Origin of the sequence: Staphylococcus sp. SM3655, assembly GCF_016917315.1 — a bacterium.
Lineage (GTDB): Bacteria > Bacillota > Bacilli > Staphylococcales > Staphylococcaceae > Staphylococcus > Staphylococcus aureus.
The window spans coordinates 1,845,485-2,076,170 of record NZ_CP070305.1 but is presented as its reverse complement, the minus strand read 5'-3'; the positions used below and the strand labels follow the sequence as shown (position 1 = coordinate 2,076,170).

General features: G+C 32.5%; 211 protein-coding genes, 1 tRNA gene and 7 pseudogenes (2 of these 219 cut by a window edge). 30 read left to right on the top strand and 189 right to left on the bottom strand.

What is annotated here, in order from left to right; translation table 11 throughout:
• From JQN76_RS10160 to hflX, 3 genes are all read right to left on the bottom strand, one after another.
• Positions 1–218, bottom strand: partial view of a MerR family transcriptional regulator gene (locus JQN76_RS10160; RefSeq protein WP_000624945.1) — the 5' portion only. 151 nt of this gene lie to the left of the window's left edge; the window shows 218 of its 369 coding nt (coding positions 1–218); the start codon lies at positions 216–218; the stop codon falls past the left edge of the window.
• A gap of 242 nt (positions 219–460) precedes the next feature.
• Positions 461–1,699 (bottom strand): methionine gamma-lyase family protein, encoded by a 1,239-nt coding sequence (locus tag JQN76_RS10155; RefSeq protein WP_000652047.1) that lies wholly within the window; start codon positions 1,697–1,699, stop codon positions 461–463.
• An 18-nt stretch (positions 1,700–1,717) separates the two neighbouring features.
• Positions 1,718–2,956 carry a GTPase HflX gene (gene hflX, locus JQN76_RS10150; RefSeq protein ID WP_000068617.1) on the bottom strand — a complete coding sequence of 413 codons (1,239 nt, stop codon included), beginning with the start codon at positions 2,954–2,956 and terminating at the stop codon, positions 1,718–1,720.
• 111 nt (positions 2,957–3,067) lie between these two features.
• Here hflX and JQN76_RS10145 point away from each other — a divergent pair, with 111 nt between their 5' ends.
• Positions 3,068–3,544: a glutathione peroxidase gene (locus JQN76_RS10145; RefSeq protein ID WP_000448079.1), complete on the top strand. Its 477-nt coding sequence runs from the start codon at positions 3,068–3,070 to the stop codon at positions 3,542–3,544.
• A 221-nt stretch (positions 3,545–3,765) separates the two neighbouring features.
• Here the strand turns inward: JQN76_RS10145 and hfq are convergent, their stop codons facing one another.
• From hfq to JQN76_RS10065, 16 genes and pseudogenes are all read right to left on the bottom strand, one after another.
• Complete coding sequence (gene hfq, locus JQN76_RS10140) at positions 3,766–3,999, bottom strand: RNA chaperone Hfq (protein WP_000561358.1); 234 nt, start codon at positions 3,997–3,999, stop codon at positions 3,766–3,768.
• Positions 4,000–4,013: 14 nt separating this feature from the next.
• Positions 4,014–4,949, bottom strand: a complete 936-nt coding sequence (gene miaA / locus JQN76_RS10135; protein WP_001548613.1) for a tRNA (adenosine(37)-N6)-dimethylallyltransferase MiaA — start codon at positions 4,947–4,949, stop codon at positions 4,014–4,016.
• A gap of 17 nt (positions 4,950–4,966) precedes the next feature.
• Complete coding sequence (locus JQN76_RS10130; RefSeq protein WP_000136950.1) at positions 4,967–5,881, bottom strand: alpha/beta fold hydrolase; 915 nt, start codon at positions 5,879–5,881, stop codon at positions 4,967–4,969.
• A 149-nt stretch (positions 5,882–6,030) separates the two neighbouring features.
• The gene (locus tag JQN76_RS10125) at positions 6,031–7,704 is read right to left on the bottom strand and encodes a glycerol-3-phosphate dehydrogenase/oxidase (protein ID WP_001218596.1); all 1,674 of its coding nucleotides are present in this window, start codon (positions 7,702–7,704) and stop codon (positions 6,031–6,033) included.
• Between the two features lie 157 nt (positions 7,705–7,861).
• A complete protein-coding gene (glpK, locus tag JQN76_RS10120; protein WP_000417369.1) occupies positions 7,862–9,358 on the bottom strand; it encodes a glycerol kinase GlpK in 1,497 nt (498 codons plus the stop codon).
• Between the two features lie 128 nt (positions 9,359–9,486).
• Positions 9,487–10,305: an MIP/aquaporin family protein gene (locus tag JQN76_RS10115; RefSeq protein WP_001103743.1), complete on the bottom strand. Its 819-nt coding sequence runs from the start codon at positions 10,303–10,305 to the stop codon at positions 9,487–9,489.
• A gap of 474 nt (positions 10,306–10,779) precedes the next feature.
• A complete protein-coding gene (locus tag JQN76_RS10110) occupies positions 10,780–11,322 on the bottom strand; it encodes a glycerol-3-phosphate responsive antiterminator (protein WP_001077635.1) in 543 nt (180 codons plus the stop codon).
• A 5-nt stretch (positions 11,323–11,327) separates the two neighbouring features.
• Positions 11,328–13,337, bottom strand: coding sequence for a DNA mismatch repair endonuclease MutL (mutL, locus tag JQN76_RS10105; protein WP_000516264.1), 2,010 nt, complete (start codon positions 13,335–13,337; stop codon positions 11,328–11,330).
• A 12-nt stretch (positions 13,338–13,349) separates the two neighbouring features.
• Positions 13,350–15,968, bottom strand: coding sequence for a DNA mismatch repair protein MutS (gene mutS, locus JQN76_RS10100; RefSeq protein WP_000073352.1), 2,619 nt, complete (start codon positions 15,966–15,968; stop codon positions 13,350–13,352).
• A gap of 302 nt (positions 15,969–16,270) precedes the next feature.
• Positions 16,271–16,762 (bottom strand): energy coupling factor transporter S component ThiW, encoded by a 492-nt coding sequence (gene thiW, locus JQN76_RS10095; RefSeq protein ID WP_000842277.1) that lies wholly within the window; start codon positions 16,760–16,762, stop codon positions 16,271–16,273.
• Between the two features lie 26 nt (positions 16,763–16,788).
• Positions 16,789–17,154: a YlbF/YmcA family competence regulator gene (locus JQN76_RS10090; protein ID WP_000282386.1), complete on the bottom strand. Its 366-nt coding sequence runs from the start codon at positions 17,152–17,154 to the stop codon at positions 16,789–16,791.
• Positions 17,155–18,699 (bottom strand): annotated as a pseudogene (gene miaB / locus JQN76_RS10085) (tRNA (N6-isopentenyl adenosine(37)-C2)-methylthiotransferase MiaB).
• Between the two features lie 133 nt (positions 18,700–18,832).
• Complete coding sequence (locus JQN76_RS10080) at positions 18,833–19,126, bottom strand: thiamine-binding protein (RefSeq protein ID WP_000655669.1); 294 nt, start codon at positions 19,124–19,126, stop codon at positions 18,833–18,835.
• Between the two features lie 93 nt (positions 19,127–19,219).
• Positions 19,220–20,086 carry a 2-oxoacid:ferredoxin oxidoreductase subunit beta gene (locus JQN76_RS10075; RefSeq protein WP_000190140.1) on the bottom strand — a complete coding sequence of 289 codons (867 nt, stop codon included), beginning with the start codon at positions 20,084–20,086 and terminating at the stop codon, positions 19,220–19,222.
• Positions 20,087–21,847, bottom strand: a complete 1,761-nt coding sequence (locus tag JQN76_RS10070) for a 2-oxoacid:acceptor oxidoreductase subunit alpha (protein ID WP_000804320.1) — start codon at positions 21,845–21,847, stop codon at positions 20,087–20,089.
• Between the two features lie 139 nt (positions 21,848–21,986).
• Positions 21,987–22,784 carry a TIGR00282 family metallophosphoesterase gene (locus tag JQN76_RS10065; RefSeq protein ID WP_001222105.1) on the bottom strand — a complete coding sequence of 266 codons (798 nt, stop codon included), beginning with the start codon at positions 22,782–22,784 and terminating at the stop codon, positions 21,987–21,989.
• Between the two features lie 173 nt (positions 22,785–22,957).
• On the opposite strand from JQN76_RS10065, the gene JQN76_RS10060 reads away from it, so the two are divergent.
• Positions 22,958–23,173, top strand: a complete 216-nt coding sequence (locus JQN76_RS10060; protein WP_000026308.1) for a hypothetical protein — start codon at positions 22,958–22,960, stop codon at positions 23,171–23,173.
• Between the two features lie 296 nt (positions 23,174–23,469).
• Here JQN76_RS10060 and rny read toward each other — a convergent pair whose 3' ends face one another.
• The 44 genes from rny to ylqF form a co-directional block, all read right to left on the bottom strand.
• Complete coding sequence (rny, locus tag JQN76_RS10055) at positions 23,470–25,029, bottom strand: ribonuclease Y (RefSeq protein WP_001050913.1); 1,560 nt, start codon at positions 25,027–25,029, stop codon at positions 23,470–23,472.
• A 353-nt stretch (positions 25,030–25,382) separates the two neighbouring features.
• The gene (gene recA, locus JQN76_RS10050; protein WP_000368166.1) at positions 25,383–26,426 is read right to left on the bottom strand and encodes a recombinase RecA; all 1,044 of its coding nucleotides are present in this window, start codon (positions 26,424–26,426) and stop codon (positions 25,383–25,385) included.
• A gap of 164 nt (positions 26,427–26,590) precedes the next feature.
• Positions 26,591–27,742, bottom strand: coding sequence for a CinA family nicotinamide mononucleotide deamidase-related protein (locus JQN76_RS10045; protein ID WP_000020346.1), 1,152 nt, complete (start codon positions 27,740–27,742; stop codon positions 26,591–26,593).
• Positions 27,743–27,968: 226 nt separating this feature from the next.
• Positions 27,969–28,547 (bottom strand): CDP-diacylglycerol--glycerol-3-phosphate 3-phosphatidyltransferase, encoded by a 579-nt coding sequence (pgsA, locus tag JQN76_RS10040; RefSeq protein ID WP_001025092.1) that lies wholly within the window; start codon positions 28,545–28,547, stop codon positions 27,969–27,971.
• A 33-nt stretch (positions 28,548–28,580) separates the two neighbouring features.
• Positions 28,581–28,973 carry a helix-turn-helix domain-containing protein gene (locus JQN76_RS10035; protein WP_000859443.1) on the bottom strand — a complete coding sequence of 131 codons (393 nt, stop codon included), beginning with the start codon at positions 28,971–28,973 and terminating at the stop codon, positions 28,581–28,583.
• Positions 28,974–28,991: 18 nt separating this feature from the next.
• Positions 28,992–29,819, bottom strand: a complete 828-nt coding sequence (locus JQN76_RS10030; RefSeq protein ID WP_000214890.1) for a YmfK family protein — start codon at positions 29,817–29,819, stop codon at positions 28,992–28,994.
• Positions 29,820–29,923: 104 nt separating this feature from the next.
• On the bottom strand, positions 29,924–30,628 hold the full coding sequence (gene ymfI / locus JQN76_RS10025) for an elongation factor P 5-aminopentanone reductase (protein ID WP_000646227.1): 705 nt from the start codon (positions 30,626–30,628) through the stop codon (positions 29,924–29,926).
• Positions 30,628–31,914, bottom strand: coding sequence for an EF-P 5-aminopentanol modification-associated protein YfmH (yfmH, locus tag JQN76_RS10020; RefSeq protein WP_000664778.1), 1,287 nt, complete (start codon positions 31,912–31,914; stop codon positions 30,628–30,630). Before yfmH ends, ymfI begins: the two co-directional genes overlap by 1 nt.
• Positions 31,914–33,179 carry an EF-P 5-aminopentanol modification-associated protein YfmF gene (gene yfmF, locus JQN76_RS10015; RefSeq protein WP_000089942.1) on the bottom strand — a complete coding sequence of 422 codons (1,266 nt, stop codon included), beginning with the start codon at positions 33,177–33,179 and terminating at the stop codon, positions 31,914–31,916. Before yfmF ends, yfmH begins: the two co-directional genes overlap by 1 nt.
• Positions 33,180–33,209: 30 nt before the next feature.
• The gene (locus JQN76_RS10010; protein ID WP_001293307.1) at positions 33,210–33,923 is read right to left on the bottom strand and encodes a GntR family transcriptional regulator; all 714 of its coding nucleotides are present in this window, start codon (positions 33,921–33,923) and stop codon (positions 33,210–33,212) included.
• A 4-nt stretch (positions 33,924–33,927) separates the two neighbouring features.
• On the bottom strand, positions 33,928–36,297 hold the full coding sequence (locus JQN76_RS10005; protein WP_000035767.1) for an FtsK/SpoIIIE family DNA translocase: 2,370 nt from the start codon (positions 36,295–36,297) through the stop codon (positions 33,928–33,930).
• Between the two features lie 255 nt (positions 36,298–36,552).
• A complete protein-coding gene (gene rnjB / locus JQN76_RS10000; RefSeq protein WP_000052590.1) occupies positions 36,553–38,226 on the bottom strand; it encodes a ribonuclease J2 in 1,674 nt (557 codons plus the stop codon).
• A gap of 235 nt (positions 38,227–38,461) precedes the next feature.
• Positions 38,462–40,558 (bottom strand): polyribonucleotide nucleotidyltransferase, encoded by a 2,097-nt coding sequence (pnp, locus tag JQN76_RS09995; RefSeq protein ID WP_000076683.1) that lies wholly within the window; start codon positions 40,556–40,558, stop codon positions 38,462–38,464.
• Positions 40,559–40,927: 369 nt separating this feature from the next.
• A complete protein-coding gene (rpsO, locus tag JQN76_RS09990; protein WP_001018328.1) occupies positions 40,928–41,197 on the bottom strand; it encodes a 30S ribosomal protein S15 in 270 nt (89 codons plus the stop codon).
• Between the two features lie 114 nt (positions 41,198–41,311).
• On the bottom strand, positions 41,312–42,283 hold the full coding sequence (gene ribF, locus JQN76_RS09985) for a riboflavin biosynthesis protein RibF (RefSeq protein WP_000864186.1): 972 nt from the start codon (positions 42,281–42,283) through the stop codon (positions 41,312–41,314).
• Between the two features lie 14 nt (positions 42,284–42,297).
• Positions 42,298–43,215 carry a tRNA pseudouridine(55) synthase TruB gene (gene truB, locus JQN76_RS09980; RefSeq protein WP_000282298.1) on the bottom strand — a complete coding sequence of 306 codons (918 nt, stop codon included), beginning with the start codon at positions 43,213–43,215 and terminating at the stop codon, positions 42,298–42,300.
• Between the two features lie 168 nt (positions 43,216–43,383).
• A complete protein-coding gene (gene rbfA / locus JQN76_RS09975) occupies positions 43,384–43,734 on the bottom strand; it encodes a 30S ribosome-binding factor RbfA (RefSeq protein ID WP_000097322.1) in 351 nt (116 codons plus the stop codon).
• A 385-nt stretch (positions 43,735–44,119) separates the two neighbouring features.
• Positions 44,120–46,237 carry a translation initiation factor IF-2 gene (gene infB / locus JQN76_RS09970; RefSeq protein ID WP_000043636.1) on the bottom strand — a complete coding sequence of 706 codons (2,118 nt, stop codon included), beginning with the start codon at positions 46,235–46,237 and terminating at the stop codon, positions 44,120–44,122.
• Positions 46,238–46,241: 4 nt separating this feature from the next.
• Positions 46,242–46,559 (bottom strand): YlxQ family RNA-binding protein, encoded by a 318-nt coding sequence (locus JQN76_RS09965; RefSeq protein WP_000020853.1) that lies wholly within the window; start codon positions 46,557–46,559, stop codon positions 46,242–46,244.
• Positions 46,556–46,840 carry an RNase P modulator RnpM gene (gene rnpM, locus JQN76_RS09960; RefSeq protein ID WP_000727423.1) on the bottom strand — a complete coding sequence of 95 codons (285 nt, stop codon included), beginning with the start codon at positions 46,838–46,840 and terminating at the stop codon, positions 46,556–46,558. Before rnpM ends, JQN76_RS09965 begins: the two co-directional genes overlap by 4 nt.
• 20 nt (positions 46,841–46,860) lie before the next feature.
• Positions 46,861–48,036 carry a transcription termination factor NusA gene (nusA, locus tag JQN76_RS09955; protein ID WP_000097460.1) on the bottom strand — a complete coding sequence of 392 codons (1,176 nt, stop codon included), beginning with the start codon at positions 48,034–48,036 and terminating at the stop codon, positions 46,861–46,863.
• A gap of 20 nt (positions 48,037–48,056) precedes the next feature.
• Positions 48,057–48,524: a ribosome maturation factor RimP gene (rimP, locus tag JQN76_RS09950; protein ID WP_000036633.1), complete on the bottom strand. Its 468-nt coding sequence runs from the start codon at positions 48,522–48,524 to the stop codon at positions 48,057–48,059.
• Between the two features lie 289 nt (positions 48,525–48,813).
• Positions 48,814–53,124, bottom strand: coding sequence for a PolC-type DNA polymerase III (locus tag JQN76_RS09945; RefSeq protein ID WP_205397787.1), 4,311 nt, complete (start codon positions 53,122–53,124; stop codon positions 48,814–48,816).
• Between the two features lie 263 nt (positions 53,125–53,387).
• Positions 53,388–55,091 carry a proline--tRNA ligase gene (locus JQN76_RS09940; RefSeq protein WP_000814094.1) on the bottom strand — a complete coding sequence of 568 codons (1,704 nt, stop codon included), beginning with the start codon at positions 55,089–55,091 and terminating at the stop codon, positions 53,388–53,390.
• A gap of 19 nt (positions 55,092–55,110) precedes the next feature.
• Positions 55,111–56,397, bottom strand: a complete 1,287-nt coding sequence (gene rseP, locus JQN76_RS09935) for an RIP metalloprotease RseP (RefSeq protein ID WP_000121122.1) — start codon at positions 56,395–56,397, stop codon at positions 55,111–55,113.
• Positions 56,398–56,583: 186 nt separating this feature from the next.
• Positions 56,584–57,366: a phosphatidate cytidylyltransferase gene (locus JQN76_RS09930; RefSeq protein ID WP_000868413.1), complete on the bottom strand. Its 783-nt coding sequence runs from the start codon at positions 57,364–57,366 to the stop codon at positions 56,584–56,586.
• 6 nt (positions 57,367–57,372) lie between these two features.
• The gene (locus JQN76_RS09925) at positions 57,373–58,143 is read right to left on the bottom strand and encodes an undecaprenyl pyrophosphate synthase (RefSeq protein WP_000473705.1); all 771 of its coding nucleotides are present in this window, start codon (positions 58,141–58,143) and stop codon (positions 57,373–57,375) included.
• 372 nt (positions 58,144–58,515) lie between these two features.
• Complete coding sequence (frr, locus tag JQN76_RS09920) at positions 58,516–59,070, bottom strand: ribosome recycling factor (protein ID WP_001280006.1); 555 nt, start codon at positions 59,068–59,070, stop codon at positions 58,516–58,518.
• A gap of 18 nt (positions 59,071–59,088) precedes the next feature.
• Positions 59,089–59,811 (bottom strand): UMP kinase, encoded by a 723-nt coding sequence (pyrH, locus tag JQN76_RS09915; RefSeq protein WP_000057330.1) that lies wholly within the window; start codon positions 59,809–59,811, stop codon positions 59,089–59,091.
• A 136-nt stretch (positions 59,812–59,947) separates the two neighbouring features.
• Positions 59,948–60,829 carry a translation elongation factor Ts gene (gene tsf / locus JQN76_RS09910; RefSeq protein ID WP_000201387.1) on the bottom strand — a complete coding sequence of 294 codons (882 nt, stop codon included), beginning with the start codon at positions 60,827–60,829 and terminating at the stop codon, positions 59,948–59,950.
• A 34-nt stretch (positions 60,830–60,863) separates the two neighbouring features.
• Positions 60,864–60,977 (bottom strand): hypothetical protein, encoded by a 114-nt coding sequence (locus JQN76_RS09905; protein WP_001789890.1) that lies wholly within the window; start codon positions 60,975–60,977, stop codon positions 60,864–60,866.
• A 33-nt stretch (positions 60,978–61,010) separates the two neighbouring features.
• Complete coding sequence (rpsB, locus tag JQN76_RS09900; RefSeq protein WP_000268484.1) at positions 61,011–61,778, bottom strand: 30S ribosomal protein S2; 768 nt, start codon at positions 61,776–61,778, stop codon at positions 61,011–61,013.
• A gap of 198 nt (positions 61,779–61,976) precedes the next feature.
• A complete protein-coding gene (locus tag JQN76_RS09895; protein ID WP_001790530.1) occupies positions 61,977–62,069 on the bottom strand; it encodes a hypothetical protein in 93 nt (30 codons plus the stop codon).
• Positions 62,070–62,119: 50 nt separating this feature from the next.
• Positions 62,120–62,893, bottom strand: a complete 774-nt coding sequence (gene codY / locus JQN76_RS09890; protein WP_001836894.1) for a GTP-sensing pleiotropic transcriptional regulator CodY — start codon at positions 62,891–62,893, stop codon at positions 62,120–62,122.
• A gap of 24 nt (positions 62,894–62,917) precedes the next feature.
• The gene (hslU, locus tag JQN76_RS09885) at positions 62,918–64,321 is read right to left on the bottom strand and encodes an ATP-dependent protease ATPase subunit HslU (RefSeq protein ID WP_000379054.1); all 1,404 of its coding nucleotides are present in this window, start codon (positions 64,319–64,321) and stop codon (positions 62,918–62,920) included.
• Positions 64,322–64,386: 65 nt separating this feature from the next.
• A complete protein-coding gene (hslV, locus tag JQN76_RS09880) occupies positions 64,387–64,932 on the bottom strand; it encodes an ATP-dependent protease subunit HslV (protein ID WP_000072681.1) in 546 nt (181 codons plus the stop codon).
• Entirely contained in the window at positions 64,929–65,825 is an 897-nt protein-coding gene (gene xerC / locus JQN76_RS09875; RefSeq protein ID WP_001015597.1) for a tyrosine recombinase XerC, read from the bottom strand. Before xerC ends, hslV begins: the two co-directional genes overlap by 4 nt.
• 416 nt (positions 65,826–66,241) lie before the next feature.
• Positions 66,242–67,549 carry a methylenetetrahydrofolate--tRNA-(uracil(54)-C(5))-methyltransferase (FADH(2)-oxidizing) TrmFO gene (trmFO, locus tag JQN76_RS09870; RefSeq protein WP_000195254.1) on the bottom strand — a complete coding sequence of 436 codons (1,308 nt, stop codon included), beginning with the start codon at positions 67,547–67,549 and terminating at the stop codon, positions 66,242–66,244.
• 155 nt (positions 67,550–67,704) lie between these two features.
• On the bottom strand, positions 67,705–69,780 hold the full coding sequence (topA, locus tag JQN76_RS09865) for a type I DNA topoisomerase (protein ID WP_001557331.1): 2,076 nt from the start codon (positions 69,778–69,780) through the stop codon (positions 67,705–67,707).
• Between the two features lie 173 nt (positions 69,781–69,953).
• The gene (gene dprA / locus JQN76_RS09860) at positions 69,954–70,826 is read right to left on the bottom strand and encodes a DNA-processing protein DprA (protein ID WP_000931873.1); all 873 of its coding nucleotides are present in this window, start codon (positions 70,824–70,826) and stop codon (positions 69,954–69,956) included.
• Positions 70,827–71,149: 323 nt separating this feature from the next.
• The gene (gene sucD, locus JQN76_RS09855) at positions 71,150–72,058 is read right to left on the bottom strand and encodes a succinate--CoA ligase subunit alpha (RefSeq protein ID WP_000110251.1); all 909 of its coding nucleotides are present in this window, start codon (positions 72,056–72,058) and stop codon (positions 71,150–71,152) included.
• Positions 72,059–72,079: 21 nt separating this feature from the next.
• Positions 72,080–73,246 carry an ADP-forming succinate--CoA ligase subunit beta gene (gene sucC, locus JQN76_RS09850; protein WP_001020801.1) on the bottom strand — a complete coding sequence of 389 codons (1,167 nt, stop codon included), beginning with the start codon at positions 73,244–73,246 and terminating at the stop codon, positions 72,080–72,082.
• A 108-nt stretch (positions 73,247–73,354) separates the two neighbouring features.
• Positions 73,355–74,122 (bottom strand): ribonuclease HII, encoded by a 768-nt coding sequence (locus JQN76_RS09845; RefSeq protein ID WP_000176409.1) that lies wholly within the window; start codon positions 74,120–74,122, stop codon positions 73,355–73,357.
• Positions 74,106–74,990 carry a ribosome biogenesis GTPase YlqF gene (gene ylqF / locus JQN76_RS09840; RefSeq protein WP_000236722.1) on the bottom strand — a complete coding sequence of 295 codons (885 nt, stop codon included), beginning with the start codon at positions 74,988–74,990 and terminating at the stop codon, positions 74,106–74,108. Before ylqF ends, JQN76_RS09845 begins: the two co-directional genes overlap by 17 nt.
• Before the next feature lie 400 nt (positions 74,991–75,390).
• Here ylqF and yfhO point away from each other — a divergent pair, with 400 nt between their 5' ends.
• Positions 75,391–77,997 carry a lipoteichoic acid-specific glycosyltransferase YfhO gene (yfhO, locus tag JQN76_RS09835; RefSeq protein ID WP_000915236.1) on the top strand — a complete coding sequence of 869 codons (2,607 nt, stop codon included), beginning with the start codon at positions 75,391–75,393 and terminating at the stop codon, positions 77,995–77,997.
• A 112-nt stretch (positions 77,998–78,109) separates the two neighbouring features.
• Here yfhO and JQN76_RS09830 read toward each other — a convergent pair whose 3' ends face one another.
• The 18 genes from JQN76_RS09830 to JQN76_RS09745 form a co-directional block, all read right to left on the bottom strand.
• Positions 78,110–78,250, bottom strand: a complete 141-nt coding sequence (locus tag JQN76_RS09830; RefSeq protein WP_001814542.1) for a hypothetical protein — start codon at positions 78,248–78,250, stop codon at positions 78,110–78,112.
• A gap of 386 nt (positions 78,251–78,636) precedes the next feature.
• Positions 78,637–78,987: a 50S ribosomal protein L19 gene (gene rplS, locus JQN76_RS09825; protein ID WP_000181404.1), complete on the bottom strand. Its 351-nt coding sequence runs from the start codon at positions 78,985–78,987 to the stop codon at positions 78,637–78,639.
• 102 nt (positions 78,988–79,089) lie between these two features.
• Positions 79,090–79,827 (bottom strand): tRNA (guanosine(37)-N1)-methyltransferase TrmD, encoded by a 738-nt coding sequence (trmD, locus tag JQN76_RS09820; protein WP_000687328.1) that lies wholly within the window; start codon positions 79,825–79,827, stop codon positions 79,090–79,092.
• Entirely contained in the window at positions 79,827–80,330 is a 504-nt protein-coding gene (rimM, locus tag JQN76_RS09815) for a ribosome maturation factor RimM (RefSeq protein ID WP_001261981.1), read from the bottom strand. The genes trmD and rimM overlap by 1 nt, the downstream gene beginning before the upstream one ends.
• A 187-nt stretch (positions 80,331–80,517) precedes the next feature.
• Complete coding sequence (rpsP, locus tag JQN76_RS09810; RefSeq protein WP_000268754.1) at positions 80,518–80,793, bottom strand: 30S ribosomal protein S16; 276 nt, start codon at positions 80,791–80,793, stop codon at positions 80,518–80,520.
• Positions 80,794–81,227: 434 nt separating this feature from the next.
• Complete coding sequence (gene ffh, locus JQN76_RS09805) at positions 81,228–82,595, bottom strand: signal recognition particle protein (RefSeq protein WP_000863479.1); 1,368 nt, start codon at positions 82,593–82,595, stop codon at positions 81,228–81,230.
• A gap of 25 nt (positions 82,596–82,620) precedes the next feature.
• A complete protein-coding gene (locus tag JQN76_RS09800; RefSeq protein ID WP_000531320.1) occupies positions 82,621–82,953 on the bottom strand; it encodes a putative DNA-binding protein in 333 nt (110 codons plus the stop codon).
• On the bottom strand, positions 82,940–84,190 hold the full coding sequence (gene ftsY / locus JQN76_RS09795; RefSeq protein ID WP_000007683.1) for a signal recognition particle-docking protein FtsY: 1,251 nt from the start codon (positions 84,188–84,190) through the stop codon (positions 82,940–82,942). The genes JQN76_RS09800 and ftsY overlap by 14 nt, the downstream gene beginning before the upstream one ends.
• Positions 84,190–87,756, bottom strand: a complete 3,567-nt coding sequence (gene smc / locus JQN76_RS09790; protein ID WP_001836849.1) for a chromosome segregation protein SMC — start codon at positions 87,754–87,756, stop codon at positions 84,190–84,192. Before smc ends, ftsY begins: the two co-directional genes overlap by 1 nt.
• 146 nt (positions 87,757–87,902) lie before the next feature.
• A complete protein-coding gene (rnc, locus tag JQN76_RS09785) occupies positions 87,903–88,634 on the bottom strand; it encodes a ribonuclease III (protein ID WP_000043237.1) in 732 nt (243 codons plus the stop codon).
• A gap of 115 nt (positions 88,635–88,749) precedes the next feature.
• A complete protein-coding gene (locus tag JQN76_RS09780) occupies positions 88,750–88,983 on the bottom strand; it encodes an acyl carrier protein (protein WP_000426914.1) in 234 nt (77 codons plus the stop codon).
• 498 nt (positions 88,984–89,481) lie between these two features.
• Entirely contained in the window at positions 89,482–90,216 is a 735-nt protein-coding gene (gene fabG, locus JQN76_RS09775) for a 3-oxoacyl-[acyl-carrier-protein] reductase (RefSeq protein WP_000167269.1), read from the bottom strand.
• Complete coding sequence (gene fabD, locus JQN76_RS09770) at positions 90,209–91,135, bottom strand: ACP S-malonyltransferase (protein WP_000047347.1); 927 nt, start codon at positions 91,133–91,135, stop codon at positions 90,209–90,211. The genes fabG and fabD overlap by 8 nt, the downstream gene beginning before the upstream one ends.
• On the bottom strand, positions 91,128–92,114 hold the full coding sequence (gene plsX, locus JQN76_RS09765; RefSeq protein ID WP_000239742.1) for a phosphate acyltransferase PlsX: 987 nt from the start codon (positions 92,112–92,114) through the stop codon (positions 91,128–91,130). Before plsX ends, fabD begins: the two co-directional genes overlap by 8 nt.
• Positions 92,115–92,118: 4 nt before the next feature.
• A complete protein-coding gene (gene fapR, locus JQN76_RS09760) occupies positions 92,119–92,691 on the bottom strand; it encodes a transcription factor FapR (RefSeq protein WP_001548538.1) in 573 nt (190 codons plus the stop codon).
• Positions 92,692–92,893: 202 nt separating this feature from the next.
• Positions 92,894–94,954, bottom strand: a complete 2,061-nt coding sequence (recG, locus tag JQN76_RS09755; RefSeq protein ID WP_001151492.1) for an ATP-dependent DNA helicase RecG — start codon at positions 94,952–94,954, stop codon at positions 92,894–92,896.
• Between the two features lie 189 nt (positions 94,955–95,143).
• Positions 95,144–96,790, bottom strand: coding sequence for a fatty acid kinase catalytic subunit FakA (gene fakA, locus JQN76_RS09750; protein WP_205397771.1), 1,647 nt, complete (start codon positions 96,788–96,790; stop codon positions 95,144–95,146).
• Between the two features lie 14 nt (positions 96,791–96,804).
• Positions 96,805–97,179, bottom strand: a complete 375-nt coding sequence (locus JQN76_RS09745) for an Asp23/Gls24 family envelope stress response protein (RefSeq protein ID WP_000171418.1) — start codon at positions 97,177–97,179, stop codon at positions 96,805–96,807.
• Between the two features lie 442 nt (positions 97,180–97,621).
• Between JQN76_RS09745 and rpmB the strand changes: the two genes are divergently transcribed.
• Entirely contained in the window at positions 97,622–97,810 is a 189-nt protein-coding gene (gene rpmB, locus JQN76_RS09740) for a 50S ribosomal protein L28 (RefSeq protein WP_000517908.1), read from the top strand.
• A gap of 380 nt (positions 97,811–98,190) precedes the next feature.
• Here the strand turns inward: rpmB and JQN76_RS09735 are convergent, their stop codons facing one another.
• The 9 genes from JQN76_RS09735 to JQN76_RS09695 all read right to left on the bottom strand — a co-directional run bounded on the left by JQN76_RS09735 (position 98,191) and on the right by JQN76_RS09695 (position 107,145).
• Positions 98,191–98,832: a thiamine diphosphokinase gene (locus JQN76_RS09735; RefSeq protein WP_001836852.1), complete on the bottom strand. Its 642-nt coding sequence runs from the start codon at positions 98,830–98,832 to the stop codon at positions 98,191–98,193.
• A gap of 6 nt (positions 98,833–98,838) precedes the next feature.
• Positions 98,839–99,483, bottom strand: coding sequence for a ribulose-phosphate 3-epimerase (gene rpe / locus JQN76_RS09730; protein WP_000164332.1), 645 nt, complete (start codon positions 99,481–99,483; stop codon positions 98,839–98,841).
• Positions 99,484–100,359 carry a ribosome small subunit-dependent GTPase A gene (gene rsgA / locus JQN76_RS09725; RefSeq protein WP_000847935.1) on the bottom strand — a complete coding sequence of 292 codons (876 nt, stop codon included), beginning with the start codon at positions 100,357–100,359 and terminating at the stop codon, positions 99,484–99,486. It lies immediately after the preceding gene.
• 227 nt (positions 100,360–100,586) lie between these two features.
• Positions 100,587–102,581 (bottom strand): serine/threonine protein kinase Stk1, encoded by a 1,995-nt coding sequence (pknB, locus tag JQN76_RS09720; protein ID WP_000579564.1) that lies wholly within the window; start codon positions 102,579–102,581, stop codon positions 100,587–100,589.
• Positions 102,578–103,321 carry a protein-serine/threonine phosphatase Stp1 gene (locus JQN76_RS09715; protein ID WP_000888493.1) on the bottom strand — a complete coding sequence of 248 codons (744 nt, stop codon included), beginning with the start codon at positions 103,319–103,321 and terminating at the stop codon, positions 102,578–102,580. The genes pknB and JQN76_RS09715 overlap by 4 nt, the downstream gene beginning before the upstream one ends.
• A gap of 6 nt (positions 103,322–103,327) precedes the next feature.
• On the bottom strand, positions 103,328–104,422 hold the full coding sequence (rlmN, locus tag JQN76_RS09710; protein WP_001836851.1) for a dual-specificity RNA methyltransferase RlmN: 1,095 nt from the start codon (positions 104,420–104,422) through the stop codon (positions 103,328–103,330).
• A gap of 2 nt (positions 104,423–104,424) precedes the next feature.
• Positions 104,425–105,732: a 16S rRNA (cytosine(967)-C(5))-methyltransferase RsmB gene (gene rsmB, locus JQN76_RS09705; protein WP_000572241.1), complete on the bottom strand. Its 1,308-nt coding sequence runs from the start codon at positions 105,730–105,732 to the stop codon at positions 104,425–104,427.
• The gene (gene fmt, locus JQN76_RS09700) at positions 105,729–106,664 is read right to left on the bottom strand and encodes a methionyl-tRNA formyltransferase (RefSeq protein ID WP_000161291.1); all 936 of its coding nucleotides are present in this window, start codon (positions 106,662–106,664) and stop codon (positions 105,729–105,731) included. The genes rsmB and fmt overlap by 4 nt, the downstream gene beginning before the upstream one ends.
• Entirely contained in the window at positions 106,657–107,145 is a 489-nt protein-coding gene (locus JQN76_RS09695) for a peptide deformylase (RefSeq protein WP_000985290.1), read from the bottom strand. The genes fmt and JQN76_RS09695 overlap by 8 nt, the downstream gene beginning before the upstream one ends.
• A gap of 298 nt (positions 107,146–107,443) precedes the next feature.
• Here JQN76_RS09695 and JQN76_RS09690 point away from each other — a divergent pair, with 298 nt between their 5' ends.
• Complete coding sequence (locus tag JQN76_RS09690) at positions 107,444–107,647, top strand: TM2 domain-containing protein (RefSeq protein WP_001198024.1); 204 nt, start codon at positions 107,444–107,446, stop codon at positions 107,645–107,647.
• A 162-nt stretch (positions 107,648–107,809) separates the two neighbouring features.
• Here JQN76_RS09690 and JQN76_RS09685 read toward each other — a convergent pair whose 3' ends face one another.
• The 5 genes from JQN76_RS09685 to gmk form a co-directional block, all read right to left on the bottom strand.
• Positions 107,810–108,763: a hypothetical protein gene (locus JQN76_RS09685; RefSeq protein ID WP_000751696.1), complete on the bottom strand. Its 954-nt coding sequence runs from the start codon at positions 108,761–108,763 to the stop codon at positions 107,810–107,812.
• Positions 108,764–109,269: 506 nt separating this feature from the next.
• Complete coding sequence (priA, locus tag JQN76_RS09680; RefSeq protein WP_000560859.1) at positions 109,270–111,678, bottom strand: primosomal protein N'; 2,409 nt, start codon at positions 111,676–111,678, stop codon at positions 109,270–109,272.
• A complete protein-coding gene (coaBC, locus tag JQN76_RS09675; RefSeq protein ID WP_000722165.1) occupies positions 111,678–112,877 on the bottom strand; it encodes a bifunctional phosphopantothenoylcysteine decarboxylase/phosphopantothenate--cysteine ligase CoaBC in 1,200 nt (399 codons plus the stop codon). The genes priA and coaBC overlap by 1 nt, the downstream gene beginning before the upstream one ends.
• Positions 112,878–113,092: 215 nt before the next feature.
• Positions 113,093–113,311 carry a DNA-directed RNA polymerase subunit omega gene (rpoZ, locus tag JQN76_RS09670; RefSeq protein ID WP_000933956.1) on the bottom strand — a complete coding sequence of 73 codons (219 nt, stop codon included), beginning with the start codon at positions 113,309–113,311 and terminating at the stop codon, positions 113,093–113,095.
• Positions 113,311–113,934: a guanylate kinase gene (gene gmk / locus JQN76_RS09665; protein ID WP_000368227.1), complete on the bottom strand. Its 624-nt coding sequence runs from the start codon at positions 113,932–113,934 to the stop codon at positions 113,311–113,313. Before gmk ends, rpoZ begins: the two co-directional genes overlap by 1 nt.
• 274 nt (positions 113,935–114,208) lie before the next feature.
• Here gmk and JQN76_RS09660 point away from each other — a divergent pair, with 274 nt between their 5' ends.
• Positions 114,209–115,906: an Rqc2 family fibronectin-binding protein gene (locus JQN76_RS09660; protein WP_000312766.1), complete on the top strand. Its 1,698-nt coding sequence runs from the start codon at positions 114,209–114,211 to the stop codon at positions 115,904–115,906.
• 262 nt (positions 115,907–116,168) lie between these two features.
• Here JQN76_RS09660 and JQN76_RS09655 read toward each other — a convergent pair whose 3' ends face one another.
• From JQN76_RS09655 to bshC, 31 genes and pseudogenes are all read right to left on the bottom strand, one after another.
• Positions 116,169–116,570, bottom strand: coding sequence for a VOC family protein (locus JQN76_RS09655; RefSeq protein WP_000354184.1), 402 nt, complete (start codon positions 116,568–116,570; stop codon positions 116,169–116,171).
• Positions 116,571–117,006: 436 nt separating this feature from the next.
• Positions 117,007–117,219 carry a hypothetical protein gene (locus JQN76_RS09650; RefSeq protein ID WP_000998558.1) on the bottom strand — a complete coding sequence of 71 codons (213 nt, stop codon included), beginning with the start codon at positions 117,217–117,219 and terminating at the stop codon, positions 117,007–117,009.
• Between the two features lie 29 nt (positions 117,220–117,248).
• The gene (gene pyrE, locus JQN76_RS09645) at positions 117,249–117,860 is read right to left on the bottom strand and encodes an orotate phosphoribosyltransferase (protein ID WP_001040248.1); all 612 of its coding nucleotides are present in this window, start codon (positions 117,858–117,860) and stop codon (positions 117,249–117,251) included.
• The gene (pyrF, locus tag JQN76_RS09640; protein WP_000654059.1) at positions 117,860–118,552 is read right to left on the bottom strand and encodes an orotidine-5'-phosphate decarboxylase; all 693 of its coding nucleotides are present in this window, start codon (positions 118,550–118,552) and stop codon (positions 117,860–117,862) included. The genes pyrE and pyrF overlap by 1 nt, the downstream gene beginning before the upstream one ends.
• Before the next feature lie 109 nt (positions 118,553–118,661).
• Entirely contained in the window at positions 118,662–121,835 is a 3,174-nt protein-coding gene (gene carB, locus JQN76_RS09635; RefSeq protein ID WP_001126265.1) for a carbamoyl-phosphate synthase large subunit, read from the bottom strand.
• Positions 121,828–122,928, bottom strand: a complete 1,101-nt coding sequence (locus tag JQN76_RS09630; protein WP_001190917.1) for a carbamoyl phosphate synthase small subunit — start codon at positions 122,926–122,928, stop codon at positions 121,828–121,830. The genes carB and JQN76_RS09630 overlap by 8 nt, the downstream gene beginning before the upstream one ends.
• A gap of 1 nt (position 122,929) precedes the next feature.
• The gene (locus tag JQN76_RS09625; protein ID WP_205397770.1) at positions 122,930–124,204 is read right to left on the bottom strand and encodes a dihydroorotase; all 1,275 of its coding nucleotides are present in this window, start codon (positions 124,202–124,204) and stop codon (positions 122,930–122,932) included.
• A gap of 17 nt (positions 124,205–124,221) precedes the next feature.
• Positions 124,222–125,103: an aspartate carbamoyltransferase catalytic subunit gene (locus JQN76_RS09620; protein WP_001016166.1), complete on the bottom strand. Its 882-nt coding sequence runs from the start codon at positions 125,101–125,103 to the stop codon at positions 124,222–124,224.
• Between the two features lie 27 nt (positions 125,104–125,130).
• A complete protein-coding gene (locus JQN76_RS09615) occupies positions 125,131–126,438 on the bottom strand; it encodes a uracil-xanthine permease family protein (RefSeq protein WP_001178620.1) in 1,308 nt (435 codons plus the stop codon).
• Between the two features lie 217 nt (positions 126,439–126,655).
• A complete protein-coding gene (pyrR, locus tag JQN76_RS09610; RefSeq protein ID WP_000003870.1) occupies positions 126,656–127,183 on the bottom strand; it encodes a bifunctional pyr operon transcriptional regulator/uracil phosphoribosyltransferase PyrR in 528 nt (175 codons plus the stop codon).
• 399 nt (positions 127,184–127,582) lie between these two features.
• Positions 127,583–128,500: an RluA family pseudouridine synthase gene (locus JQN76_RS09605; RefSeq protein ID WP_000451303.1), complete on the bottom strand. Its 918-nt coding sequence runs from the start codon at positions 128,498–128,500 to the stop codon at positions 127,583–127,585.
• Complete coding sequence (lspA, locus tag JQN76_RS09600) at positions 128,500–128,991, bottom strand: signal peptidase II (RefSeq protein WP_000549207.1); 492 nt, start codon at positions 128,989–128,991, stop codon at positions 128,500–128,502. The genes JQN76_RS09605 and lspA overlap by 1 nt, the downstream gene beginning before the upstream one ends.
• A gap of 223 nt (positions 128,992–129,214) precedes the next feature.
• Positions 129,215–129,511, bottom strand: a pseudogene (locus JQN76_RS09595) (transposase); the annotation flags it as partial.
• Between the two features lie 376 nt (positions 129,512–129,887).
• On the bottom strand, positions 129,888–130,685 hold the full coding sequence (locus JQN76_RS09590) for a VOC family protein (protein ID WP_000274844.1): 798 nt from the start codon (positions 130,683–130,685) through the stop codon (positions 129,888–129,890).
• 289 nt (positions 130,686–130,974) lie between these two features.
• The gene (ileS, locus tag JQN76_RS09585; RefSeq protein WP_000384691.1) at positions 130,975–133,728 is read right to left on the bottom strand and encodes an isoleucine--tRNA ligase; all 2,754 of its coding nucleotides are present in this window, start codon (positions 133,726–133,728) and stop codon (positions 130,975–130,977) included.
• A gap of 220 nt (positions 133,729–133,948) precedes the next feature.
• Positions 133,949–134,566: a DivIVA domain-containing protein gene (locus JQN76_RS09580; protein ID WP_001117066.1), complete on the bottom strand. Its 618-nt coding sequence runs from the start codon at positions 134,564–134,566 to the stop codon at positions 133,949–133,951.
• Positions 134,567–134,589: 23 nt separating this feature from the next.
• Entirely contained in the window at positions 134,590–135,369 is a 780-nt protein-coding gene (locus JQN76_RS09575) for a YlmH family RNA-binding protein (protein ID WP_000607105.1), read from the bottom strand.
• Positions 135,370–135,478: 109 nt separating this feature from the next.
• Positions 135,479–135,769: a YggT family protein gene (locus JQN76_RS09570; protein WP_000354114.1), complete on the bottom strand. Its 291-nt coding sequence runs from the start codon at positions 135,767–135,769 to the stop codon at positions 135,479–135,481.
• An 11-nt stretch (positions 135,770–135,780) separates the two neighbouring features.
• Complete coding sequence (locus tag JQN76_RS09565) at positions 135,781–136,344, bottom strand: cell division protein SepF (RefSeq protein WP_000018608.1); 564 nt, start codon at positions 136,342–136,344, stop codon at positions 135,781–135,783.
• The gene (locus JQN76_RS09560) at positions 136,341–137,009 is read right to left on the bottom strand and encodes a YggS family pyridoxal phosphate-dependent enzyme (protein ID WP_001548498.1); all 669 of its coding nucleotides are present in this window, start codon (positions 137,007–137,009) and stop codon (positions 136,341–136,343) included. Before JQN76_RS09560 ends, JQN76_RS09565 begins: the two co-directional genes overlap by 4 nt.
• Positions 137,010–137,032: 23 nt before the next feature.
• The gene (gene pgeF / locus JQN76_RS09555) at positions 137,033–137,824 is read right to left on the bottom strand and encodes a peptidoglycan editing factor PgeF (RefSeq protein WP_000999342.1); all 792 of its coding nucleotides are present in this window, start codon (positions 137,822–137,824) and stop codon (positions 137,033–137,035) included.
• Between the two features lie 259 nt (positions 137,825–138,083).
• Complete coding sequence (gene ftsZ, locus JQN76_RS09550) at positions 138,084–139,256, bottom strand: cell division protein FtsZ (protein WP_000888997.1); 1,173 nt, start codon at positions 139,254–139,256, stop codon at positions 138,084–138,086.
• Between the two features lie 32 nt (positions 139,257–139,288).
• A complete protein-coding gene (gene ftsA, locus JQN76_RS09545) occupies positions 139,289–140,695 on the bottom strand; it encodes a cell division protein FtsA (protein ID WP_000391032.1) in 1,407 nt (468 codons plus the stop codon).
• A gap of 105 nt (positions 140,696–140,800) precedes the next feature.
• Positions 140,801–142,120, bottom strand: a complete 1,320-nt coding sequence (locus JQN76_RS09540; protein ID WP_000342186.1) for a cell division protein FtsQ/DivIB — start codon at positions 142,118–142,120, stop codon at positions 140,801–140,803.
• 15 nt (positions 142,121–142,135) lie between these two features.
• A complete protein-coding gene (gene murD / locus JQN76_RS09535) occupies positions 142,136–143,485 on the bottom strand; it encodes a UDP-N-acetylmuramoyl-L-alanine--D-glutamate ligase (RefSeq protein WP_000935991.1) in 1,350 nt (449 codons plus the stop codon).
• Between the two features lies 1 nt (position 143,486).
• Positions 143,487–144,452: a phospho-N-acetylmuramoyl-pentapeptide-transferase gene (gene mraY / locus JQN76_RS09530; RefSeq protein ID WP_000578458.1), complete on the bottom strand. Its 966-nt coding sequence runs from the start codon at positions 144,450–144,452 to the stop codon at positions 143,487–143,489.
• Between the two features lie 291 nt (positions 144,453–144,743).
• Complete coding sequence (locus tag JQN76_RS09525; protein WP_001118663.1) at positions 144,744–146,978, bottom strand: penicillin-binding protein; 2,235 nt, start codon at positions 146,976–146,978, stop codon at positions 144,744–144,746.
• Positions 146,959–147,360, bottom strand: a complete 402-nt coding sequence (gene ftsL / locus JQN76_RS09520; RefSeq protein ID WP_000257598.1) for a cell division protein FtsL — start codon at positions 147,358–147,360, stop codon at positions 146,959–146,961. The genes JQN76_RS09525 and ftsL overlap by 20 nt, the downstream gene beginning before the upstream one ends.
• Positions 147,361–147,373: 13 nt before the next feature.
• A pseudogene (gene rsmH, locus JQN76_RS09515) lies at positions 147,374–148,290 on the bottom strand (16S rRNA (cytosine(1402)-N(4))-methyltransferase RsmH).
• 36 nt (positions 148,291–148,326) lie between these two features.
• Positions 148,327–148,758 (bottom strand): division/cell wall cluster transcriptional repressor MraZ, encoded by a 432-nt coding sequence (gene mraZ / locus JQN76_RS09510; RefSeq protein WP_000480800.1) that lies wholly within the window; start codon positions 148,756–148,758, stop codon positions 148,327–148,329.
• 143 nt (positions 148,759–148,901) lie between these two features.
• The gene (bshC, locus tag JQN76_RS09505; protein WP_000340475.1) at positions 148,902–150,515 is read right to left on the bottom strand and encodes a bacillithiol biosynthesis cysteine-adding enzyme BshC; all 1,614 of its coding nucleotides are present in this window, start codon (positions 150,513–150,515) and stop codon (positions 148,902–148,904) included.
• Between the two features lie 194 nt (positions 150,516–150,709).
• Here bshC and JQN76_RS09500 point away from each other — a divergent pair, with 194 nt between their 5' ends.
• Positions 150,710–151,150 (top strand): N-acetyltransferase, encoded by a 441-nt coding sequence (locus tag JQN76_RS09500; protein WP_001289711.1) that lies wholly within the window; start codon positions 150,710–150,712, stop codon positions 151,148–151,150.
• Positions 151,151–151,258: 108 nt separating this feature from the next.
• On the opposite strand, the gene JQN76_RS09495 is transcribed toward JQN76_RS09500, so the two are convergent.
• The 3 genes from JQN76_RS09495 to JQN76_RS09485 form a co-directional block, all read right to left on the bottom strand.
• Entirely contained in the window at positions 151,259–151,954 is a 696-nt protein-coding gene (locus JQN76_RS09495) for a YjjG family noncanonical pyrimidine nucleotidase (protein ID WP_001788648.1), read from the bottom strand.
• Positions 151,955–152,077: 123 nt separating this feature from the next.
• Positions 152,078–152,212, bottom strand: a complete 135-nt coding sequence (locus JQN76_RS09490) for a beta-class phenol-soluble modulin (RefSeq protein ID WP_000147103.1) — start codon at positions 152,210–152,212, stop codon at positions 152,078–152,080.
• A gap of 56 nt (positions 152,213–152,268) precedes the next feature.
• Entirely contained in the window at positions 152,269–152,403 is a 135-nt protein-coding gene (locus JQN76_RS09485) for a beta-class phenol-soluble modulin (protein ID WP_000398672.1), read from the bottom strand.
• 363 nt (positions 152,404–152,766) lie between these two features.
• Here JQN76_RS09485 and JQN76_RS09480 point away from each other — a divergent pair.
• A tRNA-Arg gene (locus JQN76_RS09480) sits at positions 152,767–152,840 on the top strand.
• Between the two features lie 474 nt (positions 152,841–153,314).
• Here the strand turns inward: JQN76_RS09480 and JQN76_RS09475 are convergent.
• Entirely contained in the window at positions 153,315–153,503 is a 189-nt protein-coding gene (locus JQN76_RS09475; RefSeq protein WP_001245802.1) for a hypothetical protein, read from the bottom strand.
• A gap of 248 nt (positions 153,504–153,751) precedes the next feature.
• Here JQN76_RS09475 and JQN76_RS09470 point away from each other — a divergent pair, with 248 nt between their 5' ends.
• Complete coding sequence (locus JQN76_RS09470) at positions 153,752–154,699, top strand: TDT family transporter (RefSeq protein WP_001836926.1); 948 nt, start codon at positions 153,752–153,754, stop codon at positions 154,697–154,699.
• A gap of 304 nt (positions 154,700–155,003) precedes the next feature.
• On the opposite strand, the gene elxI1 is transcribed toward JQN76_RS09470, so the two are convergent.
• The 4 genes from elxI1 to argF all read right to left on the bottom strand — a co-directional run bounded on the left by elxI1 (position 155,004) and on the right by argF (position 159,223).
• Positions 155,004–155,231, bottom strand: coding sequence for an epilancin biosynthesis-related protein ElxI1 (gene elxI1, locus JQN76_RS09465; RefSeq protein WP_000149429.1), 228 nt, complete (start codon positions 155,229–155,231; stop codon positions 155,004–155,006).
• Between the two features lie 307 nt (positions 155,232–155,538).
• Positions 155,539–157,095: a YfcC family protein gene (locus tag JQN76_RS09460; RefSeq protein WP_000432077.1), complete on the bottom strand. Its 1,557-nt coding sequence runs from the start codon at positions 157,093–157,095 to the stop codon at positions 155,539–155,541.
• Between the two features lie 171 nt (positions 157,096–157,266).
• Positions 157,267–158,199, bottom strand: a complete 933-nt coding sequence (gene arcC / locus JQN76_RS09455) for a carbamate kinase (RefSeq protein ID WP_001074342.1) — start codon at positions 158,197–158,199, stop codon at positions 157,267–157,269.
• 22 nt (positions 158,200–158,221) lie between these two features.
• Entirely contained in the window at positions 158,222–159,223 is a 1,002-nt protein-coding gene (gene argF / locus JQN76_RS09450) for an ornithine carbamoyltransferase (RefSeq protein ID WP_000793612.1), read from the bottom strand.
• A gap of 437 nt (positions 159,224–159,660) precedes the next feature.
• On the opposite strand from argF, the gene JQN76_RS09445 reads away from it, so the two are divergent.
• From JQN76_RS09445 to JQN76_RS09435, 3 genes are all read left to right on the top strand, one after another.
• Complete coding sequence (locus JQN76_RS09445; RefSeq protein ID WP_000739523.1) at positions 159,661–160,386, top strand: superantigen-like protein SSL14; 726 nt, start codon at positions 159,661–159,663, stop codon at positions 160,384–160,386.
• 94 nt (positions 160,387–160,480) lie between these two features.
• On the top strand, positions 160,481–161,206 hold the full coding sequence (locus JQN76_RS09440) for a superantigen-like protein SSL13 (protein WP_001063559.1): 726 nt from the start codon (positions 160,481–160,483) through the stop codon (positions 161,204–161,206).
• Positions 161,207–161,313: 107 nt separating this feature from the next.
• Positions 161,314–162,030 (top strand): superantigen-like protein SSL12, encoded by a 717-nt coding sequence (locus JQN76_RS09435; RefSeq protein WP_000041896.1) that lies wholly within the window; start codon positions 161,314–161,316, stop codon positions 162,028–162,030.
• A gap of 444 nt (positions 162,031–162,474) precedes the next feature.
• Here JQN76_RS09435 and JQN76_RS09430 read toward each other — a convergent pair whose 3' ends face one another.
• From JQN76_RS09430 to JQN76_RS09420, 3 genes and pseudogenes are all read right to left on the bottom strand, one after another.
• The gene (locus JQN76_RS09430; RefSeq protein WP_001802045.1) at positions 162,475–162,699 is read right to left on the bottom strand and encodes a hypothetical protein; all 225 of its coding nucleotides are present in this window, start codon (positions 162,697–162,699) and stop codon (positions 162,475–162,477) included.
• The gene (locus JQN76_RS09425) at positions 162,656–162,802 is read right to left on the bottom strand and encodes a hypothetical protein (RefSeq protein WP_000765708.1); all 147 of its coding nucleotides are present in this window, start codon (positions 162,800–162,802) and stop codon (positions 162,656–162,658) included. Before JQN76_RS09425 ends, JQN76_RS09430 begins: the two co-directional genes overlap by 44 nt.
• Positions 162,803–162,931, bottom strand: a pseudogene (locus tag JQN76_RS09420) (hypothetical protein); the annotation flags it as partial.
• 672 nt (positions 162,932–163,603) lie between these two features.
• Between JQN76_RS09420 and hyl the strand changes: the two are divergent.
• The 3 genes from hyl to JQN76_RS09405 all read left to right on the top strand — a co-directional run bounded on the left by hyl (position 163,604) and on the right by JQN76_RS09405 (position 166,080).
• Positions 163,604–164,563: an alpha-hemolysin gene (hyl, locus tag JQN76_RS09415; RefSeq protein ID WP_000857485.1), complete on the top strand. Its 960-nt coding sequence runs from the start codon at positions 163,604–163,606 to the stop codon at positions 164,561–164,563.
• A gap of 476 nt (positions 164,564–165,039) precedes the next feature.
• A complete protein-coding gene (locus tag JQN76_RS09410) occupies positions 165,040–165,273 on the top strand; it encodes a hypothetical protein (RefSeq protein ID WP_000231632.1) in 234 nt (77 codons plus the stop codon).
• A gap of 621 nt (positions 165,274–165,894) precedes the next feature.
• Positions 165,895–166,080 carry a hypothetical protein gene (locus tag JQN76_RS09405; protein WP_001032816.1) on the top strand — a complete coding sequence of 62 codons (186 nt, stop codon included), beginning with the start codon at positions 165,895–165,897 and terminating at the stop codon, positions 166,078–166,080.
• A gap of 538 nt (positions 166,081–166,618) precedes the next feature.
• Here the strand turns inward: JQN76_RS09405 and JQN76_RS09400 are convergent.
• The 3 genes from JQN76_RS09400 to JQN76_RS09390 form a co-directional block, all read right to left on the bottom strand.
• Positions 166,619–166,969, bottom strand: coding sequence for a complement inhibitor SCIN family protein (locus JQN76_RS09400; protein ID WP_000669528.1), 351 nt, complete (start codon positions 166,967–166,969; stop codon positions 166,619–166,621).
• A 150-nt stretch (positions 166,970–167,119) separates the two neighbouring features.
• A complete protein-coding gene (gene efb, locus JQN76_RS09395; RefSeq protein WP_000791581.1) occupies positions 167,120–167,617 on the bottom strand; it encodes a complement convertase inhibitor Efb in 498 nt (165 codons plus the stop codon).
• A gap of 258 nt (positions 167,618–167,875) precedes the next feature.
• On the bottom strand, positions 167,876–168,382 hold the full coding sequence (locus tag JQN76_RS09390) for an SA1002 family membrane protein (RefSeq protein WP_001836986.1): 507 nt from the start codon (positions 168,380–168,382) through the stop codon (positions 167,876–167,878).
• A 670-nt stretch (positions 168,383–169,052) separates the two neighbouring features.
• Here JQN76_RS09390 and JQN76_RS09385 point away from each other — a divergent pair.
• Complete coding sequence (locus JQN76_RS09385; RefSeq protein ID WP_000739570.1) at positions 169,053–169,454, top strand: FPRL1 inhibitory protein FLIPr; 402 nt, start codon at positions 169,053–169,055, stop codon at positions 169,452–169,454.
• A pseudogene (locus tag JQN76_RS09380) lies at positions 169,414–169,506 on the top strand (hypothetical protein). Before JQN76_RS09385 ends, JQN76_RS09380 begins: the two are co-directional and overlap by 41 nt.
• A gap of 317 nt (positions 169,507–169,823) precedes the next feature.
• Here JQN76_RS09380 and ecb read toward each other — a convergent pair.
• The 9 genes from ecb to uvrC form a co-directional block, all read right to left on the bottom strand.
• Positions 169,824–170,153, bottom strand: a complete 330-nt coding sequence (gene ecb, locus JQN76_RS09375; protein ID WP_000739208.1) for a complement convertase inhibitor Ecb — start codon at positions 170,151–170,153, stop codon at positions 169,824–169,826.
• Positions 170,154–170,346: 193 nt separating this feature from the next.
• Positions 170,347–170,514 carry a hypothetical protein gene (locus JQN76_RS09370; protein WP_031797560.1) on the bottom strand — a complete coding sequence of 56 codons (168 nt, stop codon included), beginning with the start codon at positions 170,512–170,514 and terminating at the stop codon, positions 170,347–170,349.
• Between the two features lie 127 nt (positions 170,515–170,641).
• Positions 170,642–171,145 (bottom strand): YfcE family phosphodiesterase, encoded by a 504-nt coding sequence (locus JQN76_RS09365; RefSeq protein WP_000049484.1) that lies wholly within the window; start codon positions 171,143–171,145, stop codon positions 170,642–170,644.
• Entirely contained in the window at positions 171,138–171,725 is a 588-nt protein-coding gene (locus JQN76_RS09360) for an XTP/dITP diphosphatase (protein WP_000659316.1), read from the bottom strand. The genes JQN76_RS09365 and JQN76_RS09360 overlap by 8 nt, the downstream gene beginning before the upstream one ends.
• 11 nt (positions 171,726–171,736) lie before the next feature.
• Positions 171,737–172,537, bottom strand: a complete 801-nt coding sequence (racE, locus tag JQN76_RS09355; protein ID WP_001836983.1) for a glutamate racemase — start codon at positions 172,535–172,537, stop codon at positions 171,737–171,739.
• Positions 172,538–172,777: 240 nt separating this feature from the next.
• Positions 172,778–173,593 carry a succinate dehydrogenase iron-sulfur subunit gene (sdhB, locus tag JQN76_RS09350; protein WP_000139712.1) on the bottom strand — a complete coding sequence of 272 codons (816 nt, stop codon included), beginning with the start codon at positions 173,591–173,593 and terminating at the stop codon, positions 172,778–172,780.
• Positions 173,593–175,359: a succinate dehydrogenase flavoprotein subunit gene (sdhA, locus tag JQN76_RS09345; RefSeq protein WP_000818278.1), complete on the bottom strand. Its 1,767-nt coding sequence runs from the start codon at positions 175,357–175,359 to the stop codon at positions 173,593–173,595. The genes sdhB and sdhA overlap by 1 nt, the downstream gene beginning before the upstream one ends.
• 51 nt (positions 175,360–175,410) lie before the next feature.
• Entirely contained in the window at positions 175,411–176,025 is a 615-nt protein-coding gene (locus JQN76_RS09340) for a succinate dehydrogenase cytochrome b558 subunit (RefSeq protein ID WP_000079317.1), read from the bottom strand.
• 323 nt (positions 176,026–176,348) lie between these two features.
• Entirely contained in the window at positions 176,349–178,130 is a 1,782-nt protein-coding gene (uvrC, locus tag JQN76_RS09335) for an excinuclease ABC subunit UvrC (protein ID WP_000390538.1), read from the bottom strand.
• A 189-nt stretch (positions 178,131–178,319) separates the two neighbouring features.
• On the opposite strand from uvrC, the pseudogene JQN76_RS09330 reads away from it, so the two are divergent.
• Positions 178,320–178,392 (top strand): annotated as a pseudogene (locus JQN76_RS09330) (hypothetical protein).
• Positions 178,393–178,454: 62 nt separating this feature from the next.
• On the opposite strand, the gene trxA reads toward JQN76_RS09330, so the two are convergent.
• The 5 genes and pseudogenes from trxA to zapA all read right to left on the bottom strand — a co-directional run bounded on the left by trxA (position 178,455) and on the right by zapA (position 183,873).
• Positions 178,455–178,769 (bottom strand): thioredoxin, encoded by a 315-nt coding sequence (gene trxA, locus JQN76_RS09325; protein WP_001018928.1) that lies wholly within the window; start codon positions 178,767–178,769, stop codon positions 178,455–178,457.
• 172 nt (positions 178,770–178,941) lie between these two features.
• A complete protein-coding gene (locus JQN76_RS09320; protein WP_001249281.1) occupies positions 178,942–181,290 on the bottom strand; it encodes an endonuclease MutS2 in 2,349 nt (782 codons plus the stop codon).
• A 9-nt stretch (positions 181,291–181,299) separates the two neighbouring features.
• Positions 181,300–183,012, bottom strand: coding sequence for a DNA polymerase/3'-5' exonuclease PolX (gene polX, locus JQN76_RS09315; protein WP_000161941.1), 1,713 nt, complete (start codon positions 183,010–183,012; stop codon positions 181,300–181,302).
• Positions 183,013–183,084: 72 nt separating this feature from the next.
• Positions 183,085–183,606, bottom strand: a complete 522-nt coding sequence (locus tag JQN76_RS09310; protein ID WP_000234068.1) for a CvpA family protein — start codon at positions 183,604–183,606, stop codon at positions 183,085–183,087.
• Positions 183,607–183,613: 7 nt separating this feature from the next.
• A pseudogene (gene zapA / locus JQN76_RS09305) lies at positions 183,614–183,873 on the bottom strand (cell division protein ZapA).
• A 369-nt stretch (positions 183,874–184,242) separates the two neighbouring features.
• Here zapA and rnhC point away from each other — a divergent pair.
• Entirely contained in the window at positions 184,243–185,181 is a 939-nt protein-coding gene (gene rnhC / locus JQN76_RS09300) for a ribonuclease HIII (protein WP_001284281.1), read from the top strand.
• A gap of 502 nt (positions 185,182–185,683) precedes the next feature.
• Here the strand turns inward: rnhC and pheT are convergent.
• From pheT to isdC, 10 genes are all read right to left on the bottom strand, one after another.
• Positions 185,684–188,086: a phenylalanine--tRNA ligase subunit beta gene (gene pheT / locus JQN76_RS09295; protein WP_000909004.1), complete on the bottom strand. Its 2,403-nt coding sequence runs from the start codon at positions 188,084–188,086 to the stop codon at positions 185,684–185,686.
• Positions 188,086–189,144: a phenylalanine--tRNA ligase subunit alpha gene (gene pheS / locus JQN76_RS09290; RefSeq protein ID WP_000003566.1), complete on the bottom strand. Its 1,059-nt coding sequence runs from the start codon at positions 189,142–189,144 to the stop codon at positions 188,086–188,088. The genes pheT and pheS overlap by 1 nt, the downstream gene beginning before the upstream one ends.
• 380 nt (positions 189,145–189,524) lie before the next feature.
• A complete protein-coding gene (locus JQN76_RS09285; RefSeq protein WP_000435384.1) occupies positions 189,525–190,265 on the bottom strand; it encodes a TrmH family RNA methyltransferase in 741 nt (246 codons plus the stop codon).
• A gap of 239 nt (positions 190,266–190,504) precedes the next feature.
• Complete coding sequence (locus JQN76_RS09280) at positions 190,505–190,612, bottom strand: hypothetical protein (protein WP_001788617.1); 108 nt, start codon at positions 190,610–190,612, stop codon at positions 190,505–190,507.
• Positions 190,613–190,648: 36 nt separating this feature from the next.
• Positions 190,649–190,972, bottom strand: a complete 324-nt coding sequence (gene isdG / locus JQN76_RS09275; protein WP_000670950.1) for a staphylobilin-forming heme oxygenase IsdG — start codon at positions 190,970–190,972, stop codon at positions 190,649–190,651.
• Positions 190,973–190,990: 18 nt separating this feature from the next.
• The gene (srtB, locus tag JQN76_RS09270; protein ID WP_001242409.1) at positions 190,991–191,725 is read right to left on the bottom strand and encodes a class B sortase; all 735 of its coding nucleotides are present in this window, start codon (positions 191,723–191,725) and stop codon (positions 190,991–190,993) included.
• A 61-nt stretch (positions 191,726–191,786) separates the two neighbouring features.
• A complete protein-coding gene (gene isdF, locus JQN76_RS09265; protein WP_000594541.1) occupies positions 191,787–192,752 on the bottom strand; it encodes a hemin ABC transporter permease protein IsdF in 966 nt (321 codons plus the stop codon).
• 12 nt (positions 192,753–192,764) lie between these two features.
• Complete coding sequence (gene isdE / locus JQN76_RS09260; RefSeq protein ID WP_001220199.1) at positions 192,765–193,643, bottom strand: heme ABC transporter substrate-binding protein IsdE; 879 nt, start codon at positions 193,641–193,643, stop codon at positions 192,765–192,767.
• Complete coding sequence (gene isdD, locus JQN76_RS09255) at positions 193,640–194,716, bottom strand: iron-regulated surface determinant protein IsdD (protein WP_001246684.1); 1,077 nt, start codon at positions 194,714–194,716, stop codon at positions 193,640–193,642. The genes isdE and isdD overlap by 4 nt, the downstream gene beginning before the upstream one ends.
• A complete protein-coding gene (gene isdC / locus JQN76_RS09250; protein WP_000789822.1) occupies positions 194,716–195,399 on the bottom strand; it encodes a heme uptake protein IsdC in 684 nt (227 codons plus the stop codon). Before isdC ends, isdD begins: the two co-directional genes overlap by 1 nt.
• Positions 195,400–195,607: 208 nt before the next feature.
• Here isdC and isdA point away from each other — a divergent pair, with 208 nt between their 5' ends.
• Both isdA and isdB read left to right on the top strand, forming a co-directional pair.
• Positions 195,608–196,660: an LPXTG-anchored heme-scavenging protein IsdA gene (gene isdA, locus JQN76_RS09245; protein ID WP_000160862.1), complete on the top strand. Its 1,053-nt coding sequence runs from the start codon at positions 195,608–195,610 to the stop codon at positions 196,658–196,660.
• A gap of 202 nt (positions 196,661–196,862) precedes the next feature.
• Positions 196,863–198,797, top strand: coding sequence for a heme uptake protein IsdB (isdB, locus tag JQN76_RS09240; RefSeq protein WP_001041598.1), 1,935 nt, complete (start codon positions 196,863–196,865; stop codon positions 198,795–198,797).
• A gap of 153 nt (positions 198,798–198,950) precedes the next feature.
• Here the strand turns inward: isdB and rpmF are convergent, their stop codons facing one another.
• Together rpmF and JQN76_RS09230 are read right to left on the bottom strand one after the other, a co-directional pair.
• The gene (gene rpmF, locus JQN76_RS09235) at positions 198,951–199,124 is read right to left on the bottom strand and encodes a 50S ribosomal protein L32 (RefSeq protein WP_000290472.1); all 174 of its coding nucleotides are present in this window, start codon (positions 199,122–199,124) and stop codon (positions 198,951–198,953) included.
• 79 nt (positions 199,125–199,203) lie between these two features.
• Positions 199,204–199,761, bottom strand: a complete 558-nt coding sequence (locus tag JQN76_RS09230; protein ID WP_000872158.1) for a YceD family protein — start codon at positions 199,759–199,761, stop codon at positions 199,204–199,206.
• A gap of 126 nt (positions 199,762–199,887) precedes the next feature.
• On the opposite strand from JQN76_RS09230, the gene JQN76_RS09225 reads away from it, so the two are divergent.
• Positions 199,888–201,027: a nucleotidyltransferase gene (locus JQN76_RS09225; RefSeq protein WP_000843610.1), complete on the top strand. Its 1,140-nt coding sequence runs from the start codon at positions 199,888–199,890 to the stop codon at positions 201,025–201,027.
• Positions 201,028–201,087: 60 nt separating this feature from the next.
• On the opposite strand, the gene coaD is transcribed toward JQN76_RS09225, so the two are convergent.
• Positions 201,088–201,570 (bottom strand): pantetheine-phosphate adenylyltransferase, encoded by a 483-nt coding sequence (gene coaD / locus JQN76_RS09220; protein ID WP_000401377.1) that lies wholly within the window; start codon positions 201,568–201,570, stop codon positions 201,088–201,090.
• Between the two features lies 1 nt (position 201,571).
• On the bottom strand, positions 201,572–202,114 hold the full coding sequence (rsmD, locus tag JQN76_RS09215) for a 16S rRNA (guanine(966)-N(2))-methyltransferase RsmD (protein ID WP_001263796.1): 543 nt from the start codon (positions 202,112–202,114) through the stop codon (positions 201,572–201,574).
• A 69-nt stretch (positions 202,115–202,183) separates the two neighbouring features.
• Here rsmD and JQN76_RS09210 point away from each other — a divergent pair, with 69 nt between their 5' ends.
• Positions 202,184–202,573 carry a DUF7147 family protein gene (locus tag JQN76_RS09210; RefSeq protein ID WP_000814565.1) on the top strand — a complete coding sequence of 130 codons (390 nt, stop codon included), beginning with the start codon at positions 202,184–202,186 and terminating at the stop codon, positions 202,571–202,573.
• Positions 202,574–202,575: 2 nt separating this feature from the next.
• Here JQN76_RS09210 and JQN76_RS09205 read toward each other — a convergent pair whose 3' ends face one another.
• Positions 202,576–202,830, bottom strand: coding sequence for a YlbG family protein (locus JQN76_RS09205; RefSeq protein WP_001049150.1), 255 nt, complete (start codon positions 202,828–202,830; stop codon positions 202,576–202,578).
• A gap of 238 nt (positions 202,831–203,068) precedes the next feature.
• Here JQN76_RS09205 and JQN76_RS09200 point away from each other — a divergent pair, with 238 nt between their 5' ends.
• Entirely contained in the window at positions 203,069–203,995 is a 927-nt protein-coding gene (locus tag JQN76_RS09200; protein ID WP_000757577.1) for a lysophosphatidylglycerol phospholipase D, read from the top strand.
• 62 nt (positions 203,996–204,057) lie between these two features.
• Here the strand turns inward: JQN76_RS09200 and JQN76_RS09195 are convergent, their stop codons facing one another.
• The 4 genes from JQN76_RS09195 to cyoE all read right to left on the bottom strand — a co-directional run bounded on the left by JQN76_RS09195 (position 204,058) and on the right by cyoE (position 207,269).
• Positions 204,058–204,492, bottom strand: a complete 435-nt coding sequence (locus tag JQN76_RS09195) for a YlbF/YmcA family competence regulator (protein ID WP_000606480.1) — start codon at positions 204,490–204,492, stop codon at positions 204,058–204,060.
• Between the two features lie 15 nt (positions 204,493–204,507).
• Positions 204,508–205,545, bottom strand: a complete 1,038-nt coding sequence (locus JQN76_RS09190) for a CAP-associated domain-containing protein (RefSeq protein WP_000733409.1) — start codon at positions 205,543–205,545, stop codon at positions 204,508–204,510.
• A gap of 326 nt (positions 205,546–205,871) precedes the next feature.
• The gene (locus JQN76_RS09185) at positions 205,872–206,333 is read right to left on the bottom strand and encodes a DUF420 domain-containing protein (protein WP_000538766.1); all 462 of its coding nucleotides are present in this window, start codon (positions 206,331–206,333) and stop codon (positions 205,872–205,874) included.
• A gap of 24 nt (positions 206,334–206,357) precedes the next feature.
• A complete protein-coding gene (cyoE, locus tag JQN76_RS09180) occupies positions 206,358–207,269 on the bottom strand; it encodes a heme o synthase (RefSeq protein WP_000031401.1) in 912 nt (303 codons plus the stop codon).
• A gap of 439 nt (positions 207,270–207,708) precedes the next feature.
• Between cyoE and JQN76_RS09175 the strand changes: the two genes are divergently transcribed.
• Entirely contained in the window at positions 207,709–208,620 is a 912-nt protein-coding gene (locus JQN76_RS09175) for a COX15/CtaA family protein (protein ID WP_000467123.1), read from the top strand.
• A gap of 131 nt (positions 208,621–208,751) precedes the next feature.
• Here JQN76_RS09175 and JQN76_RS09170 read toward each other — a convergent pair whose 3' ends face one another.
• The 3 genes from JQN76_RS09170 to JQN76_RS09160 all read right to left on the bottom strand — a co-directional run bounded on the left by JQN76_RS09170 (position 208,752) and on the right by JQN76_RS09160 (position 214,582).
• Complete coding sequence (locus JQN76_RS09170; RefSeq protein WP_205397769.1) at positions 208,752–212,213, bottom strand: pyruvate carboxylase; 3,462 nt, start codon at positions 212,211–212,213, stop codon at positions 208,752–208,754.
• Positions 212,214–212,766: 553 nt separating this feature from the next.
• Positions 212,767–213,993 carry a cell division peptidoglycan polymerase FtsW gene (gene ftsW, locus JQN76_RS09165; RefSeq protein WP_000787940.1) on the bottom strand — a complete coding sequence of 409 codons (1,227 nt, stop codon included), beginning with the start codon at positions 213,991–213,993 and terminating at the stop codon, positions 212,767–212,769.
• A 313-nt stretch (positions 213,994–214,306) separates the two neighbouring features.
• Entirely contained in the window at positions 214,307–214,582 is a 276-nt protein-coding gene (locus JQN76_RS09160; protein WP_001118416.1) for an Fpa/YlaN family protein, read from the bottom strand.
• 140 nt (positions 214,583–214,722) lie between these two features.
• Here JQN76_RS09160 and JQN76_RS09155 point away from each other — a divergent pair, with 140 nt between their 5' ends.
• Both JQN76_RS09155 and JQN76_RS09150 read left to right on the top strand, forming a co-directional pair.
• The gene (locus JQN76_RS09155) at positions 214,723–215,205 is read left to right on the top strand and encodes a hypothetical protein (RefSeq protein ID WP_000614712.1); all 483 of its coding nucleotides are present in this window, start codon (positions 214,723–214,725) and stop codon (positions 215,203–215,205) included.
• Between the two features lies 1 nt (position 215,206).
• Entirely contained in the window at positions 215,207–215,374 is a 168-nt protein-coding gene (locus tag JQN76_RS09150; RefSeq protein ID WP_001250275.1) for a YlaI family protein, read from the top strand.
• 139 nt (positions 215,375–215,513) lie between these two features.
• Here the strand turns inward: JQN76_RS09150 and typA are convergent, their stop codons facing one another.
• Positions 215,514–217,361 carry a translational GTPase TypA gene (gene typA, locus JQN76_RS09145; protein WP_000182654.1) on the bottom strand — a complete coding sequence of 616 codons (1,848 nt, stop codon included), beginning with the start codon at positions 217,359–217,361 and terminating at the stop codon, positions 215,514–215,516.
• Between the two features lie 101 nt (positions 217,362–217,462).
• Here typA and JQN76_RS09140 point away from each other — a divergent pair, with 101 nt between their 5' ends.
• A complete protein-coding gene (locus tag JQN76_RS09140; RefSeq protein ID WP_000810620.1) occupies positions 217,463–217,654 on the top strand; it encodes a DUF5325 family protein in 192 nt (63 codons plus the stop codon).
• A gap of 153 nt (positions 217,655–217,807) precedes the next feature.
• On the opposite strand, the gene JQN76_RS09135 is transcribed toward JQN76_RS09140, so the two are convergent.
• Positions 217,808–218,635: an inositol monophosphatase family protein gene (locus tag JQN76_RS09135; RefSeq protein ID WP_001240316.1), complete on the bottom strand. Its 828-nt coding sequence runs from the start codon at positions 218,633–218,635 to the stop codon at positions 217,808–217,810.
• 156 nt (positions 218,636–218,791) lie between these two features.
• Here JQN76_RS09135 and JQN76_RS09130 point away from each other — a divergent pair, with 156 nt between their 5' ends.
• Together JQN76_RS09130 and JQN76_RS09125 are read left to right on the top strand one after the other, a co-directional pair.
• Positions 218,792–219,406 (top strand): YktB family protein, encoded by a 615-nt coding sequence (locus JQN76_RS09130; protein WP_000170610.1) that lies wholly within the window; start codon positions 218,792–218,794, stop codon positions 219,404–219,406.
• A 183-nt stretch (positions 219,407–219,589) separates the two neighbouring features.
• Positions 219,590–220,942: an Nramp family divalent metal transporter gene (locus JQN76_RS09125; RefSeq protein ID WP_001060842.1), complete on the top strand. Its 1,353-nt coding sequence runs from the start codon at positions 219,590–219,592 to the stop codon at positions 220,940–220,942.
• A gap of 81 nt (positions 220,943–221,023) precedes the next feature.
• Here the strand turns inward: JQN76_RS09125 and JQN76_RS09120 are convergent, their stop codons facing one another.
• From JQN76_RS09120 to JQN76_RS09070, 11 genes are all read right to left on the bottom strand, one after another.
• Positions 221,024–221,443 carry a DUF4064 domain-containing protein gene (locus JQN76_RS09120; protein WP_001080466.1) on the bottom strand — a complete coding sequence of 140 codons (420 nt, stop codon included), beginning with the start codon at positions 221,441–221,443 and terminating at the stop codon, positions 221,024–221,026.
• A gap of 282 nt (positions 221,444–221,725) precedes the next feature.
• Positions 221,726–222,745: a lipoteichoic acid stability factor AuxB gene (auxB, locus tag JQN76_RS09115; protein WP_000145499.1), complete on the bottom strand. Its 1,020-nt coding sequence runs from the start codon at positions 222,743–222,745 to the stop codon at positions 221,726–221,728.
• A gap of 73 nt (positions 222,746–222,818) precedes the next feature.
• Positions 222,819–223,892, bottom strand: a complete 1,074-nt coding sequence (locus JQN76_RS09110) for an ABC transporter substrate-binding protein (RefSeq protein WP_000819690.1) — start codon at positions 223,890–223,892, stop codon at positions 222,819–222,821.
• The gene (locus JQN76_RS09105) at positions 223,892–224,701 is read right to left on the bottom strand and encodes an ABC transporter permease (RefSeq protein ID WP_000872390.1); all 810 of its coding nucleotides are present in this window, start codon (positions 224,699–224,701) and stop codon (positions 223,892–223,894) included. Before JQN76_RS09105 ends, JQN76_RS09110 begins: the two co-directional genes overlap by 1 nt.
• A 5-nt stretch (positions 224,702–224,706) precedes the next feature.
• Complete coding sequence (locus JQN76_RS09100; RefSeq protein WP_001246555.1) at positions 224,707–225,504, bottom strand: ABC transporter permease; 798 nt, start codon at positions 225,502–225,504, stop codon at positions 224,707–224,709.
• On the bottom strand, positions 225,497–226,591 hold the full coding sequence (locus tag JQN76_RS09095) for an ABC transporter ATP-binding protein (protein ID WP_000433551.1): 1,095 nt from the start codon (positions 226,589–226,591) through the stop codon (positions 225,497–225,499). The genes JQN76_RS09100 and JQN76_RS09095 overlap by 8 nt, the downstream gene beginning before the upstream one ends.
• A 12-nt stretch (positions 226,592–226,603) precedes the next feature.
• Complete coding sequence (locus tag JQN76_RS09090; RefSeq protein WP_001020625.1) at positions 226,604–227,143, bottom strand: helix-turn-helix domain-containing protein; 540 nt, start codon at positions 227,141–227,143, stop codon at positions 226,604–226,606.
• 143 nt (positions 227,144–227,286) lie between these two features.
• On the bottom strand, positions 227,287–227,562 hold the full coding sequence (locus JQN76_RS09085; RefSeq protein ID WP_000455597.1) for a UPF0223 family protein: 276 nt from the start codon (positions 227,560–227,562) through the stop codon (positions 227,287–227,289).
• Positions 227,563–227,729: 167 nt separating this feature from the next.
• Positions 227,730–229,136: a dihydrolipoyl dehydrogenase gene (lpdA, locus tag JQN76_RS09080; protein ID WP_000260117.1), complete on the bottom strand. Its 1,407-nt coding sequence runs from the start codon at positions 229,134–229,136 to the stop codon at positions 227,730–227,732.
• Between the two features lie 3 nt (positions 229,137–229,139).
• Complete coding sequence (locus JQN76_RS09075; RefSeq protein ID WP_000863439.1) at positions 229,140–230,432, bottom strand: dihydrolipoamide acetyltransferase family protein; 1,293 nt, start codon at positions 230,430–230,432, stop codon at positions 229,140–229,142.
• A 90-nt stretch (positions 230,433–230,522) separates the two neighbouring features.
• Positions 230,523–230,686, bottom strand: partial view of an alpha-ketoacid dehydrogenase subunit beta gene (locus JQN76_RS09070; protein ID WP_000068176.1) — the 3' end only. It continues 814 nt past the right edge of the window; only the last 164 of its 978 coding nucleotides appear in the window; its start codon lies off the right edge, out of view; its stop codon occupies positions 230,523–230,525.

Below are 230,686 nucleotides of genomic sequence, written 5' to 3'. Positions count from 1 at the left end.
TTGATATTAAATCCTTTTTCTAATAATGATTTAATTTCTAGTAATCTTTCCAAATCATTGAGTGAGAACAGACGTTTTTGACCTTCTGTTCTTTCAGGTTTGATGAGTTCATGTGTTTCATAGTAACGTATTTGCCTTGGCGTTAAATCCGTTAACTTACTTACTACACTCATAGAGAAGACAGCCATATTTCGTCTGATTGCATCATTCGATATCATTGTTCCTCTCCTCTACTTTTGAACTTGTTAATAACTTATCATAATTTTTTTAGGATTTCAAAAATATGTCAGGTTTTCTAACATAAAGCTTAAAACATTGATATAACTGCGATTTCGACTTCTAAAACGACATAAAACAATCTACAGCTAAAATATTTTTTCAATTTTTAAAAATAATCTGATAAATCTCCGCAAAAAATTTCACCCAAAACACATTATCATTTAGGGTGAAATTTAATCTATTATATAAGTCCTTGTTCTTTCAACTGATTAACAGCTCTTGTCACAGCAATTTTAACGTGTTCATATGTTAATCCTCCTTGAACATATGCTTCATAAGGAGGACGAATAGGTCCATCTGCAGATAATTCAATCGATGAACCTTGAATAAACGTACCAGCTGCCATAATAACATCATCTTCGTAACCAGGCATATAACTAGGTTCTGGACTAAAATGTGCATTAATTGGGGATGCGTGTTGAATACTTTGACAAAATGAAATCATTTGTTCTTTCGTTTCAAATTTAACTGTTTGAATTAAATCAGTTCGTTTTTCGTAGTACTTCGGCGTTGTGTTCATATTCATTTTTTCTAAAAATAAACTAGTAAACAATGCACCTTTAAGACTCTGACTGACAACGTGTGGTGCTAAAAAGAAACCTTGATACATTTCAAGCAATGCATTTAATGATGCACCCGCTTCTTTACCAATACCAGGTGCTGTCAATCTATAACCACATCGTTCAATTAAATCTTTTCTACCAGCAATGTATCCACCAATCTTAGCTAAACCACCGCCAGGGTTTTTAATTAATGATCCTGCTATTAAATCGGCACCACATTCTATAGGTTCACGTCTTTCAACAAATTCCCCATAACAGTTATCCACAAATATTAAAATATTAGGATGCACGTTTTTCAACCTAGTAATTACCTTTTCAATTTCATCTAGCGGAATTGAAGGTCTTTGATCATAGCCTTTCGAACGTTGAATCGCTATTACTTTGGTGCGCTCAGAAACCCCATCTAACACACTTTCAATATCGATCTTACCTTCTTTAAGTGCAATATCTTTATACGATACGCCGTGCTCCATTAAACTTTCAATACCATTTCCGTTTACGCCAATGACTTCAAGTAAAGTGTCATATGGACTACCCGTTATATAAATTAATTCATCACCATGTTTTAATAAACTTTGTAATGCAATAGTAATCGCATGCGTACCTGAAATAATTTGCGGACGAACAATTGCATCTTCTGCTTTAAATGCCTGCGCATATATTTCTTCTAAATGATCACGTCCAAAGTCATCATACCCGTATCCTGTTGATCCTTGTAGATCACTTTCGGTTGCTTTGACATGATGAAATGCATTTAATACTTTTTCTTGATTAATATATGCTGTTTCTTCAATTTCTTTAAAATATGGTGCTAACGTTGATTCGACGTCAGCTACTATCTTACTTATATCTTTCATTTGAATTTCGTCCTTTTATTATTTTTTAAATCCTTTTATACGATAAACATTTTCAATTTCATCATATTTAAGTTCAGTCACTAATGTATGTTGTTTTAGAAAATATAATCGATCTGCATTATTCGTCGCAATTGTCTCATCATAATAAGTTAATTGCCTTTTGATTTCATCAATAAATAACGTCTTAACAAGTAATTTATCACCATCATTTTTAGAAGAAACAAAAACATTAGGCAAATCACTTGCTGGACGATTTGATGCATGATCACATAAGTCCTTTTTATTAAAAATAACTATTTGAGAAATATGACTCATATCTAATTGTTTGATTAAATCATTAACTGTGTCATACTGCGTACGGTATTCAGGATGGCTACTATCTACGACATGTACTAATAAATCTGCACCTTTAGCCTCTTCTAAAGTTGATTTAAAAGCTGCAATTAACGTCGTAGGTAGTTTCTGTATAAAACCAACAGTATCTGAAATAATTAAATTAAATCCATCATTTATTTGAATTTGTCGTGTTTTAGGATCTAACGTTGCAAATAATTGATCTTTTTCATACGTCTCTTCATTTGCTAAAACATTAAACCATGATGATTTACCAGCATTTGTATAACCAACTAAAGCTACTTGAAACACCTGATTTTGATTTCTTTTATTTCGATATCTTTCGCGATGTTCTTCTACCGTCCGCAATTGATGTTTAATTTCATTCATACGAGTTCGAATATGTCTGCGATCCATCTCTAACTTCGTTTCACCAGGGCCTCTAGTTCCAATACCGCCACCTAAACGAGAAAGGCTTTTACCATGGCCTTGCAATCTAGGTAATAAATAATCAAGTTGTGCTAGCTCTACTTGCAATTTACCTTCTTTACTTCTTGCTCTTAATGCAAATATTTCAAGAATCAACTGAGTTCTATCAATAATTTTTACACCTAAAGCTTCATTTAGTGATTTGGATTGTGCAGTCGTTAATTCATCATTTGTGATGACTACATCAATATCTTTGAACTCAATAAATGCTTGAATTTCTTCAATTTTACCTTTACCAACATAATATTTGCGATCTACACGATCTCTGTTTTGAGTAATTTGACCCAACACTTCAAGTTGGCAAGTCTCTGATAAAGATGATAATTCCTCCATTGTAGACTCAAAATTAAATTGCTTATCATCTTGAGCATGTACACCGACTAAGACAGCTTTTTCTAGTTTATTTTTAGTATCATGAATTTGTTGCTGAGCCATGTTATACATCTCCTTAATAAAATCCTACTCAAAGTATTCTATCATAGAGTTTTAGTAAAGACTATTACACGATTTTGTGGTACATTTTAAGTAAATCGAAAGGATGATACAATGGAGACAATTTATGATTTTGTAGTAGAAACAAATAAAGGTGTTACTTACAAATTAGATGCATATAAGGGTGACGTTATGCTAATTGTTAATACAGCTAGCGAATGTGGCTTTACTTCACAATTTGAAGGTTTGCAATCATTATACGAGAAATACAAAGATCAAGGGTTTGTAATTCTAGGTTTCCCTTGTAATCAATTTGGTGGCCAAGAACCTGGTTCAGGCGAAGAAGCAGCTCAAAACTGTAAATTAAACTATGGTGTTACCTTCCCTATGCATCAAAAAATAGACGTAAAAGGGGAACATCAATTACCTTTATTTAGATATTTGACTGCGGCACAACACGGATTCTTTAATGAGAAAATCAAATGGAATTTCACTAAGTTTTTAGTGGATCGCGAAGGTAACGTTGTTAAACGAATTGCACCTCAAAAAAAACCTGTTCAAATCGAAAGAGAAATAGAAAAATTATTATAAAATATACTAGCTCATAGCAAATAAAACGCTTCATATAAAGTCGTATCATATATTGACTCGACCTTTATATGAAGCGTTTTTATTACAAACATTCCTCTATTGTATCTTGTCATTTGAACATCATTTAATTGATGTCACATATGACTTTATTTCTATATCTATTTATCATACTTCAAACGTTATGTACACGAGTCATTAAATCGTGCCCATATGATTACAACTTATTCTTCACTTTCAGTAGATGCTTGACCTTCAGTTTCTACTGTATAAGTGCTGATCGCATGTTTGTAAATCAAGTGTTGTTTGCCTTGAGAATTTAAGCTTACGACATACTTGTCGTATTCTTCAATAACACCTTTCATTTGGAAACCGTTTAGAAAGAATACAGTTACTTCAGTTTGGTTTGCTTTAAAATTCTCTAGTGCTTTGTCTTGGATGTTTTCGTTTGCAATCATCTGTCGGACTCCTTTTACTTAATCTGGGTTGTAATCTCATCTAACATCATTTGAAGTGACATATTTTCTTTATCTAACCAATGAACACTCATTTTATTCTTGAACCATGTCATTTGTCGTTTTGCATATTGGCGTGAATGTTGCTTTAAATCATTGACAGCATCTTCATAAATCATTTGTCCGTTAATCACAGGTATTAATTCTTTATATCCAATAGCTTGCATACTTTGGCAAGATTCATAGCCTTGTTCAACAAGTTGTTGCACTTCTCTAAATAATCCGTGATCCAACATAATATCAACACGTTTATTTATTCTTGAATATAATGTTTTACGCGACATTTCAATCCCTAATAATAATGTATCATAATTTTCAGTAAATTGTTGCACTTTCTTGCGATTACTCAAAAGTTTTTTTGTTTTTAAATAATATTCAATAGCGCGCAACACTCTTTGGCGGTTGTTAGGGTGAATATTTTCTGCAGAAACCGCATCAAATTGAGCTAAATAATCGTGTAGTTGCTGATTATCTAAATGTTCTAATGCAGATAACTTTTGTTTAACTATGGATAATTGTGCAGGTGTAACTGTTTCATCTTCTAATTCATAATTATATATTAATGATTGAATATATAAGCCTGTTCCACCTGCTATGATTGGAACTTTACCTCTATTCGTTATATCAGTAATTAAATCTTCTGCTAATCGCTTGAATTCATATGCTGAAAATGTATCATCAGGATTCAAGATATCAATTAAATGATGTGGAATACCATCCATTTCTTCAGGTGTTACTTTTGCAGTTCCAATATTCATATGTTTGTAAACTTGCATAGAATCACCGCTTATGATTTCACCATTGATACGCTTCGCGAGTTCTATGCTAAGCTCTGTTTTACCTGAAGCAGTTGGCCCCACAATTACTACAATAAAAGGCTTATTTTTATTCATATTTAATTCCACTTTCTTTATTTTTTATAAAATTGATTCAACCATTTAAACAAGTCTTCCCAAATTTTGTCATGATCTTTTTCAAATAACACTTCATGACGTTTATGATGATAAAGATTCACTTTAACATTTTTAATGCCAGCTTTTCTATATATATTCGCCAATTTTAAAATCCCTTTACCATAATCACCTAAAGGATCGTCATATCCTGAAACTAATAATATAGGCATGGCATGATTTAACATTTTCATATTTTTTAATTGTGATGTATGTAGCATATAATAGGCTGTTTGATATAATAATTGATTTGACACATTAAATCCACTATATGGATCTTTAATAAAGTTATCTACTTCAATTGGATTACTAGAAATCCAATCACTTTGTGTACGTAATGGACGTATTTTTTTATTAAAACTATTTGATACTAACTGGTTAACCCATTCAACTCGTTTCTCAGCACCATAAATTTTTGTAATCAGTTGTAACACTTTAACGGTTGGTAAACCTTTCCATAATGAATACATACCAGTACCACTTAAAATTAGACCATCAACATATTGCGGATATGTTTCTACAAACAATCTAGCTATAACGGATCCCATTGAATGTCCGATTATAATGTATGGTTTATCAACATTGCCTCTCACTGTTTGCGCTACTTCAAAGGCATCACCGATAACTCGTTTCATATCATCGTAATGCCCTCTTGTTGATTCATCAATATTAATACCATGTCCTCGATGATTATGACGTATCACATCGAAGCCATGCTTTGAAAGTGCATGTGCTAATTTATCGTAACGTTCCATATGTTCAGCCATACCATGAAATATATGAATAATTCCTTTTGAATCTACATCTGTAAAATTCACTTTAACTTCAATATTCGTATTATCTTGTACAGTTAATTTAAATTGTTTTTCAGTCATCATCTCACACCTTTAATAACAACGCTTTTATATTCGCTTTTATTATTATCATACATTTAGTGATGCATAGTTTCAATTGACTAATGTATCTCGTATAAAAAAACTGATGCCCTTAAAACAGGACACCAGTTTATGATTGTACAAATTAATTATTCTTTAACTGCTGGTTGATTATTTCCATGTTGCGCTTCTTTAATTGCTTGCTCAACTTCTTCAGTATATGCTTCAATTTGAGCTGGAGAGTAATCAAGCATATCTGCCATAATATCGATGACAGCATCTTTATAATCTAATACATCTTTAATATTGAAATACATTTTACCAGAACGACGAACTAAGAAATCGTTAGGTTTGTATACCATTTCTTGTTGAATACTATAAACAAGTTCTACATAAATTTCTAATGGTAACTTGCTATCATGGTATTGAGATGTTTGCGCAATGTTGAACAATTCATCAACATTTGAACCATATTTAGATGCTAAACGTCTTGCAACATCTTCATCAATGCCGAATCCTTTAGCTACATCTACTTTTTGCTCTACAAACGCATCAAAGTTCTTGCTACCACCTACATCGCCACCTGAAATTGCCAGACCTTTTGTATTACATGGACTAAATGTTAAACCGTAGTCTTTTTTCAAGCGTTTAGATACTAAATCAACAATGTCTTGAGCCATGTGACGATAGCCTGTTAATTTACCACCTGCAATAGTTAATAAACCTGATTTACCTTCCCAAATTTCATCCTTACGAGAGATTTCAGAAGGGTCTTTGCCTTCTTCGTAAATTAATGGTCTAATTCCTGCCCATGTTGATTCAATATCTTCATCTGTAACATTAACACTAGGGAACATGTAATTAATCGCATCGATTAAATAGTCTCTGTCTTCTTGTGTAGTTAATGGTGAAGATTTGATATTGTCATAGAATGTATCTGTAGTACCTACATACGCTTTTCCTTCACGTGGAATTGCAAAAATCATTCTTCCATCTTTTTCAGTATCAAAGTATACTGCTTGACCTAATGGGAATTTTGATTGATCAATAACAACATGTACACCTTTAGTTAAACGTAATTTTTTATTATTGCGTGCATAATCACCACTTCTAACATCATCAACCCATGGACCTGCTGCATTAACCACTTTTTTAGCCTTAATTGTATAATTTTCATTAGTTAATTTATCTATAACTTTAACACCATTTACTTGTTGATTTTTATCATAAGTGAAGTGTTCAGATTTAGTATAGTTGATAATTTCTGCGCCTTTTTCAGCAGCACGCTTCATAACTTCAATAGTTAAACGCGCATCGTCAGTACGATATTCAACATAGTAACCGCCGCCTTTTAGACCTTCTTTTTTAACTAATGGTTCTTTAGCTAAAGTTTCTTTTTTAGATAACATTTTTTTACGTTCAGACTTCTTAACACCTGCTAAACGATCATACATTCCTAAACCAATTGATGTTGAGAATTTACCAAATGTTCCACCTTTATGCATTGGTAAAAGCATCCACTCTGGAGTCGTAACATGAGGCCCATTTTCATAAACAATCGCACGTTCTTTACCAGTTTCGGCAACTACTCCAATTTGGAATTGTTTTAAGTAACGCAAACCACCATGGACTAATTTTGTAGATCTTGAGCTTGTTCCTTGTGCAAAGTCTTGCATTTCAACTAATGCAACTTTCATTCCTCTTTCACTCGCGTCTAGTGCAATACCTGCACCTGTAATACCGCCACCAATAATTACTAAATCATATTCATCATTTCTTAAATTCTTTTTAATATGTTCTCTCTTAAAAGTAGACAATGCCATTCCAAAACGCCTCCTAAAAAATGTAAAAACGAGAGACTTGTCCCACATAAACAATCCTTCAATTGTACATGTTCGAACAAATCTCTCGCTTCTCGATTCAAATATTAACTTAAATTGATTGTATCACAATGTTTATACAAAAGTCTAATCTACAAGTTTATTCTGTTTTAAAAACTTGTGTTGCTTCAACAGCTTTTTTCCAACCTCTATATAATTTTTCTCTTTCGCCTTCATCCATTTTCGGATCGAATTTTTCTTCTAATTTCCAGTTTTTAGCGATATCATCTTTACTCTCCCAGAATCCAACTGCTAAACCTGCTAAAAATGCAGCACCTAAAGCTGTAGTTTCTTGAATTTCAGGTCTTTCAACAGAAGTATTAACAATGTCTGCTTGGAACTGCATAATAAAGTTATTTTTAACTGCACCACCATCGACACGTAAACTTTGGACATCAATACCAGAGTCTTTTGACATTGCTTCCATAACGTCACGAGTTTGGTAACATAGTGATTCTAAAGTTGCACGGATAAAGTGCTCTTTTTCAGTTCCACGTGTTAAACCGAAAATCGCACCACGTGCTTCAGAATCCCAATATGGTGTTCCTAAACCTACAAAAGCTGGAACAACATAAACACCCTCAGTAGAGTCAACTCGTGTCGCATAACTTTCTGATTGTGGTGCTGAATTAATCATTCTTAATCCATCACGTAACCATTGGATTGCTGAACCCGAAACAAAGATGGAACCTTCAAGCGCATAATTTACTTTTCCATCAATACCATAAGCAATTGTTGTTAATAAACCACTTTCAGATTTAACCGCTTTGTCACCTGTATTCATTAACATGAAGCCACCAGTTCCATATGTGTTTTTCACGTCACCACGTTCGAAGCAAGCTTGTCCAAATAATGCTGCTTGTTGATCACCAGCTACTCCAGCGATTGGTACTTCTTGACCATAGAAGTGGTAATCAATTGTCTTACCATATACTTCACTCGAAGCTTTAACTTCTGGCAACATATTTTTAGGTACTGTAAGTAGTTCTAATAACTCATCGTCCCATTCTAAATCATGGATATTAAACATTAATGTACGACTCGCATTTGAATAATCAGTAATATGCGCAGCTTTTCCTGATAATTTCCATACTAACCAAGTATCAATCGTTCCAAATAATAGATCGCCATTTTCTGCTTTTTCTCGTGCACCTTCAACATTGTCTAGAATCCATTTAACTTTTGTACCTGCAAAATACGGATCTAAAAGTAATCCTGTCTTATCTCTAAATGTTTGTTCATATCCTTGTTGTTTTAACTCTGAACAAATTGATTGTGTTTGACGTGATTGCCAAACAATTGCGTGATAAATTGGGCGGCCAGTATGTTTGTCCCAAACAACCGTTGTTTCACGTTGGTTTGTAATACCGATTCCTGCAATTTGATCAGCTCTAACATCATTTTCATTAATTACTTCCGTCATTACAGCTAACACAGATGTCCAAATTTCATTTGCATCATGTTCAACCCAACCTGATTGTGGAAAATATTGCTTAAACTCACGTTGTGCTACCCCTGCAATTTCCCCTTTTTGATTGAATAAAATCGCTCTTGAGCTTGTTGTTCCTTGGTCTATAGATAAAATATATTTTTCCATTAGTAGTATCTCCTTTATTAAAAAATAATCGCTAACCCATTGTACAAAATCTGTTAAATTTTGGCGAAAAAATAGCATAATCCATGAATCAAACATGTTAAATTATGCTATTTACGTTTCTTTTTATTTTAGTAAATTGATTCGATATCACCTTTTTTTGATGATTTATTTAAAATGTAACCTAAAATCAAAGTAATAATAACTACAACAATTGCAATTGCACAACCAATATTAAATGTATGTTTATAAAATACAGCGTATACCACTGCACCTAATAAACCACCGGCAATTGGTCCTAAGATAGGAACGATTGCATATGACCAATTTGAACCACCTTTACCAGCTATTGGTAAAATCGCATGTGCAATTCTCGGACCTAAATCACGTGCTGGGTTGATTGCATAACCAGTAGCACCGCCTAAACTTAATCCGATTGCAACAATTAATGCTCCGACAATTAAAGGATTTAAACCATCGGCAATTTTGTTTACACCGATAAATAAAATACCTAAAGTTAATGCCATTGTTCCGATAATCTCACTTAAAAAGTTGGCAAAGTAATTCTTAATAGCCGGTGCTGTAGAGAAAACACCTAATTTCGCGCCAGCTTCTTCTGTCGCTTTCCAATGTGGCAAGTACATTAACCATACAATTGTTGCTCCGACAATTGCACCTAACATTTGAGCAACAATATAACCAGGAACTAATGACCAATCAAAACTTCCGTCTAATGCAAGAGCTAAAGACACCGCTGGGTTTAAATGTGCACCTGAGAATTGACCGACAGCAAACACACCCATTGTAACCGCTAATCCCCATCCAGCTGTGATGACAATCCAATCAGCACCATTCGCAGCACTTCTCTTTAAATTGACATTGGCACAAACGCCACCACCAAAAAGGATTAAGATTGCAGTTCCTAGGAATTCTGCTAAATATACATTCATATTAAATGTCCTCCCAAAAAGACAAAGAGATTCCTACACTAGCAGTTTGGCTCGTAGAAATCTCCCGTCTCTATTCTATGTATTAACTTTTATTATATTTGTTATGATACTATCGATATGAAAGCGTTGTCAATGGTTTTTGTAAAAATTTTGTCAAATTTAATTTTTCAAGTCTTTATAAAAGTAGTTTAATTTGAAAACTAGAAATATCAATCCGCACTAATTTATTTATGACGCCATTATGTTTAATTGACATTCTTCAGCCATATTTTTTATGACTAGTTGCATTTTTTACTAATAAACACCTCTAAAACTTTAATGATTTTAATCGTTTTAGAGGTGCTAATTATGTTATTTAATTATTCTTTGTATGATACCTTAAATACCTTATTACATATCCCATATGAAAACGGCTTTTTTAATATGTTATATGACTAAATCTCGTGAAAAATGAAATTTTTGCAGACTTATGATTTACCAAAGTTTATCATAACTAGTTGTTACATATTTCGCTCCATTTTTAACAGCTTCATTGACTTCATCTATTGTATTAATTAGGCCACCTGCAATGACTTGTGTGTTTGTTTCTTTCTGAATATGATGAATCGCTTTACTCGCAACACCTGGAAGTACTTCAACAAAATCAGGTTCAACTTTTTTTATCAAATCTATACTGCGTTTCAATGCTTGACTATCAATAATAAATACTCTAAAAATCGTTAAAGTATTTAATGATTTAGCTTTTTTTATTACTTTAGATTTAGTCGATACGATACCTTTTGGCTTGTATTGCTGAATAATAAATTCACTTGCAAATTCATCGTGGCTTAAACCTTTTATCAAATCTATATGAATAAAACACTCTATATGATTTTGCTTCAGCAATTCCATAATACTTTTTATATGTCCTATATGCATATCTAGAAGCACACACATTTTATAATCTGTTTTAATCAGTTTCTCTAAATCTTTAATGTTTCTTATGGCAGGCAATATGTTGTTATTCACTTGATTCATCCTCTCTACATCACACGCTTAAATAATTTTTCTAATTCGTATTTTGAAAAATTAATGATAATTGGACGACCATGTGGACATGTAAATGGATCTTCCGCTTCTCTTAATTGATCAATTAAATCAGACATTTCATGTTTTTGTAAATAATGATTCGCTTTAATAGATTTTTTACATGACATCATGATTGCTACATCTTCACGTAATTTTTTGATATCTACTTTTTTCTCTTCCAAAATTAGCTCAATCATATCTTTAATAATTTCTTCTACTTCATCTTTAGGGAACCAAACTGGATAGCTACTTACAATATAATCATGACCACCAAAATGTTCTAACATGATACCTACTTGTTGAAGCTCATTTTTATATTGATCAATGACTAATTGTTCATCTTTTGAAAAATGAAATGTTAACGGGATTAATAAATCTTGTACTTCATTGGTAACTTCACCTATTTTATCTCGAAAATATTCATATTTTATTCTTTCTTGAGCTGCATGCTGGTCAATCATGTACATGCCAAATTCATTTTGAGCAATAATATACGTTCCATGTACTTGGCCAACAATTTCCATATATGGAATTCTTCGTTTAGGGTCTTTACTTTTTGTTCCTTTAATATCGTTTACATCATAATAATCATCAGACGCTTTATTCTCATAATTTTGCACAGATGTATCGTCATTCGAATCAAATGTTTGATCCATTTCTTGTAGAATTTCTTGTTGCTTTTTGAAGTAGTCTTCATCTTTTTCACGTGTATTATTATAACCGGAAGATTCATCATCAGCTATTAAACTTTCAGACGTTTTCGTTACGAATGGATTATATGAATCTTCTCTTATAACTATTTCATCGTTTTGATTTTCTACCATAAATGGCTTACTGTTACTTTCTTCAGATGAAAACGTCTTCTCTTGATTATTCTCTGTGTTTTGTCTTTGTTCAAATTCGATTTTTTGTTGTTCGAATGAATGTAACACTTTATTTTTTTTCGGCACATAATCCAAGTTATTTTTAGGAATTAATATACGGTCTTTAAATGCTTCTTGTATTTTGCTCACAATCAATTGGTATAGTTGCTCTTCTTTTGATAAACGCACTTCTAGTTTTGTTGGATGAACATTTACGTCTACTAAGATTGGATCCATTTCAATATTAATATAACAAATCGGGAACCTACCTATTGTTAAGAGTGTATGATAGCCTTCTAAAATCGCTTTATTTAGCATAAAGTTTTTAATGTATCGTCCATTAATAAAAATAGAAATATAGTGCTTATTACTTCTAGAATGTTCAGGCTTTGCAACAAAACCTTCAATGTGATAATCACTTGTATCTCCAGATATATGTACTAAATCTCGTGCAACTTTCATCCCATAAATCTCTGCCATCACTTCATTAGTTCGTCCTGAACCATTTGTACTTAACATTGTTTTGCCATCTGAAATGAGTGCTATTCGAATGTCCGGATGGCTCATTGCCATTCTGTTGACAATATCTGTTATTTTACCTAGTTCAGTGTATAAACTTTTAATATATTTTAAACGTGCTGGTGTATTATAAAATAATGATTCTACAAGTATATCTGTTCCTTTTTTCGCTTTTGCAGGCTTATGATTTAATATTTCACCATTTTCTACATATATTTCATTTCCATTAGCATTATCCGTGCAAGTCTTCAATGTTACTTTAGCAACTGATGAAATACTGGCTAGTGCTTCACCACGGAATCCTAATGTCCTAATATGAAATAAATCTTCATCTTGATCTAATTTACTAGTCGCATGTCTATGAAATACTAATCCTAAGTCTTCCGCTTCAATTCCGCTTCCATTATCGACTACGCGAATAGATTGGACGCCAGATTCCTCTACTTCAATGCTTATTTCTGTAGCGCCTGCATCTATAGCATTTTCCAACAGTTCTTTCACAACAGAACTCGGTCTTTCAACTACTTCACCTGCTGCGATTTTATTTGCTAATGAGGTTTGGAGTTCTTTAATTTTCCCCATTTTGCAACACCTCTATTTTAATTGATTTTGTAATTCACTTAACTTCACCAATGCCTCAATTGGTGTCATATTAGATAAATTCAAATTTTTAATTTGTAGTTCAATCTCGCTTTCTTGATCATTTTCAAACAAATCAAATGATGCTTGTTCAAAGTCTTTTTGAGATAAAGTATCAGTTGTTTCTTCAACACTTAAGTTTAAATTTTCTTGATTAATTTCAGGTTCATTTTCGACCATTTTTAAATTTGATATCGATGATTTTTTACCAGCAGACGCTTCAAACTCGCTTAGGATCACTTGTGCTCTGCTAATAACTTTTTCAGGTAAATCAGCTAATTTCGCAACTTGAATACCATAACTATCGTCAACTGCACCATCTTTGACTTTATGCAAGAATATAAGTTCACCTTTATATTCATTAGCAGCGACGTGAACATTTTTTAGACTTGGTAATGCTTGATCTAATGTTGTCAATTCATGATAATGTGTTGAAAATAACGTTTTAGCATGCGATGTTTCAGCTACATACTCTATCATTGCCTGCGCTAAAGCTAAACCGTCATACGTTGAAGTACCACGTCCAATTTCATCGAAAATAATCAAACTATCCTCTGTTGCATAAGTTAATGCCTTTTGTGCTTCTAGCATTTCTACCATAAACGTACTCTTACCTGAAACCAAATCATCTGCCGCACCTATTCTAGTGAATATTTGATCAAATATAGGTAACACTGCCTCTTTACAAGGGACATAAGCTCCCATTTGGGCCATTATACTAATTATGGCAACTTGTCTCATATATGTCGATTTACCAGACATATTCGGACCTGTAATTAAATATATAAATGTTTCATTATCTAATCGACAATTATTAGGCACATAGTCATTATAATCCATTACTCTTTCCACTACTGGGTGCCTAGATTCCACTAATTCTAATGTTTTATTTTCACTAAATGAAGGCCTAGTGTAATTATATTTTTGAGCAATTTCTGCAAAGCTCTGTAAACAATCTAGCTCTGAAATAATTTTAGCTTGTTGTTGTAAACGTTCAGTATATTTTTTAACTTCTTCACGTAGCTGAACAAATAATTGATATTCTAATTCGATGGCTTTGTCTTCCGCACCTAAAATGATATCTTCTTTTTCTTTAAGTTCATCAGTTATAAAACGTTCAGCATTCGATAACGTTTGCTTCCTCATATAACCAAATTCACTTGGTTCAAAATTTTGCAAGTTGGCACGTGTTATTTCTATAAAATAACCAAACACTTTATTAAAGCTTATTTTCAATGATTTTATTCCTGTACGTTGTCTTTCTTTGGCTTGTAATTCTGCTAACCATGTTTTTCCGTTTTTTGAAGCTTCAAGATATTCATCTAATTGCGTATTAAAACCAACTTTGAATAGTCCGCCATCTTTAACTGAAATTGGTGGTTCTTCTACTAAACTCTGTTCTAATATATCAAGTAAATCATCAAGGGGTTCTAGTTGATTAACTTGTACAAGCGTATTCTGATTCATAGAATTTAGTAATGCTTTAATATTCGGTATTTCAGAAATGGAATGTTTAAGTTGAATTAAATCTCTCGCATTAACATTTCCGTAACTAACACGCCCAACAAGACGTTCAATATCATACACTTGATTAAGATATGTTCTTAAGGTGTCTCTTTCTATGAAATGAGCACTAAATTCATCAACGATATCTAATCGTGCTTCAATTTGTTCTTTACTTATTAGTGGTCTATCTATCCATTGTTTTAAGCGGCGTGCTCCCATTGGTGTTTTCGTTTCGTCCATTAGCCAAAGTAGCGTTCCTTTTTTTGATTTTAATCGAATGCTTTCCGTTAACTCAAGGTTTCTCTTAGCATAAAAATCCATTTTCATATAATCTATAGCTGCATATTGAACAACATCCTCGATATGCGATAAATCACGTTTTTGTGTATGATGAATATAATCTAGCAATAATTGTGTCGCTTGATACATTAATTTATGTTCAGTTTGATTCACACTATAGATTTCTGATGATAACGTTTCCCTGACTGTTATTGTTTCTGTCACCATATTAATTTGTCTTTTTAAATTATCGGAAATATTGTCATTGATAACAACTTCGTTAGGGTTTATCGTCGTAATTTCATTTAATAAAGTCGCTTCATCATTAAAATGTGTAACCTTTAATTCGCCAGTAGAAACATCACAGTAACTAAGCGCAATTTCAGGTTGATTCATAACAAAACTTAAAATATAGTTATTTTGTTTATCATCTACACCACCTTGCTCCATCACAGTTCCTGGAGTCACAATTCTTACTACCTCACGTCTAACCATACCTTTCGTTTGTTTCGGATCTTCCATCTGTTCACAAATAGCTACTTTATATCCATTATTAACAAGTGTATCTATATAACTATCTGCAGAATGATACGGAACACCACACATCGGAATTGGATTTTCTTTTTTAGCATCTCTTTTAGTCAAAGTAATTTCAAGTACACGTGATGCCTCCTTGGCATCTTCATAAAACATTTCATAGAAATCACCTAGTCTAAAAAATAATAAGCAATCTTGGTATTCTGATTTTATTTTTAAATATTGCTGCATCATTGGTGTAACATTAGACATATTATTTCTTCACAACCCTTGTCTCTTTTTAAAATTTGTCTTTACAATATATTCGTTTGTAAGCTTTTTAATTATTAATTATTTAACTTATACATTTTAACATACTTACTTTTACAAACCTATTCATACCATATAATCACGAAGCATCTTAAATGTATAAGAAAACGCCTCAAACCTAATAAAATGTGTCAATAGCATGTTTAGAATTAAATTAAAATTCTAACATTCAAGACATTTAATTAAGTAAGGGCGTTCAATATTAAAATGAACAATGACTCTGTTTGAAATCATATATCATAAATTTATTTTATAAACCTTTGAAGAATACCACGTTTTTTTAGAGTAATTAATAAGAAATAACTTATAATAGATCCGATAGCACTTGAGACTATGAACGTAATCATTAACGGTTTAATGAAGAAGTCTTGAAGCCCGAGGAAATATGCTAATGGTATACAAATTAAACTTCCGATGACACCAGTTCCAAGTACTTCACCGACCGCGGCCATGAATATATGTTTACGATATATGTAAAACATACTAGCCAATAAAACTCCAATCATACTACCTGGAAATGCAAAAGCTGTACCAGTACCAAAAAGAACTCTTAAAATTGATGATATAAGCGCTTGAGCTAATCCATACCAAGGACCTACTATGACCGCACTTAATACATTTACAAAATGCTGTACTGGTGCTGCCTTAACTGGTCCTAGAGGAATGATGATAATACTGCTTAATACAACATTTATTGCAATTAAAAGTGCAGTTATAGCCAGTTTTCTTGATTTCATATGATTGTTCTCCTTTTTGTTTGTAATTAATCACTATGTTTGGCTTTATTATGGTCATTTAAACGTGTTTCCATTGTTGATACAAACATTTTCAATAATTGATTCGCTTCATATTGTGAAGTTTGAAACTGTTCAACTATGGGCAATGTATTTATTTCTGCTTCTATACTTTGAATGGTATGTTCCGACTGTTCTAGCGCATTTTGTTTCCCGTAATTTTGAAAGTTTACTGCTTGTTTTTGATGCTTTTTTAACATATCCATTTTAGTCTTTATCGTTTGGTTCTGATGAATCTGTGCTTCAATTTGTTGATATGTTTTGATAGTATCCAAATTTTTAATTTTATTTGCAATATTATCCGCTTGTTTCAACACGTCATCTTTATTATACATTTATTGAATCACCATTTCCGGCTCTACTTCCTTTACAAAACTGCCATTTAATGAATACTGTTTAGCTTCATCTATTCGTACTTCCACTAGTTTACCAATCATTTCTTTAGGCGCTTTGAAATTAACTAGCTTATTTTTATCAGTGTAGCCAGCAAGAACCTGATCATCTTTTTTACTACTACCTTCACAAAGTACTGTTACAGTTTGTCCTTCGTACTTACTCATAGCTATTTGTGAATAATGACCAACTTTTTTATTCAAACGTTGCAATCGTTCCTTTTTGACATCTAATGGTACATTATCTTTCATTTTAGCAGCAGGCGTACCATCACGTTGTGAATACAAGTACGTATATGCATGTTCAAAACCAACTTCATCATACAGAGTTAAAGTTTCTTCAAATTATTCCTCTGATTCATTTGGATACCCTACAATAATATCTGTAGTTAATGCTACATTAGGAATTCTATCTTTGATTCGTTTTACTAAATCCAAATAACTTTCTCGTGTATATTTTCTACCCATTATTTTTAATACTGCATTATTTCCAGATTGAACTGGCAAGTGGATATGCGGAACGATATTACCACCCTCTGAAATAACATCAATCATGTGATCTGTAAAGTCCCAAGGATGACTTGTTGTGAAACGAACTCTTGGAATCGCTATTTTAGAAATTGCTTGTAAAAGATCTCCTAAGTCATATTCTATATCCTGTAAATCTTTACCATAAGAATTTACATTTTGACCTAAAAGCGTTATTTCTTTGTAACCTTCACGAGCAAGTTCACGTACTTCATCTATAATGTCTTCAGGTCTACGGCTTCGTTCTTTACCTCTTGTAAATGGAACAATACAATATATACAAAACTTATCACAACCATACATAATATTGACCCATGCTTTAATGTTGCCTTCACGGACTTTTGGAAGATTTTCAATAACGTCTCCTTCTTTAGACCATACTTCAACAACCATTGCTTTAGATAAGTATGCTTCTTCTAAAATTTCTGGTAAATGATGAATATTATGTGTACCAAATATCATATCTACATTTTGATACGATTTTAAAATTTTATTCACTACTGACTCTTCTTGTGACATACAACCACAAACACCGATTAAAATATCAGGTCGTTCTTTTTTCAAATGCTTCAAATTACCTATTTCACTAAACACTTTGTTCTCGGCATTTTCTCTAATCGCACATGTATTAATTAAAATAACATCTGCAGTGTTAATATCAGTCGTTGCTTGATAGCCTAATGCTTCAAGTATACCAGCAATGACCTCAGTGTCATGTGCATTCATTTGACATCCATATGTTTTAATTAAAAATGTACGCTCGTTCCCCATACCGCGATATTTTTCATCAATTTGGAAATCTCTATTATAACGAACTTCTTGTTTACCTCTTTTTTTCGCTTCTTTTAAATTAGGCGGCTGATAAACATGTTCAAAATATTTACTATAATCTTTTTCTGCTTTCTTATCTCTCTCAGCTAAAACATCTACAGAACTTGCTTTTCTTTGTTCTTCGTTCACTTTACAAAATCCTTTCTATTTGCCCGTATCATTTAATAATTATATTAAATTTAACTATAAAGTGCAAAAACAGTTAAAGTTATACGTCATCTCTAACAAGCCAATTCAAATCCAGTTTACTTCACTTTTAATGTTATTCATCATATTTTTCAGTTAAAGTTTCAATAGTGATGCCATCTGGCACATGATAAAACTTAACTTGGCTAATAATACTTGGACATTCAAGTTCCACCATTCGTTCATTTAATGATTGTATTAAAATTAAACATTCATTCATATTTCCTTGTACTGTCGTTTCTAACGGACCTACTCTAAAATGCATACCAGATTCGTCAATTATTTTAATCGCCTCGTCTACATAAGGTATAACATTGTCATTGTTTGGTGTTTTAGGAATTATTTGTATACTCATTAATGTGTCTTTCATTTTTAAAAACTCCTTTATTTTTTGTAATAGTAAAAAACTGAGTAGCATAAATGGATCTGTTATAAATACATTTATACGACTCAGTTTTAATTATTAAATAAATTGTTCAGTTAATGCATTGAAGGTGTCTTCAGTAATTTTGATATCTCTTTTAGCAAGTGGTGTATCATCTAACTCTTTAATTTGAGATTCATATGATGGTGTTTCTTTATCTTGATAAACAATACCAGTTACTAAAGATTCATGTTCAATAACAGTTCTAGTCGCTAATTGTTTATCTGTAGAATCATAATTTTCAATGTCATCAACACTTGTTAAATGTTCTTTAAACCAATCGTATGTGTTAATTTTATTATAAGTCACACATGGTGAAAAGACATTAACGAATGAAAATCCATCATGATTAATTGCATCTTCAATTAGTTTTGTTAATCCTTTAATATCACTTGAAAAACCTTGGGCTACAAATGTGGCACCAGATGATAATGCTAATTCTAAAGGCGCAACATTTTTTTCTATATTACCTTTTGGCGTTGTTTTAGTAACAAATCCTACTGCTGATGACGGCGATGTTTGTCCCTTTGTCAAACCATAAATTTGATTATCCATGACTATATACGTCATGTTCATATTTCTTCTTAAAGCATGGATTGTATGCCCCATACCTATAGCATAACCATCACCATCTCCTCCAGATGCAATAACAGTTAAATCTTTATTCGCCATTTTTACACCTTGAGCTAAAGGTAATGCACGTCCGTGAATAGAATGAACGCCATAAGAATTAATATATCCTGAAAGACGGCCAGAACATCCTATACCGGTGATGATAGCTACTTCTTCAGGTTCTAACCCTATATTTGCGGCTGCTTTTTGAATTGCAGCTTGTACTGAGAAATCGCCACATCCAGGGCACCAGTTAGGCTTAACATTATTTCTAAAATCTTTAAATGTCGCCATCTATACCATCTCCTTTATTTCAGTAGCAATTATTTTGCCTTTTTCTTCGATTTCATGTGGTAGGAAAGGTGTCCCATCATACTTTGTATAATTTTCAATCTTATCATGAATATTGACATTCATTTTTATAATACTAGCCAATTGTCCTTGATAATTGTGCTCCACTACAACGACTTTCTTCGCTTTATTAACTGCATCTTGAATAACGCTTGTTGGGAATGGATGCAATTGTCTAATTTGTATAGTGTTAACTTTTATGCCTTGTTGATTCAAACGGTTACTACCTTCTTGAATTGCACCTTTTGTAGAAATAAAACCGATATAAAGAATATCTGCATCCTCATGTTGTAAGTTAGCTTCTACTGGCGATTCAATTAGTAACTGCTCAATTTTACGCATTCGTTTTTCCATTTGTTGTTGTCTATTTGACGCAGATTCACTAGGTTTACCTTCTTCATTGTGTTCCACACCAGTTATATGATGAATACCTCCTTTAACACCGGGGATAGGTCTAGGAGAAACACCATTGGATGTTAACGCATAACGCTTGAAATAACCTTTATCATCTTCTTCACGTTCAATATCAGATTGAATGATTTCACCACGTTTAATTTCAATGCGATTATAATCTAATTTTTCAACAGTTTGTTTACCTAAAGATAATTGCAAATCACTTAAAACTATAACAGGGCATTGATATTGTTCTGCTAAATTAAAGGCTTCCATAGTTAAATAAAATGCATCTTCTGCATCAGTTGGTGCTACAACTATTTTTGGAATATCACCATGTGTACCATAAATCATTTGCATTAAATCTGACTGTTCTTGTTTCGTAGGTAATCCAGTAGAAGGTCCACCTCGTTGAGTATTAATAATGACTAATGGCGTTTCAGTCATACCAGATAATCCAATTGCTTCCATCATTAAAGATAAACCTGGACCAGCACTAGCCGTAAACGCTCTGACTCCACCATAATTTGCACCAATAGCCATAGTTACAGCAGCAATTTCATCTTCTGTTTGAATAACCGCTCCGTTTACTTTAGATATATTGGCAATCATATATTCCATAACTTCAGACGCAGGTGTAATAGGATATGCCGCCATAAATTGTGAACCTGCAGCAATTGCACCTAATCCAATGGCATCGTTACCAATCATATATAGATGTGGTAGTGCATCTGTTGACTCTAATTCAAAGTCCCCGTCGATTTCAGGTAAGCGGGATTGCATTAATTGATAACCTTCGTTTAATGCTTGGATATTGACTTCAACTACCTTGTCACCTTTTTTAGAAAACATATTAGTAATAAGTTCTTCAAATGTATTTGTATTCAAATTCATCAATGCGCTAGTAGCACCTATTGCAACCATGTTTTTCATTAATGCTGTACCTAATTCTTTAGCGGTTGCTGTAAAAGGTAATTCAATAAGCTGTGCATGACATCCTTCTGGTTTCACAGGTTTAGCCTTGGCATCAGCTAAAATAATACTGTCTTCTCTCATTTCATGATGGTTAACATCAATTGTTTCTTGGTCAAATGCAATCAAAATATCTAAATCATCACTAATTGCATGAACAGGCGTCGTAGAAACTCTAATTTTATTATTCGTATGTCCACCTTTGATACGACTTGAAAAATGTCTATATCCATATAAATAATATCCTTTTCTATTCATAGCCGTAGCGAAGATTTCCCCAGTTGATTCAATACCTTCGCCTTGTTGACCGCCAACTTTCCACGATAATTGTGGTTTCATAGTTATATGCCTCCTATGGATATATTTCATATTAAATGATAACAAAAAGAACCACCGATTTACTATGTAAACAGTGGTACTATATTAAATTCATACTAATGGACGATAGGGTCCAATTCGAATGTTTACTTACGTAATTTTAAAATGTTGAAAATGGATGGTCATCATTTATCAATATACGTTCGATGTGCTTTGTTTTACCTTCTTTGTCTAAATCAATAACAACACCAGATAATACACTTCTACCTTCATTTGGAACAACATGTCTTTGTGGCAAACTAGTGATAAAACGCTCAATTACCTCTGTTTTATTTATTCCTAAAATGCCATCATAAAAACCTGTCATACCAACATCCGTTATATACCCTGTCCCCTTTGGTAAAATACGTTCATCTGCTGTTTGAATGTGTGTATGCGTTCCAACAACAGCGCTAGCTCTACCATCTAAATGCCATCCCATTGCATACTTTTCAGAAGTTGTTTCTGCATGAAAATCAACAAATATAAACGGAGTTTGTTCTTGTGCTTCCTTGACTAATTGATCTGCCTTTTTAAAAGGATCATCAATATCTGGCATAAACGCTCTTCCTTGCAGATTAATAACTGCAAGTTTAATATCATTAATTTGTATAAATCTCATACCAATTCCCGGCGCTTCATCCGGAAAATTCGCTGGTCTTACTAGTCGTTTTGCTTCATCTATAAAATCATAAATTTCACGTTGACCATATGTGTGATTACCCATAGTCATGAAATCTACACCATTTCTTAGTAATTGTTTATATATTTTTTCAGTCAAACCTTTACCATGTGCTGCATTTTCAGCATTTACAATTGTAACTGTTGGTTTATACTTTTGCTTCAGTTGAGGTATGTACGTTTCAATTGCGTCTCGTCCAATTTTACCTACGATATCCCCTATAAACATTATTCTCATGTTTTGTTCATCCTCTCATAAATACTAGTTTAATTCATACGTTCTAATATTTAAAGTAAATATTAAATTCTTTGAATTATTTTTCTTCAATTATAGAGAGACATTACTTTGTCTGAAAACTTCAATATGTTAGTATTAAGACATCAAAATAAATAGGAGTTGTAAATAAATACATGTCTATTAATATTGATCCAGAAAAATTTGCAGAATTAGTGGTTATGTCTAACCCATCAAAATTCGAAGATGCAGAGGATATAGCTAAAGAAAGTTTAAAGCTTTACATTAATGCATATCGTTTAGCAGAGAGATATTCAACAATTGCAACAAATTGTTATGATACTGCAGAAGTTATAAAAGAATTAAAGAAAACAGATTTACAATTAAAATAACTCAACTTAGAAATAAATCCTAATTAATATTGCAGAAGAGAAGATGTGTTACATCTCCTCTTCTTTTTTATTGGATAGAAAAGCAATCATCTTTATAGGTTTACATAATATAAATATAGTAATTACGAAGCCTAAAACATTTTTATTAAAAGCAATAACTTCTTATTTAATATAAGGTCCGTCTTACTTTCAAATAACCACTGTTTACTATAGTTATTACCGATAAAGTGCTGTCTAATTAGATTGAGACTACAACTTAAAAAAGCTCCCTCACTAATTTGTGAGGGAGACAAAAATTATTTCGCATATTCTACTGCTCTAGTCTCTCGAACAACTGTCACCTTGATATGACCAGGATATTGTAATTCATCTTCAATCTGATTTTTAATATCTCTAGCCAATCGATAAGATTTTAAATCATCAATTTCTTCAGGAGATACAATCACTCGGATTTCTCTACCTGCCTGAATCGCAAATGCTTTTTCTACACCATCATAACTTTCTGATAACGTTTCTAAACGTTCTAATCGACGAATATAATTCTCTAATGTTTCTTTTCTTGCACCTGGACGAGCCGCAGACAATGCATCTGCAGCAGCAACAAGGATAGATATAATAGATGTAGGTTCAACATCACCATGATGAGAATGGATTGCATTAATAACTGTTTCATTTTCACCATATTTTTTCGCTAATTCTACACCGATTTCAACATGACTACCTTCTACTTCATGATCAATTGCTTTACCAACATCATGTAAAAGTCCAGCTCGTTTCGCTAATGTCTCATCTTCGCCTAGCTCAGCAGCTAACATACTAGCAAGATGCGCAACTTCAATTGAATGTTTAAGTACATTTTGACCGTAACTCGTACGATAGTTTAAACGCCCTACAATTTTTACTAAGTCAGGATGCATATTATGTGCGTTCACTTCAAATGTAGCTTGTTCACCTGCTTCTCTAATAATATCGTCTACTTCTTTTCTAGCTTTTTCGACCATATCTTCAATTCTACCTGGATGAATACGTCCATCAGATACTAAGTTAACAAGTGCTGTTCTAGCAATTTCTCTTCTTATTGGATCAAAACCAGATAATATAACCGCTTCTGGTGTGTCATCAATAATTAAATCAATGCCAGTTAAAGTTTCAAGTGTGCGGATGTTTCGTCCTTCTCGTCCAATGATTCGACCTTTCATCTCATCATTAGGTAAGTTAACTACTGATACCGTTGATTCACTTGTGTGATCTGCTGCTAATCTTTGTACTGCTGTAGCTAATAATTCTTTTGCTGTTTTATCAACTTTTTCTTTAGCTTCTTTTTCTTTTTCTTTAACAAGTACTGCAATATCTTGTGACAGTTCTTCCTCTACTCTTTGAAGTTGCTCATTAATAGCTTCTTCTTGAGTGAGACCGGAGATGCGTTCTAATTCTTGTTCATGCTTCATTATTAACGTTTGAACACTACTCTCTTTTGCATCTACTTGTTGTTGTTTTTCTTCAATTTTTGATTCTTTTTGCTCTAAAATCTCATCTTTTTTATCTAATAGATCAGATTTGCGCTCTAAGTTTTCTTCTTTTTGAAGAAGTCGGGTTTCTTGTCTTTGAAGTTCGCTACGTCTTTCTCGTAGTTCTGCTTCAGTTTGTTCTCTTAGGATTTGGTTTTCTTCTTTTGCCTCAAGTAATTTCTCTTTTTTGATATTGTCAGCTTCTTTATGTGCTTGATTTACAATATCTTCGGCAGTTTGTCTAGCTTGTGATTGCTTTTGAAGCAACAAATTTCGGGCAACAACATACCCTCCAACAACTCCTAGAATGATCCCCAGCAAAATGAGTAGGAGGCTTAATAAATTCACACAAACACCTCCTTTTCTAGGGTTTGCTCTTTATATGAAATTCAATATGACTTTATGAAATTATATATAAATCATACAAATTAATTGTACGGTTTATAGGAGATAAGTGTCAAGTTATCAATTTGCACTTTTGCACTATATTGAATGCTATTTCTACTATTTTCTAAAGTTTTGAAGCTCGATTATAAAACTATTGATAATGTAATAATAAATAAAATAAAAAACCTTATAGTCTCGATTTGTAGTGTATCCCATAAAGTTAGATATTATTCTAGCTTTATGAGATGAATATCACTTTCAATCAATCCTATAAGGATATTTGCTAAGTTTAACTATAGATATAAATTTGTGTACTATTCTTCGTCAAATAATGACTTTGGTGCATCTTCTGTTTCTTCAACATCACCATCAGATATACCTAATTTTTCTCTCAATTTACGATCAATTTCTTCTTTAATTTGTGGATTTTCTTTCAAGTACATTTTAACATTTTCCTTACCTTGACCCATTCGTTCGCCATTGTAAGAATACCATGCTCCTGATTTATCAACGATGTCGTTTTCAACACCTAAATCAATAAGTTCACCCTCTTTAGAAATACCTTGTCCATACATAATATCAACTTCAGCTACTCTAAATGGTGGTGCCACTTTATTTTTAACGACTTTAATTTTAGTTCTATTACCTACAATTTCTTGTCCTTGTTTAAGCTGTTCTGCACGACGTACTTCTAGTCTTACTGAACTATAGAATTTTAATGCACGTCCACCTGGTGTAGTCTCTGGATTACCGAACATAACACCAACTTTTTCACGAATTTGGTTGATGAAAATAGCAGTTGTATTTGATTTAGAAATAGCACCTGAAAGTTTACGTAACGCTTGTGACATTAAACGAGCTTGTAAACCAACGTGAGTGTCTCCCATTTCTCCTTCAATTTCAGCTTTAGGTGTTAAAGCAGCAACTGAGTCTACAACTACAATATCAACTGCACCACTTCTAACAAATGCTTCGGCGATTTCAAGACCTTGTTCACCATGATCCGGTTGCGATAAATATAAATTATCGATATCTACACCTAATGCTTGAGCATATTCTGGATCTAAAGCATGTTCAGCATCGATAAATGCTGCCACCCCGCCATTACTTTGTACTTCAGCAATAGCGTGAAGCGCTACTGTTGTCTTACCAGAACTTTCAGGACCATAAATTTCAATAATTCGTCCTTTAGGATAGCCACCTACACCTAGCGCATTATCTAATGTAACTGAACCAGTTGATGTAGTTGAAACTCGGCGACCTATATTGTCACCCAACTTCATTACGGCACCTTTACCGAAAGATTTCTCCATATTTTTAATTACTGTATCTAAAGCTTTTTGACGATCGTTATCCAAAGCGAGACCTCCTAATTGAAATTGCTATCTTTTAATTATCTTACCAATACTATACAAGGATTCAAAATAAAATACAAGTGTTTTGCGAATATTTGTTCGTATAAAATCTTGAAATCAAAACGCAAAAACGAACAAACGTGCTTATATTTTTATCGATAATACAATTAATTTGTTGTTCTAAGCCAATTTAATAATCTTATGAGCGCATAATTTTGACTTCTGTTCTTTAATAAATTTCTAGATTTAGACATTTTAAATTGCTCAGTTTTAAATTCAAAGTTATTATCATAGCCTATATGGACTACACCATCATACTCTAATAGAATAATTGCTGATGACACATTAAACAATTTATTAACAAATTGCACTGCATCTTTTAATTGCTGCTCAATAGGTTTATTAATATCAACAAAGTTTTCATTGTGATTAATCATACCCTTTAGAACATCGTTTAAATCCACTTCTTTCAATCGATGATATAAAGCACCATTAGTAATACCATCATATATTACAAAAGGTTCATGAATTTTCTTTATTACAGCTTGCTCAATTAATGTGTCATCTGAACCATAATAATATTCTCCAATACGATCAAGAATTTCTTGTTTAACAGGTTGAATCAATGATTGTGCTTGTTCTTTTGAGTCGGCATTTGCAGTCAATCTAATATATACTTCATGACTTCCCGCCAAAGGCGCAATCGTAGGATTAGTCTGTTTATCGATAAGATCTATTAATATTGTTTCTACTTTAGATTCACCTATTCCCGCAAATCTTAATAGTTCAGAATGTATAATTCGATTATGGTTTATAAAATGTGACAACAATTCATTTTTCACCATTGGTTGCATTTCTTTCGGTGGACCTGGTAATAAAATAATTTGTTTGTTTTCAAAATTCACCATCATTCCTGGAGCCATGCCATGATGATTTGCCAATACAGTTGAACCTTCAATTACTAAAGCCTGTTGTTTATTATTAGGTGTCATTTCTTGTCCTTGTTCCTCAAAATAGCTTTCAATATATTTTAAAGAAGGCTCATCAATAACTAAATCTTTACCAACAATCTGGGCCACTGTATGCTTCGTTAAGTCATCTTTCGTAGGACCTAAGCCACCTGTTAAAATAACAGTATCATATTTTTCTAGCGCATGACGTACACTTGATTCTAAACGTTTTTTATTATCTCCAATAACTTTATGTTCTAATACATTTTGTCCAATTTCATTAAATACTTTAGATAGAAATTGTCCGTTGGTATTAGCGATTTGACCTAGCAATAGTTCTGAGCCTACAGCAATAATGGCAATTGACATTTATATCCCCCTTGTATCGTTTAATTCATTTTTTCATGTATTTCATTTAAAAATTCACATCAATTTTAGATTCAATGTATCAGATGCTACAACAGATTTTCCCTAAAAAAATGAACAAATATTGTTTTACAATATATCATTATAAACAATTGCGTGGCTAATTTCTAAAATTGGGATTAAAAAAACTAGATTCCATATGAAAATGAAATCTAGTATAAACAAATATTTATTTTTGTTTAAAAACATCTCTACCTTTATAAAAGTATTCAAAGCCAGATAAGATAGTAAAAATAACGCCAATGTATAATAAAATTTGTCCTAATGACAAACCAATCAATGTTGCCAATGGATCACCTAATAACAACCAAGTAATTGCTACCATAGTAACTGCTGTTTTAATTTTACCTAATTGACCAGCTGCACTTACAAATCCTTGTTCAATTTGTAGTAAACGTAAACCAGTTACGGCAAATTCTCTGGCAATAATAATGATTGCTACTACAGAATTTGTTAGTCCTAGTTGCACAAGTACAATTAAAGCACTTGCAACTAATAATTTATCCGCTAATGGATCCAAAAATTTCCCCATATTTGTAACTAAATTCCATTTTCTAGCTAAATAACCATCAACAAAATCGCTAAGGGAAGCCAATATAAAAATAAAACCACTGATTAATAACTCAATTCTTATTTCATATCCTCCTAGAAATGACACATTGCCAAATCCAAAATCAACTAACGCAAACAATATAAAAACTGGTATTAACACTACTCTAAAAACCGTAATCTGGTTCGGAATATTCATTATACACCCTCATTTCTCACTAATTTATTTCTGTTAAAATATTAAAACTAACATGATCCATAACAATAAAGTTATTAAAACTGTAATACCCATGATTACTAATAATTGTATTGGCTCTTTTGATTTACTCTTATAATCTAAGTCTTTATTATTATTGAAAACTGTAATTACTTCGTCCCATTCGGCTTGGTTCGATGGAATTTCATCTTGATGAGCTTGAATTAATTGGTTAGGTTCAATATTTACTACGCTTGCATATTTTCTAATAAATCCTTCGCTGTAATTTTTATTCGGTAGTTGATCGAATTCATTATTTTCAATATGCACTAGCATTTCACGTTTAATTCCAGTACGTTGCTCTAATTCTGTTAAAGTCATTCCTAACCTTTCACGTCTACCTTTTAGCGCTTCACCGACCGTTTTCAATTCATAGCCTCCTTACACTTACTCGAAGAAACCAAAACCACCACCAAACGGATCTCCAAAATCTAAATTATTCTTACTTTGGACTGTCTGTTTCTTCATTTCTTCGTAATGTATTTCTTGATTTTCATTTTCTCTCAATTCGATAATATAGTCAAAATCTTCCATTGTACAAGTACTTGTTTCAACAAATAAATCTGGATGTTCAACGACTTTGATTGATGGTAACGTCATAACTTCGTTAACAAGCTCTTGATGTTTTGGATTAGATTCTCTGGCAGTAACTGCACCATCAATAATGTATACATGATTGGCATCATATTCCCCTTTAATTAGAGAGCTACGTACAGTTTGTTTTATTAAAGTAGAACTAATAAATAACCATCTCTTATGTGCACAAACACTTCCCGCAACAATTGATTCAGTTTTACCAACCCGTGGCATACCTCTAATGCCAATCAACTTATGACCTTCTTCTTTGAACAATTCAGCTAAAAAGTCTACTAACAAGCCTAAATCTTCACGCTCAAATCGAAAGGTTTTCTTATCTTTTGCATCTTGCTCAATATATCTTCCATGTCTTACTGCAAGACGGTCTCTTAATTCTGGTTTTTTAAGCTTTGTTATTTCAATTTCATTTATACCACGAGCTATTTGCTCAAAACGTTCAACTTTTTCAAGATTGTCTGTTTTAATTAAAAGGCCTCGTTTACCTTGATCAACACCATTAATTGTAACAATACTTATACCTAACATACCTAATAAACTAGATACATCACCTAAAAGACCCGGTCTATTAATTTCAATTTCGTATTCTAGGTACCATTCTTTTTTCTCTGCAACTGTCATGGTGAACCTCACCCCTTGTTTAATTAACAAATTATGATTCATTGTAATATTCATATTATAACATCAATCATAAAAACATTTGCTCATAAAAATAGTTCTATATTTTAAATATACCAAGCACCATTAACTTTCTGTATAGTTCCAGTAACACTTCTAGCATTTGGGTGATATAAATAGGCGCATGTATGAGCAACCTCACTCGGTAAAACCAATCGCTGTTGTGGTAATTCAGTTATCATTGCTTGAAGTTCATCTTCTTGCCACTCACTTGCCATATTACCGGCTACAAATCCAGGTGCGATAGCATTTACTGTCACTGATGTTAGTGCAAGCTCTTGACTAAGCGCCTTAACGAAACCTAATTGTGCACTTTTCATCGCCGAATAAATAGTTTCCATACTAGCTCCTGTCTCACCCCAAATTGATGAAATTACAATAATTCTTCCATTGGCACTTTGACGTAAAACATCAACGAAATATCTACATAATCGAATTAATTGCAAGACATTTAACTGATAACATGCATCAATATCATGGTCTTTCATATCTTGTAAAACACCATATAAAGACTGACCACTTGCATATATTAAACAGTCTAATGATTTAATGTCACCAAATGTCTTGTCAATATCAATTGTTTGAGATAAATCCGCTTGTATAAAACGAACTTTATCATCATTAAATTTGCTAGTTAATTCATTTATATCAGTACGATAATATTGCACATAAACTTCAAATCCATCAGTTAATAATTGTTTGACTATCTCAGAACCAATTGAACCAGAACCACCTAATACTAATGCTTTCATTACTTTTTAATCTCCAAACGACTATCGACTTGCTGATCTAAATTTAAATAGAACGATGACGTTTCGTTAATACTATCTAAGGTGATATTTTCAACAATGTCTAACATGTCAAACACGCTAACACCTTCAAAATACAATTTAGTATATTGATTAGCAATATATTCAGGTGAGTTTAAACTTGATATGAATTCACCTATAAATTGCTTTTTCAAAAGTTCAAATGCTTCTGCATCTTGGAAATTGCCTTTTTTATCACGCAACTCATCTAATAATAATTTTTTTAATTTATCTGGTTCTTCAGTAGCGCTTGTCACGATTGAAAAACTATAAGTCGGCTCTAGTACAAATTGATAACCAAATGTATCATCGATAAGTCCTTCGTTTAATAAATTCTGATAAAAATCTGTTTCTTCCCCAAAAATTAACTCAAAGAATAATGACATTTCTAAATCACGTTGTACATATTTTTGAGGCGCTTCTTGTAATGGTTTATTTTTAAAACCAAGCATTAGTCTTGGTGATTGAATTTTCATAGATTCAGTAACAAATGCTTCTTTAACATCCTCCGGTTCATCAACAAGTCCTCGTTCGATTTTGGGTTGGTTAACTTTATTACGAGCATCCTCGTGTTGTTTTACTATTCGACATATTGCTTCAGGATCCACATCGCCAACAACAAATAAAACCATATTTGATGGATGATAAAACGTTTCATAACATAGATACAAATCATCTTTTGTAATATCGTATATACTTTCTACACTACCGGCAATATCAACACGTATTGGATGTTGTTGATACATTGCACGCAATGTATTAAACATTAATTTATATCCAGGTTGCTCTTGATACATTTTTATTTCTTCTGCAATAATACCTTTTTCTTTATCAACAGTTTCTTTTGTAAAATAAGGCGTTTCAACCATTGTAAGTAAACGTTTAATGTTGTTTTCAATATTATCAGTTGCACTGAACAAGTAGCTTGTACGATCAAAGCTTGTAAACGCATTTGCTTGTGCGTTATCTTCAGCAAACGCAGTAAATAAGTCTTCTTCTTCTTTTTCAAATAATTTATGTTCTAAAAAGTGAGCAACTCCATCAGGTACAGTAACAAATTGGTCTTGTCCGAGGGGTTTGAATTGATTATCTAATGAACCAAATTGTGTAGTGTAAGTGACAAATGTCTTTTGAAAACCTGGTTTAGGGATAACAAATAATCGTAAACCATTTTCTAATTCTTGTTCGAATACTCTTTCGTCTATTAATTCATAATAACGCTCTTTCATTATTTACCCCCTCCTTTTGTCAACACATAGATTGTATCTAAAAATGCTTTTTCAGCAACAGAAACAATATCTTCGCGACTTACCTTCTGTATATCATTTATAAATGTTTCTTTGCTTTGTGGTTGCTCTAATAATATTTGGTTATGCATAATCTCTATAATACTTTTCGGACGATCTTCAGATTCATATCGATGAGAAATGATTACTTTTTTAGCTAACTCTAATTTTTCTTCAGTGAAATCTCCTGCTTTTATTTTTTCAAATTCACTTATAATAGTGTCTTTTGCAGTTTCGTACTTATCACTTGAAACCCCACTCAAAACAAATAAATAGCCATTTTTGCCATCAATTTGTGAATGTATAGAGTACGCTAAACTTTGCTTTTCTCGCACTTCATTAAATAAAACAGATGAAGGATCTCCTCCAAACATCATGTTAAATACAACAAAAGCAGCATATCCACTTTGTCCATATTGTGTTGGAAAACGATATCCCATATTTAATTTAGCTTGATCCACGTCATCATATTCAACAATATAATCAACTTCTTCATCGTGTAAATGATGTGTAGAATGTTGGAATTGATGTTTATCGAATGGTTTAAGTGCAAATTTTTCACGTATTTGTTTCTCAACACTTTCAGGTTCTACATTGCCGACAACATAAACAGAACATTGATCATTATTAATCATTGATTGATATGTATGATATAGTGTTTCAGCAGTAATATGTGGGATTTGTTCTAGTTGTCCTGTAGATAGGTATTTGTATGCTTCATTTTCAAACATATGGTCGAGTAATTTTAAAAACGAATATTGTGCTTTGTTATCTACCATTGCTTCTATTTTTTTGGCTAATAATGTTTTCTCTTGGTTAACAAAATTATCATTGAATGCTTTATTTTCAATTAATGGATTCCAAATGATTTCTTGTAATAAATCTAATCCTTGATTAAATAATGATTCACCGTTTCTTAAATAACGTTCATTTACAATTTCTAATGAAAATGTAATGACATGCTGATCTTTGAATTTTGAAATTGTACTATTCACATATGCACCATATAAATCGGCTAAGTGATTATTAAACGACTTATCGGTTGGCCATTTCTTAGTTGCTCGAACTAATAATTTGCTTAATAATGATCTAGCTGTAATTGTGTCATATTCTAAAGGTGCCATAAATTTAAAAACTATAGTAGTTGTTTTAAATTTAGTTGTTGGTGAAACTTTGATATGTATATTTGGTTGAGATTGTCTACTCAAATATATAGCCTCCTCTATAGCTTCTTACATCTATATTTTTCTAGTGATTTTAAATTGAACTAAGCTATTTTTCATATAATTTAATGAATACAAAATAGGTTCATCTGATTCATTATAGTGCGTAATTTTTAATAAAATCAAACCTTCGTGTGGCGAAGCATTCAGTACTTCGGATATTCGAGGTTCATAATTTACCGCTTCAATTTCTGTATCAGCATAACAAATATTATGATTACTTTGTTCTTTTATCGCACTTAGAATCGATCCATTGCTCATTTGATACTCTGTACATGTTAATTCTTTTTTAGCAATTTTATCTAAACAATAGACGACCGGTTCTCCATCGGCAGTTCGTAATCGTTCTATAATGGTTACTGGATATCCTTCTTCAACGCTCAACAAATTTGCATCTAACATAGTTGCTGGTTGCTCATCAAAATTTAAGTATTCAGTTCCGCATTCAAATCCTGCATTTTTAATCATTTGCCCAATACTTATAAGTTCATTCAATGGATAAAAGAAAGGGGGCAGTGACTTAACACTTGTGCCCTCTTCAAAATTATCTTTAATGACTTGTTCAGTAATCAATGCCTGAATTGCTTCATAAACATCGTCGGTTTTTACATTTAATTCTCTGGCAATTGATAAATTACTTGGAAGTTGGTCACCATATTCCAATTTATTTTGCTTAATCAAATTTAAAATGTATTGTTTAACGTTATATACCGCATTCATTTCTGACATTTTTTTACACCTCGTCATTATTAAGATCTATTAAAACTTGTCTAGGCTTGCTTCCTTTTTGTGGACCGATTACCTGATTGCGTTCTAAATCATCCATCAACCTAGATGCTCTATTATAACCAATTCTAAATTGGCGTTGTAACAATGATGTACTTGCCTTTTGTTGTTCAACAACAAACAAATACGCTTCATCATATAAAGCATCTTCACTTTTCATTTCCGATTTATCCACTGGTGCATCTGGTTCCATTTCTTTTACATAATTTGCCTGTTGTTGTTCTACTACATAATTTACAACATCTTGCACCTCTTGGTCACTTAAAAACGCCCCTTGAATACGTGTTTGTGATGAGTCACCATTTCCAACGTATAACATGTCACCTTTACCAAGTAACTTTTCTGCGCCGCCAGTACCAATAATAGTTCTTGAATCTGTTTGAGAACTCACAGCAAAAGCTATTCTAGATGGAATATTATTTTTAATGATACCTGTAATTACATCCACAGAAGGTCTTTGTGTCGCTACAATTAAATGTATACCTGCTGCACGTGCCATTTGTGTAATACGTTGAATCGCATTTTCAACTTCTTTACCAGCTACCATCATTAAATCTGCAAGCTCATCTACAATAACAACGATATAAGGTAATTCTGGTTGCTTCTCATCTAATTCTTGATTTTGCTTACGGATTAATTCGTTATAACCTTTAATGTTTCTAGTTGATGAATGTTGGAATAAATCATAACGTCTTTCCATCTCAGCTACAATTTTTTCTAAAGCTTGAGCAGCTTTATGAGGATTTGTAACAACCGGAATTAATAAGTGTGGAATTCCGTTATAAACATTTAGTTCAACCATTTTCGGATCGATTAACATAAGTTTAACTTCATGCGGCTTAGCATTTAATAAAATACTTGTAATAATACCATTTATACAAACAGATTTACCACTACCCGTCGATCCTGCCACCAATAAGTGTGGCATTTCATTTAGTGGAACAGTAATTGGATCACCTGATATATCTCTTCCTAATCCAACTTCTAGTTTATTATTAGACGGGAATTTTTCATCTAAAACTTCTTTTAGTGAAACTAATGAAATTTTCTCATTTGGCACTTCAATACCTACTGCAGAACGACCAGGTATTGGCGCTTCGATTCTAACATCTTTTGCTGCTAAAGCTAATGCAATATCATTATGCAAGTTTACAATTTTACTCACTTTAACCCCTTGAGCTGGTTGAATTTCATATTGAGTTACTGCAGGACCAATTTTAATTTGTGTCACTTTTGCATTTACCCCAAAATCTTTTAATGTATTCTCTAGTACTTGTCCTTTACGTTGCACTTCAGCTTTAGATGTTGCTTTTTGTTTTGCAGGTTGATTAAGTAAAGTTAACGGTGGAACAACATACGATACATTCGTAACTTCACCAGCTTCTTCAATAGTGTTTTCACTTTCAACACTGTTATGAGTTTGTTCTGTTAATTGTTCTTGCTGATCTGCTTGATGATGATTTACGATGTTATTCGAACTATTCTCTGCATCAAACACTCGTTTTTTTCGACTTGGTTGACTCTGGCTTTTACTTTCATTTTCAGTATGCCCATAAATTGGAATATCTCTTTCTTGAGGCACTTCCGTAAAATCACTCACATCTTTTATTTGTGGCTGTTCATTTTGACGTGCCTTTTGTTCTTCTTTAAGTCTTGCTTTTTCTTCACGCTTCAATTGTTTTTCTTGGTTTCTTTCCGACATTTTTTCATTAAATGAACCAAACCAAGCTTTTATATTTTCCAGTGCAACTTTTGCAACTTCACGATGTTGATGGTTTGTTAATAAAATAACACTTGAGCATAATAATAAAATAGTAATAATACATACACCAAATAATGAAATTAAAGGTACGCTTAACTCTAATAAATAAAAGCCTAATACACCGCCACCAAAATTTGGGAAATGACTGTGTTGGTATGACTGATACACATAAGAAAGTACAGGTTCTCTTTCAGCTTTGATACCACTATTAAAATGAAAAACTAACTGTGATACAAATAGCAATGCAATTTGCAATACAATCGAACCAGCCGTTCGTCTAGTTTTAGGAATACGTTTAGAGTATGTAATAAAACCAGTTGCTAAGAGTACTAAAATATATGTTAAATATCTACTGTACCCAAATAAATAATTAAAGAAGCTGTCAATTAGACGACCTATTATTCCTAATTGGAAAACACCCAACACCATTAATACAACTACTAAAATAGCTATGACATAACGTATCGGATTATCATTCTTCTTTTTCCTCGAATTTGTTCTTTTTTTTGATGTTGTTTTTTTCTTAGCTGTCGATTTCTTTTTTGCTTGTGCCAATTGACGCACCTCCTTATGTTGCCTTAGTTAAAACGACGTTATTATATATAATTTCCTATTTGATGTTTAGAATATGTAGTCCAAACAGACGATGAAAGAGGTTAGAACAATATCATCTATGTATCAATTTACTTAAGATAACAGATTAATCGTTACCCCTTCAATTGACCATCATAAAATATAAGTAAATTGTCCATGACAACCATTATATTTCAGTGACTTGTTCTGACCTCTTTTATGTTAATGACTTTTTGATTAAATTTCAGAAATTACTGGAATAATCATAGGACGACGTTTTGTACTTTCGAATAATAGTTTACTAATTTGATCACGCATATTTTGCTTAATTTCAGACCATTCTATGCGTTTTTCTTGTAAACCAGCCTCTACTATTTCACGTACTTTCTCTTCTGCTTCACGTAATAAGTCTTCACTTTCACGTACATATACAAACCCACGAGATTGAATTTCAGGTCCCGCAGCTATACGTCTATTTTTAGGATCTAACGTTACTACAGCAATAAAGATACCATCTTCTGCTAAAAGATGACGGTCTCTCAACACGATATTTCCTACATCCCCAATACCAATACCATCTATTAAAATATTTCCTGAATTTACCTTTTCATTTAATATCATATCTTTACCGTTGTAATTAATGACATCTCCTTTTTCCACAAGGAAAATCTTTTCTGGTGCAACACCTGCTTCAGCTGCTAGCTTCGCATGTGCTATCTGCATTTTAAATTCACCTTGTACAGGAATAAAGTATTCAGGTTTCATAATATTAATCATCATTTTTAATTCTTCCATGCAACCATGACTTGAAGCATGAATCTTCTTGTTATTTGGAATAATATGTGCGCCAGCACGTACAAGCTCATTTAATGTATTCGCAATGATAACTTCCATATTAGCAGAAGCCGTAATTGCTAAAAATACAGAATCGCCTTCTTCGATATTCATAATTTTATGCTTATGTTGCGCCATTTGACTTAAGGCTTCTACAGGTTCTCCTTGCATACCAGTAGCTATAATTATCACTTCATTTTTAGGATAATTATCAACTTCTGTTATAGGAATTAGCAAATCTTTAGGAATGTCGAAATACCCCATTTTACGAGCAATATTAAATGAACTTTCAAGTGATCTTCCTAAAAATGACACTTTACGATTTAGCTTGCTAGCAATATTTAAAACTTGCTGAATACGTATAAAGTTCGAAGCATAACATGAAACAATCAAGCGACCTCGCACTTTTGCAAAAGCGTCATACATATGATGTTCAATCACATTTTCCGGAGTATTATATCCAGGTTTCTCTGCCTCAGTAGAATCACTGATTAAGACAAATACGCCTTCTTCACCAATCTCTGCCATACGTTTAATATCTGGTGCATAATGTCCATGTAAACTTTGGTCAAACTTAAATTCACCTGTATACACAATGGCACCATATGAAGTATGAATACAAACACCTAGACTATCAGGAATACTGTGTGTCGTATTAAAGAAACTAATATTCACGTTTTTGAATCTCATAATTGAATCATTATTAACTGTGTAGTAGCGAACTTTTTTATCAATATTACGGGCTTTCATATTTTCTTTAATTAACGCTATTGTCAATTTAGATCCATATACTGGTGCATCTAATTGTTCTAAAACATAACTCACTGCACCAATCGCGTGCTCATGTCCGTGTGTAAGGAATATACCCTTCAATTTATCTTTATTTTCAAGTACGTATGAAATGTCTGGTATAACAATATCAATACCTAGCATTTCGTCTTCTGGAAACATAAGTCCAGCATCTAACATAAACATTTCATCGTCTACTTCAACGATATACATATTTTTAGCAATTTCGCCAACACCGCCTAATGGTATAATGCGAATATCTTTATTCTTTTTCTTTATTAAACTCAAAATCTTACCTCCTAAATTTGTTACCCGTCCATATATAAACTCACTATTCATTATAAGTTAAAAAACACTTGATGTACACTATTAATCACTATACATACAGGATAATTAACAGTTGCACACAAAATAATAAAGCGTTTTAAAATGTTCAATACAACAAATTCAAAATGGATCACTTCGTAAAAAATGGCATAAAAAAATCACATGACGATACATTGTCGTCATATGACTTTAAATATTATTCTTCTAATGCTCTATGTGAAGCATTTACTCGACCTTGTTTATCAATTTCAGTAATCTTAACTTCAATTGTGTCACCGATTTTTAATACATCTTCCACTTTTTCAATTCTATTTTTTGAAATTTGTGAAATGTGAAGCAACGCATCTTTACCCGGGAATAGGCCTACAAACGCACCGTATTTTTCAATACGTTTAACAGTGGCTTGATAAGTTTGACCTACTTCCGCTTCACGTGTAATTTCCTCAATGATTTCACGAGCACGATTTATCATAGCTTGATCAACGGCCCCAATAAAGATAGTACCATCTTGTTCAATATCTAATTTAACGCCTGTTTCATCAATAATTTCGTTAATTTTTTTACCACCAGGTCCGATAACATCTCTAATCTTATCTGGTTTAATTGTCATAGTTACAACTTTTGGCGCGTAAGCACTTAATTCAGTACGTGGTTGATCAATTGTTTGTAACATATGATTCATTATTTCTAAACGACCACGTCTCGCTTGTTCTAGAGCCTCTTCGATAATTTCACGCGTTAAACCGTCAATTTTAATATCCATTTGGATTGCTGTAATACCTTCTTTAGTACCAGCGACTTTAAAGTCCATATCACCTAATGCATCTTCCATACCTTGGATATCAGTTAAAATCGTATAGCTATCTTCACGTGTAACAAGGCCCATAGCAATACCAGCAACTGGTGCTTTAATCGGTACGCCCGCATCCATTAATGCTAATGTTGATCCACAAATTGACGCTTGAGATGATGAACCATTTGATTCAAGTACCTCACTTACAATACGAATTGTATATGGGAAATCAGCAGTATCAGGAATAATATATTTTAATGCTCTTTCACCTAACGCACCATGTCCAATTTCACGACGACCTGGCGCACGTACTGGACCAGTTTCACCTACTGAAAAATTCGGGAAGTTGTAATGATGCATGAATCTTTTTTCTTCTTCAGGTCCTAAACCATCAATTAATTGATAATCGCCTAAAGCACCTAATGTTAAAACTGAAAGTGCTTGAGTCTGACCACGTGTAAATAGACCTGAACCATGCGTTCTAGGTAAAATACCAACTTCAGAATCTAATGGACGGATTTCATCAGGTTTACGGCCGTCTGGTCTAATTTTTTCATCTGCAATTAAACGTCTAACTTCTTCTTTCACTAATTCATTTAAAATTGCATAAACTTCTTTAATAAGTAATTCATTCTCTGGATCTTCTTCATCGATAAATTCATTGACGATTTCTTCTTTTAAGTTATCAAGATTTTCATCTCGTTGTTGTTTATCAAATGTTAAAACTGTTTCTTTAAGTCCTTTTTCTTCGGTTAAAGATTTTACACGTTCAACTAGCGCTTCATCACGCTCTGCTGGAATAAATTCTTGTTTAACAGGTTGAATGTGGTCGACGATTTGTTGTTGGAAATCAACTAAACGTTGAATCTCTTCATGACCAAAGAAAATCGCCTCTAACATTTCTTGTTCAGTAATCTCACAAGCGCCTGCCTCTACCATGTTTACTGCATCTTTATGACCAGCTACTTCAAGGTCTAAACGAGAAACTTCTTTTTCTTCTACTGTTGGGTTAATGATATATTTACCGTCAATATAACCCACATTTACACCGGCGATTGGCCCTTGGAATGGAATATCCGACACACTAAGCGCCATAGATGAACCAATCATTGCAGCCATTTGTGGTGAACAATCAGGATCTGCACTTAATACCATGTTCATAATTTGAACATCATGCTTATATCCTTTAGGGAATAAAGGTCTAATTGGTCTATCAATTAATCGCGCAGTTAATGTTGCATCGTCACCAGGACGTCCTTCTCTCTTTTTAAATCCACCAGGAATTTTACCCGCAGCGTACATTTTTTCTTCATAGTTCACTGTTAATGGGAAGAAATCTCCATCACGAGGTTCTTTTGATGCAGTTGCCGTCGATAACACGACTGTATCTCCATAACGAACCAATACAGCGCCATTTGCTTGTTTAGCTAATTGCCCTGTTTCAATCGTTAAAGATCTTCCTGCCCATTCAGTTTTAAAAACTTTCTTTTCTTGAGACATTATAAATCTCCTCTCTTGAATCTAATAGTTATATCATATCATTTATTATCGTATTTTAATATTAGTTATAAAATATTGAATTGGAAAAAAAGAGAGCGGGATATCCATCTATTATTTACAAAATAGACTTATCGTCCCACCCTTATCAGTATAAATATAAGTTATATTTTTTAAAAAAACATACTTTATTTTTAATATCTTGATTATTACTCTAGGTGTACTTATATCATCTTTATCTCATTATAACCTTATTATTCACTCAATATTAGCTTAACATATAATAAATGTTAATATTTGTAAAAAGCTTTTTTAATATAAATTAAGGTTGGAACATAAATATGCCCCAACCTCAAAGACGTTATATTAAGATTAACGACGGATACCAAGTGATTTAATTAATTCACGGTAACGTTGAATATCTTTACTACGTAAGTAGTTTAATAAATGTCTACGACGACCTACCATTTTTAATAATCCACGACGTGAATGGTGGTCTTTTTTGTGTGTACGTAAGTGTTCGTTTACTGCGTTGATTTCTGCAGTAAGTACAGCGATTTGTACTTCTGGTGAACCAGTATCAGTTTCGTGTACACGGTATTCTTTAATGATTTCGTTTTTACGTTCTTGTGAAATTGCCATAATCAATTTCCTCCTTAAAATGTTTGAATACTCCTTAATCCGAGTTAGGCGTTGGAGATTCGACCTACTAAGAAAAAGGTGTGGTATAGATTGTTTATATAACTATACGCAACTCTAAATATTATAAGCTACTTCATCACCAAAATCAACTGCTAATAAATATTTAGCACGCGATTTATCATCGCTCATTTGTTTAACTAATGGGTCGATACCATCAAATTTAATCTCAGGACGTAAGAAATGATGCCAATTCACGGTCACTCGTTCACCATAAATATTATCCTCAAAGTCAAAGATATTCACTTCGATGACAACTTCTGCTTTGTTAGGATCATGAAATGTTGGCTTTACACCTATGTTAGCTACCCCTCGATATAATTTATTTTCAGTGCCGATTTCAATACTAACAGCATAAACACCTTTACGAGGTAACAAATAATCATCACTAGGTTGAATGTTAGCCGTTGGGAAGCCAATAGTTCTTCCTCTTTTTTCACCTTGCACTACAGTGCCTTTAATAGAATATATATAGCCTAAAGCATCATTCGCTTTTTGCAACTCACCATTGATTAAATCTTGACGAATAGAAGTTGTAGAAATTTTTTCATTTTCAATTTCTTGCTTACTCACAATTGTCGTATTAAACGCATCATATTCTTGAAGAACAGTCATATTACCTTTTCCAAATTTACCAAAAGTAAAATCAAAACCAGCAATGACTTCTTTTACATTATTTTTAATTATATAATTTTCAACAAAATCTTCAACGCTCACATTAGCAAACCTAGATGAAAAATTAACCACTATACAATAATCAATATCATGTTGGCTAATTTTTTCGATTTTATCTGAAAGTGGCGTTAAATACGTTGTTCGTTTTCTTTTAGGATTCAACACGACAGATGGATGCGGATCAAATGTCATCACCGCTTTTTTTAAACTGCGTGCCTCAGCTATTTCATTTAATATATCAAAGACTTTGTCATGACCTTTATGCATGCCATCGAAAAATCCGAATGCCATTGCAACATCCTCTGTAATATACTGTTTAGATTGTATAGGATGTGTCACTTCTATGACTTTCATAAATTCTATCTCCTTTAATTAAAGACTTTTTTAGGTTTAATTTCTGATTCTTTTGTAGGGTGTACCATATAAATTGCTAATACTTTTTCTGAATCATCATCAATAAATACAATTTGGTCTTTAATTTTGTTATCAAATTCATTTTTATTAAATTTCTGCCCATTTAAAATACGTTTTTTTATGTGCGAATCTTTAATTTTAATGCTTGGCAAACCCTTTAATCCATATTCTAAAGGAAACAATTTATTTTGCAATGAATCCTGCTCATGAAGTTCTTTTATTTGTTCTAATGTAAGGCTATCTTTCAACACAAATCCACCAGACTCGATTCGTGTTAATTTCGACATATGTGCCGGAAAGCCTAATTTCACACCAATATCAGTTGCTAGCGTTCTAATATATGTACCTTTACCACAGATGACGCGTATTTTAAAATGACACTCATTTTCTTTAAAATCTAATTCAGATATACGCCCAATGTCTTTAATATTAACTTTACGCTTTGGTCTTTCAACTGTTTCATTATTACGCGCATATTCATATAATTTTTTACCATTCACCTTGACTGATGAATACATTGGCGGAATTTGTTCAATAACACCTTTAAAATTTTCTAACAATCGGTCAATATCGTCCTTATTAAAATCTGCTGAGTGTACACCTTTTGTTTCCAATGTATCACCCGTTTGATCTTCAGTCGTTGTACTTCTTCCTATCGATACAGTTGCTTCATAAGCTTTGCCCATATCCATAACATAATCACTAACTCTCGTTGCATTACCTATACATACCGGTAACACGCCTGCAACTTCGGGATCAAGCGTACCCGTGTGACCTATTTTTTTAGTTTTTAATATTTTACGCAATTTGAATACAACGTCATGACTTGTTAAACCGCGCTCTTTATATACTGGTAATATCCCATTATACATATAGTCACCTTCTTTTTTAAAATATATTTTAATAGCGTATCAACTGAATTTATTCATAAAAAAACTGGAAAATGTTAACTATTTCTACACATCTATGTATTAACTGTTTAATGTTAATATACCGATATTAAGAAATTATCAAACATTTTCCAGATACCTAACACTAAATTATCTATCTTGTTTGTGTAAATCTTGAATCATTCGTTCAATTTTATTACCATATTCGATTGATTGATCATATTCATACATTAATTCCGGCATAATACGTAATCGCATTCTAGAACCTAATTCAGACTTAATGAAGCCTTTTGCTTTATCAAGTGCTTTAAATGTATTTTCTACTTCTTTATCGTTACCTAATACAGTTAAAAATACTTTAGCCTGCGATAAATCATTTGTTAAAACAACATCTGTAATTGTAATAAAACCAACTCGAGGATCTTTGACTTTATTGTTGATGATATCCATTAATTCCTTCTTCATTTGTTCACCAACACGCTCTGCTCTCATACTGCTCATTCTTGTCACCTCTTTATCTTTAAGTTCAATTGTTATTTGCATTTTTTAGTGTAACAATGCTTAAACAATTATTTTAGCTCACACGTTATTTTAATAAATTAAGCCTATAAAATCAAATAAAGTTTGCCGTAAGATAGGCATTTCAACAGAAAATTTTCCAATAATAGTCGACATTATATTTTGTCATTAAAAATCATTCTAGGCCACCACAAAATTTTATACAAAATCATGTCCATATAACGTAACTTTTAATAGGTAATCTATTCTAATAAAAAACCAAAAGCTAGTATCAAATATGCTCCCTATAAAGTAGACACTTAAAAAGTGCAATATTTATAGGGAGCATATCAATCTTAACTATACTTTTAGCTTGTAATTTATTTAATTAACGCTTAATTTCAACCATTTCAAATGCTTCGATAACATCGCCTTCTTTAAGGTCATTGTAGTTTTCAATTGTAATACCACATTCATAACCTTTTGCAACTTCCTTAGCATCATCTTTGAAACGTTTAAGTGTATCTAATTCGCCTTCATATTGAACAATACCATCACGGATAATACGTACACCAGCATTTCGCGTAATTTTACCTTCAGTAACATAACATCCAGCAATAGTACCAACTTTAGAAACTTTGAATGTTTGACGAACTTCAGCTTGTCCGATAACTTGTTCTTCAAATTCTGGATCAAGTAAACCTTTCATCGCTGATTCAATTTCTTCGATAACATTATAAATAACTCTGTGTAAACGCATATCAACATTTTCAGCTTCTGCAGCACGTTTTGCACCACTGTCTGGACGAACATTGAAACCAATGATAATACCATTTGAGGCATTAGCAAGTGTCACGTCTGACTCATTAATTGCACCAACCGCTGTATGAATGATACGAACATTTACGCCTTCAACATCAATTTTCATTAATGATGCAGCTAAAGCTTCAACAGAACCTTGAACATCACCTTTAATAATAACGTTTAAACCTTTCATTTCACCTTGTTTCATTTGTTCAAACAGGTTATCTAATGAAACATTTTTACTTTCTTGACGTTGTTGTACAATGCTAGCTTCGTGTCTTGATTCACCAATACGACGAGCTTGTTTTTCATCACTAAATACAACAAAGCGATCCCCAGCTTGTGGCACATCATTAATACCTGTAATTTCAACAGGCGTTGATGGACCAGCCGTTTTGATTCTTTGACCTAAGTCATTAACCATTGCACGGATACGGCCGTAAGTATTACCAACTACAATCGCATCACCAACATTTAATGTACCGTTTTGTACTAATAATGATGCAGAAGGACCACGTGATTTATCTAATTCAGCTTCGATAACTGTACCAACAGCACGGTTTTTAGGATTTGCTTTAAGTTCTTGAACTTCTGCAACTAATCCTATCATTTCTAATAAATCGTCGATACCATCACCACTTAATGCAGAAAGTGGAACGAAAATTGTTTCGCCGCCCCAATCTTCAGGAATTAAACCATATTCAGTTAATTCTTGCATAACTCGATCAGGATTTGAAGTTGGTTTATCAATTTTATTTACTGCAACAATAATTGGTACTTCTGCTTCTTTAGCATGGTTAATTGCTTCAATTGTTTGTGGCATAACACCATCGTCAGCTGCAACTACTAAAATTGTAATATCTGTTACTTGTGCACCACGCGCACGCATCGTTGTAAATGCAGCATGTCCCGGTGTATCTAAGAAAGTGATTTTTTTGCCATCGTTTTCAATTTGATATGCACCAATATGTTGAGTGATTCCGCCTGCTTCACCTGCTGTAACTTTTGTATGACGAATTGAATCTAATAAAGTAGTTTTACCATGGTCAACATGTCCCATAATTGTTACAACTGCTGGTCTCTCAATTGCTTCTGGATCATCTTTTTCGTCTTCGAAGTAGATTGATAAATCTTCTTCATTAATCACAACTTCTTCTTCAACCTCAACGCCATAATCATCGGCAATTAATTCGATTGTTTCTTGATTTAATGATTGATTGATATTAGCAACAATACCAAGTAAGAATAATTTTTTGATAATTTCTGATGATTCAACATTTAATTTATCCGCAAATTCGCCTACTGTAATACCTTCTTGATATGTCACTTTTGATGGTATTTCTTTTGGAGCAGCTGGTTGATTTTGTGGTTTATTATTCTTGTTATTTTTCTTATTATTTCTATTATTCTTTTTATTGCCTTTGTTGCCTTTATTATTTTGTTGTTGATTCTTTTTGTTATCTTTTTGTTGCCCTTTATTTTGGTTTTGATTGTTTGATTTTTGGTGATTATTTTGAGTGCTTTGTTTATTGTCGTTCTTTTGTTCTTTTTTGAACTTTTTATCTAATGCTTTAATTTGGTCATCTTCCAAAGCTTGCATATGATTTGAAACCTCAATATTCATGCTTTTTAACTCATCTATAATCTCTTTACTCTTTAGATTTAATTCTTTCGCATATTCGTAAATTCTTTGTTTACTCATATAATCACTCCTTATGATATTCATCTATCATTGATAGCAACTTTTTAGCAAAGCCTGGGTCAGTAATCCCTACATTAACACGCTCACCTTTTCCAAGTGCTATTCCCAATTCATTTCGATTTCCAAACTTTCTGAATGGAACTTTGTAACTCTTACATTTATCTGTAATTAATTTAGCTGTATTATCAGACGCATCATTTGCAACAATAACGAGCTTCAAATTTCCTTTTTTAATCTCATTAACAATGACTGATTCACCTGTTTTTACTTTACCAGCTCTCATTGCTAATCCTAAAAAGTTTAATATTTGATCTATACTCATTTTGGGATCTCTTCTCTATAAATTAATCTAATAATTTCTTTGTAAACAGGATCCAATTGCTCTTTAGATGCTTTAAAATATTTTTCTAAAATTTCTTTTTGTTGTGCTTTTTCAACCATAGCAACATCTTTAGAAACATATGCGCCACGGCCTTGTTTCTTTCCAGTAACATCCGCAAAGATTTCGCCTTCTTTATTAACAACAACACGAATCATATCTTTTTTGGGATGCATTTCATTTGAAAGAATACATTTTCGCATCGGAATTTTTTTCTTTTTCATAGATACTTCACTCCAACCTATTATTCAGATTCTTTCTCTACATTTGTTTCAACTGAAACATCATTTACCTCTTCGGTTGATTCTGTTGTGTCAGCATCTTCTAAAGCAATATCTTCTTCAGTTACTTTTTCTGCTTCAACTACTGGATAGATACCCGCTTCACGCGCATCTGTTTCTGATTTAATATCAATTTTCCAGCCGGTTAATTTAGCAGCTAGACGTGCGTTTTGTCCTCTTTTACCAATCGCTAATGACAATTGATAATCAGGAACAACAACTACTGTAGATTGATTTGTTTCATCAACAATAACTTCTAAAACTTGAGAAGGGCTTAAAGCATTTTTTACAAATACTTTTGGATCTTCATTCCATTGAACGATGTCGATTTTTTCGCCACCTAGCTCTTCAACAACAGCTTCAACACGTGCGCCTTTAGCACCAACACATGCACCAACAGCATCTATATCATTGTTTTCAGAGAAGACACTAATTTTAGAGCGATCGCCAGCTTCACGTGCTACTGATTTAACAATTACAGTACCATCGTAAATTTCTGGAACTTCTTGTTCAAATAAACGTTTTAATAAACCTGGATGGCTACGAGAAACATAGATTTGAGGACCTTTTGTCGTTTGTTCCACTTTGTTAACATATACTTTGATACGTTCGTTAGGAATATATTTTTCGTTAGGACTTCTTTCTGCTTCAGATAAAACAGCTTCGATACGACCTAAATTCACATATACATAACGATGGTCAACACGGTCAATAATTCCAGTAAGTATGTCTTCTTCTTTGTCTATAAATTCTTCAAATAAAATTTCACGTTCAGCATCACGAAGACGTTGCATTACTGCTTGTTTCGCTGCTTGAGCACCTACACGACCAAAATCTTTAGGTGTTACATCTTCTTCGTATATATCACCAATTTCATATGCAGGGTTTTTAACAAGCGCTGTACTTAAATCCACTTCATCTCTGTCGTCAAATACTTCTTCAACAACATCTTTACGAGCGATAACTTTGAAAGTACCTTGATCCATATTTAATTCCACACGGACATTTCTTGCACTATCATAATTCTTTTTGTATGCAGTAATTAAAGCTGCTTCAATAGCATCAATTAATACTGCTCTAGGAATCTTCTTTTCTTTTTCTAAATACTCAGTAGCTAATAATAATTCATTACTTGACACGTTTTTTCCTCCTCATCACGTTAAATCATAACTGCGTGACGTGCTTTTGCTATTTTGTCTCTCGGTATCTCTATATCTTTCGTTCTTGCTTTGATTTTAACTTGTACTACAATTGTTTCATTATTGACTTCTTGTAAAATGCCTAACCATTCCTTTTCACCTTCAATTGGTACATATAAAGAAACAAATACAGGTTTAGTTATTGCATTTTGGAAATCTTGTTCTTTTTTAATTGGACGTTCTGCACCAGGTGACGCTACGTCTAAATAATACATTTCAGGAATAGGATCATTTGCATCCATAGCTTCACTTATTTTTTCAGAAGCTAGCGTACAATCATTTAAATCTACGCCACCTTCTTTATCAATAGAGATTCTAAGAAAATGATCTCTACCCTCTTTGACATATTCAACGTCTACAAGTTCAAAATTCAAGTCTTCCATAATTGGTTGAACAATCACTTCTACTTGTTCTGTAATTTTACTCATACAGGCCTCCCTTTTTGGCAAATAGAAAAGAGCGGGAATCTCCCACTCTTCTGCCTGAGTTCACTAATTTTTAAGCAACTTAATTATAGCATAAGTTTATGCTTGAAACAAATGACTTCACTATTAATCAGAGATTCTTGTAAAAGTTTGTTCATTTATTTCACCATTACATTCGAATAGACTCGTAAGACGTTGAAAAGAAATACAGGCATAATTTTATGTCCAGCAACAATTTTGTATTTCTTTAACTACGCCATACGCATTAAATAAATACCTTGATTATTTCATTTTACATATCGAATATCGAAAGTTGAGCTTTATCTGGTAAATTCGGTAATGAGCCTAACTCATCTAAATACTCAATAATTTTCTGAGATAATCCAGCTTTTTTGTTTAAATCTTCTTTTGATAAAAATGGTCCATCGTCACGAGCTTCAACAATTCGTTTCGCAACGTTTTCGCCAAGCCCAGGCACTGATATGAACGGCGGAATAAGTGTATCGCCTTCAATGATAAATTCGAACGCCTGACTCTTTTCTAAACTAATCGGTTGCATGCGATAACCTCGATGCGCCATTTCATTCATAATTTCCAAGACTGTTAATACGTCTTTTTCTTTTTTACCTAGATCCATATAGCGAGAATACATGTCTTTTACAGTATTTCGAATGCTTGTTTTATCTTTAATCATCGTGATTAAATCAAAATCTGACGCACGAATTGTAAAGTAAGATGCATAGTAATAAAGTGGATGATGTACTTTGAAATATGCGATACGTACTGCCATTAAAACGTATGCTGCTGCATGGGCTTTAGGGAACATGTACTTAATTTTAAGACATGAATCTAAATACCAATCCGGCACTTCATTTTCTTTCATCGTTTCAACCATTTCTTCAGTTAAACCTTTACCTTTACGTACTGACTCCATTATTTTAAAAGCCATTGATGGTTCTAAACCAGCATACATTAAATAAACCATGATATCATCACGACAACCAATTACACTTGATAAATCACATATACCGGTTTTAATTAATTCTTGAGCATTGCCTAACCACACATCTGTACCATGAGATAATCCTGAGATTTGAACTAATTCAGAAAATGTTGTTGGCTTTGTATCTTCTAACATTTGACGCACGAACCCTGTACCGAATTCTGGAACCCCAAACGTACCTGTTTTACATAAAATTTCATCTTCAGTAACACCTAAACTTTCAGGTGTACTAAATATTTGCATGACTTCTTTGTCATCTACAGGTATCGTTTTTGGATCAATGCCCGATAAATCTTGAAGCATACGAATCATTGTTGGATCATCGTGTCCAAGTATATCAAGTTTTAATACATTATCATGAATAGAATGGAAATCAAAATGTGTCGTCATCCATGCTGAATTTTGATCATCGGCAGGATATTGTATCGGCGTAAAATCATAAATATCCATGTAATCAGGTACTACAATAATACCCCCTGGATGCTGTCCAGTTGTACGTTTAACACCTGTACATCCTTTAACGAGTCGATCTATTTCAGCACCTCTTTTGTGGATGCCTTGATCATTCAAATAACCTTTAACATAACCAAAAGCAGTCTTTTCAGCAACAGTACCAATTGTACCTGCACGGAATACTTTATCCTCACCAAATAATACTTTTGTGTAGTTATGGGCATTCGGTTGATATTCACCACTAAAGTTTAAGTCGATATCAGGAACTTTATCTCCCTTAAATCCTAAAAATGTTTCAAACGGAATATCTTGTCCTTCTTTAATAAGTGGCGCTCCACAAGTTTCACACGTCTTATCAGGTAAATCAAATCCTGATCCTACTGAACCATCATTGAAAAATTCACTCGTTTTACAGTTCGGACAAATATAGTGTGGCGGTAACGGGTTTACTTCAGTAATCTCAGTCATTGTCGCTACAAAACTAGAACCTACTGAACCACGGGAACCAACTAAGTATCCATCATCTAATGATTTTTTAACTAAACGTTGCGAAATTAAGTAAATTACCGCAAATCCATTACCGATAATACTTTTTAATTCTTTTTCTAATCGATCAATTACGATTTGAGGCAGGTCTTCACCATACAGTTTACGCGCATTTGCATAACTTAGTTCTCTAATTTCTTCGTTAGCACCTTCCATACGCGGTGTGTATAATTCATCTTTAATAGGAACAACACGTTCAATTCGATCTGCTAATTCGTTTGTATTTTTCACAACAATTTCATGCGCTTTTTCTTCACCTAAAAAATGAAACTCGTTTAACATTTCATCTGTAGTTCTAAAATGTGCTTCCGGTAAAGTTGAGCGATTAAGTGGATTGCCGGGTTGTGATGCTATTAAAATTTTACGTGCGATACCATCATGTTCAAACAAATAGTGTGCATTTCCTGTCGCAATAACAGGTATACCCGCTGTGTCACCTGCATGTATTAAACGTTGATAAATTTCATGTAATGTTTCAGTATCTCTAATAAGCTCTCTATCAATTAAATCTTGATAAAGTGCCGGTGGTTGAATTTCAATAAAATCATAATATTTGGCAATTTTTTCAACTTGGCTCTGGTCCTTCTGCATAACTGCCGTAAATAATTCACCTTCATCACACGCTGTACCTACCAATAATCCCTCACGATATTCATCTAACAATGAACGTGGAATTCGAGGTGTACGGTAGAAATACTTCACCAATGATGCACTTACAATTTTAAATAGATTTTTAAGACCTTGTTGGTTTTGTACAATTAATGTGACATGACTAGGTCTTGCACGTTTATATGCATCTTCATTACTGAGTTTTTTGTTGATTTCGTTATGATTTAATACGCCTAATTCTTTCATTTGTTGAACCATTTTTATGAAAATGTAAGCTGTTGCTTCTGTATCATAAATGGCACGGTGATGTTGCGTTAATTCTACGCCATATTTTTTAGCTAAGAAATTCAAACCATGTTTACCATATTCAGTATTAATCGTACGAGATAATTCTAAAGTATCGATAACACCATTCGTTGATGGTCCAAACCCAAGACGTTCATATCCCGTATCGATAAAGCCCATATCAAACGAAGCATTATGCGCTACGAATATCGCATCGCCAACCCATTCTTTAAACTCTGTAAGTACTTCTTCAATCTCAAGGGCATCTACTAACATATCATCAGTAATATGCGTCAAATTGATAATCGTTTCCGATAATCGTTCATGCGGATTACTAAACCTTTCAAACTTATCGATGATTTCACCGTTATGAACTTTCACAGCTGCAAGCTCGATGATTTTATCATACTGATTTGATAAACCAGTTGTCTCAACGTCGAACACAACATAAGTAGCATCTTTTAATACGACATCTTGTGGTTTGTATGCAATCGGAACACCATCATCAACTAACATACCTTCCATACCGTATATCATTTTAATGCCATGTTTTTCCGCTGCTGCGTGAGCATCTGGAAATGCTTGCACAACATTATGGTCTGTAACCGCAATGGCTGGATGTCCCCAGTCTGCTGCCTGTTTAACATACGCACCAATATTGGGTATACCATCCATTTGGCTCATTGCAGTATGCAAGTGGAATTCTACACGCTTTTCTTCAGCTTTATCTTTTTTTGTCGCTTTTTTAATCTCTTCAATATCAGACATCATCATAACTAAATCTCTAATAAATGTATCTTCTTCAATACGACCTTGAGCCCTAACCCATTTACCAACACTTAGCGCTTTAAAATGTTCTAAATCATCTTTGTTTTTACGAGTAAACATTTTTAAAACTAAAGAGTCCGTATAGTCAGTCACTTTAATTTCTACGATATGGCGACCACTTTTAAGTTCTTTTAAGTTTATATCAAAAATGACACCCTCTATTGCAACTTTAAACTCTTCCTCAATAATAGATTCAATTGGTTTAATATTTTCAATTTGAATCGGCTTACCAATTTGACACTTATCGACAGCACTTTCGTTGTTATCTTGTTGTTTCGCTTTTTCAGCTTTCATTTTTTCAAGTTTCTCTGTTGCCAATCGTGCACTTTGTTCGTCTTCTTCTTGAATATGTGCTTCTAAAGAAGCTAAGTTTTGTTCTTGATCATTATCATTTGTTTCGAATATGATTTTATCGATATCAAAACCACAATTTCTAAACGCTTTGATAAGACTTCCATTACATGCCTTATCAAAATGATTACGTTCAATGTCATTTGATACCATTACTTTTAATACTTTTCCAGACATAATAAGCTTTTTCTGTTTCAATTGACCTTTAACTTTTGGAGATAAAGCTGTTTGGTCAATACAGTGCCCAAAGTATTTAATTGCATGTTCATCTTGATTCGTGCCATTTGTTACCGTAAAACGACATGTAACGTTGGCGATATCTTTAAACTCTTGCTCTATTGCATTTATAAATAATAAATAATCTTCATGAGCTAAGAATTGTGGTAATGTAATATGAAATTCCCATGTTCTGTTTTTGTTAGAAACATCTATACGTGTCAGTTCACCTGAATTTAAAATTTCAGCATCTAATTGATTTGAAATTTTAATTTGATCAGCAAGCACTTTAAATTTTTGTTGCTCTGTCATTGCCAAGACAATTACCACCTTAAATAGAAATTACTTTTACGTGTTCGAACAATATTTAGATTATGTAGGCATAGTAATGATAGAAAATTAAATGCTTTATATTTGGCTAATCATAATATTGTTAAAACAAATTTATCTTTAATTATACTATGTCTTCAGTCATTTTTCATCGAATAATCATTATATCAAAAATAATAAGAGCAGGACATAAGCATCTGATTTCTTTCAGCTTTTTCCTACTCTTATAATTCATTCGATCTTAATTATTTTAAGTTATCATATTTATTTGTAATGACAGTCATTAAGTCATCAATGTGAACTTCTTCGCTATCACCTGTTAAACGTTCTTTAACTTCTACAATACCTTCCGATGCACGTTTACCAACAACAATTCGCAGTGGTAAACCAATTAAATCGGCATCATTAAATTTGACACCCGCACGTTCCTGACGATCATCGTACAACACATCAAATTTAGTATTAAATTCAGCATATAGTGCATCCGCTAGTTCTCGTTGATCATCTTTCTTAGGATTAATAGAAATTAAATGTAAATCAAATGGAGTAACTGATTTAGGCCAAACAATTCCATTATCATCGTGATTTTGTTCAACAATCGCACTCAGCGTTCTAGAAATTCCAATACCGTAACAACCCATAATTAAAGGTTGGGCTTTTCCTTGGTTATCTAAGAATGTAGCATTCATTGATTCTGAATACTTAGTACCCAATTTGAATACTTGACCAACTTCAATACCTTCAGCAAAATGTGCAACGCCTGAACCATCACTTAACTTTTCGCCTTCTAAAATAAAACGGAAATCGCCATATTCATCAACGTTGAAGTCTCTACCTACATTTACATTAATTAAGTGATAGCCATCTTCGTTAGCACCGACAACTAAATTATTTAAATCTTGCACAAAATTATCTGCATAAATTTTGATTTCTTTATCAATAACAGGACCTAGTGAACCCGGATTTGCACCAACTAAATTAACAATTTCGTCTTGTGTTGCTAATTCAATATTATCTGTGCCGAAATAAGATTTTAATTTAATGTCATTAATTTCATGATGGCCACGCACTAAAACCATAATATATTCGCCATCAACTTTGAAAATCATCGTTTTAACGATTTCATCTACTGGTCTACCTAAGAAGTCTGCCAATTCTTGTGCAGTCTTAACATTTGGTGTTTCAATTTTTTCTAAAGGTTGCACAGTAGAATGCTTATGATTTGGTTCGTAAACGACTTCTGCTTTTTCGATATTAGCAGCATAGTCACTTTCTTTACTGTAAACGATTGTATCCTCACCGATAGCACTTAATGCCATAAATTCATGTGTATGGCTACCGCCTATAGCACCTGAATCTGCTACAACTGGTCTAGCATTAATGCCAACTCTCTCAAAAATACGGCTATACGCTTGATACATATCTTGATACGTTTGATCTAATGATGCCTCGTCAGCATGGAATGAATACGCATCTTTCATAATAAATTCACGCCCACGAAGTAAACCAAAACGTGGTCTCTTTTCATCACGGAATTTAGATTGAATTTGGAATAATGTCATCGGTAATTGTTTGTATGATTTCAATTCATTTCTTACTATTGATGTAACTAATTCTTCATGTGTTGGACCTAATGCAAATTGTCTTCCATGTCTATCTTGTAAACGCATTAATTCCGGGCCATATGCACCCCAACGTCCTGATTCTTCCCATAATTCAGCTTGTTGTAACGCTGGCATTAAAATTTCAACAGAATCGATACGTTCCATTTCTTGTCGCACAATTGCAGTAATATTATTTAACACACGTGTTGCTAGCGGTAAATAACTATAAATCCCACTTGTACTTTGTTTTATCAAACCCGATTTCAATAATAAACGATGACTTTGTGCTTCTGCTTCTGATGGCACATCACGCATCGTTGGTATAAAAACTTTGGATTGCTTCATAATTATTTATCCTCCTAAATTATAAGAAATATCGTCGAATATCATTCCACGTTACTAATATCATAATAACGACCATGAAAATGGCACCAATAGCAATAATCGTTGTTTCCGCTTTTTTATTAACTGGTTTTCTGAAAATCGCTTCATATATAACAAATAAAATACGACCACCGTCTAGTGCAGGAATAGGAATTAAATTCATAATACCTAAGTTTACACTTAATAACGCAGTGTAACCAATTAAGCTAATGATACCCGCTTTAACAACTGAGTCGACGTTATGATAAATACCAACCGGACCATTTAACATATCAAATGAGAATCCGCCCGTAAATATACTAGCCAACATACCGACTACAGCTGTAAAAATTAGTGTACTACCTTTCAAAAAGCTTTCAAATCCATATACAATTGGTTTGAAGAGCGTACGTTCACTCGCTGGTTGGAATCCGAGAACATACTTCGTCTCTGAACTTACTTTAGTCAGTTTTCTTTCAGTCTTTTTAGGTGTTAATTCAACTGACTTTGTTTTACCATCACGTTCAAATTTAACAGTCGTCTTATTATCTTTAACTTTATCTAACGCCTTATCAACATCATCAAATTCAGATATTTTATATTTGCCAATTTGGACGATCTTATCACCTTTTTGTAATCCTGCTTGTTGAGCTGGATACTTATCTGCGACTTGTTCTACAGTAGACGTAGGCGTGCCTTGATAATATGCAAGACCAATAAATAGGACTAAAGCTAATATAAAGTTAAATAACGGTCCCGCAAATAATGTTAAAAATTTCGGCCATGGCTTTTTATGTGCAAATTGTCTGTCTCTCGGAGCAATTTGAACTAAGCTACCATTTTCAACAAAGAAAGACTTTCTAGCAATTTTAAAATGATGTCTTTCATTATCATAAGCAGTGATACCTTCTATGAATAAGTCATCCTTAAAATCACATTTTTTAACTTCGATCGCTTCAATTTGTTGAAACTTATGATGATCATCTAATATGATATGTGTTATTTCATTTTCTTCATTCAGTTTAATTTTAACGTTCATACCGGGCTCGACTGGTGGCTCTTCTAAGCCATCTCCTGCCATACGAACATATCCACCAACAGGCAATAACCTAATAGTGTAAAGTGTTTCATTTTTTCTAAAACTAAAAATTTTTGGCCCCATACCGATCGCAAATTCTGGACACATAATGCCTGCTCTTTTCGCAAAAAACATATGGCCATATTCATGAACAGTTACTAGTACACCAAAAACAATAATAAATGCAATTATTGTAACTAAATAGCTCACTCGCTACACCTCGATTGTTTATAAATTTCTTTTATTTTAAAATTGATTGCTGTATACGTAACATAAGTCATTATAATATGATACTGACAAATCACAAAATATAACGTCTAATTTTCAAAAGGAGTTCTGAGATTCATTAAATTATCTCAGCAACTCCTCTTTACGTTTATTGATTTTTTCTCAGCATTAAGATTGTATTAATAAAATATTTAATAATGGTAACACAAACATAAAGCTGTCAAATCGGTCTAAAATACCACCGTGTCCAGGTAGTATACGACCTGAGTCTTTAACGCCGAAATGACGCTTAAATCCTGATTCCACTAAATCACCTAATTGACCAAATAAACTTAAAATCAATGTCACTCCAAGTAATATCCATACATTCATATTGAAATCTACAAAATATAACATTGCAAGAGGCACTATCAAACTACAGAACAAGCCACCTATGAATCCTTCGATTGTCTTATTCGGACTTATTACTGGCCAAAGCTTATGTTTACCCATCATTTTACCAAACAAGTAAGCCCCTGTATCTGTAAGCCAAACAATTAAAAAGGCATATAATATGTAATGTAATCCTTCTGATCTCGTTTCATAAAAGAACATAAAACCAATGCCTACATAAGCCACAGACATTAAGCAAAATGCAGCATCCATAAAACTAAATCTGTTTTTAGATAAGACAGTATAACTTAATACAATAAAGCTCATTGCAATTAAACTTTTTAATTGAATTACTTGTACCCATGGCCCTGCATGTTGTGGCAACATAATGATGATAAGACCAACTGCACTAATTAAACCAGGAACTGAAACAAATTTAATCATATTCATATTCAACAATTCTTTTAATGCAATCAATGCTAATATATTAGCAAATATCATTAACACAAGGCCGCCTTTTAACAAGATAGGCAAGAATACGATTAAGGCAATAATAGCTGTCAGCGTTCTAACTTTCATACTATACTACTCCTCACTCAATCCGCCAAAGCGTCTTTGACGTGACTGATAAATTTTTATACATTTAATTAATTCATCTTCGTCAAAGTCAGGCCATAATTTTTGATTAAAGATAAATTCACTATACGAAACTTGCCAAATCAAGAAATTACTTATTCTTTGTTCTCCTGAAGTACGAATTAACAACTCTGGATCAGGATAGTCTTTTGTCATTAAATGATTGTTTATATATGTTTCATCTATGATATCACTATTTAAACCTTGTTGATGAAGCTCGTCAAACATATTTTTAATACTATGAACAAGTTCTGCTCTGCCACCATAATTAATTGCAAATATTAATTTTAAGCCGGTATTATTAGCTGTCTTTTCTTTAGCATTATTAATTGCTTCTATCGTTGATTTTGGCAACTTATCAGTAAATCCAATTGTTTCAACTTTGACATTTTTTTCAATTAGTTCCGGTAAGAATGTCTTTAAGAAATTGACAGGCAAATTCATAATATAATTTACTTCACTTTCAGGTCTTGACCAATTTTCAGTGGAAAAGGCGTATAAAGTTAAGTACTTAACACCAATATCACTAGCTACCCTAGTAATTTTTTTTATTGTTTGCATACCTTCGTAATGACCTTTAATTCTAGGCATTTTTCGCTTCTTAGCCCATCGCCCATTACCATCCATAATAATAGCGATATGTTCAGGTATATTAGACGAGTCTAATTCTTCATTATAATTATTTATAGTGTTCTTTTTATTTATTAGCTTTTTAAACATGGTCTTTCCTCCGAGCCTGATCATCTCTGTCATATAGTATAAGTTACTAAACAATCATTATCATTTTATCATACTCATTTAATGCATTGAATAAGCAAATAAAAAAACTGTACCAAAGTCTGACTCGGTACAGTTTACACCAGAAATGTGACATACATACTGAGGTTAAAAATTACATAACTTTATTATAGCAATATACCTAATGCCTATTATTTATAAAGTATATGTTTAATTAACTTGTTTAAACACCATTTTTATGCTCATTGTGAATTTAAATTATCACATGCATCTTTGATTTAATTAAACATGCCCATTTTAAATGTTACATTATCGTTTAATACTGGCATTTTAATATGTCATTGTATATTAGTTTTATACTGACATAATATCTTTTTCTTTATCAGCAATCATTTGATCAATTTCTTTTATTGAATTGTCTGTTGCTTTCTGAACATCTTCAGTACCACTTCTCAACTCATCTTCAGTAATGTCGCCATTTTTTTCATCTTTTTTCAACTGATCATTCATATCACGACGAATATTTCGAACAGATACTTTAGCTTCTTCACCAATTTTCTTAACATCTTTAACGCGCTCTTTTCTACGTTCTTCTGTTAAGGCAGGTACAGCAATACGTATCACTTCACCATCACTTGTTGGGTTAACACCTAAGTTAGCTGCTATTATCGCTTTTTCGATGTCAGCTACAGAAGTTTTGTCGTATGGAGAAATAACAAGTAAACGTGCTTCTGGAACATTGATGCTTGCTAATTGTTGTACAGGTGTTGGTGCACCATAGTAATCAACTGTTACGCCGTTTAATAAATTTGAATTAGCTCTTCCTGCACTGATGTTAGCTAATTCACGTGATAAGCTTTCGATTGATTTTTGCATTCTTGATTTAGTTTCATTAATAATGTCACTCATTATTTTACACCTCTAAATTTATTTTGTAATTAACGTACCTATCTTTTCACCCATAACAGCACGTTTAATATTTCCTTCTTCCATAATAGAGAAAACAGTTAACGGAATGTTATTATCCATACAGAATGAGGATGCTGTTGAATCCATTACTTGTAAACCTTCTTGAAGCATTTGAATATGCGTTAAATGTTCATATTTTACCGCATCTTTGTTTACTTTAGGATCTGCAGAATATACACCATCTACATTATTTTTGCCCATTAAAATAACATCTGCTTCAACTTCTGCAGCACGTAATGCCGCTGTAGTATCTGTAGAGAAGTATGGGTTTCCAATACCTGCAGCAAAAATAACTACGCGTTTCTTTTCTAAGTGTCTAATTGCACGACGACGAATATAAGGTTCAGCCACTTGCTTCATTTCAATAGATGTTAATACTCGTGTATCACAATCCAATTGTTCTAAACTATCTTGTAATGCTAAGGCATTCATTACAGTTGCAAGCATACCCATGTAATCAGCAGTTCCACGGTCCATACCTAAGTCACTACCTGTTTTACCTCTCCAAATGTTTCCGCCACCAACGATTACTGCGATTTCACAGTCCATTTTAGCAACTTCAGCCACTTGCTCAGCAACACTTTTAATAATTACTGGATTTATGCCAAATCCTTTTTCTCCAGCTAACGCTTCACCACTTAGTTTCAAAACTACACGTTTATATTTAGAAATTTGAGCCATTTTCTTATCCTCTCTATCGTGAATATATGTAACATATACAAGTAAAGAAGACACAGTTGTCGTTTTATTAGAATGATTTACATTTTAATAAAGCAACATTAAAGGTGTCTTCTTCCTTGTTTTACTTTATGACAGATTATTTCATTTGTCCTTTAACTTCATCCGCAAAGTTTTCTTCGCGTTTTTCCATACCTTCGCCTACTTCATAGCGTACGAAGTCAACAAGTTTTCCACCTTTTGTTTTTAAGAAAGCTTCAACTGTTACATCAGGGTTTTTAACGAAGTCTTGATCTACAGCACAAATTTCTTGTAAGTATTTACGTAAACGTCCTTCCACCATTTTTTCAACGATGTTTTCTGGTTTACCTTCATTTAATGCTTGTTGTTTTAAAACTTCTCTTTCGTGGTTGATTTCTTCTTCGCTAACTTGTTCAGAAGAAACATATTTAGGGTTGATTGCAGCGATATGCATAGCAACGTCTCTTGCTGCTTCTTCGTCAGTTGAACCTTCAACAACTGTTAATACACCAATGCGTCCACCCATGTGTAAGTAAGCGCCGAAAGCATCGTTATCAGTTTTAGTTCTGATAGCAAAACGACGAACACTTAATTTTTCACCGATTGTTGAAATTGCTTCTTTAATTCTTTCATCAACTGATTTACCATTTGGTAAAGTTGTTTCCATTAAAGCTTCAACAGTTTCAGCTTTTGTATCTAATACTTGATTAGCGATTTCTTTAACTAACTCTTGGAAACCTTCGTTACGAGCAACAAAGTCTGTTTCAGAGTTGATTTCAACGATAACTGCGTCGTTACCTTTAGTTTCTACATGTACTAAACCTTCAGCCGCAATACGGTCTGCTTTTTTAGCTGCTTTAGCAATACCTTTTTCACGTAGGTAGTCAATCGCTTTATCGATGTCACCATCAGTTTCAGTTAGCGCTTTTTTACAATCCATCATACCCGCGCCAGTTTTTTCACGTAATTCTTTAACAAGTTTTGCTGAAATAGTTGCCATTCATTATTCCTCCAATAAGTTATCATTTTATATATTATGATTTTAGCATTATTATAGGCAAGATTGCCAATACTCTAATTGAATATTTGTAATTTGCCTCGATTTTCTTTTTAAAAAAGGTGATAAGCATTAATATCTTATCACCCATTTAAACTATATCTAAGTCAGATTCAACAGTTGATTATTCTTCAGTTGCTTCTGTTTCTTCTGATTTTTCTTTTTCATCTAAATCGATGTTTTGTTCTGCAGCTACTTCTTCATTAGAAACGCCTTGTTGACCTTCTAAGATTGCATCTGCCATTTTAGCAGTTAATAATTTAACCGCACGGATAGCATCGTCGTTTGCTGGGATAACGTAGTCAATTTCGTCAGGATCACAGTTAGTGTCAACGATACCTACGATAGGAATATTTAATTTACGAGCTTCAGCAATTGCATTACGCTCTTTACGTGGGTCAACTACGAATAATGCTTGAGGCATTGATTTCATATCACGAATTCCGCCTAAGAATTTGATTAAACGGTCGTATTCTTTTTTAAGTTCTACTACTTCTTTTTTAGGTAATACTTCGAATAAACCATCTTCTTCCATTTTTTCAATTTCAGAAATACGTTTGATTCGTTTTGAGATCGTTTTATAGTTAGTTAATAATCCACCTAACCATCTTTGGTTAATGTAGAATTGACCAGCACGTTCTGCTTCAGATTTAACTGATTCTTGTGCTTGTTTTTTAGTTCCTACGAATAAGACTTGTCCACCATCTTCTGAAACTTGTTTCAAGAAGTTGTATGCCTCGTCTACTTTTTTCACTGTTTTTTGTAAGTCGATGATATAAATACCATTTCTCTCAGTGAAGATATATTTTTTCATTTTTGGGTTCCAACGACGTGTTTGGTGACCGAAGTGAACACCCGCTTCTAGTAATTGTTTCATTGAAATTACTGCCATTATAAATTCCTCCTATTGGTTAATTACCTCCATAGCAAACTATTGTAAAGACAATATACAAATATTGCACCCTTTACACAATCACGTTTGATATGTGTGTATTGGCTTTATAGCCGAAAATAAATATAACATAATGCCGTGTCTAAAGCAAATGTTTTTCAAGCATTTTTTCATAAATTTAAAGGTAATTCTATCAAGTTAATGTGAAATATCAATTTGATTGAAAATTAGACAAAAATAAAGAAATGACTTCAACATAATCATCAAAGTCATTTCGTTGACTACCGCCAAGATAACATCGTCACGACTAGGACATTGAATTATGTCCCAGACTCATCGACTTATTTACTTTTTTCTAATTCATCTAAGAATTTTTCTTTTTTAACTTTAATGAAAGTACCTTTCATTCCTAAAGAACGTGATTCAATTACACCAGCACTTTCTAATTTACGTAGTGCATTTACAATTACAGATCTAGTAATACCAACTCTATCTGCAACTTTTGATGCGATTAATAGGCCTTCCGTACCGCCAAGTTCTTCAAAGATATGTTCAATCGCTTCTTTTTCAGAATAAGATAATGAATTAATTGCCATTGTAATAGCAGCTTTATCGCGCGCTTCTTTTTCTACTTCACTATGCTTCTCACGTAAGATTTCCATACCAATAACTGTAGCAGCATATTCACCTAGTACCAAATCATTTTCATTAAAATCATCATGTACTCGACCAAGTACTAATGTAACTAATCTTTCCCCTCCACCTAAAATTGGGAAGATAGTTGTACGACTATCTATGAATAATTCTCTGTTTTCAGGTGGGAATACTGTTAATACATTGTCGATATCAATATTTGATTCTGTTTGTTTAACTTCCATTAATCGTTCTGTATATTCACTTGGAATATGTCTTTCTTCCAACATTTGAATAATTCTTTGACTTTTTAATAATTCATTTAGACTCGATCCTAAAATTTTACCTCGACGCGATACAATAAATACATTTGTTACAGTTACGCTACTAATCGTTTGTGCTACATCTTTAAAATCAACCGCAATACCTTTGTGTTTTTGAAGTAACGTGTTTAACTCTCTCGTTTTAGATAATAAGCTCATGAATTTTTCTCCTTTTGTATATTTTTATAGAATAAATGCACTTAAATCTTTATTTGTTGAAATTGATTTTAATTTATCATCAACATATTGTGGGGTAATATCTACAACTGCATTCGGCATACTTGGTGCTTCGAATGATAAATCTTCTAGCATCTTTTCTAAAATTGTATGAAGTCGACGTGCACCAATGTTGTCTGTATCTTGATTTACTTGATAAGCAATCTCAGCTAAGCGAGTAATTGCTTCATCGGTAAAGTTTACAGTAACTTCTTCTGTTTGAAGCAATGCTTCATATTGTTTAATTAATGACAATTTTGGTTCTGTCAAAATTCTTACAAAATCTTCTACCGATAAACTATCAAGTTCAACTCTAATCGGAAAACGACCTTGCAATTCTGGTATCAAGTCACTCGGCTTAGATACATGGAAAGCTCCAGCACCTATAAACAGCATATGTTCAGTATTCACAGTACCATATTTGGTTTGAATAACGCTACCTTCAAGTATAGGTAAAATATCTCTTTGAACACCTTGTCTTGAGACATCTTGACCACTATTATGATTATTCGTCGCAACTTTGTCGATTTCATCTATAAAGATGATACCCATTTGTTCTGCTAATTCAAGCGCTTCTTGGTTAGCGCTTTCTTGATCAATTAGTTCATCCGCATAACTATCAGCTAAGATTTTCCTTGCCGTCTCAACAGCAACTTCTCGCTCAACTTTCTTTTTAGGCATTAATTGATTCATCATCTCTTGCATTTGCTGATTTTGATTTGTACCTAGCATACCTAAAGCACCAGGATCTTGTTCGACTTTAATTCTTACCTTTTCTTTTTCAAGTTTGCCTTCTTCTAGCTGTCTCTTAATTTCAGAACGTTTTGTTTTAATTTCCTCAGTAGGTGGTTCTTCTTCATCTTCGTTATTTTGTCCGAAATTTGGAATTGCACCTCCGAAAAGTGACTCTAAAGGATTATTCGTTTGAGACGCTTTCTTTTTCATACTTGGAACTAATAACTTAACAAGTTTTTCATTGGCCTTAGCTGTTGCTTCATCTTGTACCAATGATTTTTTCTGTGCCTTGACTAATCTTACTGAAACATCAACAAGATCTCTAACCATACTTTCAACATCTCGTCCTACATAACCTACCTCAGTAAATTTAGTAGCTTCTACTTTTATAAATGGCGCGCCGACAACTTTGGCCATTCTTCTTGCAATTTCAGTTTTACCAACGCCAGTTGGTCCAATCATCAAAATATTTTTAGGTGAAATTTCTTGCTTTGATTCCTCATCTAATAAACTTCTTCTGTATCGATTACGTAAGGCAATTGCCACTTTACGTTTAGCATCATTTTGTCCAACGATGTATTCATTTAATTTAGATACGATTTCTTTTGGAGTTAATCTTATTCCAGCTGTATCCATTAATTTCATTCCTCCGTCTTTTAACTAAAATTAATTGCTCGTAATTATTTATCGTGCTCTGATTATTATAGTGTTTCAACAACAATATTATCGTTGGTAAAGACACAAATATCAGCCGCTACTTTCAAGCTCTCATATGCCATTTCTTCAGCAGACAAATGCGATGCATGGCGTTTCAATGCACGTCCTGCGCTTAATGCGTAGTTGCCTCCTGATCCAATAGCGATAAGGTCATCATCTGGGGCAATAACTTCGCCAGTTCCACTGACAACTAAAATAGCATCTTTATCCATTACAATTAGCATAGCTTCTAATTGACGTAATTGTTTATCGCCTCGCCATTCTTGTGCCAATTCAACAGCAGCTCTTTCTAAGTTACCACTAAACTGTTGTAATTTTGTTTCGAATTTTTCAAATAACGTAAACGCATCTGCTACACTACCTGCGAAACCAGCTAACACTTTACCTTCATATAAACGTCGCACTTTTCTTGCCGTTTGTTTCATGATGACTTGTTGACCAAGCGTTACTTGCCCATCTCCAGCCATAGCTGCTTTCCCATTATGTCTTACAGCATAAATTGTTGTTGCATGTAATGTTGTATTACTCATGTTTCATTCTCCTTTTTCGCTCGAGGATGTGCATTTAGATACACTTTTCTTAATTGTTGGTTAGATACGTGTGTATATTTACCAGTTGTTGACAAATTAACATGACCTAATAACGATTGTACTGTTCTTAGGTCTGCACCTTGATTCAATAAATGCGTTGCAAATGTATGTCTGAGCTTGTGGGGATGAATCTCACTTACGCCTGCTGTTCGTTTAACAATATCATTTAAAACATATCGTACACCGCGTTCAGTGATTGCTTCACCCTTCATATTTACAATAAGAAAATCATGATTGCATGACTGAATTGGTTTGAAATGTTCTAAATAATTTTCGATGCTTTGTCTACAATAAGCACCAAACGGTACAAAGCGCTCTTTGCTCCCTTTTCCTAATACGGTAACACCATTCGCGTAAAAATCTATATCTTGTTTTTTAATATTTACTAATTCCGAAACACGGATGCCTGTAGCATACAACAATTCAAGAATAACTCGATCCCGTAAATTTTTTGAAGTGTCCTCTTCTACAGTTTTGAATAACGCTTCCATTTCTTCTTCGTAAAAGAATTGCGGAAGATATTTTTCTTTTTTCGGATGTACTAATTGAACAAATGGATTAATAATGTTCTCATCAAGCGTCATCCAATATTCATAGAAAGTTCTTAACGTTGAGATTTTACGAGAAACAGATGTTCTTTTCAAATGATTTGAATATAAATAGCTCAAATAATTTCTAGCATCTCTGTATTCAAAAGTATTCAACTCTAAATGTTCTTGTTCTAAAAATTGATTAAACTGAATTAAGTCATCTTGATATGATTTCAATGTGTGTTCCGAAAAATTCCGTTCAACTTTCAATGTATTTAAAAACGCATCTTGAATATGATTCAATACATTTACCCTCCATCAATAAGAATTGTAGCATATACAGCAAAGGGCTTACAGTAATTTGATAATCAATTCTAAATCTTTTGAGAATTAAATAATTGTAACTAATCGGAAAACCCGTTAATTTGAATACCTCTTTTTTAAATTAATTACTAAAAGTCTTTATTAATAGCCTTGCCATTTATTATTTCATTGTCTTTTAAATAAAGTTTATTTAAAACATTCTCTTACATGTTACATCAATCAACTTATTGCGTGTTATTTATTCAGATATTTTTTGAATGCGAATGCTAAATTGTCAGAAATACGTAACAATTCCAAAATTAAAAAGACTAGGATAAGTATTTTCCATTTAGAAAGTCATTACTTACTCGTTGATGACTTAAGAATGAATAGCATATCTAGTCTTTCTAACTATTTTATAAAGTTTTTTTGAAATTTTCTAAGTAATCCAAAGCTCTATTAGCTTGTGCTTCATAGCGTTCTTTTTTATCTTTAATTCTAGTTTCTAAAGATGGTAATAACCCGAAGTTAGCATTCATAGGTTGGAAATTCTTATTGTTTTTAGCATGAGAAATATAGTAAGCCATACTTCCAATCATTGTTTCTCTCGGAAATACTACCTCACCCTTGCCTAATATTTTATGCGCAAGATTGATGCCTGCAACTAAGCCGCTAGCTGCGCTTTCTACATAACCTTCAACACCAGTCATTTGTCCCGCAAACTGTATGTTTGGTTGTGAAATCAATTCATATTTCTCGTTTAATACGTCCGGTGAATTAATGAAGGTATTTCTATGCATCACACCATATCTAACAATATCAACATTTTCTAAGCCTGGAATTAATTTAATGACTTCTTTTTGAGCTCCCCATTTTAAATGCGTTTGGAAGCCAACAATATTGTAGAGTGTACCAGCAGCGTCATCTTGTCTTAATTGAACCACTGCATAAGGACGTTTCCCAGTCTTTGGATCTTCTAATCCTACTGGTTTCATTGGTCCAAATAGTAATGTCTTGCGTCCGCGTTCTGCCATTACTTCAAAAGGCATACAACCCTCGAAATATTTTTCTTTTTCAAATGAATTTACAGGCGCAACTTCAGCTTCTAATACTGCATCATAAAAGCGATTAAATTCATCCTCAGTCATAGGACAATTTAAATATGCAGCTTCACCTTTATCATAACGGGACTTTAAGTAAACTTTATCCATATCAATAGATTCTTTTTCAATAATTGGAGCAGCCGCATCATAGAAATAAAGTTGATCTTTACCAGTAATGTCCACTATTTCTTGCGCAAGGGTTTCTGTAGTAAGTGGTCCTGTTGCGATAATTGTGTATCCATCTGGAATGGCATTAATTTCTTCATTAATAACTGTGATATTTTCATGATTTTTAAGTGTTTCAGTAATATAACCTGAAAAATCGTGTCTATCAACTGCTAATGCACCACCAGCTGGAACTCGTGCCTTATCAGCCGCTTCAATAATTATAGAATTCAATCTTCTCATTTCTTCTTTTAAAACACCCACACCATTAGTTAAAGCATTTCCGCGTAATGAATTGGAACATACAAGTTCCGCAAATTTATCAGTATGGTGCGCTGGTGTTTGTTTAACAGGTCTCATCTCTATTAGATTAACTTTAATTCCTCTTTCAGCTAATTGATATGCCGCTTCTGAACCGGCAAGACCAGCACCTATTACATTTACAGTTTGAGTCATTTCTATACTCCTTTTATTGTCATTTATGTCTTTTAATTATGTTGTTATGTTTATATTATCCGCACTTATTTAGATTAATCCATTACTATCTTTAAAATAAGATTCACTAATGATTCTATTTAACAATCTTAAAATGTCTCTAGGAAATAAAAATATTATTTCTGCGCTGCCTCTTTATAATCGCAATTTGAACATATTACTTGTGTTGTCTTGCCTTTTTTATTTTCAACAAGATATTGGTTACATTTTGGACAATCTCTTCCAATCGGCTTATCCCAAGAGATAAAGTCGCATTCAGGATATTTCGAACATCCATAAAAGACACGATTCTTTTTAGATTTTCTTTCTACGACGTCACCATCATTACATTTTGGACATTTAACACCAATAGACTTAACTATCGCTTTTGTATTACGACAATCCGGGAAGTTTGAGCAAGCCATAAACTTACCATAGCGTCCCATTTTTATAACCATAGGAGAACCACAAACTTCACAGTCTTCACCGGCTGGCTCATCTTTGATTTCAATCTTTTCCATCTCTTCTTCAGCACGTTCAACATCTTGTTTAAAGCTACTAAAGAAACCGTCTATTACTTTTCTCCATGTAATGTCACCTTCTGCAATCTTATCAAGTAACGTTTCCATATTCACTGTGAATTCCACATCAATAATCTCTGGGAAGTATTCTTTCACTTGTTCATGAACTATTTCTCCCAACTCAGTAGGAACAAAACGCTTACTTTCTAATTTGACATAGTTACGCTTTTGAATCGTATCTATTGTCGGTGCATAAGTTGATGGTCGCCCAATTTTCAATTCTTCTAGTGTTTTTACTAATCTCGCCTCAGTATATCTTGGAGGTGGTTGTGTATAGTGTTGAGCTGGTTCAATTTGAGTTGCTGTGACTTTATCACCTTGCTCTAATTTAGGCAGTTTATTTTCCTTTTCGCTATCACTATCATCTTTAGTTTCTACATAAAGCGTCATAAATCCTTTAAACTTGATTGTTTGACCATTCGCTCTAAATTTAATGTCACCTTGTGTTATGTCTAATGAGACTGTATCAAGTATTGCTGGAGCCATTTGACTAGCAACAAATCGTTCCCAAATTAATTTGTATAATCGGTATTGGTCTTTCGTCAAAAATGACTTCATATCATCTGGCGTACGCATAGTACTTGAAGGTCTAATAGCCTCATGGGCATCTTGGTCACCTTGTTTCCCTGATGCTTTACGTTTAGAAGTGTAAGATTCACCGTATTTATCAGTTATATACTGTTTTGCTTCAGCTTTGGCAGTATCTGAAATACGTGTAGAATCGGTTCTCATATATGTTATTAAACCAATCGTACCTTGTTTTTTCAAATCTATACCTTCATATAATTGTTGTGCGACCATCATTGTTTTTCTTGCTTTAAAGTTTAATTTACGTGCCGCCTCTTGTTGTAATGTAGAAGTTGTAAATGGGTTTGCTGGATTACGCGTTTTTTCTTTTTTAGTCACGTTTGTAATTTCGAATTGATCTCCATCTAGTGCAGCTGTAATTTTCTCAACATCTTTTTTCGTTTTTAATTTAAAAGGTTTATTTTTATAATGAAGGAATTTAGCATTGAATTTTGATTTTTTGTATCTAAATTCTCCTTCAATAGTCCAATATTCTTCTGGTTTAAAGTTTCGAATTTCATTTTCACGGTCAATGACTAAACGAAGTGCAACAGATTGAACTCGACCCGCTGACAAACCTTTTTTTACTTTTTTCCATAGAACTGGCGAGATGTTATAGCCAACCAATCTATCTAATATTCGACGCGCTTGTTGTGCATCGACTAAGTTCATTTCAATTTCTCTAGGATTTTTAAAACTTTCTTTAACAGCGTCTTTAGTTATTTCGTTGAAAACAACGCGATTTTCTTTAGAATCTTCAAGCTCTAAAATTTTTGATAAATGCCAAGCAATTGCTTCACCTTCACGGTCGGGGTCACTTGCGAGAAAGACGTTTTTCGCTTTTTTTGCATGTTTTTTCAATTCTTTTACAACAGGACCTTTTCCGCGTATTGTTATATATTTTGGTTCGTAATTATCTTCAGTGTCGACACCCATTTGACTTCTTGGTAAGTCTCTGACGTGTCCCATTGAAGCTATAACTTTATATTTCTTACCTAAATACTTTTCAATGGTTTTTGCTTTTGCAGGCGATTCAACAATGACTAAATTATCTGCCAATGTCATTTCCCCCTCGCTAATCTAATTACTAAAGATAAATGATAAACGCTTAATTTTGCTTTTGTCAACGTTTTATATCTAAACAAATCATTTTCCCTGTCTATTTTTTATAGATTTTATTAAAAAATAAATTACAAAGGGTAACAAAAGAAATATGAAGCAACTCGTTATTTTTAGTTTTAAATATAGTAGTCTTCAAATATATCATTAGCGTTTAATACTACCTTAGCACCTTCTTGGATACGTAATAAATTACCTTTTGTCATAGGATTAAACATAGATCCAGGTAAAACATAAACATTTCTATTTTGCTCTAATGCAAAATCTATCGTGATGTGACTGCCACTTTGTTCCTTAGCCTCAGTAATTAAAACCCCTTTTGACAAACCGCTGATAATTCTATTGCGCTCAGGAAATCTATATTTAGCAATTGGTGTATGTGGTGGATATTCGGATATAACTAAACCTTTTTCTTCTATTTTATTTCTTAATGCTGATGTACTTTTGGGATAATGTGTTTGATGGCCAAAGGCTAAAACTGCAATTGTAGGGAGATTGTATTTTAAAGCTATTTGATGTGCCATTGCATCAGCTCCTTGAGCAAGCCCGGAAACGACACAAAAACTCATTTGTTGAAATGAAACGAAGAGATGATTCAATGCCTTTAAAGTATAGTCGCCTGATAATCGTGACCCAACGACAGCTAAAGTGTGCGGATAACTAAGGAGGTTAATATTCCCTTTATAGAACAAAATGATAGGATAATTGTAAGTTTCTTTTAATAAATAGGGATAATTATGATCAAAACAAGTTATATAATTTAATTGGGTTTTCTGAATTGTTGTTTCAATTTCATCAACAGAAATTTCCTTGTAACGGTTAACTTTAGCATCTATTTTTTTATCCGCTAAAAGCTTACAAAAATTTTCTAGAATATGCATTCGTTCATATTCATCTACTTCACAACAACTCGGAAAAGTTTTTAAAAGTAGATGTATTTGTGCAGTAGTAAAACGACTCCAAATTAATTTAAGTAAAATGTGATTTAACATATTTATTACTCCTTTGTCATAGATTATAAACTACTATCTACACATTTGATTTTTCATTTCGTTAACAAAGGGGCTCTATTTGTTACCAGAATTTAAGGAGTAAAAAGAATCTTCAAACTTTTGAATACTAAAAATATATAACATACGAATTACTGACAAAAAGCCTATTGAAAATTGATTTGATTGAAAGGTTGTCCAAAAACGATACTTGCCTTTCCGAAATATGAAAAGTGGACTAAAATTCATCGCACGACAAATAGCCCATTTCCGATACTTTTATAAAGTATGGAATGGGCTATAGCCATTTATATCATCTTTTAACTTTATTTATTAACTGTTAATAATGCTTCATAAATACCTGCTTCTTTAGCAGCTTCAATTAATGTTGAACCAATTTCTGAAGGTGTTGCCGCTGTTTTCACACCACAGCTATTTAATGTTTTAATTTTTTCTTCAGCAGTACCTTTACCACCTGAAATGATTGCACCAGCATGTCCCATACGTTTTCCAGGAGGTGCTGTTTGTCCACCGATAAAGCCTACAACTGGTTTTGTCATATTCGCTTTAATCCATTCAGCAGCTTCTTCTTCAGCTGTACCACCGATTTCACCAATCATAACAACTGCTTTCGTTTCGTCATCTTCATTGAATGCTTTTAAAACATCAATAAAGTTTGTGCCATTAACTGGGTCTCCACCAATACCAACAGCTGTAGTTTGACCAATACCTTCTTCAGTCAATTGGTGCACTGCTTCATATGTTAGTGTACCTGAACGTGATACTACACCAACATGACCTTTTTTGTGAATATAGCCAGGCATAATACCAATTTTACATTCATCTGCTGTAATCACACCTGGACAGTTCGGACCAACTAAACGTGTTTTTCTACCTTGTAAGTAGCGTTTAACTTTAACCATGTCTAATACAGGAATATGTTCAGTAATACAAATAACCATATCTAAGTCTGCATCTGCTGCTTCTAAAATTGAATCTGCAGCAAATGGTGCTGGAACGTAAATGACTGAAACCGTTGCCCCGGTTTCATTTTTAGCTTCTTCAACAGTGTTGAAAACAGGAACGCCTTCAACAACTTGACCACCTTTACCAGGCGTCACACCTGCTACTATTTTCGTACCATAATCAAGCATTTGTTTTGTATGGAAAAGGGCAGTAGACCCTGTAATACCTTGTACCATTACTTTAGTATTCTTATCTATAAATACACTCATCTTAGTGCTCCCATCCTTTCCTTATGCTTCTTTGACTAGTTTAACAATTTTTTGTGCACCTTCAGCCATTGTTGCTGCTGGTTCAATTGCTAATCCTGAGTCTTTTAAGATTTTTTTACCTAACTCAACATTTGTACCTTCTAAGCGTACAACTAGTGGTAAAGTTAAATCTACTTCTTTTACAGCTTCAACGATACCTTCTGCGATAACATCACATTTCATAATGCCACCGAAAATATTTACAAAAATACCTTTAACATTTTCATCACCTAAAATGATTTTAAATGCTTCAGTTACTTTTTCTCTAGTAGCGCTTCCGCCTGCATCTAAGAAATTGGCTGGGTTTCCACCGAAATGATTAATCGTATCCATTGTTGCCATGGCTAAACCTGCACCATTAACCATACATCCGATGTCACCATCTAATGCAATGTATGATAAATCATGTTTAGACGCTTCAATCTCTTTCGGATCTTCTTCTTCTAAATCACGTAATTCTACAACATCTTTATGTCTGAATAATGCATTATCATCAAAATTAATTTTAGCATCTAATGCCAATACATCACCATCAGCTGTTGTAACTAATGGGTTGATTTCTACGATTGAACAATCTTTTTCAATGAATACATTATAAAGTGCTAATAAGAATTTAGCAGCTTTGTTAACAGATTCTTTAGGAATATTAATATTAAACGCAATTCGTCTTGCTTGGAATGGTGAAAGTCCGATTACTGGATCGATAGTTTCTTTGAAGATCTTTTCAGGAGTCTTCGCAGCAACTTCTTCAATCTCAGTACCCCCTTCTTCAGACGCCATCAATGTTACTTGGTCAGTCGCACGATCAATAACGAATCCAACGTAATATTCTTTTTGAATAGCACAACCTTCTTCGATATATAAACGCTTAATTTCTTTACCTTCTGGACCAGTTTGATGTGTCACCAAAGTTTTCCCTAATAATTCTTTTGCATATGTTTCTACCTCAGATAAAGATTTAGCAATTTTTACTCCGCCTGCTTTACCTCTACCTCCAGCATGAATTTGTGCTTTTACAACATAAACATCAGAATTTAATTCTTTTGCTTTCTCCACCGCTTCTTCAGCAGTAAATGCTACTCGTCCTTCTGGAACTGCAACGCCCATTGAACGAAATATTTCTTTACCTTGATACTCGTGGATATTCATCTTCCATCCTCCTGTTACTTAGGTTAAGTTCCCTTACAATTATAAAAAATGTAAGCGCTATTGTAAACTTAAATGCTACTTTTTTATCATTTAATTGAATTTTACGATTTACAGTAACGATTTTATAGGTTCAAAGCTTTTTCTATGCTCTTTCATAATGCCAATATCATCGATTGCTAGTAAATGTTGTTTGGTACCGTAACCCGCGTTTTTTTCAAAACCGTATTCAGGATAATCTTTAGATAACTGTGTCATATAATCATCACGAAAAACCTTTGCCATGATACTTGCAGCTGCAATGGACACACTTCTTGCATCACCCTTGATTAAAGATACTTGAGGCAGTGCATTATCAAGCGTCATCGCGTCTATCAATAAATGCGTTGGTTGTACTGATAATCCATCAATAGCTCGCTGCATGGCGATTTGAGTAGCTTTATAAATATTAAATTCATCTATTTCTTCAGCTGTCGCGATACCATATGCAAAAGCAGTAACTTCATTTTTTAGTGCTTCATTTAATTCTAGACGTTTCGTAAAAGGTACTTTTTTTGAGTCATCAAGGCCCAAATAATTGTGATTTGAATTTAAAATTGTTGCGCATGCAACGACTGGTCCTGCTAAAGGCCCTCTTCCAACTTCATCAATACCACAAATAATAGCATTAGGATGCTCTTTTAATATTTCATTTTCAAAGTAAGTCATTTCAACATACTTTTCTTTTAAAGCTTGTTCTTTTTCTAACGCTTTTCTGCGCCTAGCTATGGCATTTCGAACACCTTTTCGCTCATCTAAAAAGCATTCATGATTTTCTAATTCTTCTATTGTATTAACCGCATTAATCAACTGCGTAACTTCTTTAATTGTTAGCGTCATTTGCTAATTCCTCAGTCATATCTTTAAAAATATCAAAACAATAATTTCCTATTTTAGCATTTCGAATATCATAAATAATCAGTTCAATGACTGCTTCGTAATCAATTTCATTACCACGTCGAATTAAGCCACGTTTTTTCCCTATCGCATCAAACCACGCTATGATTTCTGCATCTTCAGGAACTTCAATATTATAATGTGACTTTAATCGCGCTAAATCATTTTGAATTAAAAAGTTTAATCCATAGATGGCAACTTCATCTAAGTGCACAATACTATCTTTTATCGCACCAGTTAAACTCAACTTCTTACCGACTTCTTCATCTTCAAATTTAGGCCAAAGTATCCCTGGTGTGTCTAATAGTTGTAATGCATTACCAACTTTAATCCATTGTTGTTGTTTGGTCACACCTGGTTTATTACCAGTCTGTGCAATACTACGCTTTGCCAGTTTATTTATTAATGTGGATTTACCAACATTTGGAATTCCAACAATCATCGCTCTTATCGCTCTAGGTTTAAGTCCTTTCGCTTTTTCGCGTTCAAATTTTTCAGCAGTCGCCTTAATTGCTGCAGCTTCCACTTTCTTTAAATTTTTACCGTGCTTAGCATCCACTGATACAGGATAGTATCCTTTATCAATAAAAAATTGTTCCCATTTTGACATCTCATTTAAATTAGACATATCTTTTTTATTTAATATAACAACACGTGGTTTTTGGTTAATAACTTCATCTATCATAGGGTTTCTTGAACTATATGGAATTCTTGCATCTACTAGTTCAAACACTACATCTACTTTTTTTAATTGTTCACTTACTTCTCTTTTGGCTTTCGCCATATGTCCTGGATACCATTGAATAACCATTCAATTCACCTTACTTTCGTCAATTCTTTTCTCATTATTAAAATCTATAACCTGTTAATTATAGAACAAATTCATTAATTCAACTATATTTATTTTAACATTGTCACACTTCTTAACAATGCTTTAGATTTAGGTATAAGTGATTATTTCAAGTTTTCTACAATTAAAAATCATCATTTGTTAAATCTAAGTTACTTATTAAGTGACATTCATCTTTATCAGTATGACATTTTTATTATTCAATATATTTGTTTAATGATAAACTGAAAATGATCCAAAGTTTAAGTAACTATGATAAGGTATCTGTTCCACAGTCATCTTCGTCTTTACCTATCAAGAACCTCATTAACTTTAGTTTCAGTTAAACTTAATTTTAAATTTGAAAGTTGAGGATAATGTTGTGTTAAAAAAGTGGCTAAATTCAAACGTCAAACAATTCTTTGTTATAACTTTCATTAGTGTAATATTAACGCTTATTTTATTTTCTACTCATATCTATGATTATATTGTGAATGGTACTGTTTTTAGTGGGGCTGGAGATGGATTCCGTCAAATGATGCCATTTCAAATGTATTTGTATGAACATTTAAGTAGTTTTTCTAGTTTATATGATGCATCGTTTGGATTAGGTGGCGATTATATGAAAGGACTATCATATTATTATTCGCTGTCACCTTTAATGTGGCTAAATTTTCTATTCATTAAAATAGGAGAAACGGTTGGTATATTTAATCCGACAACAATACATTTTTGGCCGACAAACCAACTTATTATGGCCATGATACGAGCTATCATAACATTTGTCGTGACCTTCTACTTATTTAAAATATTACACTTTAAACGCTCAACAAATATGATCGCTACGATTTTATACGGCATGTCAACTGTCGTTATATACTTTAATTTTACTTGGTCATTTTATGGAAATTTATTATATTTATTGCCATTATCGATTCTTGGTTTGGAAAGATATTTTCAACAACGCAAAATCGGTATTTTCATTGTTGCGATAGCCTTAACACTATTTAGCAATTTTTATTTCAGTTATTATCAAGCTATTATTATAGGTTGCTACTATTTATATCGACTCATTTTCACTTACAAATATGACATTGTCTCTAGAACACAAAAATTTATTTGCGTCATATCTGCTACAGTTTTGAGTGTGTTATCAAGTGTATTTGGTTTATTCACTGGCATTTCTGCGTTTTTGGAAAATGACAGAAAGCAAAATCCCAATGTTGATATACCGTTTTTGACACCACTTGATTATCATTATTTTTTCTTTAGCGATGGATTTTATATTACGATTTCAATTCTTACTATCGTTGCATTATTGTCATTCAAACTGTATCGTTTTTACTTTTATAGACTTTTCGCAATAGTAACATGGATATTATTTATTGGTTCATTATCACAGTATTTCGACAGTGCTTTTAATGGTTTTTCATTTCCAGAAAGGCGTTGGGTGTATATCTTAGCACTATCATCAAGCGCTCTTTGCGGATTGTTTATTCAACATTTATCAACATTAAATATGAAATATTATTTAATCAGAACAATACCAGTAAGTATCATCGCATTACTTTATGTATTACTATCACCGACACACCCACTTGCACTTATAGTAGGTATTATCCTGCTAATGGTGCTTGCCGTTATTTTAAAATTTAGTTTATGGCGTTATAAAAAATTAACCGTTGCAATATTAGTATTAATCGTTATGATTCAACAAATCGTCATTTTAGATAACAACAAAAATATGGCAATCAAACCTTATCAACAATCAATATCAACGTTGAAACAACATGATTATCATAGTAACTATGTAAACCAGCTAATAAAAAAGATAAATCAAAATGCAACAGGCCCATTTAATCGCATTGATTATATGTCAGACTATGCATTAAATTCACCATTTATATATCATTATAATGGCATTTCATTATATTCTAGTATTTTTAATGGAGACATTTTAAAATATTATGACAAGACACTCCAAATTAATATGCCAATCGATAAAAACAGCACTTATAGATTACTTGGCAATCGTCAAAATTTACTATCGCTTTGGAATGTGAATGATCGAATTAGAGTAAATCATGATGACAACTTACCATATGGATTTAAAATTAACTCTGAACACAAAGACAATAAAGTTCGTTGGATTCATTCTAAAAATACCATCCATTATCCAAGTGCACATATTACAAATAAGGTCTTTTCCAATAAAGAATTAAAATCTCCATTAGATAAAGAACAAGCAATGTTGCAAGGGATTGTTTCTAACAATACTAAAGATGTTAATACACATTTTAAAGCCAATAAAAATTTACTATCAGATTCAACAATTAAATTAAATAGTGCAGCCTGGCAATCTCCTACAAAACATTTATTACAAGTTAAACAAAATAATGGTGGTCTAACTGTACAGTTGCCAAAATCAGTTTCTAATCAATTTAAAGATTTGTATTTTGAAATGGATTTAGAATTACTTTCGCCGGATAAAGCTCATGATGTTAAAGTGAATGAATATACACAAGAAAGAAATAAACTCACTTATAAATATCGACGCTTTGTAACACCCGTAACGATACGCATTAAAGCTTCAGATAGAATTAGATTATCATTGCCTAAAGGTAAGTATCGAGTAAATTTAAAAGGGATATACGGCGAAGATTATACCACGCTTAAAGACGCTTCAAATTCATTAGAGTCTGTCAAAGTTAGTAAGACAAAGCAAGGTTATACTATTACTAAAAATAAAAATTCATCTGGGTATATTGTTTTGCCAACAGCATATAATCAAGGTATGAAAGCGACATCAGGTGATCAAAGTCTTAAAGTTGAACAAGTAAATGGTGTTATGACCGGCATTAAAGCACCTAAAAATATAACAAAGATTCAATTGAGCTATACCCCACCATACTATTATTTACTTATAACAATTACTATATTTGGCATTATATGTAGTATTATTTTCACGAGATGGGCAAGACAAAAATAATGTTGCTACGCATATATTTAATGGGAGTGGGACAGAAATGATATTTTCGCAAAATTTATTTCGTTGTTCACCCCAACTTGCACATTATTGTAAGCTGACTTTCCGCCAGCTTCTATGTTGGGGCCCCGCCAACTTGCACATTATTGTAAGCTGACTTTCCGCCAGCTTCTATGTTGGGGCCCTGCCAACTTGCATTGTCTGTAGAAATTGGGAATCCAACTTCTCTTTGTTGGGGCCCATCCCCAACTTGCATTGCCTGTAGAATTTCATTTCGAAATTCTCTATGTTGGGGCCCACACCCCAACTCGCATTGCCTGTAGAATTTCTTTTCGAAATTCTCTGTGTTGGGGCCCCTGACTAGAATTGAAAAAAGCTTGTTACAAGTGCATTTTCGTTCAGTCAACTACTGCCAATATAACTTCGTAGAGCATAGAACATTGATTTATGTCCCAGCCTTTTGTTTATATAACCATTTTGAGCAAACACGTTATGAATAGAGAAGGAATAAACAATTACATTATCAACTTTACATTAACTAAACAGCAAAAAAAGCCATCTATATCACTCCATAAAAGTGACCTAGATGGCTTTATTGTTTAAGTCGAATTTGACTCATACATAGCTTTGTTTAAATGCTGATTAACGAATTTCTTGGATTCTAGCAGCTTTACCACGTAAACTACGTAAGTAATATAATTTAGCACGACGTACTTTACCACGACGTTTAACTTCGATTTTTTCAATTTTTGGTGTGTGTAATGGGAATGTACGTTCCACGCCAACACCTGATGAAATTTTACGAACTGTAAACGTTTCAGAAACGCCACCGCCACGACGTTTAATTACAACGCCTTCGAATACTTGGATACGCTCACGAGTACCCTCAATGATACGTACGTGTACACGTAAAGTATCACCAGGACGGAAACTAGGTAAGTCTGTACGTAATTGTGATTTAGTTACTGCTTCGATTAATTTGTGATTTGTCATTATAAATTCTCCTCTTCAACCTATGTTCTTGCCTCGACAAATATATAGCAGCGGATCATAGTGATTTTTGTGTTTCCACACTCAGATTATGTTAGCACAATACTAACCTTTTTTCAATCCTATTTTATATCTTTCTAATATTTGCTTATCTGCATTAGTTAATGGATATTTTTCAATTAAGTCAGGTCTTTTATTATATGTGCGGATCAACTTTTGCTCATGTCTCCATGCATCAATATTGGCATGATTTCCAGACAATAAAACATCCGGAACTGTTAGACCTTTAAATTCACGCGGACGTGTATATTGCGGAAACTCTAATAACCCATCTGAAAATGAATCGTCTTGATGTGACTGTTCATTACCTAAAACACCTGGAATCAGTCTAACAATAGCATCAGTCATGGTCATCGCTGGCAATTCTCCACCTGTTAAAACATAGTCACCCATTGATATTTCATCTGTGACAAGATGCGTTCGGATACGTTCATCGTAACCTTCATAATGTCCGCATATGAAAACGATGTGGTCAGCCTTGCTTAATTCAACAGCTTTCTGATGTGAAAATGGCTCGCCTTGTGGACACATTAAAATAACGCGTGTTTGTTCTGTGACATCTAAGTCTTCCATTGCATTAAAAACAGGTTCAGGCTTTAACACCATACCTTGTCCGCCACCATACGGATAATCATCTACTTGGTTGTGCTTGTTAATTGCATAATCTCTAAAATTAACCGTATTGATTTGTAATTTATTGTTTTCTTGGGCACGTTTCATAATTGAATGATTTAAAACACCATCAAACATTTCAGGAAATAAAGTTAAATAATCAATTTTCATTAATCCAACAATCCTTCCATCGGTGTAATGATGATTTTTTTATTTTCAACATCCACTTCTTTTACCACTTCAGCAATGTATGGAATTAAATATTCTTTCGAACCTTTTATTACCCATACATCATTTGCACCTGTTTCAAAGATGTTGATAACACGACCGATTGGTGCTTCTTGATCATCAAAAACTGTACATCCTATAATATCTGAATAATAAAATTCATTTTCCTCAAGTACGATATCTTCATGATCACGCTCTTGATAAATAGAACTCCCTTTTAAATGCTCAATATCATTAATATTATTAATACCTTCAAATGTGAGCATATGAAGCCCTTTATGCACTCTATGTGACTTAACAGTATATTCAAGGTCGTTATTGTTATGCACAACTGTCAGCACTTGACCGGGTTGAAAACGAACGTCTGTAAAGTCTGAATTGGATTTTACTTTAATTTCACCTTTAATACCATGTGTGTTAACAATTTGACCAACTTCAACTCTCATTCTATTACCTCCAACTCTATGCTTTGAACACTTCTATTTTAATTGAAAATAATTCAAAGAAAAAGGGCACCATTATGGTACCCAATACGTTCTATATTACTAACATGTGATATTCCCAACGTATCATTGAGTAATAACTGTCAGTGTAAACGAGTTATTCTTATTGTTAGAACAATTTTACGCTAAATTACTTAGCTTTCTTTTGTTCGTCAAATTTTTTCATAATACCTTCTTTTGATAAGATATTGTGAACTGTATCAGTTGGCTTCGCACCATCATTTAACCATTTTAAAGCTAACGCTTCGTCAACTTTAATTTCTGGAGCATTAGCGCTCGTTGGGTTATAAGTACCGATTTGTTCGATGATACGTCCGTCACGAGGAGAACGAGCATCTGCTACTACGATACGATAGAATGGATTTCTTTTTGAACCTAAACGTGTTAAACGAATTTTAACTGCCATTTATAAAATCTCCTTTAAGTCATGTTTTAATTTTTATTTTCTACAAGAAATAATATTAACAGGTGTGTGAATGTTTGTAAAGAGTTTTTTCTTTACCTAGAAAATTATTGAACCTTTTTCTTACAATAATAACTATGTGATTACTAAATTAGACTGTTAATAGGTTATAAAAATTCATAGTAGCCTTCACCACATACGTGTTTAGTTAATTTATCCCGTAAGGACATGAATGGTACCACTTCTACCGCACACGTTCCCCCAATATAACTTATTAATATTAGCAACAATAACCTCATGTTCTAGCAAATCAGCAATTTCAGTTTTTAATTATTATTGTGTATCTAAAAATATGCACCCCATAAAGTTATATTCTTTAGTATAACTTTCGGGATGCACATCTCATTGCAACAAAAATCAGCGTGTTATATTAAACATTAAAACGGCAAATTCATACCTTTTAACATATTTTGCATTTGATTGCGTTTACCTTTTTTACCTTTACCGCCACCAGTGAATTGTTTCATCATTTTCTTCATATCGTTAAATTGTTTCATCAAACGATTGACTTCTTGTAATGAACGACCAGACCCTTTAGCAATACGCTTTTTACGTGATACATTCAATGTGTCTGGATTGTTTCTTTCAGCCGGCGTCATTGACTGGATAATCGCTTTAATATGATCAATTTGCTTTTCACTCATATTAAGCTTATCTAGCCCTTTCATTTTATTCATACCTGGAATCATTTTCATAATATCATCCAGTGGTCCTAGATTTTTCACCTGATCAAGTTGTTCTAAAAAATCATCTAAAGTAAACGATGACTCACGCATCTTTTTCTCTAAATCTTTTGCTTTTTCTTGATCCACATCTTGTTGCGCTTTTTCAATTAAACTTAACACATCACCCATACCTAAAATACGTGATGCCATACGTTCAGGATGGAATAGCTCTAAACCATCTAACTTTTCACTCATACCAACAAATTTAATTGGTTTTTGTGTCACCGAACGAATAGATAAAGCTGCACCACCACGTGTATCACCATCTAATTTAGTTAAGGTAACACCTGTGACATCAAGTTGATCGTCAAAAGATTCTGCAACATTGACAGCATCTTGACCCGTCATTGAATCGACAACTAACATAATTTCGTTTGGTTTAGCAATGTCTTTTACTTCTTTTAATTCGTTCATCAATGCTTCATCGATGTGTAATCGACCTGCTGTATCAATGATTACAAAGTCTAAATGTTCTTCTTTAGCATGTTTTAATGCATTAGTTACAATTTGTTGTGGCTTTACTTGATCTCCTTCACTGTATACAGGAATATCAATTTGTTTCCCTACTGTTTGTAATTGATTTATCGCTGCTGGACGATAAATATCTGCTGCAACTAACATAGGTTTTTTGTTGTATTTTTTACGCATCAATAATGCTAATTTACCTGCAGTTGTTGTTTTACCAGCACCTTGTAAACCAACCATCATAACAACAGTAGGTGGTTTATTTGACATATTAATCGACGTATTTTCTCCACCCATCAACTGCGTTAATTCATCTTGAACTATTTTAATAACTTGTTGCCCTGGTGTTAATGATTGCATTACATCGGAACCTAATGCGCGTTCTGATACTGTTTTAATAAATTCTTTTACCACTTTAAAGTTTACGTCAGCCTCAAGTAACGCTAATCTTACTTCACGCATCATTATCTTTATATCAGCTTCAGTAAGTTTACCCTTACCACGCATTTTTTGCATCGTCGCTTGCAAGCGTTCTGATAACCCTTCAAATGCCATATCGATGTCCTCCCTCAATTTATATCTATTCTAAGTCTTCTAATTGTTGAATATAACGTTGTATTTGTTCTGGATTACTTAAATGTTGTTTCATTTCATCATATATTTCTCGGCGTTGCTCAAATTTCTGGTATAATTCCAATTTCTTTTCATAATCTTCAACTAAATCGCCAGTTCTTCTTATATTATCATAAACTGCTTGTCTACTCACATTAAAAGTATCTGCGATTTCACTTAAAGAATAATCTTCAAGATAAAATAATTCCAAATAATTACGTTGTTTATTCGTCAATAAGGATTGATAAAAATCAAACAAATAATTCATTCGTAACGTTTTAACTAAATCATTTTGACCCATGATTATCGTCCTTTTCTTCTGTTACAATTTGATCATTTTCAACTGTTGTTATTTCTTCATTTTGTTCAATCATATCAGCGAATAAGCCGTAGACATAACTTTCAGGGTTAAATGGTTGTAAGTCATCTAATTGCTCACCTAAACCTACATATTTAACTGGAATGTGCAATTCATTACGAATGGCTAATACGATACCACCTTTGGCTGTACCATCTAATTTCGTTAATACAATACCTGTAACATTTGTTACTTCTTTAAAGTTTCTAGCTTGTGACAACGCATTCTGACCAGTTGTAGCATCTAAACATAGTAATGCTTCATGAGGCGCATCTGGCACTGCTCGATTAATTACACGCTTAACTTTTTCTAATTCTTGCATTAGATTTGTTTTATTTTGTAAACGTCCAGCGGTATCACAAATTAAAATATCAACACCTTTGTTTTTAGCGGCATTAATCGCATCATACATAACAGCAGCTGGATCAGAACCTTCACTTTGGCTAATTACGTCTACACCAACACGTTCGCCCCAAACTTTCAATTGATCAATAGCACCCGCTCTAAAAGTATCGCCCGCAGCTAACATTACTTTTTTACCTTCCATTTTATATCGGTAAGCTAATTTTCCAATTGTTGTTGTTTTACCAACACCATTCACACCAACCATTAAAATGACATTTAAACGACCATCTTCTAAGTTCATAGCTTCTGAATTATCATCTTCTTGATGGTAAATCTCTACGATTTTTTCAACAATGACTTCACGCAAATCTTCAGTATCTTGAATATTACGTCGTTGTGCTTCCATACGTAATTCTTCAGTTAACGTCATCACTGTATTAAAACCGACGTCTGCAGTGATTAACATTTCTTCTAAAGCTTCAAAAAAGTCTTCATCTACTTTACGATATCTCGCTATCAAATTATTTAATTGTTCTTGGAAATTTTGACGAGATTTTTCGAGTCCTGCTTTAAATTTAGCACCCATTTTTTGAGCTTCAATTTCTTCAAAATCTTCAATTGATATTAAGCCATCGTCATCAAAATCCGCTTCACTCAACTTGCGTGGCTTCTTTTTCACTTCAGCATTTTCTGCTAAATCATTTGCGTCCTGCGTTGAACCTTCAGAATGTGTATCTTCTAATTTGTCTTGACCTTGTTCTTCTGTTAAGGATTTAACTTCTTCATTTTCTTTATTTGTTGCAAACTTATCTTTTAAGCGTTTAAAAAAGCTCATTATTGCTCCTCCTTCAACACATCATCTATTGTATTTAAATTCACACTCACAAGTTTAGTAACACCTGATTCTTGCATTGTTACACCGTATAACCTATCTGCAAATTCCATTGTTCCTTTACGGTGTGTAATAACAATGAATTGTGTTTCGTCTGATAACTCATTTAAATATTTTGCGTATCTAATAACATTTGCTTCATCTAGTGCAGCTTCAACCTCATCTAATATAACAAAAGGTGCAGATCTTACTTTTAAAATTGCAAATAGTAAAGCAATAGCAGTTAATGCACGCTCACCACCACTCAGTAACGATAAATGTTGCAACTTTTTACCCGGTGGTTGTACCACAATATCAATACCAGCTGTTAAATAATCGGCTTCAGTTAATTGCAATTCTGCATCGCCTCCACCAAACAATTGTTTGAACACAGCTGTAAAATGTCCTTGAATAGCATGGAAAGTTTCTTTAAATCTTTCAGTAACCTCTTGATCCATTTCACTTATAATTTGCTCTAATGTTTCTTTAGCTTTACGAAGATCTGTACGTTGTTCACTTAAAAATGTATAACGTTCATTTAACTCTTCAAATTGTTCAATTGCATTTAAGTTTACAGGACCTAGTTCATCAATCGACATCTTCATTAACTTAACTTTTTTACGTAATGCGTCAATCGATTCATCACTCGTATATTCAGATTTCGCACGTTCAACAGTCAATTGATATTCATCATTTAAATGATCTATCGCATGATGAATTAATACATCTAGCTTTGATTGTTCAGCTTTAATATCTTGGTAGTGATTTTCGATAGCTAAAATATCTTGGTGACAAACTTGTAGTTTAGCTTCTTGCGCATCGATTTGTTCATTCAACTCAATACGTTGTTGTTTCAATTTATCTAATTCATCAGATAAGCGTGTTCTCGTTTCTTGTTGACCATTAATTTGATCTTTAATATTTTGAAAAGCTTGTTCGCCCATCACTTCATCCGAATTAAAGAATGCAATTTTTTCTTTAACATCTTTTAATTGATGTTTAGTTTGTTGATTTTGATTATTTAATCGATCTATTGTCTGTTGTTGTGTTTTAATACGCTCTTTAACCACAGCAAGATCAGATTGTTTCTGATGTAAGGTTTGTTGTGTTTTAGTAACGCTTTCCTTACCTTCTTTAGAAAGTTTTGTGTAGCGTTCAATTTCATCTTCTAGTCGTTTTAAAGATGCTTTAATACTTTCTAGATGAGTTTCTTTTTCACTCAAAGTTTGTCGACTTTTGTCACTCGTATAACCATCATTTTTTTCAAATTCGAATTCTTCATGATCATTTTTTATTTGTGTTTCTTGTGTAATAAATCTATCGAGCTCCATTTCAAAATGATGCACTTGCTCTTTAAGTGTATTATGCTTTTGACTTTTTTCAAAATACAGTTCACTTAATTGATCACTTTTTATCTTCAACTCTTTAAATTGTTGTTCAAATGATTCTGTTTGACGCAAGTAATCTTCTAATTGGTGTCTCATTGTTGTCAACTCGTCTTTTTGAGACAGAATACTTTTTGACTTACGAGCGCCACCACCAGTCATAGAACCACCAGGATTTACAATATCACCTTCCAAAGTAACAATACGAGTTCGATATTTAATCGCACGTGCCAATTCATTTGCATGCTTTAAATGATCAACGATAATCGTATTACCTAATAAATTCCCGATAATATTTTGATATTCTGGTGCTACTTTAACTGCTTCCGAAGCAATACTAATAAATCCGTTTGCCTCTTTAGCAATAGACTTAATATCAGTCGCTACCACTCTACTCTGTATAACATTTAATGGTAAAAACGTCGCACGACCTAAATTACGTTCTTTTAAAAATTGAATAGCCTGGCGTCCATCTTTTTCTGAATCTACAATGACATGTTGTAATGAAGCACCTAATGCTGTTTCAATTGCCTGAGTTAATTTAGATGGCACATCAATAATTTCCGCAACTGCACCATGAATACCCTTTAATTCTTTATTTTTAGCTTTCAAAATATGTTTGACGCCATTGAAAAAATAAGTATATTCTTCCTCTTGCGTTGCCAAACTATCAATACGTGTTTTCATTTTTTCGGTATATCGATATGCTTGATACAATTTCTCTTCGTATTCATTTTGTGCTTTTTTTGTATCAGTGAGGTCTTTTTCTATATTTTTAATTTCTTTATCCACAGCAGAAAGGTCTTTGTTGGTCTGTTGATATTCTTTTTTTGTCGTTTTTATTTGACCCTGAATATCTTTCAATTGCTCAAAAACTTCAACTAATCGAGAATCTAGTCTTGATTTTTTAGCCTCATTCTCTTCTATAGTATGCTTTAAAAAACGAATATCATTGTTAACATCTGATTGCTCTGACATTAATGTATAGTATTCGTTTTTAATTTCTTCCAATTTTTCATCATGTGCTTCGCCTGAAACATATAGTTGTTCTTCAAGTTCACGAATGACAGCATTGAGTTCTTTTTGTTTACTTTTCAGAGACTTATAAGTATCTTGAGCTTCAGAAATCTCATTTGATATATTTTCTAAAAGCTCCATTAAATTTTCTTGTTCTTCTTCATATCGTGCATTTGTTTCAGATTGATTTTTCTTACGTTCTTCTAAAACATTTAATTGTCCCGTATATTTTTCAAAGGCTTCCGTAGCTTTTACTAATTGATAATTAAGCGATTCAACATCATTATCAAGTTGATGACGTTTACCTTTATATTGTTGAATTTGTTGGCTTAAACGTTGCTTGTCAGCTTCTTTATTTGCTTGTTGGCCTTGTAAATCATTTAAACGTTGATCTAATTGTCTATTGTCATTTGTATATTGATCAATATCGTGCACTGTAACTACAATGTCACTATGTTTCATTTGATGTGAAAGTGTCTTATATTCTTTAGCTATAGCTGCCTCCTCTTTTAGAGGATCTACGCGACCTTCCAAATCATATAAAATGTCTTCTACTCTCGTTAAATTATCTTCTGTTTGGTCAAGTTTATTTAATGATTCAGCCTTACGTTTTTTATATTTAAGTACACCAGCCGATTCTTCAATAATTTGACGTCTATCAATTGGTTTAGCATTTAGTATTTCATCAACTCTACCTTGCGAGATAATGCTATACGCTTCTTTTCCCAATCCAGAATCTAAAAATAAATCGGCAATATCTTTTAATCTTGCACGGTCATTATTTATGTAGTACTCACTTTCACCACTTCGATACAATCTTCTTGTTACAATAACTTCGTTTTCATCAACACTGAGCTTTTTAGAATGATTATCTAATCTTAACTGTACTTCAGCATAATTTTGAGCTTTGCGATGTTCTGCACCTGAGAAGATAATATCTTCCATTTTTGAGCCACGTAATGATTTAGCCGATTGTTCACCCAACACCCATTTAATAGCATCTGTAATATTACTTTTACCGCTTCCATTTGGACCAACAATTGCAGTTACACCTTTATCGAATTGAACATTGGTTTGATCTGCAAAAGACTTAAATCCAATGGCATCTATTGATTTTAAATAAACCATCCTAAACTCCTTATCACAATTTTAAAGAACACATGTATACGATATTTTAGTATTTGTATATTAAATTTCGAAGTTGTTCCATAAAATATTAAAAATTCTTCCTTAAATCCTAAATCGAACACCTATATGTCGTATCATATAAATTTCTATTTAATTTGTTTTAATTGCTTATAGGCACTTTCAGCAGCACGTTGTTCTGATTCTTTTTTCGTTTTCCCTTTACCTTCAGCTATTGCTTCCCCTTGCAGAATAACTTCTGAAGTGAATAGACGATGATGTGCCGGTCCCTCTTCTTTTATTAAATTATAGGTTACATCACCTTTATTTTGCTGGTGCACATATTCTTGGAATTGTGTTTTAAAATCTACCACGCCTAATAACTCATTTTGTTCTACATGTGGGAAAATGACTTTCTCAGCAAATTTCCAAACTATATCTAGTCCTTGATCCAAATACAATGCCCCAATAAATGCTTCGAATGCATCTGATATTAATGATGGTCTTGTACGTCCCCCTGTTTTCTCTTCACCTTTACCAAGTAAAATCATTTCGTTCAATCCAATTTTATTCGCAAATATTACAAGTGAGGGCTCACATACAATAGTGGCACGCATTTTTGTTAAATTCCCTTCTGGCAAGTTGGGATGTTTATCAAATAAATATCGTGAAACCGTCAATTCTAATACCGCATCACCCAAAAACTCTAAACGCTCATTATGGTCTAAACGATTCATATTAAAATCATTAATAAAACTCGAATGCGAAAATGCTTGTTGGTATAAATCAATATTTTGATAAGTAAAGCCTAACTCTGTCATTTTAGTATCAAAGCGCTTTCTAAAACGATTAACTATCTCACTTTTCTTTTGTTTAGACATTATTTTATCTCCTTTATGTGTTGCTCTTGAATCATCTTTAATTTTACGTTAAAACTATTGATAATTAAAGAAAAAAACTGAGTCGACAATACTGACGACCCAGATGTAAGATTTATTATTTTTCAAGACTGTTAATAAATTTAACAGCATCACCAACAGTGTTGATTTTTTCAGCTTCTTCATCAGGAATTTCAGTACCAAACTCGTCTTCTAATTCCATTACTAATTCAGCGATATCAAGTGAGTCAGCGCCTAAATCATCTTTGAAAGATGCATCTTCAGTTACTTTATCAGCGTCTACACCTAAACGGTCAACGATGATATCTTTTACTTTATCGAAATTTTCCACGTCGATTCACCTCCTTTAAAAATGCCTATACATAGACTACTATATTTTCCCATTTTAAATTCTAAAAAACAAGTAGAAATTTTAGAAACACTTATCAATTTATTGATTAGTGTTTCTTATGCATGAGCTTTAGCTCAGGTGTACCTCTATCCCAGTTATCAATTTATTGATTACTGCGTCTTTATCTTGAGCTTTAGCTCAGGCGTACCTCTATCCCAGTTATCAATTTATTGATTACTGCGTCTTTATCTTGAGCTTTAGCTCAGGCGTACCTCTATCCCAGTTATCAATTTATTGATTACTGCGTCTTTATCTTGAGCTTTAGCTCAAGCGTTCCTCTAATCTTCTTATCAATTTATTGATTAGTGTTTCTTAGGGAGAAATTCTGGAACCTTATCTAGGTTGCTTAGAATTTCCCCCGCAAAGTTGACTAGGTCAGGCAATTCTCCATTGGATGACCAGTCAACCACTGCGTCAATGAGCTTTAGCTCAAATATATTACATGTACATTCCACCATTTACATGGATTGTTTGACCTGTAATATATTTTGCTTTGTCTGATGCTAAGAACGCTACTGTATTAGCAATATCTGTGTCTTGACCAAAACGTGCTAACGGAATTTGAGTCAACATTTGTTCTTTAAGCTCATCACTTAAAGCATCTGTCATATCAGAAACAATAAAACCAGGTGCAACTGCATTTACAGTGATACCACGAGATGCTAATTCACGCGCCGCAGATTTAGTTAAACCAATAACACCTGCTTTTGTTGCAACATAGTTTGCTTGTCCCGGATTACCTACTGCTCCAACAACACTTGATAAATTGATGATAGCACCACTACGTTGTCTTAACATTTGTGGTGTTGCTTTTTGGATACAGTTAAATACACCTTTTAAGTTTGTGTCAATAACATCATCCCACTCTTGTTCTTTCATACGCATTAATAAATTATCGCGAGTAATACCTGCATTATTTACTAAAACATCTAAAGAACCAAATTGGCTAACTACTTCTTTAATCATTGCTTTAACTTCATCAGCATCGGCAACATTTGCTTGAATCGCAAAACTGTCAACACCTTTAGCTTTGATTTCTTCGACTACTGCTTCAGCTTTCTCTTTGCTGCCTGCATAGTTTACTGCTACATTATATCCTTCTTCTGCTAATTGTAACGCAATACTACGTCCAATTCCTCTTGATGCACCTGTTACTAAAGCACTCTTAGTCATTTTCATTCCATCCTTTCACATCTTCTAAAGTTTGAATTGATGTTAACTTAACATCTCTATTTATTTTTTTAATTAAGCCAGATAAAACTTTTCCAGGACCAATTTCAATAAAATGATCAACACCTTGGTCTATTAGCCATTCTGTTGAGTTAATGAATTGTACTGGTGAATATAATTGCTTGACCATATTAGATTTAATTACTTCTTTGTCAGTTTCACCTTGCGCATTTACATTTTGAACTACAGGAAACTTAGCATCACGCCATTCAAATTGATTAATATAACTTGAAAAATCTTCTTCAATCACTTTCATTAGCGATGAATGGAATGGCCCAGATACTGCTATAGGCATGACACGTTTTGCACCTAATGATTTACCTTTTTCTACTAGCTCATCAATTAAAGCTTTGTGACCTGAAACAACAATTTGACCTGGGCAATTAATGTTTGCTGGTTCAATTATTTTGTCATCAGATGATAATGACTTACAAATTTCATCGACTTTATCAAAATCTAAGCCCAATACTGCAGCCATGCTTCCTACACCAGTAGGAAATGCTTGCGCCATTAATTGACCACGTTTTCTAACAATTTTAACTGCATCTTCAAATGATAATACGTCAGCTGCAACTAAACTTGAATATTCACCTAAACTATGCCCCATAGTAAAATCAGGATTCAAATTTTTTAGCGCTGCTAATAATGCCGAACTATGCGTCAATAAAGCTGGTTGCGTGTTTTCAGTTTCACCCAATTTACCTTCTTCATCAGTAAACATTGTCTCTAAAATATCAAAGTCTAACGTGTTTGCTGCTGAAGTTAAAATTTCAGTTGCTTGATCATTGTTGTTAAACAAATCTTGTGCCATACCAACTTTTTGGGCACCTTGTCCCGGAAAAATAATTGCTGTTTTACTCATTTGATTCACCTACAGTCTCTTTCATTGTTTGTACAATATTTTGTTCTCCTGCGATTTTCGCTTGTCTAATTGCAGAATAAAAAGCTTTAGCATTTGAACTACCGTGTGCTTTAACTACAGTACCTTCCAATCCTAATAATACTGAACCACCGTATTCTGAGTAATCCATCTTTTTAGCGAATTCTGCTAAATCTTTCTTCAATATTGCACCTGCTAATTTATTTTTAGTACTACTCATAATCGTATCTTTTAACATTTTACCGATTGATTTTGCAGTACCTTCTAAATTTTTAAGGACCATGTTCCCAGTATAGCCATCGGTAACTACAACATCTGTATCGCCATCCATTAATGTCTTCGCTTCAATATTCCCAACAAAATTCAATGAATGATCTTGATTTAATAACTCAAATGATTTTTTCGTTAAACTATTACCTTTAGCTGGCTCGGTACCTATATTTAATAATGAGATTTTCGGATTATCAATACCTCTAATTTTTTGAGCATAAATATCCCCTAGTTGCGCATACTGTAATAAGTGTTCAGGTTTAGCATCAGCATTTGCACCAACGTCTAAAAAGACAAAACCTTTTCCATCAATCGTTGGCAATGTTACTACTAAAGCCGGTCTAGCTACACCTTTAATACGTCCAACAATGAATAAACCAGCTGACATTAAAGCACCAGTATTACCTGCTGACACACATCCATCTGCTTCACCAGATTTCACAGCTTCAGCCATTTTTACCATTGAGCTATCTTTTTTACGTTTAATCGCTCTAACAGGCTCATCTTCCATTTCAATCTTTTCAGAACAATGTCTAAATTCGATTCGTTCATGGTTCAGATTATACTTTTTTTCGTCACCGAAAAGTATAATTTCTAGATCTTTAAAGTCTTCAACAGCCTTTTGTACGGCTTCTAATACGATATCAGGCGCATTGTCGCCACCCATCATATCAATTGCTAATTTAACCATAATTTTATCCTCGCTTATCATAAAACATTTTAAAATTTCCTTTGAAAACTAATGTATGTTTAACATATGACTTTACTTCGACGTAATAATGTTTTGCAGTTTGATTTACAACTCGTGCTTCTGCTCTTACCGTATCATTTAATTTTACTTTTTCAATAAATTGAATGCTACTCTCATGAGTTAAAACTGTTGGTTGCTTAATTAGCGCAACACATAACGAATTTGCCTGAGCAAACAGCACATGACCACGCGCAATTCCAGTTTTATGAAAAACAGAATCCGATGTAATATCTAAAATTGATTGCGCTTTAACATTTGGATTGACTTGAATCAAATCACCAATAAATTCTTGTTCTTCAATAGAACTTATTTGGTCATAATTCTTTTCAGCAACTAATTTAATACGCTTCCTTAATTCTGGTATGTTTAAATAAGTGCGATCTAAACGAATTGTTTGTATACTCACTTGAAATAAGTCGCTTAGTTCATGGTCTGTGATGAAGGGATTGCTATCAATTTGTTGTCTGATTGCTTCTCTACGTTTATCTTTCTTTAGTTTCAACGTCTCACCCCTCATTTTTTAGTACCTAGTCTTAAACATTCCTCACATATCATAACACTTTCTATTTAACCGACTCAACAAATAACTGTATTATTTAGCTATTATTTAGTCGGAAATTTATAAATTGTTAAAATACCACTTTACATTTAAATAGTTCAAGTGTCATATCACTCAATTAACGAAGTGTTGCACTCAAATTGACAAATCAGCATGGTAATTAGTCAAAACTGCGATGTAATAAATTTTCTTCAACAAAATGACGTAAATGTTGATACGTATTTTCAAAGAATACGCCAGATTGAATAAGTTCAGCTGCTTCATCACGAGCAACTTCTAACATACGATAATCTTCAACTAAATTGGCAACTAAGAAATCTGGCAACCCACTTTGTTTAACACCAAAGAAATCTCCAGGACCACGCATTTCTAAGTCTCGTTCACTCAATTCAAATCCATCCGTTGTTTGTGTCATAATTGTCATTCTTTCAATTCCTGTTTCTGTTTTAGGGGATGCAATTAAAACACAGTAACTTTGCTGGTCACTTCTACCTACACGACCGCGTAACTGATGTAAAGTTGATAATCCAAAGCGATCCGCATCATAAATCATCATAAAAGTTGCATTCGGTACATTAACACCTACTTCAACAACAGTAGTAGAAACTAAAACATCTATCTCATGATTACTAAACTTTTGCATGACCTCATCTTTTTCATCGGCAGATAACTTACCATGCAATAACCCTACACGGGAAACACCATAATACTGTTGTAAAGACTCGTACAATGCGACAACATTTTGAACATCTTCGAGATGCTCAGAACTTTCTATTAGCGGGCAAATGACATATGCTTGACGACCTTTTTTCAACTCTGAGGTCATTTGCATCAAAACTTTATCGTATTGCTCATGCTTTGCCCAAGTAGTAATAATAGGTTTACGACCTTTTGGTAATTGTTTAATTGAAGACACATCCATCTCACCAAAAACTGATATTGCTAGTGTTCTTGGTATCGGCGTTGCTGTCATAAATAACACATTCGTCATTGCACCTTTTTCTCTTAAAAGCTGGCGTTGATTCACACCAAATCGATGTTGTTCATCTGTAATTACTAAACCAACATTATGGAAAATCACATCATCTTGAATCAAAGCATGGGTTCCAATTAAACAATCAATCGTACCATTTTCAAGTTGTTCTAAAAGTATCTTTCGTTTCTTACCTTTTACTGACCCAGTTAACAATGCAACGTTCATAGAATCTCCAAATAAAGCCATTAAACTTTCAGCATGTTGCTCTGCTAAAATTTCAGTTGGTACCATCAATGCTGATTGATAACCAGCCGTTTTTAACGCATACATACAAATTGCAGCAACTACTGTTTTTCCTGAACCTACATCACCTTGAAGTAATCGATGCATACGTATTGGTGCTTTTAAATCTCTAAAAATTTCATTAACACTGGATTTCTGTGCTTCAGTTAGTTCAAAAGGTAAACAATCAATAAATGATTTAACTCGGTCTATGTCATAATCAATTTCAATTGCTTCGTCAGATGACTTTTCTAATCTATTTAGCCATTGCATACGTAATTCGAATAAAAACAGTTCAGTAAATGCATAGGTTCTACGAGCACGTAATAAATCCTCTTTACTTTTAGGATGATGTAACGTGTTCAAAGTAAAGTCCAAGGTCTCTAATTTATATTTTTCTCTTAGTTCATCAGTTAACCATTCATGAATTGTCACATCATTTAATGCTTGTCTAATTTGGTCTCGTATTTGATTTTGTTTAATACCTTCCTTAATACGATAGACTGGTTCTAATTGAACATCTGCGTTTTCTTGATTTTGTGTACCTTGTGAATTAAAGAAAACCCTATTACCAGTAATTTCCTGTTTAACTCTATTCCACTTACCTTTAACAGTTATAGTTTGATTTAATTCGATTTTCTTTTTTAAATACGGTTGATTGAAAAAAATACATTTGACAGCAATATTATTTACCATTAAATGAACGGTTAATTTTGATTTATTTCTTCCAAAAAATGCAACAACTGGAGCTGTATATACTTGTCCTTCTATCGTAACGTTAGATTGATCTTCTGCTTGATTCAAATCAATCACTGTATTATCTTCATATCTAGTTGGCAAATAAAGAACAAGATCTTCCACTGTATGAATATTTAGTTGTTGCAATACTTCTATTTTCTTAGGACCTATACCTTTTAATTGTAAAAGAGAATATGGACTTTCTATTAAGTTTACTTTAGCCAAAATAAATCACCTATGTTTTATTTGATTTTACGTATCATTTAGTATGTTATTTATTTTAACATGACTAAGTTGAACATGACATTGTTAGCAACTCGAGAACGATACTTTTAACCCGCAATATCACTAAAATAGCAAAATAAAAAACTACCAACTGATGATTTATCATTGGTAGTTTTTTATTTTAAATTTTTATTCTACTGAAAAGAAATATTGATAAATTGGTTGTCCACCTTCATGAACTTCCACTTCTACATCTGGATATTGCTCTTCGATCCAGTTTATCATGTTATCTGTAACTGCTTGCTCTGCATCTTGACCAATAATCACAGTCAATATTTCACTATCTTCTGCTAACATCTCATTTAACAACTCAGTAACCGTTGTTAATTGATCACTTTGGCTGCTTACAATCTTATCTTCAATCAAGCCCATAAACGCGTCTTTTTTAATCTCAACGCCATCAATTTTCGTATCACGAACAGCGTACGTTAATGAACCAGATTTAACGTTATTTACTGAATCAGCCATTTGCGCTTTATTTTCTTCAAGTGTTGCGTCCACATCATATTGGAATAGTGCGCTTATACCTTGAGGAATAGATTTCGTTGGAATAACAACAGCTTCTGCATCAACAATACTCGCTGCTTGTTCACTTGCCATTAAAATATTTTTATTATTCGGTAAAATAATTGCACGTTTACATTTTGATTGTTCAATGACTTTAACGATATCTTCTATAGAAGGATTCATCGTTTGTCCACAACTAATGATATGTGTGGCACCCATTGATTTAAATATCTCTGAAATACCTTCACCCATAGAAATAGTAATAATCGCTGTTTCAACCGTTTCCATTTTCGGTTTAGCTGTGTGCTGTTCTTTTCGAATCACTTCACGGTGCTGTTCTCTCATATTTTCAACCTTAAGTTTAATTAATTCACCATATTGTTGACCATAATTAAACACTTTACCTGGGTATTCGGTATGCACGTGAACTTTCACAATTTCTTCATCATTAATGACTAATAAAGAATCACCAAATTGACTCATATCTTGCCTGAATTCTTGTTCATCAAAGGCTTTTTTATTCTTTCCAAAACGAACCATCATTTCAGTACAATAGCCATAAATAATATCTTCAGTATTAATTACACCATGGAAATCATGTTCATCATGTACAAATTCATCTTTATCTATCTTTGCAACTTTGGCTTCAACTTTTTCACCTTTAAGCGCTTTTAAGAATCCTTCGTAAACGCATAACAAACCTTTACCGCCACTATCAACAACACCAACTTCTTTAAGTACAGCTAATAAGTTTGGTGTGTTTTCAAGTGATTCATTGGCTTTTACAATAATGTACTCCATTAATTCTATACAATCTTCAGTATTATTTGCTTTTTCTATTGCAGCTTGCGCAGCATCTTTTGCAACTGTAAGTATTGTACCTTCAACTGGTTTCATAACAGCTTTATATGCCGTTTCAACACCAGCTTGAAAACTTTCAGCTAACAATTTTGAATTAATTTCAGATTCACTTTCAATATTTTTACAAAATCCTCTGAATAATTGTGACAAGATGACACCAGAGTTACCTCTTGCACCCATTAGTAAACCTTTCGAGAATGTTTTACCTAATTCGCCGATATTTTTCGACAAATTATTCTCTACTTCTTCGCGACCTGAAGTCATAGTAAGATTCATATTTGTTCCTGTATCACCATCTGGCACTGGATACACATTCAAAGAATCTACCAAATCTGCATTGTTAGATAAATTTTGTGCCCCTTGTATAATCATATCGGCAAATAATTTACCATTAATTTTGCTAATCATTTCAAGTTGTCCTCCTAAGCTTTCTTGCCTGTATTATTCACACGTACACCTTGTACATATATATTGATTGAATTTACTGATACATTAAGTGATTTTTCCAAAGTATATTTCACTGTTGATTGTACATTATTGGCAACTTCAGATATTTTCACACCGTAACTTACAATAATGTACATATCTATATCCACTACGCCATTATTTTCAGTTACTTTGATGCCTTTAGCATAATTTTCATGTCCTAGTATTTCCGCAATACCATCTCTAACTTGTTGTCTAGATGCCATACCTACAATACCATAACATTCAACGGCCTTTCCACCTACAACCGAAGCAATCACTTCGTTTGAAATATCAATTTTACCGTAATCATTTGAAATCTCTAATGTCATATCTTTGTCCCTCCTAAATTTCAAAGTTTATTATTCGTTTTCCCTAATCACTTTTAAAATTTTACCACTTAGTGTAGTCATAAACGCTTTAAGTTTCATTGATTATTTTTATAAAATATCAATGTTACAACTTATCAGAATGACTTACGCTTAAATCACCTATTATATTTTGAGTAAACTGAATTTACACTCATGACGATTATCTATAGGCGTTTTCTTTTAATAGATGTAGTATCATTAAATAAAAATTTTAAATGTTTCATTCACTTATTTCTCTAAAATATCATACTACATAACTTCACAGTCTACAATTATATCACAAAACTCAGTATTTTTGACTTTTATGTGAAAATTATTCATTGTTTTTCAAATGAAACTATGCTATCTTAATTAAGTATATAAGTAGTTATGTGTATTTATATTTATTAAAGGAGGTACTCATATGGGTAAACAATGTTTCGTAACAGGTCGTAAAGCTTCGACTGGTAACAGACGTTCACACGCTTTAAACTCTACTAAACGTAGATGGAACGCTAACCTTCAAAAAGTTAGAATCCTAGTTGACGGTAAACCTAAAAAAGTTTGGGTTTCTGCACGTGCTTTAAAATCTGGTAAAGTAACTAGAGTTTAATAAATATATTGCACATAAAAAATGTGACCTTATGTGGAGGACGCATTTACTTAAGAACTAAGAGCTCAACCTCTTAGTTCTTTTTTTGTTACCATACAATACATAATGGTTCATAGTGAAATTCGAACTATCAATATAATTTGGTTAATACGTTTAATAATGGTTCTCTGTCAAATTGGACTTATGGGTTCAATATCGATTTTGGCACATAAATCAATGTACTAGGACCTACAATTTTCCTTTCAATAATAAATCACGCCATAATCTTCATTAATTACAGCGTGATTCATCTATTATTATGTTATAAATTCTATCTATAAACGTCACTTTATTAAATAACTCATGCACTTTATTAAAAATCCTCACAAATTTGAATATACTTAATTTAAATCTGTACTTCTAATTTGCAAAATCAACCCATCATGTACAGTTACTTTCGCTTGCAAAGACTCAATTTCATTTGAAATAGTTAAAGTAGAACCTATATTAAGCATTTGTCTAGCTAAATTATATTTAAAACCTGCTAGAGAAAGTTCTACATCATCAGTCATCGGTATAAATGAAATGTACGGATAACTCTTATCTTTTTCAACTGTATGTTGACCTTTAGGCAATAATTCAATTTTATTTTGTTGATCGATAACTTCTATATGAACATCATGTTTATAATATGCTTTTTTCAATAATAACTGAATTGCCCCAAAAAAGTGATCTAATCGTCCGCCTGTTGCACCATAAATTGTAATACTATCAAATCCAAGTGCAACAGCTTTATCAACCGCTAAAGCTAAATCCGTATCAGCTTTTTCAGCTTGAACTAGTTTGATTTGTAACTGTTCTGTTAGAAGTTGGCGTTCTTCTTTACTGACTGAATCAAAGTCTCCCACTGAGAAAAAAGGGATAATTTGATGCTTCAATAAAATCAAAGCACCTCTATCAACGCCGCCCCATTTACCTTCATTACTTTTGGCCCAAATATCTTGCGGCAAGTGTCGATCAGAACATAATAAATTTATATGCATATACACTCAACCTTTCAATGCTTGTGTGACTTTTTTATAATCCTCTTGTTTAAAGAAAAATGAACCTGTTACTAGCATTGTAGCACCATTTTCAACACAAACTTTCGCTGTATCGGTATTTACGCCTCCATCAACTTCAATATCAAAGTTTAATTGACGTTCCATTTTAATAGCATTAAGACCCGCTATTTTTTCTACGCATTGATCAATAAATGATTGACCACCAAACCCTGGGTTAACTGTCATCACTAGTACATAATCAACAATGTCTAAAATAGGTTCAATTTGTGATATTGGTGTACCAGGATTAATTACTACACCAGCTTTTTTATCTAAATGTTTAATCATTTGAATAGCACGATGAATATGAGGCGTTGATTCGACATGAATTGAAATCATATCGGCACCATGTTCTGCAAATGATGCAATATACTTTTCTGGATTTTCAATCATCAAATGTACGTCTATAGGTAATGTTGTGCCTTTTCTTACTGCATCTAATATTGGTAAACCAATAGATATATTAGGCACAAATTGACCATCCATAACATCAAAATGAACTCCGTCGACACCTGCTTCTTCAAGTCGTTTTAATTCATGTTGTAAATCCAAAAAATCAACAGATAATAATGATGGATATAGTTTTGTCATTTAATATCTAACCTTTCTATTTGAAATTTCATTAAATAGTTGTAAATAATGGTCGTATCTAAATTGCGCAATATTCCCTATCTCTAATTGATGCTTAACATTACAATTAGGTTCTTTGATATGATTACAATTTCTAAACTTACATGTTTCACCATATCGATTTAATTCAAGAAAATAATCTTTTATTTCATCTTTATCTATATGATCAAAATCTAAAGCACTGAATCCAGGTGTGTCTGCAATATAACCGTTTTGACGTTCGAATAGTTCGACATGTCTTGTAGTATGCTTTCCTCGATTTAATGATTTTGATATATCATTTGTCTCAAGATTAAGTTCTGGACGATAATGATTTAAGAAAGTGGACTTACCGACACCTGATTGACCACTAAGTACTATAAGTCCAGCTGGCCAAGCTTCTACAATTTTTTTTCGATCATCATCATTTCCAATAAATTCAGTCTCATAGCCAATATTTTCATATATTTTCAACAACTCATTAATTTCGAACTGCTTTTCAATTGGTGTTTTATCTTTTTTAGTCACCAAAATTCTCGCATTTAACTGATACGAATGTGCAATAACTAAAAATCGATCTAATAATTGCGTTGAAAAATTTGGCTCGACAGCACTCATTACAATTACTAGTGTATCTATATTACTTACAGGTGGTCTTTTCAACTCATTTTTCCGCTCAAACACTTGATGAATATAGCCTTCGTTAATGTTTTGAACTTCAAATTCCACTATATCACCAACTACCGGTGAAAATTTTTTCTTTCTAAATAATCCTCGTGGTTTTGTATTGAAACGTTCGCCATTAACGTCTACTTGATATACCCCACTAATTGATTTCACTATTCGACCTGTCTTCAAAATGGCACCTCTCGATTAATTTTACTGCATTTATTATATCAAAGACTGGAAAATTAATATATAAATGATCATTTCAAATGATATAAATATTGTGAGAGTGATACAGAATTGATAGACAATGCTCACCTGTATATGATGACATGAAGCATTTTAAAACTACCGCAATCTCAACATAAAAATACCGAGACTTCCAAATAGAAACCTCGGTACATTTACTTCAATTATATTTATACATCATCATAGCTGACTTCTTTTTCAGCTACAGTTTTACCGTCAACTTTAACAATATAACTTGCTGTTTTTCCTTTTTCAATTCTTAAAGGAATGTCTATACGTTGATCACTAGTAATGTCGAAACTACCTTTTTCAGTTGAACCGTCATTATCTTTATCTTTAATATAAACTTTAACTTTTTGTGACTTATCATTTTTACCAGTGTATGGTACATCTACCGATTCAGTTGTCGTTTTGACATCTGATGAGTCACTTTTTTTACCTTTAGAAACAACAAATGAAATCGTTGACCCCTCATCTACTGATTTTCCTTTAGGAGATTGAGAAATCACATCACCCTCATCAATATCGTCACTATACTCTTCCTTACTTTCAACTTTAAACCCTTTTTCTTCTAAGGCTTTTTTAGCTTTGCTAAAGGATTTATGCTCAAAGTCTTCTACATAAACTTGCTTAATGCCTAAAGATTCATATAGTTTAATATTAGAATCATGAATAGCGATTTCAGTATTTGCGGTTACACTTTGATTTGCAATGTATCCTTTTGGCGCTTGATTATTATATACTTTTTCAATCGTAACATCTTTAAGACCTAACGATTTTAATTTCTGCAAGGCTTCCTCCTTAGGTAAACCAATGACATTTGGCATTTTAACCTTTTCAGGGCCTTTTGATATAACAACATCAACACTGTCACCACGTTCAACACGTTCACCTGTATTAGGAGTTGTCTTAATAATTTCATTTTCAGGATATTTATCACTATAACTTCTAGAAATTTTACCCAATTTCAGGTTGTTTTTATTGAATATTTGCTCTGCTTCTTTTACAGATTTCCCGATTACATCAGGTGTCTCTTCGTATTTATTACCAAACATTGCCATTGCCACAAAAGAAACAAGTGCAATCATTAACAACGAAAAGATTAGTGATAAGAGCACAATCTTTCGTGTTGATTTCTTTTTAGGTTTTGGTTCGTAAACCGTACCTTCTGGCTTTTGGAATTGCTGATGATGAGCAGGCCCATTTACAATAGGTACTTGCGTCGTTTCACGTTTAGGTTGATTCGACTTATGTTCACTAATATGCTTTGCTAGATCTTCTTTTTTCAAAGGTACCGCTATCGTTTTCATTTTATCGAGTTCATAGACATCTTCATTCGCTCGATTTTCATGTAAAACACTACTCAAATCATCTTTCATTTCTTGAATTGTTTTGTAACGATTCGCTTTGTCTTTTTCTGTAGCGCGTAAAATGACATTACTTAAAGATTGCGGAATATCCTTACGTACATCTGTTGTCACATTTGGCACAGAATCCTGAATATGTTTAATCGCAATGCTAACTGCAGTTTCTCCATTAAAGGGTGGTTCACCAACAAGCATTTCATATAACACAATACCTATAGAATAAATATCTGTACATTCATCCGTTGCCTCACCTTTTGCTTGTTCTGGCGAAAAGTACTGCACAGTACCTAACACATGATTAGTCTGAGTTAAAGACGTCTCACTTAAAGCTTTAGCAATTCCAAAATCAAATATTTTCAACGTTTTATTGCTGTCAATTAATATATTTTGTGGCTTAATATCTCTATGTACAATACGCATATCATGCGCATGTTTAATACCATCCAATATTTGATTCGTAAAATTAATCGCCGTGTCAACACTTAATGGCCCATGACTTTCAATATACTCAGACAAAGTCGGACCTTCAATATATTCCATTACTAAGTAGTAACAGTCATCTTCTTCATCAACATCGATCATACTTACTATATTTTGATGTGATAGCTGTGATGAGTTATGTACTTCTCGTTCAAAACGTTTTAATGTTTCTTCTTTTTCTCTAGGTGGTATAAAAATCGCCTTAATTGCAACTTTAATGTTAAGTATCGTATCTTCAGCAAGATAAACGGTACTCATGCCACCGCCGCCAAGCTTATCTACAATTTTATATCGTTCATTTATTATTTTACCTATCATACTTTATCACCTTCAATAGCCGCGAGTATGAAAGTAACGTTATCTTTCGAATGGTTATCTAATGCCAATTGCATTAATTGATCACCATGATCTTCTATTGTACCTTCTTTTACTAACAAACGCTTAATTTCATTGTCTTTAACATAATCAGTTAATCCATCTGAATTTAATAATAAATAATCATAAAAATTTAATCGCTTAATAAACAAATCTGGACTCACACGTTTATCTGTGCCCATCACCTTCGTAATAATATTACGTTGTGGATGTGTAAATGCTTCTTCCGGCGTAATTTGACCCGTTAAAACAAGATGATTAACAAATGAGTGATCACTAGTAATTTGATCAATTTGTCGACTATTAATAACATAGGCTCTAGAATCACCGACATTTGCTATCACAACTGATTTTTCAAAAACAAGTGCACAAACACATGTTGTACCCATACCTTTATATTCTGCATTTTCTTGTGCATAGTGATATAACTGAAAATTTATATCTTTTATATTATTACGCAACCAATTTTCAGCTTGATGTTGTTCTATAAGATTTTCCGCTTCAAAACGGGATTTCAACTCATCTGTAACAAATTTACTTGCAACTTCTCCTGCTTTATGGCCACCCATACCATCACACAGAACTAAAAGTTGTTGATTAGTTTGATTATAAAAAATACCACCCGCATCTTCATTCTTATCTCTATGTTGTCCAGTATCAGTAAAAAATTGTGCCTCTAGCATTTGTCTTTACCTCGTTTCTACTTGTCGTTCCTTTGCTCTTAATTGACCACAAGCTGCGTCAATATCCGAACCTTGTTCACGACGTATTGTGGCATTAATTCCTAGTCTCTTTAATTCTTTTTCAAATTTAAAGATATCATTTTTAGCCGTTTTCACATAATTTCTTTCTGGAACATGGTTGACAGGAATTAAGTTAACATGGCAGTTTAAGCCTTTTATTAAATGTGCTAATTCTCTTGCATGTTCTAGTTGGTCATTCACACCACCAAACAGACCATATTCAAAAGTAACACGACGATTTGTTTTTTCTTGATAATATTGAATTGCTTCGATTAACTTCTCAACATTATATGCACGGTTAATTGGCATCAAGCGTGATCGCACTTCATCTTTTGCGGCGTGTAAGCTTACAGCAAAATTAATTTGAATATCTTCATCCGCAAAGTCATATATTCTAGGAATGATACCTGATGTTGATACTGTAATGTGACGTGCACCAATATTTAAACTATTATCATCATTGACGATTCTTAAAAAGTCCATCATTTCATCATAATTTTCAAATGGTTCACCGATACCCATTATGACAATTTGAGATACGCGCTCTTCTGTAGCATCAAGGGCTTTTTGAACTGTTAAAACTTGTGAAACAATTTCGCCAGCTTCAAGGTTTCTTTTTAAGCCGCCAAGTGTAGAAGCACAAAACGTACATCCGATACGACAACCTACTTGTGTCGTTACACATACTGAATTTCCATAATCAAGTCTCATTAAAACAGTTTCAATTGTATAGCCATCTTGTAATTCAAATAAGAATTTAATTGTACCGTCTTTACTTTCTTGTTTTACTACAGTTGTTAAAGTTGTAACAGTAAAGTTATCTTTTAAAAGCTGTCGTAAGTCTTTCGATAAGTTCGTCATTTCATCAATCGAATCTACTCTTTTTTGATATAACCATTCAAAAATCTGTTTCGCTCGAAATTTTTGTTGCCCTTGTTCAACGAGCCAGTTTTGCATTTCGTCAAATCGCAATGAATATATTGATTGCTTGTCAAAATTTGGAAGAAATTTATTCTTCTTTTTCTTTTCAGCAGTTATCATTCCTAATTGTCCTTTCTTTTTATCTTAGTGATAAAGAATCCATCTGAATTAAAGTCTTGCGGCATGATTTGTAACGTTTTGACCAACTCTCCAGTTATCGGATGTTGAAACGGTTCAAATTCGAAGTTTTTATTATTTTTCAAAAACGTATAAATCACGTTTTCATTTTCTAGTTGCTCTATTGTACATGTGGAATAGATGATTTCGCCACCTATTTTTACATTGTTTTTTACATTTTCCAATATTTCAAGCTGTAAATCAACTAGTGACTCAATATGTTGTTTGCTTTGAGTATACTTAATCTCCGGCTTATGTCTCATTACACCTAATCCGCTACATGGTGCATCAACAAGTATCTTATCGTATGTTTTATCATAAGGTTTTGTCGCATCATGTTGAAAGGCTTTAATATTTGTTAATCGTAATTTTTTTATATTAAAATTAATTAAGTCTATTTTGTGATCATGTATATCTGAAGCGTCAACTTGCCCTTCTGGCATTAAAACTTCAGCAATGTGACAAGCTTTACCGCCAGGTGCACTACATGCATCTAATACGTGATCATGTCGGTCTACATTCATAATGTGTGCAACAAACATTGAGCTTTTATCTTGAATTGAAACGAATCCATCTTTAAATGAACGAGAATGAATAATTGGTTGTCCTCCTATATGGAGACAATAAGGTAAGTCATGATCTTTTTCAACGTCATAACCTTCGTCTTGCAACTTTTCAATAATATCATCTAATGATGCTCGCGTCAGGTTGGCACGCACAGTTGTTGATGTCGTTTCTAAAAATGACTGTAAAATTGTTTCAGTTTTTTCGAGACCATAATGTGTTGCCCAATGATCTATAATCCACTTCGGCATACTATACTCGATTGCCATTCTTTTTTTAGGATCTGCAATTTCATTAAAATCAGGTAAGTCACTACGCATCATTGTACGTAAAATACCATTTACGACATTACCATTATGATAACCACCACGTTCTTTTGCTATTTCAACTGCTTCATTAATGATGGCGTGATTTGGAACTTTATCTAAATAAACATATTGATAAATACTCATCCATAATAATTGCCTAACCCATGCCTTAATTTTTGTTTTCACAAAAGGCTTTAAATAAAAATCTAACGTATATTTTCTTTTAACGGTTCCGTAGACAATTTCTGTAAATAAAGCCTTATCCATTGCATTTAATTCATTTTCTGACAACACTTCATTGATACGCAAGTTACTATACGCACCTTCATTTAATATATCTTGAATCGTGTCAAAAGCAAGACTTCTCACGTTTTCTATCATATAAGTTTCTTCCCTACTAGTGTGTTTTGCGCACCACTTAAATAATTGGCAGCTAACATTCTCTTTTTCCCAGCTAATTGCATATCTTTAATTGCAACAGCTTCATTATCATTTGTAGCAACAATAATGGCTTTTTTAGTCGTTTCTATAATGGTTCCAGGCTCGTTTATCTTATTAGTCTCAACGAGTTCAGCATCGTATATTTTCAAGTTAGTGTCATCCATAGTTGTATAAGCAACTGGCCATGGTGATAATCCACGAATTTGATTAAACACTTGTCTTCCTGGTTTATTCCAGCTAATTCGCTCATCTTCGCGTCGAATATTGGAAGCAAATGTTGCTTGCGTATCATCTTGAGGTACGCTTTCATTTGTGCCCTCTATAATAGATGGTAAAGTTTCTTTTAATAAATCTGCCCCTAATACACTTAATTTATCATGCATCGTACCGACATTATCATTTTCTTCTATTTTAATTGCTTGTTGCGAAATAATATTACCCGCATCTAATTTTTTAACCATATACATAATTGTTATGCCGGTTTCTTGTTCACCATCGATAATTGCCTGATGAATTGGTGCACCACCTCTATACTTCGGTAACAATGATGCATGTACATTAATTGCCCCAAGTTTTGGTAATGCCAACAATGATTCAGGTAATAATTGTCCAAAAGCAGCAGTTACAATTAAATCTACATCTAATTGAAGCAATTGTTCTAATTCTTCTGATCCACTTAATTTTTCAGGCTGATATACAGGTAAATCATATTTCATTGCAACTTTTTTAACTGGTGGTGGTGTCATAACACGTTTACGTCCAACAGGTCGATCTGGTTGCGTTACGACTGCAATGACATCATGTTCTGCAATAAGCATTTCTAAAACAGTTGTTGAAAAGTCTGGTGTACCCATAAATATTATTTTAGTCATTTATAAAATATGCCTCCACTTCTTTATCTGTTAAAATACGGTCCGCACGTTCTGTAAAAGGGATACCGTTCATTTGATCTATAATATGCAAAATCATTCTTGCTACATCTTCATGTGCAGTTAGTTCAACTTTGTTCCCATTGACGTCATAACTTTCGACAACTATCATTTTACTTCTTGTCACTTCGCCGTAAACATCTGGCAATGTAATTGAACCTTCTAAGTCTGTTATTGTTTCATTTGATTGACTAATAATTTTCGGATTAACAAGTTGTAATAATCCTTCCATTTCCATATCAATAATTGCCACTTGCAATGACTGATTAATTTGAGGTGCACATAAGCCAGCAGCTTCTTGTGCATACATTGTATCTTCTAAATCTTGTAATAATCTTTTTAACGAATCATCAAATTTTTTAACTGCTTGCGCTTTTTTCGTTAAAATAGGATGCGATGCTGGTACTAACTTTTTAATCGCCATAACTCTTACTCCTCAATAAAATTCATCAAACTATTATAACGTAAATATATTAAAAATGCGACCTTACATCATAGAATGTATATTTTTCAATTTGAAGATTGTCATGTGATTCATTACGTATATTTCACACGTAAAATAATACAATGCAACTGAAATGTAATCCTAAATTTATTGTAAGGATTGAATAACTGAAATTTAGATGATTGGGAATGCTTAAACTAGAATGTTTGAACTAAAAGTGGGTATAATAAAAAGAGAAGCTAATGTCATTATAAGCAATTCAACTGGAGGGAAAGAAATGCAAGTAAACAAAGTTATTTATATTTTATTAGCATTGTTCTTAGGTAGTTTTGGTATTCATAAATTTTATGCCGGCAAGAATATGCAAGGTATTCTACACTTAATATTCTGTTGGACAGGTATCCCACACATTTTAGCAATTATTAGTGCAGTGATTACTGTTTTCAAACCTGCTGATGAACAAGGTAATGTCACTTTATAAATTGATAAAAATAAATTCCGATGACAATCATTTATTATTTGCGAATCATAGAGTTATAGTTATTACGAACTCTATGTGATAAGCAGTAATGCTGATTGTTTATCGGGATTATTATTGCGATTATTTAATGTAGTACACTATTTATTTTTCACACAGTAAATACTATTTTAAAGAATCATCTGACGCTGTTTCATAGTTTGATTCATACTCTTTAATATATTTACTTAAAACAACAAAATGTGCGTTACCAAAATCACTAGATGCATTTAAGAAATCCATATCTACTAAATTTAAAACTTTTGGATCTGGATTAGACTTGTCTTCATAATTTTTTGGTGAAAAAGTGAAATAGGCCAATGCCGGCAACACTTCATCTTTAGTATCCTTTGATCCATGTGTCATAAATGAAACGCTTGTTAAAGGTACTCCGAAAGATTTGATTTGAGCTACGCTATATGGAACTGGTTTTGGATGATCAAGTTTAGTTAGCTGACTTAATTTTTTTAACTTAGAATAATCGTCATATTTAATTGCATCATCTTTATGTATTACGTAAGATCCTGGTTCGACTGATGCATAAACTAACTTTCCATCTTTATATTTTGTCATAATTTCTGCGTAAAAAACAGGTGTGTTTGAATTGCCAATTTTCTTTCCATCTGGATCTACATACCAATAATCAACTTGTTTTACATCATCGTGTGTTTCAATCACTTTCCTTTTTATACCTTTCTTACCTTTAAAGAATGCATCAACATCTTTTATAGAAGATCCTTTTGAATCTTTTGTAAATCTATAATCTGCAAGTTCCACTTTACCCATTAATTCTTTGTAATCTTTCCATCCTTGAATCCCTTTACTATTCGTAAACGACTTTTCTGTCATTAATGGATCCAACTTATCTAAAGATGGCGCATCTTTAATTCCTTTCATTTTCTTCTCTATTTCTTCAAATTTCTCTAAATCTGGGTCTTTCTCTTCTTCCGATTCTTTTTTTACAGTTTCTTGTTTTGATTCTTCTGATTTCTTTGATGATAATTTATGATTCCCACCAAAAGAACAACCTGCTACGACTAAAAGCATAATTAAAAGTAAACATCCCAGTGTCTTTTTCATAAACTTTCTCCTCTTAAGTTATTTTGTTTGAATCAAATAAACTTACATAAATTTAAAAAACTTATTTATATTGATATTTTACATTAACCGTCAATATTTTTAAATACTTTAATTGATAATTTAAGAAAATTGTTTTGTCTAATAATTTAAGTAGTTAAAACATAGATAGATATAAAATAGTTTATGACCATTAATTTATAGTTGTAAAATTTGCACTATTTTAATTTGCTATTTTAAAAATAGTTTGTTTAATCATTAGTACTTTTGTTTATCAGTAAGTATGGCACCTACATTAAAATCAGAATTCGTAAATGAAAATACTAATAAATTCCTAATCAAATCAAAATCACGTAAGTTATAAAGCCATATAAAAAGACAGAATATAAACTGCTAATTTAAATGGTTAACAGTTGTATATTCTGCCCTTTTTCTGTACTTAAAGTAAATATTCAAACACTGGTTCAAATACTCGTACATACTGAACTTGTTTCTAATAATTAGTAATGTTACATCATCATCTGTGGATCAATATCAATCTTCAATGCTAATTTTTCTTTTATAAATTTTTCATGGTAATAGTCATCTAAAAACTGAATGGCTTGTAATAATCCAGGTTCACTTTTATATTTCACTAAAATTTGGAATCTAAATTCATTGTTGATTCTCGCAAGTGCTGCCGGAGATGGACCTAGTACAAGCGCTTTTTCTGTTAAATGCTGTAATAAAATTTTATGAACATGCTGCGATGCTTCCATAACCTTCTTCATTTCTTTATGTGAGATTGTGAAATTAATCAAATAATAATACGGTGGATACTTTCCTAATTTACGATATTCCATTTCCTGACGATAAAATGTTAAATAATCATTTTTTTGAACATCCAATATTGAATAATGATCTGGATTATACGTTTGAATGATGACTTGACCTGCCTTTTCATGACGACCAGCTCTACCAGCCACTTGCGTTAATAGTTGATAAGTACGTTCGCTCGCCCGAAAATCAGGTAAATTTAACATTGTATCTGCATTCAGCACACCAACTAAAGTAATATTTGGATAATCTAATCCTTTCGCAATCATCTGAGTACCTAGTAAAATGTCACCGTTACCTTTTTCGAATTCAGTCAATAACTTTTCATGTGCACCTTTCTTTGAGGTTGTATCTATATCCATCCTAATTATGCGCGCATCTTCAAATTCTCGTTGCAATAGTTCTTCAACTTTCTGAGTACCAGTACCTACTTGTCGAATGTGTTCACTCTCACAATTTGGACATTGATTCGGTGGCGTCTCTTGGTAACCACAATAGTGACATTTTAATAAGTCTGTCGTTTTATGATACGTTAATGAAATATCACAGTTTGGACATTGCGGTACATATCCGCAATCCCGACATAACATAAACGATGCATAACCACGTCGATTTAAAAATAAAACAACTTGTTCCTTTCGATTTAATCTTAATTGTATGGCTTCACGTAAATCTTTTGAAAACATTGACCGATTACCTTCACTCAATTCTTCACGCATGTCTACTATATCAATTTCAGGTAAAGCTTGTTGGTTCACTCTGTTTGGTAATGATAGCAAATGATAAACGCCTTTTTCAGCTCGTGCATAACTTTCAAGACATGGTGTTGCACTTCCTAAAATGACTGGGCAGTGATGATATTCACTTCGCCATTGGGCAATTTCTCTAGCGTGATATCTCGGATAATCTTCTTGCTTATATGTAGATTCATGTTCTTCATCAATGATGATTAACCCTAAATTTTTGAAAGGTGCGAACACACTTGACCTTGCACCAACACTTACTCTCGCACGACCATCCCTAATTTTTTGCCACTCATCATAACGTTCCCCATTAGATAAGCCAGAATGTAATACAGCAACGTCATCACCAAATCGACGTTTGAAGCGTAAAACCATTTGCGGTGTTAGAGCGATTTCAGGAACTAACATCATCGCCTGTTTTCCTTGGCTTAAAACATCTTCTATCGTTTGTAAATATACTTCTGTTTTACCTGATCCCGTCACACCATGAAGTAAAAATGTTTCTTGCTCTTGGCTTACAATTTTAGCTTTAATCGCTTCATATGCTTTATATTGGTCTTCTGTTAATTGCTGTTTTGATTCTTGTTCGAAAACACGATCTTTAAATGGGTCTCTTTCAACAACCGCGTCATATTTTTCAACATAACCTTTTTTGATAAGTCCATCTAAACTGGATTTTGAAAAGCCCATATCCTCAATATCAGTTAAAAATATTGTTTTATGTTGTTCTTCAGACAAGTAAGCATACAAATCGTATTGTTTAATAACTTTCTCCAACTTAGCTAATACTTCATCAGGATGATACCCTTCAATGACACGAACAGCACGCTTGGTTTTTTTAGTTATATTTTGTGTGAGAATCGTTTTTTCTTCAACGATATCATCTTTTAACAACTTCATAAGCAATTGAATATCATTATTTTTTTGCGCATCTTTATAATAATAGTAACCATGCTTATCAAATTTTTGTAATAAAGCTGAAGGTACCTCTTTGTCATCTTTCATCTTAAATGCTTTTTTATACTTCGCTTTAATAGCACTCGGAAGCATCACTTCTAGCATAGAAATACGTTTAATGACATGAGTTGAACCCATCCACTCACTTAAAGCTATTAATTCTGATGTTAATTCAGGTTGTATATCTTTCACTTCTATGATTTTTTTTAACTTCGAAACGTCAAGTTGTGCATCAGGTTCTGCTGTTACTTCCATTACATAACCTTGAATCGTTCTTGGTCCAAAAGGTACAATCACACGCACACCAGGTTGGATGACAGATTCGAGTTGTTCAGGAATTATATAATCAAATTTATAGTCAACGCTCTTCGACGCGACATCGACTATGACTTTCGCTATCATTATTGCCACCTAGTTTCTAGTTCATCTAAAATTTGTGCAGCTAATACTACTTTTTTTCCTTTCTTGATATTTACCTTTTCATTATTTTTAAAATGCATTGTCAATTCATTATCATCAGAACTAAATCCGATAGACATATCCCCAACATTATTTGAAATAATCACATCTGCATTTTTCTTGCGTAATTTTTGTTGTGCATAATTTTCAATATCTTCAGTCTCTGCTGCAAAGCCTATTAAATACTGTGATGTTTTATGTTCACCTAAATATTTAAGAATGTCTTTAGTACGTTTAAAAGATACTGACAAATCACCATCCTGCTTTTTCATCTTATGTTCTAATACATCAACCGGTGTATAGTCAGATACGGCTGCTGCTTTTACAACAATATCTTGTTCGTCAAATCGGCTTGTCACTTGTTCAAACATTTCTTCAGCACTTTGAACATGAATAACTTCAATATCTTTTGGATCCTCTAGTGTTGTAGGACCAGCAACTAACGTCACGATAGCTCCTCGATTTCGCAATGCTTCAGCTATTGCATAACCCATTTTTCCAGAAGAACGATTGGATACAAATCTGACTGGATCGATAACTTCAATAGTTGGTCCTGCTGTAACCAATGCGCGTTTATCTTGAAATGAACTATTAGCTAAACGATTACTATTTTGAAAATGAGCATCAATAACAGAAACGATTTGAAGCGGTTCTTCCATACGTCCTTTAGCAACATAACCACATGCTAGAAATCCGCTTCCTGGTTCGATAAAATGATACCCATCTTCTTTTAAAATATTAATATTTTGCTGCGTACGTTTATTTTCATACATATGCACATTCATAGCAGGCGCAATAAATTTCGGTGTCTCTGTTGCTAGCAACGTTGATGTCACCAAATCATCAGCAATACCTACACTCAATTTTGCAATTGTATTTGCCGTTGCAGGTGCAACAATGATTGCATCTGCCCAATCACCTAATGCAATATGCTGTATTTCTGAAGGATTTTCTTCTATAAAAGTATCTGTATAAACAGCATTTCGACTTATTGCTTGAAATGCTAATGGTGTCACAAATTTTTGTGCGTGATTCGTTAACATAACGCGAACTTCATACCCAGATTGTGTTAACTTACTTGTCAAATCAATCGCTTTATATGCCGCAATGCCACCTGTAACGGCTAATAATATTTTCTTCATATTCAATCTCCCTTAAATATCACTATGACATTTACGCTTTACATCATCATATGCGCACAAATGCTCATTACTTTTTTATAGATACAAATTTAGTATTATTATAACATCAATCATTGGATAAACTAAAAAAACACACCTACATAGGTGCGTTTGATTTGGATATGCCTTGACGTATTTGATGTACGTCTAGCTTCACATATTTTTAATGGTCGAAACTATTCTTTACCATAATAATCACTTGAAATAACAGGGCGAATTTTACCGTCAGCAATTTCTTCTAACGCTCTACCAACTGGTTTAAATGAATGATATTCACTTAATAATTCAGTTTCAGGTTGTTCATCAATTTCACGCGCTCTTTTCGCTGCAGTTGTTGCAATTAAATACTTTGATTTAATTTGTGACGTTAATTGGTTTAAAGGTGGATTTAACATTATTTTTTAGCCTCCAAAATCATTTTTCTATACTTAGCTTCTACGCGCTCTCTTTTTAAGTGCTCAGCTTCTACAATACATTGAATTCTATTCTTCGCAAGTTCTACTTCATCATTAACTACAACGTAATCGTATAAATTCATCATTTCAACTTCTTTACGCGCTTCGTTAATACGACTTTGTATTTTCTCATCAGATTCTGTTCCTCTACCTACTAATCGCTCTCTCAAGTGTTCTAAACTTGGAGGTGCTAAGAAAATAAATAGCGCATCTGGAAATTTCTTTCTAACTTGCTTTGCACCTTCTACTTCAATTTCTAAAAATACATCATGACCTTCGTCCATTGTATCTTTAACATATTGAACTGGTGTACCATAATAGTTGCCTACATATTCAGCATATTCTATAAATTGGTCATCTTTGATTAAAGCTTCAAACGCATCCCTAGTTTTAAAAAAGTAATCTACGCCATCAACTTCACCTTCACGCATTTGACGTGTTGTCATTGAAATAGAATACTTATATGATGTACTTGGATCTTCAAATATTCGTTTTCTAACAGTACCTTTACCTACTCCAGATGGTCCTGATAAAACGATTAACAATCCTTTTTCATTATCCATGCCTTACGACCTCTCTAAGCTAATCTTCTATTATTTAAATATGATATCACATTGTTCTTTATATTGTATAGCATATTTGAAATTGCATGCCATAATTTCTATTAAGTCTAACAATATCGTTATATTGCACGATTAATTTTAATTAAATAAATTGAATTGCAAACTTTTAGATAATGTAAAATGTATGGCATAATGTATGGTTCAATAACTATACCGAAAAGTTACAATCATGTTAAAATGAAACGAATGATATGAAGAAGGTGGAAGATAAATTATGGCTTATGATGGCTTATTTACAAAGAAAATGGTTGAGTCTCTACAATTTTTAACAACAGGACGCGTTCACAAAATCAATCAACCTGATAATGACACGATACTAATGGTTGTACGTCAAAATAGACAAAACCATCAATTGTTATTGTCAATCCATCCAAACTTTTCAAGATTACAATTGACTACTAAAAAATATGATAATCCATTTAATCCACCCATGTTTGCGCGTGTTTTTAGAAAACACTTAGAAGGTGGTATTATCGAATCGATTAAGCAAATTGGTAATGATCGTCGCATTGAAATCGATATAAAGAGTAAAGATGAAATTGGCGATACTATTTACCGCACTGTCATCCTTGAGATTATGGGTAAACATAGTAACTTAATTTTAGTAGATGAAAATCGCAAAATAATTGAAGGATTTAAACACTTAACACCAAATACGAATCACTATCGTACAGTAATGCCAGGATTTAATTATGAAGCACCACCTACTCAGCACAAAATAAATCCGTATGATATTACAGGTGCAGAGGTGTTGAAATATATCGATTTTAACGCAGGTAATATTGCTAAACAATTATTGAATCAGTTTGAAGGATTTAGCCCTTTAATTACGAATGAAATCGTTAGTCGTCGTCAATTTATGACTTCATCAACATTACCAGAAGCATTTGACGAAGTAATGGCAGAAACCAAGTTACCACCTACTCCTATTTTTCATAAAAATCATGAAACAGGTAAAGAGGATTTCTATTTTATAAAGTTAAATCAATTTAATGATGATACAGTTACATACGATTCATTAAATGATTTACTTGACCGTTTTTATGATGCGCGTGGCGAACGTGAACGCGTTAAACAACGTGCGAATGATTTAGTTCGATTTGTTCAACAGCAGTTGCACAAATATCAAAATAAATTAGCGAAGTTGATTGAAGAATATGAGCAGTCTAAAAATAAAGATACTGAACAGTTATATGGTGAATTGATCACTGCTAATATATATCGAATTAAGCAAGGCGATAAAGAAGTGACGGCATTGAATTATTATACGAATGAAGAAGTTGTCATTCCTTTAAATCCTACAAAATCCCCATCAGCAAATGCTCAATATTATTATAAACAATATAATCGTATGAAAACGAGAGAACGTGAATTACAACATCAAATTCAATTGACGAAAGACAATATAGATTATTTTTCAACAATCGAACAACAATTACATCATATTTCTGTCCATGACATTGATGAAATTAGAGATGAATTAGCAGAACAAGGCTTTATGAAACAGCGTAAAAATCAAACTAAGAAAAAGAAAGCGCAGATTCAATTACAACATTATGTATCAACTGATGGCGACGATATATATGTTGGTAAGAATAACAAGCAAAATGATTATTTAACAAATAAAAAAGCTAAAAAAACTCACACATGGTTACACACAAAAGATATTCCTGGTTCACATGTCGTTATATTTAATGATGCACCAAGTGATACGACAATCAAGGAAGCGGCTATGTTAGCAGGATACTTTTCAAAAGCTGGTAATTCTGGACAAATACCTGTTGATTATACATTAATTAAAAATGTGCATAAACCATCAGGTGCAAAGCCTGGATTTGTAACATATGACAATCAAAAAACTTTGTATGCTACACCTGATTATGAACATATTAAAAAAATGAAACAATCATAATCAAGTTGTCGACAAATAAACACCTCACCATAAGAATGGACTACTTTCTTTTGCGAGGTGTTTATTTATTATTTAATGCGTTCATTGAAACGAAGTATCGTGTTTTTAAATAACGTATCATCATTTAAGTTACAAATTATCTTTGTGATTTTAAAAATGAGTGAAACTAAAATGCTAATGTGTACTTAAAATAGAAATACATAGGTAAAACGCATGCATAAGAAAAAGTGTTTCTTTATCATTCAACGCTGTGCGAATCCTTTTACTCAGGTAATGCTAATTGAAAACTTACTCCAAACTTATCTTGAACCCAAGCAAACTCTCTGTATGGTGGCATATTCGTTTTTGGCATTAAAATGGCACCTTCATCTTTTAATCCATTAAATAGTCGTTCCATTTCAATAGTATCTTTTACTGTAACAAATAATGAAATCGCAGGATTCATTGGTAATTCTGTGCCACTATTAGCATCAATCGCCATGAATACTTGTCCATTTAATGTAAATATTGAGTGTTGTACAGTCCCGGGATCACCAGGTCCATTTTCACCATACTTAGCCATTGTTATAATCTCACTATCTTCAAATAAGCTTGTGTATAGTTTAACAGCTTCTTCAGCTTGGTTATTAAACATTAAAAATGTCGTGATTTTTGGAATATCCATGCTATGCCTCCTATAGATTGAACTTCTATAACTACTATTATCTTAACATAATTAAAATGACAAAAGCGCGTCGTACCGTTATGTGCACGAATGACAAACGTCTTATTGGCCTGTTGATTAAATCACATAGTTAACGATAAAAATTACGCAAGATTAAAAATATGATACATATGTTAATAAATGATACTTATCATAGGTATTAATGTTTTGACTTATTGTCAAATTTGATTACAATTAAAATTAAGTTAAAGGAGGGACGTTATGTTACATTATGTGATTCCAGTATTAGTCCTATTACTCGTATTCTTAATTGGTTGGATTTTAATAAAGTTAATTATCCGCTAATAAATTTTTTATATAATAAAAGCTATAGTGTTTGTAATATTCGGATGCGGTTAAGCAGCCCCTGATATTAAACACTATAGCTTTTTTGTTTTTAAATTTGTCCTTGTTTACGTAATATATCCTTTACATGTTTAAATAAATCATCATTATTATCTATAGTTGTTTTATTTTTTATATGTTTTTGCTTCGTTGAACTTTCGTCGACATCGTGACTACTAGATAGATTGGAATCATTTGAATGATTGATAAATTCGTTACAATGTTTTATCTTCCCATATAAATCATTAGATGTTTTGTCATTCATTTGTTGAATTCCTCCTTCTAGTGTCTATATTATGCTAAGTTGTCTCTCCATTCAACTAATGTTTGGATATCTTCACTAGAAATTTTACCTTCATTTTCAGCTACTTCAATTAATTCATTGTAATCACTTAAAGTGTAAAAAGGTAGTTGAATATTGCTAAATGTATCATCTGCTTTTTTCAAACCGTAAGTAAAGATAGCTACAACACCTAATACTTCTGCACCTGCTTGTTTTAAGGCTTCAACTGCTGTGACTGAAGATCCCCCTGTCGAAATTAAATCTTCTATCACAACTACTTTTTTACCTTCACTTTTAGCACCTTCGATTTGATTTTGCTTACCATGACTCTTATTTGATGAACGAACATAATTCATTGGTAATTTTAATTTTTCAGCAATAAAAGCTGCATGTGGAATACCAGCTGTTGCAGTACCAGAAATAACTTCTACTTCAGGAAAGTGTTCTTTAATTAAGTTAATTAAACCATCGCGGATTGCGCCTCGAACTAAAGGATAACCTAACGTAACACGGTTATCACAGTAAATCGGTGATTTAATACCTGAACTCCATGTATATAAATCATTTGGTGATAATGTTACAGCTTCAATATCTAATAATGATTTTGCAATTTCTTTAGCCATTATACTAACCAACTTTCTTTAATTTTATGATAACTTTCGACTGGATTGTCACTTTGTGTAATCGGTCTACCGACTACAATATGCGTCGAACCAAGCTGTCTTGCTTCTTCCGGTGTCGTAATACGGTGTTGGTCATCTTGAGATGCACCTTTAGGTCTAATACCTGGTGTTACTTTTAAAAATGATGTACCTAACTTTTCAGTCAACATACGACTTTCAAGAGGTGAACAAACAACGCCATCTAAACCAGCTGCATTTGCTAACTTGGCATAATTTAAAACGGCCTCTTCAATCGATGTTTGTATATTTTGTTCGTGTCGTAACATGTCTTCTGTTGTTGACGTAAGCTGTGTTACTGCAATAATTTTTGTATCTTGATTATGTTTTCTTAATCCTTTAATAGCCTCAGACATCATTTTTACGCCACCAGCAGCATGAACATTTACCAGATCAACATTCAATTTAGCTAGTCCTTCCATCGCCTTACCTACTGTATTAGGAATATCATGCAATTTTAAATCTAAAAATACATCATGGCCTCTTTCTTTTATCTCATTAATTAATTGAGGACCTTCTTGATAAAAAAGTTCCATACCTACTTTTACGAATAATGATTCATCAAATAAATCTAAAAATTGATTTACTTTTTCTTTTGATTCAAAATCTAATGCAATAATTGGTAAATCTTTCATCATATATGTCTCCCTTTATATTAAGAAATTCATTAAAATAATGAGGCTGTAATATAAACTTCTTTAAGTAAATGGTTAATTACAGCCCCACCGATACAGTTTGATTGATTTACATTTGACGCATTGTAAATGTCATACTTTCAACTACATTCGTTAAGGCATTAGCTGTATCTAAAGATGTCAAACATGGAATACCATTTTCAACTGTAGTACGTCTAATTTGGAAGCCATCCCTTTCTACTTCTTTACCTTTAGTCATTGTATTTATAACGATTTGAACATCACCATTTTGAATACGTGTTAATAAATCATTTTCGCCACCGATTTTGCCTACTACTTCTGCAGGTATGTCATACTCAGCTAATTTATTAGCTGTTCCAGACGTTGCTAAAATTTTATAGCCAACTTCATTTAAGCGTTGTGCCAATTTAACAACTTCCTCTTTATCTTTGTCACTGACGGTCATTAATACTGTACCGTGATCTTTAACTTCAACACCACTACCTGTTAACCCTTTGAATAACGCCTTTTCTAATGTAGTATCTTTCCCCATCACTTCACCTGTTGACTTCATTTCAGGTCCTAAAGTAATATCAACATTTTTCAATTTATTGAAACTAAATACCGGTGCTTTCACAAAGACACCCTCAGCATATGGTTGAACCCCTTCTTGATAACCCATATCTGTTAGTTTTTCCCCAATGATTGCTCGCATAGCTAATTGTGCCATTGGAATATCAGTAATTTTACTTAAGAATGGTACCGTTCTACTAGAACGTGGATTTACTTCTAAAACATACACACCATCGTGAGCTATAACGAATTGAATGTTGATTAAGCCAATGATGTTTAAACCTTTAGCTAATTTTATAGTATAGTCCTCAAGTGTTGCTAACTCGTCTTCTGTCAAAGTTTGTGGTGGATATACAGCGATTGAGTCACCACTATGCACACCAGCACGTTCAATATGTTCCATTATTCCTGGAATAATGACCGTTTCTCCATCACAAATCGCATCAACTTCAATTTCTTTACCAGTTAAATATCTATCGACTAGTACCGGATGTTCCGGACTCGCTTTTACAGCCTGGGTCATATAGTTTTCTAACTCTTTGTCATTGTCTACAATTTCCATTGCGCGACCACCTAATACATAAGAAGGTCTTACTACAACCGGATATCCGATTTCTGCAGCATTCGCTAATGCTTCCTCAGGTGATGTAGCTGTTTTCCCTTGTGGCTGTGGCACGTTAATTTTTCTTAATAGTGCTTCAAATTCTTTTCTATCTTCAGCACGATTTAGATTTTCTAGTGAAGTACCAAGTATTTTAACACCATGTTTAGCCAATTTGTCTGCTAAATTAATCGCTGTTTGTCCTCCAAATTGTACAACGACACCTTTAGGTTTTTCTAAATTAATGATATTCATCACATCTTCTTCAGTTAAAGGTTCAAAGTATAATTTGTCAGAAATTGAGAAGTCTGTTGAAACTGTTTCTGGATTGTTATTCACAATTATCGCTTCGTACCCTGCTTTTTGAATTGCCCAAACGGCGTGAACTGTCGCATAGTCAAATTCTACACCTTGGCCGATTCGAATTGGTCCAGAGCCTAATACTAAGATTTTTTCTTTGTCAGTAACTATGGATTCATTTTCAGTTTCGTATGTACCATAATAATATGGTGTTGAAGATTCAAATTCAGCTGCGCAAGTATCAACCATCTTGTAAACAGGTTTAATATCATTTTCCATACGCAATTGATATACTTCTTCTTCCGTCATATTAAAGCGATGCGCTATTGTTTTATCACTAAATCCATAATCTTTTGCATATTTAAGATATTCTAAATCACCTTGATGCTCTTTTAGTTGATGCTCAATATCAATAATGTTTTGGAACTTGTGTAAGAAGAAGTAATCAATCTGAGTCATATTATGAATTTCTTCTAATGTTGTGCCTCTTCTAATTGCTTCGCCGATGAAAAATAATCGTTCATCATCTTGGTGTGAAATACGTTCTTTAATATAATCAAGATCGAAGCTTTCACCATTTGGTAATCCTAAGTGATGCACACCATACTCAAGTGATCGAATTGCTTTTAACAATGATTCTTCGTAAGTTCGACCAATGGCCATAACTTCACCTGTTGCTTTCATTTGTGTGCCAAGCTCTCGTTCTCCTTTTTCAAATTTATCAAAAGGAAATCTTGGTATTTTTGAAATCACATAGTCTAAAGTTGGTTCAAACGCTGCATAAGATGTTCCTGTAATTGGATTTAACATTTCATCTAATGTTAGACCAACCGCGATTTTAGCAGCTAATTTTGCAATAGGATATCCTGTTGCTTTTGAAGCTAACGCTGATGAACGTGATACACGCGGATTTACTTCTATAATATAATAATCGAATGAATGGGGATCTAATGCTAATTGAACATTACAACCACCTTCGATACCTAAAGCTCGAATAACTTTTAATGAAACATCACGTAACATTTGGTACTCAACATCTGATAATGTTTGACTAGGAGCCACAACAATTGAATCGCCTGTATGAATACCAACTGGATCAATATTTTCCATGTTACATACAACGATGGCATTATCGTTTTTATCACGCATTACTTCGTATTCGATTTCTTTAAAACCTGCGATAGATTTTTCTAATAAACATTGCGTTGCTGGACTATAATGAAGACCATTTGAGACGATTTCATGTAATTCTTCATCATTATGACAAATACCGCCTCCGGTACCACCCATCGTAAATGCTGGTCTAACAATTAGCGGGTATCCCACTTGCTCTTTAAATTTAAAGGCTTGCTCTACTGTATTTACAATGTCACTCTCTGGTACAGGAACGTTTAAATCATTCATTAATGTTCTAAACATTTCACGGTCTTCTGCTTGTTGAATTGATGTTAGCTCAGTTCCTAATAATTGGACGTTATTATCTTGAAGCACACCACTTTCGTGTAGTTGAATCGCCATGTTTAAACCTGTTTGACCACCTAAAGTTGGAAGTAAAGCGTCAGGTTGCTCTTTACGTATAATTCGCGCTATAAAATCATGAGTTAACGGTTCGATATATACTTTATCCGCAATTTCCTTATCAGTCATGATTGTCGCTGGATTTGAATTTACAAGAATAACTCGGTATCCCTCTTCTTTTAAAGCTAGACATGCTTGTGTTCCAGCATAATCAAATTCAGCTGCTTGACCTATGATAATTGGCCCAGACCCTATTACTAAAATTGTTTTGATATCATTACGTTTAGGCATTGATATGACGCTCCTTTTCTTTAAAATTAGTCATCATTGCTACAAAATCATCAAATAGATAGTTTGAATCTGACGGTCCTGGATTTGCTTCAGGATGGTATTGAACAGAAAATGCTGGTAATGTTTTATGTTTTAAACCTTCTACAGTACCATCATTTAATGCAAGATGAGTAACTTCTAAATCAGTACTTTTTAACGAATCTATATCTATTGCATATCCATGGTTTTGACTCGTAATATCAACTTTTCCAGTCTCTAAATTTTTAACTGGATGGTTCGCACCACGATGACCAAACTTCATTTTAAATGAGCTTGCTCCTTGAGATAATGCAAAAAGTTGATGTCCTAGACAGATACCAAAGAACGGAATTTTCCCTAAAATTCCTTGAATCATTGGAATCGCACATTCTACAACTTCAGGATTACCTGGTCCGTTTGATAGCATAACGCCATCTGGAGCCATTGCTAAAATTTCTTCGGCAGTAGTTGTATATGGTACAACTGTGACGTTACAACCTCTGACGTTTAATTCTCGAACAATATTTTGCTTCTTACCAAAGTCAACAAGTACGACACTTAGATCCTTACCTGTCGAAACATACGGTGTTTTAGTCGAAACGATTTCTACTTCGTTTTTAGGTAATTCTACTTGTTGTAAATATTTGACAAGTTGATCAATATCTTCTTTTCGATCAGTAAAACCAGCTTTTAACACACCGTGTTGTCGAATTTTACGCGTAATACTTCTTGTATCAACACCTGCAATACCTGGAATTTGATGCAATTCTAAAACGTCATGAAGTGTCTTTTGTTGTCTAAAATTACTTGGATGCGCACTCGCTTCTTTCACTACAATACCGTTTAATGTAGGTACTAATGATTCAAAATCGTCTCTATTGATACCATAATTACCGATTAATGGATACGTAAAAGTAATGATCTGACCTGTATATGATGGATCTGAAATAGTTTCTTGATAACCTGTCATCGCTGTATTAAATACAATTTCTCCTACAGTTAAGTTATCAGATCCTAAACGGTAGCCTTCGTAAAAAGAACCGTCTTCTAACACTAGATAACGTTTGCTTTGCATATTATTTATCCCCCTCAAATTTAACTTCGCCTTCAACCATTGTTAAGATCGGATTTCCATAAACTTTATAGCCGATAAATGGTGTATTATCTGCTTTTGATAAGAAATCTTCACCTTTAATTTCTTGTTCACTATCTAAATCAATGTTTGTTAAATCTGCATAACCATTTTCTTTTAATGTGCCATATTCTAAATTAAATGTCTCACATGGTTTAATTGTTAAGTAATCTACTAATTGTTGTAATGTCCAATCACCATTTTTTACAAAATGCGTATATAATAATGGGAATGCTGTTTCACTACCAACAATTCCGAATGGTGCTTTTTCCATTGGTTGCGCTTTTTCATCACGTGCATGTGGTGCATGGTCTGTTGCGATACAGTCAATTGTACCGTCTAGTAACCCTTCTAACAAAGCCTCTCTATCTTCAGTACTTCTCAATGGTGGATTCATTTTATAAATGGCATTATTACCAGGAATATCATCTTCTGTTAACAATAAATGGTGTGGTGTAACTTCAGCTGTAACATGAATGCCTGCGCGTTTAGCATCACGAATGACTCTAACACTTTCTTTAGTAGAAACATGACATACATGATAATGACAACCTGCTGCTTCAGCTAATAGTACATCTCTTGCGATTTGAACAGATTCACAAATGTTTGGAATACCTGGTATACCTAACTCTTTACTGCGTTTCCCTTCATGCATTGCACCACCATAGATTAATGAATTATCTTCACAGTGTGCTACGATGGCTTTGTTTACTTTTGCAGCTTCAATCATGCCTTCATACATCATGCTTGCAGTTTGTACTCCTACACCGTCATCTGTAAACGCAAAGGCACCTTCTTTTACTAGTGCTGGGAAATCAACCAATTCTTTACCTAATTGACGTGTTGTAATTGAAGCATAAGGTAATACACGTACTTGAGCATTGTCATCGATTAATTTTTGTAAAGCTTCAAAATGTTCTACAGAATCTGGTACCGGTCTTGTGTTAGGCATTGGACATACAGTTGTAAATCCGCCTCTAGCAGCAGCTTTAGTACCAGTTTCAATTGTCTCTTTATATTCACCACCAGGTTCGCGTAAATGAACATGAACATCGACAAATCCAGGTGACACAAAGTGACCTTTCGCATCTATGATGTCAACACCATTGCTTGGTTCAATTGCAGGTGCAATTTGTTTAATTACCTTACCATCAATTAAAATATCTGCTTGTTGTAATTCGCCATTTTGTAATACTTTACCGTTTTTAATTAATTTCATCATTTTCGTCCCCTTACCTATTTTAATAATTCATCAATGACTGCCATTCTTAAGTAAACGCCATTTTCCATTTGCTTAAAAATTCTTGATTTTGAAGCTTCTACTAAATCGCTTTGTATTTCTACTCCTCTATTCACAGGTGCCGGATGCATAACAATAGCATGTTCTTGTAATTTGTTATAGCGCACTTCATTTAAGCCATGCTTTTGATGATAATCATCTGCTGCAAATCTAGTTTCTTCTGCAAGCCCATGTCTTTCATGTTGAATTCTTAATAACATAACTATATCTACTGTTTCTATAACATCATCTATATTTACATAAGGTGCTTCTAAAGAATCATCAATCCAAGCATTTGGGCTATTAAACATTACGTTTGCACCTAATGCTTTTAAACTATGGTAATTACTACGTGCGACACGTGAATTTTTAATGTCTCCACAAATCAATACATTCAATCCTTCAAAATATCCATATTCTTCATATATCGTCATTAAATCAAGTAAACTTTGTGTTGGATGTTGTCCACTACCATCGCCAGCATTCGCAATTGGGATGTTAATATTCGCTAATTTTTCATAGTAGTTATTAAACGGATGTCTAATGACTAATAAATCACAGCCAATACTTTCTAAAGTTTTACATGTGTCATATAAAGATTCACCTTTTGAAACAGATGATGTTGATGTTTCAAAGCTAATCGTTTTTAACCCTAGCTTAAGTTCTGCCATTTCAAAACTACATTTTGTTCGAGTAGAATTTTCAAAGAATAAATTTGCGACATATTTCCCTTCAAAGTTTGGTAGTTGACGTTCACCAGATTTAAATTGACTTGCCTTTTGGATAAGTTTGTATATTTGATCTGTAGATAAATGTTCCATTGATAATAAATGATTCATAAAAGCGCCCTCCTTAATTTGTAAATCTTAATTGTTTTGTTTTTTCTCTTTAGGTAAGATTAAGTTCAAAATAATTCCTGAAAGTGCAGCTAATGCCATCCCCTCAATTTGAAGGTTGATACCAATTTCTTTTAAGTTAAATACTAAATTACCGATACCTACAACTAAAATTACTGAAGCTATAACTAAATTTCGATTGTTCGCAAAATCTACTTTGCTTTCAACTAACATTCTTAAGCCACTTGCTGCAATAATACCGAAAAGTAATATAGATACTCCTCCCATAACTGGTGTAGGTATAGAAGAAATTAATGCAGTGAACTTACCAATGAATGCTAAAACAATTGCTATAACTGCTGCACCACCAATGACGTAAATACTGTATATTCTGGTAATCGCTAATACACCGATATTTTCACCGTATGTTGTACTTGGTGGTCCACCAATAATACTGGCAAACATTGTAGAAACACCATCACCAATGATTGATTTATCAAGTCCTGGCTTTTCAAAGAAGTTTCTACCTACGATTTTATTCAATACCATTTGGTGCCCAATATGTTCACTTACTGTTACAAACACAATCGGAATCATTACAAGTACAAGTCCTAAGTGAAATGAAGGTACATAATCTTTAAATGGCAGATAAATATGAGGGAAATCTATCCATTTTGCTGACATAATTGCATCAAATTTCACAATCCCCATAAAAATCGCTACCACATAACCTACGATAATACCTACAAGAACTGGAATTAAAGATAGGAATCCTTTAAAAAATCCTTGAACGACTATTGTTACAAGCAAGGTTATCATTGCAACAATTAAGAAACTGATATTGTAACCTTTCATATCTCCAGGATTTTCATACATTGCCATATTGACTGCAGTAGGCGCTAAGCTTAAACCAATTACCATGATGACAGGTCCAACAACAACTGGTGGTAATAATTTCATTAACCATGCTGTCCCACTTAATTTGATTAGAATTCCGATGATGACGTACATAACACCACTCATGAATAATGCTACAAGCATGTCTCCTAAGCTACGCGTACTTAATCCCGTGATAATTGGTGTGATAAATGCAAAGCTAGATCCCAAGTATGCTGGTATTTGCGCCTTCGTTATTAAGATATAAAGTAATGTACCGATTCCCGAAGCTAGTAACGCTGCTGATATTGGTAGTCCTGTTAAGAATGGTACTAGTACTGTTGCGCCAAACATCGCAAATAAATGTTGTAAGCTTAAAAATGCCCATTGCGCTGGTTGTGGTTTTTCATTTACATCTAGTACGGGTTTTACTGTTCGTTCAAACATTTCATCATTTTGCATAATATTCATTTCCTCCGATAATAAAAAAATCTCTTTACATCAGTATATGTAAAGAGACAAAAAGTGTGACAAGTTGCTACAAGTCATTTTCGTCCATAGAAATTGACTTATAGTTGTCGAACATGAGGGTATTATTAGATAAACAAGCATATGAAAACTTATTTATCATTCAACTCCCCCACCTTTTTCAGTCTCTCGTACTGAATTAAAAGGGGTATTATTTAATTATAACTGCATTTCTTTGATCCATTTCTTCTAAATAGACACTTACCGTTTCCTCTTTAGAAGTAGGTATATTTTTACCAACAAAATCTGCTCGAATTGGTAACTCACGATGTCCTCGATCAACCAAAGCAGCTAAACCAATTTTAATAGGTCTAGCATTTAGCAAAATAGCATCAAGTGAAGCACGAACCGTTCGACCAGTATACAGCACATCGTCAATAATGATGACTACTTTATCTGTAATATCTGTGTCGATGTCTATTGCGTCTTTTGTCGTAAGTGATGACATGTGCTCTATATCATCTCTAAAGTATGTAATATCAATTGTTCCAGTAGGTATACGTTGTTGCTCAATTTGATGAATTTTATCTTGTATACGATTCGCTAAATATTCACCTCTTGTTTTGATACCTAAAAGAATTAAATTATCAGTACCTTTGTTATACTCCAAAATTTCGTGAGCGATTCTCGTCACTGTACGTTGTATTGCGGCATCATCCATTATGATACGTTCAGACATATTCTCACCCTTTCAAAATTTAGAAACAAAAAACCTCATGTCTTTAATATCGACATGAGGTTTAGTATATACAATCAGCCTATTTACATAGAAGAATCGTAGTATTACTACTTATTCTTGCATATGTGAAAGTGTTATGATCATTTTAGTATATATCTATATTTTCATGTCTTTGACGTCTCTCTGGACGCTCAATTAAAGACTCTTTATGTTGTACTTAAACTGTTATAAGGATAATACTAATCAGGCGCTTTGTCAATCTATATTGAAAAATTAACCGATCTCAGTAAAAATGTTAACCTTAATCTATTTTATAATGTGTTTTCATTTTAAAAAAACGAAAACGATAAATACTTATAGTTTACATAATAATGTTATCGTAATTATAGCACGACACAATTATGCATCTCTTTTTCGAATTGTATCTAATAAATCTTCAAAGTCTTGTGGTAATTCAGCATGTCTTTCAATATATTCACCTGTTACTGGATGTTCGAATCCAATAAGTCCAGCATGTAGAGCTTGACCACCAATATCCAATGTCTTTTTCGGTCCATACTTTGGATCACCAACTAATGGGAAGCCAATATATTTCATGTGCACACGGATTTGATGCGTACGTCCTGTTTCAAGTTGACATTCAACAAGCGTATAATCTTTAAAATGTTCTAGTACGTTAAAATGTGTCACTGCTTCCTTACCATCATCAACAACAGCCATAGATTGACGATCATTTTTGTTTCTACCAATTGGCGCATCGATTGTACCGTAATCATGAGGAATATTCCCGTGAACTAAAGCGATATATTTTCTTTTAACAGATTTATCCATTAATTGTTCTACAAGCCCACGATGAGCAATATCATTTTTAGCAACCATTAATAAACCAGAAGTATCCATATCTATACGGTGAACAATACCTGGACGAATTTCTCCATTAATACCTGACAAATTTTTAATTTGATACATTAAACCATTAACTAATGTATTGGTATAATGCCCTGGTGATGGATGAACTACCATGCCTTTCGGTTTATATACAACTGCAACATCGTCATCTTCATAATAAATATCTAAATTTAAATTTTCAGGTAGAATATCAGCTTCAACCACTTCTTTTTCAGTGACAACTATATGATCATTAAGTTTCACTTTATAATTAGATTTAACAACTTTATCGTTTGCAACGACTAAACCTGCTTTAATCCAATCTTGTATCTGGTTACGAGACCAATCACTATTTAATTCAGGCAGCAACTTATCTACACGCATACCTGTTTGTTCTTTATCTGTAATGTTAAATTCATAAGTCTCCATTACTTAACCTCCTTCTCCTTTTTATTGGAAGTATCCTTTAATAAGGCAATAATAATTAATATTACACCAATTGTTAAACTTGAATCTGCGATATTAAATATTGGAAAATCATAACCAAAAATATTTGTATCAATAAAGTCAACAACTTCTCCTGTTAAAATTCTATCAATAAAGTTTCCAAGTGCACCTGCAAAAAGTAAACTAATAGCAACTTGCATAAACAAATTATATTGAGCATCTTTAATAAAGAAATATACTAAGGCTATTAATATAATAATGGTAATAATAAAGAAAAATGTCATTTTTCCACTCAATATTCCCCATGCAGCACCATTATTTCGATGTGATGTTATGTTTAAAAAGTGCGGTATCACTTCAAATGAATCTCCAATTTTCATTGTAGTAGCTATAATATATTTAGTAACTTGGTCAAATATAACGACAAATACTGCTATTAAAATGGAAGTGCCAATAAAATATTTTTTGTGCATTTTCGTTCCTCCAATCAATCGTCCATGAGACAACTCTTTATATTATAGCTTACACCTGCTAATAAAAAAAGTAAGCATATTACATTAAATCTAATGTTACTCACTCAATACTTGATAAACTACTATGTTTTGACATTAAATATGAACTTATTTATTCATTTATCATATATACGATGACATTAAAAATTAGGAAACAGGCTGGGACATTAAGTTCTTAGGCAATTTAAAAAAGCTGTTTTCTATTAATTATTTGATAGAAATCAGCTTTTTTGATATGTATTTTATAATGTACAGCTCGTTGAGCTGCTATTTTCCTTATATTAAGTACCATTAATACAAAACCTAGCTCTCGTTTAACTTTATTTATTCCTCGAACTGACATTCTAGTGAAACCCAAAATAGCCTTCACAAATCCAAAAACAGGCTCTACATCAATTTTTCTTTGACTATTGATTTTTTTCGTTTCTGGTTCAGAAAGCTTTTGATTAATTTGGGCTTTAAAGTATTTCAAAGTAAAATTACATGTTAATACGTAGTATTAATGGCGAGACTCCTGAGGGAGCAGTGCCAGTCGAAGACAGGGGCCCCAACACAGAAGCTGACATATAGTCAGCTTACAACAATGTGCCGGTTGGGGTGGCTGAGACGGCACCCTAGGAAGGGACCCATCATCAAAAATTCTATTTATAGAATTTTACAGTAATGTGCCAGATGGGCATAGCGAAGCCATTCAATACGAAGTATTGTATAAATAGAGAACAGCAGTAAGATATTTTCTAATTGAAAATTATCTTACTGCTGTTTTTTAGGGATTTATGTCCCAGCCTCCTTCATAACTTGTATAAAAAGATCATTAAAAACGATTCATTATATGGTTCGTCCATTCAAAGTATATACTAATCTTCAACTTCGATATGATTAAAGCGATAATAGATACCATCCGGACCTTGTAAATTTAAGTGTGTTGTTTCAGGATAATGAAAGTCAACAATTGCTAATCCATACGTATCAAAATTTTCTACACGTTTCGTTGCTGATACCCAATCATTCATGGCCAAATGTTGATAATAGCCATTCGATGCTAAAAATATTGAATAATCATCCATATATGCCGATTGCTCTAATCCAAAATAATCGAGGTAGTACTCTTTTACCTCTGATAAATGAATTGTCTTAATATGCAATGCACCTATAATAGCGTCATCTGGAATACCTAACCATAACAATTTTGTTGCATGACTCACTAATCTCGGTACATTTAATGGTCTAATATCAATTTTTACTAAATTATTTTGCCTCGTCCATTGCGCTTCGTCTTTATCAACATAAAATTTAAAACCGTTTCCTTCCGGGTCTTCAAAAAATAATGATAACGAAGCAGGCTGTATACCTCCGTTAACTGGAATATCATATTCGCTTAAATGAATTAGTAAATTAGCTAAATCACTAATTTGAGGTAGTTTAATTGCGATATGAAACAGTCCCGCTTCGGACATTAAAGGTTCACGTCCATTTTGTAATTCAACAAGTGTAATGACATGATTATTTTGACCTACTTCATATTGTATCGATGTTAATGTCTCATTTATAATATTTAATCCTAATATGTCCTCATAAAATGGCTTTAATTCATTCTTATCTCTCACATTTAAAGTGATACCATTGACAAAGTTTGCGTTACTGTTATGATACATTCAATTAACTCCTATCAAATTCAATATCTGTGCTTACTTTTACTTAAAATTATCGCGAACATAATTGAGAATAGCAACTATAACGCATTTATATGCCTCAGAGAATTTGTATCATTCCTGAATAATTTTTATTTTAGTAAATCGCACATTTTTTACATATATGACCGGTAACTTGGTCATTTTTTTATTCACAAAAAAACTCTCTTCATCATGTCAACAAAAACTACAACATGATTATGAAGAGAGCTTTAATTTATATCATCTGTATGAGTACTTTATACAATTTCAATTATACAAGTGATTTTACAACTTGTTGGCATCGTGGACATAGATGCGTCAATTCATCAACAGCACCAAGATCCTCTGAATAGTTCCAACATCTTTCACATTTTTCACCATCTGCATGTTCGATGACAATATCACCATGTTCATAAGCTGTTGCCTGATCGTCTAACTTATCTACAACTTTAACTTGTGACACGATAAATAATTGATGTAATGCATCAAATGAAGTTAAGAATTCAGATGCATTAAATTTATCGTTACTAGCAATCGTAACTTTAGCTTCTAATGATTTACCAATAACTTTTTCATTACGAGCAGTTTCTAATGCACGGTTCACATCATCACGTAAATTCATAAATGTACGCCATTTATCCAATAAAGCTTGATCTACTTCTACAACTTTAGGCATGTCTGCTAAGTGAACACTTTCTTCTTTAACATGTGGTGTATGAGACCAAACTTCTTCAGCTGTATGCACTAAGATTGGTGCTAACAACTTCGTCATATCAACTAAAATTTGATATAACACTGTTTGCATACTACGACGGATATGAGAATCACGTTGTTCAATATATAAAATATCTTTACCGTAATCCAAATAGAAATTACTTAACTCAACATTGATAAAGTTTTGAACTTCTTGATAAATATTTAAGTAGTCAAAGTTTTCATAGTTGTTAATCGTACTTGCAGTAAATTCACGTAAACGATTTAGCAAGTAACGATCCACTTCTAATAACTCTGATTCAGGAATGCTATCTGTGTCAGGATTGAAATCGTTAATGTTACCTAACATAAATCTTAATGTATTTCTGATTTTACGATAAACATCAGATGTTTGTTTTAAAATTTCATCAGAAATTCTAACATCAGCTAAATAGTCCGTACTACTTACCCAAAGTCTCGCAATATCAGCACCTTTTTGTTTAACCACTTGGTCAGGTACAATCACATTACCTAAAGATTTACTCATTTTCTTACCTTCACCGTCCATAACAAAACCATGAGAAAGTAAGAATTTATAAGGTGATACTCCTCTTGTAGCAACTGAAGTTGTGATAGAAGAGTTGAACCAACCACGATATTGGTCACTACCTTCTAAATACATATCCGCTGGGAAACTTAATTCCGGTCTTGTTTCCAACACGCCACGGTGTGATGAACCAGAATCAAACCAAACGTCCATAATGTCTGTTTCTTTAGTAAATGTACCGTTAGGGCTGCCTGGATGTGTAAATCCTTCTGGTAGTAAGTCTTTCGCTTCTCTTTCAAACCAAATATTTGAACCGTGTTCTGCAAATAAATCAGCAACATGATTCACTGTTTCTTTCGTCATGATAATTTCGCCATTTTCAGCATAAAATACTGGTAACGGTACACCCCAAACACGTTGACGAGAAATAACCCATTCGCCACGGTCACGAACCATATTGTAAATACGTGTTTTACCCCAATTTACTTTGAAGTTTGTATTTTCGATTGCATCTAAAATATCTTGTCTTACTTTACTGATTGAGGCAAACCATTGTGGTGTAGCACGGAAGATTACAGGTTTTTTTGTTCTCCAGTCGTGTGGATAGCTATGTGTAATAAAGTCTAATTTTAATAGTGCACCTTTTTCTGTTAATAAATCAGTAACGGCTTTATTAGCTTTATCATAGAACATCCCTTCAAATTGGCCGCCTTCTTCAGTAAATACACCCTTATCATCGATTGGACTAATTACTGGCAATTCATATTTTTGACCAACAATATAGTCATCTTCCCCGTGACCTGGTGCTGTATGTACACAACCTGTACCAGCATCTGTAGTAACATGATCACCATTAATCACTAACGATTCTCTGTCTAAGAATGGATGTTGTGCTACAACATACTCCAATTCTTTACCTGTGTATTCTTTTTCTAATTTGATTGATGCTTTATCCCAATCCAGTGCTTCTGCTACAGCGTCAGATAAGGCTTCTGCAATAATATATTTTTCGCCATTTACATTGTATTGACCATATTTTAATTCAGGATGAACGGTAATCGCAACATTTGATGGAATTGTCCATGGCGTTGTTGTCCAGATAATAAATTTAGCATCTGCATCAACGACACCTTTGTCATCTTTAACGTCAAATGCAACGTAAATTGATGCTGAACGTTTATCGTGATATTCAATTTCTGCTTCTGCTAATGAAGACTCACTTGAAGGAGACCAATAAACTGGCTTTTTACCTTTATAAATTAAACCTTTATCTGCCATTTCTCCAAAAATACGAATTTGTGCAGCTTCGTATTCAGGTTTTAATGTAATATATGGATCATTAAAGTCACCACGAACACCTAAACGTCTAAAATCTTTTTTCTGTAATTCAATTTGTTCTAAAGCAAATTCTTTACATTTCTCACGGAATTCAGCTGTTGACATTTTCTTTCGGTCAACACCTTTTTTCGTTAATGCTTGTTCAATTGGTAAACCATGTGTATCCCAACCTGGTACGTATGGTGCATAGAACCCTTGCATAGTTTTATAACGTACAATAAAGTCTTTTAAAATTTTGTTCAAGGCATGTCCCATATGTAAGTTACCATTCGCGTATGGTGGGCCATCATGTAAAATGAATGTTTCGTTACCTTTATTTTTTTCTAACGCTTTATGGTATTGATCTTCTGCATCCCATTTTTCTTGAATTTGCGGTTCCTTGTTTGGTAAACCACCTCGCATTGGGAAATCTGTTTTAGGCATTAATAACGTTTCTTTGTAATCCATTTTTTTCACTCCTTAAAAATTTAAAAAACTCTAAGTTAAATTAAAAGGGACGATTGCTCGCGGTACCACCCTTATTAACTCAACTTAGAGTTCTCTCATTACATTATTTAAATATTAAAAAGCCAGTGATATAACATACATGCTTTTACTAGGCTCTCACCATTACCTAATTCGCTGTGAAAAGTTAAATGTATATTACGCGTCTGTCTTTATTTAATTCTTACTTCTTAGTTGTTTCTGAATCATTGGATTGTTGATTATTGTCTGATGTATTTGATGCATTATTTTGTGCATTTGCTGCAACTTCATCTGGCTTTAAATCATTTTCATGCAAATGATGAATATTTTCAAGCGTCACTTGTTCAGCGTCTAAATCATAATTCAACAAGTAATCCCAATCTTCGTTTTTTAATAAGTCTAATTGCGCTTCAACTAACATACGGAAACGCGATCTAAATACTTTTGATTGACGTTTCATATCTTCAGTCTGGAATGCTAAACGGCGTGCTTTTTCTACCGCGTCACCAACCATTTGATTAGCTTGCGCTTCTGCCTTAGCTATAATCGCTTCAGCTTGTTTTTCTGCAGCTTGCTTAGTTTCTTCACCAGCTTTTTGAGCTTGTATCAAAGCATCACTTACAGATTGATGCACGTCTTGATAAGACTTAATATTAGTATCTCTCTCTTCGATTACTTTTTCAAGTTGTTTTTTATCTTCTTTAAGACGTTCAATTTCAGTGCTTAGTTGCTCCAAAAAATTAGCAACTTCAGTAGGTTCTAAACCATTCTTTACACGTGAAAACTCTTTATTCTTAATTTCATTTGGTGTAAAAGGCATTTGTTATCCTCCTTAAATCATTACTATTTGAATAATGTTCTATAGGTAATGTGCGTTTTATCTTTTTTAGTTTTACCACCTAAGTCAGTAATGTGTGCTCTACCAAAACCTTGGATGGATATTAAATCATTTGCTTGTAATTGAAAATCTGCTGAATCAACAATAGTGTGATTCACTTTAACACGTTTTTTTTCAATTAGTTGTTTCGCAATCGTACGTGATTTACGTATCATTTCTTTAATAACAACATCTAACCTTAAAGAACTAACTGTTGCACTTTCATTTTTCCAATTCTCATTAGATTGTATCATATCTGTTACTGGAATAGTATAAAGTTTAACTGATGCGCCTTTAATACGTTGTAATTCTAACATAATAAATGATTCCAATCTACTTGTCAAAACAAATTGAATTCGTTCATTCACAATTATATCTCCAACTTGTTCGCGTTCGATACCTAAAGACATTAATGTCCCTAAAATATGTTGATGTTTTAAAGTGACGAATTTTTCAGGATACTCTATTTCCATTAAAGTTAATTCAAAGTCACTTTCTTTAGGTTCATAATAGTTCGGCGAAATGATTGCTCTTTTTCTTTCAGCATTAGGCCCGCCATAAAAAGAGACGTTTAAATCTTCATAACTGCCACAAATCACTTCCAATATATATTGCCCTCTTGAATCTAAAAAATGCGTTAATACTGGTGCATAATGCTGTTCCGCTTGATCACATTTATCCGTTAGCTGATCAATTAATTCGTATTCTTCCTGTCTAAAGTGTTGATAAATATCTATGTTAATCACTACCTTAAAAAAATTATAAAATACCATCTATTGCCCTTATATTCAGAAAAATACATATCAAAAACGAGGCTAAAGTATCATGTACCCTTGCCTCGTTATGTCGCTTAATTTATTGTAATTGAATTAAAATCCAATTAAAGATTTGGAGTAACCCTTTTTGGAATAATACTAAAACGATAATTGCAGCGATTGATGATATGTCGATAATTCCAATAGGTGGAATTACTTTTCTAAATGGTTGTAAGAAAGGTTCATATATTTTCGCTAAAAAATAACCTACCTTAGTTTCTCTAATACTTGGTACCCAAGATGTAAAGAAATATATAATCATGCCGAAATAATAAATTTCAACAACAAAAAGGATAAATTTAAATATTGTAGCTAGCACATTTATATCCATATGTTAACTCCTTAGTCGAATGAATGTTCCATATTTTCAATATGGTCTGTAATGCTTCCAGCTACTTCCACATTATCAGGCGTACATAAGAAAATATCAGTACCTACACGTTGGATATCTCCACCGATTGCATAAACAGTACCGCTTAAAAAATCAATAATTCTTTTCGCTGATACTTTATCAATACGTTGTAAATTGACAAGTGTCGCACGGCGGTTTTTAAGCTCATCTGCAATATCTTGTGTATCTGAAAAAACACGTGGTTCGAATAAACACATTTTTGAACTTTCTTGTGATGCATTGTTTGGTGTAGCATTGTTCATAGTTACAACATTACGTGAATTATTTTTTGAATAATTAGACATACGGTTATTCCTTTCTTCTGACGTTGTTGTATATCTTGATGCAGATTTTTGAGGGACTGATTTGATTGCGTTTTGTTTTGTTGTTTGTTGTGACTGCTCTTTTGCTGGCGCTTCATTTACCTGTTGTTGTTTGTCAGGTACTTCTACTTCCTCTTCATCATCTATTACAAAAAATCCACTAAATAAATCTTTTAAAGCCAAGTGGCTCACTCCTCTTCTCCTACAAGTTTAGTCCCAATTCTAACAAACGTCGCACCTTCTTCAACTGCAATAAGATAGTCATTACTCATTCCCATTGATAATTCATCACAAGGCGCATATTCTAAATTGAGTCGTTGTATTTCTTCTTTTTTCAAACGTAACTGTTTAAATAACGATCTAATATATGCTTCATCATCTGTCAATGGTGCCATCGTCATTAAACCTACAATTTCGATTTTGTCATATTTTTTAAGATCATCTATAAACTGATCAACATCTTCTAAAGCAATACCATGTTTAGAAGCTTCTCCCGAAACGTTCACTTGCAAGAAACATTTAATTTTATGTTCTGCACGTTTGTTAATTTCTTTGGCTAAGCTCAATCGATCTAAAGCATGGAAATAATCTACGTCGTTTATAACGTCCTTAACTTTTCGAGATTGTAATGATCCTATAAAATGAATCACCGCATCTGATGGTAATGCTTCTTTCTTTTGAAAAAAGCCTTCCAATCTATTCTCACCAAAATGTCTTATTCCAGCCTCATACGCTTCTTTAGCTCGCTCTATTGTAACATATTTTGTAACTGCAATCACGTTTGGTTTTGTTGAAAAATTATTTTTTTCACTTTTGTCATTAATTTGTGTTGAGATTTGTTGTAAATTATCTTTCACACGCAAACATATCTCCTCCTTGTTTACTGTTGACCAATGAATGCTAACATGCGTCCTGTTTGACCTTTTTCTAATCGATAAGAGAAAAATAATTCTAAATGTTCAGATGTAGCATACGCTGTCGTATAAATATTTTCTTTAGGAACACCATAATAATTTAATAATTCAGCATTGGCTTTTTTCAAATCAATACCATGACGATCTCGTCCTCTAGTTTCAATATAGTTGGCACTATCAATTGGCAATGTTTCAAATTTATTTTTAATATCATCATTAATTTCATAACTTGATGATGTAGATGGTCCAATAACGACATGTAAGTCTTTCAAATCAAAGTTCACATGTTTTAGCACTTCTTTTACAATTTCAGTATAGGTACCACGCCAACCTGCATGCGCCAATGCAATAAAATGATGTTTTGTACTATAAAAATATACTGGTACACAGTCTGCATAACACATCGTTAATAAGACATTACTATCATATGTGTACATCGCATCAATACCATGAAGCGCATCAGTTAAAGTGTCTATATTTGTGCCTATATCATCCTTTGTAATACAAGCGACTTTATTTTCATGTGTTTGGATGGGAAACACCCAATTTTTTCTATCAAACGCAATTTCTTCAGCTAATTGCAATTGATGTTGAGTAATATTATATGGGCGATCATCAATATATCTCGCCATATTAAAAGCATTTTTAGGATAGTCGCTTAAACCATCTCCTCTAGTTGTAATACCTAGAGTAATACCTTGTTGTAATAATTCTTCATATATTAAATGATGCGGTTGCTTTTTAAAATTATCATTCACTCGATCGTCACCATCATTTCATTTAAATTATCTTCGTCTAACTGTACAAAGTTAATAATTATATAATATAACATTTATGTTTAAAGTTAAAATGTTGCGCAAATAATTTTTGACTTAATTTTGACACGATACTTAAACACTTTTAATGACTTCGAAAAACTTAAATGTCCTTCTACATGTTCTAAAAATTAGTAAAAAAATCATCAGATATGTTATCTGATGATTTGTGTTGAATTATTTGTGTATATATATTAACCGATTAACGTCTTGTTCTTCTTGAACGTCTTTCTTCTCTATTTCTAATGAAGCTTGGAATATCATCTTCTTTAGTTGTATGCGTTCTTTCACTTACACTATCAGTTGCTTGTGCATTTGATGAATTTGAAGTGAATGATTCATCTTTAGAAGTTGCATTGCTAGAAGTATTTACGCTTGTTCCGAATCCAGTGCTACCAGATTTACGACCATGTGATGTTGGTTTGTCATCAAAACCAGTTGCAATAACTGTTACAACAATCTCATCTTGTAATTCAGGATTAATAACTGTACCGAAAATCATATTAACGTCTTCATCTGCAGCATCTTGGACAATATCAGCAGCCTCTTGTGCTTCAAATAATGACAATGACTCGCCACCAGTAATATTCATAAGCACACCTTGTGCACCAACGATAGATGTTTCAAGTAATGGAGAAGAGATTGCTTTTTTAGCAGCTTCTACCGCTCTATTTTCACCAGAAGAAACACCAATACCCATTAATGCAGAACCTTGGTTAGACATAATTGTCTTAACGTCTGCAAAGTCTAAGTTTACTTCACCAGAAACAGCGATTAAGTCTGAGATACCTTGTACACCTTGGCGTAACACGTTGTCAGCTTCTTTAAATGCTTCCATCATTGGCGTAGATTTGTCAACGATATCTAATAAACGGTCATTTGGTATAACGATTAATGTATCTACTGCAGCTTTCATAGCTTCTACTCCAGCAGCAGCTTGAGTTTGACGTTTACGTCCTTCAAAACTAAATGGACGAGTTACAACACCAACAGTTAATGCGCCCATTTCTTTTGCAATTTTAGCAACGACTGGTGCTGCACCAGTACCAGTTCCGCCACCCATACCAGAAGTAACAAATACCATGTCTGCACCTTGGATTGCATCTTCAATTTGTTCACGAGATTCCTCTGCAGCTTTTTTACCGATTTCAGGGTTAGCTCCTGCTCCTAAACCACGTGTTAATTTTTCACCGATTTGGATTTTAGATTCAGCTTTAGATAAGTTTAAAGCTTGACCGTCTGTGTTGATAGCGATAAATTCAACATTATTCATTCCGTGGTCAATCATTCGGTTTACGGCGTTGTTACCGCCACCACCTACACCAATGACCTTTAAAGTCGCTAAATGATTAAATCCTTGTTCAAATTCTAACATTTAAATTTCCTCCTAGTTTTATTGGCCAATAATCATTCAAATAGAGATTTCATTAGTTTTTTGAATTTACTTTCTTCTTTATCTTTGTCTTGAACATGTTCATGATTCTGTTTATGTTCCTGATGATTATCTTCTGATTGATAAATTTCTTCATCTGTTGACTCTACTTCATTTTCATGAGTATCTTTTTTGTTTGTTTTACGTTTAAACCAATCAAATCCGCCTAATTTAGATTCGTTATCTTTGTCTTTCACATCAATAACATCTTCTTCAGTTTCTTCATTATCATGATAATTAATTGTAACATAATCTAATAACTCATCAAAAGCGATACTACTAGAAATTGTAGAAATTGCTGAAGAAAATTCAGGTTTTCTAATTCCCATTTGTGATGGCGTGTGAATTCTAACTTTTTCACTTACCATATCTGATAATAATTCTTTTACGCCAAGTAAGTTTGCAGATCCACCAGTTACAATAAACCCACCATTTACTTTTGTTAATCCTAAATCTTGTAAAACATCAAATACTTCGAAGAATATTTCTTCTACACGCGCTTCAATAAAGTCACTCAAATCTTTTTGTGTATACTGTACTGTTTCATCACTATCAACCTGTTCAACAGTGAAGATATCTTGATCTGAAGCAGAATCATAGAATGCATGACCATATTGGTGTTTAACTTTTTCAGCAGTTTCATAAGAAGTGTTTAATCCTTGTGCAATATCGTCTGTAATATCACGCCCTGCCATTTCGATAGAATCAGCATCTACTAATTCACCGCGTTCATAAAAAGCAACTTGCGTAACGTCTTCACCAATATCAATGACACATGCACCTAACTCTTTTTCAGTAGCTGTTAGGATTGAACCATAGTTATATGCATCAGAGTAAACATCTAATACATCAACACCACATGCTTCTACGCATTTAATCATATTAATTAAAATCGATTTTTGAATAGCAATTACGCCTGCTTCAACCTTTAATGAATGTCTGGCAATTAATTCTTTAGGGTCTGAAACCTCATTTTCTTTATCGACTATAAAACGAATCGGGAACACATTAATTACTTCTGTTTCTTGCACATCATTTTTTTCTCTAATACCTTCTAATACTTTTTCGATATGTGAACCGTTGATTTCTGTATCCTCATAAAAGTCGATTTCATTTGATTCATCATAAACTTCCGTTCCAATGATAGGTAATTTCAGGAAAACTTCTTTAATATCAACACCCGAAGCGATTGATGCCTTTTTAATTGTGTCTTTGATTGCTTGTCGCGCAATATCAAAATCATCAATTAAACCATTTTTTATACCGCTCGTGTAGGTTTGTCCTGTACCTATCACATTTATACCATTGTGAAATTTCTCGCCTACTATTGTTTTTACGCTTGATGATCCAATATCAATACTTACGTAGTAATGTTCTTCCATAGATAGGCACCTCCTGACAAATTACTATTAAAAAAATACACTATCCTTAGTTTACAATACGTTGAATGGCTTGTGAACTATAAACATAGACAATATCAAAATTTTTTAATTATTCTTACTTGATTGTTTGTTAATTTTGTTTAAAACGCTTTGTAATTCTTCTTTTGCTTGATTTTCCTCTTGAGATGATTTAGTCACATTTTTATCGCTTTCTGATTGACTAGACGTGTTTCCACGGTATGGGATAAATGAAGCACCGACTGATAAATCAATATAGCCTCGTGTTTTTAGTTTACCCGAACTATCCCTTGATAATGATTGTGACATCTGCGGATAATATTTCATTTTCTTAGATATCGTCGAAATATCACCGATTACTTGAAGTCCATCTGTCGTAAACAATTCAATTCTGCTTTGTTTGTTTTTACTTGGGGCGTATGTCACTTCGGCAATATATCGTCTAACTTCAGGTGTCATTTCAGATAACGCCTTAATCATATCATCTTCTTTTGTACCTTTGAAACCATCCATGACAGGTGCATCATTAATTTTGACATCATTTGAACCTTTAAGCAATTTACCATTTTCTAATAAAGGTAAATATTTACCTTTATATTTCACTAAAGCAATAATTTCATTTTCTGTGATATCTACGTTTAATGTGTTTGGTAATTGCTTGTGTATCTCAACACTTTTGATTAATGGATTCTCTTCGAGATCATTAATAGCATTTTTTTTACTAAACGTATACATCCTTGAATCATTTTTAACACCTAAAACTTTGTTTATCTTTGAAGTACTAACGTGATTATTTCCATTTATATTTACATGCGCAATTTTACTAAGTGGTGAAAACATGTAAATTAATATAACACCAATCAACAATACCAATATTGTAATAACACTGTATTGGATTCGCTTTTGTCGCTTACGTCTTAACTTCCGCTTTTCTTCAAGTGTTAATGGCTTTAATTGTGTTACTTTACTTTTTCGTTCTTTTTTCGTTACTGTTTCCTCATCAATCGAGTCGCTATTTTGTTCTTTAGGAGCTGATTGAGGTTGTTCGTTGTCGACTGAAATTACATTCGATTCATTTTGGTCGTCAATTTCTTGATTATATCTATAATCCTCATTTTCAATATTAGAGTCTGTAGAATCATCGATATTATTATCATTCGCATGACTAGAAGCAGAATCATTATTTTTATCATTGCTTTCTTCTTTTTTGAAGTCTTTATTTATCAAGTAAATTTCTTCATCAAAATCAGCTTGTTGAGATGTATCATCTTTATTTTGATTAGAAAAATGTGTAGCCTTTGATCTTTTTCTTTGCCGTCTTTTCTTAGATGTATTCCTCGTAAATAATTCTAATTCATCTTTATCTTCATTTGATTCTTGTTGATCGTTCTTCGTTTTATCATCCATCAATACTCACACCCTTTAATAAGATGGTAAATGGGCACGGAATCTTTCAATAAATTTCTCTCCACGCTCTTCAAAAGTACTATATTGATCCCAACTCGCACAAGCAGGTGACAATAATACAACATCATTTGGTTCTATAATATCTTGTACTTTATCAACAGCGTCTTCGACATTGTTCGCTTCAATGACCGATTTCCCTTGACTATTACCTAGTTTAGCAAACTTAGCTTTCGTTTGTCCGAATACAACCATCGCGCGAACATTTTCCATATAAGGAATGAGTTCGTCAAATTCATTCCCTCGATCCAAACCACCACATAACCAAATGATTGGTTGATTAAATGAATTTAAGGCAAACTGTGTTGCTAGCGTGTTTGTTGCTTTGGAATCATTATAATATTTATTAGTTCTATTAGTACCAACATATTGCAATCTATGCTCTATTCCTGAAAATGTAGTTAAACTATCAATAATTGCTTTAATAGGTACACCAGCTAAAATACAAGCAAGCACAGCTGCTAATATATTTTCTAAATTATGTTCACCAGGCAATACTAGATCTTCAGTGTTAATAATACGAACACCTTTATAAACGATAAAACCATCTTTAATATAAATACCATCAACTTCTTGTTGAGTTGAGAAATACAATGTCTTAGCTTTTAATTCTTCCGACTCTATCACTTGTCTTTGATGATAATTACAAATCAAATAATCCTCTTCCGTTTGATTTTTATATATTTGCTTTTTAGCATTTTGATAGTTTTCTAAATTTTCATGGTAATCTAGATGCGCCGAATAAATGTTAGTAATTATAGCAATGTGTGGTTTATACTTTTCGATTCCAAGTAACTGGAATGACGACAACTCTGTAACTAAATAATCTGTAGGCTTTACTTCTTGTGCTACTTTAGATGCAACATAACCAATATTGCCGGATAATCTTCCAGTTAAGCGACTTTTTTTAAACATATCTCCAATTAGAGAAGTAACTGTCGTTTTACCATTTGTACCCGTTACAGCTATGATTGGTGCTTCAGAGATTAGATAACTTAACTCAACTTCTGTTAAAATTTTCAAACCTCGTTTCACTGCTTCATCAATAATAGATACTGTATAAGGTATTCCAGGATTTTTAACAATTATTGGATTATTATCAAGCAACGTTAATGGATGACTTCCACTTACAACAGAAATGCCCATAGATTCTAAATCTTTTGCATGAGCATCTTGTGATAAGTCTTTTCCATCATTGACAGTTACATTCGCACCTAATTTACTTAATAATTTAGCTGCTTCATAACCACTTTTTGCCAAACCGACAACTAATACATTTTTATTTTCTAACCCTGTATAATTAAGCATCTTAATGCACTCCAATCCATAAACCGATTAAACCTGAAATCAGACCAACAGCCCAAAATACTGTAACTACTTTCCATTCGCTCCATCCTATCAATTCAAAATGATGATGAATCGGACTCATTTTAAATATACGCTTTCCAGTCAATTTAAAGCTAGCGACTTGTAACATAACAGATAATGTTTCAATTACGAATACTAAACCTATAAAAATTAATGATAATTCCTGATTAAGCATGATTGAAATGGTAGCAAATATACCACCTAAAGCTAAGCTACCTGTATCTCCCATAAACACTTTAGCAGGGTTAATGTTATATGGTAAAAATCCTAAAAGTGCAAACAACATAATGATACAGAAAATACCAATTGCCGTTTCTCCTAACACAAAGCTCATGATGGCATACATTGTAAATCCGATAATTGACAGTCCAGTTGCTAATCCATCTAAACCATCTGTTAAATTTACTGCATTAGAAAAACCTACTTGCCAAAAAACAATGAAAATAACATATGCAAATGATAGTGGGATTGCTACATTCGTAAATGGAATATGTATGCTCGTAGAAAAATTCACCAAATGAAACACATTACTTAAAACAAAGAATATAATCGCAATACCAATTTGCGCCAAAAACTTCTGTTTACTTGTTAAACCTTGGTTATTCTTTTTAACAACAATAATATAATCATCTATAAAACCAATTAACCCAAAACCAATCGTCACAAATAATAACAGTATGATTGGATTAGCTTGATCTACAAATATAATAGCCACCAAAGACGTTATCACAATACTTAATAGAAATGTTAGTCCACCCATCGTTGGTGTACCAGTCTTCTTCATATGGCTTTGTGGACCTTCTTCTCGAATACTTTGACCAAATTTCATCCTTTTTAATGTAGGTATTAAAACAGGTACCAAAACAAATGTAATCACTAGCGCTAATAACGCATATACAAAAATCATAACTATCTCCTCTTCTTAATCCAGACTTTTTTAACCACTAATATATTATCAATTTTTCAATTAAATAAACAAAGTTGTAATCAAAATTTATAATTTTTCTTTTTTACGGCATAAGAGGCCAGTATAAAAAGTTTGCCTATAACAAACAAGTTAATCTGACCTCGTCTACCTTAAAATTCTCTATCAACACTTATTTATAAAGATTAAATGAAGATGTTGTTTTCTATCACAGCATTACTTTAGTAAAAACAAATAGTGACAATACATCCTAATTTAATGTAGCCATTCTTGTTAGTCCGACTTATCCTTGTCAGTTTTACTGTCAGATTTCTTCTTATCATCTGAATTTGAATCAGAATTATTCGTCGAATTGCTGTCTACATTCTCTGATGAAAATTCTACGTCTATTTTATCTTTTTCAGTAAGTTTTTGTCCCTTACTAATTGATTGGTGGGACACAAAACCGCTACCTTTTAAATTTACTTTAATATTTGTTAGGTTTTCAAAAGCAATGACATCTTCTTTCGTCCATCCTGACATGTCAGGCATAGTTAAGTCTCCATCTGTTAATAACAGTACTTTACTATGAGGTAAGACTTTATTCCCTGCTTTTATAGATTGTGCTTTTATTTGTGTGCCAGAACCAATAGTAACTGGTTCTAATGATTTTGCACTCACATTATCAATAGCTTTTTGTTTGTCTTGACCTTCAACATCTGGCACTTTACTATACTCTGCATTAGATGTGTCATCTTTTGATTTACCTACATTTAAATATTTCAAAGTATTTTCCATTATTGGTTTAAACGCTTTACTAACACCTAATTCATAAGCTTCTTGGTCATTTTTTTGTGCCAAGCTCATACCAGCGTATACAATAACTTTAGGATTTTTCTTCGGCGCGTCACCCATAAAACTTACAAAATATGGGTTTGGACCTTTAACGTATCCACCACCATTAGGTGCAGCGACTTGTGCTGTACCAGTCTTACCTTCGACCTCATAACCATCAATACGATAGTTTGCAGCGTGACTCTTCTTACTATTCACAACTAAATCCAATTGCTTTTCAACTTTTTCAGCAGTATCTTTTGTTATTGGTTTGCCTGCGATTTGTTTTTGCCCTTTATAAAATTGTCTTTTACTAACAGGATTTTCAACGCTATTCACAAACCATGGTTTTAACATATTACCATCATTAAAGAACGCTGATTGCGCTTGTAACATTTGAACAGGTGTTACTGTTGTCGATTGACCAAATGATGACGTTTTTTGTTGCAACTCATTACTCCATCCAATTTGACCAGGTGCTTCTCCATCAAACATACCTTTAGTTGATTTTCCAAATCCAAATCGTTCATACCAAGATTTCATTTTGTCTGCACCAACTAAATCTTGTAAATGCATCATCAATGTATTAGATGAATAAGTAAATCCGAGTGACATTGGGATTTCACCCCAACCGACTCTATTCCAGTCTGAAATACGTGAACCCATAATATCTCTATGTCCAGATTTATATTTCTTATCAGGATCAAAAGCACCTTCTTGAATAGCAGCTGCTAACCCATATGATTTAAATGTTGATCCAGGCTCGTATGTGTTTTGATAAAGGTCATTTGCCCACTTTTTACCAAAGTCTTTACCAGTTTCAGGATTAAATGTTGGTCGCTGACTGTATGCTAAAATTTCTCCAGTTTTGGCATCCATGACAACCGCAAATAAATCTTTCGGCTGGTATCTTTCAACCATGCCATCTAAAGCTTCTTCAACAAATACTTGAATATTTGAATCGATTGTTAAATGGACATCATCACCACGTTTAGGCTGCTTCTCTTTTTTAGTATTTGGTGCGATATATCCCCAAATATCATGAATATATCTCAATGATCCTTTAGATCCACTTAAATAACTATCAAAAATCTTTTCAACTCCAAGTGCACCTTTAAGTTCACCAGTATCCGGATTTTTCTGAGCTCTACCAATTAAGTGTGATGCAAAATTGCCATTTGGATAAAAGCGTTCTGTTTCAGGCAATAAAGAAATACCAGGCAAATTCATTTTCTCTATTTTCAATTTGTCCTGATACGTTAAATTTGTTCCTTTGCGTCCAAATTCAATTTGGAAAGCTTTCTTTTGACTAAGTCTCTTTTCAATTTCCTCTGGCTTCATATTAATGACTGTAGATAATTTCTTTGCAGTCTCTTTTTTATCAACTACATGCCTAGGTTTTTTAGAATTGGCACTCGCCTTTTTATCTATTACTGCAACAAGTTTATATCTTTCTACATCTTCTGCTAGCACTTTACCATTACGATCATATATCTTTCCTCGTTCTGGTTGTTGTGCATTCTTAACTAAATACTTTTCATTTGCCTTCATGACTAAATCTTGACCATTAGAATGTCCAGTAATCATGATATATGAAATTCTTAAAACCAATATAAAAAAGAGCAGTCCGAATAAACCAACAAGTAGGACTGCCCCTATTTTATTTTTTTTAATTTTAATTTTTTGCTTCGCCATTACTACGCACTACCTTTACATTATCGTTCTCAAGGCTCATCCCCTGTTTCTTAGCCTTTTCGTATATGCGTTCATAAGAAGAATTCTTTTTGATTTCAGATTGTAAAGCACTGTTTTCACTTGATTGTTTATCTATTTTATAATCTAAATCTGCAATCTTTCCTCGCGTATCATACGCATCCATTTTTAAAGATAGCATATAAATACTTAACATAGCAATTACAGTAATCAAAGTTATGTATAAAACTTTTTCAAATTTAGTTAATTGTACAACCACTTTTCTCGAAACAGTCTTCTTTTCGGGCTTAGTTTGTGGTTGTTGCTTCGGTATACTATTATAAACTTGTTCGTCATATGGTTGGTACACTTTTTCTACAGCCATTATAAATTGCTCCTTATTTAAGTATTTCAGCTACACGTAATTTCGCGCTTCGTGCTCTGTTATTGTCATCTAAATCTTCTTCTGTAGCGGTAATCGGTTTACGATTAACACGCTTTAACTTAGGTGTATATGCTTCTGGTATAACTGGTAATCCTCTTGGTACCTCTGGACCTTTTTCATATTCTTGGAACACCTGTTTACATAAACGATCTTCTAAAGAATGGAAAGTGATTACCGAAATCCTGCCATCTACTTTCACTAATTCAATCGCTTGTTCTATTGAATCTTCAAAAGCTGACAATTCATCGTTTACTGCAATTCGTAGTGCTTGAAATACTCGTTTTGCAGGATGTCCGCCTTTTCTTCTTGCTTTTGCAGGAATACCTTCTTTTATAATGTCAACTAATTCTAATGTTGTTGTTATTGGTTGTTGTTCGCGATGTGCTTCGATTCTTCGAGCTATCTGTTTTGAAAATTTCTCCTCGCCATAGCGATAAAAAATCTTCACTAACGCTTCATATGACCAATTGTTAACAATTTCATATGAAGCGTTAGTTCTTGTGTTTGGTCCATACGCATGTCTAATGTTGCGTCATGGTGATAACTGAATCCTCGTTCTGGAATGTCGAGTTGTGGGCTTGAAACACCCAAGTCGTAATAAATTCCATCTACTTTTTCAATGTTTAAGTCTTTTAATATTTGAGTTAATTCACGGAAGTTGCTATGAACAAAAGTCACCTTATGCAAATGATCCTTTAATACCTCTTTAGCATTATCAATTGCAGTTTGGTCTTGATCGATTGCTATTAATCTTCCGTCGTCATTTAATTGATTTAGTAAATAAAGGGCATGTCCCGCTCCACCTAGCGTACAGTCAATGTACACACCATTTTCTTTTACATTTAAATAATCAATGGTTTCGTTTAACATAACGCTGATATGATGAAACACTTCAATTCCTCCATTTTAAAAATCAAAATCTATTAAATCTTCAGCAATATCTTCGAAACTTTCTTCAGATTCTTCATAGAAATCATTCCAAGTTTCTCTATCCCAAATCTCAATACGATTTGAAACACCGATTACTGTACATTCTTTAGTTAAATTAGCGTATTTCCTCAAGTTTTGAGGGATGTTAATACGCCCTTGCTTATCAAGTTCTACTTCAACAGCACCAGAGAAGAACATACGCATAAACTTACGTGCGTCTTTTTTTGTCATAGGTAAGGTTTTCATTTTCTCTTCAATCTGTTGCCATTCGTCTAGAGTGTAACCGAATAAACATTTATCAAGGCCTCTTGTGATAATAAAACGCTCATTTAAGTCATAACGAAACTTGGACGGTATAATCATACGTCCTTTTGTATCTAATTGATGATCGTATTCTCCCATGAACATTTTTTATCACCTCACCTTATATATAATTTACCACATCTCCCCACTATCCACCACTATTTATACAAAATTTGTGAAATTTATTTTAAAAAACAAAAAAATGCCCGATTTATCATTAAGATAAATCGGGCTAAACCCTTGGTATATTAAGGTTTTATAATAATATGATCAAAAGTGTAAGAAAGTGGTGGATAGGTGGAGGGCTTGAACACATCTGTCCCAAAATCATTCAAAATTTGAAGTGGATTCCATATTCTTTCTTGTAATCCTCCCATTGGATGGAGTGTTTCTTGAATTTCTCTAAATTGCTTCATACTGATGTCGTTTTCTCTTTCAATGTTTAAAAGATAACGTTTTAACAAATAATCATACTGTTGTATATGAATTTCATTATTTTTATTCACAAGGTTAATATTATTTTGATTCCCCGCCACTTCATCTAATAAGTCTTTGTTTAGACGACGCTGTTGTTCAATCATACCTTCTACCTTTTCAATAAATTGATGTGATGCTTGTTCTCTAATAAACTTACTTCTTTCTCCTTCAACACCATCGACTAACACTTTTTCTAATGGAATATTGTATTTCGAAAGTAATTTTTCTATACGGTCATTTAAATAAGTAATTCTAAGCCTTGGCATCACGATAGGCATTTCAACATCAAATAGTTCAAATACATCTTTTAGTTCAGCCCAGTACTTAATTTCACTCGGTCCTCCAACAAATGCCACCGTGTTAAATAACCATTCTTCCATTAATGGTCTTGTCACTACATTATTAGAAAATAATTCAGGTTGATTTTCCGCAATATTTATAATTTCTTCCTTTATATATGTCTTATCTGTTTTATTTAATTTAAAATGCTTACCATCATACGAAACTAATTGACGCATATTTTCATCATGTAAGAATAAATGAACATTTGTATCTGTTTGTATCATCGCATTCAAGCCTTGATTTTGAGTACGTTGTTGTGTTGCTCTAAAAGCATCATCAAGCAACTGATGTTTTTTCAAAATCTTTTTAAACATAGGCGCTTCCATTTTTCTTAACGGCTCAAACTGCGCATCTATAAATAGAACGCCATATGCTTTAAATGTTTCATGCAGTAGTGCTTTAAACATATCAGTCCACGAGTCATATTGGTCAATAATTCTGTCACAAATCTCCAGTAGACCTTGTGTATGAACAGTTTCTTTCATATGAATGAACATCGTTTTTAAAGTTTGTTTCAACTCAGCCTTATCAGGATAATATCTAGAGACAGTCGTCTCTGGCATCTCCATTGTATGATATTTAACCTTATGCAGCGACCCATGATTTTCGTTATAAACAAATGTATGATTCACTTCATCGAAATCATGATCTTCTCCTGCAATCCAAAAAACTGGTACTACTTGTTGCTTATGTGTATCCGTTAATTCCTTAGATAAAGTAATGATTGAAAATATTTTATGGAATGTATACAATGGTCCCCCGAAAAGCCCTGCTTGTTGTCCACCAATCACAACTTTTGAACCATTAGCTAAATGTTGTATGTTTAATTCTTGTTCACTTGAAAGCTTTAAATCACTCATATATTCACGAATAACATTCGCTAATGCCGCTTCTCTTCCATTATTTTCTTTAGACATCCTTTTTTCAAAACTAGTTTGTTGAGCTGCATCATATTGAAATAATCCTGTTATTACAGGGTCACTGCTCTTTATTTTTGGTATAAACTGATCTTTTTCATTTAAACTAACTACTTTACAGTCCATGTTTTTTCTCCTTAAGTACGCGATTACAAACTATAGTATAAAGTCTATACCGGTGATTGACAATTTTACGGCTTGAAAATCAATTTAATCATGGAAAATTTATAATATTCATTGTTTTACATTTTCAAATCAATGAAAAACACAAGTGGTTTAATGTATAATAATAGTAGTAAACAAATAAGGGGTAGATAAATATGAGTGAAATCAAACGTCTTGAAATTAATTACAAAACTGACGAATTATTCGAAAACTTTAGAGCGTTTGGCAACAAAGACTTATACATGGTCAATGAGTTAAACGGTCAAATGATTGATGCAAGTTCAGATTCACCATTTTATGGCATATTTGTCGGAGATCAATTAGGAGCTAGAATGGCATTACTAAAAAAAGGTGATGTCGAAGAAATCTACTTCCCAGATTTTGAAGATTATATATTATTATGGAAGTTAGAAGTATTACCAAAATATCAAAACAGAGGGTACGCTTCAGAATTGATTGATTTTGCAAAGAGTTTCAATATGCCAATTAAAGCCATTGGCAGAAATGATTCTAAGGATTTCTTTTTACATCATGGATTTACAGATGTGGAAGCTAAAAATATAGAGGGACATGATGTCTTATTGTGGAAACCATAAGATAATAATATTCGACACTACGAGCATGAAAATGCATCTTTTCGTAGTGTCTTTTTTACAATTACTTTCTTAAGCTAATATAAGTAAATCATTTTCAAATTATTTGTCTTAACGTACAATATCATTTAGTTGTTTCCATGAATTAATTTCATAATCAGGTATAATTCCTGGATTATGATCAAATCCTCTAAAATTAAACCAGCAAGTAGCTATACCCGCATTGATTCCACCTAGAATGTCAGATGTTAAAGAATCTCCAACTATAATCGAGTGCTGTCTTTCATCCTCACCAATATCATTAAAAACATAATTAAAAAATTCCGGATTAGGTTTTTGATATCCTGTTTCTTCAGATATAAATATCTTTTTAATATATTTATGCAACGGCGTCTGATTTAACCTTCTCTTTTGCGTTTCGGTTACACCATTAGTAACAATATATAAATCATGTCTTTTCGATAATTCGACAATTGTTTCTAATGTTTGATCAAAGTATTTAACTTTAGCTTCTGCTAATCCATTTCTAAATAACACATCTGCACGATGCCCATCAACTTCCATTTGATGATGTTTGAAGTAATTCACAAATCGTTCTGATAATACTTCAGACTTCGTTAATTTATTTTGTTGAAAAGCTTCCCAATGTTGGTGATTGATTTTTTTAAATGTTAAAAAATCATCCTTTGTTGCTTTATGATTAAAAACATTCGCCATATAGTGAAACGCCCATTCTTCTGCATCATAAAAATCAACAATTGTATCATCAAAGTCTATCAAAATATTTTTATATCCCAATTTCCCCATCTCCTATATTGTCTATGTATCTAAATCTTAACAGAGGCTCAAATTTCTGCAAATAAAATAAACTGAGTGCATAACATTAAAGTATGCTCACCCAGTTTATTTTAAAGAATATTAGTTATTATATTAGAATCCAAATAATTTACCTAGTAAACCCACACCGTTAGCAACGATGTCTACGATACTTGTGCCTAATTTCACACTATCATGTTGTTGTGCAGCTTGCACAGTATTTGCGATTGCTTCTGCTAGTCCAGTCATTTAAATCTCTCCCTCACCTTTGAAATAATACTGATTACTTACATAACATATTGAAATTAGAATCCGAATAATTTACCTAATAAACCTACGCCATTTTCAACGATGCTCACAATGCTTGTGCCTAATTTTGCGCCATCATTATTAATTGCTGCAGTTACGGTATCTTTAATTGCGTTAAATAAACCTTCCATTGAAAACACTCCTTAAAATTTAAATTTGAAGATAACAAAAACGTGCGTAGCTTTTAAATCACCGAAATGTTATTCGCTTAACGTTTTGTTGTTGTTATTTTAAAATAAATTTGATGCAATTAGTTTGTTTATCCGCACAACATCTTATAATGTACTTAACTGTATTTTAAAGAGAAAAGAAATACAGTTAGGCATTCAAAACTGTATTTAACACAATTAAGTTGCCTGAATTCGTATTTAAGTCTTATTGAACCTTTTTAGATAAATAGCTCTATAATAGTGAAAAATATAAACATTTTTTATTTACAAGGTATTGCTAATTTAAGTTCATTTAGATATAATAATTCTTGTGTTGTTAAACGTGTCCTGGTAGCTCAGCTGGATAGAGCAATGGCCTTCTAAGCCATCGGTCGGGGGTTCGAATCCCTCCCAGGACGTTTATAGGTATTTTTATACGCATTACCAAACAAAAGAGTTCCGTGATTACGGGGCTCTTTTTGTTTTGAATTTCAGTAATATAGTATGATGCGTCACCAAAACGTCCCCCGCATAAGCCCCGAAAATACAGTAATTAAAACAAGCATGCTTATTCGTTATAGAATTTTTTGACACACAATTGACACGCGTCTGACACTTGTTTATACATTTTTAATTAAGTAATTTTGTGCTCAAATTTCATCTATACTGCACCTGAACTACACCAACACTACACCAAGATTTTTAACACTCACCATTTGCATGCGTAGAGATTTTTATTATTATATTATTCCTATAGATTTTGATACTATTCAAAATTTTAGGGACTTTTCAGGGGCCCGAAATCCTATAATTATAATTATATACATCTAAAAAAAATAACCACGTCCATCGAGACGTGGTTTTTTAATTATTTAACTCACTAATTATTCTTCTTAATTTTCATTGCTAAATATACTATTGGCAAATTTATAAAGTAGTTCAGCGTTTTTCAATGACATATTGTCTAATGATCTTTCATTTTTTCTCATTCTGTGTATTGTGCTTTGTGGAACTCCTGTTTGTTTCGATATATGTAAACTGCTCAAATCACTGTCTAATAGTTTTTGAATTTGATTTCTCATTTTGTACACCCCCTTGTAAATCTTCAATCATCATTTAAATTAAATAATTACTTTTCCACATATTCCAATATTTAGGTTGCAAAGCATACCTCAAATATCATTAATTTTGAGATTTAAATGTCAATTATGTGTCTATCAATCCAATATACATACTCTAATAACGTAATAGTACACACTCTTCTTATTAATTGGCCATAGCTATCATGATATAATTAGTGAAGAAAATCACATAAGAAAGGTTGTAAATCATGAGACTTCAAAAAGCACCTCTAGTAACGTCAGGACTAGTCTTAGGATTATTAGGCCTGGGTAATCTATTAAAAGACTTATCTCTTACTTTAAACGCTGTTTGCGGAATCTTTGCTTTCTTGATTTGGATTCACCTTTTATATACTATGATCAAATATTTTAATAATGTGAAAGAACAATTAAACAGTCCTCTAGTTTCATCAGTGTTCACAACATTTTTCATGTCTGGCTTTTTAGGTACTACTTATTTAAATACATTTTTTAGTAACATAACTTTTATCAATAGCTTAATAACGCCTATTTGGATTTTATGCCTTGTGGGAATTATGACGCATATGATTATTTTTTCAATAAAATATTTAAAAGATTTTTCACTTGAAAATGTTTATCCTTCGTGGACTGTACTTTTTATTGGTATTGCTATCGCAGGATTGACGGCACCCGTTAGCGGATATTTTTTCATAGGTCAATTAACAGTAATATATGGCTTTGTAGCTACTTGTATTGTCTTACCTATAGTTTTCAAGCGATTAAAAGCATTTCCATTGCAGACGTCAATCAAACCGAACACATCGACAATTTGTGCACCATTTTCTTTAGTCGCTGCAGCATATGTTATAGCTTTTCCTAAGGCGAATGCTTTTATCGTAATTATATTTTTACTATTAGCTCAAATATTTTATTTTTATATCATTATACAATTGCCTAAATTACTAAAAGAACCTTTTTCGCCCGTATTTTCAGCTTTCACATTCCCTTTAGTAATCTCAGCAACTGCTTTAAAGAACAGTTTGCCTGTACTTATGTTTCCAGACATTTGGAAAGGTCTTTTGTTTATCGAAGTGTTATTAGCCACTGTAATAGTACTTAGAGTCTTTATAGGATATCTTCACTTCTTTTTAAAAAAGGAAAAACAAGATAAATTTCTTCGTAATGCGTCTCAGTAACACTATTACCAAGAATTAACACGTATATTTAATAACTAAAAAGAGGCAGGTAATCTTGCCTCTTTTTAGTGTATATCAATGCCTCTTTGATTTAATATGATCTTATCAATGATACCTTCTGACTAAAGCTGTAGTAACTATACTAGAACGTCTAGTTCATAAACACGTTTCACTCTAACCTTTATTTAAATAATATATAAGCAGCAAACGCCAAGGCTAATATACCAATAAAATAATTAATAAAGATTTTTATTTTAGTCTTTGTAATAGTTGACAAATTTTATCACCTCTAAATATCGATAAATTAAACGCCGTTATTTTTCCTTTGCCTATCTTTTATCATTTCAGAAGGAACTCCGAAAATAAACATCAGAATAAATAATATAATTGGCAAATGTGGTATGTTTTCTAGCATATACCATCTTAAATTCCAATCAAATACCATATTTGCATACGCCACAAAATATTTACTAAATAATAATACTACGCATATTCCAGTTAGTGTAACTAAAACTTTTGTCAAATGTGTCATTTATAGCCATCCTTTATTTATGCTATTTTCACAACCATATGTATCATGCGTTACAAAAATTGTTTACAGCAAATACATTTTTACCACGATAAATATAATATACCATAGATCTAACATTACATTAAAAACAAATTTTAAAAATATCATTATTAAATAGAGCATTGTATCAATTACTTACTAGTGTTATCATTACCGTCATTATTTTCTTAATCAAAAATAATAATGCACCTCGCTTAGTTTAGTATTTCTACAAACCTACGAGATGCATAAAACCCCATTAGTATTTTTTATAATATAGCATTTCAAATTATGAATAAATTAGTACTTGCGTAATTAGTACTCCGCCACCGAAAATCAATACAAAAGCAACTACCGGCCATACAAATCGGAACCAATGTGAATATCGCATGTTTAACATTTGTAGTGTGGCCATAACAAGTCCAGTCGGCGCTAAGAATAACATCGCATATTGACCAAATTGATATGTCGTAACGATGACGAATCTTGGTATACCTACTGTATCAGCTAGTGGTGCAAAGATAGGCATTGATAATACCGCTAAGCCAGAAGATGATGGCACGATAAAACCTAAACAGAAGAAAATAAATAGTAATACGATGATAAATAATGGTCCACTCATATGTTGAACTAAAGATGATGAAAAGTGTAAGATTGTATCTGAAATCATACCTTCATTCAACACTAAATTAATACCTCGAGCTAAACCAATAATTAAAGATACACCTACTAAACTTGATGCACCATTGACAAATGCATCTACAGTTCCTTTTTCTCCCAATCCAGATTTACCTGTCCCAGCAATAAACATTATTATAATTGTAAATATTAAAAATGCTGAAGCCATAACTGGGAACCACCAACCTTGCGTCATAACTCCCCATACCATAATTGGAAATGGTAGTACAAATAATGTAAGGATTATCTTCTTACGCAAAGTAAAATGGGCACTATCGTCATCTTTTAATACAGACCATTGCTGTTCAAAAGCATCTTTGTCTTCATAAGAATATGACGCTTTAGGATCGTTTTTAATTTTTTTACAGTACCAATATAAATAACTAATAACAAAAATCGCACCGACAATACAAGCACCTATTCTCCAATACAAGCCATCCGTAAAAGTTGTACCAGCGGCATTAGAGGCAATTACAACCGAGAACGGGTTAATAGTTGAAAATGTACTACCGACAGAGCTGGCAAGGAATATGGCACCAACTGAAACGATAGAATCGTATCCTAACGCTATAAATATAGGGACTAAAATCGGATAGAATGCTACAGCTTCTTCTTCAATACCACATAACGTCCCGCCGATAATCATTAGTATTGATACAAACACAATTAGCATAAATTCATGCCCTTTTGTTTTCTTCGTTAAAGCTAACAATCCCGATTCAAAAGAACCACTGGCTTGAACTACGCCAATAAGTCCCCCTAGTACAAGAATGAATACCATGATATCGACCGCTTCTATCGTACCTTCAACCATGCTACTTGTTATTTGTTCTGGTCCAGCTGGATGTTGCTTTAATCTTTCATAAGTATTCGGAATTGATACCGGCTTATTAATTGCACCTGATTTAAATTGTTCAATCTTAATTTTAACTCCCATTTTGTCTAGTTCCTGTTGCGTACCCGGAACCTTTTTCACTTGGTTATGAGGGTTAACTATCTTTAGTTCTTGGGATGAAGGTTCGTAAGAAAGTTTAGAATATGCACCAGCAGGAATAACCCATGTTGCTATAACTGCAACAACCGTTAAAATGAATAAAATCATAAATGCACCTGGCATTTTTAATTTAAATCGTTTTTTCTTTTCACTTTCATTAATTGTATTTTCCACGGTTTCATCTCCTTCGACATTTAACCTAGCATTTCTACCTTAAAGATTTTATAAATATAAATTAAGAAAGTGCACCCCGCATCAAAATAGAGGCATTATTTTCAGGGGGTGCACATAAATAATAAAAATCATGCATTTGACATATAGTAATTGAAAAGCGTTTCAATTCAATTACTTTTTAATCACAGTACCTACTTTACCCTCTAAGGCAGCATCTAATTCATTTAATGATGTTATAAGCACGCTTCCTTTTGGATTGTTTTCAATAAATGATATGGCTGCTTCAATTTTTGGTAACATACTTCCTTTTGCAAATTGATTTTCGTCTATATATCGTTTTAATTCATCAACATTTGTTGTTTTCAAAGGCTGTTGGTTTTCAGTGTTAAAATTAATATATACATAATCAATTGCTGTTAAAATAATCAATTGATCGCATTGAATATTAGCACCCAACAATGCACTTGTTTTATCTTTGTCTATAACTGCATCAATACCTTTAAAACCATCATGTTGCTCTCTAATTACTGGTATACCTCCACCGCCAGCAGCAATAACGAGTGTATCATTTTTAATAAGTGTTTTAATACTCTCTAATTCAATAATAGAGATGGGTTGTGGTGAAGGAACAACGCGTCTATATCCTCTTCCAGCATCTTCAACAAATATAAATCCTTTTTCTTTTTGAATTTGTTCAGCTTCTTCTTTGTTGTAAAATAACCCAATTGGTTTTGAAGGATTGTTAAATGCCGGATCATTTTCATCAACTTCAACTTGTGTCACTAGTGTTACCACTTGTTTATCCATTCCAATAGAATGCAATTCATTTTGTAAGCTTTCTTGTAATTGATAGCCGATGTAAGCTTGACTCATTGCGCCACATTCAGCAAATGGAAATGCCGGACCTTGGTTATGTTCTGCAGCATAGTTAAGTCCCAAATTAATGCTTCCAACCTGTGGTCCATTACCATGACTAATAACAATCTCATGTCCTTTTGTTATTAATCCTACTAATGATTTCGCAGTATTTTTAACAAGCTCGAGTTGTTCTTGAGGTGATTTTCCTAAAGCATTACCACCTAATGCTACTACTATTTTCGCCATCATATTCACTTCCTTATATCATTTAAAATTCACCCAATGTAGCAACCATCACTGCTTTGATTGTATGCATTCTGTTCTCAGCTTCTTGGAATACAACTGAAGCTTTACTTTCGAATACTTCATCTGTAACTTCCATTTCTCGAATTCCATATTTTTCAAAAATTTGTTGACCAATTTTCGTATCAGCATTATGGAAAGATGGTAAGCAATGCTCAAAAATAACATTTGGATTACCAGTTTTATCCATCATTTCTTTATTTACTTGATATGGTTTCAATAATTCAAGTCGTTCTTTCCATACTTCATCAGGTTCACCCATTGATACCCAAACGTCAGTGTAAATTACATCCGAACCTTTTACACCTTGGTCAATATTATCTGTGATTAATATGTTGCCACCATTTTCAGCGGCAATATTTTTACAGCGATTTAATAATTCATCTGTTGGATTTAATTCTTTTGGACAAACTAAATGGAAGTTCATACCCATAATGGCAGCACCTTGCATTAATGCATTTGCAACGTTATTACGACCATCTCCAACATATGTAAAGTTAATATCTGCATAATCTTTTTTTAAGACTTCTTTTGCTGTTAAGAAATCAGCAAGAACTTGAGTAGGATGATCTTCATCAGTTAAACCATTCCACACTGGTACGCCTGAATACTCAGCTAAAGTTTCTACTGTTCTTTGTGAAAAACCACGGTATTCAATGCCATCATACATTCCACCAAGCACACGTGCAGTATCTTTAGTTGTTTCTTTTTTACCCATTTGTGATCCAGTTGGGCCTAAATAAGTTACATTTGCACCTTGATCATGCGCTGCAACTTCAAATGCACATCGCGTTCTTGTAGAATCTTTTTCAAATAACAGTGCAATATTTTTATTTTTTAACATAGGCTTTTCAGTGCCAATATATTTAGCACGTTTTAAATCTTCGGAGAGTGTTAATAAGAATTCTACCTCTTGTCGTGAAAAGTCTAATAAAGTTAAAAAACTTCTGTTTCGTAAATTTTTCATTAATAACAACTCCTTTTATTTTAGTTACACCTAAATTGTAAGCGCATACAAAATAAACACAACCTACTATTAAAATTTGTAATATTTTATCAATAATTAAATTAACATTTTATTAATATTAAATTTAAGTAGTAGGAAATAATTAAAATAAGTACTACATTTAAAGTATAACTATTTTTCAAGTAGTTAGAAAATTCAATTATCAAACAATTTAATACAATTGATTAGAGAATAATTCTAACGTATCGTTTTTAATATATAACTCCCGCCTACTTTATTAGATACTGTTTCTGTCCAAAACTTAAAAATGATAAGTTTTGCTTAAATAACACTACTAACTGTTTAAGTTTATTTAACATAGTTTTAGCTTTTATTTAATTCCGAATCGGTGTAATAGCTTATATACTTTGGGTAATTCACGCAAAGGAGATTTTCATATGAAAAAGAACATCATGAATAAATTAGTTTTATCAACAGCATTGTTACTTTTAGAAACTACATCAACACAACTTCCTAAAACACCAATCAGTTTTTCATCTGAAGCAAAAGCCTATAATATCAGTGAAAACGAGACTAATATCAATGAACTAATCAAATATTACACTCAGCCGCATTTTTCATTATCTGGAAAATGGTTATGGCAAAAGCCCAATGGTAGCATTCATGCAACATTGCAAACGTGGGTTTGGTATAGTCATATTCAAGTGTTTGGATCCGAGAGTTGGGGAAACATTAATCAGTTAAGAAATAAATACGTTGATATATTTGGAACTAAAGATGAGGACACAGTTGAAGGTTACTGGACTTATGATGAAACATTTACTGGTGGTGTTACGCCAGCAGCTACTTCATCTGATAAGCCTTATAGACTATTTTTAAAATATAGTGATAAACAACAAACTATCATCGGTGGACATGAATTTTACAAAGGAAATAAACCAGTATTAACTTTAAAAGAATTAGATTTCCGTATTCGTCAAACATTAATAAAAAATAAAAAGTTATATAACGGAGAATTTAATAAAGGTCAAATTAAGATAACTGCTGATGGAAATAATTACACGATTGATTTAAGTAAAAAGTTAAAATTAACTGACACAAACCGTTATGTTAAAAATCCTCGTAATGCAGAAATTGAAGTCATACTCGAAAAATCTAACTAACCTATTACCTTTTGTAAATGCGGATAATTTCAATTATCTAATTAACCCCTTTTTATAATTAAACATTCCAACAATACTCAAAGGAGAAATTCGAATGAACAATAACATCACGAAAAAAATTATTTTATCAACAACATTGTTACTATTAGGTACAGCATCTACACAATTTCCTAATACACCTATCAATTCTTCATCTGAAGCGAAAGCTTATTATATAAATCAAAACGAAACTAACGTTAATGAGTTAACTAAATATTACTCGCAAAAATATTTAACCTTCTCTAACAGTACGTTATGGCAAAAAGATAACGGTACGATTCATGCAACGTTGTTACAGTTTTCTTGGTATAGTCATATTCAAGTTTATGGACCTGAAAGTTGGGGCAATATCAACCAATTAAGAAATAAAAGCGTTGATATTTTTGGCATAAAAGACCAAGAAACCATTGATTCTTTTGCATTATCTCAAGAAACGTTTACTGGTGGTGTTACTCCTGCAGCAACATCTAACGATAAACACTATAAACTGAATGTAACATATAAAGATAAAGCAGAAACGTTTACTGGCGGATTTCCAGTTTATGAAGGCAATAAGCCTGTTTTAACTTTAAAAGAATTAGATTTTCGTATTCGTCAAACATTAATTAAAAGTAAAAAATTATATAATAATTCTTATAATAAAGGACAAATTAAAATAACAGGTGCAGACAATAACTACACAATAGATTTAAGTAAAAGGTTGCCATCAACTGATGCAAATAGATATGTTAAAAAACCTCAAAATGCAAAAATTGAAGTTATCCTCGAAAAATCAAACTAACAATAATAATGGAGTTAATAAAAATAATCGCAAATACTATATTGACTTCGCTCACATTTAAATTTCTTATTCCTCGTATCATGATTCCTCTGAAAGGAGATGTTCTAATGAGTAAGAACATCACGAAAAATATAATTTTAACGACAACATTATTACTATTAGGTACTGTATTACCTCAAAATCAAAAACCAGTATTTAGTTTTTACTCTGAAGCTAAAGCTTATAGCATTGGTCAAGATGAAACTAACATCAATGAATTAATTAAATATTACACACAGCCTCATTTTTCATTTTCAAATAAATGGCTATATCAATATGATAATGGAAACATTTATGTTGAACTTAAGAGATATTCATGGTCAGCACATATATCTTTATGGGGCGCTGAAAGTTGGGGAAATATTAATCAGTTAAAAGATCGTTACGTAGATGTGTTTGGACTAAAAGACAAAGATACTGATCAGTTATGGTGGTCTTATAGAGAGACATTTACAGGTGGCGTTACACCAGCCGCAAAACCTTCTGATAAAACTTATAATCTTTTTGTGCAATACAAAGATAAACTACAAACGATTATTGGTGCGCATAAAATATACCAAGGCAATAAACCAGTATTAACATTGAAAGAAATCGATTTCCGTGCACGAGAAGCGTTAATAAAAAATAAAATATTATATAACGAAAATCGTAATAAAGGTAAGCTTAAGATCACCGGTGGCGGTAATAACTACACTATTGATTTAAGCAAAAGATTACATTCAGATCTAGCAAATGTTTATGTTAAAAATCCTAATAAAATAACTGTTGACGTCCTCTTTGATTAGTATATGAAGGTGACTTATACTTCATGCACTTTAATTCCAAATCAGATTATTTAAATGATAATTTTTAAAGTGTATGATGTATATAATAGGTAAAATTTTCTATATATTTAAATGGAATTGGGAGTAGGAATGTGACAGAAATAGTATTTTATAAAATTTATTTCGTTGTCACTCCCCAACTTGCACATTATTGTAAGCTGACTTTTCGTCAGCTTCTGTGTTGGGGCCCACCCCAACTTGCATTGTCTGTAGAATTTCTTTTTGAAATTCTCTATGTTGGGGCCCCGCCTATAATTGAAAAATGCTTGTTACATGGGCATTTTCATTCGGTCAACTACTACCAATATAATATTGTAGAGCCTAAGACATTGATTTATTATGTCTTAGGCTCTATTCCTTCATTTAATGATTAAATTATTATAGCAATACTTTATTGTCCCATGATTAGTGTTCTTTTAATGAGACATAGTAACTATAAAGTTTAATAATCGTTCTAAATCTAGCATCTTCTAGTTTGGTTTTCCCATTTCTTAAATCTTGTACTGTTTGATATGGAACTCCTGAATTTTTCGAAATTTTATAGCCTGATTCAGACTCAAACAAAGATTGAAGAGAGTTTATAATATTATTCAACTCTGTCATTTTTAATCCCCTTTCTTGAATTAACAATATACAATGTTGTTATTAAAACAGTCAGTGTATGGATGATTTCATTTCCTAAAAATATATTCAGCCATATAATAATAAGAAATACGATATAAAATAGTTTCATTTTAATCCCCTTTCTTGAATTAACAATATACAATGTTGTTATTAAAACAGTCAGTGTATGGATGATTTCATTTCCTAAAAATATATTCAGCCATATAATAATAAGAAATACGATATAAAATAGTTTCATTTTAATCCCCTATCATATTTTTATTAATCAAATTTCAATAAGATTCATAATTAAAAGCTAACCTATACTCAAAATTTTCTTATAATGCCTCTAACTAAAAACCTACATTTTATTTTACATATAATATTTTACACTATATTAAAAATACATACGATACTTTTTCGTTATCTATTAGATATTTCTATGTAATGGCAAAATTTATTCCCGACGAAATTCCAAACATAATTAATACCCTTTTTCTCTATTTCTATTTATTAATTTACAGTAGTTAATATATAGTTAATTTTTATTTAATAGTTAATTAATTGATTTAATTCTAAGATATTTGTATTTTTATATTGTAATCGATTACATTTTTAAATCAAACAAATCATTAGTTTTAAAGAAATTAATCAATAGAATTAGCTATGTCTTTTCCTTGTTTCATAAAGAATTTATTCAACTTTGACTAACCCTCGAAATTGAAATGCTTCCTTTCAAATTTTAAATAAAAGTTAAAAACATATTCTTAAAATAATCACTCATCATCACTCAGTAATTTATCAGTTGCTATATTAAATATACTAATATAAACGATTATAAATATTTGATATGTCTCAACTGCAATATTCTAAATTGACATATTGATTATTGTTTCCTCAAATCGTTTAAAAAAATAGAAGGATGATGAAAATGAAAACACGTATAGTCAGCTCAGTAACAACAACACTATTGCTAGGTTCCATATTAATGAATCCTGTCGCTAATGCCGCAGATTCTGATATTAATATTAAAACCGGTACTACAGATATTGGAAGCAATACTACAGTAAAAACAGGTGATTTAGTCACTTATGATAAAGAAAATGGCATGCACAAAAAAGTATTTTATAGTTTTATCGATGATAAAAATCACAATAAAAAACTGCTAGTTATTAGAACGAAAGGTACCATTGCTGGTCAATATAGAGTTTATAGCGAAGAAGGTGCTAACAAAAGTGGTTTAGCCTGGCCTTCAGCCTTTAAGGTACAGTTGCAACTACCTGATAATGAAGTAGCTCAAATATCTGATTACTATCCAAGAAATTCGATTGATACAAAAGAGTATATGAGTACTTTAACTTATGGATTCAACGGTAATGTTACTGGTGATGATACAGGAAAAATTGGCGGCCTTATTGGTGCAAATGTTTCGATTGGTCATACACTGAAATATGTTCAACCTGATTTCAAAACAATTTTAGAGAGCCCAACTGATAAAAAAGTAGGCTGGAAAGTGATATTTAACAATATGGTGAATCAAAATTGGGGACCATATGATAGAGATTCTTGGAACCCGGTATATGGCAATCAACTTTTCATGAAAACTAGAAATGGTTCTATGAAAGCAGCAGATAACTTCCTTGATCCTAACAAAGCAAGTTCTCTATTATCTTCAGGGTTTTCACCAGACTTCGCTACAGTTATTACTATGGATAGAAAAGCATCCAAACAACAAACAAATATAGATGTAATATACGAACGAGTTCGTGATGATTACCAATTGCATTGGACTTCAACAAATTGGAAAGGTACCAATACTAAAGATAAATGGACAGATCGTTCTTCAGAAAGATATAAAATCGATTGGGAAAAAGAAGAAATGACAAATTAATGTAAATTATTTGTACATGTACAAATAAATATAATTTATAACTTTAGCCGATAACTTCAGAAATGATGTTTTTCGGCTAATTTTTATACTTAATTTAGTTTAATTAACTTATGATATTTTTAATTTAAACTATGTACTTGATTTGCTTTCCTGACTTAAAAATTAGACTAAACATGACACTATATGAGGTGATTTTTAAAATAAGAAATTTGAATTCCATGTTGTCAAACCCTTTATATAAAAGTTTTGAAATTGTTCAAAACTTTTTGAACACATTATGTGTTAATATATTTGCAGAATTATTTTAAAATCGTTTTAAAACTATACTGAAATAAGAAATTTAAAAGTATAATTAGTACATATAATTGAAAAAGATTTCTAGAAATACAATTAATGTTCATCTAGATATTGTACGAAGTTGTATGAATAAGTTAAACTTAAGTTGAATCAATTTAAATGTTCAAGGAGGTTAACAAATGGTTTTTAATGATTGGGAAATTAACGTTGTATACTCAGGAGAGCATGAGGTTGTAACAAATGAAAAGAGTTTATTTGTCATTGACGAATTTTACGATGTTGCAATCGCAATCTATTATTTAGATGGAAAATTAAAAGTAGCTCATGTCAACTATGGTTCTGATTTTACAATTGACGTAGCTAATAAAGTTTTTGAATTGAATATTCAAAATCCAAATGTTGATGAGCATTAAATATTAAAAAGCATTTAGAATCATAAAGAGCATACTATATATAGCCTTTTACATGTAAAGCAAATGAAAATTAGATAATCTAATTATTTCAACATTAAACAATATATCATTATAAAGAAGTTTTTAAAATAGAAGTATAAGGTGGTGAACAAAAATTAACATTGTGTATAACATTATAGTATATATAGCATGCATGATTAATTTCGGATTAATTATAGTCCCATTATTAACAACAAATGATGCGGATTTTGTATGGACTTCTTCATCATTAATATATATGATTCTTCTTACGTCGATTATCCTAATAGTTTATATTAAAACTAAAGATAGCTTACAGTTAACGATATTTATACTTAATATAGCCTTAATTATTCTATACTGTGCACCATTACTATTCATTTATGTATTCTAGTGCTTCATTAATATTTTAATGCATCAGTTTAAGGAAATTCCATTTGGAAAATAAAAAGCAAATATCATCATCAAATTAACATATTTAACGTTATACTTTCATAAAATTTGAAACAATTGAACATCCTTACTTTAGCTTTATATCTTTATTTCAAGTCATGTTTTCAACTATTTTAATGAATTAAACATATATTATAAGGAGTCAACATCATGAATAAACATATAAATAAAAAAGCCTCAAAACTACTTGAAGATTATAAAAAGGTTCAACAAAGAAAATCGGAAGAAACTGATAAAGGTTGTTTGAAAAGTGTCATCATGCTTATCGTCTTATTTTTCTTAATTATTTTTGGTATTGTGGCATGTTCTACAAACGTAAACTTTTTCTTCCAGTAAAAGAGTGAGATAGAAATGATAAAGAACCACTAATGATTTATTATGTAGTGGTTCTTTATCATTAGCTGTAGCTAATGTCTACTTAAAAAATGAATACATGAGTAAAACTCATGCATAAGAAATACTAATTTCTAAAGAAAAAGTATTTTTTTATCGATGTCCTACCCCAACTTGCATTGTTTGTAGAATTTCTTTTCGAAATTCTCTGTGTTGGGGCCCCACGAGTATTGAAAAAACTTGTTACAAGCGTATTTTCATTTAGTCAACTACTACCAATATAGCACTAGAACTGGAAATGATAATTTAATAATGTACACTTTTGATTGTTTAAACATGTACATATTTAAAAAAATAGGAGAGCAAAGTAAATAATTGATATAGTTATTTTGAGAGTAATCCTAGGAACTATTGTATTTATATTTGTCTCCCCTACTTTTAAATGTCATTCATTATACATAAGCATTTTGATATAGAATTTATCACATATGCAAATTGAAAACAGGTTAAGACCATTTTTTGTCTCAACCTGTTTTATTTATTATCTATTTATAATTTCATCAATTTCTTTGTAAATATTTTCTAATGCTACTTTAGCTTCAGCCATTTTTGCAAAATTATTACTTTTTAGTGCAGCTTTTGCTCTATATTGATTCATCATAATCGTACGTTTGTAGTATGGGTTTAAGCTACCTGCAGCTAAATCATTTACATAAGATTGATCAAGTAGTGATTTCAACTCTTCAGCAATTCGTTTATCATGAAACTCACTTTGAATTATATAGTCTTTCTTACTACTTGCATCTGCTTTATTTCCTTCTATAGTTGCTATCGCAGTTGATGATAAAAGTAATGCTAATGTTCCTGTTAATATATATTTTTTAAATTTCATTGTAAACTCTCCTTAAAAGTTGATACTTAACGATTATATAGTCAATTTTAGGAAAGTTACATTAACCTGGCATTAAATAGCATAGTCGTTTTATTAATAAAAAATAATATAATATTAAATTATTTTGAACTTAAAATAATGACAGAAGTATTATCTCACTAATCCTTGTTTTAATACATTATCAATTCGCTCTTGTAAGACCATTTTCTTAACTTTGTATTCAAACGAAACTAAGTTGACTGCCTTTTGTGCTTTTCTGTGTGCACTGACAGTATGTGTTTTTTCAAATTCTCTCACAAGATTTTGAGCTTGAATCAATTTTTGTTCTTTTTTAATAGTTGCATCAGTTTTCGCTGCTGGTTTATTAAATTGTGGACGCGCACCATATTCGAATGTACCATCGTTAAATTCTAAAATATTATAGTCATGTTTGAATTTAATATATTTAGGTGTTGAGTTAAATTTTGGTCTAGATTGATATTTAAAAGTACCATCATTGTACTCTACGATATTGTGATTAATACTCACTGGTTTCTTTTCTCTTGGACCGTATCCTTCGCTCGCATCTGCTGTTGACGCAATTGTAGTTGTAGTAATACCTATTGCCGCTATTGTTAATAAAGATTTTGCTATCAATTTATTTTTCATGTTAATTATCCTCCAAATTATTATCTTACATTTATTAAGTTATCCTATTTATACAACTTTTGAAATTAACTAATTATTAATTAACTATAAACACTTTATAATATAGACAAAATATAGTTATCTATCTTGTGTCTCATCAGCACTTATACACTAGTCAAAAAGTTCATGCCTCTACTTTTTCGAATTTCAAAAATAAAACCACACAACAAAAAAGACACCATTTGAATGTTGGTGTCTGATGGTATAATTTCATAGATTTTATTTGTAACTTCTCATTCTATAGTTAAATATTGTGACCCAGCTAATGATTAACGTTGGTAGAATTACTAAATTCAAATTAGACACGTCAAAAAAGACAGATTGAAAATTGTCGATATTAATATCATTAATGTCCATTTTTTCATTTACTGCTTGATAGATCGCAAAGTAAACTAAGAACCATTGAATTAAATGTTCTAAAACGACAATCTCTGTCAAATCGACATTCTTTTTTCTAAAAAGTAATCTAACTATAAATAATTGGAATATACTTGAAATCAAGATCAATATAATACCCATTAAGAAAAAACTACCAAAATCAATTGTGATAAATTGAATAATGCCATAAATAATTACGGCAGATATTGCCAGTGAAATATATCCTATAAAGATAAATACCACACCCATAAAGAGTGTTTTTAAGAACAGAAAAGGCTTCTTTCTATTTGTAACCAAATAGCTCAATATACAAAGTAGTAATAGAATTGTTAAAATTTTAATTATCATCGTTTGACCTCAATATATTTATTTATATCTTTATTATTGACCACGAAAAAATAACAATCACTTAAGTGATTGCCAATAATACTCAATGCCTACTCTATAGTAATCTTGGCACGTGATTTCACACTATTTTATCTATTTAAAAATGTAAGTGTTGAATTATGCTTACTTCGAAAATGCATAATTCAATTAAATAGTATAATTTTTAACTTATATATTAATCATAACATATCAACCTTAATTAGAATATATCTCTTATTTCTTTATAAGTAAAATTATACATATTAATTACTTCTCTACTATGTGTCATTTCTTTGTTTTATAAACATTAATTATCAAAAAAGCTATATGTATAACAATTTGGAGTGTTTGTCTATCCAACATTGCAAACAAAATGCAAAGAAATATATATCGTTTTAACAATAAAAATTATCCAATCATAGTTGAGTGACGTTTACTACTATTATTATACTATCAACAAATTCAATAATACCTCAAATAAAAATAATACCATCAAATTCATCATTATTCTTTTTCGATTGCATTAAACCTTATTAATTTGCACTTAATTTTAATTAATGAAGTGTTAACTGGTAAATGCATGAAACCGTTTGTAAAATAGCAGTGTACTCGCATTAGTAAGTACAAATTTATTTTACAGGGAGAACTTATTATGAAAAAAAATATCACAAAAACTATTATCGCATCTACAGTAATCGCTGCAGGTCTTTCAACTCAAACTAATGATGCTAAAGCTTTCTTTAGTTATGAATGGAAAGGTTTAGAAATCGCAAAAAATTTAGCAGATCAAGCTAAAAAGGACGATGAACGTATTGATAAGTTAATGAAAGAGTCTGATAAAAATCTAACTCCTTACAAAGCTGAAACTGTTAATGATCTGTACCTTATTGTTAAAAAATTAAGCCAAGGTGATGTGAAGAAAGCAGTTGTCAGAATTAAAGATGGTGGTCCTAGAGATTACTATACTTTTGACTTAACTCGTCCTTTAGAAGAGAACAGAAAAAATATTAAAGTTGTTAAAAACGGTGAAATTGACTCGATTTATTGGGATTGATTAACATACTGAATTAAATAGTTGTACGCCAAACGTTAGAAAACAATGCTAACGTTTTGGCGTGCTTTTTTTATTTTAAGTAACTTCTAATTTATTTAGCATCTTTACGACTGTTTAATAAAGCACGTATGATTAACACGGTTGCCACTATATCCGTTACAATTTTTATGATTGTTAATACATTCGATTTCCTTTTCACAATAGCCACCTCGCTTGTTCAAAACATAAACAACTATTGCATTCACTTTTAAGTAATTATTTATATTATTTATCCCAATAAGCTCACCATTCGAATAAACACAATATTATAAAATAATTATACCTTTGGATATAGCAAAAAGCCACACTCTATAGCATGGCTTCTATCAATTATTTTAAAGTATTATATTTTAAAACTAGATCGATTTGTCTTTGTAATTTTTTCTTTTCATAACTGTGTTGGAAATGAATTAAGTTAACAGCTCTTTGTGCTTTACGGTGTGTTGCAACAGTTCTAGTACGTTTGAACAAGTTTACAGCTTTTTGTGCATCCACTACTTTTTTATTTACTTGTTTTTTAAAGTTTGTTTGATACTCGTTATATTTTTTTACAGTTTCAGCGTTTTTAGTTTGTGCATGAGATTCACCGGCAAACGTTGATACCGTTAAACTAATAGCAGCTATGCTTAAAATTGATTTCCCAATAAAATTCTTTTTCATAATTAATAACACCTATCCTCAAATATTTATTTTGTATATATTTATAATAATAGACAGATACAAAAAACTACATTAACTATTTATTAACTAAACATTAATATTTGTGTCACTACATTTCTGAATTTCAAGAATTTTGCTACTCCATATTTTAACCATCAAATTATTGATATAATTTATGACTTTAGAAATCCTTTTAAATATGTATACGATTCATGATTTTAACTAAAATTTCAAATTTCCTGACTTCTTGGAATCTTAATTTTATACTTTTTAATAATACACTTTTAACCAAATAATTAACATGATTCAACCATATAGGGTCATCAACAATCACATTCTCCAAAATTACAATTCTTTTCATAACATAAATGTGTTATTCATTCCAATTATCTTATAAAATTGTCAGAAATACTTTTAAACAAACATTCATGACACGACCTCCTAGTTAAATCAGTCTATAAACTAAAAAAAGCCATAGCTACTTCTATTTAAAAAGTAGTATGACTGATTGTTTCGTGATGTCGATTTTTGAAATTGATGGTGCCATGTAAAGTTTGATCATCAATAATAACTTCAGCATATGTTTCTTCCATTGAACTTCTAGATTGAGATATACTTCCAGGATTAATAACATGAACACCATTAATATACTCATATTTTGCCACATGTGTATGTCCATAAAATGCAAACAAACAACCTAATTCAAGTCCTTTTTCAGCTAATAAATCTCTTGTTCGATTGACTTGATATAAATGTCCATGAGTATAAAATGCTTTCACGTCATTATATTTTGCGACCGCTTCATTTTCAAATTCTGGGTAAAAATCACAATTGCCTTTTACTCTATTAAATAAGCTAAGTTCCGTATCATCATACGCGAATTCTGAATCTCCTAAATGTAAATATACATCTGCATCTGGGTGCATTTCATAAATTTGATATAAAACGCCTGATTCAGTATGGTTATCACTCACAATAATCCATTTAGACATTTTTATCACCTTCAAAAAAAGCTTGAAGTAAATTAATCGCATTTCGTCTATGACTAATTTGTCCTTTTTGTTCTTTTGAAAGTTGAGCCATGGTTTTATCTAATTTCGGTACATAAAATATCGGATCATATCCGAAACCATTTTCGCCATATTTTCCATCTGCAATTTCACCTGAAACAGTACCTTTAAATACTTTTGTTTCCATATCAGGGCCACTCATACTTATGACACAAACAAATTGCGCACGACGATCAGTTGTATTACCAAGCTTATTTAATAATTTTTCAATATTTGCTTCATCGCTTTTATTTTCACCAGCATAACGTGCAGAGTATATACCTGGCTCACCATTTAATGCAAAAACTTCTAGTCCACTGTCATCAGCTATGACCGTTTTATTCAATGCTTTTGCAGCAGCTTCTGATTTTAATATAGCATTTTCTTCAAATGTTGATCCTGTTTCTTCCACATCAAAATCTGGTATTAGTTCTGAAATACCTATTACGTGGTAATCTGGAAATATTACTTTAAAGTCATTTATTTTCCCTTGATTATTCGATGCAATAACAATCTCTTTCATTAAAAATCCTCCTAGTCATTCACTGATATACGTTCCACATTGACAGATAAATTTAACCACTCTTTGATAATGTTAGTAATGTGAGTAAGATCACCTGTTGCAAAAAATCGATGATCTGGATGTTCAGTATAACTTGCATGTTCATTACTAAATGTTAGCAATGCACTAACTTCACGAGCCGTTTCTAATCCAGACGAAATCACTGTCTTTTTACCACCAAAATAATCATAGATAGGTTTATAGAGCAATGGATAGTGGGTACATCCTAAAATGACAGTATCAGACTCACTATTACGCCAACGTTTCAGTGTTTGATGAATGACAATGCTTGTAATTGTTGGATCACTATATCTCATTTGTTCTACAAGTGGCACAAAACCTGGACAGGCAACGCCATGTACCTCTACATGTGGATTGATACGTTTAATATGCGTACGATATGCTTCAGATTTAATTGTGCCTTCCGTTCCTAGTACTAATACATTTTGATTTCTAGTAGTCATTATTGCTGTTCTAGCACCAGGTTCAATTACGCCAATCACTGGGATTGATAAGGTCTTTTGTAAATATTCTAAAGCTACAGCAGTTGCAGTATTACATGCAATCACGAGCATTTTTATATCAAATTCCATTAATTTACGAGCGATTTCAACTGTATATTGTTTTACTTGTTCTCCTGGTCTTGGCCCATATGGACATCGCCCAATATCACCTAAGTAATAAATCGTCTCATTTGGCAACTGACGCATAATTTCTTTAGCTACTGTCAAACCTCCGACACCAGAGTCTATTACACCTATTGGTTTATTCATATTCGGTCATCCTTACTTTTAATTTAATTTTTAGTTTATCATAACTAAGCATTGGATTTTAGTATTATGCACTGTGTTTACCATTTTTGTCATTATAATATAATATTTATTTTAAATCAGCCCACTATCATATTGTCATGTAATCTGCTTATTAAAAAAATCCCTTCCAAGTTATTGTGTATCTCCATTCAATTTAATTTTGAAAGGAACATAACATTTTAACTCAAAAGGGATTAATTTTTATTCTACTTCATGGTCTGAACCAAAGAATGATTTAAACATGTGGAATGTTGTTTCTCTGTTCATTGCTGCAATGGATGTTGTTAATGGAATACCTTTAGGGCAAGCATTAACACAGTTTTGTGAATTTCCACACTGCTGTAAGCCACCAGTACCCATTAATGCATTTAAACGTTCATCTTTAGTCATAGATCCTGTTGGGTGCAAATTAAACAAACGAACTTGCGAGATTGCTTGCGCACCAACGAATTTATTATTTTCAGTAACATTAGGACAAACCTCTAAACATACACCACATGTCATACATTTAGATAATTCATAAGCTGTTTGACGTTTTTTCTCTGGCATACGTGGTCCCGGACCTAAATCATACGTTCCATCAATTGGGATCCATGCTTTCATACGTTTTAAGTTATCGAACATTCTAGAACGATCAACTTGTAAGTCACGGATAACTGGGAAAGTATTCATTGGCTCTAAACGAATAGGTTGTTCTAATTGATCAACAATCGCAGAACAAGATTGTCTTGCACGACCATTGATAACCATAGAACATGCTCCACATACTTCTTCTAAGCAGTTCATATCCCAGACAACAGGTGTTGTTTTTTCACCTTTAATATTAACTGGATTACGTCTAATTTCCATTAAACAAGCAATGACGTTTAAATTTTCACGATATGGAATTTCAAATGTTTCTTCATAAGGCTTAGAATCACTTGTATCTTGTCGTTTAATAATTAATTTTACTGTTTTTTGTTTCGGTTTAGATTGTGTTTCATGTTGTGGAGTGTTTTTCACTGATTGTTCAGTCATTATTTTTTACCCCCTTTAGACTTACTTGTGTAATCACGTTTACGAGGTGGTATTAAACTCACATCGACGTCATCATAAGTAAACTGTGGTTTTTCAAATGCGCCTTGGAATGAGGCCATTGTCGTTTTTAACCACTCTTCATCATTACGCTCTGGGAATTCTGGTTTATAATGGGCACCGCGTGATTCGTTACGGTTATATGCACCAATCGTAATAACACGTGCAAGTACTAACATGTTCCATAATTGACGAGTAAAGAATACCGCTTGGTTACTCCAAGTTTGAGTATCTTCCATATCAATATCTTCATAACGTTTCATCAATTCAACAATCTTTTTATCTGTTTCTAACAGTTTTTCATTTTCACGAACAACAGTTACATTTGCTGTCATAATTTCACCAAGTTCACGGTGTAATTTATAGGCATTTTCTGTACCGCGCATAGCTAATAATTTATCAAAACGTTCTTGCTCTTCAGCTTTACGTTTTTCAAAAATACTTTCGTCCATATCAGTATATGATCGATCAATATTTGAAATATAATCAATCGCGTTTGGACCTGCTACTGTACCACCATAAATCGCTGATAACAATGAATTGGCACCTAAGCGGTTACCACCATGTTGAGAGAAGTCACATTCTCCAGCTGCAAATAACCCTTTAATATTTGTCATTTGATCATAATCTACATATAGACCACCCATTGAATAGTGAACAGCTGGGAAAATCTTCATTGGTACTTTGCGTGGGTCATCACCAGTGAATTTTTCATAAATCTCAATGATACCACCTAGTTTTACATCTAACTCATGTGGATCTTTATGTGACAAATCAAGATATACCATGTTTTCGCCATTTATACCTAATTTTTGGTTAATACATACATCGAAAATTTCACGCGTTGCGATATCACGAGGTACTAAGTTACCATAATCAGGATATTTCTCTTCTAAGAAGTACCAAGGCTTACCATCTTTATATGTCCAAATTCGTCCACCTTCACCACGTGCTGATTCACTCATTAGTCGCAGTTTATCATCACCAGGGATTGCAGTAGGATGAATTTGAATGAACTCACCATTAGCATAAATAGCGCCTTGTTGGTAAACAATGGAAGCCGCTGATCCTGTATTAATCATTGAGTTTGTTGTTTTACCGAAAATAATACCAGGGCCACCCGTTGCCATAATAACTGCATCTGAACCAAATGTTTCAATCTCAGCAGTTGTCATATTTTGTGCAACGATACCTCTTGCACTATCATCGTCACCTTTAACTATGCCAAGGAATTCCCATCCTTCATACTTCGTAACTAATCCATCTACTTCATATGCACGAACTTGTTCATCCAATGCATATAATAATTGTTGTCCAGTTGTTGCCCCTGCATATGCTGTTCTGTGGTGTAATGTACCACCGAAACGTCTAAAATCTAATAGACCTTCATTTGTTCTATTGAACATTACGCCCATACGGTCTAATAAATGAATAATTTTAGGTGCTGCCTCTGTCATCGCTTTAACAGGTGGTTGGTTTGCAAGGAAGTCGCCACCATACACTGTATCATCAAAGTGAATCCAAGGAGAATCGCCTTCCCCTTTAGTATTGACCGCACCATTAATGCCACCTTGGGCACAAACAGAGTGCGAACGCTTTACTGGTACAACTGAGAACAAATCTACATGTGCACCTTTTTCTGCCGCTTTAATTGTTGACATTAAGCCCGCTAGGCCACCTCCGACAACAATAAGATGTTTCTCTGCCATAAAAATTTCACTCCCCTAAATTTTCAATCTATATTTGTTAAATGCGATGTATTACATAAAGGCAATAATTGCAGTAACACCAATATACGAAATAACTAAAAATACGATTAATGAAACCCATGTAAATACTCGTTGTGATTTTGGAGATTGAAGTCCACCCCAAGTAACTAAGAATGACCATAAGCCATTTGCAAAGTGGAACACAACAGCAATAATACAAATAATATAAAATATTGCCCATCCAGGATGTTGCAATGTTTCGTGCATTAAATCGTAATTCACTTCTTTGCCGTAAAATGCTTTTTGTAAACGTGTTTGCCATAAATGGATACCAATAAAGATAAATGTTAAGATACCACTCACTCTTTGGAAGAAGAACATCCAGTTTCTAAAAATCGAGTAATGTCCAACATTTTCTTTTGCTGTAAATGCAATGTGTATACCAAACAAACCGTGATATAACAACGGAATGTATATAAATAAAAATTCTACAATAATTAGAAATGGTAATGATTCCATAAAGTTAGATGCCTTATTAAACGCTTCAGCACCTTGTGTTGCTTGGTGATTCACTAATAAATGAACGACCAAAAATGCACCTATTGGGATAATACCTAATAACGAGTGAATACGTCTTAGATAAAATTCATTTTTTGATTGAGCCAAAAGGAGTCCCCCCTGTGAACGAATATTTAATTTATTGAGCTATTTATATTAAACGTACGCTTAACCCCCTAAAGTGATATCGTTTCTAGCGTTGTCATTATCATTAAGCGAAACATTTTAAAGACAAATACACACTGCACGATCACCAAACTGCATGTCGAACAATGTAACATTTGGATTCGATATTTTAGATTGCTTGTGATGATAAACTTTCTCATTTAGAAAACGCTTCCACGTACATTCAAAAAAATAACTTTGTTAACCATATTGTAACATTATTTCATATATTTTGGGGCATGAGAATGATTCTCACGCCCTGCAATTTATTTATGCAATTGTTCATGTAGGTTCTTTGCAACGTTTTCAGGAATACCTATATTTTTAAAATCTTCAAGTGTAGCTTCCTTCATTTTCTTGATTGAACCGAATGAACGCAATAATAATGTTTTACGTTTGTTACCGATACCATCTATATCATCAAGTATTGATTTCAAGCCTGTCTTTTGACGTGTTTGTCTATGAAATGTGATTGCGAATCTGTGAACCTCATCTTGGATACGGTGCAACAAATAAAATGCCTGGCTATTTTTCTTCAGTGGTACAATTTCTGCACTAGCGCCATATAATAATTCAGATGTTTGGTGTTTATCATTTTTCTGCAAACCTGCAACAGGGATATCAAGACCTAATTCGTTTTGTAGCACATCAATAACCCCGTTCATATGTCCTTTACCACCATCTACTATTATTAAATCAGGTAATGGTAATCCTTCGTTTAAAACGCGAGAATATCGTCGTCTTACTACTTCTCTCATTGATTTGTAATCATCTGGACCTTTAACCGTTTTGATTTTATACTTTCTATAATTTTTCTTATCTGGTTTACCGTCGATAAATGTAACCATTGCTGACACTGGATCCACACCTTGAATATTAGAATTATCGAATGCTTCAATTCTAATTGGTGTTTGAATTCCCATTTGTGTTCCAAGTTCTTCAATGGCTTTAATCGTTCTTGACTCATCACGTGATATTAATTCAAATTTATTATTTAATGATACTTTAGCGTTATGTGCAGCTAGGTCAACCATATCTTTTTTGGGACCTCGCGCGGGTTGAACGATTTTAGTGTCCACAACAGATTGAATCATTTCTTTATCCAAATTACGTGGTACATGAACTTCCTTAGGTAAAATATGTTGGTTTAAGCTATAAAATTGTCCAATAAATGTATAAAATTCTTCTTCTTCTGTTTGCTGTAATGGAATCATCGTTGTATCTCGCTTTATCATATTACCTTGTCGTATAAAGAAAACTTGGATACACATCCATCCTTTATCAACACTATAACCAAAGACATCACGAATCGTTTTATCTGATGACATAATTTTTTGTTTGTTTGTCAGATTTTGAATATGTTGAATTAAATCTCTATATTCTTTAGCCCGTTCAAAATCAAGTGATTCACTTGCAGTTAACATTCGCTCTTCTAAACTTTTTAAAATTGTTTTGTCTTCCCCATTCAGAAAATCAGTAATTTCCTTCGTCATTTGTGCGTATTTACTCAAATCAACGTCATATACACATGGTCCTAAACATTGTCCAATATGGTAATAAAGACATAATTTATCTGGCATCTTATCACATTTGCGATATGGATATATTCTGTCTAATAACTTTTTAGTTTCTTGAGCAGAATATGCATTCGGATACGGTCCGAAATATTTGCCAGTACCTTGTTTTACAGTTCTCGTCACTTGTAGTCTAGGATATTTTTCCTTCGTAATTTTAATAAATGGATAACTTTTATCATCCTTTAATAATATATTATATCTTGGTTGATATTGTTTTATCAGATTCAATTCCAGTAAAAGTGACTCTGTTTCACTTGACGTGACAATAAACTCAAAACGACGTATTTCACCAACCAGTCTCGTTGTTTTAGCATCATGAGCACCCGTAAAATATGATCTCAATCGATTTCTTAGCTTTTTAGCTTTGCCAACATATATCACTTGATCATTACGATCTTTCATTAAATAGCAGCCTGGTTCCATAGGTACGACATTTAATTTATTTTTAATTCGTTGCTTATAGTCTTCCAATAATATCCCCCCTTCTAATTTTAAAATGAATGATGCTACAAAAGTGCTTCAAATTTATCATCACTAATTCTAGCTCATAATCAACATCTTCGAGTATGACTTTTCATGCACATCATGTAATATTGAACATTGTTTTATCAAACCAACTGCTACATATCTATCAGCATGCTTGATTAACATTTAACGTTCATAGATTTTATTAATCCCACCATTCTCAAGTCGTAAACAATATGATGACTTATCATTCAACTTTTTATATTAAGAACACAAACAAAAACTGGAGCAATTCATTAAAGAAATGCCCCAGTCGTCATTGGTTGTAACTTATAAATGTTTATCTAAAACTTCAGCTAAGTTTTCTTTTGGTTGGAAACCAACAACTTTATCAACTGGTTGACCGTCTTTAAAGACGATTAATGTTGGAATACTCATCACTTCATATTTAGCTGCAGTTGATGGATTTTCATCAACATCTAATTTTAAAATGTCAGCTTTACCTTCATAGTCAGCTGCTAATTCTTCTAATACCGGAGCGATCATTTTACATGGACCACACCATGTTGCCCAAAAATCTACTAATTGTACACCAGATTCTACTTTTGAGTCGAAATCTGCATCTGTTACTTTTACGATTGCCATAAATGCCAATCCTCCTTAATTATTATTATGATGTTCAAATTATATCAGATAACATGCTTCATGTATTTCTATTTGCTCAATTTTTATGCTTATTTCAAATAACATGTTTGAAATGTATTCTTGTTGCTTTACATTATTTTAACTGCAGCTATTTAATTTATCAAATTATAATTTATTTTAGTGTTGCAACGGTAACGCCAAATCCACCTTCGCTTGGCATACCACCTCTAAAGTCACTAACACTTTTATGCTTTTTCAAATGTTGTTGTACACCTTTTTGAAGTGCACCTGTACCTTTACCATGAATGATATAAACTTGTTCGTAATTACTTAAAACAGCTTGATCTAAATATTGATCTAGTTCAATTAAAGCATCCTCATAACGATAGCCTCGTAAGTCTAGTTCAGTTTTAATTGTTTGACGATTTTGACGTGTAACCATTTTCGTTGGCTTAACTTTTTCTTTTTGTTTTTTCTCTAAATCTTCAATAGGTAACTTCATTTTAATAATTCCCATTTGAACAATTGCTTCTTCATCATTGACAATTTCTAAAACTTCACCCTTTTGACCGTAAGATAATACTTTTACTTCATCACCAGCAACAATTTTATCGTATTTTTGCTTTTGTACATTTTGCTTTATAGATTTCGCTTCATAATGATCATCTAATCGTTTCTTCTTATCAATCAATTCATGTTCTTTAACATCTGCACCTTTTTGTTCACGCAATTGTCTTAAGTCTTTAATAATATCGTCAGCTTCTTTTGTTGCAGCTTTAATCTTCTGATTTGCTTTTTCTTTCGCTTCCTCTATTAGAGACTTTTCATAATTTTGGAATTGTTGATACTGCTTAGATAAATCATCATGCACTTGCTCCGCTTCTTTTACAAGACGGTCCAGTTCTAACCTCTGTGTCTCTACACGTTTGTAATTATGCTCTAATGATTCAATCATTTCATTTATTTCTTTTTCATCAGTACCAATCATCGTCTTAGCCTTATTAATAATATTCAAACTAAGACCTAACTTTTTAGAAATATCAAAAGCATTTGAACGACCCGGCACACCCATTAACAACTTATACGTTGGACTCAAAGTATCTACATCAAATTCTACACTCGCATTCATAACGCCTTCTCGATTATAACTATATGCTTTAAGTTCAGGATAGTGCGTCGTTGCCATTACTAGAGAACCAATTTTTCTAACATGATCTAAAATGCTCATTGCTAATGCAGCACCTTCACTTGGATCTGTACCTGCACCTAATTCATCAAATAAAACTAAACTATGTTTGTCTGCATGCTTTAAAATTTCAACTATATTCGTCATATGAGATGAAAAAGTTGATAATGATTGTTCTATTGATTGTTCATCTCCGATATCGCAATATACATTTTTAAATACACTTAACTGACTACCATCAAGTGTGGGAATTAACAATCCTGATTGAGCCATAACAATAATTAAACCTAATGTTTTTAATGTTACAGTTTTACCACCTGTATTCGGTCCTGTAATAATTACCGTTTCAATATCTTCCATAAATTCGATGGTATTAGCTACAACAGTCTCACGATTTAATAATGGATGGTATGCTTTAGGTAAATATACAGTACGGTCCTCTTTAAATATCGGCTTTGTTCCTTTAATACTTCTACTATATCTCGCTTTTGCGATTAAAAAATCTAACTGCCCCATGACTTGTTCTGCCACAAGTAGTGCATCTTTGTCCGCAGCCACATAACCAGTTAGTTGCGTTAAAATGCGTTCTTTTTCAATTGCTTCATCATGACGTAATCGACTAATTTGATTATTCATTTCAACAACTGATGATGGCTCAATATACAATGTTTGTCCTGAAGCAGATTGATCATGTACAATCCCATTAAAATCTTGTCGATATTCAGCTTTGACTGGTATAACGTTTCTTTCATTCCTAACTGTTACAATAGCATCTGATAATTTTTTCTGATTTGCTTGGCTTTTAACAATACGGTCCAAATTTTGTCTAATACGTTGATTCGTGCTAGAAATTTTACTTCTAATCCCTTGCAATTCATAACTCGCATTATCATATAAATCATACGTATCGCATGTTTCATTTATTTGTTGAAAAAGATCAGTTAACACAGGTAATTGATTCATCTTGTCATCTAATATTGGGTATTTAACACCTTCATCTTCTTCAACCAATTGATTATAAAATGTCTTGAATTGATTTTGTACTTGAATTAATCTTTTTATCAAGTTAAGCTCTGATACATTTAAAACGCCGCCAATATCAGCGCGATGAATGAATGCTGATACTTTAGATAAGCCACTCAAGCTTGGTAAACGATGCTTATTATAAATTTGAGCAATCTCATCCGTTTCTTCCATTTGAAAAACAACCGTTTCAAAATTAGTAGCTGGCATCATTTGATTGACCTTTTCCAAGCCTAAGTCACTAATAGTTTCATTGGCAACGAGTGATTTTATTTTTTCAAATTCTAAGACGTCTAATGTTTTTTGTCTCATAAAATCCCTCTATTTCTTAAGTTTTGTATTATTTTCAATAAAGTCTTTAAAAGCTTCACGCGATAATGCGTTAATCACTCTATCTTTTGTTACAAATCCTTTTTGCGCAGTTGCTACGCCATAATTCATAAAATCTAAATGATTTGTATGATGCGCATCAGTGTTAATAGTTAATTTCACATTTGGATATTTACGAACGATATCAGCGTTCAGATCCAGTCGATGTGGATTGGCATTAATTTCTAATACTGTATTCGTTTCTTCAGCTAATGCCATTAATTGTTCAATATTCGGTTTATAACCATCTCTTCTACCTATAATACGCCCTGTTGGATGCGCTATATGTCGCACGTATGGATTGCGACATGCATTAGCTAATCGTTCCATAATTTGTTCTTCTGATTGGTTAAAGCTTTGATGAATAGCTCCAATTACATAATCAAGTTGTGCTAAAATTTCATCATCATAATCCAGCGAGCCATCAGGTAATATATCCATTTCTGTACCTGAATAAATATCAATTTCACTATATTCTTTATCTAAAGCCTTAATTTCTTCGTTTTGTCTTAAAAGTCTTTCTACTTGTAAGCCATTAGCAACACGTAAACTTTGTGAATGATCAGTAATTACCATGAATTTATAACCTTTTGCGATATTTGCTTCTACCATGTCTCGAATAGAAAACGCACCATCACTATACGTTGTATGCATATGAATATCACCATTAATATCATCTATTGTAATGATATTACTTAGATCTTTATCAAATTCGCTACCATCTTCTCGCATAGCAGGTGGTATAAAATTCACATTAAAATGTTCATATATCTTGGCTTCACTATCATATTGAATTAATGTACCATCAGCTTGTTCAATTCCATATTCACTTACTTTTTCATCACGTGCTTTAGCAAGTTGTCGAATTCTTATATTATGTTCTTTTGACCCAGTAAAATGCTGCAATGTATGATAAAAAGCACTTGGTTCAATTAATCGAAAATCGACACCAATCGTTTCATCATCATACGCTAATTCTAATGAAACTTTTGTGTTCCCCACTGCAACTTCTTTTACTTTATTGGGAATATTTAATAATTGCTGCTGCACTGCTTTTGGGTTATCGGTACTTATTATGAAATCTAAATCTTTGCTCATTTCTTTAAAACGACGGAAGCTTCCTGCAGATGAATATTGATCGATATAATTTAATGTATCTATATAATCAATGATTTCTTGATTAAGTCTTCTCATTTGATCAATTGGATATCTATCTTTCTTAGCACCAAGTTGTTTCACAGCTTCTAATATGTTTTGTTCCGTTTTCTTAGCAAATCCGCTTAATTCACTAACTTTTCCATTTTCACAAGCAACTTGAAGTGACGCTTTATCAACAATATTCAACTCTTTATATAGCTTAGCAATTTTCTTGCTTCCAAGTCCTTGAATTTTCAAAAGTGGAATAAGACCTTCCGGAACTTCTTCCTGTAATTGCTGTAAATACTGAGATTCACCGGTCTCACGGTAATCATTGATTACTTCTGCAACACCTTTACCAATGCCTTTTAACTCCGTTACATCAGATATTTCATCTAATGGTCGTTCATCTAATTCAAGACTTTGAGCTGCTTTTCGATACGCTGATATTTTAAAAGTATTTTCCCCTTTTAATTCCATATAAGTAGCAATTTGTTCTAATAGTTTGATAACATCTTTTTTTGTCATAATAACACTCCATAAAAAGAAGACCAGGACGTATCATTAATATATACCTTTGTCCTGACCTCTTATGATAATTTATAAATTAATGGTGAAAGCCGATAAATATGGGATGTGAAAAATCAATGAATGACTCACAATAGATATTTTAAGCTGATGTTGTAATGCTTCGTTAGGATATAATGCCAATAGATATAACGTAAAGTGTAAGACAATTATCGTCATAAACACACCAACTATCATTCCCATTGCACGACTGAAAATATGAATGTTTTGATACGCTATTATTTTATCAAAAGTTACGATAATTAGATATAAAATGAACTTACAAAACAATGTAATCATTAAAAAAGCTACAATCGCTTCAAATCGATTTTGTAGATGATTAAAATGAAACGCAAAAGTTGTATTAAATGCTGTTGTTTTAGGATATGGAATAAATACAATTAATCTTTCTACAATAGATTTGTAAAATTGACTGGCAATCCACAATGATACAATCGTTGCACTCAAATGTATCATAGATAACCAAAAACCTCGTCTGAATCCAACGATGACAAAATACACAAAGAAAATGATTATGATAAAATCAATGACCATTTATTGCTCACGCTGCTGCAATTTGTGAATTTGTTGTTTCAAACGTCGATTTTCTTCTTCTAGTAGTACTTTTTCATGCATAATATTCACAGCAGTTAGTATTGCTTTTCTTGAAGTATCTAAACCTGCTGCTTTATACCCTAATTCTTTTATTTTATCATCAACTAAATGTGCTACATATCGTATGTGCTCTGGGTTATCTTCCCCAACAATTGTAAAAAGCTGATCATTAATTGATACATTTACCTTGTTTTTAAACTGTGTCATTTATAATTTCTCCTGATCCTTTTTTTAAAATCTAAATTCACGTTATAAAATATGACTGGATAGTTTGTCTGAATTTGATACTAATATTGTTATATTGCAATTATGATAAAACAACAACACAATCTCTATAGATGACTTAATGTTCTTTTTATAATGAAATAATGTAAAGAATTTTCTATTCAATACTTTATCATGTTTAAATTGTGTCACTATAACATTTTCATAAACATTATACATGACCACTATGTATTTTGTAAGTATCCGCAATTAATTCTTTACAACATACATAAATGTTTCTGACGTTATTATCATTTATGATATGATTATTTTTGCTAATGATAATGAAATTATATGAAAGGATTTACACAAATGGCGAATATCGTTTTTAAATTGTCGGATAAAGACATAACGACATTAATGTCACGCATTACTTTTGATACTGAGAATTTACCTCAAGGTATGAAAGCACGTGCAAAGTATCAAAATACAACTGTAAATATTTACCAATCAGGTAAAGTCATGTTTCAAGGTAATCATGCAGAAGCTGTGTCTAAAGAACTTCTACCGCAGCATTCTCAATTGAATACTAATAAAACTAAAAAGAAAAATATGGCTAATTCTTTTCTTGAACAAACTTTAATGTATGATCAATTTAACTGTATTGGTAGTGATGAAGCTGGAAGTGGCGATTACTTTGGTCCATTGACTGTATGTGCTGCTTTCGTTACCAAAGAGCATGTCCCTATTTTAAAAACTTTGGGTGTAGATGATTCAAAAAAATTAACCGATACCAAAATTGTAGAACTTGCTGAGCAATTGGTTACTTTCATCCCACATTCATTATTAACACTACACAATGAAAAATATAATATTCAGCAAGCAAAAGGCTGGACTCAAGTAAAAATGAAAGCTGTTCTTCATAATGAAGCCATCAAAAATGTACTTGAAAAAATTGATTCGTCTCAATTAGACTATATCGTCATTGATCAGTTCGCAAAACGCGAAGTGTATAACCATTACGCATTATCCGATATACCACTTCCAAAGAAAACAAAATTTGAAACAAAAGGAGAATCGAAGTCATTAGCCATTGCAGTGGCAAGCATAATTTCTCGATACGCATTTGTTACATATATGGATCAAATATCAAAAAATATTAATATGACGATTCCTAAAGGTGCCGGTGCTAAAGTCGATGTAATCGCCGCCAAAATTATAAAAAAATACGGTCTTTCACGTTTAGATACCATTTCAAAAAAGCATTTTAAAAATCGTGAAAAAGCCCAAAAAATTTTAAAGCCTCTTTGATTTTTAATCATTAGAGGCTTTTATGCAGTTGTGCGAAGCATCAACTGTAATCCGCTGTGCCTCTTTGATTTTTAATCATTAGAGGCTTTTATGCAGTTGTGCGAAGCATCAACTGTAATCCGCTGTGCCTCTTTGATTTTTAATCATTATAAATTGGATCCTAATAGGAAATCCTATTAGGTAAGTCATACTAATTTGCTTTGCTCATAAGTATGACTTTATATGCAGTGATGCGAAGCATCATCTGTATTCCGCTGTTCCTCTTTGATTTTTAATCAAGATAAATTGAATCCTAATAGGTGATCCTATTAGGTAAGTCATACTAATTTGCTTTGCTCATAAGTATGACTTTATATGCAGTTGTGCAAAGCATCATCTGTATTCCGCTGTTCCTCTTTGACTTTTTAAATGAATTGGAACCTAATAGGTGAATCCAAAAATAAAACCCCATGTTAAGGATATCAATCTACTTCAGATATCCTTATACATGGGGTTTAAATCATTATCTAATAACAGCACCTTGTTCAATTAATGCTGCTTCAATTTCCGCTTGTACTTTTGAAACGCGCTCATCTGTCAATGTTTCTTCTGTGTCTAAATAATTTAAACGTATTGCAATTGATTTTTTACCTTTTTCTAAATGTTCGCCCTGATATACATCAAAGACAAGTGTATCTTTTAATATATTGCCACCGTGTGCATGAATCGTTGATAATAAATCAGCTGCTGGAATATTTTGATCTACTTCTAATGCAATGTCACGAGACATGCCTGGGAATCTCGGAATTGGCTGGTAATTAATGTAACCTACCGACACAGACATTAATGCATCAAAATTCAACTCAAAAACATACGTACGTTTTAAATCATTATCAGCTGCTAATGTTGGATGTAATTCACCAATAAAACCAACAATTTTATTTTCTAATAAGATTTCAGCTGTACGACCTGGATGTAATCCATCAATATCGGCACGACGATAACTAAATTCAAGGTTTAACTTTTCAGATACTCGATCCACGACACCTTTTGCTAAATAGAAATCAACCGTTTCTTTCTTACCTTGCCATTGATTGACTACATAATCTCCAGTTAAAATACCACTTAAATATTCAACTTGATCTGGTAGTTCACCTTCTCCATTAGCAAAGAAGACATTGCCGATTTCAAATAATTTTACATCTTTATTTTTGCGTGCCACATTATATGATGCCGCTTCGATTAAATGTGGTAATAAACTTTGACGTAATGACGCATGCGCTTCACTCATTGGCATCAATAAATCAATTGTTTGACGCTGTTGCATCGAAAATGCAGTAGCATCTTCTTTAGAAACTAACGAATACGTAATAGCTTGATCTAATCCAGCACCTTCTAACACTTCTTTAACCATTCTCGTTTTATATTGGCGATCAGTTAGCTGACCACTAGTAACTTTTTCGAAGACAGGTAACGTTGATGGAATATCGTCGTAACCATATATACGTGCAACTTCTTCAATTAAATCTTCTTTAATTGTAATATCTTTACGACGTGATGGTACTTGCACTGTAATAACATCATCATTTATTTCTGTATCAAACCCTAGTTGATTAAAAATAGTAACAATATCATTTTGTGACAAATCAAATCCAATAGTGCGATTAATTTTATCAGCAGTGATGTCGATTGGTGTAATAAATGCACCAAGTTCTCCTGAAGACACTCTATCTTTTAGCACTTTTCCGTTTGCATAAGTTTGTAATAAATAACATGCACGGTCGACTGCTTCATCTACAAATTCAGTAGCTATTCCTTTTTCAAAACGACTAGATGATTCACTGCGTAAATTTAAACGTCTTGATGTATGACGAATTGAAACTGGATCAAAAATAGCACCTTCAATCACTATATTTGATGTTTGTTCTTTAACTTCTGAAAAATCGCCACCCATAACACCAGCTAATGCAATTGGAGTTTGTCCATTAGTAATGACAATATCGCTTGTTAATAATTCACGTTCTGTACCATCTAATGTTGTCATTTTTTCGCCTTCATTAGCTTGACGAACAACAATTTGTTGTGAACCAATCGCATCTTGATCAAACATGTGCAATGGTTGACCGTATTCTAATAACACATAATTTGAAATGTCAACAACATTATTAATAGGACGTATACCCGCTTTTATTAAGCGTGCTTGCATCCAAATTGGCGAGGGTTCAATTGTCACGTCGTGAACAACACGTGCACTATAATATGGTACTTTATCTTCATTTTCTATTGTCACAGTCAGTTCATTATTTGCAGATAACTCAAGCTCATTTGATGTTGTGTCTGGCTTAGTCATTTTTGTATTATATAATGCTGCAACTTCATAAGCAGTACCTATCATACTTAAAGCATCAGCACGATTCGGCGTTAAATCAAATTCCATTACTTGATCATCTAAATATAAAGCTTGTAAGGCATCTGTTCCTGGAACTTGGGCTTCACTAAATACATAGATACCAGATTCAAACGTTTTTGGTACATAATTACTTGAAATACCAATTTCTTGTAACGAACAAATCATACCTTCTGAACGTTCACCGCGTAATTTGGCACGCTTAATTTTAATACCACCAGGCAATCTGCCACCTACTTTAGCAACAATGACATATTGTCCTGCATCAACGTTCGGTGCACCACAAACGATTTGTACAGGTTCGTCTTCTCCGATATCAACTTGGCAAACATTTAATTTATCAGCATCAGGATGTTTCTCTTTTGACTTAACGAAGCCGACAACTAAATTTTTGATATCTTTTGTGTAGTCAATTAAATCATCCACTTCAATACCTGTGCGCGTAATACGTTCTGCCAAATTACTTACAGAATCATCGATTGTTACATATTCTTTCAACCATTCATTTGATATCAACATTACATGTCACCTCTATCTTCTACCGCTTTAAATTGATCTAAAAATCTCACATCATTAGTATAGAAATGACGAATATCTTCTATACCATATTTCAACATTGCAATACGGTCTGGTCCCATACCAAATGCAAATCCAGAGTACTCTGAAGAATCAAAACCAGCCATTTCTAATACATTAGGATGTACCATTCCAGCACCTAAAATTTCAATCCATCCTGTGTGTTTACACACATTACAACCTTTTCCTTTACATTTAAAACATGACACATCAACTTCTACAGAAGGTTCAGTGAATGGGAAGTAACTTGGACGTAAACGAATTTCACGATCAGCACCAAATAATTTCTTAGCTAACAATTCTAAAGTGCCTTTCAAATCACTCATTTTAACGTTTTTATCAACAACTAATCCTTCGATTTGTGTAAATTGATGACTATGTGTCGCATCATCAGAGTCACGACGATACACTTTACCAGGGCAAATAATTTTAACTGGACCTTGACCATGACGTGATTCCATCGTACGTGCCTGCACTGGTGATGTATGCGTACGTAATAAAATTTCATCCGTAATATAGAAACTATCTTGCATATCACGTGCAGGGTGTGATTTAGGTAAATTCAGCATTTCGAAGTTATAATGATCTTGTTCAACTTCATATCCATTCACAATTTCATAACCTAAACCTAAGAATAAGTCTTCAATTTCTTCTATTGTACGTGTTAATGGATGCTTTGAACCGATTTCAATATGACGACCTGGTAATGATACATCAATTGTTTCTTCAGCCAATTGCTTATTTAATTTTTCTTTAACTAACATCTGTTGTCTTTCATCTAATTCATTTTGAATTGTTTGACGCAATTCATTCACTTTTTGACCAAACGCAGGTTTCTCTTCATTCGGCAAATCCTTCATCAATTTCATTAGTCCGCTAACTGACCCTTTTTTACCTAAGTATTTCACTTTAACTTCTTGCAGTGCACGTTCATCATTTGCTTCATTAATATCTACAAGCGCTTGTTGTTTTAACTCTGACATTGTTTGTTGTTCAGACATATGTCACTGACCTCCCTATTCGAACTATTCATTTTATATTTATCATATTTGTTGTTTAACTAAAAAAAGACTTTCATCCTCTTAAAAAATAAGGGACGAAAGTCATTTCCGTGGTACCACCCAAATTTATGCCTAAGCATACACTTGTTTAATATTGATAACGGATTGTCTTTCCGACTTAAATCTCTTTAAGTAACCAAAAAGGTGAAAAGACTTTAAATAATTGGAATAACTTGCAGTCACGATTATTCTCCCTAAAACAATTATTTATATAAATGTCCATGCCTTTTTATTGGTTTATATTCAATTGTGTATGCAATCACGTAGAAATGTTCTGTTAAACAATTAATTATAATTATATCGGAAAACTTTCAACACGGTCAACCTTTCAAATGATAAAGTAAAATACTACCTGCAATCGCTACATTTAAACTTTCAGCTTTACCATAAATAGGTATGATTAAATTTTGTGTAGTATGTGCTAATAATTCAGGATTAACACCTTCTCCCTCATTACCTAATAGTAATGCAAAAGAATCACTTGAAGTAACTTCTTTGTATGCCACTGCGTTTTCAAGTGCTGTACCATAAACAGGACCATTAAATTGAGTAATAAACGTATCGAGATCTTGTGTCATAACTGGCAAATGGAAAACACTACCTTGACTCGCTCGCAACACTTTATCTTGATAAGGATCTGTCGTACCCTTCTCCATTATTACAGCATCCATTCCAGCTGCATCCGCAGTTCTAATTAATGTGCCTAAATTTCCAGGATCTTGAACACGATCGATGAGCAATACTTGTTGTGCTTTAGAAATATCATAATGCGGCTTCTCAATGATTGCGAAAAACCCTTGTGGTGTCACTGTACCTGATAAAGATTCAGCAACTTTCATGTTTATTTCAAAAACTTCTTGCGCGTATGCGATAATTTGCTGATCTAATCTTACCGGTTCAATTGCAAATAATTGTGTAATTACAATTCCACTTTGATAAGCTTCTTCAATTAAATGCACACCTTCAATTAAAGCTAATCCAGTTTTATCCCTCTCACGTTTCTTTTTTAGCTTGTTCGCTTGTTTAATTCTATTATTTTGTGCAGAAGTAATTTGTTCCATTGATAGCTCCTCGCTTTATTTTTAAAAATAAAAATATTAATCATTAATAAGATGAAAACATTTGATTGTATAGTTAATATTAATTAATCGCTTTTATCACTCATAATATTTCAAATTGCATAAATTTCTTTTATCGATACTACTACTATAAATCATACGCCCCAAAATATCATTATTAATTCTTTTCTTCTTCAAAATAAATCAAAATGATATAATTGATGATTATTTTCAAAGCATATTCAAATCAAACTATGTTTTAGCAATTTGTTGTTAGCATGTTTGTGTTCATTAAAAAAACGACCATCATCGGTATCATGTATGGTCGTTACAAAAGCTAACAATACCAATTGTCATAACAAGTACTGCAACCTCTTTAAATTCAATTATTTCATGTAACTATAGCCTATATCATATGTAATTACTTTGTTATTGATAATCGGGCTACTTTCATCTTCATTTTTACTTCTAACATGTTTATGCGCTGCTTTAAAGACATCAGATTTTAACCAATCCGTAAAAGCTTGCTTTGATTTCCAAACTGTTAAAATTTTCACTTCATCAAAATCTTCTTGTTCTAAAGTTTGTGTAACAAACATGCCATCAAAGCCTTCTAATGTTTCAATCCCATGTCTCGTATAAAATCGTTCTATAATATCTTTTGCTGTTCCTTTTGTTAACGTCAGCCTATTTTCTGCCATAAATTTCATAATTATCCTCTTTTCTGTTTAACTTACCTTAATTATTTTTGCGACAACAACAATTCTTTTCGTTGTTTCACTATATGCATCTTCGCAGGTTGATAAAGTCATTATTTTATCTTTTACCGTTACATTAACATCTGAATTAATTACAGATTTACGTTTTGTCTCATCTAAAAATTGTTGATAATCTTGATCATTTTCAAAATCTGTACGTATGTAATTATCTTTAGTAGTAGTTTTATATGCACTAAATACTTGCAATTGATATTTACCATATTTATTGTCAAATTCAATTATCTTGTGTTTTTCATAAAACGATTGCTTTAAATAATCTTCTAACACATCAAACATCGTATTATCACCGACATGGTGCCCGTATAAAATAGTATTATGATTTAAATTCTTCAATTCATTTCTAAAATCCATAAAAATACTACCTTTACGTCGATGTTCTCGCTCAAAATCCAAATTTAAATAATCGTGATTTGTCTTACCTTGTAGTACTGGATAATTTAATGATGTTTCTGATAATTTTATCCATCCAACAATGTCTTTATTTATTTTTTCAAGTGATTCAAATTGTGGTCTCACATGTGCTTGATGTTTGCTCATCAGCATTTGAAATTTTTGTTGTAATTTCTCATAATTTGCGCGTTCTTGCTTGTCTTCAATATATGTTTGAACAATTTTGTAACCAAAAATGATAATAATTACAACCAATAAAATTTGTACAATAGTTAAAAATCGCTTCATTCTCATAAAAATCCTCTTTTATTAACGACGTTTCTTCAGTCATCACTAAACCAGTTGTTGTACCGTTTTAGATTCGATTTCGTTGACTTTGACAAATTAAGTAAATTAGCATTGGACCACCGACAATCATTAAAATAGCATTGGCTGGAATTTCTAAAGGAGGCTGTATCACTCGTCCTAATAAATCAGCCACTAACAATAGCCATGCACCAATAACTGTAGAAAACGGAATAAGTACTCTGTAATTGCCCCCAACTAGCTTTCTAACCACATGTGGCACAATAATACCTAAAAAGGCTAGTTGTCCAACAATCGCAACAGTTGCACTTGCTAAAAATACTGCTAATAAACCTGTTAACCATCTGTAACGATCAATATTAAAACCGATACTTCGCGCTTGTATGTCGTCTAAATTTAGTAAATTCAATTTAGGGGACAATAGTAATGTTAATATTAATCCCAATAATGCTGATACTGCTAATATGTATACGTCGCTCCATATTTTCATTGTTAAGCCTTGAGGAATTTTCATTAAAGGGTTTTGAGTTAAAATTTCTAAAACACCATTTAATAATACGAATAACGCAACACCTACTAATATCATACTTACAGCATTGAATCTAAATTTAGAATGCAACAATATAATTATTAAAAATGGTATTAAACCTCCAATAAAACTTAATAATGGTAAGTAAAAGTACAATTGTGGAATAAACAACATACAAAGTGCTCTCATTATAAGTGCACCTGAAGAAACGCCAATGATATTCGCCTCTGCCAAAGGATTTTGTAGTGCTGCTTGTAATAATGCTCCAGAAACTGCTAACATTGCGCCAACCATTAATGCAATTAATATACGTGGCAATCGCAAATCAATGATTGAATCCACTGCTTCATTGCTACCAGTTGTAAATTTTGTAATTAGGTCATTAAATGACAATTTAATTGTACCGGTTACAAACGAAATATAAGCAGTTGCGATTAAAATGACTAACAAACATAAAAATAGTAGTTTCTTTTTATTTTTTATCATCATATCAGCTCACTATTTTTTATCCTTATAAAATAAATCATATAATTGAGTCATTGCCTTATCAGCATCAACATTTGCTGTAATACCGAATGGCACTTCCTCTAAGTCATAAACATGATTATTTTTCACAGCTTTAAAATGTTTCCAAATATCATTCTGTTTAAATTCTTTTTGAAACATTTTCTTAACTTCTTCAGGCATTCCGTGTGGTAATCTTAAAATAATATCTGGATTGATATTCAACAAATTTTCAGTATTAGACGAAATATATTGACGATCTTTCACTTTAATAACATTTTCTCCACCTGCTATTTTAACTAAATCACCAATATATGATTTATCAGTTGCTACTAAATAGCTACCCGGTACACCCATTAATATTAATACTTTGGGATGTTTCTTTTGTTTAGCTGCTTTATTTTCAATTTTTTGCTTTACAGAATTTAAATGGTCATTTAATTCTTTTGCTTGTGCTTTACGATTAAATTGATCACCTAATTGTGTAATCGACTTTTGCATCCCTTTTAAACTATCAAAATCATAAAAGTAGCCTTTCATATTTAATTGTTTGTAAAATGGTTGCATTTCATCTTTAATCGTTGACACACTCAAAACATGTGTTGGTTTTAACTTTTTAACAGCTTCAACATTCGGCTCCATTGGTTGACCAATTTCCGGTACATCTTTATAACGATTAGGCAATGTCTTATATGACGTGGGTTTGCCGACAATTGGTAAATCCAATTTGTCCAATGTCATTGTCAATGCAACAGTTGTTGGTACGATTCTGAATTCGCCGGATTTAGTTGATTCTTGAGAACTGGAAGATTGACAGCTGGTTAAGATAACGACGCTTATCACTAAAATGGTTAAATACTTTATGATTCTCAAACTTGGTTACCTCTCTTTCTGCTGTATAAATGTGCCGAAATAAGTAAAATAGTTGCTAACACAATGCCAGCTGCAAATAAAATATATTGCTTTTTATGATTTGGTTCATCAAGTTCTTTAATATCACTAGATAATTGACTATTATTCTTGCTATCATCATCTCTATTAAAAGCTGGTAACGCTTTTTCTTTTTCAACTACTTTTTTCTTTTCCTTTTTTGATTTTTCATCTTTATGTTTCGGTTGCTCTTTGTGATTATTTTCAACCTTTTTTACTGTTGGAGGGCTATTTTCAACTTTTAATGTACCTGATGCTTTAGGTCGCTCATTTTCAATCTTTTTATTACTGTCTTGTTGCACTTTATCTTTTTGTACAGGAATATCATTTAATCCTTTTTCAGTTAAAAGGCTAGTACGTCTTTCCTTAATGTCTGATTTTTGACTATCTTTTTTGTCATCAATATCTTTTTTAAGCTGATCTTGATTATTTTCTTGATTTTGATGTTTTGAAGGCACTTCTTTTGCATCATCATGTTGAACTTTTTTCTCTTTAAAATGAATAGAATACACCATTTCTTTGTTATCTAGATCTTTCTTTTCAGCCAATGTTTTAACATGCATATCGATTTTATCCATATGCTGTTCAATTAAAATTCTTACTATTGTGTCATTCTTTTCATCTTTTATAACAAATGGAAATTCTTCATTTTTGTCATTTTGAAAAACAAGTTGTTCTTTATCAATTTGACCTTTTAGCTTTACTTGCAAGTAAATTTTACCAGTCATATCTGAAATCAATTGCGCCTTTTCGTCAACTAGTTGTTGTTCCTCAGTTACATTTTTATTTTCTTGATTAAAAATTAGTAACTCTAACGCTTTATTCTCTTTTATCTTTTCATCAAAAATTGATGTAGTTAATTCTGTTTTATCTTTTGCTTCAGGTTGATTAAATTTGGCTGATGGATATTTTATCTCATCAGCCAACACGCTACCAATCATTGTTGTATAAGTAAGTATACCTATGCTAATAATAGCTATAATAGATTTTGTAGCAATTTGTTTAACATTTCTCATTATTCCACATTGCCTTTAGATTTTTTTCTAACAAACAATGTGATTGCGATTAATAATGCTACGGATGCAACTGGTATTGCATATATATATGCAGGTGTACCAGCATTTGTTTGTGGATTTTCTACTTTGTCTTTATTCGAACTGTTAGATTCACTTTGACCAGTAGTCGTTCCATCAGATCCTTTGTCACTACCTGAAGCAGAATTTTTATCATCTTTACCTGGTGCATTAGCACCTGCTACATCAGTTGGTCCATTAAATTTATATGTAATGTTGTAATGATGGTCATATTTGAATGGCTTACCATTTACTTTTTCATCGATATAAACGTCAATTTTTCCATCTATTTTACCGTTCAACTTACTTACTTCAAATTCAGAAGTGCGTTCATCTTTGGCAGTGTTTTTACTAATAATATTTTCTTTATGTCCTTCGATACTCATTCCAGTAATCCAATGACTGTGGTTGACAGTTATTTGAACATACAATTTACCATTTTTCTTAATGTACTTTGCCGGTTTATTAAAATAGTCATTAGCAATTGACGTGTCATTGGTATTGTATTTGTAAACCTCATAATTCAAAGTACCGCTATCTGCGGCATTTGCAGAATTACTGAATGTCGCGATGATGATAATTAACGCTAAAATCGTTGTATTAAAAACTTTTAAAATATTTTTCAAAACATAATCCTCCTTTTTATGATTGCTTTTAAGTCTTTAGTAAAATCATAAATAATAATGATTATCATTGTCAATATTTATTTTATAATCAATTTATTATTGTTATACGAAAATAGATGTGCTAGTATAATTGATAACCATTATCAATTGCAATGGTTAATCATCTCATATAACAACACATAATTTGTATCCTTAGGAGGAAAACAACATGACAAAACATTATTTAAACAGTAAGTATCAATCAGAACAACGTTCATCAGCTATGAAAAAGATTACAATGGGTACAGCATCTATCATTTTAGGTTCCCTTGTATACATAGGCGCAGACAGCCAACAAGTCAATGCGGCAACAGAAGCTACGAACGCAACTAATAATCAAAGCACACAAGTTTCTCAAGCAACATCACAACCAATTAATTTCCAAGTGCAAAAAGATGGCTCTTCAGAGAAGTCACACATGGATGACTATATGCAACACCCTGGTAAAGTAATTAAACAAAATAATAAATATTATTTCCAAACCGTGTTAAACAATGCATCATTCTGGAAAGAATACAAATTTTACAATGCAAACAATCAAGAATTAGCAACAACTGTTGTTAACGATAATAAAAAAGCGGATACTAGAACAATCAATGTTGCAGTTGAACCTGGATATAAGAGCTTAACTACTAAAGTACATATTGTCGTGCCACAAATTAATTACAATCATAGATATACTACGCATTTGGAATTTGAAAAAGCAATTCCTACATTAGCTGACGCAGCAAAACCAAACAATGTTAAACCGGTTCAACCAAAACCAGCTCAACCTAAAACACCTACTGAGCAAACTAAACCAGTTCAACCTAAAGTTGAAAAAGTTAAACCTACTGTAACTACAACAAGCAAAGTTGAAGACAATCACTCTACTAAAGTTGTAAGTACTGAAACAACAAAAGATCAAACTAAAACACAAACTGCTCATACAGTTAAAACAGCACAAACAGCTCAAGAACAAAATAAAGTTCAAACACCTGTTAAAGATGTTGCAACAGCGAAATCTGAAAGCAACAATCAAGCTGTAAGTGATAATAAATCACAACAAACTAACAAAGTTACAAAACAAAACGAAACGCCTAAACAAGCATCTAAAGCTAAAGAATTACCAAAAACTGGTTTAACTTCAGTTGATAACTTTATTAGCACAGTTGCCTTCGCAACACTTGCCCTTTTAGGTTCATTATCTTTATTACTTTTCAAAAGAAAAGAATCTAAATAAATCATCGTCACACTCATAACTTAATATATTTTTTATTTTAAATTTTATTTAACCTATGTCATAGATATTTCATAATCTATAACATAGGTTATTTTTTTATAAAATAACGTTGCAATTAACTACCATTTCAATGTACAATACAAGTAATCAATTGATAATGATTATCAGTTGATAATATACAATTAGGAGTTGTTTCTACAACATGAACAAACAGCAAAAAGAATTTAAATCATTTTATTCAATTAGAAAGTCATCACTAGGCGTTGCATCTGTAGCGATTAGTACACTTTTATTATTAATGTCAAATGGCGAAGCACAAGCAGCTGAAGAAACAGGTGGTACAAATACAGAAGCACAACCAAAAACTGAAGCAGTTGCAAGTCCAACAACAACATCTGAAAAAGCTCCAGAAACTAAACCAGTAGCTAATGCTGTCTCAGTATCTAATAAAGAAGTTGAGGCCCCTACTTCTGAAACAAAAGAAGCTAAAGAAGTTAAAGAAGTTAAAGCCCCTAAGGAAACAAAAGCAGTTAAACCAGCAACAAAAGCCGATAACAATACATATCCTATTTTGAATCAGGAACTTAGAGAAGCGATTAAAAACCCTGCAATAAAAGATAAAGATCATAGCGCACCAAACTCTCGTCCAATTGATTTTGAAATGAAAAAAGAAAATGGTGAGCAACAATTTTATCATTATGCCAGCTCTGTTAAACCTGCTAGAGTTATTTTCACTGATTCAAAACCAGAAATTGAATTAGGATTACAATCAGGTCAATTTTGGAGAAAATTTGAAGTTTATGAAGGTGACAAAAAGTTGCCAATTAAATTAGTATCATACGATACTGTTAAAGATTATGCTTACATTCGCTTCTCTGTTTCAAATGGAACAAAAGCTGTTAAAATTGTTAGTTCAACACACTTCAATAACAAAGAAGAAAAATACGATTACACATTAATGGAATTCGCACAACCAATTTATAACAGTGCAGATAAATTCAAAACTGAAGAAGATTATAAAGCTGAAAAATTATTAGCGCCATATAAAAAAGCGAAAACACTAGAAAGACAAGTTTATGAATTAAATAAAATTCAAGATAAACTTCCTGAAAAATTAAAGGCTGAGTACAAGAAGAAATTAGAGGATACAAAGAAAGCTTTAGATGAGCAAGTGAAATCAGCTATTACTGAATTCCAAAATGTACAACCAACAAATGAAAAAATGACTGATTTACAAGATACAAAATATGTTGTTTATGAAAGTGTTGAGAATAACGAATCTATGATGGATACTTTTGTTAAACACCCTATTAAAACAGGTATGCTTAACGGCAAAAAATATATGGTCATGGAAACTACTAATGACGATTACTGGAAAGATTTCATGGTTGAAGGTCAACGTGTTAGAACTATAAGCAAAGATGCTAAAAATAATACTAGAACAATTATTTTCCCATATGTTGAAGGTAAAACTCTATATGATGCTATCGTTAAAGTTCACGTAAAAACGATTGATTATGATGGACAATACCATGTCAGAATCGTTGATAAAGAAGCATTTACAAAAGCCAATACCGATAAATCTAACAAAAAAGAACAACAAGATAACTCAGCTAAGAAGGAAGCTACTCCAGCTACGCCTAGCAAACCAACACCATCACCTGTTGAAAAAGAATCACAAAAACAAGACAGCCAAAAAGATGACAATAAACAATTACCAAGTGTTGAAAAAGAAAATGACGCATCTAGTGAGTCAGGTAAAGACAAAACGCCTGCTACAAAACCAGCTAAAGGTGAAGTAGAATCAAGTAGTACAACTCCAACTAAGGTAGTATCTACGACTCAAAATGTTGCAAAACCAACAACTGCTTCATCAAAAACAACAAAAGATGTTGTTCAAACTTCAGCAGGTTCTAGCGAAGCAAAAGATAGTGCTCCATTACAAAAAGCAAACATTAAAAACACAAATGATGGACACACTCAAAGCCAAAACAATAAAAATACACAAGAAAATAAAGCAAAATCATTACCACAAACTGGTGAAGAATCAAATAAAGATATGACATTACCATTAATGGCATTATTAGCTTTAAGTAGCATCGTTGCATTCGTATTACCTAGAAAACGTAAAAACTAATTAATCGTCTTTATATTTAATTATTAAATTAACAAATTTTAAATGGCGGATGAGGTATCCTGTTACCTCGTTCGCCAATTATTTTTCGCAATATAAAAAGTCCCACTTAAAACAATCATTTTAAGCGGGACTTTTTATATTGAGTAACTAAAATTATTTAGCTGCTACTTCTTCGCCATTGTAAGAACCACAGTTTTTACATACACGGTGTGATAATTTGTATTCGCCACAGTTTGGGCATTCAGTCATACCTGGTACTGAAATTTTGAAATGCGTACGACGTTTGTTTTTTCTAGTTTTAGAAGTTCTTCTTTTTGGTACTGCCATGATATATCCTCCTTAGATTATAAACGAAAAATACTAAATGTTAGTTTAATTAACAACATTATATCATTAATTAAACTACTTATTGCTCTTTATCATATAATTGTTGTAATTTTTGAAGCCTTGGATCAACTTGTCGTGATTCTGAATCATCTTGTTCTTGCTGTTTAGCAAGCTCATCTAATTGATCCTCATCGATTACTTCCCAACCATTACCTACTGTCAACATTTGGTCACTTTGCTCTGAATAAGCTCTCATTGGTTTCTCAATAATAACTATATCCTCGACAATATCCTGAAGATTAACCATACCATCTTTAATAATGTGATAGTGTTCATCTACATCATCTTGATCATCGTTATACTGATTGTACCCTTCTAAATCAAATACTTCTGTAGTAGTTACATCTAGTGGGACTTTTACTGGTACAAGAGTACGTGCACAAGGCATTGTATACGTTCCAGTAATGTGAATATCCGCAACGACTTCTGTTGACTTAATGGTTAACTGACCTTGGATTGTAATTGGAGATAAATCAATTAAATCTAATGATTCTTTTAAATTGTCAAAACTCACCGTTTGATCAAATTCAAATGGCTTACCTTGATATTTCCTTAATTGCGTAATTGACCATTTCATATGGCTTCACCTCTAACAAGCACAAAATTTATTTTAACTTTCTAAGAACAAGTTGTCAAGATTTTTTCTTAACATATCATGTTCTGTTACAATATTAATAATGAATACCGAAAGGACGAATTGCAAATGAAAAGCGTTGGCTTAATCACAGAATATAATCCCTTTCATAATGGGCATCAATATCATATTAATCAATCTAAAAAACTTACAAATGCTGACGTTACTATTGCAATAATGAGTGGTAACTTTGTCATGCGTGGCGAACCAGCAATCTATAATAAGTTTACTCGTGCAAAAATGGCATTATCAACAGCTGATTTAGTTATCGAACTACCAGCAACTGCCAGTTTATCATCTGGCGATCATTTTGCCGAACTAGCAGTTAAAGTCGCAGATTATATGAGTGTCGATACAATTGCATTTGGTAGTGAAAATAATGATATCAAAACATTAAAGCAATTAGCACACAGCATTAATGAAATTGAACAATCTGAATCCTTTTCACAAAAAGTAAAAGAAGGTAAAAGCTACCCTCGTATCATTAGCGAATTATTAGAGCATCATGAAGCACTAGCAAGTCCTAACAACATACTTGGTATTAGTTACCTGAAAGCAATTGCTAAAAATGCTAAAAACATCAATGCAATTTCTATCAAACGAGAAAATGCTCAACATCATGATTCATTAATTCAACACCATCAGTTTGCAAGTGGTACATCTATTAGAACATCAATCATTAGTCAAGATGATCATTGGCATCATGTGGTACCTAAAGATATTCAACACTTGTACGTAACACCTCATATAACATTAAATCAAATATTTCCATATTTGAAATATCAAATCATAGCTATGACTACAGATTCATTAAAAAATATTTATACTGTTACTGAAGGTTTTGAAAATCGTTTGAAATCTAACATTTATGAAGCAACTGATTTTCATCATTTTGTAAAATTACTAAAAACAAAGCGTTATACATATACGCATATCCAAAGACTGTTAATGAATGTATTATTAAACATTAAACCTACAGATGTTACGAGAAACATTCACGCAGTTAAAGTATTAGCGATGAACGACCGTGGCAGACAATATTTAAAGCATTTAAAAACAGCGTTCCCAGAAAGACAATATATAACCAATATTAACAAAAGCAATGCACATTACTTCACAAATGAAATCAAAGCAACACACATATACAATGCAATAAGCGGGCAACAACAAACAGATTTCAACACGCCTGTCATACAGCAATATCGTTAACAAATGAAAACAGTATTTTAGGATTGTAAACCATGATAAACCTAAAATACTGTTATTTTATTACTTAAATTTCTTCTTCAATGCCTTTTCAACATAAGGTGGAACGAATTCAGAAATATCTGCTCGATAAGCTGCAACTTCTTTAACAATACTTGAACTTATAAATGAATAATTAGTACTAGACATCATATATAACGTTTCAATTTCATTGTTCAACTTTTTATTCATTGAAGTTAAGCGTAATTCATATTCAAAATCACTGACTGCTCTTAAACCACGTATGATTGTTTTAGCTCCTACTTGTTCACAATAATCGACTAGTAAACCACTAAATTGATGAACCTTGACATTAGGTAAATGTTTAACAGATTGTTCAATTAAATCCATACGCTCTTCTAAACTAAACGTACCTTCTTTTTTACTATTTTTAAGAACACAGACATGAATTTCATCAAATCTATCTGTACTTCTCTCAATAATGTCTAAATGACCATAAGTAATGGGGTCAAAACTACCCGGAATGACCGCTATTGTATGTTCCATGCTATTCTCCCTTTTCTAATAACAATGTGTCTGTCAACCCATAATGGTAACGTTTAATCATATTAAACGGTTGATAATCTATTTCTTCATGATTGCTAAATTCACAAACGATGATACCATTTTCTTTCAATAAATTAAACTCTGAAATTAGTTTTAAAGCTTTATCAATGAGACCTTTATTATAAGGTGGATCTAAGAAAATGACATCAAATTGAATATCACGTTTTGACAATGCTTTTAAAGCTCTATCTGCATTATTTTTATAAACTTCAGATTGTGCCTCTAAATCCAAATTCGCAAGATTTGATTTAATAACTTTTACAGCTTTAAAATTTTGATCAACAAAGATTACCTTATCCATACCTCGAGAGAGTGCTTCTATTCCAAGCGCCCCGCTTCCTGCAAATAAATCTAAACCTATACCTGACACATCATATAAACTATTAAAGATACCTTCTTTAACTTTATCCATAGTTGGTCTCGTATTACGGCCTTCCATACTTTCTAAAGCTTTACTTTTATGTTTACCTGCAATGACGCGCATGTTGTTCACACTTCCAATTCATTTAGTTATTTAATATAATTTATTGAGAAAAAGGAGAATGATAAACCAATGAAACAAACATTTATTACACTTGGTGAAGGTCTAACAGATTTGTTCGAATTCATGACGATGATTGAATATAACCATCAACGTATTGATAAAATTATCTATTTTCATTCACCACAAGCTGAAAATAAAAAGTCATCTGTAGCAATCATTATGAACCCTACAACTGGCAATCATTTCCAAGCATTTTATATCATGATTAACGCTATTAAATATCCATATCCAGATTCAAATAAAAAGTTTCAAATGATTAATGATTGTGCTGAAAAATTCGACATACCTATTTTAGGTATCGATGTACAGCCCCCTCAAGCATTTCATGATTTATCGTTATATTATAATTATTTAATTAGTGTGTTAAGGCTCCAAAAATGGATACCAGAACTTCAATAATATTAATTATATATTTCGTGTTTCTCTTTTTCGTAAGTTTTCTTTAAGTATTTATATGGTGAGCCATCAATGTGTCTAACGTATTTAAGTTGCATTAGTTTATGTACAATTTGATCAACATCCTGCTCATTCACATACATAATTACAAATTTACGATCTCTATTTGAATGAACGATATGTCCATATTTTCGGATTTGTCGTTCATGTTTCATATGTTTTAAATAAACTACAATACTAGTTCTTGGGATTAAATTCATTTAAACCTCACTCCATTTATTTTCAGCATTAATCATATCATGTCTTTATTAATTTTAAAATATTAAGCTACCTTAATTATGTCTTATGTAATTGCTCGATAAATGTATTTAGATTATATTAAACATCATTATATTAATTCAATTTTCAAGAGCATCACTATATGATTAACCACACATTTCGCTGTAGTCAGAACTATGATTTTGTTAAGCTATAAAAGTAAACGAGGAGGAATTTTCTATGAAAAAAGTAAACAGAAACATTTTAAATGCGGTACTAGTCGGTGCTGGATTTTTAAGTAGTCTATTAATGATCAATAAAAATAAAGTGATTACTAAAAAGCAAACCATCCCTGCTTTTTTCAAAGGCAATGCACCATATATATTTGCGCATCGCGGTGGTATGGCTTTAAGACCAGAGCAAACGCAACTTGCATTTGACTATGCTAAACAATTAGGCGTTGATGGCTTTGAAACAGATGTGAGACTCACAAAAGATCAACAGCTTATCGTTTTTCATGACGCAACTGTTGATAGAACGACGAACGGCTCTGGAAAAGTTAGTGCCCATACATTAGCAGAATTAAAGAAATTAGACGCAGCTTATCACTTCAAAGATATCAATGGACAAACACCATATCGTGGTCATGCACACACAGCTATACTAACCTTCGATGAGTTGCTGAAGCAATATCCTGATATGTATATAAACGTAGACTTAAAAGATGCTCCTGAATCCTATGAAGGCTCAATCGCACCACAAATTATGTTTGATACAATTGCAGAAAATCAAGCATTTGACCGCGTTCTTGTGACAAGTTTTTATAAAGAACAAATCGTTCGTTTTAATAAAATTGCACAAGGATCCGTCGCAATTGGTGCTAGCCAACAGGAAGTTACAGAAGCATTTTTAAAATATCATTTATTAGGTGGTAGGTACTACCAACCATTAGCACAAACGTTCCAAATGCCTACTCATTTTAAAGGCATTGATTTGACTTCATCTCGTTTTATCAAATGGTTAAATGATATGAATATCATTCCAGGCTATTATGGCGTAAATAGTATAGATCTGATGAATGATTTATACCAAAAAGGTGCACACACGATTGTGACAGATCGACCAGATTTAGCACAACAATTCAAACAAACAATCCCGAATAAATAAAAACATCGAGTCAGATGCTAGTTAGTGGTTTCAATAACCACCTTTTTCTGACTCGATGTTTTTTATAATGAACAATTACAGGATCCGCCCGTCGCACAACCACTATGTGATGTTTGAAAGAATGGATTACCTGTTTCTATTTTGACATGTTCTGAAACAGCGTACGCAATTTTCGTAACAACTTCATCTATTAAATGTTGAAGTGCCATTTCCCTAGCTTTGTAATGCATCACAACGTCAAGCATCTCATATGCTCTTTTGCGTTGTCTTGTCTCTAACATAACTTTCTTATAATCAGGATGATATTTCCCGAATCGCATTACTTCATCATATTTCTCTTTTGATTTTAAAAATGATTGATAAAGTAAATGTGCTTCGTCATTGTTTTCGAGCGCCTGTTTAGCTTGCTCAAATGATGCATAAATATCTGATGCAACTATCATATCAGCTAGTTCATCAATATCATCTAATATCGCTAGTGAAGCTTCATTAATCATAAATACCCCTCATTGTTATTTTTCTAAGAAAATTAGTGAATAATAATCTCTCATTACATCTCCACCCATCTCATCGTATTTTGAATTTAATAGACGAGATCGATGTATATCTGAATTCATCCAACTATGGATTAATGTTGGTACATCATTAAACGCATAACCAACATTTTGAGCAGTTGTTTTATAAGTAACGTGATTTTTATCTAATTGCCCTCTTAATGCGTCCTCTGTAAATTCAACACTATCAGAACCATTAGAGGTCGCTTCATATAAGTTATTAGATGCAATATGTGCTAAATCGCTATTGATTTTCAATGGTTTTAATCCTTTTAATTTTCTCATTTCATTCGTTACTTCATAAAGAGAAATTAATTGATTTGGATTTTGCTCAACTGGACGCTTATTATGCTCTTCTGACGTAGAATTAGAATTTAATTGATAAGGTTCAATATCTGCTAACATTTCTTTTGTTAAAAATCGTACACTTAGCACCTTTTTCGATTGTTGATCAGAATACACTTGTGCATATATGTCGCCATATTTAATCAGTGTTTGTGTTTTTAAATCTTCATCTGAAAGTTCAAATTCATATTTTTTACCATCAACTTTAAAGGACGGTTCTGGATTAATACTTGTATGATTAAAAATTTCTGCAGAATGTTGTCCTATTTTTAACGGACTAACATTGACTTTCTCACCTGTAGCATACACTGAAACGATCTCTTCACGTTTAGTTGAAACAATGTAATAACTGTTTTTGTCTTTAAACACATAATTTTTGTAACCATCTCTAAAAGGGTAGACACGATCTGCTTGTCCAAATTTAGAAGTAAGCACTTTAATATCTTTACCTACCCATGTACCAACACCTTCTTTAGGCTTTGGATTTTCAGCATGGTTATTTGATTTATTCACCTGTTCAGATCTATTTACTTTATTACCTTTATTCGGGTTCTCTAATACATCAAATTTTAATCTCGGTGAATAAAAAAGATATATTAAAAATCCAACTAAAAATAATACACCGACGACTCTTATAATTAACTTTTTCATCAATCAACCACCTAAAAAGTATTAATACTATTGTAAAAAACAACACATTAATTAGCAAATTTTCAACACTGACATAACTGTGTCGTTTCGATAAAACAAAATCATCTTCAGGCATAATTTTAACGTCATAAAGATTTTCCCTACACTCTATATCATAACCTATCTTTATGTTTTCAGGTTGAATTTCATTATTAAGATTAAAATATGTATAAAAAAATGGACAGTTAAGGTATCAAATGAATACCATCAACTGTCCGACTATTCTTCATCAAAAAACCTGATAAAACAAATTGCCTTATCAGATTAGTATCATTTGTATAAGCATATTAATGACCAAATGTTGCTTTAATCAGTGATGTCGTTTCTCCACCTGGATATAATACATATAATAATAAGTAAACTGCTACACCTGTAATTGCAGTACAGAACCATATAACTGAAGCGAATGGCCCGAATTTGCGGTGTACATTATATTTATCTTTAAATGCAGTAATAATTTGAACTAGGCCTAGAATACCACCAATTGTTGCTAAATTAATGTGGAAAAATAAGAAAATCGTATAATATTTCTTAATTGATGCTGGTCCGCCAAATGCTGTATTACCGATAAAAATCGTTCTACTTGCATAGATTAAGAAAAAAGTTAAAGCAAAAACAGCTGCAGCTAACATAACATTTTTGTGTTTATTTATTTCCCTTTTCCAAATAAGTCTCCAACCAATGGCAATTAAAATTGCACTAATGACAATACATGTCGTACTAATCGTTGGTAAAATTGGAACGCCCATATTTTTCATCCTAACTTAATTAATCTAGATCAAAGTAAGTAATGAAACAATCACAGCTAACACGAAAAAGATCACTAAATAATTTAGTGAATATATAAACATTTGTGTTGCCCATTTTGTTTGATCTGAATTTTTCTTAAATGTTGTTAAACCTAATGCAATCCATCCTAAATTTAATAATGTAGCTAACACTACGAATACGACACCTAAATTTATTAGTAATAAAGGTACTGGCAATAAAATAATCAACCAGATAAACATACTGACACGTGTACGTTTAAAGCCCTTAACTGATGGTAACATTGGAATATTTGCAAGTGCATATTCATCTTTACGTTTAATAGCTAAGGCATAAAAATGAATTGGTTGCCAACAAAATACAACTAAAAACAGCGCAATCGCTGTTAAACTAATTTGTCCTTCAATTGCAACCCATCCAATTAGTGGTGGTACTGCTCCAGGAAAACTCCCAATCACTGTGTTCCATGTTGTATGTCTTTTAGACCATATTGAGTAATAAGACACATAACCTACAATCCCCATAAGACCAAGTACGCCTGATGGTATATTCAATAAAAACAAACAAATTTCTCCAACTAACATCATACCAAAACTTAATAGTAATAAATTTTGATCTGTAATTCTATTATTTACAGTTGGTCTATTTTGTTTACTAGGCATAATACGATCAATATCTTGGTCGTAATAATTATTTAACGCACATGCGCCACCCATAATTAAAGTAGATCCAAATAGCATTAATAAAATTTGAGGTATTGATGATAAGAAGGAATGATTTGTCATTACAACTGCTAGCCATGCGCCCGCAAAAGCCGGAATTAAGTTACCTTGAACAAGTCCCATTTTAATTATCTGTTGCAATTCTTTGAAGTTAACTCTGCTAATATTTTGTGACAAAGTATGCTCTTTGCTCATAATCCCCCTCCTTAAATTTGTTCATATAAGATTATGATATCATAGATTGCATAAAAAGACTAGGTTTAATAAAATTAAAATGTGACAAATTAACGACAAGAGAAAATGTCAATTTTGTGACACAAATAACATTTAATTTATTGCTATAATGTATATGTTAGAAAATTTTAATAAGTAGAATCATGCATCTAAAAGAGATTAATATTTAAGCTTCAAATTTGAGTAAACGTGGATTACATAATTATCCCAATAAAAAAATCATTACGATTAAGTTCTTTTTATGTCGTCCACATACAATACTTGTAAAATTAAATCATATTTCCTGCGTTGGATCCCATCTTTTCATATCCTACAATCAGGTCAATTTATAGTATCATCTCAAATCCGGCTATTAATTCTAATTCTCAGTGATGCGTTTTTTTATGATGGGGTGTATAAATTGTTTGGCAAAAAGAATTTAAAATGGTTAGGTGTCGTAGCAACGTTAATGATGACATTTGTACAACTTGGTGGAGCCTTGGTTACCAAAACCGGATCAGCTGATGGTTGTGGTTCTTCTTGGCCACTATGTCATGGTGCGTTGATTCCAGAATTCTTTCCTATTGATACGATTATTGAGTTAAGTCATAGAGCCGTTTCAGCTTTGTCTTTATTAATGGTCTTATGGTTAGTTATCACTGCATGGAAACATATAGGCTATATTAAAGAAATTAAACCTTTATCAATCATTAGTGTTGGATTCTTATTATTGCAAGCATTAATCGGAGCTGCTGCTGTTATTTGGCAACAAAACGATTACGTTTTAGCATTGCACTTTGGTATATCATTAATCAGTTTCTCATCTGTATTTTTAATAACATTGATTATTTTCTCTATAGATCAAAAATATGAAGCTGACGAATTATATATCAAAAAGCCATTAAGACGTTTAACATGGTTAATGGCAATCATCATTTATTGTGGTGTTTATACTGGTGCACTAGTGAGACATGCGGATGCAAGTTTAGCATATGGTGGTTGGCCATTGCCATTCCACGATCTTGTACCACATTCAGAACAAGATTGGGTTCAACTCACGCATCGTATCATGGCTTTTATAGTGTTTACGATTATTATGATTACTTATATTCACGCTGTTAAAAATTATCCAAATAACCGTACTGTTCATTATGGTTATACAGCTGCATTTATACTTGTTATATTACAAGTTATCACAGGTGCATTATCTATTATGACAAATGTTAACCTGATAATCGCACTTTTCCATGCATTATTTATCACTTATTTATTTGGTATGACAACATACTTTATCATGCTAATGTTACGATCAGTAAGAAGTGACAAGCAATAACAAAAAAGCAAACCGTAATTTTAATGGCACGCCCATTAAAATTACGGTTTTTTTATATCAATATTTAAAATTAAACCTAAGCCATGTAAAAACGAGATTACACGTCAATTGTTGTGTAATCTCGTTTTATTTTAATCATTTAAGTCAGTTGCTTTTTCAATTTCGATTAATAAATCGCCTGTCGCTATTGTGTCACCATTATTTACAGTTACTTGTTTAATCACACCGTCAAATGGTGCTTGAATTGTTGTTTCCATTTTCATAGCTTCAGTAATTAGCAACGGCTGGTTAGCTTTCACAGATTCACCTACACTAACCTTGACTTCAGTTACTGAACCTGGCATTTGCGCACCGATATGACTTGGATTACTCTTATCTGCTTTTGGCTTAACGTTCGCATTTGTATGCACATTTTCATCTTTAATGTAAATACGTCTCGCTTGACCATTCATCGCATAGTAAATCGTTCTATTACCATTTTCATCTGGTTCACTAATCGTTTCTAGTTTAATAATTAATCGTTTACCTTTATCGATTTCGATTTCTACTGTTTCACCATTACGCATTCCAAAGAAGAATGTAGGCGTATCAAGTAACGATAAGTTTCCGTATTGATTTCTAGTTTGAATATATTGTTCATATACTTTTGGATATAGTACATAACTAATAATATCTTGCTCCGTAACAGGACCTTGTTGCTCTTCTTCAAGCAACTCACGGACTTTTTCAAAATCAACTGGCTCTAGATATTCACCTGGACGAGCTGTTAGTGCTTCTTGGCCTTTTAAAATAACCGCTTGTAAATCTTTATTAAAACCATTTACAGGTTGTCCTATTTCACCTTTGAAGAACGACACTACTGATTCTGGAAAATCTAATTTATAGCCATCTGTAATCACGGATTGTTCATCAAGATCATTTTGTACCATATAAAGTGCCATATCACCAACTACTTTAGACGATGGTGTTACTTTTACGATATCACCAAATAAGAAATTCACTCTGCGATACATATCTTTAACTTCATCAAATCTTTCGCCTAAACCTAAACTTTTAGCTTGTTGGCTTAAATTCGAATACTGTCCACCAGGCATTTCATGTTGATAAATTTCAGTATTCGGTGATTTGATATCACTTTCAAAGTCTGAATAATAAGTACGTACAGTTGACCAATAATGACTAAGTGACTCCATACCTTCAATATCAGTTCTAAGGTGACGCGGGAAGCCATTTAATGCATAATATAACGAATTGGCGCTTGGCTGACTTGTTAAACCACTCATTGAAGCAACAGCAGTATCAATGATATCGACACCAGCATCTATTGCTTGTTTGTATGTTAATAAACCATTACCACTTGTATCATGAGTGTGAAGATGAATTGGTAAATCTACAGCTGATTTCAACTCACCAATCAATTCGTAAGCGGCTTTAGGTTTTAATAAGCCTGCCATATCTTTAATCGCTAAAATATGGAAACCTTCACGTTCTAACTCTTTAGCTAGTTTGACATAATACTCTAAAGTATAAATGTTTGATCGCTCAGGATTTAAAATGTCACCTGTATAACAAATAGTACCTTCAGAGATTTTGCCCGCTTCTTGTACTGCTTCATTGGCAACTTTCATTTGATCTACCCAGTTTAATGAATCGAAAATTCTAAAGACATCTATGCCTGCTTTAGCACTTTCTTGTACGAATTTATGAATAACATTATCAGGATAGTTTTTATAACCAACTGCGTTTGAAGCACGTAACAACATTTGGAATAATACATTTGGGATAGCTTTACGTAGACGTTCAAGTCGTTCCCATGGGTTTTCCTTCAAGAAATTATATGCCACATCAAATGTAGCACCGCCCCACATTTCTAGTGAGAAACCATCTTTAAATACGTCCGCTGTTTTGGATGCGATATTAATCATATCCTTAGTTCTAACTCGTGTAGCTAATAATGATTGGTGTGCATCTCTAAAGGTTGTATCTGTTAGTAAGACATCATCCTGCTTTTTAACCCATTCAGCTACACCTTTTGGACCTACTTCATCAAGCAATTGTTTCGTACCACTAAATGAAGCGATTTTACTTGAAGATACAGTTGGAATTGATGCTAATTCATAGTCTGGTTTCGGACGTTTCTCAACATTTGGGAAACCATTAATTGTTACATTACCTATATATTCTAATGTTTTAGTACCTCTAGCTAGAGACGGCTGAATGTCGAAAAGTTCTGGTGTTTCTTCAATAAATTTAGTTGTGTAATCACCACTTGTGAACTTTTTATTCTTCATTACATTAATTAAGAATGGAATATTAGTTTTAACACCACGAATACGCATTTCTCGTAATGAACGTACCATTTTTTCTTCTGCTTGTTTAAAAGATATCGCGTGTGTAGATAATTTTACGAGTAATGAATCATAATAAGGTGATATCTCAGCACCTTGGAAACCATCTCCAGCATCAAGACGTACACCAAAGCCACCGCTTGAACGATAAGCAATGATTGTTCCAGTATCCGGCATGAAATCATTTAACGGATCTTCTGTTGTAATACGACATTGGATGGCATAGCCTAATGTTGTAATATCTTTTTGTTGCGGCATATTAATCTCTTCACCAAATAAATCGGCACCTGCTGCAACTAAAATTTGTGTCTTAACAATATCAATTCCTGTTACCATCTCTGTAATTGTATGCTCTACTTGTACACGAGGGTTAACTTCTATAAAGAAGAATTCGTCACCAGATACTAGAAATTCAACAGTACCTGCATTGACATATTTAATATTTTCCATCAATTGAATTGCAGCATCACAAATACGTTGACGTAATGTTGATGATAATCCAACTGATGGTGCAACTTCTACAACTTTTTGATGACGACGTTGTACTGAACAATCACGTTCAAATAAGTGTACGATATTTCCATGTTCGTCACCTATGACTTGTACTTCAATATGCTTTGGATTATCAATGTATCTTTCTATGTAAACTTCACTATTACCAAATGATTTTTCTGCTTCTGATTTTGCTCTATGGAAAGCATCTTCTAATTCACTTTCTTCACGAACGATTCTCATACCTTTACCGCCGCCACCACTTGTGGCTTTAATCATTAGCGGGAAACCAGCTTCTTCTGCAAATTCTTTTGCTAATTCATATGATTTAATTGGACCGTCTGTACCAGGAATAACTGGTAAATCTGCCTTGATAGCCGTTGTACGAGCTTTAACTTTATCTCCAAACATATCTAAATGTTCTAAATGAGGACCAATAAATTTAATTCCTTCTTCTGCACAACGACGCGCAAATTGTTCATTTTCACTTAAAAATCCATAGCCAGGATGAATCGCATCCACATTCGCTTGTTTTGCTACATCAATGATACGCTCAATATTTAAATAACTTTCAGCAGGACCTAAATCACTTCCAACTAAATAGGATTCATCTGCTTTATATCTATGTAATGAACTTTTGTCTTCATTCGAATAAATTGCAACTGTGCTGATGTCTAATTCTGCCGCCGCTCTGAATATACGAATTGCAATTTCTCCACGGTTAGCAACAAGTAACTTTTTTATTTGTTTCAATAGCGATACACTCCTCAAACTATTAGAATTTTCTAACTAATTAGATAATAAAATTTTATCTTAAAGCGCTCTGTTTTGCTATAGTTATGTTTCAAATTTTCAAAATTTAACATTCTTGAGACAATTAAAACCTCCGCTTCAGAAATAATAATTTCAAAAATGACTATGCAACAACAGGTAGTTCACGTTTTTGTTGTGAAACATTTTCGATTTCTACAACTCTAAAAAATTAAAAATAAAATTGCAAAACATCAACATTTATTATCAATAGCGATAACTTTATCTTATCATCATGATTCTAATTTCGCCACCACATTTAGTAATTTTTAGTCATAAAATTTAGTTATAATTATACGTTGTTTTGTTTATAAAATTTGATAATCATGAGTAATCTCGTAATATCAAAACAAAAAGGAAGTTAAGCGTTGTTTGGTTGCCTAACTTCCGTTATTGAACTCATCAGTCCAATTTGACAAAGAGTATACAAATAGCCAATGTTTAGCATTGCTTAATGACAGAAGTCATCTCGTACTAAATATTGGCTAGTATTTTTTTAATTAAATTGTCTTCTTATATCAACTTTTTGTTGTTGTTTCTTTCGTTGCTGGTCTACTTTGATTTGTTTACCTACAATCAGAAGTAATCCCATAGCAATACTTAAACTAATCATTGATGATCCACCAAAGCTGATAAATGGCAATGGCACACCAGTTAATGGAATTGTTGCCGAAATACCGCCAATGTTTACAAACGTTTGACTTCCAAAGTATGTGGCAATCCCAACACACACAAGTTTATAAAAATATGATGATGTTTTATTTGCAAACTGGAAGGCACGATATACAATAAAGAACTCTAAAGTAATAACTAGCAATCCTCCGATTAAACCTAATTCTTCGCAAATAATTGCAAAAATAAAATCTGTATGTGGTTCTGGTAAATAGCCCAATTTCATTGCACTATTTCCTAATCCTTTTCCAAATACGCCACCGTTACCTATCGCAAGCAATGAATTGGAAATATGGTATCCAGTTCCTGATTCGAATTGGAATGGATCTGTTAGCGTACTAAATCTGGCTGTTAAATAACTTGGTAACCAACCAGCCATTAATGCAATGACAAATACTACTAAGAATCCTAGCACTGCTGGTATACCAAATCTTAGGACTTTGTTTACCCCAATTCCTGAATAAAAAATGATCGCAACTAAAATAATTAATATTAGTAATGTTTGCCCTACGTCTTTTTGTAGGAAAACTAAAAACGTACAACCTAATGCTAATACAATAGGACTTAAAATTAATTTTGGTTTACTTAATACTCTAGGCATTTTTTTACTGATCATAAATGGGATATATAATATGATTGCAATTTTTAATAACTCAGATGCCTGTAAGTTCATAAATCCTAAGTTTATCCAACTTTTAGAACCATTAATATCTTTACCTATTACTAACGTCAGTAATAATAGTGAGACGATAGTTATAATCATACCTTTTTGCACTTTAATATTACTCAGTAATTTAACATTCATTAAAAATGCAATAAAAAATACAATTATAAAACTCATTATGACATATGCTAATTGTCGGTTGTAAAAATACGTTCCTGGAACATCGATACCACCAGTCAATGTGCCTTTAGTTGCTGGAACCATACTTGCACTATATACCATAACTAATCCAATTAAACTCAATACAATATATGTAACTAATAACGGATAATCAATAAACTTTGAGGTTTTACCAATATACCGTAAAATACTTCTAAAATTCTTCATATATTCAGTCATCCAATTCTACAATTTATACTTCAAATGATTTCGTTTTATACTTTAATTTTAAAAATCCATGTTACTTATTATATACATGACACAGTCATAATCACAAATATTAACAGGTCTCTTGAGGTAATTTATAGAATATTTGTTTACTTAATATCGTGAATTGCTAAAACCCAATAAAAGTGACTGACATGTCATCAAGAAGACAACATAACAGCCACTTTAATCAGTAATTAAACTATAAATATAAAATCGGCGCAGCTCAATTGTCGATATCTCACGCCATTTTAATATGCTTATATATTAAACCTTAAACAAGTGTAAAAGCTTCATGTAATTTTGAAAGTTCTTTCTCAAGACGTAACATAATTTGTTTGCCATCTTCGCGGTCAATTAAACCTAATTTAACAGCAAAATCAACTTCTTTTTGAAGTCCAAACATTTGTGTATCTAGTACTTCTTCATATAATGGGCATGAAGGTAATGTTAAATTATCTAGTTGAACTTTAATCAGATGCAAGATTTCATCAGCATCTTTAGTCAATTGTTTCAAAGCTGCATTTTTCATTGTTGCTTGTTTCGCCATGACACGCTCCCCCTCTATATAAATTCTCAAGTCTTACTAAAAGTTTATCTTACTAAATATTAAAAAGCAAGTAGATTTAAAATGTGTCGTTAGCAATTTGTGTTAAAATAATGCTATATACATTGATAGGGAGTGGGAAAATGATACAAATTAAAGGAGCCGTAAAGTTTCCTATAACATTAGATAGTACGACTTGGATTTTCGATGATAGAAAAGTTAGCATCGAAGATTTAGAAAAAGGTGTATTTGATGGTTCAAAACCAATCGACTTTGAAGATAATCATGAATGGAATCGTGCTATCCTAGAAGGACAAACTAATCCGCCTACTTTAAATTCAGAAATAAAATATAAAAAACGTGCCATGTTAGAAGGTTCATTTGTCATTAATATGACACCATTTTTCAAACATTCCGAACCACATGACTCTGCAACTACTATTCGATTATCAAATGAGCATGATCATTTAGATATACCGATAGATCTATTACCCTATTTATTTTTCCAATTTGCAAAAGACGGTAAACGACTTTACAGCGATAATGGTGTAGATAGTTTTATTTACAATCAAGAAGATGGTTATTCATATCGAATCAACCATGTAACTCATATTGAGGTGATTTAATTTGAGACAAGTGCAATGCATTATCTGTGATGCAAAAGTATTTATAGATGAGCGCACAACTGAGTCTAAACGACTTAAAAACAATCCTATTCGAACATTTATGTGTGATGATTGTAAAAGTCGATTAGACACACCTAAACAACGTGCGCAACACTATCCGCTCGATTAATATCTGAATAAACAAGTTAGAAATTTGAAAATGTGAAAGTAACAGGAAATAATAGCATTTAAACACTTTTTCAAATATTATATGCCAAAAGAGAAGCTAAGCAACTTTCATCGCTCAGCTTCTCTTTTATTATGTTAAATTATTCGTTTTCTTGCATCATTTGTTTGATACGCTTTGCTTCTTTTTCACGAACATTTTTGTTTAAAATTTTCTTTCTTAAACGTATGCTTTCTGGTGTAACCTCAACAAGTTCATCATCATTAATGAATTGTAACGCTTCTTCCAATGTTAGAATACGCGGTCTATTCATTGTTTGTGTTTGGTCTTTCGTTGCAGAACGTACGTTAGTTTGATGTTTTGTTTTAGTGATGTTAACAGTTAAATCATTTTCACGATTATGTTCACCAACAATCATACCTTCATAAACTTCAGTACCAGGTTCCATGAAGTTTACACCTCTATCTTCAAGTCCCAAAATGGCATAAGTACTTGCAGAACCTTGATCCATTGAAATTAATGCACCATTACGACGACCGCCAATTTGTGCTTTAATACGTGGTCTAAATTCTTCAAATGTATGGTTAATAATACCGTAACCTCTTGTCATTGACATAAATTCAGTCGTATAACCAATCATACCACGAGCCGGTACATTAAAGATTAAACGTGTAAGTCCATTATCAGTTGTAGTCATATCAACCATTTCACCTTTACGTGCACCTAATGATTCAATAACAGCACCTGCATTTTCTTGTGGCACTTCACATTGCACACGTTCAAATGGTTCACACATTACACCATCTATTTCTTTAATAATTACTTGTGGTTTTGAAACTTGTAATTCATAACCTTCACGACGCATATTTTCAATAAGGATTGATAAATGCAATTCACCGCGACCAGCAACTACCCATGTATCTGGAGAATCTGTGTTAGAAACTTTCAAAGATACATCTGTTTCTAATTGTTGATTTAAACGTTCTTGAATTTGACGTGCTGTTACAAAGTCACCTTCACGGCCAGCAAATGGAGAATTGTTAACTTTAAATGTCATTTCAAGAGTAGGCTCATCAATACGTAGAACTGGCAATGCTTCTTGATGGTCATGTGGTGTTACAGTTTCACCAACATTAATGTCTTCCATACCTGAAACAGCAATTAAATCTCCAGCTTGTGCTTCTTCAATTTCTAAACGTTTTAATCCAAAGTAACCAAAGATTTTAGTTACACGGAAGTTTTTCACTGTACCGTCTAATTTAATTAGTGATACATTATCTCCGACACGCATTTTACCTCTGAATACACGACCAATACCAATACGTCCAACATAATCATTGTAGTCCAACAATGCTACTTGGAATTGTAATGGCTCATCACTGTTATCAATTGGAGCTGGTACATAATCAATAATTGTTTCATATAATGATTGTAAATTATCATCTTGCTTTTCAGGATCTAAGCTAGCTGTACCATTTACTGCTGAAGCATAAACAACAGGGAATTCTAATTGTTCATCGTTTGCTTCTAATTCAATAAATAAATCTAAAACTTCATCTACAACACCCTCTGGACGTGCTGATGGTTTATCAATTTTATTAACAACAACAACAGGTTTCAGGTTTTGTTCTAGCGCTTTTTTAAGTACAAAACGTGTTTGAGGCATTGTACCTTCATACGCATCTACTACTAAGACAACCCCATCAACCATTTTCATAATACGTTCTACTTCTCCACCAAAGTCTGCATGTCCTGGTGTATCCAAAATATTAATACGTGTACCTTTATAATCAACAGCCGTATTTTTGGCTAGAATCGTAATTCCACGCTCTCTTTCGATATCGTTAGAGTCCATTGCACGTTCATCGACATGTTCATTTTCTCTGAATATACCAGATTGTTTTAACAACTCATCTACTAAAGTTGTTTTACCATGGTCAACGTGAGCAATAATTGCTATATTGCGGACATCTTCTCTTTTATTAGTCATATAAATAGTTTCCTTCTTTCTTAAGTAAAATCCCACTTTTAATTACAACTTTTTTATTATATCATATAATTGAGAAAAGATAAGCAAAAGGTGGGGATAGGATGAAACAAAAAAAATCTAAAAATATCTTTTGGGTATTTTCTATATTAGCTGTTGTTTTCTTAGTATTATTTAGTTTTGCTGTTGGTGCATCAAATGTACCAATGATGATTTTAACATTTATATTACTCGTTGCAACCTTTGGAATTGGATTTACTACAAAGAAAAAATATCGAGAAAACGATTGGCTATAAGTTATATCGACAATAACACGCGTTGATTTAAGACCACACATGTTCATGATGAACATTTAACTGGTTTTATATTGGCGCGTGTTTTTATTATTTAAGGTATAAAAGCGTAATATGTTACCTAATTGTTAGGACTACATATTACGCTTTTGGTAATTATTTTGATTTTCTTTTAAATCGTTGTTCATGTAATTGTATTAACGCATCATGGTGGGGCTCTAAATAATCATTGCTAATTTCTTGATGGAGACCACGATTTCCAACTAAGATTGAATTTGGACCACTAATTGTTAATGGTTCTCCTAGTAAATTGGAAGCTTGTCCATTTACTTCATATAAAATAACCAATCCGCCAGCAAAATCCCATGGTTGAAGTCTTGGCGTCATATATGCTTCTAAATTACCTGTAGCAACTGAAACGATTTCAAGCGCTGCACTACCATATGCCCTTGCACTTCTAGAATCATTAACAATTTCTTTAAAGATTTCTCCTAAAATTGGTTTAGTTAACCAGTTCGGATTGATCCCAATAATGCTTTGTCTTAGATTAGAATCATTCAATGGTTTCAAGGGTTGGCTACCACGATATGCACCTTCCCCTACTTTAGCATGATATAAGACATCAGCCATAACATCATATACAAAACCTGCATAAGGTTTACCATCGATATAAATACCAATTGAAATTGCGAAATTTTCTTGTTGATGAACAAAATTCAATGTACCGTCTATTGGGTCAACAACCCATACCGTACCTTTGGAAGTATCGATGTCATGACCATGCCCTTCTTCACCTAATACTTGATGATTGGGATATGTTTCTAAAATTGTATCAAAAATGAAATCTTCTGTTGCTTTATCTACATTTGTAACAAGGTCATTCGGATTTGACTTTGTTTCAATTGTTAAATTTTGCTCCATCAATTGTTTAATTCTAATTCCTGCTTCTTGAATAAGTCCTTGGGCAAATCCATAAAGTGCCATAACATCATCTCCTAACATCTTTATTATACATCAACATTTTATAAAAATAACTTCTTATGATAAAAATGAAAATACTAATTTTAATGAGAGCGTCTTAAGCCGCAATTGATAAAACATATGCTACAATATTTTTAAACACTATACAGGAGGTACTCTATGACAAAATATACATTTAAACCTAAAGATTTCAAAGCGTTCAACGTAGAAGGCTTAGACGCACGAATGGAAGCTTTAAACGAATACATACGACCACAACTCCGTGAATTAGGAGAATATTTTAGTGACTTCTTTACAAGTCAAACTGGTGAAACATTTTATCCTCACGTAGCAAAACATGCTAGAAGAAGTGTGAATCCTCCTAAAGATACATGGGTTGCTTTTGCAACAAACAAAAGAGGCTATAAAATGTTACCTCATTTCCAAATTGGTATGTTTGAAGATCAACTGTTTGTTATGTTTGGAATCATGCATGAAGCAAAAGATAAAGCAACACGTGCAAAAGTTTTTGAAAGAAAATTTAAAGCTATTCAACAATTACCTGATGATTATCGTGTTTGCTTAGATCATATGAAACCTGATAAACCATTTATTAAAGATTTAACGGATGATGATTTAATAGAAGCGATACAAAGAGCCATCAATGTGAAAAAAGGTGAATTCTTTATAGCGCGTGCAATCACACCACAAGATAAAAGATTAAAAAGTGACAAAGCATTTATTGCATTTTTAGAAGAAACCTTCGATCAGTTCTTACCATTTTATTCTGCATAAATAACTTTGTTTAAATAATAGAGCACGTAATCACATCCATGATTTCGTGCTCTTTTTTCTTAATATTAAATCGAACGTTCAACATAATAATTCATACTTTTAAAAAAATTAAAATAAATTTAGGTTGACCTAAACGTTTTATTAGGTTATTATATTGTCCATAAGAAGTAGAGGTGAGTCAAAATGAATAATAAACGACATTCAACAAATGAACAATTAAGTTTAGACGAAATAAACAATACAATTAAATTCGATCATCGCAGTTCAAATAAACAGAAATTTTTATCATTTCTTGGGCCTGGGTTATTAGTCGCTGTTGGTTACATGGATCCCGGAAACTGGATAACATCAATGCAAGGTGGCGCGCAATATGGCTATACTTTGCTATTCGTAATTCTTATTTCAAGTTTATCAGCAATGTTACTTCAAAGCATGACAGTGAGATTAGGAATAGCAACAGGTATGGACTTAGCTCAAATGACACGACATTATTTATCAAGACCTATTGCTATAATCTTTTGGATCATTGCAGAACTAGCAATTATCGCTACAGATATTGCTGAGGTTATTGGTAGTGCTATTGCTCTTAATCTCCTATTTAACATACCTTTAATCGTCGGTGCACTAATAACTGTACTTGATGTATTTTTACTACTATTTATAATGAAATATGGTTTTAGAAAAATTGAAGCTATTGTTGGTACATTAATTTTCACAGTGTTATTCATCTTTATATTTGAAGTCTATATTTCATCACCACAGTTGAATGCTGTGTTAAATGGATTTATACCACATAGTGAAATCATTACAAATAACGGCATTCTCTATATTGCATTAGGTATTATTGGCGCTACAATTATGCCTCATAATTTGTACTTACATTCATCAATTGTACAATCTAGAACATACTCAAGACATAACAATGAAGAAAAGGCGCAAGCGATTAAATTTGCTACGATAGATTCGAACATTCAGTTATCAATCGCATTTGTAGTCAATTGCTTATTATTAGTGTTAGGAGCATCACTATTTTTCAACTCAAATGCTGACGATTTAGGTGGTTTCTATGATTTATATCACGCCTTAAAAACTGAACCTGTACTAGGTGCAACAATGGGTGCAATCATGAGTACATTATTTGCAGTTGCATTATTAGCGTCAGGTCAAAATTCAACGATTACTGGTACTTTAGCAGGACAAATTGTAATGGAAGGATTTTTAAGATTACACATACCAAATTGGTTAAGACGTTTAATTACACGTTCCCTTGCTGTCATTCCTGTTATCGTATGCTTAATCATTTTTAAAGGTAATGCAGCTAAAATTGAGCAACTACTTGTATTCTCTCAAGTATTTTTAAGTATTGCTCTGCCATTCTGTTTAATACCATTACAATTAGCTACTAGTAATAAAGACTTGATGGGACCTTTCTATAATAAAACATGGGTTAATATCATTTCATGGACACTTATTATTATTCTAAGTATTTTAAATGTCTATTTAATCGTTCAAACATTCCAAGAACTACAAAGTTAAAAATAAAACCATTAAAATGTTGGTTGTATCTAATAATTAACAACTTAACATTTTAATGGTTTTTCTTTTGCTATGAACATATTAATGATAAATATACTCATCGTCCTTATGTGTTGTTTCTTTTGATTCTTTTTTAGAAATCAACATAATCATCACGATAACCCATAAGACAATTGCAATTAAATTAAGAGCCATCAAACTTACAATTATCGCGATAACAAAAAGTATAATCGATAATTTTCTACGCCCTTTAATACAAATTGTCGCAAATATACCATAAAGTGTTGAAATTAATAAAATAATTGCTAATGCACCCATTGTTGTCTGAAGCATATCTAAAGAAACATTGCCACCGTTCTGAGATAATTGCTTCGCTAATTCTTCACGTTGTGATGCATTACCACTTTTTAAAGAAAAATAGGATAGCCCCATAACTAATAAATAAATAATACTAATACTATTTGCAATCCAAGCCATGATTAATTCAGGTTTTCTATTCATCTTAAAATCCTTTCTTTGTTTAATATTTTAATAAGTATACTACGAGCCTATAGATATACGCACATTAATTTACTTGTATATTAACATATTTTTCATCTAATTTTTATAATAAGCATCTGAATTCAGATTGATGGTAATTTAGGTGTATGGTAATGAGAAATCGTCATTTAAAATTATGACACCTAAACACTTTAATTAAACGTTATCGATAATTAACCTCATATAAAAACCCAGATTAATAAGCAAAAGACCTCTGCTTACTAATCTGGGTATCATCAATATTTATTCTTGCTCTTTTTTGTCCTTAACTTCACTTGAATTGCGTTCTTCAGAAATATCATTGTTGTAAATTTGACGTCGCTCTTCAAAATTCATTCGACGTTGACTAACTGCGCTAGGTTGATTTTTCCTACGTTCTTTCATTCGTTGGTTATAAGCTTTACGTTTTTCTTTTTTCTTAGCTTTAATTTCAGCTTTTTCTCGCTTTTGTTGTGCTTTCAATTCTTTTGGATCAACTTCAGGTTCTGCATAATAACCATCATCTTCAATACCTAGTTCTTCAGTACTTTTTTGTTTGTATTTAGCCTGTCTGGATAATACTGATGGTTCTTCCTCAGTGCGCTCATCATGATTATATTCACTTTCAACTGCACGTTTAGGAAATTGATCATATTTATCTCTTTCCTGTTCTTGATCATATACAGTATTTGATTTATCCAATTCTTTTTCATATTTAGGCACATCATAATAATCATCTTTCGGTTGGGGGCGCTCATACACAGGTTCACGATAATCATAAATCGGTCCGTTATACTCTTCATAATATTGTGGCGCAACCATTTCAACTTTATCTTTTCTTATAAATAGCATCATCGCAATAATAAAGAATAATATCGGAATGATTAAAGTAACGATAAGTAAAACTAAAGGAATCGTTACAATTGCTGATATTAAGAATAAGAAACCTGACAAGATTCTTATATTCATAGATATGAGAGCTAAAAATGAAATCAACAAACAAACAATAAAGTAAACGATAATAGCCCATATACCATTTTGTAACCATATTACAAATTGTGTTGTATTATAGCCATTTCCAGCTAATAATTGCTGGATAAATGCATTATTGTTTAATGTATTTTCAAGATTAGCAATCGATGTGTTATTACTGAATGAAACAAGTGCTATAAACATCGTAATGACAGTAAGCACTAATAACATCACCCAACATAACCAACCTAGAACTTTTTCAGTTAATCTACTTACTGGACGTTTAATTTGAGTAAATTGTTCTCCAGTCATTCGTTACAACTCCTTATAGTACTTATCCCGTTATTATAACTAAATATACAGTAAATAACTACTATTTATGATTTTATTTTAATGACATTTTGAAATTCAAAAAGTTTTCATTGTATTCACTTAAAACTTCAGGTCCTAAATCTTTATAAACTTCAAGGCGTTCTTGCTCTTTCTTAGTCGGATAAAAACGATGGTCGTCTTTAATCTCTTTAGGCAACAATTGTCGAGCAGCCTTGTTTGGCGTTGCATAGCCTACGAATTCTGTATTTTGCTTGTTATTTTTAGCATCTAATAAAAAATTCATAAATTTATATGCACCCTCTTTATTTTGTGCCGTTTTTGGAATTACCATATTGTCGAACCATAAATTCGATCCTTCTTTAGGAATAACATAATTATATTTATCCCCTTCTTGCACTAGAGGTGCTGCAACACCACTCCAAACAACCGCTATGTTACCTTCATTTTGTTGAAGCATCATGGTAATTTCATCACCTACGACACCTCTTACTTGTGGTGCTAGTTTGGTTAAATCTCGCTCTGCTTCTTTTAAATGGTGCGAATTACGGTCATTAAGATTATACCCAAGTTTATTCAAACTCATGCCTATAATCTCTCTAGCACCGTCAACTAGTAAAATTTGGTTTTTAAATTTAGGATTATACAATGACTTCCAACTATCAAATGATTCATTTGGATACTTTTCTTTATTATATAAAATACCTACAGTTCCAAAGAAATAAGGTAAAGAATATTTATTGCCTCTATCAAATGACATATTCATATAATCTGAATCTAAATTTTTAATATTAGGTACCTTATTATGATCTATTGGTAACAATAAATGATCTCTTTTCAATTTTTGAACTGTATATTCACTAGGAAAAGCAACATCATAATGTGTACCGCCATTGCGAATTTTGGCTTCCATCGCTTCATTTGAATCGAAAGTTTCATAAACGACTTGAATGCCAGTTTCTTTTTCAAATTTCTTAATTAACTCTGGATCAATATATTCGCCCCAATTGTATACGTAAATTTTTTGATTTGTATGCACTTGTTCTTTAGATTTAAACCAATGACTTAAAGTAAGACAAAGCATACCCACAACTAATGCACCTATAATGAGTTGTAAAAATCGTTTCATTATTTTACACCTCGCTTGATTAGTTTTTTCTTATTTATCACGTATTGAATCAAATAATATCCTAGTATTCCTAATACAATAACAGCAAACAATAATGTTGAAATCGCATTAATTTCCATACTAATTCCTTTTCTCGCCATAGCATAAACTTCAACTGATAACACACTAAAGCCATTACCAGTAACGAAGAAACTTACTGTGAAATCGTCTAGTGAATAAGTTAAAGCCATAAAGAATCCTCCTATAATAGAAGGTAAAATATTAGGAATAATAATGTTGCTTAATAATTGTGGTTCAGTCGCTCCTAAATCTCTTGCAGCATTTAACATATTATTATTCATTTCATACAGTTGTGGTAAGACGATAATCACAACTATAGGTATGCAAAATGCAATATGAGATATTAGAACTGTCCAAAATCCTAAACCAAGACCAGTAAAATGGCCAATCGTTGTAAACATAATTAAGAATGATGCACCTATGACAACGTCGGATGATACCATCAAGACATTATTCAATGTTAGTAAAGTTACTTTAAACTTTTTATTTCTTAAATAATAAATAGCAATGGCACCAAATGTACCAATAACTGTAGAAATTGAGGCTGCTAAAAGTGCTACAGCTATCGTATTAAAAATGACCGACATTAAATGATCATTTTGAAATAATGATTGATAATGCTCTAATGTAAAATGTTCAAAGTGAATCATATTACCAGCCGAATTGAATGAATAGAACATTAAAAAGAATATTGGGATGTATAAAATCGCTAAAAGTATCCCGATATACAGCTTTCCATACCATTTCATATGATTCACCCTCTCCCATTAGATGATTTTGTAATGATTAAAATGAATGCCATAAATACAATTAAGAATATAGCTATAGTTGATCCCATACCATAATTTTGAATTGTTAAAAATTGTTCCTCTATTGCCGTACCTATATTTATGACTTTATTACCTGCAATTAATCTTGTAATCATAAATAATGAAAGTGATGGAATAAAGGTTACTTGAATTCCAGTCATAACACCTTCTTTTGTTAACGGCATGATTACTTTTCTAAAAGTATAGAAAGGACTAGCACCTAAATCACTTGAGGCCTGCAATAAATTATTAGGAATTGCTTTCATGCTATTAAATATAGGTAAAATCATAAATGGTATATAAATATAACTTGCTACTACTAAAAACGCACCAGTTGTAAATAACAGATTAAATGATGGTAAATTAAATAAGTGGAAAAATTGATTAATCACGCCATCATGACTTAATAAACCTATAAAAGCATATGTCTTTAACAATAAATTTATCCATGTTGGAATAATCATTATCATTAATAAGATATTTTGAAATTTCGAACGAGTAATATAATAGGCAGCTGGATAACTGATAGCCAACGTAATAATTGTTATTAAAGCGGCATATAAAATTGAATATGCAAACATTTTCAAATATTTTGTAGTAAAAATTTGTTGATAATTCGTGAAACTAAAATGTCCATTGATATCTAAAAATGAAAAATAAATGAGTAATACAACTGGTACAATAATAAATATAACCATCCATAGTAAATACGGGATTAAGAGAAATTTATTAGTATTACGCATTGTCTACTTCCTCATAGCTTTCAATACGTTTATCAAATTCTTCTTCTGTTTCTCCAGGAACCATAATATGAATGGCTTCAGGATCAAAATAAAGACCAACTTCACTGCCTACTTCAGCTTTTTTAGTCGTTTGTATTACCCATTCATAACCTTTATTGTCTATACAACATATTTCATAGTGGACCCCTCTAAATAACATAGAATCAACAGTTGCTTTAAATAATCCTTCTTCAGCTTTGATTAATGATATATCTTCTGGTCGAATAACGACTTCTACTTTTTTATTTTCAGGAATACCCATATCGACACATTCGAAATCTTGCCCATAAATATTCACGACATAATCTCTAACCATGCGCCCTTCAACAATATTAGATTCTCCAATAAAATCAGCTACAAATCGATTCACTGGTTCGTCATATATATCTGTTGGTGTGCCAAATTGTTGAATTTTCCCATCTTTTAATACAAAAAGAAAGTCACTTAATGCTAACGCTTCTTCTTGATCATGTGTTACAAATATAAATGTAATACCTAATCTAGATTGCAATTCTCGTAATTCATATTGCATTTCAGTACGCAATTTCAAATCTAATGCGGATAAAGATTCATCTAACAATAATATTTCTGGTTCATTTACGATAGCACGTGCAATTGCAACACGTTGCTTTTGTCCGCCACTCATTTCATTAATATTTCTTTTTTCATAACCTGAAAGTTTTACTAATTTTAATGCCTCAGTTACTTTTTGATCAATTTCGGTTTTTGATAATTTTTTTAATTTCAAACCAAAAGCGATATTATCATAGACGTTTAAGTGTGGAAATAATGCATAATCTTGAAAGACTGTATTCACTTTACGTTTATTTGGTGGTAAATTACCAATTGGTTTGTTTTGATAAATCACTTCACCACTGTCAGGATATTCAAACCCTGCAATTAATTTTAAAATTGTTGTTTTACCACAACCTGAAGGACCTAATAATGTATAAAAGTATCCTGATTCAATATCAATATCTATGTCATCTAAGATATTAAGATCATCATAGCTTTTACTAACTGATTTTAATGATAATAACGGTTCCAAATAAGATCCCCCCTATAAATATGAAGCTGTCGCTACAATAAGTATTCGTGTTTCATTGTTTGATTCGTTTGACAAACGATGATTATCTCGTGCTTTAAAATACAAAACGTCTTCTTCTTGTGCTTGATATATCTCTTTGCCTAAATTAAGTGTTATCTGACCTGACATACAATAAATAAACGTATCAGACTCTGATGGATTAAAATTTTTATATGATGCTCCAGGCTTTAAAGTTAATATTAATGGCTCCATATCATATTCATTTGACTTTGAAACTAACCAATTTAATATATAACCTTCATCATACTCATCATAAATAACTTGTTCTTCCTTCTTGTATAATACTTTTTCATTTTCACTGTCTTTAAAAAATTCACTTGGCGTCGTTCCTAACACCTCTATAATATTTAAGAAAGTTTCCATACTTGGTGAGGCATGTTCACTTTCTATTTGTGAAATGTAGCCTTTCGATAAGTCTGTACGTTCAGCAAGTTCTTCTTGCGTTAAATTTTTAATTCTTCTAAGATTTTTAATTTTATTACCTATGTTCATTTATTTTTCCACCTAAAAAAGCTATATTAAGTTTACTTTTATCAAACATTTTGTTTAACACTTGATAAAGGTATCAAAATATAGCTTTATTAGCAATAGTTTTAAAGAAAAATTCCTATTAAATTGTGTTAATTTCGAACGAATTATTTTTTAGCTGTTACTCTTTGTTCTTCAGAGTGAGTTTTTACATCTTGAACTGCTTTGTAACTATTATAGCCACTACTTTTTTCGAAAGTATTAAAAATTTGTTTTTCCTCTGCTTTAGCAGGCACAATTTCTTTAAATCTTTTATATGCACCCATAAAGTCGCCTGCCGTCACGCCGGATTCATAATACTTCTCTACATGATTAAAGAAATTTATCACTGAAATCATCTCTTCATTACTCCAGTCTAAATCAATTGGATACTCATATTCCATTGTTGAACCCTCCATTTCAATTCTTTTGTTAGCATCGCTAGTATAACATGCATGTCACATGTTAACGATATCTCAAATCAATTTCCTTACATTACTTTACCTAAAACAAAAAAGCCGTAGCATATGCTACAGCTTTTAATGACTGAATCTTTATAGATAATCAGTTATTACATTGTATGGATTGGGTATCCGATAGCTTTTTCTGCTGCTTCCATAGTCATCTCACCTAATGTTGGATGTGCATGGATTGTTAATGCGATATCTTCAGCATTCATACCAGCTTCAATTGCTAAACCTAATTCAGAGATAATATCTGATGCACCAGTACCAACTACTTGAGCACCGATTAAAGTATCATCTTCTTTAAGTGTAATAAGTTTAACAAATCCGTTAGTATCATCTAATGATAATGCACGACCATTTGCTGCATATGGGAATTTAGAAGCTTTAATTGCTAAACCTTCTTCTTTAGCTTGCGCTTCTGAATAACCAACTGTAGCTAATTCTGGTTCAGTAAAGCATACTGCTGGCATACCAATGTAATCAACTTCAGCAGCTTGACCATCAATTGCTTCAGCAGCAACTTTAGCTTCATAGCTAGCTTTGTGAGCAAGTGGTAAACCTGGAACGATATCACCAATTGCATAGATATTGCTGATAGACGTACGGCTTTGTTTATCAACTTCTAATAATCCACGGTCAGCGAATTTAACACCTAATTCTTCTAGACCTAATTCGTCTGTGTTTGGACGACGACCTACAGTTACTAATACATAATCAGCTTCAATTGTTTTCTCTTCGCCTTTAGCTTCATAAGTAACTTTAACTCCGTTATCTGTTTCTTCAGCTGATTTAGCCATAGCTTCAGTAACGATTTCAACACCTTTTTCTTTCATACCTTTTTTAACAGGTTGTGTCATTTGTTTTTCGAAGCCACCTAAGATATCTTTAGCACCTTCAAGGATGGTTACTTCTGAACCAAAGTTAGCAAATGCTGTACCTAATTCTGATCCAATGTATCCTCCACCAACTACAACTAATTTACCTGGTACTTCTTGTAAGTTTAAAGCACCTGTTGAGTCGATAACACGTTTACCGAATTTGAAATTAGGAATTTCAATTGGTCTTGAACCTGTTGCAATGATTGCATTTTTAAAGTTATATGTTTGTGCGCTCTTTTCGTCCATAACACGTAAGCTATTGTTATCTACGAAATATGCTTCACCTTTAACGATGTTAACTTTGTTACCTTTAAGTAAGCCTTCAACACCACCAGTTAATTTATTAACAACTGATGATTTGAATTCTTGAACTTTTTGGAAGTTTAAAGAAACACTTTCAGCAATAACACCTAAGTTTTCAGAATGTTGTGCTTCAACAAAACGGTGAGAAGCATGTAGTAATGCTTTTGAAGGAATACATCCTACGTTTAAGCAAACACCACCAAGATTACCTTTCTCAACGATTGTTACTTTTTGTCCTAATTGAGCTGCACGAATTGCTGCAACGTATCCACCAGGACCTGCTCCGATTACTATAGTATCTGTTTCAATTGGGAAATCTCCAACTACCATGTTTTACCCCTCCATTAATAATAATTCTGGATTATTTAATAAACGTTTAATGTGATTCATTGCATTTTGGCCAGTTGCACCATCAATTTGTCTGTGGTCAAAGCTTAATGATAATGCTAATACTGGTGCTGCAACAATTTCTCCATCTTTAACGATAGGTTTTTGAGCAATACGGCCAATTCCTAAGATTGCTACTTCTGGGTGATTGATAACTGGAGTGAACCATTGTCCACCAGCTGAACCGATATTACTGATTGTGCATGTTGCACCTTTCATTTCATCGGCTGTTAATTTACCATCACGTGCTTTAACAGCTAATTCATTAATTTCATCAGAAATTTGGAAAATAGATTTACGGTCAGCATGTTTCACTACAGGTACTAATAAACCTCTATCAGTGTCCGCCGCAATACCGATATTCCAGTAATGTTTATGAACGATTTCACCAGCTTCTTCATTGAATGAAGTGTTAAGTGCTGGGTATTTTTTCAATGCAGAAACAAGTGCTTTAACAACATAAGGTAAGAATGTTAACTTAGTACCTTGTTCAGCTGCGATTTCTTTAAATTTCTTACGGTGATCCCATAATGCTTGAACATCAATTTCATCCATTAATGTTACATGAGGTGCAGTATGCTTAGAGTTAACCATTGCTTTCGCAATTGCTCTACGCATAGCAGGGATTTTTTCAGTTGTTTCTGGGAAATCGCCTTCTAATGATACTGCTGCAGGTGCTGCAGGAGTTTCAGCAACTTCTTCACTTGTAGCTGAAGCAGCTGATTCATTTGAAGCTGTTGGTGCACCACCATTTAAGTATGCATCTACATCTTCTTTTGTAATACGACCATTTTTACCAGATCCAGAAACTGCTTTAATGTTAACACCTTTTTCACGTGCGTATTTACGTACTGAAGGCATTGCTTTAACAGTTCTGTTTTCATCTACTTCTTCAGTTTGAGTAGCTACAGGTGCTTGCTCTGCTGGCGCTTCCTCTTTCGCAGGTTCTTCTTTAGATGATGAATCATCATCATGACCTTTAAATTGCATATCTTCTGCATCAGGTGCATCGATTTTAACAATAACGTCACCAACTACAGCTACTGTACCTTCTTCTACCATAACTTCTTCTACAGTACCAGATACTGGTGATGGGATTTCTACTACTGATTTATCGTTTTGTACTTCAGCTAAAACATCGTCTTCTTCAATAGTATCTCCAGCTTTAACAAACCATTTTACAATTTCACCTTCGTGGATACCTTCCCCGATATCGGGTAATCTAAATTCAAATGCCACGTTTTTGCCCTCCTAAGATTTCGTAAATTAAACATTTCATTTTAATCAATGAGACTAAAATACGCTAACTTCGTTAACTTTTAAAATGTATTAAAATTCTAAAGTTTCTTTTGCTTTTTCGATGATGTCATTTTTGTTTGGTAACCAAACATTTTCAGCTTGAGTGAATGGATAAATTGTATCTGCTGCTGCAACTCTTCCAATAGGTGCTTCTAATGAAAGGATTGCACGTTCACTTAATTCAGCTACAACTG

What these genes read in the sequence shown, in the direction of transcription:
- JQN76_RS09130 (WP_000170610.1), top strand. Translation starts at nt 218,792, where the DNA reads ATGACAAAATATACATTTAAACCTAAAGATTTCAAAGCGTTCAACGTA.
- frr (WP_001280006.1), bottom strand. Translation starts at nt 59,070, where the DNA reads ATGAGTGACATTATTAATGAAACTAAATCAAGAATGCAAAAATCAATC.
- ribF (WP_000864186.1), bottom strand. Translation starts at nt 42,283, where the DNA reads ATGAAAGTCATAGAAGTGACACATCCTATACAATCTAAACAGTATATT.
- JQN76_RS10060 (WP_000026308.1), top strand. Translation starts at nt 22,958, where the DNA reads ATGTCTATTAATATTGATCCAGAAAAATTTGCAGAATTAGTGGTTATG.
- fapR (WP_001548538.1), bottom strand. Translation starts at nt 92,691, where the DNA reads ATGAGGGGTGAGACGTTGAAACTAAAGAAAGATAAACGTAGAGAAGCA.
- lpdA (WP_000260117.1), bottom strand. Translation starts at nt 229,136, where the DNA reads ATGGTAGTTGGAGATTTCCCAATTGAAACAGATACTATAGTAATCGGA.
- gmk (WP_000368227.1), bottom strand. Translation starts at nt 113,934, where the DNA reads ATGGATAATGAAAAAGGATTGTTAATCGTTTTATCAGGACCATCTGGA.
- ylqF (WP_000236722.1), bottom strand. Translation starts at nt 74,990, where the DNA reads ATGGTTATTCAATGGTATCCAGGACATATGGCGAAAGCCAAAAGAGAA.
- JQN76_RS10115 (WP_001103743.1), bottom strand. Translation starts at nt 10,305, where the DNA reads ATGAATGTATATTTAGCAGAATTCCTAGGAACTGCAATCTTAATCCTT.
- JQN76_RS09625 (WP_205397770.1), bottom strand. Translation starts at nt 124,204, where the DNA reads ATGAAATTAATTAAAAACGGTAAAGTATTACAAAATGGCGAATTACAA.
- pyrF (WP_000654059.1), bottom strand. Translation starts at nt 118,552, where the DNA reads ATGAAAGATTTACCAATTATTGCATTAGATTTTGAATCAAAAGAAAAA.
- rpsO (WP_001018328.1), bottom strand. Translation starts at nt 41,197, where the DNA reads ATGGCAATTTCACAAGAACGTAAAAACGAAATCATTAAAGAATACCGT.
- JQN76_RS09845 (WP_000176409.1), bottom strand. Translation starts at nt 74,122, where the DNA reads ATGACGCTAACAATTAAAGAAGTTACGCAGTTGATTAATGCGGTTAAT.
- cyoE (WP_000031401.1), bottom strand. Translation starts at nt 207,269, where the DNA reads ATGAGCAAAGAGCATACTTTGTCACAAAATATTAGCAGAGTTAACTTC.
- rpmF (WP_000290472.1), bottom strand. Translation starts at nt 199,124, where the DNA reads ATGGCAGTACCAAAAAGAAGAACTTCTAAAACTAGAAAAAACAAACGT.
- JQN76_RS09445 (WP_000739523.1), top strand. Translation starts at nt 159,661, where the DNA reads ATGAAAAAGAACATCATGAATAAATTAGTTTTATCAACAGCATTGTTA.
- JQN76_RS09630 (WP_001190917.1), bottom strand. Translation starts at nt 122,928, where the DNA reads ATGCAAAGCAAACGTTATCTAGTGTTAGAAGACGGTTCTTTTTACGAA.
- pknB (WP_000579564.1), bottom strand. Translation starts at nt 102,581, where the DNA reads ATGATAGGTAAAATAATAAATGAACGATATAAAATTGTAGATAAGCTT.
- ecb (WP_000739208.1), bottom strand. Translation starts at nt 170,153, where the DNA reads ATGAAAAAGAATTTTATTGGGAAATCAATTTTAAGCATAGCTGCTATT.
- rpsP (WP_000268754.1), bottom strand. Translation starts at nt 80,793, where the DNA reads ATGGCAGTTAAAATTCGTTTAACACGTTTAGGTTCAAAAAGAAATCCA.
- rpoZ (WP_000933956.1), bottom strand. Translation starts at nt 113,311, where the DNA reads ATGTTAAATCCACCTTTAAACCAATTAACGTCACAAATTAAATCAAAG.
- JQN76_RS09655 (WP_000354184.1), bottom strand. Translation starts at nt 116,570, where the DNA reads ATGGATATTCCAAAAATCACGACATTTTTAATGTTTAATAACCAAGCT.
- mutS (WP_000073352.1), bottom strand. Translation starts at nt 15,968, where the DNA reads ATGTCTAATGTTACACCAATGATGCAGCAATATTTAAAAATAAAATCA.
- yfmH (WP_000664778.1), bottom strand. Translation starts at nt 31,914, where the DNA reads ATGAAAGAGCGTTATTATGAATTAATAGACGAAAGAGTATTCGAACAA.
- JQN76_RS09620 (WP_001016166.1), bottom strand. Translation starts at nt 125,103, where the DNA reads ATGAATCATTTATTATCAATGGAACATTTATCTACAGATCAAATATAC.
- JQN76_RS09590 (WP_000274844.1), bottom strand. Translation starts at nt 130,685, where the DNA reads ATGTATCATAACAGTAACGCAAACTTTGTCAATGGTATCACTTTAAAT.
- sucC (WP_001020801.1), bottom strand. Translation starts at nt 73,246, where the DNA reads ATGAATATCCACGAGTATCAAGGTAAAGAAATATTTCGTTCAATGGGC.
- JQN76_RS09440 (WP_001063559.1), top strand. Translation starts at nt 160,481, where the DNA reads ATGAACAATAACATCACGAAAAAAATTATTTTATCAACAACATTGTTA.
- JQN76_RS09385 (WP_000739570.1), top strand. Translation starts at nt 169,053, where the DNA reads ATGAAAAAAAATATCACAAAAACTATTATCGCATCTACAGTAATCGCT.
- mraZ (WP_000480800.1), bottom strand. Translation starts at nt 148,758, where the DNA reads ATGTTCATGGGAGAATACGATCATCAATTAGATACAAAAGGACGTATG.
- polX (WP_000161941.1), bottom strand. Translation starts at nt 183,012, where the DNA reads ATGACAAAAAAAGATGTTATCAAACTATTAGAACAAATTGCTACTTAT.
- isdA (WP_000160862.1), top strand. Translation starts at nt 195,608, where the DNA reads ATGACAAAACATTATTTAAACAGTAAGTATCAATCAGAACAACGTTCA.
- JQN76_RS10130 (WP_000136950.1), bottom strand. Translation starts at nt 5,881, where the DNA reads ATGACTGAAAAACAATTTAAATTAACTGTACAAGATAATACGAATATT.
- carB (WP_001126265.1), bottom strand. Translation starts at nt 121,835, where the DNA reads ATGCCTAAACGTAATGATATCAAAACAATTTTAGTAATAGGGTCTGGG.
- thiW (WP_000842277.1), bottom strand. Translation starts at nt 16,762, where the DNA reads ATGAAATCAAGAAAACTGGCTATAACTGCACTTTTAATTGCAATAAAT.
- JQN76_RS09525 (WP_001118663.1), bottom strand. Translation starts at nt 146,978, where the DNA reads ATGGCGAAGCAAAAAATTAAAATTAAAAAAAATAAAATAGGGGCAGTC.
- hslV (WP_000072681.1), bottom strand. Translation starts at nt 64,932, where the DNA reads ATGAGTAATACAACATTACATGCAACAACAATTTATGCTGTAAGACAT.
- JQN76_RS09925 (WP_000473705.1), bottom strand. Translation starts at nt 58,143, where the DNA reads ATGTTTAAAAAGCTAATAAATAAAAAGAACACTATAAATAATTATAAT.
- JQN76_RS09540 (WP_000342186.1), bottom strand. Translation starts at nt 142,120, where the DNA reads ATGGATGATAAAACGAAGAACGATCAACAAGAATCAAATGAAGATAAA.
- JQN76_RS09140 (WP_000810620.1), top strand. Translation starts at nt 217,463, where the DNA reads ATGAAACAAAAAAAATCTAAAAATATCTTTTGGGTATTTTCTATATTA.
- rsmB (WP_000572241.1), bottom strand. Translation starts at nt 105,732, where the DNA reads ATGATAGAAAACGTGAGAAGTCTTGCTTTTGACACGATTCAAGATATA.
- argF (WP_000793612.1), bottom strand. Translation starts at nt 159,223, where the DNA reads ATGAAAAATTTACGAAACAGAAGTTTTTTAACTTTATTAGACTTTTCA.
- efb (WP_000791581.1), bottom strand. Translation starts at nt 167,617, where the DNA reads ATGAAAAATAAATTGATAGCAAAATCTTTATTAACAATAGCGGCAATA.
- JQN76_RS09800 (WP_000531320.1), bottom strand. Translation starts at nt 82,953, where the DNA reads ATGGGTCAAAATGATTTAGTTAAAACGTTACGAATGAATTATTTGTTT.
- pyrR (WP_000003870.1), bottom strand. Translation starts at nt 127,183, where the DNA reads ATGTCTGAACGTATCATAATGGATGATGCCGCAATACAACGTACAGTG.
- JQN76_RS09940 (WP_000814094.1), bottom strand. Translation starts at nt 55,091, where the DNA reads ATGAAGCAATCCAAAGTTTTTATACCAACGATGCGTGATGTGCCATCA.
- smc (WP_001836849.1), bottom strand. Translation starts at nt 87,756, where the DNA reads ATGGTTTATTTAAAATCAATAGATGCCATTGGATTTAAGTCTTTTGCA.
- JQN76_RS09090 (WP_001020625.1), bottom strand. Translation starts at nt 227,143, where the DNA reads ATGAACATAGGTAATAAAATTAAAAATCTTAGAAGAATTAAAAATTTA.
- JQN76_RS09365 (WP_000049484.1), bottom strand. Translation starts at nt 171,145, where the DNA reads ATGTCTAAATGGATTATTGTGAGTGATAACCATACTGAATCAGGCGTT.
- JQN76_RS09615 (WP_001178620.1), bottom strand. Translation starts at nt 126,438, where the DNA reads ATGCAAAATGATGAAATGTTTGAACGAACAGTAAAACCCGTACTAGAT.
- hflX (WP_000068617.1), bottom strand. Translation starts at nt 2,956, where the DNA reads ATGGCTCAGCAACAAATTCATGATACTAAAAATAAACTAGAAAAAGCT.
- JQN76_RS09490 (WP_000147103.1), bottom strand. Translation starts at nt 152,212, where the DNA reads ATGACTGGACTAGCAGAAGCAATCGCAAATACTGTGCAAGCTGCACAA.
- JQN76_RS09195 (WP_000606480.1), bottom strand. Translation starts at nt 204,492, where the DNA reads ATGATTAATGAAGCTTCACTAGCGATATTAGATGATATTGATGAACTA.
- JQN76_RS09110 (WP_000819690.1), bottom strand. Translation starts at nt 223,892, where the DNA reads ATGAAACGATTTTTACAACTCATTATAGGTGCATTAGTTGTGGGTATG.
- JQN76_RS09185 (WP_000538766.1), bottom strand. Translation starts at nt 206,333, where the DNA reads ATGGGCGTTCCAATTTTACCAACGATTAGTACGACATGTATTGTCATT.
- pyrH (WP_000057330.1), bottom strand. Translation starts at nt 59,811, where the DNA reads ATGGCTCAAATTTCTAAATATAAACGTGTAGTTTTGAAACTAAGTGGT.
- trmFO (WP_000195254.1), bottom strand. Translation starts at nt 67,549, where the DNA reads ATGACTCAAACTGTAAATGTAATAGGTGCTGGTCTTGCCGGTTCAGAA.
- sdhA (WP_000818278.1), bottom strand. Translation starts at nt 175,359, where the DNA reads ATGGCAGAGAAACATCTTATTGTTGTCGGAGGTGGCCTAGCGGGCTTA.
- sdhB (WP_000139712.1), bottom strand. Translation starts at nt 173,593, where the DNA reads ATGACTGAACAATCAGTGAAAAACACTCCACAACATGAAACACAATCT.
- JQN76_RS09905 (WP_001789890.1), bottom strand. Translation starts at nt 60,977, where the DNA reads ATGGGTGATAAGATATTAATGCTTATCACCTTTTTTAAAAAGAAAATC.
- arcC (WP_001074342.1), bottom strand. Translation starts at nt 158,199, where the DNA reads ATGGCGAAAATAGTAGTAGCATTAGGTGGTAATGCTTTAGGAAAATCA.
- JQN76_RS09695 (WP_000985290.1), bottom strand. Translation starts at nt 107,145, where the DNA reads ATGGCGATTAAAAAGTTAGTACCAGCATCGCATCCTATTTTAACGAAA.
- hslU (WP_000379054.1), bottom strand. Translation starts at nt 64,321, where the DNA reads ATGGATACAGCTGGAATAAGATTAACTCCAAAAGAAATCGTATCTAAA.
- rbfA (WP_000097322.1), bottom strand. Translation starts at nt 43,734, where the DNA reads ATGAGCAGTATGAGAGCAGAGCGTGTTGGTGAACAAATGAAGAAGGAA.
- JQN76_RS09210 (WP_000814565.1), top strand. Translation starts at nt 202,184, where the DNA reads ATGAAACAAACATTTATTACACTTGGTGAAGGTCTAACAGATTTGTTC.
- JQN76_RS10090 (WP_000282386.1), bottom strand. Translation starts at nt 17,154, where the DNA reads ATGTATAATAAAGATGACGTGTTGAAACAAGCGGATAATATTGCAAAT.
- JQN76_RS09965 (WP_000020853.1), bottom strand. Translation starts at nt 46,559, where the DNA reads ATGAGTATAGATCAAATATTAAACTTTTTAGGATTAGCAATGAGAGCT.
- ftsY (WP_000007683.1), bottom strand. Translation starts at nt 84,190, where the DNA reads ATGAGCTTTTTTAAACGCTTAAAAGATAAGTTTGCAACAAATAAAGAA.
- tsf (WP_000201387.1), bottom strand. Translation starts at nt 60,829, where the DNA reads ATGGCAACTATTTCAGCAAAACTTGTTAAAGAATTACGTGAAAAAACT.
- rimM (WP_001261981.1), bottom strand. Translation starts at nt 80,330, where the DNA reads ATGAGAGTTGAAGTTGGTCAAATTGTTAACACACATGGTATTAAAGGT.
- JQN76_RS09495 (WP_001788648.1), bottom strand. Translation starts at nt 151,954, where the DNA reads ATGGGGAAATTGGGATATAAAAATATTTTGATAGACTTTGATGATACA.
- glpK (WP_000417369.1), bottom strand. Translation starts at nt 9,358, where the DNA reads ATGGAAAAATATATTTTATCTATAGACCAAGGAACAACAAGCTCAAGA.
- JQN76_RS09425 (WP_000765708.1), bottom strand. Translation starts at nt 162,802, where the DNA reads ATGAAACTATTTTATATCGTATTTCTTATTATTATATGGCTGAATATA.
- hyl (WP_000857485.1), top strand. Translation starts at nt 163,604, where the DNA reads ATGAAAACACGTATAGTCAGCTCAGTAACAACAACACTATTGCTAGGT.
- JQN76_RS09930 (WP_000868413.1), bottom strand. Translation starts at nt 57,366, where the DNA reads ATGAAAGTTAGAACGCTGACAGCTATTATTGCCTTAATCGTATTCTTG.
- infB (WP_000043636.1), bottom strand. Translation starts at nt 46,237, where the DNA reads ATGAGTAAACAAAGAATTTACGAATATGCGAAAGAATTAAATCTAAAG.
- JQN76_RS10010 (WP_001293307.1), bottom strand. Translation starts at nt 33,923, where the DNA reads ATGTCAGAAATGAATGCGGTATATAACGTTAAACAATACATTTTAAAT.
- JQN76_RS10145 (WP_000448079.1), top strand. Translation starts at nt 3,068, where the DNA reads ATGGAGACAATTTATGATTTTGTAGTAGAAACAAATAAAGGTGTTACT.
- JQN76_RS09470 (WP_001836926.1), top strand. Translation starts at nt 153,752, where the DNA reads ATGAGACTTCAAAAAGCACCTCTAGTAACGTCAGGACTAGTCTTAGGA.
- JQN76_RS09715 (WP_000888493.1), bottom strand. Translation starts at nt 103,321, where the DNA reads ATGCTAGAGGCACAATTTTTTACTGATACTGGACAACATAGAGATAAG.
- codY (WP_001836894.1), bottom strand. Translation starts at nt 62,893, where the DNA reads ATGAGCTTATTATCTAAAACGAGAGAGTTAAACACGTTACTTCAAAAA.
- rplS (WP_000181404.1), bottom strand. Translation starts at nt 78,987, where the DNA reads ATGACAAATCACAAATTAATCGAAGCAGTAACTAAATCACAATTACGT.
- coaD (WP_000401377.1), bottom strand. Translation starts at nt 201,570, where the DNA reads ATGGAACATACAATAGCGGTCATTCCGGGTAGTTTTGACCCCATTACT.
- JQN76_RS09580 (WP_001117066.1), bottom strand. Translation starts at nt 134,566, where the DNA reads ATGCCTTTTACACCAAATGAAATTAAGAATAAAGAGTTTTCACGTGTA.
- JQN76_RS09310 (WP_000234068.1), bottom strand. Translation starts at nt 183,606, where the DNA reads ATGGTCATTGATTTTATCATAATCATTTTCTTTGTGTATTTTGTCATC.
- JQN76_RS09120 (WP_001080466.1), bottom strand. Translation starts at nt 221,443, where the DNA reads ATGAATAGAAAACCTGAATTAATCATGGCTTGGATTGCAAATAGTATT.
- fakA (WP_205397771.1), bottom strand. Translation starts at nt 96,790, where the DNA reads ATGATTAGCAAAATTAATGGTAAATTATTTGCCGATATGATTATACAA.
- srtB (WP_001242409.1), bottom strand. Translation starts at nt 191,725, where the DNA reads ATGAGAATGAAGCGATTTTTAACTATTGTACAAATTTTATTGGTTGTA.
- JQN76_RS09830 (WP_001814542.1), bottom strand. Translation starts at nt 78,250, where the DNA reads ATGCAAGTTGGGGATGGGCCCCAACAAAGAGAAGTTGGATTCCCAATT.
- miaA (WP_001548613.1), bottom strand. Translation starts at nt 4,949, where the DNA reads ATGAATAAAAATAAGCCTTTTATTGTAGTAATTGTGGGGCCAACTGCT.
- ymfI (WP_000646227.1), bottom strand. Translation starts at nt 30,628, where the DNA reads ATGAAAGCATTAGTATTAGGTGGTTCTGGTTCAATTGGTTCTGAGATA.
- pheS (WP_000003566.1), bottom strand. Translation starts at nt 189,144, where the DNA reads ATGTCTGAACAACAAACAATGTCAGAGTTAAAACAACAAGCGCTTGTA.
- pgsA (WP_001025092.1), bottom strand. Translation starts at nt 28,547, where the DNA reads ATGAATATTCCGAACCAGATTACGGTTTTTAGAGTAGTGTTAATACCA.
- JQN76_RS09570 (WP_000354114.1), bottom strand. Translation starts at nt 135,769, where the DNA reads ATGGATATAAATGTGCTAGCTACAATATTTAAATTTATCCTTTTTGTT.
- JQN76_RS09475 (WP_001245802.1), bottom strand. Translation starts at nt 153,503, where the DNA reads ATGAGAAATCAAATTCAAAAACTATTAGACAGTGATTTGAGCAGTTTA.
- ftsZ (WP_000888997.1), bottom strand. Translation starts at nt 139,256, where the DNA reads ATGTTAGAATTTGAACAAGGATTTAATCATTTAGCGACTTTAAAGGTC.
- rsmD (WP_001263796.1), bottom strand. Translation starts at nt 202,114, where the DNA reads ATGCGCGTCATTGCAGGTAAACATAAAAGTAAAGCTTTAGAAAGTATG.
- rnc (WP_000043237.1), bottom strand. Translation starts at nt 88,634, where the DNA reads ATGTCTAAACAAAAGAAAAGTGAGATAGTTAATCGTTTTAGAAAGCGC.
- JQN76_RS10155 (WP_000652047.1), bottom strand. Translation starts at nt 1,699, where the DNA reads ATGAAAGATATAAGTAAGATAGTAGCTGACGTCGAATCAACGTTAGCA.
- truB (WP_000282298.1), bottom strand. Translation starts at nt 43,215, where the DNA reads ATGTATAATGGGATATTACCAGTATATAAAGAGCGCGGTTTAACAAGT.
- rlmN (WP_001836851.1), bottom strand. Translation starts at nt 104,422, where the DNA reads ATGATAACTGCTGAAAAGAAAAAGAAGAATAAATTTCTTCCAAATTTT.
- isdD (WP_001246684.1), bottom strand. Translation starts at nt 194,716, where the DNA reads ATGAGAAATGTTAAACAAATTGCTACAAAATCTATTATAGCTATTATT.
- elxI1 (WP_000149429.1), bottom strand. Translation starts at nt 155,231, where the DNA reads ATGACACATTTGACAAAAGTTTTAGTTACACTAACTGGAATATGCGTA.
- JQN76_RS09410 (WP_000231632.1), top strand. Translation starts at nt 165,040, where the DNA reads ATGGTTTTTAATGATTGGGAAATTAACGTTGTATACTCAGGAGAGCAT.
- bshC (WP_000340475.1), bottom strand. Translation starts at nt 150,515, where the DNA reads ATGGACTGTAAAGTAGTTAGTTTAAATGAAAAAGATCAGTTTATACCA.
- hfq (WP_000561358.1), bottom strand. Translation starts at nt 3,999, where the DNA reads ATGATTGCAAACGAAAACATCCAAGACAAAGCACTAGAGAATTTTAAA.
- JQN76_RS09650 (WP_000998558.1), bottom strand. Translation starts at nt 117,219, where the DNA reads ATGAATGACAAAACATCTAATGATTTATATGGGAAGATAAAACATTGT.
- fabG (WP_000167269.1), bottom strand. Translation starts at nt 90,216, where the DNA reads ATGACTAAGAGTGCTTTAGTAACAGGTGCATCAAGAGGAATTGGACGT.
- auxB (WP_000145499.1), bottom strand. Translation starts at nt 222,745, where the DNA reads ATGACTGGAGAACAATTTACTCAAATTAAACGTCCAGTAAGTAGATTA.
- JQN76_RS09205 (WP_001049150.1), bottom strand. Translation starts at nt 202,830, where the DNA reads ATGAATTTAATCCCAAGAACTAGTATTGTAGTTTATTTAAAACATATG.
- plsX (WP_000239742.1), bottom strand. Translation starts at nt 92,114, where the DNA reads ATGGTTAAATTAGCAATTGATATGATGGGTGGCGACAATGCGCCTGAT.
- JQN76_RS10030 (WP_000214890.1), bottom strand. Translation starts at nt 29,819, where the DNA reads ATGACAGTTGCAGAGAAAAAAGAATGGTACCTAGAATACGAAATTGAA.
- racE (WP_001836983.1), bottom strand. Translation starts at nt 172,537, where the DNA reads ATGAATAAACCAATAGGTGTAATAGACTCTGGTGTCGGAGGTTTGACA.
- JQN76_RS09390 (WP_001836986.1), bottom strand. Translation starts at nt 168,382, where the DNA reads ATGATAATTAAAATTTTAACAATTCTATTACTACTTTGTATATTGAGC.
- JQN76_RS09225 (WP_000843610.1), top strand. Translation starts at nt 199,888, where the DNA reads ATGAAAAGCGTTGGCTTAATCACAGAATATAATCCCTTTCATAATGGG.
- JQN76_RS09405 (WP_001032816.1), top strand. Translation starts at nt 165,895, where the DNA reads ATGAATAAACATATAAATAAAAAAGCCTCAAAACTACTTGAAGATTAT.
- JQN76_RS09370 (WP_031797560.1), bottom strand. Translation starts at nt 170,514, where the DNA reads ATGAAAAGAATTGTAATTTTGGAGAATGTGATTGTTGATGACCCTATA.
- JQN76_RS09200 (WP_000757577.1), top strand. Translation starts at nt 203,069, where the DNA reads ATGAAAAAAGTAAACAGAAACATTTTAAATGCGGTACTAGTCGGTGCT.
- trmD (WP_000687328.1), bottom strand. Translation starts at nt 79,827, where the DNA reads ATGAAAATTGATTATTTAACTTTATTTCCTGAAATGTTTGATGGTGTT.
- typA (WP_000182654.1), bottom strand. Translation starts at nt 217,361, where the DNA reads ATGACTAATAAAAGAGAAGATGTCCGCAATATAGCAATTATTGCTCAC.
- JQN76_RS09160 (WP_001118416.1), bottom strand. Translation starts at nt 214,582, where the DNA reads ATGGCGAAACAAGCAACAATGAAAAATGCAGCTTTGAAACAATTGACT.
- dprA (WP_000931873.1), bottom strand. Translation starts at nt 70,826, where the DNA reads ATGTTAAATCACATTTTACTTAAATTAATTTGGAGTCGTTTTACTACT.
- pheT (WP_000909004.1), bottom strand. Translation starts at nt 188,086, where the DNA reads ATGTTGATATCAAATGAATGGTTGAAAGAATATGTAACAATCGATGAT.
- rpsB (WP_000268484.1), bottom strand. Translation starts at nt 61,778, where the DNA reads ATGGCAGTAATTTCAATGAAACAATTACTAGAAGCGGGTGTTCACTTC.
- mraY (WP_000578458.1), bottom strand. Translation starts at nt 144,452, where the DNA reads ATGATTTTTGTATATGCGTTATTAGCGCTAGTGATTACATTTGTTTTG.
- sucD (WP_000110251.1), bottom strand. Translation starts at nt 72,058, where the DNA reads ATGAGTGTATTTATAGATAAGAATACTAAAGTAATGGTACAAGGTATT.
- trxA (WP_001018928.1), bottom strand. Translation starts at nt 178,769, where the DNA reads ATGGCAATCGTAAAAGTAACAGATGCAGATTTCGACTCAAAAGTAGAA.
- JQN76_RS09500 (WP_001289711.1), top strand. Translation starts at nt 150,710, where the DNA reads ATGAGTGAAATCAAACGTCTTGAAATTAATTACAAAACTGACGAATTA.
- isdF (WP_000594541.1), bottom strand. Translation starts at nt 192,752, where the DNA reads ATGATAAAAAATAAAAAGAAACTACTATTTTTATGTTTGTTAGTCATT.
- JQN76_RS09735 (WP_001836852.1), bottom strand. Translation starts at nt 98,832, where the DNA reads ATGCATATAAATTTATTATGTTCTGATCGACACTTGCCGCAAGATATT.
- JQN76_RS09190 (WP_000733409.1), bottom strand. Translation starts at nt 205,545, where the DNA reads ATGAAAAAGTTAATTATAAGAGTCGTCGGTGTATTATTTTTAGTTGGA.
- JQN76_RS10125 (WP_001218596.1), bottom strand. Translation starts at nt 7,704, where the DNA reads ATGGCATTGTCTACTTTTAAGAGAGAACATATTAAAAAGAATTTAAGA.
- coaBC (WP_000722165.1), bottom strand. Translation starts at nt 112,877, where the DNA reads ATGAAGAAAATATTATTAGCCGTTACAGGTGGCATTGCGGCATATAAA.
- JQN76_RS10075 (WP_000190140.1), bottom strand. Translation starts at nt 20,086, where the DNA reads ATGGCGACATTTAAAGATTTTAGAAATAATGTTAAGCCTAACTGGTGC.
- rpmB (WP_000517908.1), top strand. Translation starts at nt 97,622, where the DNA reads ATGGGTAAACAATGTTTCGTAACAGGTCGTAAAGCTTCGACTGGTAAC.
- JQN76_RS09085 (WP_000455597.1), bottom strand. Translation starts at nt 227,562, where the DNA reads ATGGAATATGAGTATCCAATTGATTTAGACTGGAGTAATGAAGAGATG.
- fmt (WP_000161291.1), bottom strand. Translation starts at nt 106,664, where the DNA reads ATGACTAAAATAATATTTATGGGTACACCAGACTTTTCAACAACTGTT.
- JQN76_RS09320 (WP_001249281.1), bottom strand. Translation starts at nt 181,290, where the DNA reads ATGAGACAAAAAACATTAGACGTCTTAGAATTTGAAAAAATAAAATCA.
- JQN76_RS09745 (WP_000171418.1), bottom strand. Translation starts at nt 97,179, where the DNA reads ATGACATTAGAGATTTCAAATGATTACGGTAAAATTGATATTTCAAAC.
- priA (WP_000560859.1), bottom strand. Translation starts at nt 111,678, where the DNA reads ATGATAGCGAAAGTCATAGTCGATGTCGCGTCGAAGAGCGTTGACTAT.
- fabD (WP_000047347.1), bottom strand. Translation starts at nt 91,135, where the DNA reads ATGAGTAAAACAGCAATTATTTTTCCGGGACAAGGTGCCCAAAAAGTT.
- JQN76_RS10065 (WP_001222105.1), bottom strand. Translation starts at nt 22,784, where the DNA reads ATGAGAATAATGTTTATAGGGGATATCGTAGGTAAAATTGGACGAGAC.
- rnpM (WP_000727423.1), bottom strand. Translation starts at nt 46,840, where the DNA reads ATGAAAAAGAAAAAAATTCCGATGCGAAAATGTATTCTTTCAAATGAA.
- lspA (WP_000549207.1), bottom strand. Translation starts at nt 128,991, where the DNA reads ATGCACAAAAAATATTTTATTGGCACTTCCATTTTAATAGCAGTATTT.
- JQN76_RS09685 (WP_000751696.1), bottom strand. Translation starts at nt 108,763, where the DNA reads ATGAAAAAGACACTGGGATGTTTACTTTTAATTATGCTTTTAGTCGTA.
- JQN76_RS09360 (WP_000659316.1), bottom strand. Translation starts at nt 171,725, where the DNA reads ATGAAAGAGATTGTTATTGCATCGAATAATCAAGGGAAAATAAATGAC.
- rimP (WP_000036633.1), bottom strand. Translation starts at nt 48,524, where the DNA reads ATGAGTAAAATTACAGAACAAGTAGAAGTGATTGTTCAACCAATTATG.
- JQN76_RS10080 (WP_000655669.1), bottom strand. Translation starts at nt 19,126, where the DNA reads ATGAAAGACACATTAATGAGTATACAAATAATTCCTAAAACACCAAAC.
- JQN76_RS09400 (WP_000669528.1), bottom strand. Translation starts at nt 166,969, where the DNA reads ATGAAATTTAAAAAATATATATTAACAGGAACATTAGCATTACTTTTA.
- JQN76_RS09125 (WP_001060842.1), top strand. Translation starts at nt 219,590, where the DNA reads ATGAATAATAAACGACATTCAACAAATGAACAATTAAGTTTAGACGAA.
- ffh (WP_000863479.1), bottom strand. Translation starts at nt 82,595, where the DNA reads ATGGCATTTGAAGGGTTATCAGAACGCTTGCAAGCGACGATGCAAAAA.
- mutL (WP_000516264.1), bottom strand. Translation starts at nt 13,337, where the DNA reads ATGGGGAAAATTAAAGAACTCCAAACCTCATTAGCAAATAAAATCGCA.
- JQN76_RS09135 (WP_001240316.1), bottom strand. Translation starts at nt 218,635, where the DNA reads ATGGCACTTTATGGATTTGCCCAAGGACTTATTCAAGAAGCAGGAATT.
- JQN76_RS09435 (WP_000041896.1), top strand. Translation starts at nt 161,314, where the DNA reads ATGAGTAAGAACATCACGAAAAATATAATTTTAACGACAACATTATTA.
- isdG (WP_000670950.1), bottom strand. Translation starts at nt 190,972, where the DNA reads ATGAAATTTATGGCAGAAAATAGGCTGACGTTAACAAAAGGAACAGCA.
- rpe (WP_000164332.1), bottom strand. Translation starts at nt 99,483, where the DNA reads ATGACAAAACTATATCCATCATTATTATCTGTTGATTTTTTGGATTTA.
- ftsW (WP_000787940.1), bottom strand. Translation starts at nt 213,993, where the DNA reads ATGAAGAATTTTAGAAGTATTTTACGGTATATTGGTAAAACCTCAAAG.
- rnhC (WP_001284281.1), top strand. Translation starts at nt 184,243, where the DNA reads ATGGCGAATATCGTTTTTAAATTGTCGGATAAAGACATAACGACATTA.
- JQN76_RS09660 (WP_000312766.1), top strand. Translation starts at nt 114,209, where the DNA reads ATGGCTTATGATGGCTTATTTACAAAGAAAATGGTTGAGTCTCTACAA.
- JQN76_RS10110 (WP_001077635.1), bottom strand. Translation starts at nt 11,322, where the DNA reads ATGAATCAAGTGAATAACAACATATTGCCTGCCATAAGAAACATTAAA.
- JQN76_RS10070 (WP_000804320.1), bottom strand. Translation starts at nt 21,847, where the DNA reads ATGAAACCACAATTATCGTGGAAAGTTGGCGGTCAACAAGGCGAAGGT.
- JQN76_RS09230 (WP_000872158.1), bottom strand. Translation starts at nt 199,761, where the DNA reads ATGAAATGGTCAATTACGCAATTAAGGAAATATCAAGGTAAGCCATTT.
- ftsA (WP_000391032.1), bottom strand. Translation starts at nt 140,695, where the DNA reads ATGGAAGAACATTACTACGTAAGTATTGATATTGGATCATCAAGCGTA.
- JQN76_RS10045 (WP_000020346.1), bottom strand. Translation starts at nt 27,742, where the DNA reads ATGTCAATTGCCATTATTGCTGTAGGCTCAGAACTATTGCTAGGTCAA.
- topA (WP_001557331.1), bottom strand. Translation starts at nt 69,780, where the DNA reads ATGACATTGGCAGATAATTTAGTCATTGTTGAATCGCCTGCAAAAGCA.
- murD (WP_000935991.1), bottom strand. Translation starts at nt 143,485, where the DNA reads ATGCTTAATTATACAGGGTTAGAAAATAAAAATGTATTAGTTGTCGGT.
- pyrE (WP_001040248.1), bottom strand. Translation starts at nt 117,860, where the DNA reads ATGGCTAAAGAAATTGCAAAATCATTATTAGATATTGAAGCTGTAACA.
- JQN76_RS09105 (WP_000872390.1), bottom strand. Translation starts at nt 224,701, where the DNA reads ATGAAATGGTATGGAAAGCTGTATATCGGGATACTTTTAGCGATTTTA.
- JQN76_RS09485 (WP_000398672.1), bottom strand. Translation starts at nt 152,403, where the DNA reads ATGGAAGGTTTATTTAACGCAATTAAAGATACCGTAACTGCAGCAATT.
- pnp (WP_000076683.1), bottom strand. Translation starts at nt 40,558, where the DNA reads ATGTCTCAAGAAAAGAAAGTTTTTAAAACTGAATGGGCAGGAAGATCT.
- JQN76_RS09100 (WP_001246555.1), bottom strand. Translation starts at nt 225,504, where the DNA reads ATGCGTAATACTAATAAATTTCTCTTAATCCCGTATTTACTATGGATG.
- JQN76_RS09285 (WP_000435384.1), bottom strand. Translation starts at nt 190,265, where the DNA reads ATGGAACAAATTACTTCTGCACAAAATAATAGAATTAAACAAGCGAAC.
- JQN76_RS09155 (WP_000614712.1), top strand. Translation starts at nt 214,723, where the DNA reads ATGATACAAATTAAAGGAGCCGTAAAGTTTCCTATAACATTAGATAGT.
- JQN76_RS09945 (WP_205397787.1), bottom strand. Translation starts at nt 53,124, where the DNA reads ATGACAGAGCAACAAAAATTTAAAGTGCTTGCTGATCAAATTAAAATT.
- ftsL (WP_000257598.1), bottom strand. Translation starts at nt 147,360, where the DNA reads ATGGCTGTAGAAAAAGTGTACCAACCATATGACGAACAAGTTTATAAT.
- JQN76_RS09605 (WP_000451303.1), bottom strand. Translation starts at nt 128,500, where the DNA reads ATGGAGACTTATGAATTTAACATTACAGATAAAGAACAAACAGGTATG.
- JQN76_RS09690 (WP_001198024.1), top strand. Translation starts at nt 107,444, where the DNA reads ATGCAAGTAAACAAAGTTATTTATATTTTATTAGCATTGTTCTTAGGT.
- isdB (WP_001041598.1), top strand. Translation starts at nt 196,863, where the DNA reads ATGAACAAACAGCAAAAAGAATTTAAATCATTTTATTCAATTAGAAAG.
- ileS (WP_000384691.1), bottom strand. Translation starts at nt 133,728, where the DNA reads ATGGATTACAAAGAAACGTTATTAATGCCTAAAACAGATTTCCCAATG.